The following is a 166,507-nucleotide window of genomic DNA, read 5'->3' on the forward strand; positions in this document are numbered from 1 at the left end:
TTTACCGGACAGCCCGTCGCGCCCAAGTGCGCTCCTAGCCAGCCCTTCCGACGCCCGGCCGACATGCCAGCCAGCGATGGATACCTGCCGCAACCGACCACCGCACCCGGCGTCGGAAAGCCGCCACCGGCCCGGATCTCCAATCGATTGCATGGCGCTGGCCGCTGCGAGGCGTTCCCGATGCGCCCGGCTAGACGTCCGGCCTGCGAGTGCAGCGGTCCGCAGAAAGACGCCAGCGCCGCACCGCCCCGGAAAAACGTCAATCGATTCAGTGACTTGACACCTTCCAACCGGGCCAGACGCACAGCGCCCACCCCGCCCTGATGCTCCGGCGCCCCGCGCCGGAACCCTGGCACCGCGTTTTGGCACACCGCATGCATTAGCTCTGCCGAGACCACAGCCAGCACCACCGCTGCGGAACTGGACGAACGAACGGGACAGGCAACTCATGACGCTGGCAACACACCCACATTCATCGCACACCCGTCCGGCGTCCGGCGGGTCCCGTTCCTGGAGGCACTTCGTATGAAGATCAAACGCTTTGTCGCCCCGGACATGCGCACCGCATTCCGCATGGTGCGTGAAGAACACGGCCCGGACGCGGTGATCCTGTCCAACCGTCGCACCGCCGAAGGCATCGAGATCGTCGCTGCCAGCAATTACGACGAAGAGCTCGTGCAGCGCGCCCTGGAAACCGCGCGCTCCGACACCCCGGCCCCCGCACAGCACCAGCAGGCTCCCGCTCAGCCGGCGCCTGCCCCGCAAGCCCCGGCCAGGCCCGCTGCACCGGTGCACGCCCTGCTCAAGCCGTCTGCCGACGCCGAGGCAAGCCAGCGCCAGCGCGTCGCCAGCGCCGCCGACGACATGATTGCCGCCATGGCGCTGCGCCAGCCGGTCAGCGTGCCGCGCCAGGCGCCGGTCGCCGCGCCGGTGCGTACCGCCAGCATCCCTTCGCCCGCTGCCCAGGCACTCGCCCACGCGGTTGCCGTCACCGCCGCGCCGCGCCAGGAACACGCGCTGTCGGCCGTACCGGAACAGTTGTTCGCCGACTTTTTGACCACTGCACCGGTGCAGCGCCCGGCCGTCCCGGCCACGGCGGTGCAGGCGCCCGCGCCGGTCGCGGCGGCAACGGTCACCGCCCCGGCGTTTGCTGCCGCAGGCCAGGACGACGACGCCTTCGCCGATGAAGCCGACTTCGATCTGGACGACGCACTTCCGCAGATCCTGCCGCCGGCCGCGCTGCCGCCGATCGTGGTCGCCCCGCCCGCCCCCGCTGCGCTGGCCGCAGTGCCGGTGGCGGCCGCGCCGATCCCGCAGAACGACGAAGAACTCAAGCAACTGCGTGGCGAGCTGGCGCTGATGCGGCAGATGATCGAGCGCGAAATGAACCGCCTCACCGACGAGCGCCTGCGTGGCTCGCCGGTGCGCGCCCAGGCGCTGGAACTGATGGACGACTACGGCTTCGACGCCGGCCTGACCCGCGATATCGCCCTGCAGATCCCGGCCGATACCGAATTGCACCGTGGCCGCGGCCTGATGCTGGGCTTGCTGTCCAAGCGGTTGCCGGTGTCCCCGGTCGACCCGCTGGAACGTGGCGGCGTCATCGCCCTGGTCGGCCCGACCGGCGCCGGCAAGACCACCACCATCGCCAAGCTCGCCCAGCGCTTTGCCGCCCAGCACGCCCCGCGCGACGTGGCCCTGGTCACCACCGACACCCAGCGCGTGGGCGGCCGCGAACAGCTGCACAGCTACGGCCGCCAGCTCGGCATCGCGGTGCACGAGGCCGACAGCGCCGAAAGCCTGCTGGACCTGCTCGAGCGCCTGCGCGACTACAAGCTGGTGCTGATCGACACCGCCGGCATGGGCCAGCGCGACCGCGCCCTGGCCGCCCAGCTGAACTGGCTGCGTGCCGCCCAGCAGGTCACCTCGCTGCTGGTACTGCCTGCCAACGCCCATTTTTCCGACCTCGACGAGGTCGTACGCCGCTTCGCCCACGCCAAGCCCCAAGGCGTGGTGCTGACCAAACTCGACGAGACCGGCCGCTTCGGCAGCGCCTTGTCGGTGGTGGTCGACCACCAAATGCCCATCACCTGGGTGACTGACGGACAGCGGGTCCCTGACGACCTGCACCGCGCCAATGCCGCCAGTCTCGTTCTTCGCCTTGAAGATTTGCGGCGCGCTGCCGATAAGCCCTGTACTCCGGAGCACAACCATGCAGTCGCGTGAATACGCCAAGCTGACCAACGCCTTCCCCCTGTCGGCGACCCGTCCCGAGCCTTTGGGCCCGGTGCGCACCATTGCCGTGACCGGTGGCAAGGGCGGCGTGGGGAAAACCAACATCTCCGCCAACCTGGCCGTGGCGCTTGCCGACATGGGCAAACGCACGCTGCTGCTGGACGCCGACCTCGGCCTGGCCAACCTGGACGTGGTGCTGGGCCTGGCGCCCAAGTACACCCTGGCCGACCTGATTGCCGGCCGTTGCACGCTCGATGAAGTCATCATCGAAGGCCCCGGCGGCGTGCTGGTGGTGCCGGCCGCCTCCGGTCGCCGCCACATGGCCGAACTGGCCCCGGCCCAGCACATCGGCCTGGTCAACGTGTTCTCCGAACTGGAACGCGACCTGGACGTGATGGTCATCGATACCGCCGCCGGCATCACCGACAGCGTGCTGACCTTCTGCCAGGCCGCCCAGGACACCGTGGTGGTGGTCTGCGACGAGCCGGCCTCGATCACCGACGCCTACGCGCTGATCAAGGTGCTCTCGCGCGAACGCGGCGTGGACCGCCTGCAGATCATCGCCAACATGGTGCGCGACCCCAACGAAGGTCGCTTGCTGTACGACAAGCTCTCGCGCGTGTGCGAAAAGTTCCTCGGCGATGTGTCGCTGAACTATCTCGGCCATGTGCCGCAGGACGACTGGCTGCGCCTGTCGGTGCAGCGCCAGCAACCGGTCATCAAGGCCTACCCCGCCAGTCCGTCGGCGCAGGCCATCGCCGAAATCGCACGCCGTACCTCGCGCTGGCAGGCCCCGACCGTGCCGCGCGGCAACGTCGAGTTCTTTGTCGAACGCATCATCCAACGGGGAGTGGCCGCATGAGCACCGCTACCGCAACCACGGCCAGCGCGCAGTACCGCGCCGTGCAGCGCAACAACGCCAACGACGTGGTGACCCAGCACGCCGACCTGGTCCGCCGCATCGCCCACCATCTGGCGGCGCGCCTGCCGGCCAGCGTGGAAGTGGACGACCTGATCCAGGCCGGCATGATCGGCCTGATCGAAGCCTCGCGCAGCTACGACTCCGAACAGGGCGCTTCGTTCGAAACCTATGCCTCGATCCGCATCCGCGGCTCGATGATCGACGAGATTCGCAGGGGCGACTGGGTGCCGCGTTCGGTGCACCGCCGCGCCCGCGACGCTGCCGCCGCCGTGCGCAAGATCGAACAGAACACCGGCCGCGCCGCCGCCGCCACCGAAGTGGCCGCCGCGATGGAAATGCCGCTGCCCGATTACCTGCGTCTGATGGAAGATGCCGCACGTGGCCAGGTGCTGAGCCTGGAATCGCGCATCGAAGATCACGGCGAGCTGGACACCACCGCCAAGGGTGGCCCCAACCCGCAGCAGATGATGGAGCGTGGCGAATTCGGCCGGGAGCTGGGCAAGGCCATCGGCCAACTGCCCGAGCGCGAGCAGCTGGTGCTGTCGCTGTACTACGAACAGGAATTGAACCTGAAGGAAATCGGCGCCGTGCTGGGCGTCAGCGAATCGCGCGTGTGCCAGATCCATGGCCAGGCGGTGGTGCGTTTGCGTGGCCGCCTCAAAGTCTTCGAACTGGCCGATGCCGGCGTCGAAGTCGACGACTGAATTTTTCGCGTAATTTTTCGTGTTAGGAGCTTGATGTGAACAAGAACATGCGGATCCTGATCGTGGACGACTTCTCGACGATGCGACGTATCGTCAAGAATCTGTTGGGCGATCTCGGCTTCACCAATACCGCAGAGGCCGAAGACGGCAACAGCGCCCTGGCGGCATTGCGTGCCGGCCCGTTCGATTTCGTGGTCACCGACTGGAACATGCCCGGCATGACCGGCATCGACCTGCTGCGCAACATCCGCGCCGACGCCAAGCTCAAGCACCTGCCGGTGATGATGGTGACCGCCGAAGCCAAGCGCGAGCAGATCATCGAAGCGGCCCAGTGCGGCGTGAACGGCTACATCATCAAGCCGTTCACCGCCCAGACGCTGGAAGAAAAGCTGGGCAAGGTGTTCGAACGTCTGGCGGCAACCGCCTGATGAACGCGACCATGGAAACCGATGCCGAACGTGCCGCGTTGATCGAGCGTCTGCAGAACGCACTCGATGCACTGGAAAGCGGTGACCAGGTCGCCTGGCGTCGCGAGGTGGATCATCTCGCCGCCCTGCGCACGCGCCCGATGATGCAGAGCCTGAGCCGGCTCGCCCGCGAACTCGGCCAGGCGCTGGGCGAGCTGCCCACCATCCCTGAAGAAGCCGGCGAACTGGACGATGCCTGCTCGCGCCTGGACCACGTGGTGGAAATGACCGAAAAGGCCAGCCATCGCACGCTGGATCTGGTCGAAGAATGCCGCGAGCTAGCCAACCAGCTGCGCAACGGCGGGCTCAATCAGGACCAGGGCGCGCTGCTGGAAAAGATGCGCCACAACCTGACCGAGCTGTCGCTGGCGCAGAGCTACCAGGACCTGAGCGGCCAGATCATCCGGCGCGTGGCCGGTATCGTGCGGCGCGTGCACGAAGGCTTCGGTGCGCTCGGCCTGCCGCCGAAGAACATCGAACCGAAGAAAGACGACGGCGGTCTTGCCGGTCCTGCAGTCAAGGGCCTGGACCGTCACGCGGTGTCGCAGGACGATGCCGACGACCTGCTGTCCGGATTGGGGCTGTAACCATGAGTGCTGTTCCAGACGATATTGCTGCCGATTTCATCGTCGAGGCCCAGGAAATCCTGGATCGCCTCGGCGAACAGCTGGTCTCGCTGGAACAGGCGCCAGAAGAAGCCGACCAGCTCAACGCGGTGTTCCGCGGCTTCCACACGCTCAAGGGCGGCGCCGGCTTTCTGGCGATCAAGCCCATGGTGGAGCTGTGCCACGCCGCTGAAGAAACCTTGGGCATGGCGCGCTCGGGCCAGGCGGTGCTGCAGGCGCATCACTTCGATGCCGCGCAACAATCGCTGGATTATCTGCAGGCCATGCTGGATGCCATGGGCTCGGGCGAAGCCGTGCCGCACGCACCGGCCACGTTGATCGCGCAGTTCGACGCCAAGAGCGCCCCGCCGGCGGTCAAGGCCGCGCCGCAGGCGGCCGCGGCCAAGCCGGTTGCCGCCGCACACGGCGACGATGCGCATGCGCCCGCCCCCAAGGCGGCCGGCAAGGGCGCGGCCAAGACCGGCGCCGAAGCCGAACAGACCGTGCGCGTGGACACCAAGCGCCTGGACGCCATCGTCAACCTGATCGGCGAACTTGTGCTCTCGCGCAACCGGCTGAAGACCTTGCGCACCCGCCTGCGCGACGAAGAACTGGACCGCGCGGTCAGCACGCTCGACATCGCCACCGCACGCCTGCAGACCGCGGTGATGCGTACCCGCATGCAGCCGGTCAGCAAGGTGTTCGCACGCTTCCCCAAGGTGGCCCGCGATGTCGCGCGCACGCTGTCCAAGGAAGTGGAACTGGAACTGATCGGCGCCGAGACGGAACTGGACCGCAACCTGGTCGAGGCCCTGGCCGACCCGCTGGTGCACCTGGTGCGCAACGCAATCGACCACGGCATCGAATCGCCGGCCCTGCGCGAAGCCACCGGCAAACCGCGCAGCGGCCATGTGCGCCTGTCGGCGCAGCAGGAAGGCGACTACGTCAGCATCGAAATCCAGGACGACGGCGCCGGCATCGACCCGGAGCGCCTGCGCGAAATCGCCCGCAACAAGGGCCTGATCGACGCCGAAGCCGCCGCGCGCCTGAGCACCGACGAGTGCTTGCATCTGATCTTCATGCCGGGCTTCTCGACCAAGGTGGAAGTCACCGACATCTCCGGCCGTGGCGTGGGCATGGACGTGGTGCAGTCGCGTATCCGCGAACTCAGCGGGCAGATCCAGATCCAGTCCGAACTGGGCCGCGGCAGCCGCTTCATGATCCGCGTGCCGTTGACCCTGGCGATTCTGCCGACCCTGCTGGTGCAGGCCGGCGAAGCGGTCTACGCATTGCCGCTGGCGCGCGTGGTGGAAGTGCTGCATGCACCGCAAACCTCGCTGGGCTGGTTCGACGGCCGCGCCGTGCTGGACCGCCGCTCGCACACCCTGCCGCTGATCGACCTGCGCCGCTGGCTGGGCGTACCGGCCGAACAGCCGCCGCTACTGACCGTGGTGCTGCTGCAGGCCGGCGAAACCCGCTTCGGCCTGGTGGTAGACCAGGTCCGCGGCCGCGAGGAAGTGGTGATCAAGCCCCTGCCCCGTGCCCTGCGCGGCCTGCCCGGCTACGCCGGCGCCACCCTGATCGGCGATGGCCGCATGGCGCTGATCCTGGATGTGGATGGGCTGCGTTCCAGCGATCATTGAGGTTGGGGATTCGGGATTCGGGATTGGGAGAATCGGGAATCGGGAATCGGGAATCGGGAAGACGATCCTGTTTGCCTGATCTAACGACAACGGCCGCGTACTGCGGCCGTTGTCGTTTCACTACCAGCATCGCTGCTGATCTATGTCGCTACGCGCAAGCATGGGCGCGATGGTTTAGCGACGGCCAGGCTGCCGTGGAAGTGAACCTGGAACCGTTATTTGGACCTCGTTATCTTGTTGCGAAACACTCAGCGCGTCATCGACGGACCAGCCTGGCTGACGGCTTGCTGGGACTGCTCCAGCGCCTGCTGCTGTTCGCGCGCCTGAGCCTGAGTCTGGTTGATTGCCTGCAGGCGATCGAACGACTGGGTCTCTGGTGTCTGCACGGCGTCCATGGTCGACATATGGGCACGCTGGTGAGCCGGGTCGTTGAGGGCGCCCTGAACGACGAAGACCTTCTCGCCGCCCGCCAGCTGAGCCGTTGGGTTGTTGAGCACCACATGATCCACCCGCGACAACCCTTCCTCTTTTGCCAGCGCAAGCAGGCTAGCTGTCATGCGCTCGCTCGATGCATCCCACTGCCTGCCATGTGCGCTATCGAGCTTTTGCACCCCGTCTTTGATCTGCTGGTACAGCGGGTGATCCGCATGGCCTGGATCTGACGGAAGAAGGTGAAGTGACGTCCCTTGCGATGGGGATTCACGTGCACGGAGCTCCTGCTCCAGCTCTTGTGCAGAGATCGGCGAGACATGCAGATGAGTGTTCTTGCTGTGCTGGAACAAGCCCGGCGTCGGGGGCTGGGTGCTGCTATCCAGGTAAGGCATCGGGCGCGTATTGCTGCCCAGGTCAATACCATTGCGTTCTAGTGCATCCTCTTTGAGACCAAGCCGCTGCAGGTTAAAGATCATCGGTTGCTCAGGCGTGCCCTGCTGCGCCTTATTGTAGTGACGCTCAAAGATCGCTGCGGTGCCGATGACCCAAGGTCCGTAGTGGTTGTGATAGTCAGATAGGCCGCCATAACCGATCTGCGTATCCTGTGCTGGTTTATCGAAATAGTTGACACCCATTGCCTCGATATTTGCCGGCGTGGCTGACATGGTCAAATCTTGATTCAAGGAAAGATTTGGCTTTAAGGTGTAGACGAGACCTTGGCTTCCCGCAGCGGTATCGATGAAGTCACGCATCCGTCCTGGGGCCGCACGATAGATATCCTCCAAGGTCGGCTGAGGTGTACTGCCCTTCACCCTGCTGAGGGTGGCGTTCCAACCCGCGATCTCTGCACGTGATTCATCCTCACGGTTGCTAGCAATGACCTTTTCAGCGGCTGACGTATAGTCGTGTGTGGTGCGCGCAATCGTACGAGCCTCAGTCATGAATTGCTGCCTTGCAGCCTCCGCATCCGGACTGAAGGTGCTGTGCTGCAACTCGTGGCCAAGGACGAAGGTGAGATCCCCAGCAGATGCGGGAGCAAGTCCATTGGGGCCTACCAGCTTTGTCAGTGGCAACTGGATTGAATGGCCAATGGGATCAAACGAGCCTCCAGCATGCGGATCAGTGAGAGGCTTGAAGCTGGTCACCAGCTTTTGATCAACTGCTTCGTTCAGCTGACGCGTAAGTTCCGGCGACTCGGTTAGAAGCTGCCTCAGTTGATCGACGTGAGGTTTGGTAACTCCAGGCTCATTGCCGAAATCATTCAAAACTTTCAAAGCATCAGGACTGAGTGACATGTCCGCTCCTTGGACTTAACGGATGTAGACCCATTCGACGCATTTGTGCGCCACTAACTCTTGCGGTTCCGCAGCCTCACCTCGCGGAAAGACCTCTACTCGCATTCCTGGGCGCGTAAAGAAATCACTCATCCAGCGCCCGTCTTCGACGATGTTGCGCTCACGCGCAAATCCCATCTGCTCAAGCTGCTGGGTAAAACGATCAAAGTCCAGGCGACAAATTTCGGTCATCGCAGGCGATGCACCGGCCACATTGCGATCGAAGCGGAATTCGAACCATCTGCCATCAAGCTTGGTTTCATCGACTCCAAATCCATAACTCCAATCCTTAGTGAGCGGGCCGAAGACCCGATATCGGCGTTCGTCGCCTTTCACGAACTGAACCGCCTGCCCCATCGTGGAATTCAGACGCTCGGGAGTGAAGTCGGAGATGTTCTGGCTGCCCTTGATCAACACAAGCAGCTGACCAAGCAAGCCTTCCGCAGTGGGCTTGTTAGGCGGCACAGTGGTAGGACTGGATGAATTCATGGCAGATGTCTCCGTGACGGTTGCCGCGGCTGGGGTGGCCGACGTGTGGGCGCATGCGCCCAGAGCGAGGGTGGCGAGCAAGGCGTAGAGGGGGCGCGCGATCATGAAGCGTCCGTTGTGCGCTGGTGTGGCTGCGACGCTAGTGGTATCGGGCACCGAGGTCAATCGCAAGGCTTCTCGCAGCCGCCGCATCATCGCCGCACGCTACGCGCCTTGGCCGGCACTTCCACCGGCGGCAACACCTCCATCAGCAGCTGCCCTTCGCTCGCGGTGATGCGCAGCTTGGTGCCGATGGCAAAGCCCAATTGTTCCAGCCATAGGCCGCTGAGGCGGACATGGGGCACGTGCTGGTCGCCGGCGTGGTCGTGGGCGCCGGGGTAATGGGTGTAGCTAACGGTGCATTGACGCGGGCGGCGGGCGCGGCGGGGTGCGCGTAGCGTGCCGGGGCCTTGCTGGGAGGCGTCCGGGTCGGGCGGCAGCATCGGTGGCAGCTTGCTGCGGTCGGGTTCCACAACAACCCACTGCACCCGCTTGGGCGGCGTGGGGCGCGTACGCGTGCGGGTGGGCCGTGCGCTGGCAGTTGCCGTGGGTGGGCGGCGGCGTGTCATGGCGCCTCCGGCTGGTGGCGGGTGATGGTTGCAGCGACGTACTGCTGCAATAGCACAGCCCTGCGTGCCGACAGGCGGCGCGAGGTGTGCGGCAATACACCGAGCTGGCGACTCAGCGGATGCGCGGTATGGTCTCTCGCCTGCTCAATAGCTGTGCTTGCGTCGAGCCTGCGCAGCACCTCGCCCATATCCCACCGCAAGCGGTGAGCGGAAGCTGGCAACAGATCAACCGGCACAGATGCCGGCATGGATAATGCGGTAGACATGGCAACGCCCTCCTGGAACAACCCAAGAACCGCCACCAACGGCGACGGGATGTCGGGAGGTTCGAAACCGCACGTAGCCGGCGGGCATATTCCCCTTGCGGGTGTTGTATTAGCCGCCCTCCCGACGCAGGCATTGCGTCGGCTTGTACCTGCAGGATGCAGGCACAAAAAACCCACCGGTTTGACGGAGGTGGGTACCGCTACGTGAGGAGTTTCGACGCTCCTTGGGACTAGATTGCAAGTACACGGTCTGGCGTGTCAATACACGCTGGCGGGTCTCGCGTGGCTGTGGCGCCGCTGGCGCAGTTCCATACGGGCTACGCAAGCCGAGCGCCGTCACCTGATAAGTGCACGTGACCTATCACGGTCAAGGCCATGCTGCGTGGAATTGAACCTGGAACCATTATTTGGAACCGTTATTTGCTTTTGTGATCAAACCCCTACCCCACGCGCTGCGCGGCCTACCCCGGCTACGCTGGCGCCACCCTGATCGGCGAGGACCGCATGGCACTGATCCTGGACGTGGATGAATTGCGCTCCAGCGATCATTGATCTTTGGAATCGGGAATCGTCAGACGGTCTCCCGGCTGCCTTATCTAACGACAACGGCCGCGTACTAGAGCCGTTGTCGTTTAACTACCAGCATCGCTACCGATCTATGTCGCTACGCGCGCAGGCATGGGCGCGATGATTTCGCGGCGGTTAGGCTGCCGTGGAACTGAATCTGGAACCGTTATTTCCTAGAACTGGTGCCCACTTGAATTTAAGTGCACACCATGTCTGGGCTTTGCAGGGTTGGGTAGATGACTTGGCCGGACGCATACGATTTGACCGGTCCGCTGGCCGACCCTGACCGGCAGGAATCGGCCAGAAGCGGAGACTAGGACCAATATCAACCAAGTGCGTCGTTCGTTGCAAAGGCATAAAGCGCCCCAGGCGCCATTGATCGGACGCCTAAGGCAGGTTGCTAGTCATTATCCGGCCGAAATGAACGAAGCTTCGCCAACGCACGGCTGATTGGAAGATTTTCCGTACCTGCCGGAATAAGGATATCGTCATCAGGCTGGATCGCCGAAATCTCCTGGTCGTTTTCATCGATCTCCCAGGCATTCATGACGACGATGCCAGAAGTTATTAGATGGCTAACGAGCATCCCTTTGGAATTCATCGTAGCAACATGACACCTCTTATGTATTTCGTAATCTTTCAAAAATCTGTCAATATTTTCAGAAGAACTCGGCGTCATGGTATGTAGCCTAGAAAGCGCCGTTTGGACTTTCGAAGATCTGTCATCAGATCGATCAAAATTACTTGTAACAGCCACACGATAATGCGCAGCATTTTTCCTATTAATGCCTCGTATCAATGCGATGCGCAACGCATTACTGGGATCTTTTTCTCCGATGGTTTTTGCGATGTTCTCGAATATCTTATGCCCAACGGCGACATTCTCGAAGGCGAACATCAGCACTGGAGTTTCGCCTTCGCATGTTTGAAAGCCTAAGCCCTTCCAGCCGGCTTGACTCCACAGGCCCTCCTGAATGAGAGAAACTACTTTAATCTCTCTATGCTTCATTGTAGAAAACTGGAACGGATGTTTTGGACGTTCCTCAGGCACATCAGATTTAGGCGGCCAATCCATAGCCTCTATATTATGGTGCTCAAACCAAGCTACGTGCCGAGTTGGCTTGTACAATTCGAAGGTAGCATCCTGATGAGATCCGACGCCTGGGACAGCATCACGCCCCAAGAAATAGCCGTCTAGACCTATATTGCAGTTAAAGACAACTGCTCGCTCCAGGGCTTTGTCGTCTCGAAGCATCTCTTCGAATTTCGACCAGCCAATTTGAGGGCAAATGATGGACACAAATTGAAGGCAGAATTCACTATAGAATTTACTGATCGCGTCTCGTTTTTCGTCGGTCAAATTGGCGATGCTGAACGGCGAGCACAGGATCTCTGCAGAGGTTACCTGCGCAGCAGTATCAAAACTATGCTGCAGTATGAAGTTATCCTCATCTTCCAATAAGATATCAATATTCACTGCGGGCACAGTAGCGGCTGTATGGCCTGCCATCATCGGTGCGCAGAAACTCTCTAATACAGCCATCAATTGCTGCGCTAACTCGATACATGGAGATTTCACAGGGAAGGACACAGACACCTTACAGCCCAAGATGTAGGAACTTATGGTTGTCCAGCGATCCAGATATAGGTCGATATGGGCCACCGGTGCCCCCATGTCAATACTGCGCCACATATTCATAAAGTTAAGATCAATTAGCTCACCCTCAGGCCCCGCTTTATCTTCATGGCCTAAGCAAACCAATAGCGCATCTGCACTGAGCCCTAGATCCAACTGATTCAGCTTGTCCGGTAACCAGGCTATCCTTTCAATGTCTGAAAAATTGGCATTGAGAAACAGCTTACCAATCAGAACTTCATAATTCATTTTATGATTTTCTGTCCACGGATTTTCATCCAGCGTTTGAGAAGCCAGTTGAGCTAAGTGATACCAAGTCAAAGACTGCCCTACGCGACCTAGTTGACCTTCAATCCACATGAGTCGTTGGTAAATAGCAGCTTGCTTGGCACTGCTTCGCTGTTCCTTCAGCGCGTCAGTGGTGACTACATAAGCTGCCATCAGCGCTGCTCCTCGCGCAGCCCACAGCAGGCCCTGCTTGTCGTATGCATTGGACAACATGTAAAGGGCAGCGAAGACTTCCGTCTTACTTTCACTGCTGTACAGCCCATACAGAGATAACCCGAAGCACTTGATCGCCCTGTAGTAATCCTTTTTATCGCTGCTCAGCGCTCCTCGCCTCAGATACTTATCCGCCCTAATCCGGCTATCTTCCCGCGCACCGGCATCATCAATGAGTTTATCCATCAGGTCTTCATAAGCTTTGAGATCTCCGAAGGCCACATCGAGAGCTTCCAGCAAGTTGACGAGACGAGCCATAGGGTAGCCAATCAGCTTATGGGCGCTATCAGCGATTTTGCTCAGCGACCGGAAGGTGTTATTGGCTTGCTCCTCATTTTCGGCAACCAGCAGATCCAGAAGCGCCAAAGATGTCTTGGCTTGTAGTGCGCCGCTGATCATATCCGCGTCGTTGGCTATCAAGTTCAATCTCTCTCGAATGGTGGTCTCTAGGGAATCCACATCGAGGGTGCACTTACCGTCTCGATGAGTGGTGACTACTAGATTGAACAAAGTTACGACTCTCTCCCATACCTCAACGTTTTCGGTCTCTTGGGCCACGCCGAGTGCTTTCTCAAAGGATTCCTCAAAGAGTTCGGTATTTTCCAGCCACCAGTACGCGGCCCATGTCAGCTGATAAAGGGCATCGAAATGTTGCCTATGGGTACCAAACTTTTTCGCTATCCTCACAGCGATATTGAACTGATGCTCAACAGCAGCGGCATCCCGTTCCAGCTCTTTGCAGATGATGGCGCGCTTGGTGTAGAGGTCGACCTGGGAAAGCGTCAAGTGGCCTGGATCTTCGATTTTGTCGATCTGACTTTCGATCTCTGTTAGCTGGATTTGCTTGTCAGCGTCGAACGGGCCGATCTGGATTTTGCTCTCAATATTGCCGGTGAGACCTAAGTGATCGATGGCAAGGTGCTGGTTCTTGGGCTGCAGCGTTTTATCAAGCAGCCAGGTTCGATCGTAGATGGTCACCTTGATGCCATGCTTTTTCGAAAGGTCGTCCTGAAGCTGCGCCCTCAGGCTGTTCTTGATGAACCGGCTGGAGACACAGAAGATACGGACGTACCCACGTCCAGTGGACATGATGCTCTCGACATCTTTCGTGCATTTTGTCTTCCAGTCTTTCTGCGTGCTAACACCAAATGCCCATCGCTGGGACTCCGGAGCCTCGTTTAGCCCCCAGAAGAAAGCGATTTGGCTGGAGACAGGATACGTCTCGGTGTCAGTTTTACCGTCGTTACCTGCTGTTGGCCCGGTCTGAGGAACCAGGTTGGGACAGATTTCTCGCTCACAAAGCTTGCGTACGAATATCTCGAACTCAAGCTCTTGGCTTCGATTGTTCAGGGTATCGAAATGGTACTCCAGCATGGAGCGGTCGATAGTCGACTCATGTAGCTTTAAAGAGTCCGAGAATTGCTCTGGACGTCTCGCTCGCAGGTAGTCTTGCGGCTTAGGGCCAGTAATCTTGGAAGCCAATTGTTCCTTGTCCATCATCCACTCCTGAAATGACCAATAGCATCGCACGGCTACGATCAACGCTCTGGCCCTAGGCCAAAATTGGGCTCGACGTCGCGGTGGTGTGCGATTCATGAGAAATAACGGTCCCAGGTTCACTTCTCTCAGCGAACTGTGAGTCAAGCGCAACATCGCCGATCAGTTCGATTGAAGAAGGTTGCGAGACAACGCTATGGTCAGCCACAGCGACAGCGTTCGCAACAGGGAATGCAAACAATGGTTCCGCGTTCACTTATTTCGTAATCACAAGAGCGGCTCCAGGTCACCTACCCCCGTTATTTGCTAGCGACACCAGCTTGTTAGAAGTGAATCTGACTCCATTATTTCCCATTCTCCTAGCAACATCATGGTGTCTGCACCATTCCCGATGATAAACATCTATTCGTTTTCCATCACCCTTTCATAGGTACAGCCCCGCCTGACAGCGGCCTCTTGGATTGTGAACTTCGGTCCTAACTCAATCTGTAGCGCATGCATACGCAGACCAAAGAAATCGAAATGTTGAAGATCCGTCTTTAATTCTTCAATAAAAGTAGATTTGTAGGCATTTGCATCAAACCCTTGAAAAGGCACGCCAGCCATATCCAATGCAATAAAAATTCTCGAAACAGCAGAATTAAATATCGGCAATAAGTCCAAATACACCTGCTTAGTCGGATAGCGATCCTTTCTTGCTTTTTCCCACACTCTCTCGAAGGCAAGACCATTTTCAAGAGTAACGAACCTAGGCAAGGCGTTGGCTTTACCCATCTGATTAAGATAGACAGATTCACGACGCGGATCGAGGCGCTCATAAATATCTTCCAACTTGATCAAGTGCATCATAGGAGGAGGGTCGCCACCTGTTGTTCGATGCCTGGCTATCAGATACTCAGCTCCATGCAGGCGTTCTGGCTTCCCATCTAACCAAATCGATTGATGCAAGCTTTGGAACAAAGGATGATCACGATGATGGAGTGCATTACGTAGAGCAATTAGCAAACTACTATCAGGGCAGCCATGAAAATCGAATAAAACCTGCGACACGTCATACAAGGCATGAAAGCCCTCAAGGTTATGCTCGAATGCTCGGTCGAGATTGTGGATAGCCTCCTCTTGATCGATTGCGACCAAGTCTCGATAGTTGATGAAAGCCTCGCCGTAGAGCCTCATGGCATTAGCAAAACGCCCAAGAGCGCTGGCAATATTCTTTACTTTTATATCTTCCATCCGCTGCGTCTACAGGTTAAAGGGCATGACTGTCTCTGAATTCATGTGTCGAGCATGTCCCACTCATCGCCGAGGACCCAGCGTATTGCAGACAGCTTGCCGTTGATCATCCCCCACTCGAAGTCGGTCCAAGGCCCTAGCTCTTCACTGCCGAGCTCTTCTTCGGCCCTCTGCATTGCGGCGAGCATCCCTTCCCAAATCCTATCTACCACTAGGTTTCGTCGTTCTTTCGGGGAAGCTTGGTCCCAAACCTCTTTAGGCACCAACTTTTCTTTACCGCTTTCGACGCGATCAATGATGTTCCATTTCCTGTTGTACCAAACCTGCGTTGTCAGCTTACTCTCCGCCTCAAGAAGCTCAGAAAGCTGTCTGGGATCTTGGTTGTATTCACGCTCGAACCTGATCTCTTCGATCAGGTCGCTCGCGAACTCGCCGAGCAGCGCACTAAGGTTGGTTTCGTATCGCGATCTCACACCATCAAAGAGCGGAGCCAAATCGGAATGAGGGATACGCGTATCAGCCCCTTTTTGGCTGAAGTCGTGAATGTTGTGGGTTACGAAGGCGAACACGTCCTCGTCTTTACGCTCGGCTAGCGCATCAATGTAGGTCTCGATAATGATGGCATCGCCAATCCCGTTCATTTGCCGATGAAACGGGGCAATCTTAGCAATAGCTCGATCCGCCGCGCGCACCTTGATGTTATCGCTGGCCGATACAGGCGTAGTTTTCTCGAACAACTTTTCAATCAAGTCCACCGCCTCGTTCACAGCCTCTCCACCAGTTGCAACCCGGTGATCGACTTCGTTTAGCTGCTTCAGCGTGGAATCCCGCCCATCTTCAGGGCCGAATTGGATAATCGCCTCCCTAACGCGCTTGAAGTGACTGGAAAGACTGGCTCGGCTCGCAGCCATTACTCGATCTCGATTTCGCGAAAATTCCTCGATGACTATCTGAGGCATGATGAGAACCACCTCACCTCCATCAGTCATCGCGGACAGCGCGTCCAACAATGGAAGTTGGCGGTGCTCCTTTGTAAGGTCGAGCCACACCGAAGTATCAATTAGCAAATTCAAGGCCATTCGTGCCCCCATCCATTGCCCAAGCGCCTCTGCCGATTTGCTATAGCACCGAATAAATTATGCGTCATGCCATGACGATTTACATGGACACTGTTCCTTGGCGGCGAGTCTTCGCAAGCCAGCTTTTATAATGCTCCGGTGTGCCAATTCGATTTTTGCCCAATCGATGGATTGCTCCATCCCCTACCTTAGCCTCTCGATCTCGCCCGGCCTGGAAGGCCTACTTGTGTTCTGCCTCGGCCTGGCTGACATCCCGCGCCCAAGAACGGTTCCAGGTGCACTTCTTCCACAGACACATACCCCGGCAAGACCCTTAATTGTAATCGGCCAGGCATTTATCTAGTGCCTCAGTGTCCTTTGCGTCACGAATGGCACCATGAAAAATCTGGGCCGCGGCATAGCGATAGTGCCGTGTCTGATCAGCCGGCTTATCGCCATCCATCGAAATTGCGGCCATGACTCGTACGCCGTCACTTATCCGTATCTCCACTGCGTGCCTCAAAGCATGGCCCAGCTCAGAGCAAATCTTTGTGCTCTTCTTTTCCCATGCACCGGGCGCAACAACAAGTCCTGCAATACGCTTCTGGAGCGCGCCTGACGCCTGCTCAGCGGCCTGCTTGTAGGCGTCCATATTTGGCTACGCCGTCGTAGTCGATCTTGCCTTGGCCGTGTGCTGAAAATGCAGCCGGGAGCAAGAGAACCCCTGCAAATCCTTCATGTGCTTCGCTTTCCGTAGGAAGCCGAAAGCATATCTCAAGGACTCCCTGCTTCGAAATAACAGTTCCAGGTTCACTTCCACTGCAGCCAGCCAGACCGTCGCCGAACCGTCGCACCCACACCGCCACGCGGCAGGCATGGGCGCGACACATTGGGAGCTAGAACTTGTAGGTCAGCCCGAGGTACGCCAGCCGGCCTGCGTAGCCGCCGGTGTAGAAGCGGGCGCGGGTGTCTTCGCCCAGGTGCGAGCGTGACTCCTGCTTGGTCAGGTTCAGCACCGAGGCGGTGAGGCTGAGCGCCGGGGTGATGTTGTACGCCGCGTTCAGATCGATCTGGTAGTACGGCTCCTCAAAGACGTTCAACCCGTTGACCAGGCCTTGCACCAGCTCGCCGCGACGGTTGTACGAAGCGCGCAGCAGCAGGCTGTCGGTCTCGTAGAACACGGTGAGGTTGGTCTGGTTCTTGGCGCTGCCCGGCATGGAGGTCTTGCCGACCTCGGTGCCATCCTCCAGCCGCACCGCCGCCTTGCTGGCATCGTTGTAGGTGTAGTTGAACTGCACACCAAGACCGAATGGCAGCGTGTGCTGCGCGTAGAGCTCCACACCCTGCGAGACCGCGTCCTGGCCGCCGGCCTGGGTGCTGTAGTTCTGCACGGTGACCGGCTGCCCGTCGACCATCATGTTCACGTCGCTGATGACGTCGACCGCAAAGTTCTCCACGTTCTTGCGGAACAGTCCCACACCTGCCACCGAGCCCGGCTGGAAATACCATTCCAGCCCCAGGTCGAACTGGTTGGCCTTGTACGGCTCCAGGTTCTTGTTGCTGCCCGAGCCGTACCAGCCCTGCTCGCTGGCACCGCCGGTCAGGCGCCGGTCGGCCACGTACTCGGGACTGTAAAACTCCAGGCTGCCGGGCGCGGCGATGTCGTTGTAGCTGGGACGTGCGATCACCTTGGCGGCTGCCGCGCGAAGCAGCAGGTTCTCGGTCAGGTCGTAGGCCAGGTTGAAACTCGGCAGCACGTCGGTGTAGTTGCGGTCCAGCCCGCTGACCACGAACGACTCGGTGCGTTGCACGCTGTCGGCCAAACGCCAATAGCCTTCGGTGCCGCAATAGGTGTCGGCCGGGGCGCCGCCGGGCGTGGCGGCGCCCTGCTGGCAGGCCAGCGGATTGCCGTCGGCGCCGTCGAAGAAATAGTCGTTGTAGGCAGTCACCTTGTCGGTGGAAGCGGCACGCTGGCCGGTGCGCGCCACCCGCACGCCGACGTTGCCACGCAGCCGCTCGGTGTGGAAGTTGAGTTGCAGGTAGGTCGAATAGATCTCTTCGTCGACGTTGTAGACGAAGTTGTCTTCGTTGCGGGTCTGCATCGCGCCGTAGGTCTGGTTCAAATAGCCGATGTAGCCGGGGAAGTTGATCGACGGGAACGCGCTGGCGTTGAAACCACCGGCCAGGTTGTCCTGCGCGAACAGCAGGCCCGGCGAGAACTGCGTGGCGATGGCATTGCAGCGCCCGTTCCAGTAGCGGTTGTCGTAGTCGCTCGGGTCGGTGCCCGGGCACACCCAGTAGTTGTTGCCGGTATTGCGGTGGATGCCGCCGTCGCGCCGTTTGATGCCGAACTGCAGCGAGTCGAAGACCTCGCCATCGAAATGCCAGGTGGTATCGATCTGCGCGTACTGCTGCTGGTTGGTGTTGCGGGTCCAGGACGAGCCGGTCGAGCCCAGGTCGACCTGCAGGATGCCGTCGCGCAGGTTTTGCATCAGCTCCGGCGAGAAGGTCATGGACGGCGTGCCGGTCAGGTCCCAGGCGCTGGCGAAATTGCCGTTGCTCCAGCTGCCGTCGGCGTTCTGCAGGCGCGGCTTGATCGGTAAGGAAAACTGCAGCTCCGGCCCGCCCTTGGCCCAGGTGCGGCCAACCTTGAACGCCACGTCCACCTGCTCGCCACGCCATTCGCCGCCCAGGTCCACCGTCTGCGATTGCGATTTCTCGATGTTGTAGCTGCCGGTGATCTGCGGCGTCGGCACGGTGCAGTCATCCGAGCCCCAGCCGCCCGGCGGCAGGCCGGCCGCCGCGGCCTGCGCCTCGCTGCAGTAGTAGGTCTTGCCCGGACGCAGGCTGTAGGCGGCGCCAGTGACAATCGTGCCGCTGGGATCGAACTGCAGCCCGTCGAGCAGGCGCCCGCCGCGCCAGTTGCCGTCGCCGTAATAGCGGGCAATGTTCCACTCGGGAATCTTGATGGTATTGGTCTGCGAATTCTGCGACAGGTCAAAGCGGAAGTAGTTCGCGGTCAGGGTCAGGTCGTCGGTGGGCTTGAACTGCAGGGTCAGTTGCCCGCCCTTGCGCTCGCGCTCCTCGCGTTTGGCGTCCAGGCTGACCGCCGTCGGCATCATGAAACCGGTGGAGTAATTGCCGTCCTGGTTCCAGAAACCGGTGCCGCCCCACCAGTTGGCGTTGAAGTCCGACGGATTGCCGTTGACGTCGACCGCCGGGCCGCCTTCGTCGCGGCCGTACCACTGCCAGCTCTCGGTACTGGCATCGAGCGTGCGTGCGGTGCGCTTTTGCTGCGTGTAGCCAACGAAGACACCGAAGCGGTTGTCCTTGTCATGCCAGGAGTACGAACCGGAGAACTGGCCGTCGGTCTTTTTGCTGGTATCGGACCAGGTGCCCTCGGCGGAGACGAAGCCGGAATGTGGCTCCAGTTCCAGCGGGCGCCGCGTCTGCAGGATCACCGTGCCGCCGATGCCGCCTTCGTCGATGCGCGCTTCCGGCGTCTTGTAGAGCTCCGCGCTGCCCAGCAGGTTCGACGGCAGCAGCGTGTAGTTGAACGAGCGCGTCGGGTCGCCGTTGGATTCGGCGGTGGCGATGTAGTTGCCGTTCAATTCGGTCAGCACCAGCTCCGAGGACAAACCGCGCACGCTGACGTTCTTGCCCTCGCCACCGTCGCGGCTGATGACCACGCCGGGCACGCGCTGCAGCGCATCGGCCACGTTCTTGTCGGGGAACTTGCCCACGTCCTCGGCGGTGATGACATCGACCACGGCGTTGGCGTTGCGCTTTTGCTCCAGACTTTTTTCGATCGCGTAGCGGTAGCCGGTCACCGTCACCGCGTCCAGGTCCGTGGCCTGCACCGCGGCCTGGCCCGTGGACGCCGGCGTGCCGTCGGCCTGCTGGGCGGAGACAGTGGTGGAGGCGGCGCTCGCAAACAAGGCGATGGCGATACCGGCGTACAGCGTGCTGCGGTTGCGTGCGAATGGCGTGCAGTTCATTTCGGTCGTGCTCTCCCAATGGTGATCGGCCTCGGCGGCTTTGTATCGATCCAACGACCGGACAAGAACGCCGCGCGAAGTAACGCAAAAATATCCGGCACCGTTGCGGCGCCCGGTTTTCCCGGTCTTTTCTCCTCTTCTGCGCGGATGCGATTAGATCGTTCTAATGCCGTGCAAATCTAAGTAGCACAGCCCATGCGCCAACGCATTCTGCCGCGCAGCAGGCCGGCGGCGTTGCAAGCGCCACGATTGCGGCCGGGCTCGCCACGCTTGCACGCGGCACGCTACAGCCTGCCTGCTGCAGCAACCGCTCGATCGCGGCCCGCAAGCGCCCTCGCCCGCAACCAGGCGCAAGCGGTTCAACCACGCGCCTGCACCGTCTCCATCATTTGCAACCGAGCTGAGCGAGAAACAGGATCGACAGGAGTGTTGGCACACTCCAGGACATGGCACACCAGGCCCCTCGGCGACCATGGCCGTCGCAGGGATGTGTCGCGATGGCGACTCAGACAGGATGTCTGCTGCGCCGAACAGCCGATGAGCGGCCGCGCTGGGGCCCTCACCGAAGCCAACAACCGACAGTCCGCGCCTGGACGTACCCTCACCCCAACCCCTCTCCCGGCGGGAGAGGGGCTTTAGTGCCGCGTCGGTCGTGTCTTCCTGTGTCCGCCTCGGTAACGCATGGGCTGACCTGAGGCACCATTGAGTTCATCGCAACCTTCTACGACCGGGGAACCGGTCCCCGCCCGCGCGATTGCCCGCAACGACGTCGGCAATTCGCAGACCCATTCCCCAGAACGACAACTTTCTGGCGCGCCAACCGGGCGCATCTATCAAGTCCGCCGGGCCTGGGCCGATACCGCATGCATGGACAGACTCAGCGTAATCGGACTGGTGCTGGCGATCGTGGCGATCGTGGGCGGCAGCGTGTTGAAAGGTGCCGGCATTTCGTCGCTGTGGTCGCCGGCTGCCTTCGTGATCGTCATCGTCGGCACGGTGGCGGCGATCCTGCTGCATACCTCGCCGGCGGTTTTCCGGCGCGCGTTCAAGATCCTGCGCTGGGTGATCCAGCCGCCGGCCAGCGATCGCCCGCAGTTGGTGGCGCGTATCGTCGAGTGGAGCAATATCGCCCGTCGCCAGGGCCTGCTGGGCCTGGAAGACCAGTTGCCGCGTCAGGAGGATGCCTTTCTGCGCAAAGGCCTGCAGATGCTGGTCGATGGCGTGGAGCCCGAATCCATGCGCCACATGCTGGAGATCGAAGTGGACAACCAGGAGCGTCAGGATCTTGCCGCGGCCAAGGTATTCGAGGGCATGGGCATCTATGCGCCCACCCTGGGCATCATCGGCGCGGTACTGGGCCTGATGGCGGTGATGAAGAACCTGGCCGACCCGGCCATGCTCGGGCATGGCATCGCGGCAGCCTTCACCGCCACCATCTACGGCATCGCCTCGGCCAACCTGCTGTTTCTGCCGGTCGCCGCCAAGCTCAAGAGCGTGATCCATTGCAGCACCAATGAGCGCGAAATGGCGATCGAAGGCCTGATCGCCATCGCCCAGGGCGAGAACCCGCGCAACATCGAATCGAAATTGGCAGGCTACTTGCATTAGCGCGTTATGGCCCGTCGTCGCAAACACCACGAAGAACATGGCAACCACGAAGCGTGGGCGATTCCGTATGCCGATCTGATGACGCTGCTGCTGGCGTTCTTCGTGGTGATGTACGCCATCTCTTCGCTCAACGAAGGCAAATACAAGGTCATGGCGCAAGCGCTGACCAGCGCCTTCGGTGGCTCGTCGAACAAGGCCAGCCCGGTGCAGCTGGGCAAGACCCAGACCCTGGGCGCCGATTACGACCGCCCATCCGTGATCAAGGCCGGCGCGCCGATGGCGGCTTCCAATGGCCCGACCGACCCCACCCTGCTGCCGTCGATGGCCGCGCAGATGCGCATGCCGGTGTCGCTGCGCAACCAGGCGCAACTGGCGCGCGCACAGCGGCAGATGGATGCAGTGGAGCAACAGCTGAGCAAGACGCTGGCCCCGCTGATCGACAAGCAACTGATCACCATCCGCCGCAACGATCTGTGGATCGAGGTGGAGATCAACAGCGACATCCTGTTCGGCACCGGCTCGGCCACCCTGGCCGGCGGCGCCCGCGGGACGTTGTCCACGCTGGCCTCGGTGCTGCGCGATGCGCCCAATGGCGTGCGCGTGGAGGGCTATACCGATAACCAGCCCATCGCCACTGCGCAATTCCCCTCCAACTGGGAGCTGTCTGCGGCGCGTGCGGCAAGCGTGGTGCACCTGTTCGCCGACGACGGCATCGCCCCGCAACGATTGGCGATGGTGGGCTATGGAGAATTCCGCGCACGTGCCGATAACAGCACTGAGGCGGGACGGAATGCGAACCGGCGTGTGGTGTTGATCATCCTCGCTGACTCGGCTGGCTCACTCGCACCCGATCCGCCATCGCAATTAAATGCGACCGCCGCCGGGGCGCCCAAGCTTCCCAAGTCTGACGGCGGCCAAACGGCCGTCACCACCGAAAGCGGCACAAGTTCCGTCCCCGCCGTAATTCAAGGAGTGCAGTGACATGCGTATCTGGGCAATCGCCAACCAAAAGGGCGGCGTCGGCAAGACCACCACGACGCTGGCATTGGGTCGCGGCCTGGCCGCGCTCGGCCACCGCGTCTTGTTGATCGACCTCGATCCGCACTCCTCGCTCACCCGCGCCTTCGGCGTGGCGATCGACCCGCCGCCGCGCGGGGTGCTGGACCTGTTCGGCACTCCGCCAAGCGACCTGGCCAGCCTGGCGCATGAAAGCAGCATTCCGGGCCTGTCGTATGTGTGCGCGCAAGCCGCATTGGCCACGCTGGAACGCCGCAGCGCCAACCAGCCCGGCCTGGGCCTGGCGCTGCAGAACGCCATGACCCGGCATGCCGGCCAGCACGACTACATCCTGCTGGACTGCCCGCCAACCCTGGGCCTGCTGATGATCAACGCACTGGCCGCCTGCGACCGCGTGGTGGTGCCGACCCAGGCCGAGCCGCTTGCCCTGCATGGCCTGGCCAGCATGGTGCGCACCGCCGACATGGTGCAGCGCTCGCGCCGGCGCGAGCTGCCGGTGTCGATCCTGCCTACGCTGTTCGACCGCCGCACCCGCGCCGGCACCGAAACGCTGAAGGAAATGCAGGCCACCTACGGCCCGGTCGTCTGGGAAGACGCGGTGCCGGTGGACACCCGAATCTGCAACGCCGCCGCCCTGACCGTGCCCGCCGTTGGCGGCGACTATCCGGGCCGCGGCCTGTCCGCGTATCGCCGCGCGCTGGAATGGGTGCTGGCCGATGACGCGATGCGTATGGAGCAAGCCGCATGAGCAACCCCACCGCCAACGGTGAATTGGACGATTATCTGGAAGGCCTGCTGCACGATGCGGGCGTGGAGAGCGTTGCCCCACCTGCGGCCACCGCAGCCACGGTCGAAACGCCGGCACTTGCGCATGCAGATCTTGCGCTGGCCGAGCCGCCGGTCGAGACGGCCGCACTTCCCGAAGCCGCTACCGTCTCCGAAGCTGCCACCTCCAACGCGATTGCCGCAGCGCGCAGCGCCGATGCGATCGCCGCCGATTTCCTGGCAGAAATGGACGCCGACCCGGCCTTCGCACCGCCGGTCAAGGCCGCGCCCAGCGCTGCCGACATTGCCGCCGACTTCCTGGCCGAAATGGACGCCGACCCGGCCTTCGCACCGCCGGTCAAGGCCGCGCCCAGCGCCGCCGACATCGCTGCCGACTTCCTGGCCGAAATGGACGCCGACCCGGCGTTCGCACCGCCGGTCAACGCCGCACCCAGCGCCGCCGACATCGCTGCCGACTTCCTGGCCGAAATGGACGCCGACCCGGCATTCGCCCCGCCGGCCAAGGCCGCGCCCAGCGCCGCCGACATCGCCGCCGACTTCCTGGCCGAAATGGATGCCGATCCGGCGTTCGGAACCGCGCCCACTGCAGTGGACCTGATCACCGCCGATCTGCTGGCAGAAATGGATGCCGACCCGGCCTTCGGGCTGGAGGCCGCACCGGTCGCGGTGCCTGCACCCGCCCCGGCACCGGCGCCCGCCCCGGCCCCCCGTGCGGCACCGGCGCCGGCACGCGCGCCGGCACCGACCGGGCTGCAGGCACTGCTGGCACCCGGCCAGGCCGACAAGATTCACGCCGAACGCCGCGCCAGCGAACGCAGCACCCGCTGGCTGCGTCTGCGCTGCGGCGAGCAGACCTATGCGCTGGAATTGCTCAAGGTGCAGGAAGTGGTGCTGCCGGTGCCGCTGCTGCCGCTGCGCGGCACGCCCAGCGCCATGCTGGGCATCATGAACCTGCGGGGCCAGGTGGTCCCGGTGATCGATCTGGGCATCCACCTGGGCTCTTCGCCGGTGGACATGGACCTGCAGACCCGCGTGGTGGTGCTGGAAGAAAACGGCGAAACCATGGGCCTGCGCGTGTCGGCCGTGGAAGACGTCACCAGCCTCACCGATCAGCAGATCGAGCCGCCGGACAACGCCCGGCTGTGCCGCATCTACAACAACCTGTTCCGCGGTGTCGCACGTCTGGGCCATCAGCCGATGATCCTGCTCGATGCCACCCATCTGCTGCATTGATGCGCGCCTAGCTTGCTCGCACCTGCACGCACAACGATTCACCGTTAAAGCTTTTCCGCCCCCCGCCGTTAGTACGCATAGAACCATCCGTTCGGAGCAACAATGAGCACAGTGACATTGGGTGAGGATCTCGGCATCGAGACCAGCGCCGACCTCAAGCAAAAGCTTGCCGGATTCCTCACCCAGGACGGCGACCTGGTGCTTGATGCCGGTGAAGTCCGACGCATCCACACCGCCAGCGTGCAGTTGCTCTGCGCCTTTGTGCAGAGCCGCCGCCAGGCCGGCCTGCACACCGAATTCGATGGCTGCAACGACACTTTTAGGGATGCAGCGCGTCTGCTCGGCGTCACCGACGCGCTCGGACTCCCCGCATCCAATGACAACCTGAAATCTGTGGAGAACGCCGCATGAGCGCACGTATCTTGGTGGTGGACGATTCGGCGTCGATGCGCCAGATGGTCTCTTTCGCCCTCACCTCTGCCGGCTTTGCCGTCGAAGAAGCCGAAGACGGCGCCGTTGCGCTGGGCCGCGCGAAGGGCCAGCGCTTCAATGCGGTGGTCACCGACGTGAACATGCCCAACATGGACGGCATCTCGCTGATCCGCGAGCTGCGCCAGCTGCCGGACTACAAGTTCACCCCGATGCTCATGCTCACCACCGAGTCGGCGGCCGACAAGAAATCCGAAGGCAAGGCAGCCGGCGCCACCGGTTGGCTGGTCAAGCCGTTCAACCCAGAACAGCTGATCGCCACCGTGCAGAAAGTTCTCGGTTAAACCCTCCTCGCTTCAGCTTCGGATTTCACGCCCATGAGCATGGACCTGCAACGTTTCCACGCCACCTTTTTCGAGGAAAGCCGTGAAGGGCTCGACGCGATGGAGGCCGGGCTGCTGTCGCTTGAAGAAGGCAACCGCGACCCGGAAATCATCAACTCGGTGTTCCGCGCCGCGCACTCGATCAAGGGCGGCGCTGCCACCTTCGGTTTCGACGCCGTCGCAGGGCTGACCCACGTGCTGGAGACGCTGCTGGACGAGCTGCGCTCCAACAAGCGCCAGCTCGAACCCAATGCGGTCGATGCCATGCTTGGCTCGGTCGATGTGCTGCGCGCCCTGTTGCGCGAAGCCGAACACGGCACCCCGGCCGATCCGGCTGCGGTCAAGGCCGTGCACACCCGGTTGAATGCCGTGCTCGCTGGCGAAGCGCCGGCCGCCGCGGCGGTCGCCAAGCCCAAGGAAGAAGAACCCGAAGCCTGGCATATCGGTTTCACCCCGGCGCCGTCGCTGTTCATGAGCGGCAACGACCCGCTGCGCATCATCCGTGAGCTCGAGCACCTGGGCCCGCTGCAGATTGCCGCACGCCTGGAGCGCATGCCGGGTTTTGAAAACATCGACCCGCTGGAAGCCTACCTGGCCTGGGATCTGGGCCTGATCGGCAAGATTCCGCGCAGCAAGATCGAAGACACCTTCGCCTGGGTGGTGGACGATTGCGAGCTGGACATCCGCCCGATGGCGGTGCCCGGCCCGCCGCCGAGCCTGGCCGTGGACGCTCCGGCGGCCGCACCGGTTGCAGCCGTTGCCGCTGCACCGGGCGCCGCTGCCGAACCTGCTGCCGCCGCGGCGACACCGGCCAAGGCCGCCGCTGCCGAAGCCGAAAGCTCGATCCGCGTCAGCGTCGACAAGGTCGATGCATTGATCAATCTGGTCGGCGAACTGGTGATCACCCAGGCCATGCTCAAGCAGGTCTCCACCGGCCTGGACCCGGCGCATGCCGAACAGCTGTTCGCCGGCCTGGATCTGCTCGAGCGCAATACCCGCGATCTGCAGGAAGCGGTCATCGGCGTGCGCATGCTGCCGGTGGATGCGGTGTTCCGCCGCTTCCCGCGCCTGGTACGCGACCTCTCCAGCCGCCTCGGCAAGCAAGTGCGCCTGCGCACCATTGGCGAAAGCACCGAGCTGGACAAGGGCCTGATCGAAAAGATCGCCGATCCGTTGGTGCACCTGGTGCGCAACTCGATCGACCACGGCCTGGAAATGCCCGATGCGCGCCGCGCCTCCGGCAAGGACGAAACCGGCACGATTACCCTGGCGGCATCGCACCAGGGTGGCCACATCGTGATCGAAGTCAGCGACGACGGCCGCGGTCTCAATCGCGCCAAGATCCTGGAAAAAGCGGCCGAACGCGGCATCGCCGTGCCGGACAACCCGACCGATGCGCAGGTGTGGGACTTGATCTTCGCACCGGGCTTCTCCACCGCCGATGCGGTGACCGACCTGTCCGGTCGTGGCGTGGGCATGGACGTGGTCCGCCGCAACATCCAGGGCTTAGGGGGCGAAGTGCAGCTGGAAAGCAACGCCGGCAGCGGTACCCGCGTGTTGATCCGCCTGCCGCTGACCCTGGCCATTCTGGACGGCATGACCGTTTCGGTCGCCGGCGAAACCCTGATCCTGCCGCTGTCCTACGTGCTTGAAGCCCTGCAGCCGGCACCGGAAGACGTCCGCGCGATGGCCGGCGACGGTCGGGTATTGCGGGTGCGTGGCGAATATCTGCCGATCCTCTCGCTCACCAATTACTACGGCTTCGGCGGGCAACAGTCCTCCAAGGAATCGCTGGTGGTGGTGGTCGAAGGCGACGGCCAGAAGATCGCGCTGGAAGTGGACGAGTTGCTCGGCCAGCAGCAGGTGGTGGTCAAGAACATCGAGAACAATTACCGCCGCATCCCGGGCGTTTCCGGCGCCACCATCCTCGGCGATGGGCGGGTCTCGCTGATCGTGGACATCGGTGGACTGGTGCGCTCGCTCAAGGTACCGCAAGCCGCGTAATGCACTCGCCGCGGCGTGGATGCCGCGGCGCAAGGCTCCACCACGCCATCGATGCACGATGGGTGCTGGAGCGATCGCCGGCAGTATGGGGACTGCCGGCATCAGCAACACCCGTCCGGCCCGACACGACCGGCGGAGATTCTGGCCCTTTGTCCGGATCTTTCGACGCTGCCATCGTCATTCGCCCAACCACTGACGGGCGCCCACGAGGCCAGTCGTTCTCTGCAATACGAGAAGACCGCTATGAACTGGTTCCGCAATCTTGCCGTTGCCCGCAAGTTGGCCGTGGCGTTTTCCTTTACCGCGTTGATCACCTTGAGCCTGGGCGGGTTTGCGCTCGTGCGCATGCAGTCCAGCGCACATCTGTTGCGCGAGATCGGCACCGTGTGGGCACCGGCCGTGCAGCAACTGAGCGAAATGCGCGCATTGCTCGGCGAATTCCGCACCTACGAACTTGCCCAGCTGGCACACGCCGACGATCCGAAGGCGGTGCAGAATTATTTCGAACGCATGGACAAGGCGCGCGCCGACGTCGCGACGGCGCAGGACGCCTACGCCAAGACCACCACGGCCGGCAGAGAGACCGAGTTGTACGACGAGGTCAAACTGAAACTGGACGCGTACTACAAGGCCAACGCCGCACTCAGCGCCGCGGTGCGTGCCGGCGATCTGGTCACTGCCAATCGCGTTTCCGATGAGCAATCGCGCCCGGCGCGGCGCGACCTGTTCGCGAACTTGGTCGAGCTGACCAAGTTCAACGTCGCCCACATGGACAGCGAGATCGCGCAGGCCGAGGCGACCTATCAACGCTCGGTGCAGGTCATGCTCGTGGCGATGGTGCTGGTCGTGCTGCTGGCTGCATTTGCCGGTTGGTTCATCGCCCGCAGCATCGCCGGCCCGCTCGCTCGCGCCACGCGGGTGGCCAGTGCCATCGCGCAGGGCAAACTGGATAACGCCATCCACGTCGACAGCCGCGACGAAGCCGGGCAACTGCTGCACAGCATGGAAGGCATGCAGCGGCAATTGCAGGCCGTGCTTGCAGCGCAGTCGGAAATGGCCAAGCGCCACGAAGCCGGCCAGATCAGCTACCGCATGGAACACGATGCGTTTCCAGGCGACTACGGCACCATGGTGCGCGACACCAACAGCCTGGTCGGCTCGCATATCGCGGTCAAGATGAAACTCGCGCAGATCATGTCGTGCTACGCCATCGGCGACTTCAGCCAGGACATGGACCGCCTACCCGGCGAGAAGGCCGTGCTCAGTTCTACCATGGATACCGTCAAGGCCAACCTGTCGGCGATGAACGGCGAGATCAAGCTGCTGGCGCAGGCCGCTGCCAACGGCGACTTCAGCGTGCGCGGCGACACCGCACGTTTTCAGTACGATTTCCAGGCGATGGTGGAGAGCCTCCACCAGTTGATGGCGACCGCCGATGCCAACCTGAGCGCGCTGTCGAAGCTGTTGCAGTCCATTGCCGCGGGCGATCTCACCGAGCGCATGCAAGGCCAGTTCAATGGCGTGTTCGCCCGGATGCGCGACGATGCCAATACCACCACCGCGCAACTTGCCGATATCGTTGGGCGCATCCAGCACGCCACCTTGTCGATCAATACCGCGGCCAGCGAGATTGCCGCCGGCAACAACGATCTGTCGCAGCGCACCGAGCAGCAGGCGGCCAACCTTGAAGAAACCGCTGCCTCGATGGAGGAACTCACCTCCACCGTGCGCCAGAACGCCGAGCATGCGCGCCAGGCCAACCAGCTCGCCATCGGTGCGGCCACGGTGGCCTCGCAAGGCGGCAGCGTAGTGGCGCAGGTGGTGACCACCATGTCCGGCATCGAAGTGTCCTCGAAGAAGATCGCCGACATCATCAGCGTGATCGACGGCATCGCCTTCCAGACCAATATCCTGGCCTTGAATGCCGCCGTGGAAGCAGCGCGTGCCGGCGAGCAGGGCCGTGGTTTTGCCGTGGTCGCCTCGGAAGTGCGCACGCTGGCGCAGCGTTCGGCCGGCGCGGCCAAGGAGATCAAGCACCTCATCGACGACTCGGTGAGCAAGGTCGCCGAAGGCTCCGTCCTGGTGGACCAGGCCGGCAAGACCATGGCCGACATCGTCGCCAGCGTGCAGCGCGTCACCGACATCATGGGCGAGATTTCTGCCGCCTCGCAGGAACAGTCGGCCGGGATCGAGCAGGTCAACCTCACCGTGACGCAGATGGACGAAGCCACCCAGCAGAACGCAGCGCTGGTGGAAGAAGCCACGGCCGCGGCGCGTGCGATGGAAGAGCAGGCCGGTCAGCTGTCCGATGCGGTGTCGATCTTCAAGGTGCAGCAGGTCGCTGCCGTGGCCACTGCAGCCAAGCGCCCTGCTCCGCCGCGCCTGGCCGCCGCCAAACCAGGCGCTGCCAGATCGGCCACGACCAAGCGCGCCCCTGTATCGGCCGGTGTCGCGGCCACGGCCACAGCAACGCCACGCCCGGTGATTGCCGCAGCCGCCAACGGCGAGTCGAGTTGGCAGGAGTTCTGAGCGACGCCTCTGCGTGGAGCAGGCGATAAGGCGACCACGCATGAGCAAGCCCCGGCAGCGATGTCGGGGCTTTTTTTGGCGCGTGCGGGTTGTAGCAACGCTCACGCGCACGCATCCCTGCATCCAATACAGCAGCAGATTCTCGCAGCCGCCACGCCTGCGCGATGCATCGCTTGGCTATGCCTCGCGCTGGCCCACCGAGTACCATGAACGCCAGCATGCTGCAATGAAACATGCGACTTCAGAATTCCGGGTGGCGAACGCTACCGGTGTATCTCTTTTCCACCCTCCCCAGAGAGAAACACCATGAAATTCCTGCATTCCATGACCGTCGGGCGACGACTGGCGGTGGCATTCGCGTTGCTGATCGCGTTGCTTGCCGGCTCCACCGCCCTGGCGCTGTCCCAGTTCAAGACCGTCCAACATCAGGTCGCGATCATCGTCGAGGTCAATAACCGCAAGGCAGCGCTGCTCAGTCAGATGCGCGAGAGCAACATGCTCGGCGAGCGCTACATCCGCGACTTCATGCTGGCGAGCCCGCAGCAGCGGCCCGCTGTCGATGCGCAGCTCAAGGCCAATCGCGAACATTACGCACAACTGTGGACCGCGTTGAAACAGCTGCCGACCAATAGCGACGGCCTGCGTGCACGGCAGGCCATCGAAGACAGCCTCACCGCTGCCCGCGCCACCAACAACCGGCTGCTGGGCCTGGTACGCGAAGGCCACCTGGAGGGCGCAAAGCAGCTGCTCAGTGGGCAGGCGCAGCCGTTGCTGGAGCGCCGCTCCAAGGCGATTGCTGCCGCGGTGGAATTGCAGAATCAGCAGAATGCCGCCGGCGCGGCCACCATCCTGGGCAGCGTGGCGCTGGCAAACCGTGCCTTGATCGCCTTCGGCCTGCTCGCGGCCGGCCTGGCCGCCGCGTTGGCGTGGCTGATCTCGGCCAGCCTGGTGCGGCCGCTGAAGCAGGCCACGCAGGTCGCCGATGCGATCGCCCACGGCGATCTGGATCACCCGATCGGCCCGCAGCCAGGCGATGAGCCCGGCCAGTTGTTGACCAGCATGCGCGGCATGCAGGAGCAGCTCAAGGCCGTTGCCGCCGCGCAGCAGGAGATGGCCCGCCAGCACGACAGCGGCAAGATCAGCTTCCGCATGGACCAGGATGCGTTTCCCGGGCAATACGGCAGCATGGTGCGCGATACCAATGCTCTGGTAGATGCGCATATCGCGGTCAAGCTCAAGCTCGCGCAGATCATGTCGCGCTACGCCATCGGCGACCTGAGCCAGGACATGGACCGCCTGCCGGGCGAAGAAGCCGTGTTGAGCGAGACCATGGACACCGTCAAATCCAACCTGACGGCGATGAACAGCGAGATCAAACTGCTGGCCCAGGCTGCGGCCGATGGCGACTTCAGCGTACGCGGCGATACGGCGCGTTTCCAGCACGATTTCCTGGCAATGGTGGAAAGCCTCAACCGGCTGATGGCCACCGCCGACGGTAATTTGGGCGCGCTGTCGAAGGTGCTGCAGGCCATTGCTGCAGGTGATCTCACCCAGCGCATGCAGGGCGAGTTCAACGGCGTGTTCGCGCAGATGCGCGACGATGCCAACGCCACCACCGAACAGCTCTCCAGCATTGTCGGGCGCATCCAGCACGCCACGGTGTCGATCAATACCGCGGCCAGCGAGATCGCCGCCGGCAACAACGATCTGTCGCAGCGCACCGAGCAGCAGGCCGCCAACCTGGAAGAAACCGCGGCCTCGATGGAGGAGCTCACCTCCACCGTCAGGCAGAACGCCGAAGGCGCACGCCAGGCCAACCAGCTTGCGATCGGCGCGGCGGCTGTGGCGTCGCAAGGCGGCGACGTGGTCGGCAAGGTGGTGTCCACCATGGCCGACATCGAAGTCTCGTCGAAGAAGATCGCCGATATCATCTCCGTCATCGACGGCATTGCCTTCCAGACCAACATCCTGGCGTTGAACGCCGCAGTGGAAGCGGCACGCGCGGGCGACCAGGGCCGCGGATTCGCGGTGGTGGCCAGCGAAGTGCGCACGCTCGCACAGCGCTCGGCCGGCGCAGCCAAGGAGATCAAGCACCTCATCGACGACTCGGTGGGCAAGGTCGCCGAAGGCTCCGTCCTGGTGGACCAGGCCGGCAAGACCATGGCCGACATCGTCGCCAGCGTGCAGCGCGTCACCGACATCATGGGCGAGATTTCTGCCGCCTCGCAGGAACAGTCGGCCGGGATCGAGCAGGTCAACCTCACCGTGACGCAGATGGACGAAACCACCCAGCAGAACGCGGCGCTGGTGGAAGAAGCCACGGCCGCGGCACGTGCAATGGAAGAACAAGCCGGTCAGTTGTCCGATGCGGTATCGATCTTCAAGGTGCAGCAGGTCGCCGGTGTGGCGCCCGCGGCCAAGCGCCCTGCACCGCTGCGCCTGGCCGCCGCCACGTCGGCCAGCGCTGCCAAACGGGTGACCGGCTCTGCTGTCGCAAAACCCAGCGCCGCCCCCGCCACAGCACAACGCCGGCTGGCTGCCGCGGCCAGCAACAGCGAATCGAACTGGCAGGAGTTCTAAGCCCACTGCAGATACACGGCCGCCGGATCAGACGGCAGGTGGTCCCCAGGCCCCGGCAGCAATGTCGGGGCTTTTTTTTGGCGGGGAAACCCTGCTGAGGCAGTGTCGCGTGTCGTTGTCGACAGCTTGCGGTGGGCGCATGAGGCTGTGCGCGTGCCTTCATCCGGCGCTGCGCACCAGCTTTTTCCCCGCACGAGAAGGGAGTCACTGCGACGACCATGCAAGCGTGCCGCTGGTCGAAAATCGGTCAAGCGCAGGCTCGTGCGGCCGATACAACAAGCACTGAGGGCCGCATTGCCCGCGCTAGATCGAAGGACGTCCGCATGCACACCGCCAACTCCAACCGCTCTGCCCGCACCGTGCTGGGCTGTGTGTTCACCGTCGCGCTGCTGGCTGCGGGCGTCTCATTGCCGCCCTCCTTCGCCGCCCCGGCAGCGCCGGTCTCGGTGCTTCTGGACAATGTGCCGGTTACCGCATTGCAGGCGCTGGCGGTGGATCTGGCGCAGTTGCGCGACGATCAACGTGCACAGCTTGCCGCCAGGCACGATGCGGCGCGTATCGAAGCCTACGACGAGCGTCTGGGCAATCTGCACCAGCGGATCGCACGGCATGCCGGCTACTTCCAGGCCACCGCGCCGCAGGGCGAACAGGCACGCAAATTCGCGCTGGTGCAGCAGCAGCTGGGCAAGTACCTGGCACAGCACCGTCAGGCCAATCGCGCCCTGCACGAAGGCGACCTGCAATACGCACAAGCCTTGTCGCTGGGCCATAGCGGCGATACTCGCCACGTCTTGTGGACCGAACTGCAGAGCCTGCAGCAATCGGTCGCCAGCGTGAACGTTGCGCAGCGCAACTGAGCCGCTGCAGGCAAACCTTGCCACGCAGCGCCCGGGCAACATCACGCGTAGCACGCGCCAGTTCACGCTGAACCATCACGCCTTGTGCGGCTGAGTTCATCGGCGCGGCGACTGCACAAACGCCCGGCCCGCCCGCCGGTGCCGTTCACACCGTGCGCGCTGCCCGGTGCTGCATGCGCAGCGCCTGCGCCAGGACGCTGAGCGCCGTCACCGCATTGCCTGATGAATTCGCCGGGCAGCTGTGAGCCGTTCAATGGTCGCCGAAAGTGCAAACCGCCACCGTGCCCACGCCGTCGGCGATCGCGTGACAGCATGTCTTTCAGGCACTGTCTGGTTCGCTGTCATGCCCAGCGCGCTGCCACTGCGCCGAGCACGCAAAGCGCCGTGCCAGCGCGTTAACGCACTGAGCAGAGCCACACCATTCGCAGGTCGACTCCGCCACGAATCGGCCGCCACCTGCGTTGTGTCCGGCTCAACATTTTCGGAATCAGGTCGCTATTCGACTTACACCGGTCACATTCCTTTGCTGGATATCTGCCATGACGCTGAAGACCACGGTTGCAAAAACACTGGCCAATGTACCGCTCAAGCGCAGGTTCTTCGCCCAGACTGCCCTGGTTGCGCTGGGCATCATTGCGTTGGCGGTGATCGCCGCACGCATGCAGTACGTCGATCTGACCGATACGCGCCGCGATGGGCTCAAGAGCCAGATCGAGATGGCGACTGCGGTGGTCAATGGCTATGCCGAACGCGCCGAAAAGGGCGAGATCGACGTGGAGACCGCCAAAAAGAGTGCGCTGCATACTCTGTCGACCATGCGTGCACGTGGCGGTGTGGATTACATCTACGTCACCGACCAGACGCCGACGATGCTGATGCACCCCACCCGCCCGGACCTGGTCGGCAAGCCGTTGAGCGACGTGCTCAGCCCGGACGGCAAGCGCGTGTTTCCAGCATTCGTCACCGCAGCGCAGGCCGGCGGCGGCTATGTCGACTACACCTGGGCCAAGCCAGGGCAGAAGGATCCGGTGCAGAAAACCTCGTACGCGGCGCTGTACAAGCCGTGGGGCTGGGTGATCGGCACCGGCGTGTACCTGGACGACACCCAATCGCAGGCGCTGGTTTTCACCGGCATCGTTGCGCTCGCCGGTGGCGCCCTGGTGCTGATCAACCTGCTGGTGGGCTGGCTGATCGGCAATTCCATCCTGGAGCCGGTGTCGCGTGCCCTGGCGGCCATCAAGGGCGTGGCGCGCGGCGACCTGAGCGTGCGTACTGCCGAACACGGCACCGATGAAATCGGCCAGATGCTCAAGGCCACCGACGAGATGGTCCACACCTTGGAGCGCTTCTCCGCGCAGACCAAGGTGATGGTGCACATGCATGCCGGCGACGATGTCACCCACCGCATGCCGACCAATTTCCCGGGCGTCTACGGCGAACTGGCCACCGGCATCAACACGATGATCTTCGAGCACCTGGATGCCATCGTCGATGCGATCGGCATCCTCAACGAGTATGCGCAAGGCGACCTGTCGCGCAATGCCGCGCGCCTGCCCGGCACGCGTGCGGTGCTGCACGAAGCGATGGACGCGGCCAAGGCCAGCCTGCTGGCGATCAACACCGAGATCAAGCGACTGGCGCAAGCTGCAGCCAACGGCGACTTCAGTCAACGCGGCGATGCCACGCGCTTCAAGCACGACTCGGCGCGCATGATCAACGACCTCAACGCGATGATGGAGGTCAGCGACCGCAACCTGGGCAAGCTGTCCGAGCTGCTGGCATCCCTGGCCGAAGGCGACCTCACTGCGCGCCTGGATGGCCAGTACCATGGCGTGTTCGCGCGCATGCGCGACGACGCCAACACCACGGCCACCCAACTGGCCGGCATCGTCGGGCGCATCCAGCAGGCCGCCAGTTCCATCACCGGCTCGGCCAGCGAAATCGCCGCAGGCAACAACGATCTGTCCCAGCGCACCGAACAGCAGGCCGCCAATCTGGAAGAAACCGCCGCCTCGATGGAGGAGCTCACTTCCACCGTCAAGCAGAATGCCGAAAGCGCACGCCAGGCCAACCAGTTGGCGATCGGCGCCGCCAGCGTGGCCTCGCAGGGCGGCCAGGTGGTGAGCCAGGTGGTGGACACCATGTCCGGTATCCAGACCTCGTCCAAGAAGATCGCCGAGATCATCAGCGTCATCGACGGCATCGCCTTCCAGACCAATATCCTGGCACTGAATGCCGCGGTGGAAGCCGCACGTGCCGGCGAACAAGGCCGCGGATTTGCGGTGGTCGCCTCGGAAGTACGCACGCTGGCCCAGCGTTCGGCCAATGCGGCCAAAGAGATCAAGCACCTCATCGACGATTCGGTGGGCAAGGTGTCCGAGGGCTCGCTGCTGGTGGATCAGGCCGGCAAGACCATGGCCGAGATCGTCTCTTCGGTGCAGCGCGTCACCGACATCATGAGCGAAATTTCTGCCGCCTCGCAGGAACAGTCGGCCGGGATCGAACAGGTCAACCTCACCGTCACCCAGATGGACGAGAGCACGCAGCAGAACGCGGCGCTGGTGGAAGAAGCCACCGCAGCGGCCAATGCCATGCAGCAGCAGGCGCAGCAGCTGGATGAGGCGGTGTCCAGCTTCCGGATCGTCGCTGCCACCTCCAAGACGTTCGGCCATGCCGGCACACGCGCGCCGGCGCGGGTTGCGCTGGCCACCTACTGACCGCACATGCCCCGCTTCGGCCGGGTTGTCTTCTCCCTTTTCCTTTTTCCTTCCGCGGCTACGCCCATGACCTCGCCTTCCACCCACTCACGTTTCAGCGGACGCCTGGCGTACCGCCTGATGTTCGGTACGGCAGTCATTGCGTCGCTGTGTTTCGGTTTGACCGCAGCCATCACCTATTGGCAAAGCAGTCGCGCATTGAGCGCCTCTGCGCAGGCCACGATGCAAAATGCCGCGCGCTACCAGGCCGAGCAGATCGGCAGCGAGCTTGGCCAGGCGTTGACGACCGGCCAATCGCTGGCCACCACCTTGCTGGTGCAACGCGCCAATGGCGGCATCAGCCGCGACAGCGCCGCGGCGGTGGTGCACGACCAATTGCTGGACCACCCCGAGTGGGTCGGCATGGGCACCTTGTGGGAGCCGCAGGCCTTCGATGGCAACGACAGCGCATTTGCCAATGCCAAGGGCCACGACGCCACCGGCCGCTTCATGACCTACTGGGGACGCAGTGACCAGACACTGGTCCGCGAGCCGCTCACCGATTACGAAACCCCCGGCCTGGGCGACTGGAATCTGAAACCGCGTGCACTGCTGCGGCAGACCGTGGCCGAACCCTACGATTACAAGATCGGCGGCAAGACCGTGCTGATGACCACCTTGTCCACGCCGATCCTGCAGGACGGCAAGTATCTGGGCGCGGTCACCGTGGACGTGGCACTGGCGGCATTGCAGCAGCGCCTTGGCGCCTTGCGCCCGATGCAGGACGGTTATGTCGAACTGCTCTCGCCTGCCGGCGTGGTGCTGGCATCGCACGACACCACGCGCATCGGCAAGCAGGTCACCGACGCACGCCACCGCACCATGCTGGAGGCGATCAAGGCCGGCAAGGACGCGTTGGATTTCACCCCCGATGCAGACGGCGCAGTCAGCGCCTACGTTCCGCTACAGATCGGCAAGGCGCAGGAGCGCTTCGCGCTGGGCGTGGTGGTGCCGTATGCCACGATCATGCAGCAGGCGCATCACCTGCTGTGGACCATCCTTGCCGTCGGCCTTGGCTCGGCGCTGGTGCTCAGCGTGGCGCTGTTTGCGCTGCTGCGTCGCCAGGTGGTGCGGCCGCTGGAGGCCGCTGCGCACGTGGCCGATGCGATCGCCTCGGGCAAGCTGGACAACCAGATCGCCGTGCAGCGCCAGGACGAAGTGGGCCGCCTGATGGGCGCCATGCAACGCATGCAGAGCGACCTGCGCGAGCGCATCGAGCGCGATGCGCAGGTGGCCAACGAAAACCTGCGCATCCGCACCGCGCTGGAACATTCGGAAATGGAAGTGTTGCTGGCCGACGAACAGCACAACGCGGTGTTCATCACCCAGGCGCTGCACACCTCGTTCAAGCAGGGCGAGCCCGCCTTTCATGCCAAGGGCCAGACCGGCTTCAGTGCCGATGCGGTGGTCGGCAAGCCGATGGACTACGTGTTCGGCAACGATGGCGAAGGCGCCGCGCGTACGCAGCGTCTGCGGCAGCTGCAGTCCACCACCACCGAGCGCTACCGCTTCGGGCCGGTGACGCTGGATCTGACCATGACCCCGCTGTATGCCCCCGATGGCCGTCGTAGCGGCAGCATGCTGCTGTGGCGCAATATCAGTGCCGAAGTCAGCACCCAGCAGGAAGTGGCCGAGCTGGTGCAGTCCGCCTTGATGGGCGATTTCGGCCAGCGCCTGGCGCTGGACGACAAGCATGGGTTCTATCTGGAATTCGGCCGGCAGCTCAATGGCCTGCTGGAAACCACTTCGCTGAGCCTGGAGCGGATTTCCAGCCTGCTCAGTGCGCTGGCCGAAGGCGACCTCACCGTACGCATGGACGGCGACTTCCAGGGCGTGTTCGCCCGCATGCGCGACGATGCCAACGCCACGGTGGCGCAGCTCACCGGCATTGTCTCCGGCATTCAGACCTCGGCCACGCAGATCAGCGCAGCCGCCAGCGAAATTGCTGCCGGCAACAACGATCTTTCCCAGCGCACCGAACAACAGGCCGCCAATCTGGAAGAAACCGCGGCCTCGATGGAGGAACTCACCTCCACCGTCAAACAGAATGCCGAGCATGCGCGTCAGGCCAACCAGCTGGCCATCGGCGCAGCCGACGTGGCATCGCATGGCGGTTCGGTGGTGGCGCAGGTCGTCACCACGATGTCGGGCATCGAGACCTCGTCCAAGAAGATCGCCGAGATCATCAGCGTCATCGACGGGATCGCGTTCCAGACCAATATCCTGGCCTTGAATGCCGCCGTGGAAGCGGCGCGTGCCGGCGAACAGGGCCGCGGATTTGCCGTGGTCGCCTCCGAGGTGCGCACGCTGGCGCAACGTTCGGCCGGTGCTGCCAAGGAGATCAAGCACCTGATCGACGATTCGGTGAGCAAGGTGGAACAAGGCTCGTCGCTGGTGCATCAGGCCGGCACCACCATGAGCGAGATCGTCGCCAGCGTGCAGCGCGTCACCGACATCATGGGCGAAATCTCCGCCGCCTCGCAGGAGCAGTCGTCCGGCATCGAGCAGGTCAACCTCACCGTGACGCAGATGGATGAAGCCACGCAGCAGAATGCCGCGCTGGTGGAAGAAGCCACTGCCGCAGCGCGTGCGATGGAAGAACAGGCCGGCCAGCTGACCGAGGCGGTGGCGGTCTTCAAGCTCAATCATGCGGTCAAGCCCGTGCTGGCTGCGTCCACCGTCAAACCAGCGGTGCGCGCGGTGGTCACCACCAAGCCGGCAGCCGCCCGCGGCAAGCGCGTGGCGACACTGCTGCCTCGCTCCGTGGGCAAGTCCTTCGGCACTGCCGGTCACGACAGCCAGTGGCAGGATTTCTAACCGCCCTGCGCGCAGTGGAGTGCAAGCGAACACAAGCGTAATCGCACGCACGCAGCGTTACTTGCATTCCACAACTGCATCCCGCACGGCGCGTCATCGGCGCGCTGTGCATGCCCTGCCACTTCCGCTCGTCCGACGCGCATCAAGAATCATGCAGCGTTGCCGTTAGTGTGGATGACATCGACTGCCTGCGCCACACCGCAGCAGCCGGTCCAGCAGTGCATGCGTGCTGTCGCGACCAACGCAGCCAGCGCATGCATCCGGATAGTTGTTTCCGCAGGTCGCCACGCAAGGGATGCCATGAAGCCGTCTGTTATCGCCAGCTGTTTTGTGCTGTTGGGTGTGATGGGTCATGCCCGCGCTGAAGACCCGATCGCGACCGACCGCCCCGATTTCGTGGAATCCAGCCTCACTGTCGGCGACCGCCGCGTGCAGGTGGAAACCAGCGTCGCGTGGGAACGCGATGACGCGGTGGATGCGTATTCCACACCCACCCTACTGCGCTACGGCCTGGGCCAGACCTGGGAACTGCGGCTGGAAACCGATGGCTGGCAGCGCATCGACCTGCCCGGCGATGCGCAGGTGAGCGGCATGTCCGACGTCTCGCTCGGCATCAAGCATCACCTGGCCAGCTCCGACGATGGCAAGACCTCGCTGGCCTGGTTGCTGCATGTGGATCTGCCCAGCGGCGCGCAGGCGTTGCGCGGCCATGGTGCACGCCCCTCGTTCCGGCTGGTGGCCGAATGGGAGCTCAGCGACAGCATTTCCGCCGGCATGATGCCCGGAGTGATCTGGGACGACGATGGCCAGGGCAATCGATATACCGCCGGCATCTTCGGTGCCGTTCTCGGCAAGGCCTGGAACGACCGCGTGCGCTCGTTCGTCGAAGTGGCGTTGCCGCAGATCGCCAACAGCGACGATGGCGGCACCGTGGCCCTGCTCGATGTCGGCTCGGCCTGGCTGCTGAGCAACGACGTCCAACTGGACGCTGTCTACAGCCGCGGACTCAACGACCGCTCACCGGATCACGCGCTCGGCGTGGGCCTGTCTTTCCGCTTCTGACACGGGTTGCACCATGAAGATCATGCACATGCTGGGCGTCCTGGTGCTGGTGGCCGCATTGGCGCTGCTCGCCTTGGGCGGCGTGGGCTATAACGGCCAACGCGGCCTGCTCGATGCGATTGCCGCACAGGTCATCTCCTCCGATGCGCTGCGCAACCATATGCAGGCGGACATGATGCACGACGCCCTGCGCGGCGATGTCACCGCCGCGTTGCTTGCTGACTCCACGAAAGACGATAAAGCCGTGTCGGCCGCGCGCAGCGCATTGGGCGAACACGCCGGCGAATTCCGCGAGTCGCTGGCAGCCAACCGCAAACTGCCGCTGGCCCCCGCATTGCGCGCCGATCTGGACGCGGTGACGCCGGCGCTGCAGGCCTATATCGCATCCGCCGACCAGGTGGTGAAGGCTGCCGAAACGCATGCGGACAGCGCAGCGGCCTACGCGGATTTCAACGACAAGTTCGGCCAGCTTGAAACCCGCATGGGCGCCATCAGCGAGCGCATCCTGGCCTTGAACGAGGCCAGCCGCCGCCAGGCCGAGCAATACAGCCACCGCGTGATGTGGCAGCAGGGTAGCGCCGTGGTGCTGGCATTCGTGTGCCTGGCGCTGGCGGCCGGCTGGATTCTGCGCTCGGTATTCGGCCTGCTTGGCGGCGACCGCAACTGGCCATGGCGGCCGCGCAACACATCGCCGAAGGCCGCCTGGACCAACCGATCCCGGTCGCCGCAAAGCACAGCCGCAGCCTGATGGCCGCATTGGCGCGCATGCAGCGCGACCTGCGCGAGCGCCTGGAGCGCGAGCGCAGCATCGCAGCCGAAAACCTGCGCATCCGCACCGCACTGGATAACGCTTCCACCGGCATGTACATCGCCGACCCGGACCTCACCATCATCTACACCAATAGTGCGCTGCAAAACCTGCTGCACACCTACGCAGACGATATCCAGGCCTGTGCGCCCGCGTTCAATCGCACCGCCAACCTGGTCGGCCAACCGGTCTCGCTGCTGGAAGTGGGCAACGCACAGGACGCGGAGATCTATCAGCGTCTGGACCGCCAGGGCGCTGCCCAGCGCGAGGTGCAGTACCGCAGCACCTGCATCGCACAGAACGTTTCGGCAATTCGCGACGAGGCCGGCGCGCATCTGGGCTTTGTCCGCGAGTGGCGCGACCGCACGGCCGAGGCGCGCGTGGAAATCGACGTTGCCGACGTGGTGCGTAGCGCCGCTGCCGGCGATCTTTCCAAGCGCATCGACAGTACCGGGAAACAAGGCTTTTTCCTGCAACTGGCGCAACAGCTCAATGCCTTGCTCGATGCCAACGCGGTCAGCATCGCCGAAGTGTCGCGCCTGCTGAGCGCGCTGGCCGACGGCGACCTGAGTGCGCGCATGCAGGGCCAATTCCATGGCGTTTTCGCCACGATGCGCGACGACGCCAATACCACCGCCGAGCAACTGGCGCTGGTGATCGGGCGTATCCAGCAGGCCGCCGGCAGCATTCATACCGCCTCCAGCGAAATTGCCGCCGGCAACAACGACCTGTCGCAGCGCACCGAACAACAAGCGGCCAATCTGGAAGAGACTGCCGCCTCGATGGAAGAGCTCACCTCCACCGTCAAACAGAATGCGGAAAGCGCACGCCAGGCCAACCAGTTGGCGATCGGTGCGGCTGGTGTGGCTTCGCAGGGCGGCGCGGTGGTGGCGCAGGTGGTCACCACCATGTCCGGCATCGAAGTCTCATCGAAAAAGATCGCCGAGATCATCAGCGTGATCGACGGCATCGCGTTCCAGACCAACATCCTGGCGCTCAACGCCGCCGTGGAAGCGGCGCGCGCCGGCGAGCAGGGCCGCGGTTTCGCAGTGGTCGCCTCCGAGGTGCGCACGCTGGCGCAGCGGTCGGCCGGTGCCGCGAAAGAGATCAAACATCTGATCGACGATTCGGTGAGCAAGGTCGCCGAGGGCTCGCAGCTGGTCCATCAGGCCGGCACCACCATGGCCGATATCGTCGCCAGCGTGCAGCGCGTCACCGACATCATGGGCGAGATCGCTGCCGCGTCGCAGGACCAGTCGTCGGGTATCGAGCAGGTCAACCTCACCATCACCCAGATGGATGAGGCGACCCAGCAGAACGCCGCATTGGTGGAAGAAGCCACTGCCGCTGCGCGCACCATGGAGGACCAGGCCAGCCAGCTGGCGCACGCAGTGTCGCGCTTTACCCTGGCCGATGCGCCGCAGGCGCAGGCTGCAATGCCTGTGGCCACAACGCCCGCCGTGGTCGCCGTTGCCCGGGCAAGCAAGCCCAGCAGGCGTGCGCCGAGCGCTCGCAAGCCGGCAGTGAACGCGTCCGCGGCCACCGCCGGCAACGACAGCCAGTGGCAGGACTTCTGAGCAAGACCGGTGCGCGACGGCGGCCCGGATCTGGCGCCGTGACGCAGAGCGCTGTTTAGCGGCCCTGCGGCTCGGCCACATCGCCGCGACAGCTGTATAGCGGCGTTTTCGCGTAATCGGCAGGCGTTTGCCTGCCCGTTAATACTTCACAACTAAAAAAGTTGGCGTTTCAGCCGTTAGCTTGCTGGATAACGCCGCTAGGCAATGCTTCGGAGCAAGTGATGAATAAGTTCAACGACTGGCCAATCCGCCGCAAACTCATGTTTGCCTTCTGTCTGAGTGCCGTGCTCACCGCGTTACTGGGCGGTTTGGGCTTTTCGCGCATGAAGCAGATGCAGAGCGAAACCACCTTGATCAACCAGGACGTGGTGCCGGTATTGAGCCGCCTGTCCGAGTTGCGCGATTTTGCCGGCGAATTCCGCGTCTACGAAGTGGGCCAGTTCCTCAATCTGGAAGACCCGGAGCGCTACGCGTATTTCTTCAAGCGCATGGATGAAATCCAGGCCAAGTACGCCGACACCCAGAAGCAGCTGGACGCCAAGATCGATGCGGCCTCGCCGTTGAAGGCCGAGTACGCCAGGCTCACCGATGCCAGCGCCCGCTATTTCGCCGCCAACCAGCAGCTGCGCAAGCTCTATGCAGAGCCCGACCGCGCCGCTGCGATGGAGTTTTCGCGCAAGCAATCGGGCGAGATCCGCAAGGAACTGTTCGCCTCGGTGGACAAGCTGTATGCACAGCAGTCCAAGGCGCTGGGCGACATGGTGACTGCCAGCGCCAGCTCGTTCAAGCTGACCAGCGCGGTGCTGCTGATCGGCACCTTGCTGATGGCCGCCCTGTCGGTGACCTTCGGTTGGTTGATCGCGCGCAGCATCACCAGCCCGCTTGCCAAGGCGCTGGGCGCCATCCAGGCGGTCTCGCGTGGCGATCTGGGCGTGCAGGTCGGCAAGACCAGCAAGGACGAGATCGGCCAGATGCTGGAGGCCACCGGTGGCATGACCCAGATGCTGCGCCGTTTCTCCGACGAAACCGCGCGCATGTCGCACCTGCATGCTGCCGAAGACATCACCCACCGCATGCCGGAAGATTTCCCCGGCGTGTACGGCAACCTTGCCACCGGCATCAACACGATGATCTTCGAGCATCTCGACGCCATCATCGATGCGGTGCGCATCCTCAATCAATATGCCCAGGGCGACCTGAGCGAAGATGCGCGTCGCCTGCCGGCCAGCCGCGCGGTGCTGCATGAAGCGATGGATGCGGCCAAGGCCAGCTTGTTGTCGATCAACACCGAGATCAAGCACCTGGCACAGGCGGCCGCCTCCGGCGATTTCAGTGCGCGTGGCGATGCGCAGCGCTTCAAGTACGACTTCGCCGTGATGGTGTCGGATCTGAACTCGATGATGGAAGTCAGCGACCGCAACCTGGGCAAGCTGTCGCAGCTGCTCGGCGCCGTGGCCGAGGGCGACCTGACCGCGCGCATGGACGGGCAATTCCACGGCGTGTTCGCACGGCTGCGCGACGACGCCAACGCGACCACCCAGCGCCTGACCGACATCGTGGGCCGCATCAAGCACTCCACCCTGGCGATCAACACGGCCGCCGGCGAGATTGCCGCCGGCAACAACGACCTGTCGCAACGCACCGAGCAGCAGGCGGCCAACCTGGAAGAAACCGCCGCTTCGATGGAAGAGCTCACCTCCACCGTCAAGCAGAACGCCGAGCACGCGCGTCAGGCCAACCAGCTGGCCATCGGCGCGGCAGGCGTGGCATCGCACGGCGGCAACGTGGTTGGCCAGGTGGTCACCACCATGTCCGGCATCGAAACCTCGTCCAAGAAGATTGCCGAAATCATCAGCGTCATCGACGGCATCGCGTTCCAGACCAACATCCTGGCCTTGAATGCCGCGGTGGAAGCGGCGCGTGCCGGCGAGCAGGGCCGTGGCTTTGCCGTGGTGGCCTCGGAAGTACGCACGCTGGCGCAGCGTTCGGCCGGTGCAGCGAAGGAGATCAAGGGCCTGATCGACGACTCGGTGAGCAAGGTGGCCGAAGGCTCGGCACTGGTGAATCAGGCCGGCAGCACCATGGCCGAGATCGTCTCCTCGGTGCAGCGTGTCACCGACATCATGAGCGAAATCTCTGCCGCCTCGCAGGAGCAGTCGGCCGGCATCGAGCAGGTCAACCAGACCGTCACCCACATGGACGAGGCCACCCAGCAAAACGCCGCGTTGGTGGAAGAAGCCACCGCCGCCGCACGCTCGATGGAAGAGCAGGCGCAGCAACTCACCGAAGCGGTAGCGCTGTTCCGCCTCTCGGCCGAACTGGAAGCGGTCACCCGCGCAACGCCGGTGGTACGCCAGATCGCCGCCAAGCGCCCGGTGGCGGCCAGCACGCCTGCCACCAAACCGCATGCCGCGCGTCCGGCGGGCCGCGCCGCAGTGGCAATGGCGCCGTCCAACGAATCCGACTGGTCCGAGTTCTAAGCGCGCGAGACGGCTGCGCTCACCGCCAAGTGGGCGCGACCTGTGCCGGGTCTGGCAAATACTACGTAGGTATGCGGATCCTGAAGTCGGTCTCCGAGTGTTGGACTATTCGCCATGTTGTACGGTCGTTAAATCAGCCGCATGGCCTTGAAATGGCAACTGTTATCGAAGCCGCGCCCTCAAAAAGCGCGGCTTTCATTTTGGCGCACTGTCGAAAACAGACTCTTCAGTACGATTCAATATAATATTTGGATAAATTTCATATTTGAATTAAATTTTTACTGTAGAGCTCGCATTGCCAACCATAATCCACAGGGAAAACTCCGACAGAATAAAAATTTATTTCACAAGCCTAACTTGAGTTATATTTTTTTTGATATCGAGGTATTCAGTAGATGCTCTCAAGCGCCGTTATTGGGCATAGCGAGACGTCAGACTGCACTCGACTGGCGTTTCCGCATCGCTCGCTTTTATCGCGCAACGCTTGCCAGGAACCCTGTCATGACCTCACTTCTTCAACGTTACAACGTCGGCCCACGTCTAGCGGCCGCCTTCGCTGTGCTGATTGTGCTGTCGGGCCTGATCGCCTTGATCGGTTATCGCGGATTGACGTCAGCACGTGCTTTGGTCGACGGCATCGTGAACCAGAACATGGCGAAGATTCGCCTGTCCAACGACATGATGAACGCCAATTTCATTATCGGCACGCAGCTGCGCAATCTGGTATTGCCTACCAGCGATGAAGAGAATCGCCAGTTCGTCGCCAAGATCCAGTCTGCGCGTGCCGACTACAACAAAGCGCGCGAAGCGTTGTATGCCATGCCGGCCTCGGAGCAAGGCAAGATCCTGCGTGCAGAGATCGATGCGCGCCGCGCCGAAGTCAAGGGTTTGAATGACAAGGTCATGGATCTGGTGATGACCGGTCACAGCGACGAGGCACTTCCTTTTCTGCTGAACAAGGCGGCGCCCGCCATGCAGGTCTGGCAGGACAAAATTGCCGAAAACATTGCCCTGCAGGAAAAGCAGGCAGCCGATGCATCGGCTGTCGCATTCAAGTCCATGGACGACTCGCGCAAGCTGCTGATCGGCGGCTCGCTGCTGGTCGTGCTGCTGAGCGGCGCACTGGGCGTGCTGATCACCCGTAGCCTGACCCAGCCGTTGAGCCGCGCGACCCGCGCCGCCGAATCCATCGCCGGCGGCCAGCTGGATAACGACGTCGACACCCAGTTCAACGACGAGGCCGGGCGCCTGCTCAAGGCGATGAGCAAGATGCAACAGCAGTTGCGCAATCTGCTCAGCGCGCAGACCGACATGGCCCGTCGCCATGATGAAGGCCAGATCAGCTTCCGCATCGATGCCGAGGCGTTCCCAGGCGAATACGGACGCATGGCCAGCGATACCAACAATCTGGTCGCATCGCATATCGCGGTGAAGTTGAAGCTTGCGCAGATCATGGGCCGCTACGCCATCGGCGATCTCAGCGAGGACATGGACAAGCTGCCCGGCGAAAAGGCCGTGCTCACCGACACCATGGCGCAGGTCAAATCCAACCTGTCGGCGATGAATACCGAGATCAAGCACCTGGCGACATCGGCGGCCAATGGCGACTTCAGCGCCCGCGGCGATGCCGAGCGTTTCCAGTACGACTTCCGCGTGATGGTGGACAGCCTCAACACCTTGATGTCTACCGCCGACGGCAACCTGCAATCGCTCTCTGGCTTGTTGCAGTCGATCGCTGCCGGCGACCTCACCGCCCGCATGAGCGGTGAATTCCACGGCGTGTTTGCGCAGATGCGCGACGATGCCAATGCCACTGCCACGCAGCTGGCCGAGATCGTCAGCGGCATCAAGGCCTCGGCCACGTCGATCAGGGGTGCGGCAAGCGAAATCGCCGCCGGCAATCAGGACCTGTCCCAGCGCACCGAGCAGCAGGCTGCCAACCTGGAAGAAACCGCTGCCTCGATGGAAGAGCTCACCTCCACCGTCAAGCAGAACGCCGAAAGCGCACGCCAGGCCAACCAGCTCGCCATCGGCGCGGCCAGCGTGGCCTCGCAGGGCGGCGAGATCGTCAGCAAGGTGGTCGGCACCATGAGCGGGATCGAAGCCTCGTCCAAGAAGATCGCCGACATCATTTCCGTCATCGACGGCATCGCGTTCCAGACCAATATCCTGGCCTTGAACGCGGCAGTGGAAGCCGCACGCGCCGGCGAACAGGGCCGTGGCTTTGCGGTCGTGGCTTCGGAAGTGCGCACCCTGGCGCAGCGCTCTTCGGGCGCGGCGAAGGAGATCAAGGACCTGATCGACGACTCCGTGCAGCGGGTGGCCGAAGGCTCGGTACTGGTACACAGCGCCGGCACCACCATGGGCGAGATCGTGGCCAGCGTGCAGCGCGTCACCGACATCATGGGCGAGATTTCCGCGGCCTCGCAGGAGCAGTCTGCCGGGATCGAGCAGGTCAACCAGACCGTGACAAGCATGGACGAAACCACCCAGCAGAACGCTGCGCTGGTGGAAGAAGCCACCGCTGCAGCACGCGCAATGGAAGAACAAGCCCAGCAACTGACCGAAGCGGTGGCACTGTTCCGTCTGTCGGCGGACATGGAAACGGTGACCCGCACCGCGCCGGCGGTGCGCCAGATTGCCGCCAAGCGTCCGGTTGCGGTGAGCAAGCCTGCAATCAAGCCGCCTGTCGCGCGCCCGACGGCACGCGCCGCTGTCGCGTCGGTCGCAAACGACGCGTCCAATTGGGCCGAGTTCTAATACCGGCCCCGGGGCTGCACCTGGACACCGCGCTCGCCGGCGAGCGCGGTGTTTTTTTATGGGCAGTGCTTCTGGCGCCAGGCGCATTGCCGGGCATCACATGCGTCGCGGCAGCACGGCCGCATGGGGCTTGCGCACACACAAAAAACCTCCGGTGGCGCCTGCACTGACGCCCCGCCCCGGCTTTGCATGCGCTTGATCAGACCGGGGTGCCATCGCCAACAGCCCGCATCGGCAGAGCCCGCTTTTTTCGAACATAAATGCCATCGAAATTGCGTGACGAATGCGTGACGAAACTCTTCAGTCGAGAGTGGTTGCGCCGCTAGCTATGTCAGCAACGAGGCACGCCTGCGAGCGCGAAAACGCCTCACTGCACTGCGCCACCACACGGCCGATCACGGGGGGCCGAACGGATGGCTCCCACTACTCAGATTGTTACCAGCTCAAGGCACATTCGATGAAACAGCTAAGTCTTTCGACACAACTTGCACTGGGTTTCGGCACAGTTGTTCTTGTGCTCTTGATCGTCGCAACGGTAGGCCTACGTGGGCAGTCCCAGCTGTCGGACGCGGTGGCCATGAACGACCACACCTATCAGGTCATCGGCACCGGCCGCGCCATGTCCATTGCCACGGTCAACATCGAGACGGGCGCGCGCGGCTTTATGCTGTCCGGGCAGGACCAGCATCTCACGCCGTACAACAACGGCAAGGTGCAGTTCGAACAGGAATTCACCAACGCCAAGACCTTGACCGCCGACAACCCGGTGCAGCAGGAACGCCTGCAGCGCCTGCATGCGGCGTATGAGCAGTTCTTGCGCTTTGAGGACAACCTGATCGCGCTGCGCGGCAAAAGCAGTGATACAGAGCTGTCCGCACTGCTGACGCAATTCAAGGCCGGCCATGAACGTGCGGCGATGGGCCAGATCCGTCAGCTGCTGGTCGACTTCGAAGCGCAGGAAAACGAATTGCTGGTCAAGCGCAGCGCAACCTTGAAGGCCGCCAAGGCCAGCAGCCGTTGGTCGATGATCATCGGCAGCGGCGTCGCGGTGCTGGTGGCGCTGGCCAGCGGCTGGCTGATCCGTCGTCGCCTGATCAATCGCCTGGGTGAGGCCTCGCACGTGGCCGATTCGATTGCCGCCGGCAACGTGCCCATCAGCGTGGACAGCAGCGGCACCGACGAGACTGGTCGCCTGCTCGCCAGCATGAGCAAGATGCAGCAGCAGTTGCAGAAAGTCTTGCACGGCCAGCAGGAAATGAAGCGCCGGCACGATCAGGGCGAGCTGAACTTCCGCCTGGACGAAGCAGCGTTTCCTGGCGACTACGCCACCATCGTGCGCGGCAACAACGACCTGGCCGCCTCGCATGTGGCCGTGATGATGCGGTTGGCGCAGATCATGGGCCAATACGCTGTCGGCGACCTGCGCGAAGACATGGAAGCCCTGCCCGGCGACAAGGCCGTGCTCAGCGACACCATGGCCAAGGTCAAGGGCAACCTGTCTTCGGTCAATCACGCCATCAAGCACCTTTCCCAATGCGCCGCCAATGGCGACTTCAGCGCCCGCGGCGATGCCGAGAATTTCCAGCACGACTTCCGGGTGATGGTGGAAAGCCTCAACACCTTGATGGCCACTGCCGACGGCAACCTGCAATCCCTCTCGGGCTTGTTGCAGTCGATCGCTGCCGGTGACCTCACCGCCCGCATGAGCGGCGAGTTCCATGGCGTGTTTGCACAGATGCGCGACGATGCCAATGCCACCGCCGTGCAGCTGGCCGAAATCGTCACCGGCATCAAGGCGTCGGCCATCTCGATCAAGGCCGCTGCCAGCGAGATCGCTGCCGGCAACAGCGACCTGTCGCAGCGTACCGAACAGCAGGCTGCCAGCCTGGAAGAAACGGCCGCCTCGATGGAAGAGCTCACCTCCACCGTCAAGCAGAACGCCGAAAGCGCACGCCAGGCCAACCAGCTCGCCATCGGCGCGGCCAGCGTGGCCACCCAGGGCGGTGAGATCGCCGGCCAGGTGGTCGAAACCATGGCCGGCATCGAGGCCTCGTCCAAGAAGATCGCCGATATCATCTCCGTCATCGACGGCATCGCCTTCCAGACCAATATCCTGGCCTTGAACGCGGCGGTGGAAGCGGCACGTGCCGGCGAGCAAGGCCGCGGCTTCGCCGTGGTGGCTTCCGAAGTGCGCACGCTGGCGCAGCGCTCTTCCGGCGCCGCCAAGGAGATCAAGGACCTGATCGCCGACTCGGTCGAACGTGTGGCCGCCGGTTCGGTGCTGGTCAATACCGCTGGCAGGACCATGGGCGAGCTGGTGACCAGCGTGCAGCGGGTCACCGACATCATGGGCGAGATCTCTGCAGCCTCGCAGGAACAGTCGGCCGGCATCGAACAGGTCAACCAGACCGTCACCCAGATGGACGAAACCACCCAACAGAACGCCGCGCTGGTGGAAGAAGCCACTGCCGCCGCGCGCGCGCTGGAAGAACAGGCGGTCGGATTGACCGAGGCCGTGGCGGTCTTCAAGACCGAGCAAGGCACCACCAGCACGGTCCGCACGGCATCCGTCGCCAAGGCGGCGCCGGCCGTGCGCGCCAAGCTGACCTCGATCGGCGGCAGCGCGGCCGCCAAGCCGCGCGCGGTTGCTGCATCGACGACCGTCGACACCAGCTGGCAGGAGTTCTGATCAGCACGCACTGGCATCGGTGGGAGTGCTCACCGATGCCATGCGCCAGGCAGCCGCTCCACACATCAGTCATTGCAACACGCAGGGCCCGAGCCAGCACATGCAACCCGCATGCGCTAGCTCGGGCCCTTATGCATTGATGGGCGCCGCTGGCGATGGGCCAGACTGCTGCGGCCTGGAAGGCGTCGACAGCCAGCGCGAACCGCCAGGGCGACACGCGCCTGCAGCCGGCACGCGTCGGCTGACTTGCCCCTTTCTGATCGGCCCTTCCCCAAAGACCCACTGGAACATCAGCCGCAAGGTGGCATTGGCGCCCCGACCGGCGTGCATGTCGAGCGCCCTTCCCTTCGCGCGCGCTCATCGCTGCTGCACCTCGCCCGGCAGGGCCTTGCATCGGCAAGCGTCGCTGCCCGCTTCCGTGAACGATGCCAGCTATAACAAACGCTAAATAGCGAGCTCAAGTATACGACCAGGTCGCCGCTACCTGCCCTGCAATCGGGACGGAGCCGACGCGCGCCAGCAGCGCCAGCGCCAGGCGTCGTGCGGCCGACCTAGCTTGCAGCGGGTGCCGACCGTGATCGCGAGGCCGCCGCCGTTGCCTCCAAGCGCCTCCCTCTCCTCCTTCCCGGCAGGTATGTTTCATGATCGGCTTTCTCCAACGCTATAACGTCGGTACCCGCCTTTCCGCAGCGTTCGGCTTTCTGATCCTGTTGTCCTGCGGCCTGGTGGTCGCGGGCCTGATGACCTTGGCGCAAGCGCGCGGGCGCATGGATTCGATCGTCAAGCGCAACATGACGATCCTGGAATATGTCGGCGAGATGCGCAGCGCCAGTGCGGACATTGCAGTCAACCTGCGCAACATCGTGCTGCCGACCACGCAGGAAGAGAACATCGGCTTCGCAAAAATCGTCGAGCAGCAGCGGCAGTACTACAGCGACATCCACGACAAGCTGTACGCCATCCCGCCGTCCGACGCCAATGGTGCGGCAATGCGTCGGCAAATCGATCTTGCCCGCGAAAAGGCGCGTGTCGCCAATCAGCAGGTGCTGGACCTAGGCATGAACGGCAAGCCCGACCAGGCGCTCAGGGCGCTGATGCAGCAGGCCGCACCGGCAAACCAGCAATGGCAGGACGCGCTCAATGCATATGCCGCACGCCAGCGCAGCCGTGGCGCGGCGGCCTATGCCGATGCAAACACCGCGATGGATCGTGGCCGGGCATTGCTGATCGCCGGCGGCCTTGCGGTGATCTTGGTCAGCAGCCTGCTGGCCTGGTGGATCACCCGCAGCCTGACCCAGCCGTTGAGCCGTGCCACCCGTGCCGCCGAGGCCATCGCCGAAGGTCGCCTGGACAGCGACGTGCACACCACCGCCACCGACGAGCCCGGCCGGCTGCTCAGCGCCATGGCCAGGATGCAGACGCAGTTGCAGCGTTTCTCCGGCGAAACCACGCGGATGATCGCGCTGCACGCCGACAAGGACATGACGCACCGCATGCCGCAGGACTTCCCCGGCGTGTACGGAGAGCTGAGCAAGGGCATCAACACGATGATGTTCGAGCACCTGGACGCCATCGTCGATGCCATCGAAGTGCTCAACGAATACGCCCGCGGCGATCTGCGCCGCGATGCACGGCGCCTGCCGGGCAGCCGCGCGGTGCTGCACGAATCGATGGATGCTGCCAAGGCCAGCCTGCTGGCGATCAATACCGAGATCAAGCGCCTGGCCAGCGCGGCTGCGGCCGGCGACTTCAGCGCACGCGGCGATGCGCAGCGGTTCGAGCACGATTTCCTGCGCATGGTGCAGGACCTCAACGCGATGATGGAGGTCAGCGACACCAGCCTGGTCACCTTGTCGTCGGTGTTGCAGTCGATCGCCGCCGGCGATCTCACCGCCCGCATGCACGGCAACTTCCACGGTGTATTCGCCAAGATGCGCGACGACGCCAACGCCACCACCGAGCAGCTCACGCGCATCGTGGTGCGGATCCAGGGCGCGGCCGGCAACATCAGCGCAGCCACCGGCGAAATCGCCGCCGGCAACCAGGACCTGTCCCAGCGCACCGAACAACAGGCCGCCAACCTGGAAGAAACCGCTGCCTCGATGGAAGAGCTCACCTCCACCGTCAAGCAGAATGCCGAAAGCGCACGCCAGGCCAACCAGCTTGCCATCGGCGCCGCCCGCGTTGCAGCGCAAGGCGGGCAGATCGCCAGCAAGGTGGTCGAGACGATGAGCGGAATCGAGTCTTCGTCCAGGAAGATCGCCGACATCATCAGCGTCATCAATGGCATCTCGTTCCAGACCAACATCCTGGCGCTCAACGCCGCGGTGGAGGCGGCGCGCGCCGGCGAACAAGGCCGCGGCTTTGCCGTGGTGGCCAGCGAAGTGCGTACGCTTGCGCAGCGCTCCACCGCAGCGGCCAAGGAGATCAAGAGCCTGATCGACGATTCGGTGCAGCGCGTGGCCGAAGGCTCGCTGCTGGTGCACAGCGCCGGCACCACCATGGCCGAAATCGTGACCAGCGTGCAGCGCGTCACCGACATCATGGGCGAGATCTCCGCGGCCTCGCAGGAGCAGTCGTCGGGCATCGAGCAGGTCAACCAGACGGTCACCCAGATGGACGAAACCACCCAGCAGAACGCCGCGCTGGTGGAAGAAGCCACTGCCGCCGCACGCGCGCTGGAAGAACAGGCGCTCGGATTGACCGAGGCCGTGGCGGTCTTCAAGACCGACAGCAGTGATGCATCGCAGGCATCGCGTGCAGCCTCACGACGCCCGGCAGCAGCGCCCGCGCTTTCGGCCAGGGCGGCGGCAGCCGGCCGCGCCCCTGCCGCCACGCTGCGCGCCGTCGTCGCTGCGCCCAGCAACGACAGCAGCTGGCAGGAGTTCTGAACAGATCGCCAGCACTGACTGAACCGGACGGGTCGGCAGCGCTGCCGACCCGTTAAAGGCGTACACGTCGTTAGCCGATAGCCTGCTTACATCCATGAGACGCATCAATGACCACCTCACCCACGCTGTCGCCGCAGACCATTCCCGCTTTGCCACGCCGCTGGACCAGCCGTTGGGACGACCTGGCCATCGCCAGGAAACTCGGCATCATCGGCGTGCTTGCGTTGGTGGGGCTGGTCATTCCGGTGCTGCTCTATAGCGGCAAGCTCAATGAAAGCGTCGCCATCAGTAGCAACGAATTGCGCAGCTACGCGCCGCTTGGCCAAATGCTGGGCCTGATCACCGACCTGCACGCAGCCCATGTGGATAGCGGCAGCGCCGCCAAAGACGCCGCGCAGCGCGCCGAGCGCGATCTCGCCCAGCTGCTCGCCACCACGGCCGGCATGCCCGGCTTCGAACGCAGCCAGAAGCAATTGCTGGCCTTGCAGCAGCGCCATGTTGCCGGTGCCGCCGCAGAAGGCTACGCCGCCGTGAGCGAGCAGGCCTTCGCCGCGCTCGATGCATTGCGCGACGACAGCCAGCTGGTCTACACCCCGTACATCGAGAGCTACCACCTGGTGGTGTCCACGCTGATCTACAGCCCCGAGACCACCGAATCGCTGACCCGTCTGGACGCCGCCAGCGACCCCTCGCAGGCGGGCGACAGCCGCGCCATGCTGCGCGAGCAGCTCGATCAACTTGACCGAAACCATGTGCGTTTCCGCCATGAACTGGACAAGGCGATGGGCTTGTTGGAACAGCCCGACCCTGCGCTGGCCGATGCCGCCAAGGCCGAAGCGACCCAGGCAAGCGCCGCACTGGCTGCACTGGGGTCCGCCCTGGACGGCAGCGATGCCAAGGCAGACGCACAGTGGAATGCCGCACTCGATGCGCTGGGCCAGACCATGCGGGACCTCAGCAACGTGTCCCTGCAAGCGCTGCAGCGGCAATCCGAACGTCACCTGGTCGACGCACGCAACGCGATGTGGCAAGCGATCGCCGGCCTATCGGTGCTGGCGCTGCTGATCGCCGCGCTGTGCTGGTACACCTTGTCGCGCCTGACCCGCAATGTGCGCCGCGCCGCGACGGTGGCCGCCAATATCGCGCAGGGTCGGCTGGACGATCAGGTCAGTGCCGCCGGCCGCGACGAAACCGGTCAATTGCTCGACACCATGCGCCAGATGCAAGGGCAACTGCAGCGCGTGCTCAGCGCGCAAAGCGAAATGGCGCAGCGCCACGATGCCGGCCAGATCAGCTACCGCATGCAGGCAGACAGTTTCCCCGGTGCCTACGCCACCATGGTGCACGACACCAACGCGCTGGTGGGCTCGCACATTGCGGTCAAGATGAAGCTTGCGCAGATCATGTCGCGCTATGCCATCGGCGACCTGAGCCAGGACATGGAGCGCCTGCCTGGCGAAAAGGCCGTGCTCACCGACACCATGGATACCGTCAAGGCCAACCTGTCGGCGATGAACAGCCAGATCAAGCTGCTTGCGCAGGCCGCAGCCAATGGCGATTTCAGCGTACGCGGCGACGCACAGCGCTTCCAGTACGATTTCCGCGCGATGGTGGACAGCCTCAATCACTTGATGGCCACCGCCGATGCGAATCTGCACGCGCTCTCGACGGTGTTGCAGGCGATTGCGGCGGGCGACCTCACCGCCCGCATGCACGGCGATTTCCATGGCGTGTTCGCGCGCATGCGCGACGACGCCAATACCACCGTGACCCAGCTGGCCAATATCGTCGGGCGCATCCAGCAGTCCACCAATGCCATCAACGATGCCGCCAGCGAAATTGCCACCGGCAATCAGGACCTGTCGCAGCGCACCGAACAGCAAGCGGCCAATCTGGAGGAAACCGCTGCCTCGATGGAAGAACTCACCTCCACCGTGCGCAACAACGCCGAGCATGCGCGCCGCGCGAACCAGCTGGTGGTCGGTGCGGCCACGGTCGCCTCGCAAGGCGGTGCGGTGGTGGGTGAGGTGGTGGGCACCATGGCCGGCATCCAGACTGCATCCAAGAAGATCGCCGACATCATCAGCGTCATCGACGGCATCGCCTTCCAGACCAATATCCTGGCCTTGAACGCGGCGGTGGAAGCGGCACGCGCGGGCGAACAAGGCCGTGGCTTTGCGGTGGTGGCCAGTGAAGTGCGCACGCTGGCGCAACGCTCGGCCGGTGCGGCAAAAGAGATCAAGCACCTGATCGAGGACTCGGTCAGCCGCGTCGAACACGGCAGCCAGCTGGTGGGCCAGGCCGGTCGCACCATGCAGGACATCGTCGATTCGGTGCAGAACGTCACCACCATCATGCATGAGATCAGCGAGGCCTCGCAGCAGCAGTCGCAAGGCATCGAACAGGTTGGCCAGACCGTCGCGCAGATGGACCAGGCCACCCAGCAGAACGCCGCGCTGGTGGAAGAAGCCACCGCCGCCGCCCGGTCGATGGAAGAACAGGCGCAGCAATTGCGCGATGCGGTCTCGGTGTTCCAGTTGCAGGCCGGGTCTGCGCATCGCCGCCTGGGCCACGCTGCCTGAGGCAACGCCTGGCGATCGACCGGCCCCTGGGACGCTGCGCGCACGCCTGCGTCCCACCTTGGTCACTGCCCGCTGCCTGCATCGGTCAGGCACCGGCGCAACGGCCGCACATCCTCAACGTGTACGCGCTTCGCCCAGTGCGATCGGCAGAGCGCTATTGCCAGCGCGCAGGCGTCGAGCGGCCCTGCGCGGGCGCAGATCCAAGCCACACATGCCAAACCGCCCTGGATCCAGACGCCTGCTGGGCTGTCAGGCCTGTGAGCAGGAAGTGAAGGCGCGATCTTTCAGAGCCCCAGGAATGCCCCGTTTGACAGGCATTTCCAGGCGGTTGTGCACACCAGGCTCACCTCGGTGACGCCAACCCATACGCGTCCGGGCTAGCGAGTTCAGCAGCACCGACAGGGCGCCGTTACCAACCTCAAGCACGTGTACCTGCCCTGCAATCGCTGGCGTTGCGACCTTTTGATGTCGCAACGATCGATGGATCGGTTCGACGCATGCCCGCATCGGCGCCACCAGCGTACCCAGTACGCCTCCCCGCCCTGCGCACTGCCCCTTTCCTGCCCATCGCCCTCGAGATCCCAACATGATTGCTCTTCTTCAACGCTACAACGTCGGCAAGCGCCTGGGCTTCGCCTTCGGCACGCTGATCCTGCTGTCCTGCGCCCTGGTCGTCGCTGGCCTGTATACGCTGGCGCAGGCGCGCCAAAGCCTGGATACGCTCGCTAATCGCAACATGGTGATCGTCCAGCGGCTGCAGGAAATGAACAACGCGGTGTCGGTCATTGCCGTGCAGCTGCGCAACATCGTATTGCCGACGCCAGACGAAGAAAATCAACACTTCGTGGCGATCATCCAAGAGCAGCGCCGCATCTACAAGGAAGCACACGACAAGCTCTACACCTTCTCGGCAACGCCTGTAGCTCAGGCGCTACGTGAGAGGATCGATGCCAACAACCAGGCCGCCCGCGCGCTCAACCAGCAGGTGATCGACCTGGACCTGGCCGGCAAAACCGACGAAGCGATGCCCTTGCTGTTGCAGCGTGCCGCACCGGCCACGCAGGCATGGCAGGACGCGCTGCTGGAGTATTCGGCGTTGCAGCGCCAACGTGCCCAGGAAGCCAATGCGCTGGCCACCACGGCGATGGCCCGCGGGCGAGCCATGTTGATTGGTGGCGGCCTGGCGGTGGTGCTGATCAGCGGCTTGCTGGCATGGCTGATCACCCGCAGCCTGGTGGTTCCGCTGACGCGCGCCACGCGCGCGGCCGAAGCCATTGCCCAAGGCAACCTGGACAACGACGTCAGCGCGAACTCCAACGACGAGACCGGTCGCCTGTTGCATGCCATGGACAACATGCAGGGCCAGCTGCGCAATCTGATTGCCGCACAGCTGGGCATGGCCAAGCGCCATGAAGAAGGCCAGATCAGCTTCCGCATGGATGCCGGCGCGTTCCCTGGCGATTTCGGCCGCATGGCCAATGACACCAACGAATTGGTGGCCGCGCACATCAAGGTGAAGATGCAGACCATCCATCTGATCGAGCGTTATGCCATCGGCGACCTGTCCGAAGACATGCAGCAGTTGCCCGGCGAGAAGGCGGCCATCACCGCGGCAATGAACCAGGTCAAGCACAACCTGTCGACCATGAACACCGAAATCAAGCAGCTGGCGCAGGCTGCGGCCAGTGGCGACTTCACCGCGCGTGGCAATGCCGAGCAGTTCCAGTTCGATTTCCGCATCATGGTGGAAAGCCTCAACACCTTGATGGCCACCGCCGACGGCAACCTGCAATCGCTCTCTGGCTTGTTGCAGTCGATCGCTGCCGGCGACCTCACCGCGCGCATGAGTGGCCAATACCAGGGCGTGTTCGCGCAGATGCGCGACGACGCCAATGCCACCGCCGAACAACTGGCCAGCATCGTCGGCCGCATCCAGATCGCAGCCGACGCGATCGGCCTGGCCTCGGGCGAAATCGCTTCCGGTAACCAGGATCTGTCGCAGCGTACCGAACAGCAGGCCGCCAACCTGGAAGAAACCGCCGCCTCGATGGAAGAGCTCACCTCCACCGTCAAGCAGAACGCCGAGCACGCCAGCCAGGCCAACCAGCTCGCCATCGGCGCCGCTGCGGTGGCCTCGCAAGGCGGCGATGTGGTGGCCAAGGTGGTCACCACCATGTCCGACATCCAGGGCTCGTCCAGGAAGATCGCCGAGATCATCAGCGTCATCGACGGCATCGCATTCCAGACCAATATCCTGGCCTTGAATGCGGCGGTGGAAGCGGCGCGCGCCGGCGAACAGGGTCGCGGCTTCGCCGTGGTCGCCTCCGAGGTGCGCACGCTGGCGCAGCGTTCGGCCGGTGCTGCCAAGGAGATCAAGCACCTGATCGACGACTCGGTGGAAAAGGTCACGCAAGGCGCAACCCTGGTCGATCAGGCCGGCACCACCATGGCCGAGATCGTCGCCAGCGTGCAGCGCGTCACCAACATCATGGGCGAGATCTCCTCGGCTTCGCAGGAACAGTATGCGGGTATCGAGCAGGTCAACCAGACCGTCACCCAGATGGACGAAACCACCCAGCAGAACGCCGCGTTGGTGGAGGAAGCCACCGCCGCCGCACGCGCAATGGAAGAACAGGCGCAGCAGCTGACCGAAGCAGTGGCGGTCTTCAAGGTGGCTGCGCATGCACCGGTGGCGCGTCGGTTGTCGGCCATTGCCAGCGCACCGGCCAATGCCCGCTCCGCACCGCGCCCGGCAGCACGCGTCACCCCGGTGGCCGCATCGCCGCGTCGCAGCACGACGGCCAACGCCGCATCGGCCGCTGATGTAGCCGATTGGCAGGAGTTCTGATCGCGAAGACGTTTTGATCGCGAAGACAGCAACGCCCCGGTGGTCGTCGCAAACGGCCATCGCGGCGACGCACGCACGCCGCGTCGAGCGCGCGGCCGGGATGGACCGCGTGTGCAACGCGTGAATCGCGACACATGCCGGTAACGCTTTCGATCGCGTGAACCTCTCGATCCGGCGATATTGGAAGGCTAAGACGCAGATTTTTCACTAATTATGAAACAAGGCAGCGCTCACCCACACGCGCCCATCACTTGTCTGAGAACGCGCTTTACCAGCTGGCATCCCACGCTCAATCGACTGCAGGACGCGCCGTTACCAAGGGCGTGATGACAAGCAGACGCGAGCGCAGCGCGCCTTGCTGGCCTGTCGACGCAACCGTATCCCATCCTTTTGAGCCGAGCGATCCCATGACCTCTCTTTTACTGCGTTTCAATGTCGGGCCGCGCCTGGCGGCCGCCTTCACTGTGCTGATCCTGCTGTCCGGGTTCATCGCCTTCATCGGCTACCGCGGGCTGAGTTCTGCACGTGCGCTGGTGGATGCCTTGGTGCACCAGAACATGACCAAGATCCGCCTCTCCAACGACATGATGAATGCCAACTACATCATTGCTGCCGAGTTACGCAACGTGGTGCTGCCGACCAGCGATGCGGACAATCTGAAATTCGTCGAGAAGATCAAGGCCGCGCGTGCCGACTATTCAAAAGCGCGCGAAGCCCTCTACGCCATGCCGGTCTCGCCGCAAGGCCAAATCATCCGGGACGACATCGATCGCCTCATTCCGCAAGTACGCGAATTGAACAATCAGATCATCGACCTGGTGATGTCCGGCCACAGCGACGAAGCCTTGCCGTTGCTGCTCACCAAAGCCGCACCCGCGCTGCAGCGGTGGCAGGACAAGATCGGCGAGAACATCGCCTTGCAGGACAAATTAGCTGCCGAAGCGGCTGCGGTGGCACTGCAATCGATGGACGATTCGCGCAAGTTGCTGATCGGCGGTTCGCTGATGGTGGTATTGCTGAGCGGCACCCTGGGCTTGCTGATCACCCGCAGCCTCACCCGGCCGCTGAGCCGCGCCACCCGCGCTGCCGAAGCGATTGCCGAGGGCAGGCTCGATAACGCCGTGCATAGCGATGCCAGCGACGAAACCGGGCGTCTGCTGCAGGCCATGGACAAGATGCAGTCGCAGGTGCGCAACCTCATTACCGCCCAGCTGGACATGGCCAAGCGCCACGATGCGGGCCAGGTGAGCTTCCGCATGGATGCCGGCGTGTTCCCCGGTGACTACGGCCGCATGGCCGGCGACACCAATGCGCTGGTCGACAGCCACATCCAGGTCACCGCGCGCCTGGCGCAGATCATGGGCCGCTATGCGATCGGCGACCTCAGCGACGACATGGACGCCCTGCCCGGCGAACAGGCCAAACTCACCGAGACCATGGCGCAGGTCAAACACAACCTGGCCGCGATGAATCGGCAGATCAAGCAGCTGGCACAGGCCGCCGCGGCCGGCGACTTCAGTGCTCGCGGCGACGCAGTGCAGTTCCAGTACGACTTCCGCATCATGGTCGAGAGCCTCAACCAGCTGATGGCCACTGCCGATGGCAGCCTGCAAGCGTTGTCGGGCATGTTGCAGGCCATTGCTGCGGGCGATCTCACTGCGCGCATGGATGGCCAATTCCAGGGTGTGTTTGCGCAGATGCGCGACGATGCCAATGCCACGGTGACGCAACTGGCCGGTATCGTCGGGCACATCCAGACCTCGGCGGTCTCGATCAATGCGGCTGCCAGCGAAATTGCCGCCGGCAACAACGACCTGTCGCAACGTACCGAACAGCAGGCCGCCAACCTGGAAGAAACCGCTGCCTCGATGGAAGAGCTCACCTCTACCGTCAAGCAGAATGCCGAGGGCGCACGCCAGGCCAATCAACTGGCGATCGGTGCGGCCAGCGTGGCGTCGCAAGGCGGCGAGGTCGTCGGCAAGGTCGTGGACACCATGGCGGGCATCCAGGCCTCGTCGAAGAAGATCGCCGACATCATCTCCGTCATCGACGGCATCGCGTTCCAGACCAATATCCTGGCCTTGAATGCGGCGGTGGAAGCGGCACGTGCCGGCGAGCAGGGCCGCGGCTTTGCCGTGGTGGCCAGTGAAGTGCGTACGCTGGCGCAGCGTTCCTCAGCCGCCGCCAAGGAGATCAAGGACCTGATCGGCGACTCGGTGCAGCGCGTCACCGACGGCTCGCAGCTGGTGGACCAGGCGGGCCGCACCATGGCCGAAATCGTCTCATCGGTGCAGCGCGTCACCGACATCATGGGCGAAATTTCCGCTGCCTCGCAGGAGCAATCGGCCGGCATCGAACAGGTCAACCTCACCGTCACGCAGATGGATGAGGCCACCCAACAGAACGCTGCCCTGGTGGAAGAAGCCACTGCCGCCGCGCGCGCGATGGAAGAACAGGCACAGCAACTCACCGAAGCGGTGGCGGTCTTCAAGGTCGATGCGAACGCACCGGTGGCACGCAAGTTGTCAGCCATCGCCAGCGCTGTGAGCCACCAGCGGCCGGCGACGCGCCCGGCTGCACGTGCCGCCGTGGCCGCGGCGACACCGCGGCGCGTGGCAGTGAGTGCAACCACGTCGACCGTTGGCGATGGCAATTGGCAGGAGTTTTAAGCGACGGCGCCGGAGCCCACCGGTCGCCGGCAGTGGCGGGCGACCGGCACCGCCAGCGGGATCGTTTTTAGTCGCGGTGGTGCATTCGGCCGCCGTACTCATCGTCAACCGGTCGCAGCTGCCGATGCGCGTTTCACGCAACACCGTTGTCCAGCAACACAGACGTTTCGAGAGCCTTTGATCCGCGCTCCGCAGATCTTGTGGGCCGCTTCCCTTGCGAGGGGAAGCGGCCCTTTTTTTTGCTGCCATCCCGGAGTAAGACCGACAGACCGCACCAGCGCTCTTCAGGCGAAGCGGTGCGTAGCAACCGAGGATGTGAGCCAATTCCGGCTCCGGCCATAACCGCCTGGCGACTGCGCAACCCTCGCATTGGTTGCCCAGGATGTTGCTCGGACGGGCGGCCGCAAGGCGCCATTTCGCCCGCCGTATGCGGCCCGTCGCCTCCCTCAAGGACACTTTTGGTTTCACCCAAAATTTACAATCGTCGGTGACAAGGTGGACGATGTGAAACCGCTTTCAGCCAGCGAATGCTGAATGGAATGCCTAATTTTGTGCTGATTTCAACGGGAACAATCAATTTCGAGCATAAACGGCCGCTACCAAGCTCACGCATTCGTAACGCCCTCCCCCGGGCAAGGTCGATTCCTCATGCATTCCTTCAACCGCCTCTCGGTCGGTACGCGGCTCTCCGCACTGCTCACGCTGGTCATCGCCATTTCGCTGGGGCTGCTGGCCCTGACCATCTATCGCCAGTCCGCTGGCGATATCGAATCGCAGGTCAAGGCCGAGCTGCGCTCCAGCACCCGACTGATGCAGCAGTCGGTGGCGATGTACGACGTCACGCTCAGCGAAGGCACCCAGCGTCTGGGCAGCGTGTTCGACGACATGCTCCCCACCGGCGCGCGCGAACTCGATAGCGCCAGCACGGTCACCATCGGCGAGCAGAACACCCCCTCGCTGCGTGCCGGCAAGCAGGCATTGAATCTCAATTTCGACGCCGTGGACCGCTTTGCCAAGGCGACCGGCGGCGTTGCCACGATCTTCGCCCGTATCGGCGACGACTTCGTGCGCATCACCACCTCGCTGCGTAACAAGCAGAACGAACGCGTCATCGGCACCCTGCTCGATCGCAAGGGCAAGGCCTACGCCGCCCTGTCGCAAGGCAAGAGCTTCACCGGCCAGGCGCAGCTGTTCGGCGAGCAGTACATGACCCATTACCAGCCGCTGCGCGATGCCGCCGGCGAGGTCATTGGCGCGCTGTTCGTCGGGCGCAACTACACCCAAGGCCTGGCCGCGCTCAAGGCCCAGGTCAGCACCACCAAACTGGGCCAGGACGGCTATTTCGTCATTGCCGACATGGCGCCGGGCGATCACCAGGGCCAGATCATCGCGGCTCCGCCGGGCACCCCGGCCACATTAGCGGCACTGGTGCCGGCCGAACAGCAGGCCCTGTTGCAGGCAGTGCTGGACGGCAAGCAGCCCAGCGCCAACCTGCAGCTGCGCGATGGCAAGGGCGCCAGCCAGGCCTTCGAAGTCACCGCACAGCGCTACGCGCCGTGGCAGTGGGCAGTGATTGGCGCGCAGCCGCGCAGTGCCATCGACGGCCCGCTGGACGCGCTGATGGGCAGCATGCTGCTGTTCTCGCTGGTGGTGCTGGCACTGTGCATCGCGGTGGTGTTCATTGCCGCGCGCAAGATGGTCACCCGCCCGCTGCTGGCAGTGGAACGCGTGCTTGGCGACGTGGCGGCCGGCCGCCTGGACAACGCGATTGACATCGACCGGCATGACGAACTCGGTCGCCTGCTGCTCAACGCGCGCACCATGCGCGATGACCTGCGCGCGCGCCTGGAACGCGACCACCTGATCGCCAGCGAAGCACTGCGCGTGCGCACCGCCTTGGACGACGTCAGCACCAATGTGATGATCGCCGACGCCGAGCGCCGCATCATTTACGTCAATCGCCCGCTGCAGCGCATGCTGTCGGAGATGCAGGACGTCCTGCGGCACGATCTTCCCAACTTCGATGCCGCTGCACTGGGCAATACCCGCATCGACCAGTTCCATCGCAATCCCGAGCAGGCACGCCTGCTGGATCAACTCAAGAGTACGCACACCGCACAGGTCGAAATCGGCGGCCGCATCGTGCACGAAGTGGTCAGCCCGGTCGTGGCTGCCACCGGCGAGCGCATGGGCTATGTGGTCGAATGGAGCGACCGTACCCAGGAAGTGCAGGTTGAACAGGAAGTCGCGCACGTGGTGGAAGCCGCCGCGGCCGGCGACCTCAGCGAGCGGATCGACGTGCGCGGCAAGCAGGGCTTCCTGTTGCTGCTGGCCCAACAGCTCAACACATTGCTGGACAACAACGCCGACGGTCTGTCGCGCGTCTCCGCCCTGCTCTCGTCGCTGTCGCAAGGCGACCTGACCGCACGCATGGACGGCGCGCTGCAGGGCGTCTTCGCCACCATCCGCGACGACGCCAACGCCACCGCCGACCAGTTGGCCAGTATCGTGCGCCGCATCAAGGACTCGTCGCTGACGATCAATTCGGCCGCCACCGAAATCGCCACCGGCAACGGCGACCTGTCGCGTCGCACCGAACAGCAAGCGGCCGCGCTGGAAGAAACCGCAGCCTCCATGGAAGAGCTCACCGCCACCGTCAAGCAGAACGCCGACAACGCCGACCAGGCCAATCGCCTGGTGCTGGATGCTGCCGGTGTGGCGGCAAAGGGCGGCGATGTGGTGAACCGCGTGGTCACCACCATGGCCGATATCGACGCCTCGTCGAAAAAGATTGCCGAGATCATCAGCGTGATCGACGGCATCGCCTTCCAGACCAATATCCTGGCCTTGAACGCGGCGGTGGAAGCGGCGCGTGCCGGCGAGCAGGGTCGTGGCTTTGCTGTGGTGGCCTCGGAGGTCCGTACGTTGGCACAGCGCTCGGCCGGCGCGGCCAAGGAGATCAAGCACCTGATCGAAGACTCGGTCACCCGCATCGGCAACGGCGCGGCACTGGCTTCCGAAGCCGGCAGCACCATGCAGCAGGTGGTGACCTCGGTACAGCGCGTCACCGACATCATGGGCGAAATCACCAGCGCTTCGCGCGAGCAGGCCGCAGGCATCACCCAGGTCAACCAGACCGTCACCCAGATGGACGAAACCACCCAGCAGAACGCCGCGCTGGTGGAAGAAGCCACTGCCGCCGCGCGCTCGATGGAAGACCAGGCCGCACAGTTGGTGGATGCGGTGGCAGTGTTCCGCCTGGAGCCACAGGACCGCCTGAGCACCCTGCTGTCCAACGCACGCCATGCCTACAGCTGAGACGGCAACGACGATTCATTGCAGCCAGATCACAGCATCGAGGGCGCGCTGCCCTCACCGCCCGCGGGACATGCCATAAAACCGTCCATGGCGGCTCGATGGCGGCATCCATGCCGCCAACGGTCCGGCAACCGGCAAGGACACCGCGCCAGACAGTTTTCCGGTGGCGGTGCTGAAGTGTTAGGACACCGCTTCGCGCGGCTTGTGGTTGCTGGTTGCGGTGTTGAAACCCTGCACACCGACCAACGCGACTGGTCCTTGCCCGCCCACCGTCGCGGGACCCTTGGCGGCTTGGATGCCGCCAAGGAGCTTACAAGGACGTAGTTGCAGCGTGTCCTGCGATGGTGGGCGGGCAAGGATCCTGCAGCGAGCGACAACACGTAGAGGGCACCGTGCCCTCACCAGATAGTTCGCTGGTGGCGTATTGAAGAACGAAGACCTCGCGCCAGACGTTGACGCTTGCTTGGCTGAACGCGCTGCACACAGACCATCGCGGCTGCGCCTGGCCACCGATCGGCATAGAGTTTGGTCGGCCGCCTTAAAGATTTGGCTTTGCCGCCGATATCAAGGCGACGCCGGGACAACCCGCCAGGCGCCTTCCCGCTTCTACTGTGCTTGTGCCCATGTCCCAAGGCGATACCTCAGAGCTGGACCACGACGCCGATCACCTCGCCGAAGGTGACGAGCGCTACCTGCTGCGCAACAAGCGGCAGATCCGTGGATTGCTGCGCCAGCTGCTCGACCAACGCGCCATCGTGACCATGCATGTGGCTGGCCGCGACATGGCCGTGCCCACCGCCGTGCTGGAAGTGGACGAAGACGACGACTGCGTGATCCTGGACGGCAGCCATAACGATGCCTCCAACCGCGCCATCGAGGGCGCCAAATACCTGCTGTGCTACGCCCAACTGGAACGGGTGAACATCCGCTTCCGCCTGGAAAAGGCCGAACGGATCGAGCGCGATATCCACGTCGCCTTCCGCGTCGACCTGCCTGCCGCGATGTACCACATGCAGCGGCGCGAATCGTACCGGCTGGAAACGCCGATCACCGATTCGCCCGTCTGCACCATCCGCCAGGAAGCGGCGCAGGGAAACGAGTTCAACCTGCAGCTGCGCGTGATCGACATCAGCAGCGGCGGCCTGGCGGTGTCCCTCACCGACGGGATGCCCTTGCTCGAATTGCAACGCACCTACCGCAACTGCATCCTGCAATTGCCCGACACCGCCCCGATCACGCTGCCGCTGACCGTGTGCAGCCAGCACAAGCAGGCCCTGCCCAACGGCAGCGAAGGCTTCCGGATCGGCATGCAGTTCAGCGACCTGCCGCGCGGCGCCGACGAAACCATCCAGCGCTACATTTTCCGTGTCGACCGCCAGCGCAATGCGCGCAAGAGCGGCGTGTTCTGAACCCTCGCGTACCACGCGGGGCCGGCACCTAAAGTTGCCGCCTACCCCGCCGATGTTGCTAGGGCATCCCGCATCCGTCTCTGCTGCCGCAGTCCTGCCTCAACCCGACACTTAGCCGCAACGCCCGGAGTTTCCATGAACGATAAAAGCACTGCCACCGGCACAGGTGGTGAATTCCTCAGCTTCGCTTTGGGCGAAGAACACTACGGCGTGGATATCCTGAAGGTGCAGGAAATCCGCGGCTACGATTCGGTCACGCGTCTGCCCGACGCGCCGGACTACATCAAGGGCGTGATCAACCTGCGCGGCACCATCGTGCCGGTGATCGACCTGCGCCTGAAGCTGCGCCTGAAAGAAGCGCGCTACGACGCTTTCACCGTGATGATCGTGCTCAACGTCGAGGACCGCGTGGTCGGCATCGTCGTGGACAGCGTGTCCGACGTGATTCCGCTCAACGACGACCAGATCCGTCCTACCCCCGAATTCGGTGCGTCGGTCGACACTCGTTTCATCTCCGGTATCGGCACCCAGGACGATCGCATGTTGATCCTGCTGGATATCGAAACCCTGCTGGACAGCACCGAGCTGGGTCAGCAGCTGGTGGAAGAAGCCGCCTGATTCAAACGGCTGCGTTGCCTCGCCTGCGGTCGCCGGAGAGGTGTAGAGGAATGCAGGAGCCGCCATGTACGACAAGCGGCTACCAAACGACTGCCAGGCCGCCAGAACACGCGTGGTCGGCGCTCCGAATCCCGATGTCGCACATGTGCACTCCGGCTTCTGCGCCCCTTGCCACTGTTGGCTGATTCGCTCCGTTCGGTAGCCGCTTTTCAGCGTATGCGGTGGCACCCTGCACCCACTGCACCGCTCCGGCGGCCGCAACGCTTTTGTGCGATCGCATCTACGACGATCGCGTGTCAGGAAGCTCCCGACACGCGACGCACCACTCGATGGAAATGAGATAAAAATCACGTTTTCCGGATTCAAGTTGAACGGCGGTTAGCCGATAGCTGAATGAAGCCCGCGTCCACACAACGGGTCACCGTTCGACTTTTGATTTCTGGAGAATCCCAATGAAGTTCCTGCTCTCGCTCCTCCCCGTCGCTGCTCTCGTGATCGTTGCTCCCACGCTGTCGGCCCAGTCGCAGGAAATGATTCCGCCGGAAATGGCGACGCGCTTCGTCGGCAAGGACGGCATGGTGTGCGGCAAGGTCGAAAAGGCCAAGTACGCGCAGAGCTCGGAAGGCGAACCCACCTTCCTGTACATGGGCGGCATGTTCCCGCGCCACACCTTCTCCGCACGCATCGACGGCGCCAACCGCGGCAAGTTCAGCTTCGCCCCGGAAACGCTCGAAGGCAAGGACGTCTGCGTCCTCGGCAAGATCCAGCGCGACAGTTCGCGCGCCGAAATCGAAGTCAGCTCCCCGGCCAGCCTGAAGCTCGCCACCATCAAGTAATCGCCTCGCACATCGCCACGCCCTCGCGCGTGGCGATGTGCTGTTGCGGCTATGCGGACTGACTTCTACGGGGAATCGTGTCAATGCAATGGATCAACAATCTGAAACTGATGCCCAAGCTGATGCTGGCGTTCGGCATCGTGCTGCTGATCATGCTCGTCCAGGGCGTCATCGCCTATTCGGGCCTGGCGTCGCTCAATAACGTCACCCGCGACCTGGCCGGCAACACCATGTCCAGCGTGCGCGAGGCAGGCGATCTGCGCGGCATGCTCGGCGAATACCGGAATGCGGCCTACCAGAACCTGGTGCGCGCCAGCGATTCGGTCAAGCAGGAAGCCAAGGTCCGCGCCAAGAAGCTCAATGGCGAGATCGAAGCCACCATCAAGGGCTACCCGCGTCTGATCGAAAGCCCGCAACAGAAGAAGCTGTTCGACGTGTTCGTGGCGGACTGGAAGAAGGCATCGGCCTCCTATGCCAGCGTCGACGAAATGATGGAGCTGAATCTGCCCGACGACGCCATCGACACCTTCGTCGGCGAGACCCGTACCCTGCACAACAAGGCCAAGGATTCGCTGGCTGCCTTGATTGCCGAAGATAACCTGCTCGCGCAGGCGGCCAAGACCAAGGCCGAAAAGGTCCACGCCACCTCCGTCACGCTGACCCTGGTGGTGCTGTTGATCGGCATCGCCGGCGGCCTGGGCCTGGCCTTCCTGTTCGCCCGTTCCATCGTCAAGAGCATGCGCGGCGCGGTCACCACGGCCACCGAAATTGCCGGCGGCAAGCTGGACGGCCAGATCAACGTACAGGGCCAGGACGAAGTGGGCGAGTTGATGCGCTCCATGCAGCGCATGCAGCGCGACCTGAAGGAACGCATTGAACGCGACCAGGAGATTGCCGACGAAAACCTGCGCATCCGCACCGCGCTGGACAAGTCCTCGACCGGCACCTTCATCACCGATCCAGAGCGCGTGATGATCTACGCCAACGACGCCTTCAAGAAGATCGTGGCGCAGTACGAAAGCAGCATCCGCCTGGCATCGCCCGAATTCGACGCAAGCAAGGTGATCGGCCAGCACATCAGCTACCTGGGTTTGTCGGATGCGACCGTGCGCAAGGCCATTGCCGCACTGGAACGCGATGGCGTCACCAGCTTCGAAGAGCGTTTCGGCGAAGTGGTGCTGGCGCAGACCGTCACCTCCATCAAGAACGAACAGGGCGAGACCAGCGGCGAAGTCTGCGAATGGCGCGACCGCACCATCGAAGTGCAGGTGGAAGAAGAAGTGGCCCGCATCGTGCGCGCTGCCGCCAGTGGCGACATGAGCGGGCGTGTGGAAACCGACGGCAAGCACGGTTTCTTCCTGCAGCTGGCGCAGCAGCTCAACGGCTTGCTGGATGCCAATGCCGGCAGCCTGGAACAGATTTCGACCCTGCTGTCCGCGCTGTCGCGTGGCGACCTGACCGTGCGCATGCATGGTGAGTTCAGCGGCGTGTTCGCACAGATGCGTGACGATGCCAATGCCACCGCCGAGCAGCTGGCCGACATCGTCGGGCGCATCAAGATGTCGTCCACTGCGATCAATTCGGCCGCTGGCGAAATCGCTTCGGGCAACAGCGACCTGTCGCACCGTACCGAGCAGCAGGCCGCCAATCTGGAAGAAACCGCCGCCTCCATGGAGGAGCTCACCTCCACCGTCAAGCAGAACGCCGAAAGCGCCCGTCAGGCCAACCAGCTTGCCATCGGCGCCACCGGCGTGGCTTCGCAAGGCGGTGAAGTGGTGTCGCAAGTTGTCACCACCATGTCCGGCATCGAAGCCTCGTCCAAGAAGATCGCCGACATCATCAGCGTCATCGACGGCATCGCGTTCCAGACCAATATCCTGGCGTTGAATGCAGCGGTGGAAGCAGCGCGTGCCGGCGAACAGGGTCGCGGTTTTGCTGTGGTCGCCTCCGAGGTGCGCACGCTGGCACAGCGTTCGGCCGGTGCGGCCAAGGAGATCAAGGGCCTGATCGACGACTCCGTGCACAAGGTGGCCGAAGGCTCGGCACTGGTGCGCAAGGCTGGCGCCACCATGGCCGACATCGTGGCCAGCGTGCAGCGCGTGACCGACATCATGGGCGAGATCTCTGCCGCTTCGCAGGAGCAGTCGTCCGGCATCGAGCAGGTTAACCAGACCATCACCCAGATGGACGAAACCACCCAGCAAAACGCTGCGCTGGTGGAAGAAGCCACTGCTGCCGCCCGCTCGATGGAAGAGCAGGCAGGTCATCTGGCCGAAGCGGTGTCGGTGTTCAAGCTGGACGACTCGGCTACGCAGGCGCCACAAAGCGCACGCGTCCGGCCGATCGCCTCGCGCCCGGTTGCAGTGAAGAGCGCCGCCAAGCCGGTGGCACGCGCAGCAGCAAGCGCGTCGCGGCCAGCCAAATCCCAGGCCGCACTGGCCGACGGTAACTGGCAAGAGTTCTGATTCACCGCTGTCACCACAACGCCCCGGCACTGCCGGGGCGTTGTGCATTTGGGACAGGCACCTGCGTTGATCCCCGCGTACGCTGCGGCAGCACGCCGATGGGGCATCTTTGCCTCTGTGCGCCCATCGCCAGCCGCCGTCCCCATCGGACGAGCTAGCGAGCCCAACCGCGCCCAATCCACGCATTGGCGCTTCAGTTGCGCGGCTCCGTGGCCGATATCCAGTTATAGCTCACGACGCGTATGGATATGACGACAACGACTTCCGCTTCAGACACACGCGAATTTGATTTCGGCGACCGCGACTTCAAGCGTGTCTGCGACCTGATCTACCAGCGTGTCGGCATCGCACTGGCGCCGGCCAAGCGCGACATGGTGTATGGCCGCTTGTCGCGTCGTCTGCGCGTGCTCGGCCTGCGCTCGTTCCGCGACTACCTCGACCAGCTCGAAGCCGGCAACGATGAAGAAGAGTGGCAGGCATTCACCAATGCGCTGACCACCAACCTGACCTCGTTCTTCCGCGAGCCGCACCATTTCGACAAGCTGCGCGAAGAACTGCAAAAGCGCGCCTCGCAGGCGCCGTTGAAGATCTGGTCGTGCGCCGCCTCCACCGGCGAGGAGCCCTACTCCATCGCCATCACCGCCTGCGAAGCCTTCGGCACGCTGACCCCGCCGGTGAGCATCGTCGCCACCGACGTCGACACGCAGGTACTGGAAACCGCCTCGCACGGCGTCTATGCCATCGACCGTGTCGCCTCGCTGGATGCAGCGATCAAGCGCAAGTACTTCCAGCGCGGCAGCGGCCCCAATGAAGGCAAATGCCGGGTCATTCCGGCGCTGCGCCAGCTCATCGAATACCGCCAGTTGAATCTGCTGGCACCGCGTTACGACGTCGGCGGTCCGTATGCAGCACTGTTCTGCCGCAACGTGATGATCTACTTCGACAAGCCCACCCAGCGCGGCATCCTGTCGCGCCTGGTCAGTCACATGGGCGAGGACGGCCTGCTCTACACCGGGCACTCGGAGAACTACCTGCACGCGGCCGATCTGATCCAGCCGTGCGGGCGCACGCTGTATCGGCGCGCACCGCGCGCAGGAGCCTGAGCATGAGTACTGCCGTGCAAGTCGACGACGTCATGCGCTACCGCGATTCGCGGTTCCAGACCATTGCCGCCAAACTGCTGCCCACCCAATACCTGGTGGTGGACGACGACACCGCGTTGACGACCACCTTGGGATCGTGCGTTGCAGCCTGCCTGCGCGACCCGGTGCTCAAGATCGGCGGCATGAACCACTTTCTGTTGCCCAAAGGCCAGGTCGGCGACGGAGCGCCCACGCGCTACGGCAGCTATGCCATGGAGTTGCTGATCAACGACATGCTCAAGCGCGGCGCGCACCGCAAACGCATCGAAGCCAAGGTCTTCGGTGGCGCCAACGTGCTGAAGGGCTTCACCAGCAACCCGGTCGGCACCCGCAACGCCGAGTTCGTGCGCCAGTACCTGCAGGCCGAACATATTCCCATCATCGCTGAAGATCTGTGTGGCATCCATCCGCGCAAGGTGTGGTTCTTCGCGACCACTGGCCGCGTCGTCGTGCAGCGCTTGCCGCACGCACACGAAGCCGAAGTCGCCGCCACCGAATCGGCCGTGCGCGCCCGTCTGTCCAAAGCACCGGTTACCGGTGGAGTGGAGTTGTTCGAATGACGCTGGAAACCCCTGTGCGTGTATTGATCGTCGACGATTCGGCGGTCGTGCGTCAGATGCTCACCGAAATTTTGTCGCGCGACGCCGGCATCGAAGTGGTCGGCTCGGCCGCCGACCCGTTGCTGGCGCGCGAAAAGATCAAGCGCCTCAATCCGGACGTCATCACGCTGGATGTGGAAATGCCGCGCATGGACGGCCTGGTATTTCTGGAAAACCTGATGCGCCTGCGCCCTACCCCGGTGGTGATGATTTCATCGCTGACCGAGCGCGGTGCCGACACCACCTTGCAGGCCCTGTCGCTGGGCGCCGTGGACTTCGTGTCCAAGCCCAAGATCGACGTCGCACGCGGGTTGGAAGGCTACGCCGAAGAGATCGTCAGCAAGGTCAAGATGGCCGCCAAAGCCAAGGTCAGCGCACTCAATCGTCCGAGCGCGCCCAAAGTCACGCTGGATATGCAATCGGCACCGGTGGCCGGCAGCGCGCTGCGCTTTCGCACGACCGACCGCTTGATCGCCATCGGCGCCTCCGCCGGTGGTACCGAAGCGCTGCGCGTGGTGCTCGAACACATGCCCGCCGATGCGCCCGCGGTGGTGATGACCCAGCATCTGCCTGCCAGCTTCAGCACCGCATTCGCCGAGCGCCTCAACCGCCACTCGGCCATGTCGGTACGCGAAGCCACCGATGGCGAGGCCATCCTGCCCGGCCATGCGTATCTGCCGCCGGGCGGCCAGCATCTGCGCATCATTCGCGACGGTGCGCGCTGGCGCTGCCGCATCGACGATGGCCCGCCGGTCAATCGCCACAAGCCGGCAGTGGACGTGCTGTTTCGTTCCGTTGCCGCCAATGCCGGCCCGAATGCGGTGGGCGCCATCCTCACCGGCATGGGCGACGACGGCGCACGCGGCCTGCTGGAAATGCTGCAGGCCGGCGCGCCGACGCTGGTGCAGGATGAAGCCAGCAGCGTGGTCTGGGGCATGCCCGGTGCCGCGTACAAACTTGGCGCCGCGCAGGAAGTGGTGCCGCTGGACCGCGTGGCCGAGCGCTTGCTCGCATTGTCGGCGCAGGCGCGCTGATCCGGCATGGCCGCGCATCCCTCGCACCCGACCAACCCAACGCTTCCTCCGGCACCGGGAAGCGTGGTGGGCGCTGGCGTGGATGCAGCGATGGACCGCACGCCGCTGACGGCTGAGCCGATCCATGCCAACGCCCCAGGCACGGGCCAGATCAGGCCCGGCCCGGTCACCGCCGGCATGGCCAAGGCCGGCGAACAGCCCGACCAACGCCGCGCGCGTCTGCTCGCCGAAGCCCTGGATGGCAGCAGCAGCGCCATTCTCATCTGCGACCTGCAATCGCGCCTGCTGTACGCCAACGACGGCTTCCAGCGCATGTTCGGCTACACCGAAGCCGAGCTGGTCGGTCTGCGTCCCTCCGATGTCCTGACCCGCGCGCAAAGCGACCAAAGCGAGGTCGCTCGCGTTCGCGATCGCGCCGATGCCTTGCAGCACACCCGTGCCGACCTGCTGGTCTATCGCAAGGACGGCACGCCGCTGTGGATCTCGCTGAACTTCAACCCGATCTACGACGCCAACCACGCTCCCTCGCATTACGTGGCGGTACTGACCGACATCACCGACACCAAGATGCACGAGGTGTTGCAGCACCGCGTGCTGGAGGCCCTGGTGCAGGAACGCCCGTTGATCGAGGTGATGACGCTGATTTGCACCGAGGTCGAACGCATCGCACCGGATGTGCTGGCCACGGTGATGAGTGCGGACAATCAAGGTCGCCTGCATTCGCTGGCTGCGCCCAGCCTGCCGCCCGAATACGCCGACGCAGTCAACGGCTTGAAGATCGGCCCGGGCACCGGCGCCTGCGGCACCGCGGCCTGGCGCGGTCGCGCGGTGATGGTGGAAGACATCGCCACCGACCCATTGTTCGAGGCGTATCGCGACACGCTCTTGCCTTGGGGCCTGCGCGCCTGCTGGAGCACGCCGATCCGCTCCAACAGCGCGCGCGTGCTCGGCACCTTCGCGCTGTATTACCGCAAGCCGCAACGTGCCGATGCCTGGCATATGCGGCTCACCGATTTGTGCCAGCAGCTGTGCACATTGGCGCTGGAACGCGAGCAGATCCGCCAGCGCGTGCATCAACTGGCGTTCTACGACACGCTCACGGGCCTTCCCAACCGCATCATGTTCAGCGCGCGTGCCGAGCAGGCACTGACCCAGGCCGAATACGCCGGCGAACCGGCCGCGTTGATGTTCATCAACATCGATCGCTTCAAGCTCATCAACGATAGCCAGGGGCACGCCGCAGGCGATGGCCTGCTGCGCGATATCGCCTTGCGCGTCAACGACCAGATCACCGCCACGGCGATGCTGGCGCGGCTATCCGGCGACGAGTTCGCGCTCGCGCTGCCGCAATGCAGCGCAGAGCAGGCCAGTGCCGCCGCCGAGCGTTTGTTGGTCAGCATCGCCAGCCCGCTGCCGGTTGGCCATATGACCGTGCATCCCTCGGCCAGTATCGGCGTGGCGATGTTTCCCGAGGATGGCCACGACATCAACATCCTGCTGCGCCATGCCGACTTGGCGATGAATCGCGCCAAGAAGGAAGGCGGTGGGCGCTTCCGCTTTTTCAGTTCCGACATGAACCGCATGGCGCAGGAACGCGTGGCCTTGGAGGCCGAGCTGCGCCAGGCCATTGGCCGCGATCAATTGCAGCTGCACTACCAGCCGCAGATGCACAGCGCCGCGCCGCATGCCCTGTATGGCGTGGAAGCGCTGCTGCGCTGGAATCATCCGCAACTGGGCGCGGTATCGCCGGCGCGGTTTCTGCCGGTGGCTGAAGAGCAAGGCATGATGCCGCAGCTCAACGCCTGGGTACTGCGACGTGCCTGCGAACAGGTCGCGGACTGGCGCCAGCGTGGCGTGCCGGTCGCGCGCGTGTCGGTGAATCTGTCGGCAAGCGGCTTCGAAAGCCCGCGCATGCTTCCCGACCTGCTGAAGCTGATCGCCGAACTGGGCGTGCAGCCGTCCGATCTCACCCTGGAACTGACCGAAAGCGTGATGCTGTCCGGGCAACCGGGCGTGCTGGAAAACCTGCACGCCATTCGCGAAGCCGGCATCTCGCTGTCGCTGGACGATTTCGGCACTGGCTATTCCAGCCTGAGCCACTTGCATCGTCTGCCGATCGACGAACTCAAACTGGACATGAGCTTCGTCCGCGATATCGAACACAGCGAAGACGCACGCGCGCTCACCACCTCGGTGCTGCGCATCGGCGAGCACCTGCGCAAGCACGTGGTCGCCGAAGGTGTGGAAAACGAAGCGCAGCGCCTGTTCCTCGCCGACCTGGGTTGCGAGGTGCTGCAAGGCTATCTGTTCTCGCGGCCGCTACCGGCCCAGGCACTGGAAGCCTGGCTGGGCGCGCAACCGTCATAACGCAACCGCCGAACGATCACCGCTTCGAACTTCCTTCCAGCCAGGAAAGGCGGGCCATGGCGTGGCAAGTCATGAGCCTCCTCCTGCAGAAGAGCAGCGCTGCAAGCCCTTCCCTACGAAAGAGGGCTTTAAGCCCCTCTCCCCGCGGGAGGGAGTGGGGTGAGGGTAAGGCCAACCACGCATCGCGCCGACGCCGTACCCGCATCCGCCCCGCGGGCACCTTCTCCTCCATAAAGGAGGAGAGTGTCCCGACCGGAGAAGGGAAACATCATCCTGACAACTGCGGCGCTTCAGCCATCTCCAACGAGAGAGCGCTTCAAGCCCGCCTCCTGTCCGTAAAAAGTGAGGCGGCGAGAAGGAACCAGTCGCCTCATCCCTCGTCGGGCGAGGTCATTACCTCATCCCACTCGCATCAGCTCCACCTCGGTCTCACCCACCGTCCGCTTCAGCCATCCCAGCAACTGCGCGTTGACGAAGGCCGGGTTTTCCAGCGAGGCGATATGGCCTGCGTCCGGGATCAGCTCGTAATCGCAACAGATTGCCTCGGCCATCATCCACACCTCTTCGGGCGGGCGCGGAATGTCCTCGGCGCCACCGAGCAGGAAGGTGTTGGCCGGTTCCAGCGCGGACAGGGCATCCAGGCGGTCGGCTCGGCCGAAGATCAGCCGGCCCAGCGGCACGATGGATGCGCGCAACTGCTCGGCCGACATCGCCGCCAGACGCTGCGCGAAGGCGGCCGGCAATGCCGAGCTCAGATCGATACCAGGGCGGAAGAAGATCGGCACGATCGCCTCGATCAGCGCAGGCGTCACCTGCCCGGCCGTCTCGATGGCATCAAGCAGGCCGAAATAGCGCGCACGCGTGGCGGCTGGCTCGGCGCCCAGGAAAGTATCCATCAACACCAGGCTGCGCACGCGCTCCGGCGCCATCAGGGCAAGCTCGGCGGCCCACATGCCGCCCACCGACAGGCCGACCACCGCGCACTGCGGCAACTTCAGTGCGTCCAGCAGGGCCAGCATGTGCCCGGCAAGATCGCCGATCTGCTGCGTGCCGTGCGGCAACGGACCTGACTGCCCGTGTCCCCATAGCTCGGGAACGATGACCTGGTAATGCTGCGACAGCGCCTGGATCTGCGGCTCCCACATCGCAGCGTCCCAGAGATAGCTGTGGCCGAGCAAGACCGGGAAACCGCGGCCGTGTTGCGTGTAATGCAGGGTTTGACCGGAGATTGTGCAAGTGGGCATGGGCATCAACGGGCAGTGGTAGAGCGGCGGGACTCTAGACCTGCGCACTTCAGATTTTTGTTGCAATGCCACAATCCAGTCAGCTGGTATTTGCTTTAACGCCGGGTATCGTGACGACTACACGAAACCGTTGCCCGAAAAGCGAAATGCCCGGCAGTGCCGGGCATTTCGGGACAGCAAACCTGCCGGAAGAATCAGGCGGCGACGGTCTCTGCCACGTCCTGATATTCCTGGATCTGATCGAAGTTCATGTAGCGGTAGATCTGATCGCCACTGGTCTTGATCACGCCGACATCCGCCATGTACTCGTCCTTGGTCGGAATGCGGCCCAGGCGCGAGCAGATTGCCGCCAGTTCCGCCGAGCCCAGGTACACGTTGGTGTTGCGGCCCAACCGGTTCGGGAAATTACGCGTGGAGGTCGAGAACACCGTGGCGCCCTCGCGTGCCTGCGCCTGGTTGCCCATGCACAGCGAGCAGCCCGGCATTTCCATGCGCGCACCGGCCGCGCCGAAGGTGCCGTAATGGCCTTCCTTGGTCAGCTCGGAGGCGTCCATCTTGGTCGGCGGTGCCACCCACAGGCGGGTCGGGATGTCGCGCTTGCCTTCCAGCAGCTTGGCCGCGGCACGGAAGTGACCGATGTTGGTCATGCACGAGCCGATGAATACTTCGTCGATGGCCGCGCCGGCCACTTCCGACAGCGTCTTCACGTCGTCCGGGTCGTTCGGGCAGGCCACGATCGGCTCATGGATATCGGCCAGGTTGATCTCGATGACCGCCGCGTATTCGGCGTCGGCATCGGGCTGCAGCAGCTGCGGGTCAGCCAGCCAGTCTTCCATCTTCTTGATGCGGCGGCCCAGGGTGCGCGCATCGGCATAGCCCTCGGCAATCATCCAGCGCAGCAGGGTGATGTTGCTGGTCAGGTACTCGATGATCGGCGCCTTATCCAGGTGCACGGTGCAACCGGCAGCCGAACGCTCGGCCGAGGCGTCGGAGAGTTCGAACGCCTGCTCCACCTTCAGGTTCGGCAAGCCTTCGATTTCCAGGATGCGGCCGGAGAAGATGTTCTTCTTGCCCTGCTTGGCCACGGTCAGCAGGCCCTGCTTGATCGCGTACAGCGGGATCGCGTTGACCAGGTCACGCAAGGTCACGCCCGGCTGCATCTGCCCCTTGAAGCGCACCAGCACGCTCTCGGGCATGTCCAGCGGCATCACCCCGGTGGCGGCGGCGAAGGCCACCAGGCCGGAGCCGGCCGGGAACGAAATGCCGATCGGGAAGCGGGTGTGCGAGTCGCCGCCGGTGCCCACGGTGTCGGGCAGCAGCATGCGATTGAGCCAGCTGTGGATCACGCCGTCGCCCGGACGCAGCGAGACGCCGCCGCGGGTGGAGATGAACTCGGGCAAGGTGTGGTGGGTCTTGACGTCCACCGGCTTCGGATAGGCGGCGGTGTGGCAGAACGACTGCATCACCAGGTCGGCCGAGAAGCCCAGGCAGGCCAGGTCCTTCAGCTCGTCGCGGGTCATCGGGCCGGTGGTGTCCTGCGAACCCACCGAGGTCATCTTCGGCTCGCAATAGGTGCCCGGGCGCATGCCCTGGCCTTCCGGCAGCCCGCAGGCGCGGCCGACCATCTTCTGCGCCAGCGAGAAGCCCTTGCCGGTGTCCGGCGGGTCCATCGGCAGGCGGAACAGGTCCGACGCCGGCAGGCCCAGGAATTCGCGCGCCTTGGCGGTGAGGCCACGGCCGACGATCAGCGGAATGCGGCCGCCGGCGCGCACTTCGTCGAACAGCACGTCCGACTTCATTGCGAACTCGGCGATCACCTGCCCGTCCTTCAGCGCCTTGCCGTCGTACGGACGCAGCTCGACCACATCGCCGTGCTCCATCTGCGACACGTCCAGCTCGATCGGCAAGGCGCCGGCGTCTTCCATGGTGTTGTAGAAGATCGGGGCGATCTTGCTGCCCAGGCACACGCCGCCGAAGCGCTTGTTGGGGATGTACGGAATGTCCTCGCCGGTCCACCACAGCACCGAGTTGGTCGCCGACTTGCGCGAGGAACCGGTACCGACCACGTCGCCCACGTAGGCCACCAGATGGCCCTTGGCCTTGAGGTCGGCAATGGCCTGGATCGGGCCGCGCTTGCCGTCTTCTTCCGGCTCGAACGCCGCGCCGTCGCGCTTGTTCTTCAACATGGCCAGCGCATGCAGCGGGATGTCCGGACGGGTGGTCGCATCCGGCGCCGGCGACAGGTCGTCGGTATTGGTTTCGCCCGGCACCTTGAACACGGTCACGGTCAGGCTCTGCGGCACTTCCGGCTTGCTGGTGAACCACTCGGCATCGGCCCAGCTCTGCAGCACGGCCTTGGCGTGCGCGTTACCGGCTTGCGCCTTTTCCTGCACGTCGTGGAACGCATCGAACACCAGCAAGGTGTGCTTGAGCGCTTCGGCGGCAGTGGCGCCCAGCTCGGCGTTGTCCAGCAGGTCGATCAGCGGCTGGATGTTGTAGCCGCCCAGCATGGTGCCGAGCAGCTCGGTGGCGCGTGTGGGGCTGATCAGCGCGGTGGTCTCGGTGCCGAAGGCAACCGCGGCCAGATACGAGGCCTTGACCTTGGCAGCGTCGTCGACGCCGGCCGGCACGCGCTGGCTGAGCAGCTCGACCAGGAATTCTTCCTCGCCAGCCGGCGGAGCCTTCAACAGCTCGATGACCTCGGCGGTCTGCTGCGCGGTCAGCGGCAGCGGCGGGATACCGAGCGCGGCGCGCTCTGCAACGTGGTGGCGATAGGCTTCCAACATGCGGGTTCTCCAAAAAAGCAGCGGTGAAGGTGGTAAAGCGCGAACGTGGATCAGGGTGCGGGTTTGGGAACGATGATCTTCAAACCCTTGAAGTAATCGCGGAAGAAGCCCTCGTCGCGGGTGATCAACCCGTCGCACTGGAGCATGGCGTGGGCGCCGATCAGGAAGTCGGCCACCACCCGCTCACGCTTGCCGCCGCGCGCGCGAAAGCGCTTGTTCATATGGCCGGCGCGCACTGCCGCCGCTTCCTGGGTGGCCTCGTAGCGCACGCCGATCGAGGCCAGGGTTTCCATCAGGTCGACCTGGGTGTCGAGCATGGCCAGCACCTCGGCCACCACCGCGTCGCAGACCACCACTTCGTCGCGCGCCAGCGCGTCGCCGATGCAGACCTCCGACACTTCGCCATAGACCGGGTCGCCGATCAGGATGTCCAGCAGGACCGAGGAATCCAGGGCGATCATGGGTCGAACGGATCCCCGGGCGCGCGGCCACGGATCACGCGCATGGCCGCATCGGTGCTGGTCAGGCCGTCGACCAGCTTGAACTTGCCGCGCACCTTGCGCAGCGCCTCGCTGACGTCCTTGCGCAGGATGATGCGCCCGCCGTCGAGCTCGATCTTCAACGTGGTGCCCTTGGTCAGGCCCAGGGCATCGCGCACGGCCTTTGGCAGCGTGATCTGTCCGCGTTCGGCAACGGTGGCTTCCATGAGCATGCTCCAGAAAGTATGCACGCATGATACGTACTTGCACCGCCCTACTCAAGTTGGCAGATCGGTCTGGACACACCGTACGTACACACTGAATCGCTCAGAATGGGCACCTACCTAAAGCCTTCGATGCCATAGGAGTGATGCATGAGCGATTCCTTTTCCACTCGCACCTCACTTGAGGTCCACGGCAAGCGCTACGCGTACTACAGCCTGCCGAAGCTGGGCGAACGCTTCGATATCGGCCACCTGCCCTATTCGATGAAGATCCTGCTGGAGAACCTGCTACGCCATGAAGACGGCGGCGTGACCGTCGGCAAGGACCACATCGAAGCGGTTGCCAAGTGGGACCCCGCCGCCGAGCCCGATATCGAAATCGCCTTCATGCCGGCGCGCGTGGTACTGCAGGACTTCACCGGCGTGCCCTGCGTGGTGGACCTGGCCGCCATGCGCGATGCGGTGGTCAAGCTCGGCGGCAATGCCGACCAGATCAACCCGCAGATTCCCTCCGAACTGGTCATCGACCACTCCGTGCAGGTCGATGTATTCGGCAAGCCGGACGCGCTCGACCTCAACGGCAAGATCGAATTCCAGCGCAACCAGGAACGCTACGGCTTCCTGCGCTGGGGCCAGAAGGCGTTCGAGAACTTCAAGGTGGTGCCGCCCAACACCGGCATCGTGCACCAGGTGAACCTGGAAAACCTGGCGCGCGTGGTGATGAGCGCCGAGAAGGACGGCACGCTGGTCGCCTACCCCGACACCGTGTTCGGTACCGACAGCCACACCACCATGATCAACGGCATCGGCGTGCTGGGCTGGGGCGTGGGCGGCATCGAGGCGGAAGCGGCCATGCTGGGGCAGCCGTCGTCGATGCTGATCCCGCAGGTCGTGGGCTTCAAGCTCACCGGCAAGTTGCCCGAGGGCGCCACTGCCACCGACCTGGTGCTGACGGTCACCCAGATGCTGCGCAAGCTCGGGGTGGTGGGCAAGTTCGTCGAGTTCTATGGTGACGGCCTGCAGCACCTGCCGCTGGCCGACCGCGCCACCATCGGCAACATGGCGCCCGAATACGGCGCCACCTGCGGCATCTTCCCGGTCGATGAGGAGTCGCTGACCTACCTGCGCCTGTCCGGCCGTAGCGAGGAGCAGATTGCATTGGTCGAGGCCTATGCCAAGGCGCAGGGCCTGTGGCACGACGCCACTACCCCGCCCGCCCGGTACAGCGCCACGCTGGAACTGGACATGGGCCAGGTCAAGCCGTCGCTGGCCGGCCCCAAGCGCCCGCAGGACCGCGTGCTGCTGGAAGACATGCAGTCCAACTACCGCGAAAGCCTCAAGCCGTTCGCCGACGCGCGCAGCAAGAAGCTGGCCGATCTCAAGCAGGAAGACCGCCTCAAGAACGAAGGTGGCGGCGGCACCGCCGTCGGTGCGAAGGCGTCGCAGGCAGAAAGCGCCGGCGCCAGCGGTGCGGGTTGGCAGCTGCGCGATGGCTCGGTGGTCATCGCCGCAATCACCTCCTGCACCAACACCTCCAACCCCGCGGTGATGCTGGGCGCCGGCCTGCTCGCGCGTAACGCGGCGGCCAAGGGCCTGAAGGCGCAGCCGTGGGTCAAGACCTCGCTCGGGCCAGGTTCGCGCGTGGTCACTGACTATCTTGAAAAGGCCGGCGTGCTCACCGACCTGGAAAAGCTTGGCTTCTACGTGGTGGGCTACGGCTGCACCACCTGCATCGGCAACTCCGGCCCGCTGCCGGAAGACGTGTCTGCGGCCATTGCCAAGGACGATCTGGTGGTGACCTCGGTGCTGTCGGGCAACCGCAACTTCGAAGGCCGCGTACACCCCGAGGTCAAGATGAATTATCTGGCCTCGCCGCCGCTGGTGGTGGCCTATGCCATCGCCGGCACCACCGACATCGACCTCACCACCGAGCCGCTGGGCACCGGCAGCGATGGGCAGCCGGTGTATCTGCGCGACATCTGGCCGAGCAACAAGGAAATCGGCGACACCATCGCCGCCACCGTCGGCCCGGAGATGTTCAAGCAGAACTATGCCGACGTGTTCAAGGGCGACACGCGCTGGAACACCATCGCCTCGCCCGATGGCGCGCTCTACGCGTGGGACGAAGCCTCGACCTACATCAAGAACCCGCCCTACTTCGACGGCATGACCATGCAGGTGGGCAACGTGGACGACGTGCACGGCGCACGCATCATGGGCCTGTTCGGGGACTCGATCACCACCGACCACATTTCGCCGGCCGGCAACATCAAGAAGGATTCGCCGGCGGGCCGCTTCCTGCAGGAACGCGGCGTGCAGCCGGCCGACTTCAACAGCTACGGCAGCCGCCGCGGCAACGACGATGTGATGGTACGCGGCACCTTCGCCAACATCCGCATCAAGAACCTGATGTTCGGCGGCGAAGAAGGCGGCAACACGCTGTATTACCCAGCCGGCGGCGGCCAGCCGGAAAAGTTGGCCATCTACGATGCCGCAATGAAGTACAAGGCCGACGGCGTGCCGCTGGTGGTGCTGGCCGGCAAGGAATACGGCACCGGCTCCTCGCGCGACTGGGCGGCCAAGGGCACCAACCTGCTCGGAGTCAAGGCCGTGATCGCCGAAAGCTTCGAGCGTATCCATCGCTCCAATCTGGTGGGCATGGGCGTGCTGCCCTTGCAGTTCCTGGAAAACGAAAACGCACAGACGCTCGGCCTGGATGGCTCGGAAGTGCTGGACATCACCGGCCTGCAGGACGGCGCCAGCCGCCGTGCCACCGTCAATGCGAAAAAGTCCGACGGCAGCGTCAAGCAGTTCCAGGTCAAGGTGCTGCTGCTGACACCCAAGGAAGTGGAGTACTTCAAGCACGGCGGCTTGCTGCAGTATGTGCTGCGGCAACTGGCGGCACGCAAGGCAGCCTGACCACAGCGCGCATTGCGCTGCAACGATGCAACGCACTCCCGCCGCTCGGCGGGAGTGGCGTTTCCGGCCTCTCAAAAAAAAACGGCGATCACGCGGCGGTGAACAAAGGACGCGTGCATCCCGACGTCGAACTGAATTCCCTCCTCCGCCGTTGGTGGTGACCGATGCCATCGCCGGCACACGGACATCGATCTCACCAGCGAGATATTTGGCGCAGAAGAAGGCGGCAACAGGCTGTATTGCCCAGCCAACGGCAGCCAGCCGGAGGGCCACCTTCCACCTTGTCGCAACGCAACGGCGTCACCGGGCGATGCGCGCTTCGGCCAGATGCCTCACGCCCCCCCATCCATGCCCTGGCGCCATGCGTCCGGCCGCACCAAGCGGCAGCCGCGTTCCACTGCATCGGCGCGGTCAACGCGCCGCCGGCACCCATTGCGCGTGGTACAGCTGCCAGTCGCTGCCCTGCAATCGCCAACCGGTGGTGACCTGATAGGTCTGCACCTGATCGGGCACCCAACGCCCGTTGCCGCCGGTCAACAGCGCGGTGAAGCGCACCGTGGCGGTATCACCGCGCAGTGCCACATCGACCGGCCCCATGGTCACGCCGAGCTGTTGATTGCCCAGCATCTGCACTTGCATCAAGCGCCGTAACCCGGCAGCGTCCAGCCCATGTTCGCCAACAAAATCCTCGGCCACCGGCGCCATCGCATCGCCGATCTCGCGCGCCTCGATCGCCTGATGCATCTGCTCCAGCGTGGCGCGCAGACGTTGTTCCGGCGCAGCACGCGTGCACCCGAGCAAGACCAACATGCAAAATCCCACCCACGCCAGGCGCCACCGCCCTTGAATGCTGCTCTGCATCACGCTTCGCCTTTTCCATCCATGACGGTATGCTGCCAGCTGTTGTAACGCCGTGGAACACACTGCGGCGCGTCGAGAACACCCTGGAGGGGGGCAGATGAATCAGGCACGTCCTTGGTTGCAAAGTTATCCGGCCGGCGTTGCCGCCGAAATCGATCTTGAGCAGTTCCGCACGGTGGCCGAGGTGTTTGCCACCTCCGTGAAACGCTTCGCCGACCGGCCTGCGTACCATAGCTTCGGCAAGACCATCACCTACCGCGAGGCGGATCAGCTGGTCGAGCAATTCGCCGCCTACCTGCTTGGCGAGCTGCAGTTGAAGAAAGGCGACCGCGTCGCCTTGATGATGCCCAACTGCCTGCAATACCCCATCGCGACCTTCGGCGTGCTGCGTGCCGGCCTGACCGTGGTCAACGTCAATCCGCTGTACACCCCGCGCGAACTCAAGCATCAGTTGATCGACTCCGGCGCCAGCGTGCTGGTGGTCATCGACAACTTCGGCACCACCGTGCAGCAGGTCATCGCCGACACGCCGGTCAGGCAAGTCATCACCACCGGCCTGGGCGACATGCTGGGCTTCCCGAAGGCGGCACTGCTCAACTTCGTGGTCAAGTACGTCAAGAAGCTGGTGCCCGATTACCGCATCAACGGCGCGATTCGCTTCCGCGAGGCGCTGGCGCTGGGCCGCAAGCACCGCGTGCCGACGCTGCAGATCGAACCCGACGACATCGCTTTCCTGCAGTACACCGGCGGCACCACCGGCGTGGCCAAGGGCGCAATGCTGACCCACCGCAATCTGGTCGCCAACATGCAGCAGGCGCACCAGTGGCTGGCGGGTACCGGCAAGCTGGAAGAAGGCCACGAAGTGGTGATCACCGCGCTGCCGCTGTACCACATCTTCGCATTGACCGCGAACGGCCTGGTCTTCATGAAGATCGGCGGCTGCAACCACCTGATCAGCAACCCGCGCGACATGCCAGGCTTCGTCAAGGAGCTGAAAAAGACCCGCTTCACCGCGTTCACCGGCGTCAACACGCTGTTCAACGGGCTGCTCAATACGCCCGGATTCGATCAGGTGGATTTCTCCTCGCTCAAGATGACCCTTGGCGGCGGCATGGCCGTCCAGCGTTCGGTCGCCGAGCGTTGGAAGAAAGTCACCGGCCTGACCCTGGTCGAAGCCTACGGCCTGACTGAAACCTCGCCGGCCGCGTGCATCAACCCGATGGACCTGAAGGACTACAACGGTTCGATCGGCCTGCCGATTCCGTCCACCGATGCCTGCATCAAGGACGACGCCGGCGCGGAACTGCCCGTGGGCGAGATCGGCGAGCTGTGCATCAGGGGCCCGCAGGTCATGAAGGGCTACTGGAAGAAACCCGATGAAACCGCCAAGGTCATGGATGCCCAAGGCTGGCTGCATACCGGCGACATCGCGCGCATGGACGCACAGGGCTTCGTCTACATCGTCGATCGCAAGAAGGACATGATCCTGGTGTCCGGCTTCAACGTGTACCCCAACGAGATCGAGGACGTGATCGCCGAAATGCCCGGCGTGCTGGAAGTGGCCGCCGTGGGCGTGCCGGATGACAAGTCCGGCGAGATCGTCAAGGCGGTCATCGTGAAGAAGGACCCGGCCCTGACGGCCGATGATGTGAAGGCGCATTGCCGCGCTAACCTCACCGGCTACAAGCAGCCGCGGGTGATCGAATTCCGCAAGGAGTTGCCCAAGACCAACGTCGGCAAGATCCTGCGCCGCGAATTACGGGACGCGCCGAAGACGTAATACCGCTTATACCGCAGCCCGAAGGCGTTCAGCCTTCTTTGACGCCCGCATTGCCGCAAGGCCTTGCGGGCGTTCGCTTTTGCACGCATAGAATCCGATGTCGGCGCACGCTCACGCGTTCAACCTCATCTCCGTCCGAAAGGCGGCCGGCCGGACGGTCATCACGGAGAACCACCATGTCTGCAGTTCAACCCTTCATTCGCACCAACATCGGCTCGACCCTACGCATCATCGAAGAACCGCAGCGTGACGTGTACTGGATCCATATGCATGCCGACCTGGCCACAAACCCGGGGCGTGCCTGCTTTTCGACGCGCCTGGTCGACGACATTACCGGCTATCAGACCAACCTTGGTCAACGCCTGAACAACGCCGGCGTGCTGGCTCCGCACGTGGTGCTGGCATCGGACAGCGATGTGTTCAACCTGGGCGGCGATCTGGCGCTGTTCTGTCAACTCATTCGCGAAGGCGACCGTGCTCGACTGCTTAATTACGCCCAACGCTGTGTACGCGGTGTGCACGCGTTCCATGTCGGCCTGGGCGCACGCGCGCACAGCATCGCCCTGGTGCAGGGCAATGCCCTCGGCGGCGGATTCGAAGCGGCGTTGAGCTGCCACACCATCGTCGCCGAGGAAGGGGTGATGATGGGATTGCCCGAAGTGCTGTTCGACCTGTTCCCGGGGATGGGCGCCTACTCTTTCATGTGCCAGCGTGTCAGTGCGCAACTGGCGCAAAAAATCATGCTCGAAGGCAATCTGTATTCTGCCGAGGAGTTGCTCGGCATGGGCCTAGTCGATCGCGTCGTGCCGCGCGGTCAGGGCGTGGCGGCGGTCGAACAAGTGATCCGCGAAAGCAAGCGCACGCCGCATGCCTGGGCGGCAATGCAGCAAGTGCGCGAAATGACCACGGCGGTGCCGCTGCAGGAAATGATGCGCATCACCGAAATCTGGGTCGATACGGCAATGCAGTTGGGCGAAAAGTCATTGCGCACCATGGACCGTCTGGTTCGCGCGCAATCGCGCCGCTCAGGGCTTGACGCCGGCTGATGCGTCGGCGGGCTATTCACTACTCCGGGGGGAGCGCTCGTCGTCGTTGGCGCTTTGTACGCGCGCGGCGAGTGCATCCTTTCCGGTCTGCAATTGGTCGCGCAACGCCGACAGCCGCTGTCGCCATTCGGCCTGCAGCTGCCAATCGGCCATGCGCATCAGCTCACCGCCACTGCCGGCCAGTTGGGCCAGCCCCAGATTGCTGGCAACGCCGCGCAATGCGTGGGCGCTTTCGCGCAATTGCTCCCAATCCGAGCGCGTGCCATCGCGCTCGATCGCGCCCACGCAGTTGTGCGCATCATCCAGACACTGCCGGACGAACTGACGTTCGAATTCTTCGCCCATGCCCAACGCCGCCAGTTCGTCCAGCACGCTGGCATCGAGCACGCCTTCGAAACTGGTCGATGCCTGCACCACCGTCGCCGGCGTCGCCAGCGCACGGGTGCTGACGGCGAGTTCGGCCAGCGTATCGAGCAGCTTGGCAGCCACCACGGGCTTGGCCAGGAACGCGCGTGCGCCAGCTTGTTCGCAGGCGCGGATCGCTTCTGGCGTGACGTCGGCACTGAGCACCACCACCGGGGTGTAGCGCATGCCGCTGGCCTGCATCACGCGCAACTGCTTGAGCATGTCCAGGCCGCTCATGCCCGGCATATGCAGATCCACGATCACCGCATCGAAATCCTCCTCGGCCATCGCGTCCAGCACCTGCTCGGCGCCGTTGACGCACGCCACCTTATGCCCTGCCTTCTCCAGCAATCGCTGCAACACCATGCGATTGGCTTCATGGTCGTCGGCCACCAGCATGCGCATGCTGCGCACGCGCGCGCGGTGACGCAGGAACGGGTTGGAAAAGGCGATGACGTTGGAGGCTTCCAGCTCGTCGGGAGTCTCCAGCAGCGCCCCGACTGGCGAGCGAGCCGGCGCCGCCGTCTCCAATACGCCGATCTCCAGCGGTAGCTCGAACCAGAACACGCTGCCGCCGGATGGATTGGGCGCAAAGCCAATCGCGCCGCCCATGGCCTCGACCAGGCCCTTGGCGATCGTGGTCCCCAGGCCGGTGCCTTCATAGCGGCGCGACAAACCCACGTCCGCTTGCTCGAACGCCTCGAACAGGCGCGGACGCATGTCCATCGGCACGCCGATGCCGCTGTCTTCGACATCGAAACGCAGCCGCATCGTGTCGGCACCATTGCCGGAAACCCGCGCAACCCGCAGCAGCACATGCCCGTGCTCGGTGAACTTGACCGCATTACCCAACAGGTTGAGCAACACCTGGCGCAGATGGCCGGTGTCGCCCTTGAGCAGGTCCGGTACGTCGGTGGCCACCTCGGTAGCGTAATCCAGTCCGCGTGTCTTGGCCTGCGGCTGCAGGATCATGTTGACCGAGCCGATCATCTCGCGCAGCGAGAAATCGCGGCGATCGATGCGGATCTTGCCCGCCTCGATCGCAGAAATATCGAGCACTTCTTCCACCAGCGACAGCAGGCTGCGCGCCGAGGCCTGGATGGTATTCAGGCATTCCTTCTGCTCTGCATCCAAACGCGTGGTGGCCAGCACTTCGGTCATACCCGACAACCCATTCAACGGGGTGCGGAATTCGTGACTCATATTGGCCAGGAAACGGCTCTTGGCCTGGTTGGCATGCCGCGCCTCGCGTACCGCGCGCGTCATCGCACGCAACAACGAGTCGAAGTACAGCGGCACGGCGATCAAGCCCAGCAACAATCCCCAGCTCAGATAGGGATTGGCCTTCCAGTAAGGCGAAATCAGGATCGCGCTGAGAAAACTCAGGCTGGCCATCGCCGTGGCGGCACGCAGATAGGGACTGCCGTAGCGCAAGCCATTGCCGATGGTCACCCACATGCAGACCGCATACAGCGGCGAAGCCGGTTCGCCCTGGATTGCCATGATTGCGCCGGTGCAGGTGTAGTCGAGCACCATGCCGATCAGGCGCCGCGTGTGCGACACGTGCGGCCGCAGCAGGATCGCCACCATCAGCCCCAGCGACACCACCAGCTCGCCGACCAGGATCAACCAGGTGGCCATCAGCGTATCGCCATGGGTGTGGTGGTAGCGCCACCCCAGGTAAGAAATGAACAGCGTGGTGATGATGATGCGGATCAGGTTCTGCGCGTGTTCCGAATCCGCCCGCCCCGAAAGACGCCGCTTCAACCATGGCAATGGAGACTTCATAGACGCCTCAGACCTGCGGTCGCTTCGATGGGGATGAAAGTGGGCCGCGCGGTCCTGCAGCATCGGCGCCATGGGCATACGCGGCGATACGCGCAGCGGCATCGGCACTGTCCTGCATCAGCCGCAACAACGACAGAGGAATGACCACCAGCGCCGCCAACAGGGCGATCCCGAGCTCGATCCGCTGTTGCCAATACGGGCTATTGGCAAGCGTCGCCCCGAAACTAAGCATAGCCATGGCCACCGCCGAGTGCAGTGCATGCCTGCCAAAGCGCAGGCCATTGCCGATCGTGACCCACATCACCACCACGTACAGGCAGGCCATCGGAGCGGCGAACCAGGTCATCGCCAGACTGAGCAGGCCATAGTCCGCCAGCATGCCGAGCGTCCGGCGCAGGTGCGAGGGCCGCGGCTTCGCAACGATCCACGCAAATAGCAGCAATGCCCCACCGTGCCCGATCGCGACCAGGCACAGCAATCGCTGCAGATGGTCATCGCTCAGTTGCCAATGCGGGGCGCAGACCAGCGTGTAGGCCAGGATCAGCCAGAGCATCACGATGCGCACCAACGCCTGACCGTGCTCGCTGTCGGGGCGCCGTGCGAGTCGCCGACGCAGCTGGGCAAGCGCCGCCCTCACCTCACACCCCGGGTCGCGCCGATGCGGTGGAGAACTCGCCACAGATCTGCTCCAACTGCGCGCGGCCGCGCAACAAGGCATCCACGCAGCGCGGGTCGAATAGGCGGCCACGTTGGGCATACAGATAGGCCAGCGCGGCGTCCATGGTCCAGGCCTCCTTGTACGGGCGCGGCGACAGCAAGGCGTCGAACACATCCGCCACTGCAACGATGCGCGCTTCCAGCGGAATCGCCTCACCGACCAGGCCATCCGGATAACCGGTGCCGTCATAACGTTCGTGATGACGCAGCGCAATCAACGCGCCGACCTGGATGAAACGGTTCTGGCTGCCGCTGAGCAGCTCGTAGCCGATGCGCGGATGGCGCCGCATCACGCTCATTTCGTCATCGGTAAGCTTGCCGGGCTTGAGCAGCACCGAATCGGGAATGGCGATCTTTCCCATGTCGTGCAGCGGTGCGGCCATCTCGATGATGCGCACCTCCTCTTCCGACAGCCCCAGTTGCTCGGCGATCAGGCCGGCCACGTGCGACATGCGCTCCAGGAACGCGCTGGTGCCCGAATCGCGATACTCGATCGCGCGCGCAAGCCGCGACAGGGTTTCGCGCTCGCGCTCTTCGACCTCGTTCATGCTGGCCAGCAGGCGCTGCTCCAGCGACAACGCGCGTTGCTTGACGCTTTCGCTCTGCTGGCGCAGCTGCAGCAGGTTGGAGCAGCGCGCCCGCAACTCGCGCGGACGGATCGGCTTGACCAGGAAGTCGATCACGCCCGCTTCCAGCGCCGCCTGACGAATCGGCTCGTCGCCCACGATGGTGATCAGGATGATCGGAATATCACGATGGCTGGGCAGCCGGCGCAGCCGACGCGCGAATTCCAGACCGTCCATGCCCGGCATGCGGTAGTCCAGCAGCAACAGGTCCACGCGCCCGGCTTCGCACCAGGCCAGGGCGTCGAGCGGATCGCCGAAGTCGTAGACCTTGAGCTCCGGCGCAATGTCCTCGATGACATGGCGCAGCATCGTTCGCGCGGACATCTGGTCATCGACAATGACGATGTTCAATCCCAGATCCGCCTTTTCCGCCCAGCTTCCCCATGTATCCGTCGACAATGCGCCGCCCGGACCCCCTAAAACATCCTGCATAGCCGTTGCTCCTCTATCTCGAGAACGGAAAAGCGATGACGCCGGCCCCTGTGCCGACTCCCCCGAACGATACGCTGTTCGAGGCTCCGCCCTAGCATATGCAGTATCTGTGCCGTCGGCACACCGCCGGCACAAAAAAATCAGGCTTCCGGACGCATATACGGGAACAGCAGGACATCGCGGATCGAGGTGCTGCCGGTCAGCAGCATCACCAGACGGTCGATCCCGATGCCCAGGCCGCCGGTCGGCGCCATGCCGTACTCCAACGCACGGATGTAATCGGCATCGAAATGCATCGCTTCGTCGTCGCCACCGTCCTTGGCCTGCACCTGCGCCTGGAAACGTGCGGCCTGGTCTTCGGGGTCATTGAGCTCGGAGAAGCCGTTGGCCAGCTCCTTGCCGTTGATGAACAGCTCGAAGCGGTCGGTGTACCCCGGCTCGGTGTCGCTGGAACGCGCCAGCGGCGACACTTCGACCGGGTGGTCGGTGATGAAGGTCGGCTGCACCAGGGTGTGCTCGACGGTGGCCTCGAAAATCTCCAGCAGCAGCTTGCCCCAGTCATAGGACGGCTTGACCCGGATCTTGAGACGCTCGCAATGGCGCAGCAGCGCCTCGCGATCGGTGCAGTCTGCCGCGCTGATCTCCGGATTGTGGTGGCGAACGGCCTCATCCATGCGCCAGCGCCGGAAAGCCGGCGCCAGATCGATATCGGCGCCATCCCAGCTCACCTGGGTGGTCCCCAGCACCGTCTGTGCGGTGTCGCGGATCACCTGCTCGGTCAGATCCATGATCTGGTGGTACGTGGCATAGGCCTCGTAGAGCTCGAGCATGGTGAACTCGGGGTTGTGCCGGGTCGACACGCCTTCGTTGCGGAAGTTGCGGTTGATCTCGTAGACGCGCTCCAGCCCACCGACCACCAGACGCTTGAGATACAGCTCGGGGGCAACGCGCAGGTACAGATCCAGGTCCAGCGCATTGTGGTGGGTGGTGAACGGCTTGGCCGTGGCGCCGCCGGGGATGTAATGCATCATCGGCGTTTCCACTTCCAGGAAGCGGCGCGCGTCCAGCCAGGCGCGCATGGCGCGGATGATCTTGGAGCGCTTGATGAAGACCTCGCGCGCTTCGGGCGTCACGATCAGGTCGACATACCGCTGGCGGTAACGCTGCTCCACGTCCGACAGGCCATGCCACTTGTCCGGCAACGGGCGCAGCGACTTGGTCAGCAGGCGCAGCGCGCCGGCCTTGACCGACAGTTCGCCGGTCTTGGTGCGGGTGAGCCCGCCCTCCACCGCCACGATGTCGCCCACATCCCAGCCCTTGAACGCGGTATAGGCATCGCCGAGCACATTGCCCTGCAGGAACAGCTGCACGCGCCCGGATTCGTCCTGGATCTGCGCAAAGCTGGCCTTGCCCATCACCCGCTTGGCCATCAGGCGGCCGGCCATCCTGACCGTGCGCCCGCTGGCTTCCAGCGCTTCAGGGGTCCAGGTGTCGGCGTCGGCGAATTCTGCCTGCAGGTCGCCGGCAAAGTGTTCGCGCACGAAGTCGTTCGGGTAGGCGATGCCCTGCCCGCGCAACGCGCCCAGTTTCGCGCGACGCTCGGCGATGAGGCTGTTCTCGTCGGCGGGGATCTGCGGCGCGGGGGTCTGCTCGGTCATGGCGGGGATCGGTCTGCTTGGGTCGGGCGGGTGCCCGGGGGAATGAGGAACCGGCGGTGCCGGCACGCTTATTTACAACGATGACGTGACGAAGGCACGCGGTCACCGGGTTACCCGAAAGCCGCATCGCATTGGCAACGCTGCGTCACAGGCACTGCAGCGATGCGCCAGGATGCCGTCGCAACGGCGACCTGGCGCGGCGGTCAGGCGTCCAGGCGTTTGGACCCTGCTGCCAGACCGGCCTTCAGGCTGGCCTCGACGAATTCGTCCAGGTCGCCGTCGAGCACCTTCTGCGTATCGCTGCGTTCGATGCCGGTGCGCAGGTCCTTGATGCGGCTCTGGTCGAGCACGTAATTGCGGATCTGGCTGCCCCAGCCGATGTCGGACTTGGTCGCTTCCAAGGCGTCCTTCTCGGCGTTGCGCTTCTGCACTTCCAGTTCGTACAACTTGGCGGCCAGCATCTTCATCGCGTTGTCGCGATTCTGGTGCTGGCTGCGACCGGTCTGGCAAGCGACCACGGTATTGGTCGGGATGTGCGTGATACGCACCGCCGATTCGGTCTTGTTGACGTGCTGACCACCGGCACCGGAGGAGCGATACACGTCGGTACGCAGGTCGGCCGGGTTGATGTCGATCTCGATGTTGTCGTCCACTTCCGGCGACACGAACACCGAGGTGAAGCTGGTGTGCCGGCGGTTGTCCGAGTCGAACGGCGACTTGCGCACCAGCCGGTGCACGCCGATCTCGGTCTTTAACCAGCCATAGGCGTATTCGCCCTCGATGCGCACGGTGGCCGACTTGATGCCCGCCACTTCGCCACCGGAGACTTCCATCAGCTCGGTTTTCCAGCCGCGCGATTCGGCCCAGCGCAGATACATGCGCAGCAGGATTTCGGCCCAGTCCTGCGCCTCGGTGCCGCCGGCGCCAGCCTGGATGTCGACGAACGCGTTGGCGCTGTCCATCTGGCCGGAGAACATGCGCTGGAATTCCAGCTTTTCGACATGCGCCTGGTAGTTGTCCAGATCGGCGATCACCGCCAACGCAGTGTCTTCGTCCTGTTCGCTCTCGGCCAGCTCCAGCAGGTCGCCCGCATCGGCCAGGCCCGACAGCACATCGGCAATGCCGATCACGGTCTTTTCCAGCATCGACCGCTCGCGGCCCAGGGCCTGCGCGCGTTCGGCGTCGTTCCACACATCCGGGCTTTCGAGCTCCCGGCTGACTTCCTCTAGACGCTCTTTCTTGGCGTCGTAGTCAAAGATACCCCTGAGCGAGAGCACGCGATCGTTGAGATCGGTGATGCGCTGGCGGATCGGATTGGTTTCGATCATGACGGACTTCCGGCAAAACAAGCAGGCTAGTTTAGCAAGCGGGCGGCGACAGCGGAACGCGGTGGAACCGTGGCCGCGCGCACTGCAATACCCGCCACACCCCAGGCGCCTGGCTGCCACGCGCGACCGCAGGTTCCGCCGATGGCCACCGTCGCGCGTCGGTGTCGCAGCAGCTGCGACCTGGCGGCGCCTGGGCCAGGGACGAAGTTGGGACCAGACGCTGGTCACCCCCGAACACGCAGCAGGGGTTAGGCCACCAGTGCGTCAGGTCTCGGAGCAGCAGCGCCCTGCCCGGCATGGGTCCGCAGAGCTGCCAGGTGGCTGCGACTGCACGGCAGCACGCTGGCATCGCGCAGATGGACGCGCGCGTCGCCGGAATCGGACGGCTCGATCGCCTGCACCTGCCCCAGATTGACCAGATAGCTGCGGTGGATGCGCACGAACACGGCCGGGTCCAGCTTCGCCTCGATTGCCGCCATGGTGCTGCGCAACGGGTAATCGTGACCGCGCACATGCAGGTTGACGTAGTTGCCCGAGGCCTGGATCCACTCGATATCGGCGGTCGCGACCAGGAAATCGCGTCCCAGCTTGCGCACCAGAAAACGCTCCGGGCGATCCAGCGGCTCCACTGGCGGGCCTTCGTCAGGTGCGGCGAGCAGGTGCGCCTCGCCCTGACGGCGCCGTGCGTACCAGGCCAGTGTGTGCTGCACCGCCACCAGCAGCGCAAAGGTGCGCAGGTCCTTGGACAGCTCGTAGACCCACTGCAGCCAGCCGCCGAAATCGTAGTGTGCGCCGGCCAGGGCATAGACCAGCATGCGCAGCACCACCATGCCGGCGACATGCAGCAGCCACCAGCCCAATGCAGCCATCACATACGCCGGCAACAGCAGTAGCGCTGCGGTGGCGCTGCTCAGCTCCCAGCTCAGCACCTGCCACACCACGATGGGCTGGCCATCGCGGCGCGCAGCAAGCCAGGCGGTCCAGACGTTGCCCAGCGCGCTCAGATAAAACACCAGCGACCAGATCACCACCGCCCAGCGTGTGGCAGCGCGGCTGGCGCTGTCGTGGAGGATTGGCGGGCGCGTCCCGGTCGATTGCATTGCACACGTCCGCTGTTGGCAGCTGCCGATCATAGAGGCCTGCGCGGCAAGGCGAAACCGCCATCCCTGCCATCCCGATTCGTCCCCGGGTGGGCACGACTGGTCACTGCGGGCCGGGCTTTCCACCCCTGACACCACTGCTGGAGCGGGGCCGCGGGCAGGATGCGTCCACTTCTTCACCAGCTACCGACCATGACCGAGCGCCGCCACGATATCGACGCCTTGCGCGTTTTCGCCTTCGCCCTGCTGATCCTCTACCACGTGGGCATGGCCTATGTGTCCGACTGGGGGTTCCACCTCAAGAGCGTGCACACGGCCGAGTGGCTGCAGTGGCCGATGATCGTGCTCAACCGGTGGCGCATGCCGTTGTTGTTCATGATCTCCGGCATTGCGATCGGGTTGTCGCAGCCGCAAGCCGCGCCGTGGCGCTTCGCGTTGCGTCGTTGCGGGCGGTTGCTGCCGCCCTTGCTGTTCGGCATGTTCGTGGTGGTGGCGGTGCAGGCCTACTGCCAGGGCGTGAGCAACGGCAAGGTCGCCACCGGCTTCGGCAGCTTCCTGCTGCGCTACTGGCAGGTGCGCCCCTGGCCGGCCGGCAGTTTCGATGGCTGGGAACACGGCATTACCTGGAATCACCTGTGGTACCTGGCCTACCTGCTGCCCTACACGGTGGCCCTGATGGCGCTGGTGTCGCTGGCCAGGCTGGTGCGGCTGCCGGCCTTACCGCCGCTTCCCGCCGCAGTGGTGGTGCCCGCCCTGCTGGTGTTGCCGATCCTGTGGGAAGCGTTCTGCGTGATGTGGGTGATGCCGCGCCATCCGCCGACCCATGCGTTGGTGGGCGACTGGTTCGTGCATGCCGAATCGTTCCCGCTGTTCCTCTTGGGCTATCTGTTGGCACGCAGCGAACGCTTCTGGCAGCTGGCCGTGCAACTGCGCTGGCTCACCCTGGTCACTGCGGTGCTGGCCATTACCACAGAGTTGGGCATTCGTTATCTGGGCATGCACGTGCAGCCCGCGCAGCTGCCGCCGGCATTGGCCGCGCTGCCATGGGAAGGCCTGGAACACGCCGCACGCGCGGCCTATACCTGGCTGGCGCTGCTGACCCTGCTGGGCTGGGCCAAGCAGCGTTTGAACCGGCCGTTCCGCTGGCTGCCTTATTGCACCGAAGCGGTGTTTCCCTGGTACATCCTGCATCAGAGCCTGATCATCGTGGCGCTGTACTGGTTAATGCCGTTGCAGTTGAACGCCTGGCTGGAACCGGCGCTGGTGATCGCCGCCACGGTGATCGGCTGTCTGGCGCTGCATGAGTACGTGATCCGGCGGGTGCGTTGGTTGCGGCCGTTGTTCGGCTTGCGTGGGCGCACGCAGGCTGCGCCGCGCCAGCTCGGTGTTACGGCAGTCGCGTCGTAACACTCTCGCCAATCGCACGTTCGAGACGACGCCAAGCGACTGTCACAAACCTGGGCGGCGATCAGATCGCAGATCAGCCAGTGACGGTCACCGGCTCGCAATGCTCCACGATCAACTGCACCGCCGTGCCGCCGCGGTAGTCGTCGGCGACCAACCGATACGCCAGCCGCACCAAGCGCGCGGGGTCGCTGCCGCGCCAGCCGTTGAAGTGGATGGCATTGAGCGGCTCGGCGCGTCCTGGGCACCGCAGGGTCAACTTGAGGTGGCGGTCCTTGAGTACGCGGTGCTGCAGCACCTCGAACTGACCATCGAACAGCGGTTCTGGAAAGCCCTGCCCCCACGGACCGGCCACGCGCAGCGCTTCGGCATGCAGGTGATCGAGTTCGTGCGCGGCCAGTTCGCCGTCGCTGTGCAATTGGGCATGCAGCAGCGAGGCATCCACCATCGCCGTCACCTGCGCCAGGAAGGCCTGCTCGAACGTGGCCAATGCCGCATGGTCGATACTCAACCCGGCCGCCATCGCATGGCCACCGAACTTCTGGATCAGCCCGGGATGCCGCGCGTCCACCGCCGCCAGCACATCGCGGATATGCAGGCCGGGAATCGAACGCGCCGAGCCACGCAACTGGCTGCTGCCCGGCTCGGCCGGTGCCAGGGCGATCACCGGGCGGTGCAGGCGGTCCTTGAGTTTGGAGGCCACCAGACCGATCACGCCCGGGTGCCATTCGGCATCGAACAGGCATGCGGCGATCGGCAATGCACCATCGCCATCCAGCACCACCTTGGTGACGGCGTGCTCGGCATCGTCGGTCATCAACTGCTGCACCGCGCGGCGCTCGGCGTTGATCTCTTCCAGCGTGCCGGCGATCTCGCGGGCCTGGCTCCAGTCTTCACTGAGCAACAGTTCGATGCCCAGCGCCATGTCCTCGAGCCGACCGGCGGCATTGAGGCGCGGCCCGAGCGCAAACCCGATATCGCTGGCGCTCAGCCGCGCCACATCGCGGCCGCTGGCATCGATCAAGGCCCGCAACCCGATGCAGCCCTTGCCCTCACGCAGGCGACGCAATCCGGCCGACACCAGCGCACGGTTATTGGTGTCCAGCGGTACCAGATCGGCAACGGTACCGACTGCGACCAGATCCAGCAGCACCGACAAATCCGGCTCGGCGCGCCCGGCGAAGGCGCCGCGTTTGCGCAACACGCTGCGCAATGCGAGCAACACATAGAAGATCACCCCGACCCCGGCCAGGGTCTTGCTGGGAAAGGTGTCTTCGGCCAGGTTCGGGTCGACGATCGCATCGGCCGGCGGCAGCATCTCGCCCGGCAGGTGGTGGTCGGTGACCAGCACCGTCCAGCCGCGCGCCTTGGCTGCGGCCACGCCGGCGTGACAGGCGATGCCGTGATCGACGGTGACCAGCACATCCGGCTGCAACGCCGCCAGTTCGTCGACCAACGCAGGCGACAGGCCATAGCCGTGCACCATGCGATTGGGCACGGCGTGGTGCACATCCAGCGCACCGAGCATGCGCAGGCCGCGCACACCGACGGCGCAGGCGGTGGCGCCATCGCAGTCGAAATCGCCCACCACCAGAATGCGCCGTTGCTGCGCGATCGCATCGGCCAGTAGCTCGGCGGCCACGCCGCTGTTGTGCAGCAATTCCGGCGACAACAACTGGCCCAGTCGCGGCTGCGCGCCTTGCGCATCGGTGACGCCACGCGCTGCATAGATGCGACGCAGCAGCGGCAACATGGTATCGGGCCAGCTGCCGGCCTGCCCGGAGGGGCGCCGGACGATCCGCGGAGGCGACGTCATTGCGCCAGCTGCACCCGCGGCTTGCGCCAGAAACGCCAGCGCTGCGCATGCGTGAGCGCTACGCTTTCGCCGTCCTGGAAGTCCAGCACCAGCCGATCCAGTTCGCCGCGCGCCATCGCCGCCAGCAGCGGCGCCACCGCATCGTCGCTGAACTGCTGCAGCGAACGCAGATGACGCAGATCCACCAGCGCATCGACGCGTTGTTCGCCCTGCGCATCGGCACCTGCCGCCAGCGCCAGCGCGCGCAGCAGCGATTCGCGACTGCGCACCTGGCGATGCGGCGAACTCACCGCGTGCGGCAGGACGCCGCCACCCCAGAACCACAGCGAATTGATGGCCGGCTTGCCGCTGGCGACGCGACCTTCATTCCAGGGATGTTGATGCAGCAGCACCTGCGCTTCGGTCAGCAAGGCCCGCCAGCGGCGCCCGCTGTCGCCGGCCGGCAGGTGCTCGAACAAGTCGTCGCCAATGGCGACATCGGGCGGTGCGAAGTCCGGCAACTTCGCATCCGGCGACAGGCGCAGATACCAACGCGAGGGCGTGGGCGCATCCAGCAGAAAGCCAGCATCGCCGAACATCGGCTTGAGGATGGGCAAGAGCACCGCCAGATCGTCGGCGGTGGGGCCGAGCGCCTCGCCGTAGCCCATCAGCCGCGCACCCTGCATGTCCGGCACCACATAGGCCGGATCCGCGCGCACCCAGGTGGCGCCGGCGGCATCGCCGGCATCCAGCTGGCGCGTCAACGCGGCCACTGGCCAGTGCGCCGGGGTCAGGCTGAAATGGCGCTGCAATTGCGCCACTTCGCCAGCATCGGCGCTGTGTCCGTCGGCGCACGCAAGCGCACGCGCCACTGCCGTGTCGCCCAGGGTTCCGGGCAGGCGGCGTTTTTCCGGCAGCAGCAGGGTGGCGGTGGTCATCGCGCAGTGATGCCGGTCAGTCCAGGTAGGCGACGCTGACGACTTCGTACTCGCGCTGGCCGGCCGGCGCATCGATGGTGACCGAATCGCCTTCCAGCTTGCCGATCAGCGCGCGCGCCAGCGGCGAGGAGATCGCGATCAGGCCCATCTTGATGTCCGCCTCCAGATCACCAACGATCTGGTAGCGCTTCTCTTCGTCGGTTTCGGTATCGGCCAGCGTCACCGTGGCGCCAAACACGATCTTGGTGCCGGCCGACAACTTGGTGATGTCGATGATTTCGGCATGCGAAAGCTCGCTTTCCAGCTGCTTGATGCGGCCTTCGATGAAGCTCTGCTGCTCGCGCGCAGCGTGGTATTCGGCATTTTCCTTCAGGTCGCCGTGCGCACGCGCTTCGGCGATCGCATTGATCACCTCTGGGCGCTTGACCGACTTCAAATGCTCCAGCTCTTCGCGCAGGCGCTGCGCGCCCTTCGATGTCATGGGTGCTCTCATGCTTCCAGCTCCTTGTGCAGTTCCTGCAGCGACCACACGGGGCCGGTGCCGCGGAATTCCAGCGATTGCACCAGCGCCTTGGCGCCGGCGACAGTGGTCGAATAGGTCACGCGATGCTGCAGCGCTTCGCGGCGGATCGAGAACGAATCCGAAATGGCAGCGCGACCTTCGGTGGTGTTGACGATGTAGACGATCTCGCCGTTCTTGATCGAATCGACGATGTGCGGGCGGCCTTCGGCCACCTTGTTGACGATTTCGCAGCTCAGCCCGTTCTGCTGCAGCCACGCACCGGTACCGCGCGTGGCCACCAGCGTGAAGCCACGCTCCACCAGCGCCTGCGCCACCGGCAGCACGCGCTGCTTGTCCGGGTCGCGCACCGAGACGAAGGCCTTGCCGACCGGCGGCGCCTTGATGCCACCGGCTTCCTGCGCGCGTGCGAACGCGGCGCTGAAGCTGCGGCCCACGCCCATCACCTCGCCGGTGGAACGCATCTCCGGCCCGAGGATCGGGTCCACACCCTGGAACTTGGCGAACGGGAAGATCGCTTCCTTCACCGAGTAATAGTCCGGCACGATTTCCTTGGTGGCGCCCTGCTCGGCCAGCGTCTTGCCGGCCATGCAACGTGCAGCGATCTTGGCCAGCGGCATGCCGATCGCCTTGGACACGAACGGCACCGTGCGCGAGGCACGCGGGTTCACTTCCAGCAGGTACACGATGTCGTCGCCCGCTTCGTTGACCTGCACCGCGAACTGGGTGTTCATCAGGCCGACCACGTTCAAGCCTTCGGCCAGCATCACCACCTGGCGACGCAGCTCGGCCTGGGTCTGCGGCGAGAGCGAATATGGCGGCAGCGAGCACGACGAATCGCCCGAATGCACGCCGGCCTCCTCGATGTGTTCCATCACCCCGCCGATCAGCACGTTGCCGTCCTTGTCGGCAATGATGTCCACGTCCACTTCCACCGCATTGTCCAGGAAGCGGTCCAGCAGCACCGGCGAATCGTTGGAGACCTTGACCGCATCGCGCACGTAGCGCGCCAGGTCGGACTCGCCGTAGACGATTTCCATCGCACGGCCGCCCAGCACGTAGCTCGGGCGCACCACCAGCGGGTAGCCGATTTCGCGTGCCAGCACCAAGGCTTCTTCGGCATTGCGGGCGATGCGGTTCGGCGGCTGCTTCAGGCCGAGCTTGTCGACCAACTGCTGGAAACGCTCGCGGTCTTCGGCCAGGTCGATCGAGTCCGGCGAAGTGCCGATCACCGGCACGCCGTTGGCTTCCAGCGCACGCGCCAGCTTCAGCGGAGTCTGGCCGCCGTACTGCACGATCACGCCCTTGGGTTTTTCCAGCTCGACGATTTCCAGCACGTCTTCCAGCGTCAGCGGCTCGAAGTAAAGGCGGTCGGAGGTGCCGTAATCGGTGGAGACGGTTTCCGGATTGCAGTTGACCATGATGGTTTCGAAACCATCATCGCGCAGCGCCAGTGCCGCGTGCACGCAGCAGTAGTCGAACTCGATGCCCTGGCCGATGCGGTTGGGGCCACCGCCCAGGATCATGATCTTGTCGCGATCGGTCGGCAGCGCCTCGCATTCGTCCTCGTAGGTCGAGTACAGATAGGCCGTGCTGGTGGCGAATTCGGCAGCGCATGAGTCCACGCGCTTGTAGACCGGGCGCACCTTCAGCGCGCGGCGCAAAGTGCGCACCGATTCTTCGTTGCTGCCGATCAGCTGCGCCATGCGCGCATCGGAGAACCCGGCACGCTTGAGCATGCGCAGGCGCGGTGCATCCAGCGCCGCCATGCCGTCGTCGGCCAGCTGCTGTTCGTGGCTGATGATTTCTTCGATCTGGTCCAGGAACCAGGGGTCGATGAATGACAGCGCATACACATCGGCCACCGTCATGCCGGCACGGAACGCATCGGCCACGTAGAACAAACGCTCCGGGCCCGGTGCCTTGAGCTCGCGCTTGAGCGTGGCGATGCCGTCTTCGCTGCTCAGGTCCAGGCCGGTCGGATCCAGGCCGATCTTGCCTGTTTCCAGGCCACGCAGCGCTTTCTGCAACGATTCCTGGAAGGTGCGGCCCATCGCCATCACCTCGCCCACCGATTTCATCTGCGTGGTCAGGCGCGCATCGGCCTGCGGGAATTTTTCGAACGCAAAGCGCGGAATCTTGGTGACCACGTAGTCGATCGACGGCTCGAACGAGGCCGGGGTCAGACCGCCGGTGATCTCGTTCTTCAATTCGTCCAGCGTGTAGCCCACGGCCAGCTTGGCGGCGACCTTGGCGATCGGGAAGCCGGTGGCCTTGGAGGCCAGCGCCGAGGAACGCGACACGCGCGGGTTCATTTCGATGACGACCACGCGGCCGGTGGTCGGGCTGATGCCGAACTGCACGTTCGAGCCGCCGGTATCCACGCCGATCTTGCGCAGCACCGCGATCGAGGCATCGCGCAGGCGCTGGTATTCCTTGTCGGTGAGCGTCTGCGCCGGCGCCACGGTGATCGAGTCGCCGGTGTGCACGCCCATCGGGTCGAGGTTTTCGATGGCGCACACGATGATGCAGTTGTCGGCGGTGTCGCGCACCACTTCCATCTCGAATTCTTTCCAACCCAGCACCGATTCTTCCACCAGCACTTCGGTCGTCGGCGACAGTTCCAGGCCGCGGCCAACGATCTCGATCAGCTCTTCGCGGTTGTAGGCGATGCCGCCGCCGCTACCGCCCAGGGTGAAGCTGGGGCGGATGATGGTCGGGTAACCGACGCGGGTCTGGATCTCCAGCGCTTCTTCCAGCGTGTGGGCAACCGCCGCCGTCGGGCAATCCAGCCCGATCTCGCCCATCGCCACGCGGAACAGCTCGCGGTCTTCGGCCATGCGGATCGCTTCGCGCTTGGCACCGATCAGCTCGACGTTGTACTTCTCCAGCACGCCGTGGTCGGCCAGGTCCAGCGCGCAGTTCAGCGCGGTCTGCCCGCCCATGGTCGGCAGCAGGGCATCGGGCTTTTCCTTGGCGATGATCTTTTCGACCGTCTGCCAGTTGATCGGCTCGATGTACACGGCGTCTGCCATGTTCGGGTCGGTCATGATGGTGGCCGGATTGCTGTTGACCAGCACCACGCGGTAACCCTCGTCGCGCAGCGCCTTGCACGCCTGCGCGCCGGAGTAGTCGAACTCGCAGGCCTGGCCGATGACGATCGGGCCGGCGCCGATGATGAGGATGGTTTTAAGGTCGGTGCGCTTTGGCATGGGGGTCCTCAGTAAAGTCGGTCCTGCCACGCCGTAGCGGCGAGCCAGGTAATTTGGTCGGGCGATCGGGCATCGATCGCGCCATGGTCGACCGCGGCGCGAACCTCTCGCTGCATCGCGGCCCAGCTGGGAGCGGCGGCGCCGATGCGCGCGCCAATCCCGTTGTTATGCGCATCCATCGCGCGGCTCGGCGTGCCAACGCCACCGCGTTCCATCACGGCAGTCACCCAATCCACGCAACGCGGGGACAAGCTGTAGGCGACGATGGCGCTCGCAAGGCTGTGTCGGTAGGCATCGGCCGGGCCGTTGCGCCCGCCGGGGAGGCCCGAACCCAGCCACTGCGAATACACCGCAATCAACACGAAGGCCGGATACGCGGACAGCGCCAGCATCGCCAACGCAAACACCCGCCAATGGCGTGTGCGCGGCAGCGAGGCCAGCCCCGTTTTCATCAGGCGCGTGCCGCCATCAGATCCACGAACCGATCGAACAACGGCCCCACATCGCGCGGTCCCGGCGAGGCTTCCGGGTGGCCCTGGAACGAGAACGCCGGTGCGTCGGTGAGCGCGATGCCCTGGTTGGTGCCGTCGAACAACGACCGATGGGTCACCCGCACATTGGCCGGCAAGGTGCTTTCATCCACCGCAAAACCGTGGTTCTGCGAGGTGATCATCACCCGGCCGCCGTCCAGATCCTGCACCGGGTGGTTGGCGCCGTGATGGCCGGTGGTCATCTTCAGCGTCTTGGCGCCGGCGGCCAGCGCCAGCAACTGATGGCCCAGGCAGATGCCGAAGGTCGGCACCTTCTTCGCCACCAGTTCCTTGATCGCGGCGATGGCGTAGTCGCACGGCTCCGGGTCGCCCGGGCCATTGGACAGGAACACGCCATCGGGTTGCAGCGCCAGTACCTCGGCCACCGGCGTGCGCGCCGGCACCACCGTGACGTCGCAGCCGCGCTCGGCCAGCATGCGCAGGATGTTGAGCTTCACGCCATAGTCGTAGGTCACGACCTTGTACTTGGCCGGCACGCTGACGAAGGCGTTGGCATCCAGATCCAGCTGGCCCTCGGTCCACAGGTAGGTCTTCTCGGTCGAGACCACCTTGGCCAGATCCATGCCTTTCAGGCCGGGGAACTTGCGCGCGGCTTCCAGTGCTTTTTCGACGTCGATCTCGCCGGCCATCAGCGCACCGTTCTGGGCGCCCTTTTGCCGCAGCAGGCGGGTCAGCTTGCGGGTGTCGATGCCGGAGATGGCGACTACACCGCGGGCCTGCAGCCATTCCGGCAAGGCCACCTGGCTGCGCCAGTTGCTGGGGCGGCGCGGCACATCGCGCACGATCAGGCCGGCGGCCCAGATCTTGCGGGCTTCGTCGTCCTGATCGGTGAAGCCCGTGTTGCCGATATGCGGATAGGTCAGCGTGACCATCTGGCGGGCGTAGGAGGGATCGGTCAGGACTTCCTGGTAGCCGGTCATGGCGGTGTTGAACACCACTTCACCGACGGAAAGCCCGTTGGCGCCTACGGATTCGCCCTCGAACACGGTGCCGTCTTCGAGGACAAGGATTGCGGGTTGGGTCACGTGGGGGTCTCGCTCTGGCTGCCTGGGACTCCGATGCGCTCCCGGTCAAATTCCGGTTGCAGCAAAGCGCGGACGCGGTGCTGGGGACCGGTCCGACGCTGGTTCGGGCAAGCGAGAATTGTAAAGGCAACTGCCCCGCCATGCCAGTCTGAAGAGCACCGGATGCAGTCGCGGCAGCAATGCCGAGGCATGAATAGGCCGCGGCGTGCGGCTACCGTTCATGCATGGCTGCAGGCGTGCTCACAGCACCAGATCGCGCACGCGGTAGCTGCCTGCCGGCTTGCCGATCAGCAGCTTGGCCGCATGCAAGGCACCGCGCGCGAAGATGTCGCGGTTGGTTGCGCGATGTACCAGCTCGACCCGCTCGCCCAGCCCGGTGAACTGCACGGTGTGTTCGCCGACGATGTCGCCGGCACGCAAGCTGACATAGCGCGGCTGCGCGCCGCTGCCGGTCGCCGCTTCGCCCAGCGTCAACGCGGTGCCGGAGGGCGCGTCCTGCTTGTGCACGTGATGCGCTTCGAGGATGTCGCAGTCCCAACCCGGCAAGGTGCCGGCCGCGCGCTCCACCAGCTCTGTCAGCACCGCAACGCCGAGACTGAAGTTGGAGGCCCACACCAGCGCGATCTGCTGGGCGGCATCGCGCAAGGCCGCACGCTGCGCCTCGTCGAGCCCGGTAGTACCGGACACCAACGGCTTGCCACGCTGTGCGCACAACGCCAGGATCGGTGCGAAGCCCTGCGGCAGACTGAAATCGATGGCCACATCGAACGCAGGCGCGCCGCCGAGTTCGCTGGCAGCGAAGAACGGCACCCCATCGACCACGCGCTGGGAGGGCGAGCGGCCCACCACGGCGCCAACCACCTGCAAGGTCTGGTCTTCGGCGGCCAATCGCAGCAACGCCTTGCCCATCCGCCCGGAGGCGCCGTGGATCAGAACTTTCACAGCAGAGGTTGTCATGGCGGCGGCTGGCTTGGCGATGTGGGTGGTACACGATAGCCGGGATTGGGGATTTACGATTAGCGAGTCGTCACCGCGGCGCCGCATTGCGCACGATGCGGCATTGCGTGGTGAGGCGACCGGTCGCCTTCGGGGTGGGCGACGAGGCCTGGCGAACGGCTCCTGGATGGGTGCTGAGAAGTAGAGAACCGCGGGAATGCAACTGGACTTTGCCCACTCCGCACCCGGCATGCACCCAACCATGTAATCGGTGATGTCGGCCGCTCTACGCGTGGCTATCGCAACGTAGCGCGCCATCGTCACCCAGGCCTGGAATGCGCGGCGCAAGCGCATAACGGTGCTGTACTAGCCAAGGACGCAGCGACCACATCCGCCTGACACTGCGCAGCAGCTTTGTCAGCCGCGCTTAGAGCGTTTTATGCGCCTTACGGTGAGCGCGAAGCGTCCTGTGGCGCGTTAAGAAGGCGTGCGCCTTACCAAGGCTGGCCTCCTGGGCAAGGCGCGCAACGCGGCATCGGCGCGTCACAGGGCGCTTCCCGGAGGGTTGGCCGCCAGCGGCACGGAGCGCGCGCCGCGCGGCTTGCGTTGGCGCCAGCCAAGCCGGCGCCGCTCCGCATTTGCTCCGTGCCGCTGGCGGCCGACGCACCCCATCCCAACGTGCATAACGCGCTCTAATCGCCGACACCTTCCAGCCGCTTGCTCCAGCTTTCCACTTCGCTACGCTGCAGGCGGCGTTCGAAAAGCGTGCGCCAGGACGGCACGAGCGGCAGCTGCAATACCGCGGTGACAGCTGCAACATCGACCTGACGGGCGTAGAGCACCTGCTGAAGACGCGACAGCGGCCAATCCGGATGCGGCCGCGCCTGCAGGGTCAGCAGGTCGCCGGCCGCGACGCTGCCCGGCTGCAGCACGCGGTAATACCAGCCGGTTCGGCCGGTCTCCTGTACACGGCGCGCCAGCTCGCGCACACCAAAACGGTCCGACAGCTTCCAGCACGGCTGTCGCAACTGCGACACCTCCACCACCGCCGTGCCCAAGGTGAAGCGATCGCCAAGACAGACATCGGCTTCGGTCACGCCCACACTGCTGAGGTTTTCGCCGAAGGCACCTGCCGCCTCCAGCAGCACGTGCGGACCAAGTTCGTCGCGCCAGGCGGCGTAGTGATCGCGCGGGTAATGATGGATGGCCTTGTCCGGCCCGCCATGCACGCGCCGGTCGCCCTGCTCGTCGCCCTCCAGGCCTTCGAGGCCGACCTGCACCGCTCCCTGCAGCGGACGTTTGTCGATCGCACTGCGGCTGCCAGGTCGAGTGAAGTCGCGCGCGCTGCCGATGGCGACGTGGTCGATCCTGATCGCGATCGGCGCACCCTGCTCTGCCGTCGCCATCGTCACGCACCCAGCCCTGGCAATTCGGCCAGCGCCTCGCGCAGCAACTCGCCCAGCACCTGGATGCCGGCATCGATCTTCTCGCCGGGCACGGTGACGAACGACAGACGCAGCGTATTGGTCTGCGGCAAGGTGGCGAAGAACGGCGCGCCGGGTACGAACGCGACATTGCGTGCGATGGCCCGCGCCAGCAACGCGGTCCCATCCAACCCCGGCGGCAAGGTCACCCACAAGAACATGCCGCCTTCCGGGCGATTCCATTGCACCTGCGACGGGAAGTGCCGGTCCAGTGCCTCAAGCATCAGGCTGCACTGGCGCGCGTACAGCGCACGGATCTGCGGAATATGGGTCTGGAGAAAATCGTCCTGCAGTGTCTGGTACACCACGCGCTGGGTAAACGATGGGGTATGCAGATCGGCCGCCTGCTTGGCCTGGATCAGCTTGCCCAACACCGCTTCGGGCGCCACCACGTAGCCCAGCCGCAGGCCGGGCGCGAGCACCTTGGAAAAGGAGCCCATGTAGATGACGCCTTCGGGGTTCATCGACAACAGACTCGGCAACGGCTGCCCGCTGTAGTACAGCTCGCCGTACGGGTCGTCTTCGACAATCGGCACGCCTGTCTCGGCAGCACGCGCCACCAAGGCCTGGCGACGCGCCAGCGGCAAGCGCCGGCCGGTGGGATTCTGAAAATTCGGCAGGCAGTACAGAAAGCGCGCATCGGCCAGCAGCGCCGGATCCAGCGCATCCACCACCACACCGTCCTCGTCCGAGGGCATGCCAACGAAGGCGGGCTGGAACAACGAAAACGCCTGCAGCGCGCCCAGGTAGCTCGGCGTTTCCACCAACACCTTGCTGCCTTCGTCGATGAAGACCTTGCCGAGCAGGTCCAGGCCTTGTTGCGAGCCGGTGGTGATCAGCACCTGGCTGGGCCGGATGCTGGCGCCATCGCGACTCAGCCGCGCGGCCACCCATTCGCGCAGCGGCGCATAACCTTCGGTTGGGCCGTATTGCAAGGCCGCCTGCGGGGCGTCGCGCAGCACCTGGTCGCTGGCAGCGCGCATGCGCTCCACCGGAAAGGTGGCCGGCGACGGCAGGCCGCCAGCGAAGGAAATGACCTCCGGCCGTTCGGTCACCTTGAGGATTTCGCGAATCGCCGAACTGGTCAGCGCCTGCGCACGTCGGGAGATCTGGAAGGAAGTCGTCATGGCGCAAGCATAGCGAACGCCAGTGGTTGCGGCGCTGTGCAGTGCAGCGACGGAGCGCTGGCCGCTCGCCTGACCCGGCACGGAGCCGGGAGACCGGCAGCACGTCGCCGGCAATCGCCAGCCAACCGTGGAGCGCGCATTGCAACTGCCCTGTCTGCATCGCACAGGCCGCATCCAGCGACGACCGCGCCGCTGGGGCAAGCGCAGTCACTTGGTCAGCTGCGCTTATTGATACGCCGGGCCGACCCAGGCGGTGCCTTCGCTGTGGGCGATGAGCGTCTTCCAGCGCTTGCGGATCACCTTGTCGCGTGTGCGAAAGGTCATGCGCACGCCCGGCAGACCGAGCGTGGCACGCGTTTCGACCATCGCCGAATGTTCGTCTGCGGCGATATCGATCTTGGTGATGGACTGTTTGTAGTCGATCAGCTCTTCCGGATCGGCCACGTGGCTCATCTGCCGCAGCACCTGCGCCCATTCGCCGTTGGATTTGCAATATTTCTCGCGGTTGGCGGTCTGCCGCTGCTGATGGGAATCCATGCGGTACAGCACCACCATTTCGAATTCCGGCGCGGTCATTGCGCAGAGCGCCTCGCCGTCCTGGCTCAACATCGCCTTGTCGTGCGCGGCATAGAAATCGCGCACCTGCTTCTCGTCGAGCGCGTTGCCGCCATAGTTATAGAGACCCGCAACGGCGGCCAGCACCGCCAACAACACCAGCAAACGCATCACCGCCCCCTTGTCTGGCCGCGTCCTGCGGCCGCGCAAGTGTAGACCAGACGACGGGGGTCAGTGGCTGCGGGGCGGTGTCGGGCCGCAGCTGTCGCAACCACCGCAGGCGGAGACGTTTTGGGCGGCAGGCGGTGCTACGCGACGACCCAGTGCCTGCACCCATGCCGGCCGCCCGCTGCGCAGCAGCCCAAGCGCAAGCGCGCCACGCAGGCGACGCAGCACACCGGGAAACTGTTTCTTCATCACCACCCACAGGCTGACCAGCACTGCGATGGCGATCACCAGGTATTGCAGCGTGAGCGAAAGCGTCATCTCAGCCGGCCCCCAGCAGCACGGCCAGCTGGTAGGTCACCAGCGACGCCAGGTAGGCCAGCGCGAACAGGTACACCGCGCTGATGGTCATCTGCTTCCACGAGTTGGTTTCGCGCTTGATCGTGGCCAGCGTGGAGATGCACATCGGTGCGTAGATGTACCAGACCAGCAGCGACAACGCGGTGGCCAGCGACCACCCGTCGCTGATCAACGGCGACAACGCCTGCGCTGCCGCGTCGTCGTCGGCAGCAGACAACGCGTATACCGTGGCCAGCGAGGCCACCGCCACTTCGCGTGCGGCCAGGCCGGGAATCAACGCGATGCAGATCTGCCAGTTGAAGCCCAGCGGTGCGAAGAACACTGCCATTGCGTGGCCAATACGACCGGCGAAGCTGTAGTCGATTGCCGGCAAGGTGGCATTGGCCGGCGCCTCGGGAAACGACAGCAGGAACCACAGCAGGATGGTCAGCGCCAGGATGATGCCGCCCACGCGCTTGAGGAAGATCCAGGCGCGCTCCCACAGCCCCAGCGCCAAGTCGCGTACCTGCGGCACGCGGTAGGACGGCAGCTCCAGCATCAACGGGTGCTCGCTCTTGTCGCGCCGCCATTTCTTCATCGTCCACGAGACCAGCAGCGCACTGACGATGGCCGCAGCATACAGCCCGAACAGCACCAGTCCCTGCTGGTTGAAGATGCCCCACACGGTCTTCTGCGGAATGAAGGCGCCGATCAACAACGCATACACCGGCAACCGCGCCGAACACGTCATCAGCGGCGCGACCATGATGGTGGCGAGCCGGTCGCGCGGGTCCTGGATGCTGCGCGTGGACATGATGCCCGGCACCGCACAGGCAAAACTCGACAACAGCGGAATGAACGAGCGCCCCGACAAACCGGCCACCGACATCATGCGATCGAGCAGAAACGCCGCACGCGGCAGGTAGCCGGATTCTTCCAAGGCCAGGATGAAGGCGAACAGGATCAGGATCTGCGGCAGGAACACGATCACCCCGCCCAGCCCGGCGATGACGCCATCCTTGAGCAAGCTGTTGAGCGGACCTTCCGGCAACGTCGCGCCGACCCACTCGCCCAAGGCGGCGGTGCCGCCGTCGATCAGGTCCATGACCGGCGCAGCCCAGGCATAGACCGCCTGGAAGATCATGAACATCACCACCGCCAGCGTGACCAGGCCCCAGATCGGATGCAGCAGCCAGCGGTCCAGCGCATCGTCCACGCGCGAGGTGCGGGTGGGCATGGTCACCGCTGCGCTCAGGATCTGCCGCACCAGCGCGTGATAATTACCGTCGGCCGGCGGATTGGCGGCGGGCGCCGTCAGGCGTGCCGCCTGCGCGTCGAGCCGCTCGACCAGCACCTTGGCACCACCGCGCCGCACCGCCACCGTTTCGACCACCGGCACGCCGAGCGCCTGCTCCAGCGCCGGCAGGTCGATGACAATGCCGCGTCGCTGTGCGGCATCCATCATGTTCAGCGCCACGATCATCGGCCGGCCGAGCTCGCGCAGTTCCAACGCAAAGCGCAGATGCAGGCGCAGATTGGTCGCATCCATCACATAGACCAGCACGTCCGGCGCCGGCTCGCCCGGATAAAAGCCACGGCACAGGTCGCGGGTGATCGCCTCGTCCAGGCTCGCCGGTTGCAGGCTGTAGGCGCCGGGCAGATCCAGCACCGCAAAGTCGCGCCCGGACGGTGCGCGGAAGTGGCCTTCCTTACGCTCGACGGTGACGCCGGTGTAATTGGCCACTTTCTGCCGGCTGCCGGTCAGCTGGTTGAACAGTGCGGTCTTGCCGCTGTTGGGGTTGCCAACCAGCGCCAGACGCAGCGGAACGGTGGCCGCGCTCATGCCGATCCTCCCGCATGGCGCACCTGCACGCGCGCAGCCTCGCTGCGCCGCAGGGCAAAACGCGTATAGCCCACCTGTACCAATAACGGTTCGCGGCCGACCGGCCCGGTGGCCAGCACCGTGACTTCCTCGCCCGCGACAAACCCCAACTCCCGCAAGCGCCGGGCGATCGTGTCGTTGGGGAGACGATCCTCCACGGAGTCCACGATGGCGGCGCGATGCAAAGGCATGTCGGACAGCGTCACAAAGACGGCCTGATTGTTAGGAATGGTTCTCAATTCTAGCATCGACGCACCGCGTCATGGCTCCGGCGACCCGGCCCGCTATCATGGTTCGCATCCCATTCATGGACGTACGCAATGCAGGACACCGGCTTGATCGTCGAAGACCACGGAGCGGTTCGCACCTTGCGATTGCATCGGCCCGCAGTACATAACGCCTTCGATGCGACGCTGATCGCGGCGTTGACCGATGCATTACGCGAGGCGGGCCGGGCGTCGCAGATCCGCGTCGTCGTGCTGACCGGTGATGGCGCGGCCTTTTCGGCCGGCGCAGACCTGAACTGGATGCGCGGCATGGCCAGCGCCAGCGAAGCCGAGAACGCCGCCGACGCACTGGCGCTGGCGCAGCTGATGCGCACCCTGGATGAACTGCCCAAGCCCACCATCGCGCGCGTCAACGGCGCTGCTTTCGGCGGCGGTGTCGGCCTGGTGGCGTGTTGCGATATCGCCATCGGTTGTACCGAGGCGCGCTTCGGCCTGACCGAAAGCAAGCTCGGCCTGCTGCCGGCGGTCATTTCGCCCTATGTGGTTGCAGCGATCGGCGCGCGCCAGGCGCGGCGCTGGTTCGCAACCGCCGAGATCTTCGATGCCGGCACCGCGCAGTTGCTGGGTCTGCTGCACCAGCTGGTGGCCGCCGACCAGCTGGATATCGCAGTGGAACGCCAGGTTCGCCTGTTGCTGGCAGCGGCGCCGCTGGCCACCAGCAGCGCCAAGGCGCTGGTGCGCTCGGTGCTGCCAACTGCCGACCGCGATGCCATCGATGCCGCCAATGCGGCCTTGATTGCCCGTCTGCGCGTGTCGCCCGAAGGCCAGGAAGGCCTGGGTGCGTTTCTGGACAAGCGCAGCGCCGCGTGGATGCCGGAGAGCATGGCGTGAGCGCGATCGACCATATCGGCCTGGCCTGCAGCGACCTGCAAACCAGCACCGCGTTCTACCGGGCCGCGCTGGCGCCCCTGGGCATCACGCTGCTGGTGGAACTGACGGCCGCGCAAACCGGCGGCCGCGCGCATGCCGGCTTCGGCACCGAGCGCCCGTTTCTCTGGCTGGGCTCCCACGCGCAGGCGCCGGGCACCACCCATGTCGCGCTGACGGCGAGCGACCGCCACAGCGTGGATGCGTTTCATCGTGCTGCGCTGGCCGCCGGTGGCCGCGATCACGGCGCGCCCGGGCTGCGCCCGCATTACCATCCACACTATTACAGCGCCTTCGTGCTCGATCCCGATGGCCACAATTGCGAAGCGGTCTGCCACCTCCCCGCATGAGTCTCTTTCCGATGTCCCTGGTTTCCTTGTCCACGCATTCGGCCGCCACCACGCACGCGGTTGCGGCGATGCCTGCACGACGTCATGCGCGCTGCGATGTGAGCGCATGAGCGACTTCGTCCGCATTGTCGAAGTTGGCCCACGCGATGGCCTGCAAAACGAAGCGCAGCCGATCGCCACTGCCGACAAGATCGCGTTGATCGATCAACTCTCGGCCACCGGGCTGCGCACGATCGAAGCAACCAGCTTCGTCAGCCCGCGCTGGGTACCGCAGCTGGCCGACGCCGCCGAGGTGTTTGCCGGCATCGCGCAGGTGCCGGGCATCGCATATCCGGTGCTGGTGCCCAACCTGCAGGGCTACGAACGCGCACGCGCGGCCGGGGCGCAGGAAGTGGCGGTCTTCACCGCGGCGTCGGAGGCGTTTAATCGCACCAATACCAACGCCGGCATCGACGAATCGATCGAACGCTTTCGGCCGATCCTGCAGCAGGCCGCGCTCGATGGTGTGCGCGTGCGCGGCTACGTCTCCACCGTGCTGGGCTGCCCGTACCAGGGCGAAGTGCCGGTGGCCGATGTGGTCGATGTGGCGCAACGTCTGCACGCACTCGGCTGCTATGAAATCTCGCTGGGCGACACCATTGGCGTAGGCACGCCGGTCAAGGCGCGTCAGATGCTGGCCGCGGTGGCGCAGGCGGTGCCGATGCAGGCGTTGGCGGTGCATTTCCACGATACCTATGGGCAGGCGCTGGCCAATATCGCCGCATGCCTGGAGCAAGGCGTACGCGTGATCGATGCGGCCGTGTCCGGTGCGGGCGGCTGCCCGTATGCCAGGGGCGCCAGCGGCAACGTCGCCAGCGAAGACGTGGTGTACCTGTTGCAGGGGCTGGGCATGCCCACCGGCATCGACCTGCCTGCCCTGGCCCGCACCGGCCGCTGGCTGGCGCAGCTGCTCGGTCGCGACACCGGCAGCAAGGTCGGCAAGGCGTTGGCTGCCGCCGGCTGAGGTTTTCCTGCCCGCGCAATCGTGCATCACCGACCACCGCGATCACGCAGGGGCTTGGGCTAGAATTGCCGACCGCTCCGCCGATCGTTCGTTTGCCGCCAACACCGGCCACCAACGCTATTTTAGGGAACCACCGCATGCAGCCATCTTCTGTTCTTGCCATCGTCACCGGCGGCGTTTCCGGCCTCGGCCTGGCGGTCGCACAGCGTCTGGTGGTCGACGGCGGCAAGGTCGCGTTGTTCGATGTCAACGCCGACAAGGCCGAGTCGGCGCTGGCGCTGCTCGGTGCCGGCAACGCGCATTACTTCGCCACCGATGTCACCGACGAAGCGCAGGTGGCCGCCAATGTGGCGCAGGCTGCACAGGCGCTGGGCGGGCTCAACCTGGTGGTGAATTGCGCCGGCATCCTGGGCGCCGGTCGCGTGCTGGGCAAGGAAGCGCCGATGCCGTTGGCCACCTTCCGCAACACCGTGCTGGTGAATCTGGTCGGCAGCTTCAACGTGGCCAAGGCCGCTGCCGATGTCATGCAACACAACACCGCCGGCGATGACGGCGAGCGCGGCGTGATCGTCAATACCGCCTCGGTGGCGGCATTCGAGGGCCAGATCGGCCAGGCAGCGTATGCGGCAAGCAAAGGCGGCGTGGTCGGCATGACCTTGCCGATGGCACGCGAACTGGCGCGCTTCGGTATCCGCGTGATGACGATCGCGCCGGGCGTGTTCTGGACCCCGATGGTCGACGGCATGCCCGAGGCCGTGCAGCAATCGCTGGCCGCCTCCATCCCGTTCCCCTCGCGTCTGGGCCAGCCCGACGAATACGCCGACACCGTCGCCTTCATCCTGCGCAACCGCTACCTCAACGGCGAAGTGATTCGCCTGGACGGCGGCGTGCGGTTGGTACCCAAGTAGCGGGGATTGGGGAATCGGGAATGGGGAATCGTAACGGCGCCCTGCTCTCAGCACCCCGGCCCCGGCTTTTTCGATTTCCCATTCCCTACTCCCGATTCCCATGAAAGCCAACGACATCAAGAAAGGCAACGTCGTCGAATACAACGGCGGCATTTACCAGATCCGCGACATCGAACGCAGCTCGCCGCAGGGCCGCGGCGGCAATGTGCGCTTTCGTTTCATCATGTACAGCGTGCCGGGCGGGGTGAAAACCGACGCCAGCTTCGATGCCGACGACAACCTGCCGGAAGTGGAGCTGCTGCGCCGGCAGTCCACGTTCTCGTACAAGGATGGCGAAGCGTTCGTGTTCATGGACGACGAAGACTTCACCCCGTACACGCTGGATGCGGACGTGATCGGCACCGACGCCGGCTACATCACCGATGGTCTGACCGGCATCTACGTGCAAGTGATCGACGACCAGCCGGTGGCCGTACAACTGCCGCAGACGGTGACGCTGGAAGTGGTGGAGACTCCGCCGGAATTGAAGGGCGGCACCGCCACCAAGCGGCCCAAGCCGGCCAAGCTCAACACCGGCATGGAAATCATGGTGCCCGAGTACATCACCAATGGCGAACGCGTGCTGGTCAACACCACCACGGGCGAATTTGCCGGTCGCGCCGACTGATGCGTCGCGTTGCTGTTGTCGTAACCGTGGGTGTGCTGGCGGCCTGCAGCGTGCAACAAACACCGACGCAGGCCGCAACGCCTGCGCCGGTGGCCTGCACCGATCCCAAGGTGGAAGACGAATGGCTGCAGCATCCGGCAGGCCTGTGCGGCATGCCGGAGGATGTGCGCAAACTGGTCGACGACTACGACACCTGCGAGCACTTCGCCGGCGAAGAGCCGTATGACGCCGACCGCCGGCATGAAATCGAAGTGGCCGTGGCACAGTTCTGCACGCCGGCACCGGCACGCCTGGCCACGTTGATGCGGCAGTACCGCCACGACGCGCATGTCAGCCAATGGCTGCGCCAGTATTCCAAGCAAGCGGATCTGCAACCGGCCGGCTGAGATGCATCGGCTGATCTGACAGCTGCGTGCCAGTGAGGTGGATTACTCCTGCTAGTGGCAGCGTCGCCACAACTCACGGCTGAAGACTGCAGCCGTTCCGTTCTCGCCAAGAGAGGGTGGCGCGCCGCCCGCTCGATGAGGGCGAGGCAATTCGGAGAATCCGGGCTGCCCCTGCCCTCACCCCAACCCTCTCCCAGCGGGAGAGGGGCCGGCACGCGTGCTATTGCACCTGCATAGGGATGCGCACCTCCGAGTGCGCTTTGTCGGCGGCGGCATCACCGCGCGCAAGCACGCGCAGGCGCGCGCGCAAACGCTCCACATTCGCTTCGCCCTGCTGCAGTCCATTGCGCACGTTGGCCGGCAATTGCTGGCGTCCAGCCAGCTGCAGCTGTTTCCAGCCATCGACCAACATCGCGCTTTCCTGCGCCACGCGCGCGCTCAGCTGTTGCTGCTCGTCCGCTTGTGGCAAGCCATACCCCGCGCTGCGCAACAGCACCGCCGGATGACTGAGTTGCGCCTGGCGCGCGAACAGCGCTTGCAGCTGTCCCTGCACCGCCTCGCGCGCGGCCACGCCCGGTTGCAACAGGCGCTTGAGCGCATCGCGCGCCAGCAATTCCTCTCGACGCAGGGCCGCCTGCTCCAGCAACAATGCCGCTGCAGTTTCGCGCAGACCGCCGCGATCGAACGATTGCGCCCGCACCTCGGGCGCGGCCTCCAGCCACTGCGCGACGGTTGTTTGCGGCACTGCGATGCCATGCCGAAGGACGTCGAACATGGCCTGGTAATGCGCTGCCGCCGATTCGAAGTAATAGCCCTGGCGGATGGCTTGTGCAGGGTCGTCCAGCACATGCAGATCGGCGATGCCGGCACGATGCAATCGTTGCCGCAGACCGCGCGGCGTGATCGAGGACAAGTTCGCTGCAGCCAGACGCGGCACCCCGTCATGCAGCAACTTGTAGGTTTCCACCGCGCAGTTGTTGCCGATGAAGTAATAGCGCCCGTCGTAACTCCAATGCACCTGCGCGGCGCGCTCGAGCAGGGCCGCGACCTCGTCGGGCGTCAGGGCCAGCGGCACCGACGACAGGGCGCGCAATTCCACCTTGGTGTATTCGTCCACGACCTGGTTCAACGGCAGCACGAACAGCCGCGACGGGTACGAACCCGTGAGCCCGCGCCAGCTGGAAATCTGCACATCGCCCACGAACGCGCGGAACGACAGCACGCGGTGGTATTGCAGATCCAGCCGGCATGCGGGGCCCGGCGCACGGCCGGGTGCGCAGATCACCAGGCGCAACATGCTGTGGCCCCAGCGGCTCATCGGCTGCTCGTTACCCTCGGCAAGCAGATAGTCCACCGCATACACGCGTGCCGGATCCAGCGTCAGCAACGACATCGCACCGGCGTCGTTATCGGCCTGCAGATACGGCAGCGCGGCCCCGCAGGGCGTGACACCCTGCGGCGGACCGATGCGTTGCGCAAACCAGGCCGCAAGCGCAGGGCGCCGGCAGGCGTAGTCGGCGTCCAGCACGTAATGCTCGAGATTGACCGCAACGAACTCGGCCGGGCTGCGGCGTTCGTATTCGTCCGGGCTGCGGTCGCTGAACCGATTTTCGCTGCGCCCCACCCGCCACGGCCGCACCTGCCAGCCGGCAAGGTCGCGCAGGCGCCGATCGCGCGACCACGCGCTGCGTGCGCCGCGATCGAACACATGCGCCAGTTCGTGTATGAGCGCTGCCATCGCCGCGCGCGTGGCAGCTGCGTTTTGATCGGAACGTGCGTCATCGGATTGCGCGCTCCACGCCTGCAGCAGCGCGCGATCGAGCAGGATGCGATTGCCGATTGCACGGCCGTGTACCTGCGCCGGCAGATCGGTGCGCCATTGCAGCTGGATCGGGGCGGTCATCCGCCGCGTCCAGCCCTGCGGCAATCGCCGTGCGACCGACTGCACCAGCGCGTTGCTTGCTTCGATCTCCGCCGCAGGCAAATCCGAGCGAACCACCTCGACCAACAATTCAGCCTGCGCCTGCGGTGCGGCCAAGGCGGCCAGCAGCAGCCAGCCGCACCGCCGGCTCAGACTCACCGGGCCAGGATGGACTGCGCCAGCTCCAGGTCGCTGGCCAGCCGCGCCGCGTCGCTACGGCTGCGCAACTGCAGCAACGCCGCTTCCAGACGCGCACCGCGGATGACGCCGTCGCTGGCAACAAAACCGGCCGCATCTTCCCGGGCGTCGGCCACCACCTTGTCGTCGCCGGAGCTGCTGCCGGACGAATTGGACGAGCCAGCCGACGAAGCACCTGCCGACGTACCGGCCAGGCTGGATGCGAACGCTGCCAGCGGCAGCAGCGTCAAAGCGCAGAACACGAGGGAGCGCATCATGGGCTGATCGATTCCGTGTGAAGGTGCGGGAAGACTAACCGGCAGGCGTGTTGGCAGGTGCGTCATGCATCTCGAACAGCTTGCCGGGATTCAGCAAAAGATGAGGATCGAGCACATGTTTGATGCCGCGCATCAAGGCGATTTCCTCGGCAGAGCGGGTGCTCCACAGATAGGCCTTCTTGACCAGGCCGATGCCGTGTTCGGCGGAAATGCTGCCGTCGAAACGCTGCAGGGCCTGCGCCAGCAACTTGGTGACCTGATCGCAGGCCGCAACGAAATCGGCCTGGCTGGTGCCATCGGGCTTGAGCACGTTGATGTGCAGGTTGCCATCGCCGATGTGCCCGAACCACACCACATCGAAATGCGGATACGCATCGTGCAGCAACGCCTGGGTTTCGGCCAGGAATGCCGGCATCGCCGAGATGCGCACCGACACGTCGTTCTTGTACGGCGTGTAGCGCGCCAGCGCTTCGGTGATGCCCTCGCGCAGGCGCCACAGTTGCGCGGCCTGTGCATCGCTCTGGCTGATCACGCCATCGCTGACCCAGCCCTGCTCCATGCAGGTCTCGAAGGCCGCCATCGCAGCCGCCTCCTGCGCCTCATCGCCTGCGGCGAATTCGGTGACCACGTAATACGGGTGAACCTCAGCGAACGGCGCCTGCGCGCCATGCGCAAGCACATGTTCCAGCGCGCGATCGGTGAAAAATTCGAACGCCTCCAGGCGCAACTGCGCGCGAAACGCGGCAAACACCTGCATCAGCACTTCGAACGAGGGCAACGCAAGCAACATCACGTTGCTGGGCGGCGGCGGGTCGGTCAGCCGCAGCGTGGCTTCGACCACGATGCCGAGCGTGCCTTCGGAGCCGATCATCAGATGGCGGAAGTCGTAGCCGCTGGAATTTTTGACCAGCGCGTTGTTGAGTTCCAGCAACTCGCCGCCACCGGTGACCACCTTCAACCCGGCCACCCATTCGCGCGTATTGCCGTAGCGGATCACCCGGATGCCGCCGGCATTGGTGGCGATATTGCCGCCGATCGAACACGAACCGCGCGCCGCAAAATCTACGGGGTACACCAGCCCATGCTCGCGCGCGGCGTTGTGCACCGCTTCCAGCGGCATGCCGGCCTGCACGGTGAGCGTGCGATCCACTGCGTTGAAATCCAGCGGTTTGTTCAAACGCTCCAGGCTCAACACCAATTCGCCGTTGGCCGCCACTGCGCCGCCGGACAAGCCCGTGCGCCCGCCCGACGGCACCACCGCCACGCCTTGCGCATTTGCCCAACGCACGACCGCCTGCACTTCCTCCACCGAGCCCGGCAAGGCGATCGCGAGTGGGTTCGGCGTCCAGCGGCGTGTCCAGTCGCGCCCGTAATGCTCCAGGTCGGCCGGGTCGGTCTTCACACGCAACGCAGGCACGGCCTGTTGCAACGAAAGGAGGCGGGGATCGGTCATGGCACGCGGCGCTGCGGTAGGAACCGCACAGCGTGCCAGCGCCGGCCTGCCTCGTCCAGCCGGCGCACTCACGGCCGACGCAGCGTTGGATTCAGCTGAAACCGTTGCGCCGCAAGGGCTTCGCCGGTGCGAACAGCGCATCGCGGCCACCCAATCGCGCACCCCATCTGGCATAGTTGCCGGCCCGATTGCTGCATTGCGTTCCCCATGTCGCCGAAGAAAACCTCGTTTCCCAAGCAGGACATCCGCGTGCTGTTGCTGGAAGGCATCAGCCCGACCGCCGTGGACGTGTTCCGCGCCGCCGGCTACTCGCAGATCGAACTGCACGCCAAATCGCTGCCGGAAGACGAGTTGATCGCCCGCATCTCCGACGCGCATATCGTCGGTATCCGCTCGCGCACGCAGCTGAGCGCCGAGGTGCTGGCGCATGCCAAGCGCCTGATCGCAGTCGGCTGCTTCTGCATCGGTACCAACCAGGTGGACCTGGACGCGGCCGAGCTGGCCGGCATCCCGGTGTTCAACGCGCCCTACTCCAATACCCGCAGCGTGGCCGAACTGGTCATCGCCGAAGCGATCCTGTTGCTGCGTGGCATTCCGCAGAAGAACGCGCAATGCCATCGCGGCGGCTGGTCCAAGTCGGCCGCCGGCAGCCACGAAACGCGCGGCAAGGTGCTGGGCATCGTCGGCTACGGGCATATCGGCACCCAGGTCGGCGTGCTGGCCGAAGCGTTGGGCATGCAGGTGATCTTCCACGATATCGAAACCAAGTTGTCGTTGGGCAACGCACGCGCGGCCATCGACCTGGACGAGCTGCTGGCGCGCTCGGACGTGGTCACCTTGCACGTGCCGGAAACCCCGTCGACCAAGGACATGATCGGCGCAGCCGAAATCGCCCGCATGAAGCCTGGCGCGCACCTGATCAACGCCTCGCGCGGCACCGTCATCGACATCGACGCGCTGGATGCGGCGCTCACCTCCGGCCACATCGGCGGCGCGGCGGTGGATGTCTTTCCGATCGAGCCCAAGGGCAATGGCGATGCGTTCGAATCGCCGCTCACCGCGCACGACAATGTGATCCTGACCCCGCACGTGGGCGGCAGCACGCTGGAGGCGCAGGACAACATCGGGATCGAGGTCGCCGCCAAACTGGTGCGCTATAGCGACAATGGCAGCACCTTGTCGGCAGTGAACTTTCCGGAGGTCACCCTGCCCGAGCACGCTGAAAGCCTGCGGTTGTTGCATATCCATCGCAATGTGCCGGGCGTGCTGTCGCAGATCAACGAATTGTTCTCGCGCCATAACGTCAACATCGACGGCCAGTTCCTGCGCACCGACCCCAAGGTGGGCTATGTGGTCATCGATGTCAGCGCCAGCGAGGAGCTTGCCGGCGTGCTGAAGGACGAGCTGGGACAGATCACCGGCACCTTGCGGACGCGGGTCCTGTATTGAGCGGGATTTGGGAATCGGGATTCGGCATTGGTAACAGCGGTTCGCCGCAGCCGGTGGGTTCATCGGTCCAACCACGCTGTGGGAGCAGACATGGCCCGCTGGGTGGATCGGCGCCGGCCCACTGCTTCTGCCAATCCCGAATCCCGAATCACCACTCCCGGCTCTCCAGCCACTTTTCCGCCATCCGCCGCAGCGATGGATCGAGCTCGGGATCGGCAAGCAGCTCGGCGATCGGGCGCCAGGCCAGCGCCAGCGATTCTTCGCTGACCTTGAACGCCTCGTGCGCACCGGCCAGCACCACGTAACGCGCATCGAAGTGCCAATGCCCGGCCACGTCGCCGCGCGCCGGAATCCAGTGACGGTCCAGATCGAACAACTCTCCGTCGGCCAGCCGCAAGCCGACGAGTCCGGATTCCTCCTCCGCTTCACGTAATGCCACCTGCGCCAGATCGCGGTCGCCATCGGCGTGCCCGCCCAGCTGCAGCCAACGCTGCAGCTTGCGGTGATGGGTCAGCAAGGTGCGTGTGCCGTCGGCGCTAACCACCCACGCCGAGCCAGTGAAATGACCTTCGACACGCTCGCGCACGAACGGATCGGTGGCATCGTCCAGCAATTGCACGAACTGCTCGGCCAGCGCGGCCTCCTCCGGCCAACGCAGGCGGTACGCCGCCAATTGCTGCTGCAGGGTTGCAACCACCATCTGTCGTTCTCGGTCGCCCGGTGCGGGCCAGGCGGCCATTATCGCCATTCATGCTGCGTACGCGCTTGTCGTGAGCGTGTAGCTTTGGCAAGGTAGGCCGCTTGCCTGTCCCACCGGGATGCGGCGCACCAATTCGTCCGGGCGCCCGCGCCTTCAAGCTTTGCCACTTAGGGATGTACCGAATGCTGAAGTCTCTGTTGAGGGTCAAATCGATCGAGCCCGCTGGCCACGTCGATGCAGGCGAACCGGTCGAAGGCAGCCTGCAAGGCGAAGCGACGCTGCAACGGACCCTCACAGCCAAGCACCTGATCATGCTCGGTATCGGCGCGGTGATCGGCGCCGGCATCTTCGTGCTGACCGGCCAGGCCGCGGCCAATCACGCCGGCCCGGCGGTGATGCTGTCGTTCGTGTTCGCCGGTATCGCCTGCGCCTTCGCCGGCCTGTGCTACGCCGAATTCGCCGCGATGATGCCGGTCTCCGGCAGCGCCTATTCGTATTCATACGCCACGCTCGGCGAAGGCATCGCCTGGTTCATCGGCTGGTGTCTGGTGCTGGAATACCTGTTCGCCGGGTCCAGCGTTGCCGTCGGCTGGTCTGCCTACCTGATCAGCTTCATCACCGGCACCCTGGGGTTGCCGTTCCCCGCAGAGTTGGCGGGTGCGCCGCTGGCCTGGGACGGCCACGGCTTTGTCAGCTCCGGGAATCTGGTCAACCTGCCGGCCGTGCTGATCGTCGCGGCGGTGAGCATCCTGTGCTACGTCGGCGTCACCCAGTCGGCGTTCGCCAACGCGATCGTGGTGGCGATCAAGGTCGTGGTGATCTGCCTGTTCGTGGGCTTTGGCATTTCCTATATCGACCCGGCGAACTGGCACCCCTTCATCCCGGAAAACACCGGCCCTGGCCAGTTCGGCTGGGACGGGGTGTTTCGCGCCGCGTCCATCGTGTTCTTCTCCTACATCGGCTTCGACGCGGTTTCCACCTCGGCCGGCGAAACCAAGGATCCGCAGAAGAACATGCCGATCGGCATCCTGGTGTCGTTGGCCATCTGCACCGTCATCTACATCATCGTCTGCGCGGTGCTGACCGGCCTGCTGCCCTATACCCAGCTCGGCACCGCCAAGCCGGTGGCCACCGCGCTGGAAGCCCACCCGCAACTGACCTGGCTCAAGACCGCGGTGGAAATCGGTGCCATTGCCGGCTTGTCGTCGGTGGTGCTGGTGATGCTGATGGCGCAGCCGCGCATCTTCTACACCATGGCCAAGGATGGGCTGATGCCCAAGCTGTTCGGCAAGGTGCACCCGAAATTCCGCACGCCTTACGTCGGCACGCTGTTCGTGGGCGTGGTCGCCGCGCTGCTGGCCGGGGTGATCCCGTTGAACGTGCTGGGCGAACTCGTCTCGATGGGTACCCTGCTCGCCTTCGCCACGGTCTGCGCCGGCGTGCTGGTGCTGCGCTTCACCAAGCCCGACCTGCCGCGCCCGTTCCGGGTGCCGCTGGCGATGGTGATCTGCCCCCTGGGCGCGTTGGCCTGTCTGTTCCTGTTCTTCCAGGCCTTCCAGGAACACTGGAAGGTGTTCGTGGGCTGGACCGTGATTGGCCTGGCGATCTACTTCGGCTACGGCATCCACCACAGTCGCCTCGCGAAACGGGCCTAAGCTTCTCTCAAGACCGGCGCGCGACGCCGGTCTTCTTGTTCAATGACCGCGCGTAGCGCCAAGCCGGAACCGCTTCATGTTCAAACAACTTTGGGCCACCAAACACCCGCACGCCAGCCATGAGGCGGCCGACGGGCTGGGCCTGCAACGCGCGCTTGGCCCCTGGGGGCTGACCGCCCTGGGAATCGGCGCGGTGATCGGCGGCGGCATCTTCGTCATCACCGGCCAGGCGGCGGCCGACCATGCCGGCCCGGCGATCATGCTCTCGTTCGTGCTCGCAGCGGTGTGCTGTGCGTTCTGTGCGATGGCCTACGCCGAATTCGCTGCGATGGTGCCGGTCTCCGGCAGCGCCTACACCTACACCTACGCCACCTTCGGCGAGCTGGCCGCGTGGCTCATCGGCTGGATGCTGGTGCTGGAATACGGCGTGTCTGCCTCGGCAGTGGCGGTCAGCTGGACCGGCTACTTCTTGAGCCTGCTCGAGCATTTCGACATCCACCTGCCGGCCGCATTCGTCAGCGCGCCGCTGGACGGCAAATTGCAACCCACCGGGGCGATCGCCAACCTGCCGGCGGCCGGGATCGTGCTGCTGCTGACATGGCTGTGCTATGTCGGCATCCGCAAGTCGTCGGCAATGAACATGGCCATGGTGATCCTCAAGACGGGCTTGATCCTGCTGGTGATCGCGGTAGGCTGGAAATACGTGGACACCTCCAACTGGCACCCGTTCATCCCGGCCAACGAAGGCCCGGGCAAGTACGGCATGGAAGGCGTGCTGCGCGGCGCAGCGATGGTGTTCTTCGCCTATATCGGCTTCGAAGCGGTGTCGGTGGCGGCGCAGGAATCGCATCGCCCGCAACGCGACCTGCCGATCGGCATGATCCTGTCGCTGGTGATCTGCACCGTGCTCTACATCGCGATGGCGGCGGTCATGACCGGCTTGGTGCCGTACACCCTGCTCGGCACCGACGAGCCGGTGGTGACCGCGGTGGCGGCGCATTCGCAGCTGGCCTGGTTGCGCGTGGTCGTGGAAGTGGGCGCGTTGATCGGGCTGTCGTCGGTGGTGCTGGTGATGATCATCGGGCAGCCGCGCATCTTCATGATCATTGCGCGCGATGGCCTGCTGCCCTCGATCTTCACCCGCATCCACCCCAAGTACCGCACCCCGCATGTCAATACCGTCATCACCGGTGTCGGCATCGCACTGCTGGCAGCGGTGTTCCCGCTGGATGTGCTGGGCGAACTGACGTCGATGGGCACGCTGATCGCCTTCGCGGCGGTCTGCGCCGGCGTGCTGATCCTGCGTCGCACGCACCCGGAACTGCCGCGTCCGTTCCGCATGCCGGCCGCCTGGCTGATCTGCAGCGCCGGCGTGTTGAGCTGCCTTGCGCTGCTATCGGCGATGACGCTGCACAACTGGATGCTGATGGGCCTGTGGACGCTGGTCGGGCTGGTGATCTACTTCGGCTATGGGTATCGCCACAGCCGTCTGCGCGACGGCCGCTGAGCCCACGCATGATCGGGCGTCTGGCGCGGCAGGACGATGCCTGCTGCGCTGCACCTGCCCATGCACCGGGGGCGCAGTAGAATAGGTCCATGAATGCGACCACTGCCCCCCTGCCCTACAGCACCACGCGTCTGCACGAGCTGGCGCACCTGCTGATCGCCAATATCCGCGAGCTGGCCCATGCCGGCTGGACGCCTGCGACCAGCAGCAATTTCTCCCACCGTCTGGACGAACAGCACGCGGCCATCACCGTCTCCGGCCGCGACAAGGGTCGCCTGGTCGAAGAAAACATCATGGTGGTGGACTTCGATGGCCTGGCCGTCGGCCGCCCGTTGCGCCCGTCTGCCGAAACCCTGCTGCACACCCAGCTGTATCGCCGGTTTCCGGAGATCGGTTGCGTGCTGCATACGCACTCGCCGGTGCAGACGATTGCCTCCCGCCTGTATGCAGGCAGCGGTGTGATTCGGCTCGAAGGCTACGAATTGCTCAAGGCCTTCGATGGCAACACCACCCACGAAACCGCAGTGGAAGTGCCGGTGTTCGCCAATACCCAGGACATGCAGGTGCTGGCCGCGCAGGTCGATGCCTTGCTGGACAAACAGAGCATGTGGGGGTATCTCATCGAAGGACACGGCCTGTATGCCTGGGGCCGCAACATGGCCGAGGCACGTCGTCATCTGGAAGCGTTCGAATTCCTGCTGCATTGCGAACTCGAACTGCTGAAACTGCGCGGCACGCGCTGAGTACTGTCCGTCCCCCATTCGTGAGCCAGACCGCCATGAGCCGACTGCGTATCTTTGCCGACACCAATCCCGCCACTCCCGAGTTTGATAGCCGCGACGGCGATGCGATCGCCGCTCAGTTGCAGAAGATTGGCGTGACCTTCGAACGCTGGCATGCCAGCGCGCCGGTCGAACCGGGCGCCACGCCCGAGCAGGTGATGGACGCCTACCGTGCCGATATCGATCGCATCAGCGCCGAGCGCGGCTTCAAGACCGTGGACGTGGTCAGCATCGCGCCGGACAACCCCAAGCGCGAAGAAATGCGCGCCAAGTTTCTGGACGAGCACTTCCACAAGGAAGACGAGGTGCGGTTCTTCGTCGCCGGCTCAGGCCTGTTTACGCTGCACGTCGATGCCAAGGTTTATGAGATCGAATGCGTCAAGGACGACCTGATTGCCGTGCCTGACGGCACCCTGCACTGGTTCGACATGGGGCCGGAACCGCACTTTGTGGCGATCCGCTTCTTCACCGAGCCGGACGGCTGGGTCGGACATTTCACCGGCACCGAAATCGCCAAACAATTCCCCCGCTACGCCCCCGAGAAACCTCACAAGGCCAGCTGACGATGACACGACCGCAAGCGATCCTCACCGATATCGAAGGTACGACCAGCAGCATTTCGTTCGTCAAGGACGTCTTGTTCCCGTATGCGCGCCGCGCCATGCCGGCCTACGTGCGCGAACACGGCAATCATCCGCAGGTGCGCCATTGGCTCAACCAGGTGGCCGATGAAATCGGCGAGGACGTGCCGGACGAGGTGCTGATCACCACGCTGCAGACCTGGATCGACGAGGACCGCAAGCACACCGCGCTCAAGGCCTTGCAGGGCCTGATCTGGGGCGACGGCTACAAGACGGCCGACTTCACTGCACATATCTACGCCGATGCGGCGATCCAGTTGAAAGCCTGGCACGCAGCGGGCATTCCGCTGTATGTGTATTCGTCCGGCTCGGTGCCGGCGCAGAAACTGTTCTTCGCGCACAGCGACGCGGGCGACCTGAGCGGACTGATCACCGACTGGTTCGACACCGAAGTCGGCCCCAAGCGCGAAAGCGCCAGCTATCGCCGCATCGCCGAGCGCATTGGCGTGCCGGGACCGGAGATCCTGTTCCTGTCGGATGTGATCGAAGAGCTCGATGCCGCCAAGCGTGCCGGCATGCGCACCGCGCTACTGGACCGCCGGGAGGACTATCCCACGCCGCGTTCGGCCGACGATGTCGGCAGTCACCAGCGCGTGGAGAGTTTTAGCCAGTTGGTGCTGTAAGCACGATCTGCAAGCCGATTGCGCTCGTTGCCGTTTGAGCGCAATCGGTGGTTGGCGCCGCGCAGGCCGCTGATATGCTCCGGCTGCGACGCGCCGCATGCAGCTATCTGACGGGATAATGGCCTGCACTGCGGGCACCGCGCTCGGCCACCCCACCCGTCTTTCCTGGACTTCTGCGCGCGCCATGTCGCTGCCTTCCCCTTTCGCACCACATGCAGTATGGCGACGACTTTCCACGCTGATCGTCGTGGTGGCGTTGATGGCCGGCTGCCATCCGGACGCTGGTGCTGCGCTGCAGGCCCAGCCTGCCGAGAGCCACGATGCAGGCGATCCGGTCGATCAGGCCGCTCTGGCGCACGCATTGAAAGCGTTGCAACCGCAGCGCCCCGGCGTCACCGATCTGTACGTAGTCGGTTTTGCCGGCGATGCCAGCGACGATGTCTTCCGCAACGAGACGCTCTACCTCAAACAGCTGTTCGAGCAACGCTTCGATGCGCGCGGGCGCGTGGTCACGCTGGTCAACAACCCGGACAATCTGGGCGAGCATCCATACGCTCCGCTGGCAACCTACGACAATCTCTACGACACGCTGGCCGCGATCGGCAAGCGCATGGATCGCAAGGAAGACGCGCTGTTGCTGTTCGTCACCACCCACGGTACCGAAGACCACAGCCTGTACGTGCAGGTCGACGACAAGGAAGAGGATTTCATCAGCCCGCAGGATCTGCGCCAGGCGCTGGACGATGCCGGCATCGACAATCGCATCATCGTGCTGTCGGCCTGCTATTCGGGAGGTTTCATTCCCGCACTGCGTTCGCCGCAAACGCTGATCCTCACCGCTGCGCGTGCCGACCGGCCCTCGTTCGGCTGCGGCAATACCTCCAACGCCACCTATTTCGGGCAGGCATGGTTGATCGATGCGATGAACCAGAGCGACGACCCGCTGGCCGCATTCGACATTGCCAAGGCCGCCATCACCGCACGCGAGAAGCAGGAAGGCGAGCTCCCCTCGTTGCCGCAGCAATCGCTGGGCAAGCGCATCGCGCCAGTGCTGGCGCGTTGGCGTGCGGGCGTGCATCTGGGGCCGGCGGTGGCGTATCCGTATCCGCCGGTGGAGATGGATGCCGCGTCGGACCAGGGCGTGGATTCAACCGACTCAGCGGACGCTGCGCCGGTGAGTGACGTGCCACGTTCGAATACCCCGGCAACCGCAAAGCCCTCAAGCACGCTCCCAGCTACACCTGCAGCATCCAATCGATAACCCAGAGCGGGTGCTGAGACTAATTCTCATTTCGTCAGCACCAACCGGGCCTCGCTACACTCGCCCGGCCAGCCAGCCAGCAACCGCCAGCCAGCACGATCTTCGCCAGCGCGCCAACGCCTGCCAGCCCGGATCCCAAAACGCCTCCCTTGTGGAGGCGTTTGTGTTTGTGGCGATCAGGAGACTGCTGCGCAGCTGACACATGCTTCAACGTCGCGCTATCGCAGCCGCGCTTCTGTCCGTGCCGAGATCACGACGACATGGTTCCGTATCGTTGCTCAAGAGCCGCTACACAACGTCACCAGCAATCGCTTGGTGCGATCTAGATTTTCTTGGCGCGAGATACCCCAACCCCAGTATTGGGCGATGTCAGGCACTGTGTGCACCCTCATCCATCCCTTTGGGGCACCCTCTCCCGGTGCGAGAAGGGCGGCGTTGGACGACCGACATCGTTAACCGCCTCAGGGCTCAGCAGTTTGCAGGCGGTACACGGTGCTGGCGTTGTACTGCCCGGTGGGTAGGTTTGCGCGCACCTGGACGGTGTGTTCGCCCACCGCCAGGGTGGTCGGCAATGCACCGCGCCAGAGATGCGTAGACGGCGTGGCCTCCGGCGAGCGGTCGTAACCGCGCAACGCGTCGGCCGCATCATCACGCACATTCTCTGCCAGCACACGCGGATCGCCACGCTCTACCCGCTTCATCGGCTGCCATGGGCCGTTATCGATGCGCATCTCGACCACGGTGTCGTCCTGGCCCATGAAAACATTGGCGTAGACGCCCCACGCCGCATACGCGCCCTTGCGCAGTACCTTGGGCGCGTGCAGCAGCAATTGCGCATCGTCGGCCGCGCGCGCAGCGTGATAAGCCAGCGTGTAGCTGCCGCTGGGCGCAACCTGCAGCACCGCATAGCCATTGGGAGTGCCATCGCTCATCGTCGCATCGGGAATGCCGTCGGCATCCTTGGCACCCGACCAGAACGCACCGCAGGCCGCACCCACGTTGTATTCGTGCAGCGGTCGTGCACCCTGCCAGCCCTCGTCGGCACCGTGATCCACCTGGCGCTGGGTGTGGCTATGACCACTGAGCACCAACACATGCGGAAACTCTTTCAGCAATGCGAACAGGCGGCGGCGATCGGCATGCCGGAAGGTTTCCTGCCCCGGCACTGCATCGAACAGGTGGATATGCATGCCCAGCACCAATAGCCGGTCCCGTGGCAGCTGCGCCAGGTAATTCTGCAGGAACGCGAATTGATCGTCGCGCAGGCCACCGATGTAGGCCTGCCTGCCGCCCGGCGTATAGATCACATCGTCCAGGAACACGAAGCTGGCATTGGCTTCTTCCACCGCATAGGTGTCCGGGCCGTAGACTGCGTGCCAGCTGTCGAGCGACTGCGCATCGTCGTGCGCGTCCAGGTTGAGATCGTGGTTGCCCGGCACATGGAACCACGGCACGCCCAGCTGCGTAGTGACCTTGTTCAAGGCCGGATACAAGCTCAGATCGTCGCTGACGATGTCACCCAGCGTGGTGCCCAGCCTGGCGGTGGTCTTGCCGATGATCGGTTCCACGATGTCGCGCTGGTAGTAGCCAACGTCGGCAAGGCTGGCGGTCTGGCTGTCGGCAAACACCAGCATCTGGAAGCCATCGGCCGCGGTGTCTGCGCGTGGCGTCAGCGCGAAATCCCAGTTGTGCGTGTTGCGGCCAGTCGCGGCGACACCGCCGTATTGATGCTTGGCCGAGCCACGCGGTGCGTAGTGGCGCCAGAATGCAGGCAGGCCATCGGCGGCGGGCAAAAAGCGGCGGTCGCCGGGCTTGATCACGAATACCGTCTGCCCGTCGCGTACCGGCAGGCGGTAGCGGCCCTGCGCATCGGTACGCACGATCTGCTCGCCATTGGAAACCGCCACATCGGCCACCCCCGGCTCATCGGCGCTGCGGCCGGCGCGCCCGTCGCGTTCTTCGTAGACGATGCCATCGACCGCGGTGTCGCGCGCGTATGCGCTTCCCGCGAGCAAGCCCAGTGCCAACAAAGCGAAGCGAGGTTGCATGCGTTTTCCCGCGCGAAGATCCGCGGAAATTGTACATGCCATCGCCAGGCGCACAGCGCGAGTACTCAGGTTGGAAGGCATGACCGCATATCCGTAGGAGCGCACCGGGGCGCGAAGGGGCGCGAAGGGGCGTTACCAAGGACGCCAATCGCGCCCGGGCGCGCTGCTACGCGGCTACGTTATTGATGCCGCGACTCCAGTAACGCCACCGCATCGCCAAGGCCCAGCCCACGTGCGCGCAGCAGCACGATCAGGTGGTAGAGCAGATCGGCCGATTCGCCGAGCAACGCGTCATCGTCCTGCACCACGCCGGCCAGCGCGGTTTCCACGCCCTCCTCGCCCACCTTCTGCGCGATGCGGCGGATGCCTTGTTCGAACAGCTTGGTGGTGTAGCTACCGTGCGGCCGCTCGCGCTCGCGCTCGGCCACCAGGGCATCCAGGCTACCCAGGAACTGCCCGGGCGCAGACGGGAAACAGCTGGTGCGGCCCAGGTGACAGGTCGGACCATGCGGGCGCGCCTGCACCAGCAATGTGTCGGCGTCGCAGTCGGTCTGGATCGACACCACGCGCAACACGTTTCCCGAACTCTCACCCTTGGTCCACAAGCGCTGCTTGCTGCGGCTGAAGAACGTGACGTCACCGCGCTGCCGGGTGACGGCCAACGCTTCGACATTCATGTAGCCCAGCATCAGCACGCGCAGGGTGTCGGCGTCCTGCACGATCACCGGCAACAGGCCATCGCCCTTGCTCCAATCCAGCGTTGCGAGCGCGTCGCCCGTCGCCACTTCGTTACTGCCCATCGCGTACCTCGATCTGTTGCGCGCGCAAGAATCGCTTGAGTTCCGGGATCGGAATCGCGCCGCTGTGAAACACGCTGGCGGCCAGTGCGCCATCCACATCGGCCTGGTCGAAGACGTCGGCAAAGTGCTGCATCTCGCCTGCACCGCCGGAAGCGATCAGAGGCACCCGGCACAACGCACGCACCTGGCGCAGTTGGGCGATATCGTACCCGCGGCGCACGCCGTCGTTATCCATGCAATTGAGCACGATCTCGCCCGCGCCGAGTCGCTGCGCTTCGGCCACCCAGTCCAGCGTACGCATCGGCAACGCCTGGGTCTTGCTCGGATCACCGGTGTAGCGACGCACGCGCCATTGACCATCTTCCTCACGAATCGAATCGATGCCGACCACGACACATTGCACGCCAAAGGCATCGGCCAGTTCGGAAATCAATTGCGGGCGGCCTAACGCGGGCGAGTTGATGGAAATCTTGTCGGCGCCGGCATGCAATACCGCTCGGGCCGTTTCCACATCGCCGATACCTCCGGCCACGCAGAACGGAATATCGATCAGCCGTGCCACCCGCTCGACCCAGGTGTAGTCGACCGAACGCCCTTCCGGGCTGGCACCGATGTCGTAGAACACCAGTTCGTCGGCGCCCTGCGCACGGTAGCGCAAGGCCAGCTCGACAATGTCGCCCATGTCGATGTGGTCGCGGAACTTGACGCCCTTGACCACGCGGCCATCGCGCACGTCCAGGCACGGAATGATGCGACGGCTCAGCATGCCAGTGCCTCTTCGAGATGCAGGTGCCCTTCGAGCAGCGCCTTGCCGAGCACGATGCCGGCACAGCCTGCGGCCTTAGCCGCGGCGACATCGGCAAGATTGCGCGCGCCACCGGAGACCTGCACCTGCAACTGCGGCGTCAGCGCGCGTAGATGCGCATACAGCGCCATGTTGGGGCCGGACAGCATGCCGTCGCGCGCGATGTCGGTGCACAGCAGATGCTGCAGCCCGGACTGCGCGTAGCGCACGGCCAATTGATCCAGCGTAGCGTCTGCAGTTTCGGTCCAGCCGTGCACCGGCAACTGCCAGATGCCATTGGCATCCTGGCGCGTGTCCAGTGCAATCGTCAGGCGGTCGGCACCGAATTCCTGCAGCCAGCCAACCACCATCTCGCTGTTGCGCACTGCCAACGAGCCGATGACCACGCGTGCGGCGCCGGCATCGAGAATGCGCGCCACATCCTCGCGCGAGCGCACACCGCCGCCGGTCTGCACGCGCAAGCCGGTGGCACGCGCGATCTCGCCGAGCGTGCCGGCCAAGGTGTAACCGCCCGCCTTGGCCGCATCCAGATCGACCAGATGCATCCACTGCGCACCGGCATCGGCGAACGCCTGCGCACGCGGCAGCACGTCGTCGCCGTACTGCGTCTCGCGCGCGTAATCGCCTTGCAGCAGGCGCACCACGCGGCCGTTGCGGATATCCAGCGCCGGGTAAACGGTGAAACTCATGGGAAGCTCATCTCAAGAAAATTGCGCAGGATGCGTGCACCGGTGTCGGCCGAACGCTCAGGGTGAAATTGCGCGCCGCAGCGCAGCCCGTTCTGCACGACGGCAGTGAACAACCCGCCGTGATCGCAGGCGGCCACGGTGTCGGCGGTCACCGGCGCAGCGTAACCATGCACGAAATACGCACTTGCGCGCTCGGGCAGACCGGCCAGCAACGCGGATTCGCGCATCGGCACCAGCTGGTTCCAGCCCATGTGCGGCACACGGATACCGAGTGCCGGCGTCATATGCCGTACGATGCCCGGCAGCAGGCCCAGGCACTCGACATCGCCTTCTTCGGAATGTTCGAACAGCAGTTGCATCCCCAGGCAGATACCGATCAACGGCACCTGCAGCGCGCGCAACGGCTCGACCAATCCCTGCGTGCGCAGACGCGACATCGCTTCTGGCGCAGCACCGACGCCGGGCAGGATCACGCGCTGTGCGCCGTGCAGACCTGCCGCATCGCGCACCACGCGTGCGTCCACGCCCAAGCGCTCCAATGCATAGCGCACCGAGCCCAGGTTGGCGCCACCGGCATCGATCAACGCAACATCGGTCATAGCGCACCCTTGGTGGTCGGCAACGCGGTGCCTTCGCGGCGGATCGCCTGGCGTAATGCACGCGCCAGGGCCTTGAAGCAGGCTTCCACCTTGTGGTGATCGTTCTCACCGCGCACGGTCAGATGCAGATTCAAGCCGGACGCATCGCAGATCGAGCGGAAAAAATGCGGCACCAGCTCGGTCGGCATGTCGCCGACGCGCTCGCGCTTGAACTCGCCGTCGAAGACGAAATACGGCCGGCCGCTGAAATCCAGCGCCGCGCTTGCGATGGTTTCATCCATCGGCAACGTGAAGCCATGCTGGGCCTTGTCGCCGGCGACGCGCCAGGGGCTGCTTTCCGGATCGAAGCCATAGCGGCCGATGCCACGCTTGTTGCCCAGCGCTTCACGCAGCGCCTGACCCAGCGCAAGGCCGGTGTCTTCGATGGTGTGGTGCTCATCGATATGCAGATCGCCTTCGGCCCGGATCTCCAGCGCAAAGCCGCCGTGCTTGCCGATTTGTTCCAGCATGTGGTCGAAGAACGGCAGACCGGTGGCGGTCTTCGGTTCGGCCACGCGATCCAGATCCAGTTCGACGCGAATCCTGGTTTCCTTGGTGTTGCGCTGAACCACCGCGCGACGCGGTGCGTCGGCCAGTTCATGGGCGATGCCGGGCCAGTCCCACTCGCCGCCGAACTCGTCGGTGCGCAGCTGAAACCCGCGAATGTTGAGGTTGTGCGCGAACTGGATGTCGGTGATGCGGTCGCCCACCATCGCCGAGCGTGCCCAATCGATGCTGCGGTCCTGCAGATACGGCACCATCAGGCCGATACCGGGCTTGCGCGTGGGCGCATTGTCGGCAGGCCAGCTGCAATCGATCAGCACGTCGCGGAATTCGATGCCCTGGCTGGCGAAGATCTGCAGCATCAGGTTGTTCGGGCCTTCGAAGGACGCGCGTGGGTAGCTCTCGCTGCCTAGCCCATCCTGGTTGCTGACAATGACGAACTGATAGCCGGCATCGCGCAGCTTGAGCATCGCCGGAATCACGTGATCGACAAAGCGCAGTTTCTCGTACGCGTCGATCTGGTAGTCGGCCGGCTCGGTGATCAGCGTGCCGTCGCGGTCGACAAAAAGAATCGGGGTCATGCGACGGCCTCCTGCGTGCGTTGCAGCGCGCTCAGCACGCGTTGGTTCTGTTCGTGCGTGCCCAGCGTGATGCGCAGCGCGTCGGCCAGGCGCGGCACTGCGCGTTGATCGCGCACCACCACACCGGCATCGAGCAACGCCTGGAACGCCGCCTCGGCATCATCGAAACGCACCAACAAGAAGTTGCCTTGCGAGGGATAGACCTGCCGCACACCGGCCAGCTGCGCGAGCGCCTCGTGCACGCGCTCGCGCTCACTGCGCACCTCGGCGATACGCCGGCGGGTCACCTCCAGCGCCGGCGCAGACAAGGCCTGCTCGGCCATGGCTGCACAGGGTGTGGGCACCGGGTACGGCGCTTGGCAGCGGCGCAGCAGGGCAATCAACTCGGCATTGGCGATCAGTGTGCCGATACGCGCCGCCGCCAGCGCATGCGCCTTGGAAAGCGTACGCAACACCGCGAGATTGTCGTAACGCCCGAGCAGACCGACCGCCGAAGGCACATCGGAAAATTCGCCGTAGGCCTCGTCCACCACCACCAGCGCCTTGCCTTGCAAGGCCTGCAGCGCTTGTTCGATCTGGTCTAGCGCAATGGCCGAACCAGCGGGATTGGATGGCGAACACAAAAACACCAGCTTGGCGTTCGAGGCCAATGCCCTCGCCACTATTGCAGGGATATCTGCACGGAAACCATCTGGCCCATCGACCAGCGGCACGTCCACCAACGGTGCGTTCTGCAACCGCGCGCACACCGCGTACATGCCGAATACCGGCGGCGTCACCAGCACTGCATCGCGCCCTGGCACGCACAGGCCGCGTACCAGCAGATCGATCGCCTCGTCGCTGCCGCGGCCGATCAACAGCTGCTCCGGCGCGCAACCGTACAGCGCCGCAAGCGCGCTGCGCAGGCCCTTGGGTTGCGGGTCGGGATAGCGCCGCGTGCTGGCGTCGGGATCGGCGGGATTCGCCCACGCGGACTCGTTGGCGTTGAGCCACACATCGCCCTGCAACGCACTGGTGCGCGCCGACGAATAGCCCGCAAATGCACGCAGATCTTCGCGTACCAGATCCAGAATCGACGACGCGCTCATGCCGCCACTCCCATGCGCAGCGCCACCGCGTTGGCATGCGCATCCAGCCCCTCAGCGCGGGCAAGGATCAATGCGCATTGACCGATGCCGTCGATGCCGGCCTTGCTGGCTGCCTGCACGCTGACCATATTCTGGAAGCTGGCCACACTCACCCCGCTGTAGGCGCGCGCCGCACCGCTGGTCGGCAGCACATGATTGGTGCCGCTGCAGTAGTCGCCAAGCGCTTCGGGCGTGTAATCGCCAAGAAACACCGAACCGGCCGCTTCGACTTGCGCCAGCCACGCGCGCGGTTCGCGCAGCGCAAGAATCAGGTGCTCCGGCGCATAGCGATTACTGATCGCAAACGCCTCATCCAGCGCCTGCACCTTGATCATCCGCGATTGCGCCAGCGCCTGGCGCGCGATGTCGGCACGCGACAGTTGCGCAAGCTGAACTTCCAGCTGTACTTGCACCGCATCGATCAACCCGTCGCTGTCGGACAGCAACAGCACCTGCGAATCGGGCCCGTGTTCGGCCTGCGACAACAGATCAGCAGCCACGAAGGCCGGCTGCGCGCCCGCATCGGCGATCACCAAGACCTCCGAGGGGCCGGCCGGCATGTCGATCGCCGCCGCTCCGGACTGGGCCACCTGCTGCTTGGCTTCGGTGACATAGCTATTGCCCGGGCCGAACAGCTTGTCGCAACTGGGTACCGACTCGGTGCCATACGCCATCGCCGCGATCGCCTGCGCGCCACCGAGCTTGAACACGCGGCGCACGCCGGTGAGTTGCGCGGCCACCAGCACCGCCGGGTCCACGCTGCCGTCCTTGCGCGGCGGCGTGCACAACACCACCTCGCGGCATCCGGCCAGACGCGCCGGCACACCCAGCATCAAGGCGGTTGATGGCAACGGCGCGCTGCCTGCCGGCACGTACAGACCCACACGTCCGATCGGCCGCACGATCTTTTCGCACACCACGCCGGGCGCGGTTTCCACCGCATAGCCCTCGCTCATGCCGGCGCGGTGGAAGGCGTCGATGCGTGCGACCGCATCTTGCATGGCCTGGCGCAGCTCCGGCGCCACGGCCGCTTCGGCGGCAGCGAAGTCGGCTTCGCTCACGGCGAAGCTCTCCAGCGATACGCCATCGAAACGCGCGGTGATCTCGCGCAAGGCGGCATCGCCGCGTGCACGCACATCGGCAATCAATGCAGCCACTGCGTCGCGCGTCTGCGTGGCCACGGTCTGTACCGGGCGAGTCAGTGCATCGGTTCGCGCGGCACCGTCGAGTTGGGACCAATCGAGAATCTTCATGCCAGCGAGCGCTCCACCGTCAACACCATCAAGCCTTGCGCACCTGCGCGTTCGAGTTCTTCCAGGCGCTGCCAGGTCACCGCGCCATGGCACATGGTCTGCAAGCGCAGCGCGCCGTTGCCATCGTCGGGCAACTGCACCAGCGGGTCGGCGTCAGGCAGCAGGCGGCGCAGCGCATCGACATTGGTCTGCTCGGCGCGGAACATCAGCAGCTTGCTGTCGCGCAATTTGAGTACGCCGTCCATGCGCCGCAGCAGCATTGCCAGCAGGCCGGCACGCGCATCGGCCGGCTCGCGCACCGCGCCGGCCAGCACTGCTTCGCTTTCCATCACCAGTTCGACCGGCTTGAGCTGGTTGGCGGCCAGGGTGGCGCCGCTGGAGACCAGATCGCAGATCAGATCGGCAGTGCCCAGGCGCGGTGCGATTTCCACCGAACCGGACAACTCCACCACCGTCGCGTCGATGCCCTGCCGCTCCAGCCAATCGGCCAGGATCGCCGGGTAGCTGGTGGCGATACGCTTGCCCGCCAGTTGCCCCACGCCGTGCCAGTCCCATTCTTCCGGCACGGCGAGCATCAGGCGGCACTGGCCGAAGCCGACCCCACGCACGGCGTGATAGGCAGCCGGCAAGCCGTTGCGGCGACGCTCGGCGGCCTGCTCTTCCAGTTCGTTCTGGCCGACGATGCCCAGATCGCAGACGCCATCGGCGATCAGGCCGGGGATGTCGTCGTCGCGCACCAGCAGCAGGTCCACCGGCAACGATTCGCCGTAGCAGAACAGCTTGTCGCGGCTCTGCCGCCAGCTCAGCCCGCAGGCGGCCAGCAGGCTGCGCGCCGGCTCGGCCAGGCGGCCGCTCTTCTGGATGGCGATACGCAGCCGGTCACGTGCCGGCGCTGCCGTGGAAGCACTCATCTCGTTCTCTCAATGGGAGGCGTCAGGGCGCGAAGACTGCTCGCGCAAGGCCGCGGCATAGCCGCCGGCACCGTGGTCCAGGGTGCGCGCAACGCGCCCGATGGTGGTGACGCTGACCTGGGTCAGCTCATGGATTTCGCGATACGGCACGCCCTTGACCAGCAGCGGCACCACCCGCCAGCGGTCGGCCATGGCTTCCAGCTCGGCAGGCGTGCAGAGGTCACGCAGAAACGATTCGACCGCCTCGGGCGCGCGCAGGCATGCCAGCGCATCGGCCAGCATCGTCAGAGATGCGGCAACATCGGTGTTCTCGCGGGGGGCAGGTCGTTGTTTCATTGCGTTAATGTAATAGCGTGTTAGTACATTAACGCAAGCCCTGCCTCGGGACAAGTCGACCGCATTGAAGCATTCATGGAGAAACTGCTCGCCCACCTGCCTGTTACGAAAACGCCCACTGACATCTGATGTCAGTGGGCGCGTTCTGCGCTACGGCACATGGGTCGCGGGCGAAATGGTCACCAAGCCTGTGACGTCTTCAAACTGACGATATCAGTCGCCCTGGACGCCGCCAGCCACCAGCATTGCCCTGGCCTGTTCCAGTTCCACCTGCAAGGTGCTGGCCAGCTCATCGCGGGCGACGTCGAACTGCTGCTCTCGCACCAGGTCTTTCACCGCCACCACGCCGCGTGCCAGTTCGTCGTCGCCGGCCAGCACCACGAAGCGGATGCCGGCACGAGCCGCATACTGGAACTGCTTGCCGACCTTCTTTGGCTCCATCTGCACCTCGGTGTTGATGCCACCGATGCGCAGCCGGCGCGCGATATCCAGCGCGTCGTCCAGGCGAGTCTCGTCCATCAGCGCCACCATCGCCTGCACGCTGCTTTCGGCGATGCCCTGGATCAGGCCGGCCTCGCGCAGCTGCCAGAACAGGCGGGTCAAGCCGATCGAAATGCCCACGCCCGGCAGCTTGGACTTGGTGTAGTGGCTGGCCAGGCTCTCGTAACGGCCGCCCGAACAGATCGAGCCGATCTGCGGGTGGTCGGTCAGCGTGGTTTCGTAGACGGTGCCGGTGTAATAGTCCAGCCCGCGCGCGATGGAGAAATTCAGGCAGTACGCGCTCTCGGGCACGCCTAGCGCCTTGACCAGCTCAAGCACTTCGCGCAAATCGTCCGCGCCAGCATGCAAATCTTCGTTGCCACCGCTGCGCGACTGCACCTCGTTGACTACCCAATCGATCTTGTCCAGCGCATCGGCATGGGAAACCGAACGAATTTTGGCGAAATCCAAGATGCGCCGCACGGCGTCCTCGGCTAGGCCAAAGTCCGGCCCCATCAAGGTGGCCCGTACATCCTCGGCGCTGCGCTTGTCGAGCTTATCGACCTCGCGCAGCACCAGGGCCTGTTGCTCGGCATCGACCACACCCTGCGCGTGGAAGAATCCACGCAGCAGCTTGCGGTTGTTCAACTGCACCTTGAAGTCGCCGATGCCCAGCTCGGCGAACACGGCATGGATCACCGCCAGCACTTCGGCGTCGTAACGGATGCTCAGCGCATCCTTGCCGATGACGTCGATATCGCACTGGTAGAACTCACGGAAGCGCCCGCGTTGCGCACGTTCGCCGCGATACACGCGCTGCATCTGGTAGCGCCGGAACGGGAAGCTCAGCTCGTGCTCATGCTCGGCGACGTAGCGCGCCAGCGGCACGGTCAGGTCGAAGCGCAGCGCGAGCTCGGGCAGGCCACCGTTCTCGCCGCCCGCATCGGCTGCCGCAGCAGCATTGGCCAGCGCGCCGGTGGACTGCACGAAATACACCTGGCGCTCGGTTTCGCCGCCGGATTTGGTCAGCAGCACATCCGACAGCTCGAACACCGGGGTCTCGACCGGCAGGAACCCGAACCGCTCGTAGTTGCGGCGGATGACGTCCAGCATGCGCTGGAACGCGATCTGCTCGCGCGGCAGCAATTCCATGATGCCGGGCGGCGTACGGGGCTTGATCACGAGCGAAACTCCTGCAGGACAATGTGGCGAACGCACAATTCTACCGGCTGGGCGGCCGCGCTGACCGCATGGCGTATCATTCAATGCGTCCCAGCAGTGCATGGCCCATGTACCGGCAGCTTTCCGACCCCAGCGCGACCTGCCCGGCGCCCAGCACGGCATCCGCCAGTGGCACGCCCAACTCAGATTGCGCCCTTTGCGCCGTGCGCGGCCGGGCCATTTGTGCGGCGCTGTCGGCGCAGGAGATGGACGCGCTGGACCAGGTTACCCACGCGGCGGCCTACGCGCCCGGCAGCACCCTGGTGCGTGCGGGCGAGCCCCGGCACAACGTCTATACCGTGACCTCCGGTGCGTTGCGCATGGTGCGCACGCTGGCCGACGGGCGCCGCCAGATCACCGGCTTCGTGCTGCCAGGCGACTACGTCGGGCTCACCGAAACCGCGCAGCACCGCCACGATATCGAAGCCATCGTCGACAGCCGGGTGTGCCGCACGCCGATGGCGCAAATGCGCCAGCTACGCGAGCGCTACCCGCAGCTGGAACGCAAGCTGCTGCAACGTGCCAGCATGGAGCTGGCTGCAGCGCAGGACACCGGCCTGCTGCTGGCACGCCTGCAACCGAGCGAACGGCTGGCGCATTTCCTGCTGCGGCTGGCCGCTCGCTCCACCCAGCCCGGCGCCAGCGGCGACACCGTGGCGCTGCCGATGAGCCGCGGCGATATTGCCGACCATCTGGGGCTGACCGTGGAAACGGTGAGCCGCACCTTCACCAAACTGCGGCAGCAGCAGTTGATCGTGCTACCGCAACTGCAGCTGGTGCAGATCCTGGATTACGCCGCACTACGCCGCCTGGCCGGCGATACGGTGTAAGGGTTGGCGGCTGATTGATGGATTTCATTGATGCGGCGATGCGTGCTTGTCGACGCAGTCGGTCGGGTCGGTGACGCGCGATCACTCAGCGCCCGGCCACTGCACGCGCTGCCGCACCGCCACATCCACTGCTCAGCAGCCGCGACTGGCGCAGCCAGGCCCGGTCCGGGTAGTAGGCGAACACGAACGCACCGTCGCGCAAGGTATCGATCAACTGCTTGGCCACCGCTGGCCGCACCGCCGGGCAGCCCAGGCTGCGGCCGAGCCGGCCCTGGCTGCGGATGACGGCTTCGCTGACATAGGGCGCGCCATGGATCACGATGGCGCGATCGCGTGCGTGGTCGTTGAACCCCGGCTCCAGACCCTTGAGCCGCAACGAGTAACCGTTGTGCCCGGTGTACGACTCCTGCGCGGTGAACGCGCCCAGGCTGGACTGGAAGCTGCCATCGTCATTGGAGAACTTCGCCGCCAGGTTCTCGCCGGTATTGCGCCCGTGCGCGACCCATTCGCGAAACAACAGGCGCTGCTTGTCCAGATCGAACACCCAGAGCCGGCGCTCGGTCGAGGGGCGGCTGTAGTCGATGACGCTGAGCACCCGTTCGGCACCCACCTGCTGGCGCTGGCGGGCGCATTGCAGCGCCTCGGTGGCCAGGGCCAGCACCTGACGGTCCAGCGACGGCGCCTGGCGCGCCAGCGCCTCGACCAGACCCACACGCGGGGCGCCCAGGGGCGCGACCGGTGATCCAGCCAAGGCATCGGCCGCACTGGCCGCACCAGCCGCTGCCCACCCGCACAAGAAGCCGGCAACGGCGATCATTCGATAAGACATGCAACAACCCACAGCGGACGCGGCGCCACGACGGGGCCGCACCCGGCTAGAAATAGCCGCATGCGGGCCACTTTCCAACCCCGGTGTCTGAACGCGTTGGGTCAGGCGGCATCGGCAAGCAAGCGCTGCCGAAGGGCTGCGTAGTCCGGCGCCAGTGCTTCGGCATGCGCCGGGCGCTGCAGCAGCGCGGCCAGCGCCGGCGGAACCTCCACCGCGCGGCCGATCAATGGCTCCACCACCCCCTCGAACTTGGCCGGATGCGCGGTGGCCGCTACCGCCCAGTCGCCAGTGCCGCCCTCCGCGCCTTCGGCACGCAATTGTTCGAGCACATGCACCGCGGTGGCGGTATGCGGGCAATGCACCTCGCCGTAGCGGGCGAAGCGCTGCTGCACGGTGTTGCGAATCGCCGCATCGTCCACCGACAAGGCCCGGAATTCCTCGCGCAAGGCGGCATCGTCGCCGTTATAGAGCCAACGCAGCCGCTCGAAATTGCTCGGCGCGCCCACGTCCATCGCATTGGCCAGCGTGGCCACGCTGGGCTGCGGTGCGTAGGCATCTCCCGCGAAATAGTCCGGCAACACGTGATTGGCGTTGGACGCCAGCGCGATGCGGCCCAATGGCACCCCTAGCGCGCGCGCGATGATCGCCGCCAGCGCGTTGCCCAGGTTACCGGTAGGCACGACCAGGTTGAGCGCGCTGCCCGAGGCTGCATGGTGTTCCAGCGCGGCATGTGCGTAGTAACTCATCTGCGGCAGCAACCGGCCCAGACTGATGCTGTTGGCCGAACTCAGCGGCACCTGCGCCTGCAATGCGGCATCGTTCAAGGCCTGCTTGACCATTGCCTGGCAGTCGTCGAACGAGCCGGCCACGCGCAGGGCCTGGATGTTGTCGCCGAAACACCCCAATTGATGCGCCTGCCGCGGCGACACGCGGCCGTCCGGATACAGCACTACCACGCGCAGGCCTGGCTGGCGATGGAACGCGGCGGCCACGGCGGCGCCAGTGTCGCCGGAGGTGGCGACCAGGATGGTGAGCGGGCGATCTTCGGCACGGCGCAGGCGGGTCAGGCAGGCGGCCAGGAAGCGCGCACCGAAATCCTTGAACGCGGCGGTGGGCCCATGGAACAGCTCCAGCGCGTAATCGCCCGGCGTACCCAGCGCCACCAACGGCGCCGGGAAATCGAAGGCTTCAGCGCAGATGGCGGGCAGCTCGGCGGCCAGCGCATCACCTTCGAAAAACGGCTGCAGCAGCACGGTGGCGGTGTCGGCCAGGCCGGCGCCCGCAACCAGCGTACGCGCAGGCGGCAGGGTCTGCGGCACGTAGAGGCCGCCATCGGGCGCCAGCCCGGCGGCAATGGCCTGGCTCAGGTTTGCGGCGGGGGCACCGCCACGGGTGGAGATAAACATCAGCATGACTCCAGATAAAGCGAAGGCTGGGCGGTACCCATGACAAGCGGTGCCGCGTGTGACGGAGCCGGACGTCGGGCTGCGCCGGCATCTGGCCGAAGGGGTGCGCACGGTCGATGGCGCGGGGCTATGCTGCGCGCACCCTTCCGTGGAGTCGGCAGATGATCAAGGTCAGTGTGATGTACCCGTACCGCGACGGCGCTCGCTTCGATCACGCCTACTACCGCGACCAGCACATGCCGCTGGTGAGCGCGCGCATGGGGCCGGCCTGTTTGAAATATACGGTGGACAAAGGCATCAGCGGCGGCGAGGCCGGCAGCCCGCCGGCGTTCATCGGGATGTGCCACATCTTTTGCGCGTCGCAGGAAGCCTTCAATGCCAGCTTCGGCCCGCATGCGGGCGAGATCCTGGGCGACATCGCCAACTACACCGACCTGACCCCGGTGATGCAGATCAGCGAAGTCGTCGTCGACTAAACAGCGCCTGGCGAGCTGCAGGCCAGACCTGCTGCCTGCTGCCTGCGGCGCGTTTTCATTGCATGCGTCCCGATTCATCCGAGTAACCGCGCCGCAGGACTTGCGATTGGCGAGACCCAGGCCTGGCTATCGAACCCTGCAGCCGCAAACCCGGCCTGCACTGCGGTTGCCGCAGCCTCTGCAGCGGCACGCGATTCAAACCAGGCAAACACACTTGGCCCGGCGCCGGAAATGCTGGCGCCGAGGGCGTTGTGGTCCAGCGCTGCCTGTTTGGCGTCTGCGAAGCCGGCGATCAATGGGGCGCGACGCGGTTCGATCAGGACATCACGCAGGCCTGCGCGTACCAGGTCTGGATCGCCGGCATGGCAACCGGCCAACACCAACGCCAGATTGGTGCTCTGCGCGACGAACTCGCGCAATTGATAATTGCCCGCCAAGGCTTCGCGCGCGCGCCGCGTTTCCAGCACTGCATCCGGATGCACCAGCAGGCTATGCCAAGCGGGTGGCACCGCGATTGGCACCAGGCGTTCCAGCGTGCACAACACCAAACCACCTACAAACAGCGGCCCCAGATTGTCGCCGTGGCGGCTGCCGCTGGCTACCGCTTCGCCATCGAGCGCGTATTGGTAGAGCTGGTGGTGATCCAATGGCGAGGCCAGTAGCGCGTTTGCCGCAACCAGGGCCGCGACGCATGACGCGGCAGACCCGCCCATGCCCGAGCTCAGCGCGATGCCTTTGTCGATCTCGACTTCGAACCCATAAGGCAGCTGCAAGGCGGCACGTAGCGAAATGAGTGCAGCGCCTGCAGTGTTGCGCTCGGCATCCAGGGGCAGCGCCACCGTCGTGCCGCGAATCGCAGCTATGCGCACCACCGGCGCTTCGATACGGCGCACGGTCACGGTGTCGCCGATGCCATCGATCGGATAGCCGAGCAGATCGAATCCCACCGCGACATTGGCAACCGATGCTGGTGCGAAGGCGCGCGCTTCGTGCAGGCCGTGTTTGTCCAAAGATGCGCGATCGCAGCGATGCGCCTGCGCCACCGCTGCCTGGCTCACGCCGGCATGGCTGACAACAGTCTGCGTCATAGTCGCGCGCCCTCGCCTGCCGCCACGCGCAGCAGATCGGCGAACACGCCTGCCGCGGTCACTTCCGGCCCCGCGCCCGGGCCTTGCACCACCAGCGGGTTCTCGCAGTAGCGACGCGTGGTGAACTGCACCACATTGTCGGTGAGGCGCAGATTGGCGAAGGCGTGATCGGCGGGCAATTCCACCAGGCCCACGCTGGGCGCGCGGTCCGGCGGCAGCTGCGCCACATAGCGCAGCACGTTGCCGCGCGCACGCGCATCGCGCAGGCGCTGCGCGAACACCGCATCCACTTCGGAGAGCCGCGCCATGAAATCGTCCACGCTGGCCTGACGCAGCCCTTCCGGCACCAGGCTTTCAACCTGCACGTCTTCCAGGCTGATGGAGCGCCCTGCTTCGCGCGCCAGGATCACCAACTTGCGCGCCACGTCCACGCCGGACAGATCGTCGCGCGGATCCGGTTCGGTGTAGCCCATGCCACGCGCCTGCGTCACCAGTTCGGCGAACGGCACGCTGCCGTCGTATTTATTGAACAACCACGCCAATGTGCCGGAGAAGATGCCTTCGATGGAGGTGACTGCATCGCCGGTATCGACCAGGTCGCGCAGCGTGGTGATCACCGGCAACCCGGCGCCCACGGTGGCTTCATAACGGAAGCGCGCCCCACTGGCATCGGCCGCGGTGCGGATCGCCTCATAACGCGCCAGCGGGCCGGAACCGGCCTGCTTGTTCGGCGTGACCACATGGATGCCGGCGGCCAGCCAGCCCGCATAACGGTCGGCCACTTCGGCGCTGCCGCTGCAATCGATGATCACCGCATGCGGCAGATGCGCAGACAGCAGATGCGTGGTGAAGCGTTCCAGATCGGTGGGCGTGGCGGCAGATGCAAACGCATCGCGCCAGTCGCCGACCAGCCCGCGTTCGTCCAGCAGCATGCGACCGCGTGAGACCACCGCACGCAGGCGCAGATCCAGATTGGCCTTGCCCAGCAACTGTGGCTGCGCAGTGCGCAGTTGATCCAACAGCGCCGCGCCCACATTGCCCGGCCCGATCACGCCCACAGAGAACGTCTGCGGCGACAACCAGAAACCTGCATGCGCCGCGCGCAAGGCCTTGGTGGCGTGCGCCGCATCGATGGCCACCGAGATGTTGCGTTCGGACGAGCCCTGCGCAATCGCCAGGATATTGACTTGCGCGCGGCCCAACGACTCGAACAGCCGTGCCGCCACACCCGGCTGGCCGGCCATACCATCGCCCACCGCTGCCAGCACGCTGATGCCGGTGGTCAGCTGCACGCGCTGCACCTGGCCGACCGTGAGTTCATGCGCGAACGCCTGCAGCAATGCGTTGCGTGCGCGTTCGGACTCGTGCTGCTTGACCACGCAGCAGATCGAATGTTCAGAGGAACCTTGCGAGATCATCACCACCGACACCTGCGCGGTGCGCAGCGCTGCAAACACGCGTTCGGCCGTGCCCGGCACCCCGATCAGACCGGTGCCTTCCAGATTCAGCACCGCCAGATCCGGGCTCAACGTCAGCCCCTTGATCGGCCCGCTCACCGCACTGCTGGCAGTGATGCGCGTGCCGGGATGCTCGGGCTGGAAGGTGTTGCGGATGATGATCGGCAGGCCGCGTTCGATCGCCGGCGACATCGTTTGCGGATGCACTACCTTCGCGCCGAAGTACGCCAGCTCGCAGGCCTCGTCGTAGCTCAGCGTTTCCAGTTGCACCGCTTCAGGCACGACGCGCGGGTCGGCCGACAGCACGCCGTCCACGTCGGTCCAGATATGCAGTTCGTCGGCATCGAACAACGCGGCAAAGATGGCACCCGAATAATCGCTGCCGTTGCGGCCCAGCGTGGTGATGCGGTCGGCGCGGTCGCGCGCCACGAATCCGGTGACCACCACGCGCGTTTGCGGATGCGCCTGCCGCCAGGTTGCCAGACGTTGCGCACTCGCCTCCCAGTCCACATCCACACCCAGTTCGCCGCGATTGACCACCAGCACGTCGCGCGCGTCCAGCACCGCGCAGTCCTCGCCGATCGCGCGGAAGTGATCGCCCAGCAGCTGCGCCGAATACACCTCGCCCAGGCCCTGCACGCGGTCGAGCACTTCGCGCGGCAATTCGCCGATGACCGCAAGCGCGCCGAGGATCTGCGACAGATGTTCGAAGCGCTCGTCCAGCCACTCCACCGTTGGCCCGGAATGCTCGCCGAGCAACGCCACTGCCGCACCGCGATGGCGTGCACGTGTTTCGTGCCACCGCTCGCGCCATTCGGGGCGATTCTTCGCCGCAAGTTCGGCCAGTTCGATCAAGGCATCGGTGACGCCCTTCATTGCCGAGACCACGGTGACCTGCACCGTCTCGTCGCGTGCAAGCAGCAGCTGCGCCACATGCCGATAGCGCTCGGCATCAGCCACCGAGGTGCCGCCGAATTTGTGCACGACAGTGCGCGCAGAGGACGCAAGAACAGCAGCGGGTTCGAACGAAACAGCGGGCGATGACATCGACAGACCTCGTTGGGGGAGGCCCCGTCCGCATCGGATGAGAGAGGGAAGCCCCCGCATCCTGATCCGGGTGCGGGGCCGTTGTTTTCGGAAGTTACGCGAAGACGACGGACCGCACCGGGCGAATGGTGGCGGTAGTAATGATGGTGGTAATGCCGGCCACGCCCGCACCTGCCAGCAGTAGCGGCTGGCAGAGAAGCGAAGCGGTGGCGGAGGCGTTACCCATGCATGCAAAAGACATCACCGGGCCGAGGCCTGTCAAGCATTGCGTGAATGGGCAGGCGCATGCGTTGGGCGTACGGAACAGAAATCCTTTTTGCTCAGGGATTTAAGCACTGTGCGTGCAAGCAATTGATTGCTATGGAAACTTTTGGACCGGCCTTGCAGAGCCATGCTGCGCAGCTTTCTAACCTTCATTGATCGAGTCGTGTGCTCGGCCGACGCGATAGGCTGACTGGATCGCCAGCGTTCGATGCATCACATCGCTGCAGGCAGCAGGTCGCTTCAAGCAATAGACAACTTCGCATCAAGCAACAGATCGTCGCTATCGCGACCCCGAGTCGGTGCGGGCCAAGGTCAGCAGCGCAGATCAGCCAAGCACCTGAGGGTTGAGTTGCCAGACCGAAAAATTGAGCGCCGCCGCAAAGCTCACCCACGCCAGATACGGCACCAACAACCACCCCGCCAAAGCGTGCCTCTTCGCAAACGCCCCAATGGTGCCCACCAGCACGAGCCACAGCGCCACGATGTCCGCGAATGCCCACGCCCCCAGATGCCACGCAAAGAACAACCAACTCCAAAGCCCGTTGAGCGCCAGCTGCACGACGAACAGTGTCAGCGCCATGCGCGCACCAGCCCATCTCCCACGGCGCCACACCAACCACACCGACACCGCCATCATTCCGTACAGCACCATCCACACCGGCCCGAACAGCCAGCCCGGCGGTGCCCACGCCGGCCGCTGCAGCTGCGCATAAAAGCTGGCGGCCTGGATCGATGCAGTTGCGCCCAGCGCGGCTGCGGCATAGCAAAGCACCAACCAGCCGAGAAGGCCGAACCATTGCGATTTTTTGAAACGATCTTGGGTCATGACTGCTGTAGCCTCGCATCAGCGTTGGTCAGCGTCGCGCCATCAGGTCGGCAAATCTTCTTAACTCACCATCAACGAGATCTCGCTGTTCCGGAGAAAGCAGCACACTGATTTCTTGGGTTCCAGAAACGCAATCGACAAGATCAATTCCTACCCAGCCTGAGGACCAAAATTCAACCGCCCCCATTTTGTTAAAACTTTCAACCTCCACTCTCTGAAGATCTCCGAAATCACCATTCTTGAATTCACTGTAGATAAATTCGCAACCGTTCATAAAAGATAAGAAGTTCTCTTTAAACCGATCTGTGTTCATTGCCAATTTCCATCGACGCCAACAACCTTAACACTGCCAGGGCAGTGGAATTTCCTTACCACCCTGTAAGACGAACGCTGCGATTAGCCTGCATCTGGCCCAGGCATCTTGCCCCATACTTTGCGCCTTGTTGAAGACTGCTAAGTCGTTGCCTGCCTGCATAGCGAGGTTGCCGCCGGCACTGAACTCGGTGCCGTGGACGGTTTCGTCGCGGGTGCTGGTGGTCTGCCTGAAACGCTTGCGCGTCTCCAGGACATCGCTGGTGTCCACCGTGGTCAGGGTGCTGGCGTTGATGTCGTTGCCGGCGCTGACGCCCAGCCCCTTGCCTGCATCGAGTTTTGCAGCGACCAGGTTGACGTCGTTGCCGGCGCTGAGGATCAGGTTGCCGCCGGCGGTGAGTTCCTGCTGGTCGATGGTTTGGGTGGTCGTGGTGGTGCTGACGCGGGTCTTGCCGTTGCGGCTCTTGTAGCTGTCGGTCTGGCTGTCGTTGAGGACGGATTCGACGTTGAGGTTGTTCCCCGCGGCAGCGATCAGGTCGCCGCCGGCTTTGACCTCGGCCTGGCGGATGGTCACGTCGTTGCCGGCGGCCAATTGCAGGCTGTCGCCGGTGCTGATGCTGGTGCGCGTGCCGGCCATGCCATCCAGGCCGACGACCGGGGCCAGCGAGAGGTTGTTACCTGCCTGCAGTGCTGCGCTGCCGCCGGCCTTGATGGTCACGCCATGCAGTTGCAGGTCGTTGCCGGCCGAGACGATCAGGTCCTTGCCCGCAGTCACCGACACGGCGTCACCGCCACGCAGCAGGCCATTGTCGTCGCGCAAAGCGCTGGGCGTGAGGCTGAGGTTGTTGCCCGCGATCAGCGCCGCGCTGCCGCCCGCCTGCACGCGGGTGCCGGTCAGCGTCATGTCGTTGCCGGCGAACAGCTGCAGGGCGTTGCCCGCACTGATGCCCGACAGGATGCCGGCGCCATTGATGGCCCTGGACGCTTCGCTGACCAGGTTGTTGCCAGCGGCCAGCGCGACATCGCGGCCCTGGATCTGGCCCTGGTTGAGCAGGTCGTTGCGCGCTTGCAGCGACACCGTGCCGGTGCCGCTGATGCGGCCCTGGTTGAGCAGGTTGCCGGCGGTGACGCTGACGTCGGCGCCGGCGATCACGCCCTGGTTGCTCAGGGTGTTGGTGGCGTTGAGTTCGACGTTGCCGCCAGCGATCAGCGCGCCGTTGCCACGCAGCTGCAGCGAGTTGGACGCCAGGTAGACCACCGGCACCAGCACGGTCTGGCCCTGGTACTCCTGCTCCACCATCCACACGATGTCCTGCGTCAGTGCAGCGGCCTGGGCGGCAGTCAGGCCCACGCCCATGCTCAGCTGCAGCTGGCCTGCAGCGGCCACGCCGGCCTCCAGCAAGGCGCGGTATTGCGCCACGCCATCGGCGTAATTGCCCAGATAGCGACGACCGGTGAGCTGGGTGATCTGGTCCAGCACCAGCCGCTGCTCATAGAAGCCGTCGCCCAGGCGGGTCTGGGTCCACTCCGGGTCCACGCCCAGCTTGTCCAGCAGGAAATCGCTGCTGATGAAGTTGTCGTAGTTGACGAAGCGCGGATCGGTCTCGATCAGGTAGCGACGGCCCGGGCCGTTGCTGCGCCACGCGTTGATGCCACCCAGGCCGATTGCTGCGCGGCCCATCGCCGTGCGGTCGGTGACCGTGCCACTGGACAGGCGATACAAGCCGCCGATAGGAAGATCGATCTGCGTCAGCGAGGTCTGACCGCCGCCGACGATATTGGTGACGGGGATGCTGGCCTGGTCGACGCGCGTACGGGTTGCGTTCGCGCCCGTCGTGACACCGGTACCGGCGGCGGTGGTCTGCACAGTCGCCTGATCGACGCTGCTGCGCACCAGGCCGCGGTCGTTGGACATGACCGGTGCGACCGACATCTTGACGATGCCGCCCGATGTGGCCAGCGTGGCGTCCTGCGTGTTGGCGCCGACGTGCGTGCCTGCGCTGCCGCTGGTGCCAGTGGCAACTTGGATACTGCTCGCGCCGCCGTTGGCACGGCCGCCCACTGCCTGGCCGCCCACTCCACCGGCGCTTTGCGCGGTGCGACCATTCAAGCCACCTTGTGCGCCTACACCACGCAGTGCAGCGCCACTGATAACGCGACCATCGCTTCCGACAGCGCCGTTGCTGATATTGGCGCCATTGATGCTGACGCCTTGGTTGCCGGTCATGCTGGCGCCTAGGGCGATATAGCTGCTATTGGTCGTTGAGGAGCTCAGCCTCTGGTCTTCTTCTTCGTAATAACAAACGACCTTCTGCCCAACAGGCTGCATACAGTCATTGGTGATCGCGGTGACGATATGTTCCACATCGCTTTGTCGAACCGTTTGATTCAAGGCCAGCGCTTGGTTGAGCAGCTGCTCGCTTCCCAAGATCATCCCATCCGAGAGTCCGCCAAGACCTCGCTGATTGGCAGCGAACAGGCCTGCTGCAGCGATTGTCGAGGCATTATTCGTGACGCTTCCCGACAACAGGATGTTCCCGCCCGCCGCGATGCGTCCCTCAGCGCTTGCCGAAGACAATTGCTCCTGTTGAATGACCTGATAGTTGCGATAAATTCCCGGCGCAAGCCCCTTGTAAGGATAAGGTGCCCGGGCTCCCTGGAGGTTCCTAATCGCTTTGCCTTGGATGAGTTCACCACCCGAATACACGCCGTCGTTGCCGGGATCGGTAGAGACGCTGGTGGTGTTAATCACGCGACGCCGATTATTGAGCTGCTGGGCCGCAATCAAAATACTGCCATCAGCCTCAATACTACCCGAGAGGTTATTCACCACTCCGGTCCGCGCTACCAATGTGCCACCACCATCCTGCGCACCACCGATGGCGATATTGCCCAAGCTGAAGATGCGCGCATCGCAATTGAGCAACTGATCGCGCACGATCAGGTTCATATTGCCGGTGGAGCCGAGCAATGCCGAACCGTAGGCAGCGTTGCCCGTCGCACCGCCAAAATCTGCGCCATTGACCAGCGTGCCGGTATTCACCGAGACATTGCCGCCGACGATGCTGCCGGTGTTGTAAACGCTGTTGGCAACGAGCGACAACGCCCCGTTGCCGGAAATGCTGCCGGCGTTGTCGATGACGTTGCCGCCGTTGAGGCGGGTATCGTTGGAGACGATGTTGGCGCCGCCGCGGTTGGTGATGCTGCTGGCGATGATATCGAGTGTGCGCGCCGCCTTGAGCGTGGACTCGTTGACCAGGTTGCCACCCACACGCAGGTTGAAATTGCCGTTGCTGACCAGGTCGGCGCCGGCGCGGTGCGTGTAATCGCTGCGCAGGGTCAGATCCAGTAGGTTTTGCGCGAGAATACTGCCGCCACCGTCGAAACCGACCGTGTCGATGACCACATCGCCGGCACCGCCGGTGACGCTGCCTGCGCCAATCTGGCCACCGGCATTGCTCAGGTTTTGCAGATTCAGGCGAACCGATTGCTCGGCCTTGATCTTGCCGTTCTGGTTATCGAGCGTGGCACCTGCGCGCTGCAACAGGAAGTTGGCGCCGGCATAAACGCTGCCGCCCTGGTTGTTCAAGGCATTGGTATTGGCGATCAGGTCGCCGCCTGCCACCAACTGGCCGCTCGTGTTGGCGATGCTGGCCGCATCGATCACCACACTGCCGCGCCCACCCAGATTGCCGTTGGTGTTGGTTAATGCGCCGCCGGTGGTGATGCGGGTCAGGCCACCGCCATTGTTGACGATGCTGCCTTGGGTGTTGTCGATCCGTCCAGCGGATGCAGTCAAGGTGTTGCCCGCATCGAGCTGGCCACCGCTGTTGAGCAAGGCACCGGTGACCGCCACATTCAGATCACGGCCGGCGCTGAGCTTGCCGGCTTGATGATTGTCCAACTGGCCCCGTGCAGTGATGCCGAGGTCGCGGCCGGCCTGCAGATTGCCGCCGGCACTACTGATGTTTTCTGCAGTGATCACGGCATCGGTACTGGCACCGATCGTGCCATTGCCATTGTCCAGACCGCGGTTCAATTCAACGCGTAGCCCCCCGCCCACGCCCGCATTGGCAATCGCCTGCACGGTACCGCCAGCATTGCTGAGGCTGTCGGCACGCAAGGTCAATGCACCGCCGCTGGCCTGAAGCAGACCGTTACGGTTATCGACCGTGCCGCTGGTTTGCACGTTCAATGCCCGGGCCGACACCGAGCCGGCCAGATTATTGAGACTGGCTGCGCTCACGCCTGCGTCGCCTGCCGCAGCGATGGCGCCATTCTGGTTGTTCAGGGCGCCGCTGGCGCCGAGTGTCAACTGGCCCTGCGTCAGGATGCGTCCGCCGCCGTTGCCGAGTGCACCGCGGCTGGTCACCGACAGCGTGCCTGCGCCGGCATGCTCGATACGGCCCTGCGCATTTTCAATGCTGGCAGCGGCGATGGTCAGATCCTGATCGTTGCTGGCCAGCGTGCCGGTGGTGTTGTCGATGGCACCCCCAATCACCACGCGCGTCGCACCCGCGCCGCTCTGCACCAGACCACCGCCGACATTGCTGAGGCTGCCGCCGTCGATACTCAGCTGGTTAGCCTGAAGTTGCCCGCCGACAGTGTTGAGGCGGCCATTGTCGATAGCGCCGGCGGCCTGCACGGTGAGCGTTCCGCCCGCGAGCAGATTGCCGCCACGATGATCGAGGCTACCGCCAGTAGAGAGTGCGACATTGCCGGTGGCACGCGTGGTGGTGCCAGCCAACTGCAGCTGACTGCCCTGCGCGGTGAGATTACCGCCTGCCAGCAGTGTGCCGGAGGCAGTGAGCTGACGATCGGCAACCATGCTGAGCGTGCTTCCGCTACCCAGGCTGCCGTCTGCGTTAATGCCGGCGCCCACCGTACCGGTGATACCGATCTGGCCTGCGCGAAGGCTTAGATTGCCCGCTGCGGTGATTTGACCGGCGTTGTCGATGCGCGCACCTTGCACAGCGACGGTCGTCCCGCTGACAGTGCCCTGCTGGCGTACGAGCGCATCACTGACCAGCGTGAGTTGTTGACCCGCGACCTGCCCGGCAACCGTCAGGTCGCCTTTGGAGCGCAGGTCGAGTGTGCTGGCCGCGCTCAGATTGCCGCTTTGCATCAGCGCACCATCGGCCTGTGCCGTGAGCGCCCCTGCTGAGGCCAAGCGGCCATCGAGCTGCAGGTTGCCACGACTGATCAATGCCACATCGCCACGCTCGCTGCCTAACTGGCCACTACTGCTCAACTGCCCTGCTTCCACACGCAAACCATCGCCGCCGATCAGATCGCCGCGGTTATCCACTGCACCGTTGGCGGTAACGCCAAGCCGCTGCAGGCCATAGGCCTGACCGGTCTGGCGTAGCGATCCGACACCAAGCGAAAGTTGGTTGCCGGCGCGCACGGCACCGGCGTTGTCGAGCAGGCCAGCAATGGACAGCGTGGCATCGCCTTGCGCAAGCAGCACGCCCGTCGCGGTGTTACTCGCACTGGCAGCAGTCGCAGTCAGACTGCCACCGGCCGCGACCTGCGCGGCGTTGGTCAACGCACCGGTTGCGCTCAGCACCACGTTGCGGTCTGCCTGCACCACGCCGGCAACCGCCAACTCGCCGGTGCTGCGCAGATTGATGTCGGTGACGGCATCGAGTGCACCACGGCTGTCGATCGCTGCGCCGTCCAGGCTGATTCCGGCGCCGCTTTGCAGCACTGCCGCTTGCCCGGTCGCGATCTGCGCGCCACGCAGGGTTGCGTTCGCTGCGGACACCGCCTGGCCGTTCAACGTGAGTCCGCGTTGTGCCTGCAGATCCAGCTGCGATGCCGATTGCAGCGTGCCTTCAGCAGCGAGATCGCGCCCGGCCTGCAGCGCGATGGACTGCGCCTTGAGCGAACCGGCCTGTTGCAGATCACCGCCAGCGGTGGCTCGCAGCGTGCTGGCTGCAGCGACCACGCCCTGCAAGGTCATATCGCCCTGGCTGGTCAACGTCACGTCCGCCGCTTCACTGCCGAGCTGGCCGCTGCTACGCAACGTGTCCGCTTCCACCAGCACTGCATCCTTGGCGATGAGACTGCCGCGGTTATCCAATGTGCCGGTGACCGTGGCGGTCAAGGCCTTGCCGGCGACGGCAGTGCCGCTCTGGTCCATGCTGGCTGCGGTGATACGCAAATCGTCGCCGCTCTGCAGGCTGCCTGCATTCTGCAGTGCACCTGTCGCCAGCGTGATGGCCCCCGCTGCGGCAAGTGCACCAGCTGCTGCATTGTTGATCGAACCTGCCTGTAGCGAGAGGTCGCGGCCCGCGAAGACATGGCTGGCGTTGCCGAAGGCACCGCTGGCGCTTAGCACGACATCGCGATTGGCTTGCGCAACACCCGCCAGGGAAAGATCACCGGTGCTGCGTACCGCAAGGTCAGTGCCAGCATCCAGCGTGCCGCGGCTATCGATTGCCGCACCGTCCAGGGTGATGGCGCCAGCACTTTTCAGCACCGCATCGCGAGCGGTCGCGATGCTGTTGCCACGCAAGCTGGCGTCGGCGCCAGCCTGCGCCTGGCCGCTCAAGCTCAGCGTGCGCTGTGCCTGCAAGGCCAGCGTGGAAGCCGATTGCAGGGTGCCGCCGGCAACGAGATCACGGCCGGCCTGCAGCGCGACGGTCTGTGCGCTGAGCGTCCCCGCCTGTGAAAGGTCGCCCACTGCAGCGGCTTGCAGCGTGGTCGCGGCAGATACCACGCCCTGCAACGCGATGTCGTTCTGGCTGGCCAGTGTCAGCGCGCCGGTCACCGAGCCCAGCTGGCCATTACTGACAATGCTGCCCGCGGTGATGCTCAGATCCTTGCCGGAGACCAACTGGCCTGCATTCTCGAATGCGCCGGTAGTGGCGATCGACAGCGCGTCGCCGCTATAGACACGACCGCGCTGCAGCAGCGACCCGCTATTGAGCGAAAGGCCTTGCTCTCCATGCAGGCTGCCATGATTATCCAATACCCCGGCAACATCGACACGAAGATCGCGCTTGGCGCCCAGGGTTGCGTCTGACGCATTCATGGCACTGGTAGCCTGCACGCTCAGATCGCGCGCGGCGATCACTTGGGCACCGTTGTTCAAGTTACCTGCTGCGGTCAGCGCAATGTCGCGGCCGGCCTGCGCTACGCCGCCCAGCATCAAGTCGCCGCCACTGCGTAGAGTCAGATCATTCGCTGCATCGAGCGCGCCACGGCTCTCGATGCTGTCGCCTGCCAAGCTGATCGACGCACCGCCCTGCAGCACCGCCGCAGCGCTGGTCGTGATGCTTGCACCATTGAGCGTGGCATTGGCAGCACTGGATGCCTGGCCGTTCAATGCAAGCGTGCGTCGTGCTTGCAGATCCAGCGTGGATGCAGACTGCAGGCTGCCATTGGCAGTGAGGTCTTGCCCGGCCTGCAAGGCAATCGACTGCGCCTTGAGCGAACCAGCTTGCTGCAGGTCGCCGCCAGCCGATGCCTGCAAGGCAGTCGCGGCGGCGACCACACCGTCCAGCTGCATCGCGCCCCGGCTGCTTAATGCAACACTGGCCAGCTCGCTGCCCAATTGGCCGCTGCTGCGCAACGTGCCTGCATCGATCTGCAGCGCGTCCCTGGCGATCAGGTTGCCGCGGTTGTCCAGCGTGCCGGCGACTGTGCCGTGCAAGATCCTGCCGGCAGATGCACTGCCACTTTGATCGAGACTTGCCGCCGTCATCTGCAGGTCGCCGGCTGCCTGCACGCGGCCGGCGTTCTTCAACTGTGCTGCCGCGGTGAGTGCCACATCCCCATCGCCCGCCAATACGCCAGCAGCGGTGTTCTCCAGGCTTCGTGCCTGCGCGGTCAAGGTGCGCCCGGCGAAGACCTGCGCTGCATTGGTCAGCGCCCCAGTAGCCGTCAGCTCAACATCGCCGCTGCCCTGCGCAACGCCCGCCAGCGTCAGGTCGCCCAGGCTACGTACACTTAGATCGCTGTCTGCATCGAGCTTGCCGCGGCTATAAATCGTGCCGCTATCCAATGCAATCGCACCGGCGCCCTGCAACACCGCATCCTGGCTTGTCGTCAGCGTGGCAGCGCGCATGCCGATGTCGCCACCAGCCTGGCCTTGCGCAGCGAAGGTCAATGCTCGTTGCGCCTGTAGGTCAAAAGTCGAGGCAGATTGCAGCGTGCCGCTCGCGGTGAGGTCGCGACCAGCACGCAACGCCAGCGATTGCGCCTTCAGCGAGCCGGCTTGCTGAAGATCGCCCGCGGCGGTGGCCTGCAAGTTGGTTGCGGCAGCCAACACACCTTGCAATGCGATATCGCCCTGGCTGCCCAATACGACGCCTGCAGCTTCGCTGCCCAGCTGGCCACTGCTGCGCAAGTGGCCAGCATCGATCTGCAGCCCATTGCGTGCCACCACATTGCCGGTATTGTCGAACGTGCCGACAACCGTTGCGGAAAGCGTGTTGCCGGAGCTGACGCTTCCACCCTGGGTGAAGGAATCGGCACTGATCTGCAATGCGTTGGCAGCGTACAGGCTGCCGGCATTCTCAAGCACGCCGCCAGTACGCAGCTGCGCATCGGCGCCAGACGAGAATGCCGCGCCTTGCGCGTTGCGCAGGCTGGCCGCATCCACCTCCAGTGGACCAGCAGCGATCACCTTTGCGCTGTTATCCAGCGCGCCGACCGCTTGCAAGGTAGTACTGCCTGCGCTCTGCACGGTGCCGTCCAATGCCAACGCCCCAGCGCTGGCGATGCGCAGGTCGCCGCCAGCATCGATGACGCCGTCGTGGGCGACACTGCCGCCACGCAGTTGCAACGCGCCATCGCTGTGCAGTTGGCCGCGCTGATGCAGCGCGCCATCGGCCTGCAGATCGAGCGCGCCTGCCGAACGTACGACGGCATCGTTTGCAAGCTCACCTGCCACGACAACCGTCAGCGCGCCACGCGTGCTCTGCAGCGTGCCGGAGAAGCTGGCATCACCGCCGCTACGTAAGTCGACGCTGGCCGCGTTCACGGTACCAGACACCTGGGCGCCGCTTGCGGCATCCATTGCTAATGCGCCGCCTGCGACGGTATTGCCGCTCAGGCGCAGATTGCCGCGACTGCGCAGCGTGGCATCGCCACGCTGGCTGCCGATATCGCCGCTGCTTGCCAGTTGCGCAGCGTCCACAGTCAATGCGTCGCCTGCGACAACGGTGCCGCTGTTGAGCAGCTGGCCGGTAGCCACCACTTGCGTATCGCGTGTCGCAGACAGGCTACCCGCAGTGGTGAGGTTGGCAGCCTATAGCCGCAGATCGCGGCCGGCATACGCACTGCCTGCGTTGTTGACTGCACCGGCGCTACGCAGGTCCAGATCGTTGCCTGCAGACACCGCAGCGCGCTGTGCGATGTCGATCGACGCTGCGTTCAATGCAAGCGCATCGGCTGCGATCAGCTTTCCCTGCAGTTCCAGGCGCCCACCCGCGCGCACATCAGCCCCCTGCCCGGCTTGCGCCAATCCAGCCACACGCACGTTGCCATTGCCGTTGATCTGCAGCGCAGTTGCCGCATCCAGCGTGCCCAGTGCGTCGACGGTATTGGCGTTCAGTGCAATCGTCGCGCCGCTCTGCAAGGTACCGGACAACGCAATCTGCGCTGCGCGCAGATTCGCGCTCGCGCCGCCATAGGCCACGCCACCACTGCGCAAGAGCCCATCGGCGCCTAGATCCAGGGCGCCGGCGGCGTGCAGGCTGCCATCGGCATTCAATTCCGAGCCGAACAGACGGATCGACCCCGCGCTACTGCGGCCAACATGGGTCACCCCACCACCGGCTTGCGCATCCAGTGCACCGGCGGCCACCAGGTCGCCTGCAAGCGTCATGCTTGCAGCACGCAGGCGCACGTCGCCTTGTTGCGAGCCAAGCACTCCACGCTGATCGAGCGCGCCGGTGGCACGCACATTCACAGCATCCCGCGCGACGGTGGTGCCTCCCAGGCTCACTTGCCCTGCGCTGTCGATCTGCAGATCGCCACTTTGCGCAGCCAATGTGCCGCGGCTCACCACGCCGACGCCGGCTTCGGTGGCGATCAGGCGAATGCGTTCGGCATACATGCCGCCCAATTGCGCCACATCGATGCCGATCGCAGGAAGGCCGCCGTCGGCACCTGGCAGGACGTCCAGCAGCATGCCGTCGTAGCTCACCCGTCCGGCACCAGCGGCGGCGACCAGCTCCTGGGTCCAGATCGAGCCGTCTACACTGAGCTGACGCGACAACAGATCCAGGCGATCCACATTGAACGCGTCCAGACCGTTGCGACCGATGCTCAGCGCACCGCCGGTGATGCTGAAACCGTTCAACGCACCATCGCTGCCCAGGTTCGGCGTGCCGGTGGTCAGGGTGACGCGCGAGGTATTGAGAAAGCCGCAGCTATCGCAGGAAATGCCGTTGGGGTTGGCGATCACCAGCTGCGCTTTCGCACCGGCGATTTCGGTATAGCCCTGCAGTCGGCTGCTGGCCGAGGTGACTTCGTTGAGGATCAGCGAGGCGGCACCGCTACGCTGCAGGTTGTTGTTGCCGGCAACGTAACCGCCCAGCTCGGTCTTGGAGATCTGCGCACTGTTGTTGAGGATCAACCCATTCGGGCCGACATTGAAGTTGCTGTAGCGGTTGTGCGAAATGCCGCGCGCATTGGGCGCGACGATGTCCACCACCGGCACGCCATTGGCAGCGACCTGCTGGCCTGGCGTTTGCCCTCCAGGGTTGGCGGTTGGCGCAACCTGCGCCCATGCCGGAAACGATGTCCAGGTGATCGTGCAGCACAGCAACAGTGCAAGCGCCCGCTTGCCCTGCTCGGCCAGGTAACCACGCACGCGCATCGCTTCGTTATCCATCGTTTCTCTCTCGCCGCCTGTTGGCGTCATCAATCAACAAACGCGTAGCCAGCTGGCGACGCGATCCATGTCAGAACTGGTAGATCACACGCACGCCATAGGCCGGCTGCGCACTTGCAAATCCGTCGGGGCGGTGGATCGCCCAACCGGCAAACGCATCGACGCTGGCACCGAACCAACCGCCACGCAGGCCCACCGCGCCGCCCACCAAACTGCGACCGCGCAGCCCGCTGGCGCTGGTGCCATCGATGCGGCCGGCGTCTAGGCCCAGATACGGGGTCAACCCAATCTGCTGCACTGGGAAACTCAAGGTATTGCGCCAGTACGCGCCTTTTTCGGCGCCAAGCGTCGCTTCACCGTCGAAACCACGCACGCTGTAACGGCCACCAATGGTGACGAACTCGGAACCTAGTAGCAGTTCGCCGGCGGTCTGTGCACGCAGGCTGCTTTCCCACGCCATCGGCACGGGGCCCAGCTTGAACGGCAGCGCCGTGCTCACGTCCAGCGTGGTCACGGCATAGCGAAACGTCGGGAAGCCGATCTGCGGGTCGTAGCCGGTCCACTGGCTGTTGAACCACGGGGTGCCGCGCCGATGCGCCAGACGCATGTCCAGCTGCATCGCGCCCAGATAGCGCCGATGCGTGAAGTAGAACTCCGCGCTGCTGGTATCACGGCGCTGGATGCCGATCTCCACGCCATCCAGATAGCTGCGCGCACGCCGCCGGCCAATCACCACACCGGCCGAAGTCTTGCTGGTGCCGTCGCGATGCAGCACGCGCTGAATATCCAGCTGCGCATTGCTGGACTCGCCACTGGACTGGAAGGTTTGTAAAAAACCGTCTACGCGCTGGTGATAGCGGTACGACGATGCCGACAGCGCGAACGTCCACCATCCCCAAGGCAGGTTGTAACTCAGGCTGTTGCCGCGTGTGCCGCGTTCTTCGTCGCGTGTGGCCAGGTCATGGCTGTAGCCAATGCTGAGCAGATCGTTGAGCCCCAGTGGGTTATCCAGCGAAACGTCCAACCCACCTTGCACACGGCCGGTAGCCTCCACACCGGAATCGTCGGCGTTAGCCACACCGCGCCAGCGTCGCCCATGCTGCAGGGTGATCACCAGATCCGATTCGCCTGGTGCTTCGCCCGGGGCGATATCGATCTTTGCGTCCTGCGACGGCAGACGCTTGAACTGCTCCACCGCCTGCTCGATGGCACGCAGATCCAGCAAGTCCCCCCTGCGGAGCGGCAATGCCGTTTTCCAGTGCGCGCCTTCGGTGTCGGACACCACGCGCACCTCGCGCAAGCGGCCGGGCAGCAGTTCCAAACGGAGTTCGCCACGCGACAGATCCTGTTCCGGAACGCCGATGCGCGTGGTGACCAATCCGCGTGCGACCAACTGATCCAAGGCGCGGCGCCGGATGATGTCGATGCCGGCACGCCCGATGCAGCGACCTTGGTAACGGCGCAGAGACTTCCATAACCACGCAAAGCGCGTTGCATCATCGCCTGCGCCCGACAGGCGCAAGCGGGTGACCGAAAAACACAGGTCTTCCTTGGGCAGCACGGTGCTGCGCGCGTCCACGCGGTCGGCGTCCTCGCGCGGGCCGGCAAAGGGCGCTTGGCGCTCCTGTTCCTGGCGACGCTGAATCTCCTCGGCCTGGCGCAATTGCTCCTGCCGATCCAGCGTTGTCGGTGCCGACTGTTGTGCAGCCGCCAGCCCGGCGACCGCCCACAGGCAAACCGCCAGCGCCAAGGGCGCCGATCGCATCCACATCTGTCATGCCCCCTGTGCGGCGGTCGCGCTACTGCACGCCGTCACCCGCATCAGCGTGCCTGGCCACCAAAACGGCGGCGCCACCCTTGAGCACGCTGAGTGCGGTGCGACTGTGACGGAATGTTAAAAAACGGTCAATGCGCAGTGTCGGGGAAACCCTGTAAGAAAAACCCGAGCGTCATTGTTTTGTGATGAAAATCACTAAAAAACGGATCCATTGATTGTGAAGGCTCCGAGTTACGTCGTAAAAAGTCAAAACTTTTGACCTCAACGTCTTCAAACGTGCCGCCAATGGGATGCGCTCTCGGATGTCCTGTGAGGCGTATGAAGGACTACGCGCGTCGCCACTTGGTTGAATTTGATGAAGTGCGCAATGCCGCATTGGATCTGAGGGATCAGCCGGCCTACTTTGGTTCGCTTAGTGCGCCGTGTGCGTGGCCCAGGCGCACCGCGCTGAAGTCGGGCCTGCACTGAATCGTGCCTTCACACCGCTCACCCCATCCGCCTAGACCGAGCAACGACGCGGCCGGCAGAGCTACACGGACGCCCCAGCCATCTAGAACAAGTCTTGCTTGCCAACCCGCGCGACCAAGGGGCCAGCACAATGCACAGCCTCATGCCCAGCGAGCTGGGCGTCGCGCCGCTCGCTGCAGATCAAGCGGCGGCAAAAACCGCTGGCCAGGCTTGAAAAGTGGTGAGGATGCGGCCGCTGGGACCGCTGTGAACTTCAAGAATTCACTTCTGAATCTGACTCATTGGAACTGGGTGTCCCAGTCCGTTGTCATTGATCCCATCCGCCCGGCGCAGTTGGGACGCGGATGGGAATTTGACACGCCAATTCGAAATGCTCGGCACCGTGCGCGTAGGGCAGACCCAACCATGCCTCGAACGCTGGCAGGTCTGTCGGCAGATATCCGCTGGCAGGCAGCCATGTATCGCGGACCCAACCAAACGCGCGCATTTCCAGCGCCAGTCCTCCCCGTATCACGACCTCGGCCACCTTCATGGGTGGAAATCGGAAAACGCCGATCTCACCGCAATGACGCCCATGCGTGACCTCGACCGCGACGTCGTACCGGCAATCCGCTGCAGATGCCAGACGAGGTTGATCCCAGAGGTAGCCCAACCACTGATGATGCTCGACGCCGGCGTCTCGTGCCCATGCCACCAAGCGCATGGCTGCTGCTTGGACGGAGCCTTCCTCAAAGGGGCGGTGCACGCGAAGGTACTGGACCGTCCGCTCCGGGAGATCGCGCAGCGTGACCGAAAATTCCTGCGCCTGGTCTGCAGCGCTGCCGCCGAGGCCCGACACACCTGCCAAGGTGTCGTCCAGCGCACGCCGACGGCCGGCCAGGCACGTCTCAAGATCCAGTTTTCTTGGAGAGCATCCAAAGTGTCTTCGGAAGTTCCTGGAAAAATCCGATAACGACGAAAATCCCCGACCCAGCGCGATGTCTGTCAAAGGTTGACGATTGCCTTGGGAAATATCGCCCAGCGCATTTTCCAGGCGTCGGCGCAGCACGAATGCATGCGGGGTTTCGCCCATGACGGCGCGAAACATGCGCTGAAAATGGAACGGCGAAACGCAAGCCGCACCTGCGATCAGAGGCAGCGACAGCTGCCCGGCAAGGTTGACCTCGATGTAGTCCAGCGCACGGTTCACGCTCTGGACCACGGTAAGGGGCACCCTTTCGTTGATCGGCATGTGCGCAAGATCCGACAAGTGGCTGCAGTGACGATGCTATATCTTGATCCCGTGGACAATACGTTTTCCATCAGGGCTGGCAGCGTTGCCTGCCATTCAATCCAATGACGAAGGCTGGCAAGGGATCAGACATGCACGGAGTGACAGGGATCGGCGGAATCATCATCAAATCCAAGGACGCGCCTGGATTGCAACAGTGGTACGCAACGCAGCTGGGGATCGAGGTGCAAACGTGGGGAGGCACAGTGTTCGACACCAGCGCGGGTGTGGAAGGCGCTGAAAACGCATTGGCCTGGGCTGTTCACGACGAAACGAGCGCCCAATTCGAGAACACCACCGCCCCGTTCATCGTGAATTACCGGGTCGACGACCTGGAGTCGCTGATTGCCAAGCTCAAAGCTGCGGGCTGCCGCGTGTCAGAGAAGATTGTGAAGTCCGAATTCGGCCTGTTTGCCTGGGTCATCGACCCGGACGGCAATAAAGCGGAACTATGGCAAGCGCTTTGAGAACTGGTCACCTGGGGCATCAGACAAGCAGCAGTAAAGCCAAGCGGCCGAATGAGGATAGCTGCAGCCAACATGCGCGTGCGATGCATGTGCAACCTGCCGCTATGCGAGTTTGGAACGGCGTTGGAATTGGCGGCCTCGATCCGGCGACTTCGTCGGATTCGGGCGCGCTTATCAATCTTTGCGAACGGCCGTTTCTGGCCGAGCCCGTGGTACGAATTCGACTTCAATCCTACTGCGGCTGTCAGTATTCGGATCCCCGCGCGCCCTGATGCATCATAGCTAGCAAGCGGGTGCAAGTGACGCGCTTTTTCAGGTCCGGCCGAACTGGCGAGGTCACCAAAAAAACAGGCACCAGGAACAACAGATCCGCGTACCGCTGTTGCATATCCCAAGCACGTGTTGCGATGGAAGCTGAAAATTCATCGTGTCGTTTGGCACGGTCTTGCCGATCGACAGCTCGCTACTATCGAATGCCCGTGACGTATCTGGTCGACATGTCTCAATCAAAGTGGTCTGCTCTTGCTAGTCGCAATGCCCCGTCCGTTCTAAGCCATCCACTCGCTAGGCTGGCGATGATCTTCGTGGTGATGGCGCTCGCCTACTTCCCTTGGCTGCCCTTTCCTTGGCGCATGCCAGCAGTTGGCCTGATGGGGGCCGCACTTGCGTGGCAAGAGACCCGCAGCCGTTGGGCGTGCGGCCTGAGCTGGCAACGGTTTGGTCCAACAATTGGGTGGACAGCTGTCCTCGTGCTGCTGGTCACCGCTCTCATCACGCCAATCTTTCAGCCGCTCATCGACTACCTGACAGGCACGAAGACCGACTACAGCGCCTATGGCGCGCTTCGTCATAACGCACCGGCTGCACTGCAGCTAATCGGCTCTGCATGGATCAGCGCAGCCATCGGTGAGGAGTTGGTGTTTCGGGCATTTTTGATGCATCAACTGGAAGCCTTGTTCAAGCGCAGCAGTCTAGGTCGCCTCACCGCAGCCATTGTTGGCGGTGTCGTGTTTGGCGCCATGCATGCGAGCCAAGGCATCTCGGGAATCGTGCTGACGGGTATCGTCGGCGCAGCATTCGGCTATGCGTATCTGCGCTCTAACCGCAATCTGTTGGCGCTCATCCTTGCACACGGACTCGTCGATACCTGGGGCGTGACCACGCTCTATCTTGGGTGGTATTGACTGCCCCATGCGTTAATGCCCGCGCGGTAAATCAGGCTGCGGCACTGGACCGTTCGATCATGTCCAACGGCTGCGACGTCGGGCTCGGTATTGCCATTCGTGCATGGCGGCATGGCCTATCAACTTCGAGCGAGCGAGCAAGCGCGGCAGCGGCGGCGCCCTCGACCAGAGCAGCACCTTGCCGGATACCGTGGCCCACCTGGGCGAGGCGAGAGTTGACTTGCTCGATGCCAGCCGACCGCTCCTACGAATGTACTGCCATCTTGCGCATCAGCCATCGATTCCTGGTGACCCCGGCCCGATTCGAACGGGCGACCTTCCCTTAGGAGCGGCTCGGGCGGCCATAATAGAACAAGCTACGTCTCTGGCTGCCGTGCGTTAGTTGGCGCAACATTTGGCTTCATCACAGGCCATCACGCGTTTTTCGTGAAAGAACGAATGGCACATTTTGAGTTGAGAACCCTGCCTAGCCGTTTGGTATCGGCTCTCAGACTTCTCAAGACCCAGCTACCAAGTTCTGGTCCATTCAGACGACAGCTTTCGCCGCATGTGGGTCTTCGGAACTACGGCTGGCATGGACCTACTGTCCCGTGCCTGGGCCGCGCCGATCGGCAATGACCAAATGGTTGGCTTGCCACCGCCCAACACGGTAGGAATGATTCCTGCGATCGCATTGCTGGTGGCATCGAAGCAGGCGCAGAACTCGCAGCCTATATAACGCTAACCTCTGACACCATGTGGATCTAGTCTCATTCGAAATTAAGGTGCTAACACTATTTGAGGCAGTTCATCGTGGGGGCCTGACTTGGCATGGTGACACGCTAAGTTCTCGGCGGTTTCGTTTAAGTGGCGGGCCCAAGTTGCGCTGACAGCACACGGGTGAGCGCCTCGCGGCCTCACACCCGCGCTTCATGGGGTCAGCTCAGGGAGACGCGCACACGGTGTAGATGTTCACGATAGCTGCGCCATTGACATATCCATAGGTGCGCCAGCCATTGCCGTTAGGGTAGCTGCCAACCACAGCAAATCGCCCTAGGTTCATGGACTCGTTGATGTTGTTTTCAGGCCGACGTCCTGAAAATAACACGCGGTTCGGGTCACCCACGTTCCAGCCACCTGAAATTGGCGTAAATCCTGCCGGACATTGTGGAGTCGCATCCACTACGCCTTGGATGTCTCGAGCAAATCCTTCCACAACGGTTTGATAAGTGGCCGCGTGTGCAGGCGCAAGAGAGAGCAACGACACACCAGCGATAACAGAAGCAAGCATGATCTTCATAATGTCTCCTTGTCTTAAGGGAGCCGGCTAGAGCTCGCTCAAAGCCCTTCGGATTGAGCAACCATCTCGGCTCCGCGTCCGGCGCTGATAGATTGCGCACGCCAGCGATCAGCTCCTATCGGTTACTACCGCTTCGATGCGTAAGAGATTACCGACCCGAGGGTGTGCATTTGTCTTGCTCAAGCGCAGACAGATGAACGTTTTCCCTGACGAGTCACCGCGCATTGTGGCGGTGCGCCAAGATTTCCTCACACCGTCGGCAATGATCGATGTAGCCCATCAGGAGAACGTAATGCAACCACCCATGACCACCGTTGACTTGGCGCCGTTTACCACCATTCTTCTCGCCCTTGCAGCCGATTCCCATACCGTGAAGTTCGGCCACGCCACTGAAACGACTGTTGCAGGTGAGAGCTTGGACGTTTTCGTAGCTAGGATCGCGCCGCGCGCCCGTGCAGCTTCTGAGAGCACGCGGTCGGTCCTTTGCAGCCAGATCGCCGGAGAGTATTGATGCCATAGTTGCGGCCGATCAGGTCGTGCTGATCTGCATTAAGAGCCGGCGTGGCGCTGCTAGGGCGTATCGCGGCGTTAGCGGCCACCTCGGCATCGCGACCGACAACTGTATGACGCTGGAAGCCGTGCACTGAAACCATCGCTCAATGCCGCGAAGGCGGGCCAGAATTCTCTGGCCCGCCTGAAAACTAAATCAGGAGCCGGTTCCGACAACGATGACGTGAACCATTAGAGCCAGATGTAGCCAATGATCCCGTCGTTCGCAGGGAACCTCACGTTTTCGCAATTCACGTCTAAGGTTTCGAAGTGGTCCGCCCAATTTCCAGGTTTCAGCCCACCGCGCATGCAGCGGTAAAGCGGCACCGTGCCGGGAAGCTGAGTTGATGCAATGTACCCAGTGATGGGCAAAGAGGACGGATAAGGGATTTGGCCTTCACAGTTCGGGTCACCGGAAGTGAATCGATCGCGATAGTCGTTTGTTATGCACGCGTAAAGCGTGCGCCCACCAGCAAACGGCGTGAATGAAATGAAGCCGAGTACACCCTGCCGACTGCCCGGATGACTTTGCCCCACAGTCGTGATGGGCCTAGCCGAGAAGGTGTCATCTTTGAACTTCCAACGTTCGAGCGAAACCAACGTCACTCCCTCTGGCACCAGTGCGGGTTGAGCCGCCGCTTCCACTGCAACTCGTGAATTGGCACCAAGATATCTGACTTCCTGGGCAACAGCGTTACAAGCGGAAGCGAGGGCAAGCCCAGCTGCAGCAGCGATAAAAACCTTTTTCATGACAATCCTTCTGATCCATGCGAACTCACTGTCCACTGAACGAGGATAGCAGAAGCGCGCTTATCTCTGGTCGCTGCAGCGCGGTAAAGAGCTACCGACGCATGAGCTAGGATGTGAATTAGTGGGGCACCCGAAGCTGCGTGCAGCATGCATGGACTTGAGTGAACGTGCCCCCAGATAGCACAACGAGCGTCTTGCACTGCGCGGAGATGCCCTCGTGACGCCGATAAACGTCGGTGCAGCTGGTCAGGAGAACGTAGGTTGTTCGCAAAAATTACGTTCTCGCCACCACTACCGCCGGCCGAGGCACCTGCTAACCCGTGAAGAATCATAATTTAGGACCGTCGCGGTATCGAGGCGATCTCAAGATAGACAAGGAAGCGAAGCATTTTCGGAC

At 64.2% G+C, this 166,507-nt stretch carries 115 protein-coding genes and 5 pseudogenes; 60 read left to right on the plus strand and 60 right to left on the minus strand.

Translation table 11 applies throughout. The features are described from left to right. Nucleotides 1-525: 525 nt before the first annotated feature. The 6 genes from flhF to LN450_RS22355 are packed head-to-tail and all read left to right on the plus strand — an operon-like array spanning nucleotide 526 to nucleotide 6,576. Nucleotides 526-2,226 (plus strand): flagellar biosynthesis GTPase FlhF, encoded by a 1,701-nt coding sequence (gene flhF / locus LN450_RS22330; protein WP_011347259.1) that lies wholly within the window; start codon nucleotides 526-528, stop codon nucleotides 2,224-2,226. Further along, nucleotides 2,213-3,097: a MinD/ParA family protein gene (locus tag LN450_RS22335; RefSeq protein WP_005918202.1), complete on the plus strand. Its 885-nt coding sequence runs from the start codon at nucleotides 2,213-2,215 to the stop codon at nucleotides 3,095-3,097. The genes flhF and LN450_RS22335 overlap by 14 nt, the downstream gene beginning before the upstream one ends. Further along, complete coding sequence (locus LN450_RS22340; protein WP_008576048.1) at nucleotides 3,094-3,861, plus strand: RNA polymerase sigma factor FliA; 768 nt, start codon at nucleotides 3,094-3,096, stop codon at nucleotides 3,859-3,861. Before LN450_RS22335 ends, LN450_RS22340 begins: the two co-directional genes overlap by 4 nt. A 35-nt stretch (nucleotides 3,862-3,896) precedes the next feature. Continuing rightward, nucleotides 3,897-4,289 (plus strand): chemotaxis response regulator CheY, encoded by a 393-nt coding sequence (cheY, locus tag LN450_RS22345; protein ID WP_002813536.1) that lies wholly within the window; start codon nucleotides 3,897-3,899, stop codon nucleotides 4,287-4,289. Then, a complete protein-coding gene (locus tag LN450_RS22350) occupies nucleotides 4,289-4,915 on the plus strand; it encodes a protein phosphatase CheZ (protein WP_005918195.1) in 627 nt (208 codons plus the stop codon). The genes cheY and LN450_RS22350 overlap by 1 nt, the downstream gene beginning before the upstream one ends. 2 nt (nucleotides 4,916-4,917) lie before the next feature. Next, a complete protein-coding gene (locus LN450_RS22355) occupies nucleotides 4,918-6,576 on the plus strand; it encodes a chemotaxis protein CheA (RefSeq protein WP_011347258.1) in 1,659 nt (552 codons plus the stop codon). Nucleotides 6,577-6,824: 248 nt separating this feature from the next. Here LN450_RS22355 and LN450_RS22360 read toward each other — a convergent pair whose 3' ends face one another. The 9 genes from LN450_RS22360 to LN450_RS22400 form a co-directional block, all read right to left on the minus strand. After that, nucleotides 6,825-8,303 carry an XVIPCD domain-containing protein gene (locus LN450_RS22360; protein ID WP_011347257.1) on the minus strand — a complete coding sequence of 493 codons (1,479 nt, stop codon included), beginning with the start codon at nucleotides 8,301-8,303 and terminating at the stop codon, nucleotides 6,825-6,827. Nucleotides 8,304-8,318: 15 nt separating this feature from the next. Further along, the gene (locus LN450_RS22365; protein ID WP_011347256.1) at nucleotides 8,319-8,936 is read right to left on the minus strand and encodes a hypothetical protein; all 618 of its coding nucleotides are present in this window, start codon (nucleotides 8,934-8,936) and stop codon (nucleotides 8,319-8,321) included. An 86-nt stretch (nucleotides 8,937-9,022) separates the two neighbouring features. Then, nucleotides 9,023-9,439: a SymE family type I addiction module toxin gene (locus tag LN450_RS22370; protein WP_011347255.1), complete on the minus strand. Its 417-nt coding sequence runs from the start codon at nucleotides 9,437-9,439 to the stop codon at nucleotides 9,023-9,025. Further along, nucleotides 9,436-9,705 (minus strand): hypothetical protein, encoded by a 270-nt coding sequence (locus tag LN450_RS22375; RefSeq protein WP_228885107.1) that lies wholly within the window; start codon nucleotides 9,703-9,705, stop codon nucleotides 9,436-9,438. The genes LN450_RS22370 and LN450_RS22375 overlap by 4 nt, the downstream gene beginning before the upstream one ends. Nucleotides 9,706-10,672: 967 nt before the next feature. Beyond that, on the minus strand, nucleotides 10,673-13,906 hold the full coding sequence (locus LN450_RS22380; RefSeq protein ID WP_039416936.1) for a hypothetical protein: 3,234 nt from the start codon (nucleotides 13,904-13,906) through the stop codon (nucleotides 10,673-10,675). A gap of 402 nt (nucleotides 13,907-14,308) precedes the next feature. Then, nucleotides 14,309-15,139, minus strand: a complete 831-nt coding sequence (locus tag LN450_RS22385; protein WP_011347253.1) for a hypothetical protein — start codon at nucleotides 15,137-15,139, stop codon at nucleotides 14,309-14,311. Between the two features lie 41 nt (nucleotides 15,140-15,180). Beyond that, entirely contained in the window at nucleotides 15,181-16,218 is a 1,038-nt protein-coding gene (locus tag LN450_RS22390; RefSeq protein WP_011347252.1) for a PIN domain-containing protein, read from the minus strand. 313 nt (nucleotides 16,219-16,531) lie between these two features. Beyond that, a complete protein-coding gene (locus LN450_RS22395; RefSeq protein WP_011347251.1) occupies nucleotides 16,532-16,849 on the minus strand; it encodes a hypothetical protein in 318 nt (105 codons plus the stop codon). 244 nt (nucleotides 16,850-17,093) lie between these two features. After that, nucleotides 17,094-20,249 (minus strand): TonB-dependent receptor, encoded by a 3,156-nt coding sequence (locus tag LN450_RS22400; protein WP_170808544.1) that lies wholly within the window; start codon nucleotides 20,247-20,249, stop codon nucleotides 17,094-17,096. A gap of 813 nt (nucleotides 20,250-21,062) precedes the next feature. Here LN450_RS22400 and LN450_RS22405 point away from each other — a divergent pair. The 31 genes and pseudogenes from LN450_RS22405 (at nucleotide 21,063) to LN450_RS22555 (ending at nucleotide 75,348) form a co-directional block, all read left to right on the plus strand. Further along, the gene (locus tag LN450_RS22405) at nucleotides 21,063-21,803 is read left to right on the plus strand and encodes a flagellar motor protein (protein WP_011347248.1); all 741 of its coding nucleotides are present in this window, start codon (nucleotides 21,063-21,065) and stop codon (nucleotides 21,801-21,803) included. A 6-nt stretch (nucleotides 21,804-21,809) separates the two neighbouring features. Continuing rightward, the gene (motD, locus tag LN450_RS22410; RefSeq protein ID WP_011347247.1) at nucleotides 21,810-22,784 is read left to right on the plus strand and encodes a flagellar motor protein MotD; all 975 of its coding nucleotides are present in this window, start codon (nucleotides 21,810-21,812) and stop codon (nucleotides 22,782-22,784) included. Between the two features lies 1 nt (nucleotide 22,785). Further along, complete coding sequence (locus tag LN450_RS22415; RefSeq protein WP_011347246.1) at nucleotides 22,786-23,568, plus strand: ParA family protein; 783 nt, start codon at nucleotides 22,786-22,788, stop codon at nucleotides 23,566-23,568. Then, nucleotides 23,565-24,839: a chemotaxis protein CheW gene (locus tag LN450_RS22420; RefSeq protein ID WP_011347245.1), complete on the plus strand. Its 1,275-nt coding sequence runs from the start codon at nucleotides 23,565-23,567 to the stop codon at nucleotides 24,837-24,839. Before LN450_RS22415 ends, LN450_RS22420 begins: the two co-directional genes overlap by 4 nt. Before the next feature lie 102 nt (nucleotides 24,840-24,941). Beyond that, nucleotides 24,942-25,250, plus strand: a complete 309-nt coding sequence (locus LN450_RS22425; RefSeq protein ID WP_003489692.1) for an STAS domain-containing protein — start codon at nucleotides 24,942-24,944, stop codon at nucleotides 25,248-25,250. Continuing rightward, nucleotides 25,247-25,612: a response regulator gene (locus tag LN450_RS22430; RefSeq protein ID WP_002806565.1), complete on the plus strand. Its 366-nt coding sequence runs from the start codon at nucleotides 25,247-25,249 to the stop codon at nucleotides 25,610-25,612. The genes LN450_RS22425 and LN450_RS22430 overlap by 4 nt, the downstream gene beginning before the upstream one ends. A 33-nt stretch (nucleotides 25,613-25,645) precedes the next feature. Next, nucleotides 25,646-27,655, plus strand: a complete 2,010-nt coding sequence (locus LN450_RS22435) for a chemotaxis protein CheA (RefSeq protein ID WP_008577777.1) — start codon at nucleotides 25,646-25,648, stop codon at nucleotides 27,653-27,655. A 243-nt stretch (nucleotides 27,656-27,898) separates the two neighbouring features. Continuing rightward, entirely contained in the window at nucleotides 27,899-30,184 is a 2,286-nt protein-coding gene (locus LN450_RS22440; protein WP_041855047.1) for a methyl-accepting chemotaxis protein, read from the plus strand. A 306-nt stretch (nucleotides 30,185-30,490) separates the two neighbouring features. Then, nucleotides 30,491-32,764, plus strand: a complete 2,274-nt coding sequence (locus LN450_RS22445; protein ID WP_011347243.1) for a methyl-accepting chemotaxis protein — start codon at nucleotides 30,491-30,493, stop codon at nucleotides 32,762-32,764. Nucleotides 32,765-33,087: 323 nt separating this feature from the next. After that, nucleotides 33,088-33,621, plus strand: coding sequence for a hypothetical protein (locus tag LN450_RS22450; RefSeq protein ID WP_008577780.1), 534 nt, complete (start codon nucleotides 33,088-33,090; stop codon nucleotides 33,619-33,621). Between the two features lie 539 nt (nucleotides 33,622-34,160). Continuing rightward, on the plus strand, nucleotides 34,161-36,338 hold the full coding sequence (locus LN450_RS22455; protein ID WP_011347241.1) for a methyl-accepting chemotaxis protein: 2,178 nt from the start codon (nucleotides 34,161-34,163) through the stop codon (nucleotides 36,336-36,338). 66 nt (nucleotides 36,339-36,404) lie between these two features. After that, the gene (locus LN450_RS22460; protein WP_041855046.1) at nucleotides 36,405-39,194 is read left to right on the plus strand and encodes a methyl-accepting chemotaxis protein; all 2,790 of its coding nucleotides are present in this window, start codon (nucleotides 36,405-36,407) and stop codon (nucleotides 39,192-39,194) included. A 300-nt stretch (nucleotides 39,195-39,494) separates the two neighbouring features. Continuing rightward, entirely contained in the window at nucleotides 39,495-40,256 is a 762-nt protein-coding gene (locus tag LN450_RS22465; RefSeq protein WP_008577050.1) for a transporter, read from the plus strand. 13 nt (nucleotides 40,257-40,269) lie between these two features. Beyond that, nucleotides 40,270-42,641, plus strand: a pseudogene (locus LN450_RS22470) (methyl-accepting chemotaxis protein). 221 nt (nucleotides 42,642-42,862) lie between these two features. Continuing rightward, a complete protein-coding gene (locus LN450_RS22475) occupies nucleotides 42,863-45,121 on the plus strand; it encodes a methyl-accepting chemotaxis protein (RefSeq protein ID WP_011347237.1) in 2,259 nt (752 codons plus the stop codon). A 501-nt stretch (nucleotides 45,122-45,622) separates the two neighbouring features. Continuing rightward, complete coding sequence (locus LN450_RS22480) at nucleotides 45,623-47,881, plus strand: methyl-accepting chemotaxis protein (RefSeq protein ID WP_011347235.1); 2,259 nt, start codon at nucleotides 45,623-45,625, stop codon at nucleotides 47,879-47,881. Nucleotides 47,882-48,458: 577 nt separating this feature from the next. After that, a complete protein-coding gene (locus LN450_RS22485; protein WP_039419297.1) occupies nucleotides 48,459-50,570 on the plus strand; it encodes a methyl-accepting chemotaxis protein in 2,112 nt (703 codons plus the stop codon). Between the two features lie 155 nt (nucleotides 50,571-50,725). Further along, nucleotides 50,726-51,018: pseudogene (locus tag LN450_RS22490) on the plus strand (hypothetical protein). A 193-nt stretch (nucleotides 51,019-51,211) separates the two neighbouring features. Further along, nucleotides 51,212-53,461, plus strand: a complete 2,250-nt coding sequence (locus LN450_RS22495) for a methyl-accepting chemotaxis protein (RefSeq protein ID WP_011347232.1) — start codon at nucleotides 51,212-51,214, stop codon at nucleotides 53,459-53,461. A 107-nt stretch (nucleotides 53,462-53,568) separates the two neighbouring features. Continuing rightward, nucleotides 53,569-56,043, plus strand: a complete 2,475-nt coding sequence (locus LN450_RS22500) for a methyl-accepting chemotaxis protein (RefSeq protein ID WP_011347231.1) — start codon at nucleotides 53,569-53,571, stop codon at nucleotides 56,041-56,043. A gap of 586 nt (nucleotides 56,044-56,629) precedes the next feature. Further along, complete coding sequence (locus LN450_RS22505) at nucleotides 56,630-58,891, plus strand: methyl-accepting chemotaxis protein (protein WP_011347230.1); 2,262 nt, start codon at nucleotides 56,630-56,632, stop codon at nucleotides 58,889-58,891. Nucleotides 58,892-59,298: 407 nt separating this feature from the next. After that, nucleotides 59,299-61,560: a methyl-accepting chemotaxis protein gene (locus tag LN450_RS22510; protein WP_039419209.1), complete on the plus strand. Its 2,262-nt coding sequence runs from the start codon at nucleotides 59,299-59,301 to the stop codon at nucleotides 61,558-61,560. A gap of 648 nt (nucleotides 61,561-62,208) precedes the next feature. Then, nucleotides 62,209-64,878, plus strand: coding sequence for a methyl-accepting chemotaxis protein (locus LN450_RS22515; protein ID WP_011347228.1), 2,670 nt, complete (start codon nucleotides 62,209-62,211; stop codon nucleotides 64,876-64,878). A 623-nt stretch (nucleotides 64,879-65,501) separates the two neighbouring features. Further along, a complete protein-coding gene (locus LN450_RS22520; protein WP_011347226.1) occupies nucleotides 65,502-66,287 on the plus strand; it encodes a flagellar brake protein in 786 nt (261 codons plus the stop codon). Nucleotides 66,288-66,422: 135 nt separating this feature from the next. Further along, a complete protein-coding gene (locus LN450_RS22525) occupies nucleotides 66,423-66,905 on the plus strand; it encodes a chemotaxis protein CheW (RefSeq protein ID WP_003486339.1) in 483 nt (160 codons plus the stop codon). Nucleotides 66,906-67,357: 452 nt separating this feature from the next. Then, complete coding sequence (locus LN450_RS22530) at nucleotides 67,358-67,741, plus strand: hypothetical protein (RefSeq protein WP_003486337.1); 384 nt, start codon at nucleotides 67,358-67,360, stop codon at nucleotides 67,739-67,741. A gap of 83 nt (nucleotides 67,742-67,824) precedes the next feature. Further along, nucleotides 67,825-70,206: a methyl-accepting chemotaxis protein gene (locus LN450_RS22535; protein WP_011347225.1), complete on the plus strand. Its 2,382-nt coding sequence runs from the start codon at nucleotides 67,825-67,827 to the stop codon at nucleotides 70,204-70,206. A gap of 242 nt (nucleotides 70,207-70,448) precedes the next feature. Beyond that, nucleotides 70,449-71,309 (plus strand): CheR family methyltransferase, encoded by an 861-nt coding sequence (locus LN450_RS22540; protein ID WP_011347224.1) that lies wholly within the window; start codon nucleotides 70,449-70,451, stop codon nucleotides 71,307-71,309. A 2-nt stretch (nucleotides 71,310-71,311) separates the two neighbouring features. Then, entirely contained in the window at nucleotides 71,312-71,908 is a 597-nt protein-coding gene (cheD, locus tag LN450_RS22545) for a chemoreceptor glutamine deamidase CheD (protein ID WP_011347223.1), read from the plus strand. Next, nucleotides 71,905-72,981, plus strand: a complete 1,077-nt coding sequence (locus LN450_RS22550) for a protein-glutamate methylesterase/protein-glutamine glutaminase (RefSeq protein WP_003486327.1) — start codon at nucleotides 71,905-71,907, stop codon at nucleotides 72,979-72,981. The genes cheD and LN450_RS22550 overlap by 4 nt, the downstream gene beginning before the upstream one ends. 78 nt (nucleotides 72,982-73,059) lie before the next feature. Beyond that, nucleotides 73,060-75,348, plus strand: coding sequence for a sensor domain-containing protein (locus LN450_RS22555; protein WP_041855119.1), 2,289 nt, complete (start codon nucleotides 73,060-73,062; stop codon nucleotides 75,346-75,348). Between the two features lie 398 nt (nucleotides 75,349-75,746). On the opposite strand, the gene LN450_RS22560 is transcribed toward LN450_RS22555, so the two are convergent. From LN450_RS22560 to LN450_RS22575, 4 genes are all read right to left on the minus strand, one after another. Beyond that, nucleotides 75,747-76,592, minus strand: a complete 846-nt coding sequence (locus LN450_RS22560) for an alpha/beta fold hydrolase (RefSeq protein ID WP_039417609.1) — start codon at nucleotides 76,590-76,592, stop codon at nucleotides 75,747-75,749. Between the two features lie 194 nt (nucleotides 76,593-76,786). Next, nucleotides 76,787-79,378 carry a bifunctional aconitate hydratase 2/2-methylisocitrate dehydratase gene (gene acnB / locus LN450_RS22565; RefSeq protein ID WP_011347220.1) on the minus strand — a complete coding sequence of 864 codons (2,592 nt, stop codon included), beginning with the start codon at nucleotides 79,376-79,378 and terminating at the stop codon, nucleotides 76,787-76,789. Between the two features lie 50 nt (nucleotides 79,379-79,428). After that, the gene (locus LN450_RS22570) at nucleotides 79,429-79,839 is read right to left on the minus strand and encodes a type II toxin-antitoxin system VapC family toxin (protein ID WP_008571495.1); all 411 of its coding nucleotides are present in this window, start codon (nucleotides 79,837-79,839) and stop codon (nucleotides 79,429-79,431) included. Next, on the minus strand, nucleotides 79,836-80,084 hold the full coding sequence (locus tag LN450_RS22575) for an AbrB/MazE/SpoVT family DNA-binding domain-containing protein (protein WP_003486316.1): 249 nt from the start codon (nucleotides 80,082-80,084) through the stop codon (nucleotides 79,836-79,838). Before LN450_RS22575 ends, LN450_RS22570 begins: the two co-directional genes overlap by 4 nt. A 147-nt stretch (nucleotides 80,085-80,231) precedes the next feature. Here LN450_RS22575 and acnA point away from each other — a divergent pair, with 147 nt between their 5' ends. Together acnA and LN450_RS22585 are read left to right on the plus strand one after the other, a co-directional pair. After that, complete coding sequence (gene acnA, locus LN450_RS22580) at nucleotides 80,232-83,000, plus strand: aconitate hydratase AcnA (RefSeq protein ID WP_011347219.1); 2,769 nt, start codon at nucleotides 80,232-80,234, stop codon at nucleotides 82,998-83,000. 135 nt (nucleotides 83,001-83,135) lie between these two features. Further along, nucleotides 83,136-83,374, plus strand: a pseudogene (locus LN450_RS22585) (hypothetical protein); the annotation flags it as partial. Nucleotides 83,375-83,411: 37 nt separating this feature from the next. On the opposite strand, the gene LN450_RS22590 reads toward LN450_RS22585, so the two are convergent. Continuing rightward, on the minus strand, nucleotides 83,412-83,861 hold the full coding sequence (locus tag LN450_RS22590; RefSeq protein ID WP_033478483.1) for a hypothetical protein: 450 nt from the start codon (nucleotides 83,859-83,861) through the stop codon (nucleotides 83,412-83,414). A gap of 97 nt (nucleotides 83,862-83,958) precedes the next feature. Between LN450_RS22590 and rpfB the strand changes: the two genes are divergently transcribed. Both rpfB and rpfF read left to right on the plus strand, forming a co-directional pair. Continuing rightward, the gene (gene rpfB / locus LN450_RS22595) at nucleotides 83,959-85,641 is read left to right on the plus strand and encodes a fatty acyl-CoA ligase RpfB (protein ID WP_029819303.1); all 1,683 of its coding nucleotides are present in this window, start codon (nucleotides 83,959-83,961) and stop codon (nucleotides 85,639-85,641) included. A gap of 176 nt (nucleotides 85,642-85,817) precedes the next feature. Beyond that, nucleotides 85,818-86,687, plus strand: a complete 870-nt coding sequence (gene rpfF, locus LN450_RS22600) for a diffusible signal factor synthase RpfF (protein WP_011347215.1) — start codon at nucleotides 85,818-85,820, stop codon at nucleotides 86,685-86,687. Nucleotides 86,688-86,699: 12 nt separating this feature from the next. Here the strand turns inward: rpfF and rpfC are convergent, their stop codons facing one another. From rpfC to LN450_RS22630, 6 genes are all read right to left on the minus strand, one after another. After that, a complete protein-coding gene (gene rpfC / locus LN450_RS22605) occupies nucleotides 86,700-88,880 on the minus strand; it encodes a sensor histidine kinase RpfC (RefSeq protein ID WP_011347214.1) in 2,181 nt (726 codons plus the stop codon). Nucleotides 88,881-88,887: 7 nt separating this feature from the next. Next, nucleotides 88,888-89,517: a hypothetical protein gene (locus tag LN450_RS22610; protein ID WP_011347213.1), complete on the minus strand. Its 630-nt coding sequence runs from the start codon at nucleotides 89,515-89,517 to the stop codon at nucleotides 88,888-88,890. Between the two features lies 1 nt (nucleotide 89,518). Then, nucleotides 89,519-90,655, minus strand: coding sequence for a cyclic di-GMP phosphodiesterase response regulator RpfG (rpfG, locus tag LN450_RS22615; RefSeq protein WP_007963604.1), 1,137 nt, complete (start codon nucleotides 90,653-90,655; stop codon nucleotides 89,519-89,521). A 140-nt stretch (nucleotides 90,656-90,795) separates the two neighbouring features. Continuing rightward, complete coding sequence (lysS, locus tag LN450_RS22620; protein ID WP_011347212.1) at nucleotides 90,796-92,313, minus strand: lysine--tRNA ligase; 1,518 nt, start codon at nucleotides 92,311-92,313, stop codon at nucleotides 90,796-90,798. 203 nt (nucleotides 92,314-92,516) lie between these two features. Continuing rightward, on the minus strand, nucleotides 92,517-93,641 hold the full coding sequence (gene prfB / locus LN450_RS22625) for a peptide chain release factor 2 (RefSeq protein WP_011347211.1): 1,125 nt from the start codon (nucleotides 93,639-93,641) through the stop codon (nucleotides 92,517-92,519). Between the two features lie 248 nt (nucleotides 93,642-93,889). Beyond that, nucleotides 93,890-94,774: a LytTR family DNA-binding domain-containing protein gene (locus LN450_RS22630; RefSeq protein WP_011347210.1), complete on the minus strand. Its 885-nt coding sequence runs from the start codon at nucleotides 94,772-94,774 to the stop codon at nucleotides 93,890-93,892. Between the two features lie 159 nt (nucleotides 94,775-94,933). On the opposite strand from LN450_RS22630, the gene LN450_RS22635 reads away from it, so the two are divergent. Continuing rightward, complete coding sequence (locus LN450_RS22635; protein WP_041855045.1) at nucleotides 94,934-96,148, plus strand: acyltransferase family protein; 1,215 nt, start codon at nucleotides 94,934-94,936, stop codon at nucleotides 96,146-96,148. A 73-nt stretch (nucleotides 96,149-96,221) separates the two neighbouring features. Here the strand turns inward: LN450_RS22635 and recJ are convergent, their stop codons facing one another. From recJ to LN450_RS22700, 13 genes are all read right to left on the minus strand, one after another. Next, nucleotides 96,222-97,961, minus strand: a complete 1,740-nt coding sequence (recJ, locus tag LN450_RS22640; protein ID WP_011347208.1) for a single-stranded-DNA-specific exonuclease RecJ — start codon at nucleotides 97,959-97,961, stop codon at nucleotides 96,222-96,224. Then, the gene (locus LN450_RS22645) at nucleotides 97,958-98,878 is read right to left on the minus strand and encodes a phosphoglycerate mutase (RefSeq protein ID WP_039417619.1); all 921 of its coding nucleotides are present in this window, start codon (nucleotides 98,876-98,878) and stop codon (nucleotides 97,958-97,960) included. The genes recJ and LN450_RS22645 overlap by 4 nt, the downstream gene beginning before the upstream one ends. A 16-nt stretch (nucleotides 98,879-98,894) precedes the next feature. Then, the gene (gene greA / locus LN450_RS22650) at nucleotides 98,895-99,359 is read right to left on the minus strand and encodes a transcription elongation factor GreA (protein ID WP_003486289.1); all 465 of its coding nucleotides are present in this window, start codon (nucleotides 99,357-99,359) and stop codon (nucleotides 98,895-98,897) included. 8 nt (nucleotides 99,360-99,367) lie between these two features. Beyond that, the gene (gene carB, locus LN450_RS22655; protein ID WP_011347206.1) at nucleotides 99,368-102,610 is read right to left on the minus strand and encodes a carbamoyl-phosphate synthase large subunit; all 3,243 of its coding nucleotides are present in this window, start codon (nucleotides 102,608-102,610) and stop codon (nucleotides 99,368-99,370) included. Between the two features lie 8 nt (nucleotides 102,611-102,618). Further along, entirely contained in the window at nucleotides 102,619-103,062 is a 444-nt protein-coding gene (locus LN450_RS22660) for a hypothetical protein (protein ID WP_008571477.1), read from the minus strand. Next, nucleotides 103,062-104,186, minus strand: a complete 1,125-nt coding sequence (gene carA, locus LN450_RS22665; RefSeq protein ID WP_011347205.1) for a glutamine-hydrolyzing carbamoyl-phosphate synthase small subunit — start codon at nucleotides 104,184-104,186, stop codon at nucleotides 103,062-103,064. The genes LN450_RS22660 and carA overlap by 1 nt, the downstream gene beginning before the upstream one ends. A 240-nt stretch (nucleotides 104,187-104,426) precedes the next feature. Next, complete coding sequence (gene dapB, locus LN450_RS22670; RefSeq protein WP_011347204.1) at nucleotides 104,427-105,143, minus strand: 4-hydroxy-tetrahydrodipicolinate reductase; 717 nt, start codon at nucleotides 105,141-105,143, stop codon at nucleotides 104,427-104,429. 671 nt (nucleotides 105,144-105,814) lie between these two features. Continuing rightward, the gene (locus LN450_RS22675; protein ID WP_033478477.1) at nucleotides 105,815-106,534 is read right to left on the minus strand and encodes an MOSC domain-containing protein; all 720 of its coding nucleotides are present in this window, start codon (nucleotides 106,532-106,534) and stop codon (nucleotides 105,815-105,817) included. Next, nucleotides 106,531-107,733, minus strand: coding sequence for an aminotransferase-like domain-containing protein (locus tag LN450_RS22680; RefSeq protein ID WP_029819289.1), 1,203 nt, complete (start codon nucleotides 107,731-107,733; stop codon nucleotides 106,531-106,533). The genes LN450_RS22675 and LN450_RS22680 overlap by 4 nt, the downstream gene beginning before the upstream one ends. 225 nt (nucleotides 107,734-107,958) lie before the next feature. Beyond that, nucleotides 107,959-108,459, minus strand: a complete 501-nt coding sequence (locus LN450_RS22685; RefSeq protein WP_008571472.1) for a hypothetical protein — start codon at nucleotides 108,457-108,459, stop codon at nucleotides 107,959-107,961. A 60-nt stretch (nucleotides 108,460-108,519) separates the two neighbouring features. Further along, nucleotides 108,520-108,774: a DUF6587 family protein gene (locus LN450_RS22690; RefSeq protein WP_008571471.1), complete on the minus strand. Its 255-nt coding sequence runs from the start codon at nucleotides 108,772-108,774 to the stop codon at nucleotides 108,520-108,522. Between the two features lies 1 nt (nucleotide 108,775). Further along, nucleotides 108,776-110,635, minus strand: a complete 1,860-nt coding sequence (gene feoB, locus LN450_RS22695) for a ferrous iron transporter B (RefSeq protein ID WP_011347202.1) — start codon at nucleotides 110,633-110,635, stop codon at nucleotides 108,776-108,778. After that, entirely contained in the window at nucleotides 110,632-110,880 is a 249-nt protein-coding gene (locus tag LN450_RS22700) for a FeoA family protein (RefSeq protein ID WP_003486267.1), read from the minus strand. The genes feoB and LN450_RS22700 overlap by 4 nt, the downstream gene beginning before the upstream one ends. Before the next feature lie 114 nt (nucleotides 110,881-110,994). On the opposite strand from LN450_RS22700, the gene LN450_RS22705 reads away from it, so the two are divergent. The 6 genes from LN450_RS22705 to LN450_RS22730 all read left to right on the plus strand — a co-directional run bounded on the left by LN450_RS22705 (nucleotide 110,995) and on the right by LN450_RS22730 (nucleotide 115,142). Beyond that, entirely contained in the window at nucleotides 110,995-111,792 is a 798-nt protein-coding gene (locus LN450_RS22705; RefSeq protein ID WP_008571468.1) for an enoyl-CoA hydratase-related protein, read from the plus strand. Continuing rightward, the gene (locus LN450_RS22710) at nucleotides 111,789-112,178 is read left to right on the plus strand and encodes a VOC family protein (protein WP_008571467.1); all 390 of its coding nucleotides are present in this window, start codon (nucleotides 111,789-111,791) and stop codon (nucleotides 112,176-112,178) included. Before LN450_RS22705 ends, LN450_RS22710 begins: the two co-directional genes overlap by 4 nt. A gap of 106 nt (nucleotides 112,179-112,284) precedes the next feature. Beyond that, nucleotides 112,285-113,181, plus strand: coding sequence for a hydroxymethylglutaryl-CoA lyase (locus tag LN450_RS22715; RefSeq protein WP_008571466.1), 897 nt, complete (start codon nucleotides 112,285-112,287; stop codon nucleotides 113,179-113,181). A gap of 137 nt (nucleotides 113,182-113,318) precedes the next feature. Beyond that, nucleotides 113,319-114,089, plus strand: coding sequence for an SDR family NAD(P)-dependent oxidoreductase (locus LN450_RS22720; protein ID WP_011347201.1), 771 nt, complete (start codon nucleotides 113,319-113,321; stop codon nucleotides 114,087-114,089). 100 nt (nucleotides 114,090-114,189) lie between these two features. Continuing rightward, entirely contained in the window at nucleotides 114,190-114,756 is a 567-nt protein-coding gene (gene yeiP, locus LN450_RS22725; RefSeq protein ID WP_008571463.1) for an elongation factor P-like protein YeiP, read from the plus strand. Beyond that, on the plus strand, nucleotides 114,756-115,142 hold the full coding sequence (locus tag LN450_RS22730) for a hypothetical protein (RefSeq protein WP_011347200.1): 387 nt from the start codon (nucleotides 114,756-114,758) through the stop codon (nucleotides 115,140-115,142). Before yeiP ends, LN450_RS22730 begins: the two co-directional genes overlap by 1 nt. A 220-nt stretch (nucleotides 115,143-115,362) precedes the next feature. On the opposite strand, the gene LN450_RS22735 is transcribed toward LN450_RS22730, so the two are convergent. Genes LN450_RS22735 through LN450_RS22745 form a run of 3 tightly spaced genes read right to left on the minus strand, consistent with a single transcriptional unit; the run spans nucleotide 115,363 to nucleotide 118,971 of the window. Then, entirely contained in the window at nucleotides 115,363-117,222 is a 1,860-nt protein-coding gene (locus LN450_RS22735) for a DUF7844 domain-containing protein (protein WP_011347199.1), read from the minus strand. Continuing rightward, nucleotides 117,219-117,518 (minus strand): DUF2388 domain-containing protein, encoded by a 300-nt coding sequence (locus LN450_RS22740; RefSeq protein ID WP_008571460.1) that lies wholly within the window; start codon nucleotides 117,516-117,518, stop codon nucleotides 117,219-117,221. The genes LN450_RS22735 and LN450_RS22740 overlap by 4 nt, the downstream gene beginning before the upstream one ends. A gap of 34 nt (nucleotides 117,519-117,552) precedes the next feature. After that, nucleotides 117,553-118,971 (minus strand): FAD-binding oxidoreductase, encoded by a 1,419-nt coding sequence (locus LN450_RS22745; RefSeq protein ID WP_041855044.1) that lies wholly within the window; start codon nucleotides 118,969-118,971, stop codon nucleotides 117,553-117,555. 207 nt (nucleotides 118,972-119,178) lie between these two features. Here LN450_RS22745 and serA point away from each other — a divergent pair, with 207 nt between their 5' ends. Further along, nucleotides 119,179-120,420, plus strand: coding sequence for a phosphoglycerate dehydrogenase (gene serA, locus LN450_RS22750; RefSeq protein ID WP_039417623.1), 1,242 nt, complete (start codon nucleotides 119,179-119,181; stop codon nucleotides 120,418-120,420). A gap of 148 nt (nucleotides 120,421-120,568) precedes the next feature. Here the strand turns inward: serA and LN450_RS22755 are convergent, their stop codons facing one another. Then, on the minus strand, nucleotides 120,569-121,159 hold the full coding sequence (locus tag LN450_RS22755) for an NUDIX hydrolase (protein WP_042841144.1): 591 nt from the start codon (nucleotides 121,157-121,159) through the stop codon (nucleotides 120,569-120,571). A 143-nt stretch (nucleotides 121,160-121,302) separates the two neighbouring features. Here LN450_RS22755 and LN450_RS22760 point away from each other — a divergent pair, with 143 nt between their 5' ends. The 6 genes from LN450_RS22760 (at nucleotide 121,303) to LN450_RS22785 (ending at nucleotide 127,589) form a co-directional block, all read left to right on the plus strand. Then, entirely contained in the window at nucleotides 121,303-122,775 is a 1,473-nt protein-coding gene (locus tag LN450_RS22760; RefSeq protein ID WP_011347195.1) for an amino acid permease, read from the plus strand. A gap of 76 nt (nucleotides 122,776-122,851) precedes the next feature. Then, a complete protein-coding gene (locus LN450_RS22765) occupies nucleotides 122,852-124,282 on the plus strand; it encodes an amino acid permease (RefSeq protein WP_011347194.1) in 1,431 nt (476 codons plus the stop codon). Nucleotides 124,283-124,371: 89 nt separating this feature from the next. After that, the gene (locus LN450_RS22770) at nucleotides 124,372-125,025 is read left to right on the plus strand and encodes a methylthioribulose 1-phosphate dehydratase (RefSeq protein ID WP_011347193.1); all 654 of its coding nucleotides are present in this window, start codon (nucleotides 124,372-124,374) and stop codon (nucleotides 125,023-125,025) included. Nucleotides 125,026-125,060: 35 nt separating this feature from the next. Further along, nucleotides 125,061-125,627 (plus strand): 1,2-dihydroxy-3-keto-5-methylthiopentene dioxygenase, encoded by a 567-nt coding sequence (locus LN450_RS22775; RefSeq protein ID WP_008571451.1) that lies wholly within the window; start codon nucleotides 125,061-125,063, stop codon nucleotides 125,625-125,627. A 2-nt stretch (nucleotides 125,628-125,629) separates the two neighbouring features. After that, entirely contained in the window at nucleotides 125,630-126,328 is a 699-nt protein-coding gene (gene mtnC / locus LN450_RS22780) for an acireductone synthase (RefSeq protein ID WP_008571450.1), read from the plus strand. A 184-nt stretch (nucleotides 126,329-126,512) separates the two neighbouring features. Beyond that, nucleotides 126,513-127,589 (plus strand): C13 family peptidase, encoded by a 1,077-nt coding sequence (locus LN450_RS22785; RefSeq protein WP_031422412.1) that lies wholly within the window; start codon nucleotides 126,513-126,515, stop codon nucleotides 127,587-127,589. 461 nt (nucleotides 127,590-128,050) lie between these two features. Here LN450_RS22785 and LN450_RS22790 read toward each other — a convergent pair whose 3' ends face one another. The 11 genes from LN450_RS22790 to hisS form a co-directional block, all read right to left on the minus strand. After that, nucleotides 128,051-129,637 (minus strand): calcineurin-like phosphoesterase C-terminal domain-containing protein, encoded by a 1,587-nt coding sequence (locus tag LN450_RS22790; protein WP_011347191.1) that lies wholly within the window; start codon nucleotides 129,635-129,637, stop codon nucleotides 128,051-128,053. A gap of 179 nt (nucleotides 129,638-129,816) precedes the next feature. Further along, a complete protein-coding gene (gene hisIE / locus LN450_RS22795) occupies nucleotides 129,817-130,437 on the minus strand; it encodes a bifunctional phosphoribosyl-AMP cyclohydrolase/phosphoribosyl-ATP diphosphatase HisIE (protein WP_011347190.1) in 621 nt (206 codons plus the stop codon). After that, complete coding sequence (hisF, locus tag LN450_RS22800) at nucleotides 130,427-131,203, minus strand: imidazole glycerol phosphate synthase subunit HisF (RefSeq protein ID WP_008571446.1); 777 nt, start codon at nucleotides 131,201-131,203, stop codon at nucleotides 130,427-130,429. Before hisF ends, hisIE begins: the two co-directional genes overlap by 11 nt. Continuing rightward, the gene (hisA, locus tag LN450_RS22805) at nucleotides 131,197-131,931 is read right to left on the minus strand and encodes a 1-(5-phosphoribosyl)-5-[(5-phosphoribosylamino)methylideneamino]imidazole-4-carboxamide isomerase (protein ID WP_011347189.1); all 735 of its coding nucleotides are present in this window, start codon (nucleotides 131,929-131,931) and stop codon (nucleotides 131,197-131,199) included. The genes hisF and hisA overlap by 7 nt, the downstream gene beginning before the upstream one ends. Continuing rightward, complete coding sequence (gene hisH / locus LN450_RS22810) at nucleotides 131,928-132,530, minus strand: imidazole glycerol phosphate synthase subunit HisH (RefSeq protein WP_011347188.1); 603 nt, start codon at nucleotides 132,528-132,530, stop codon at nucleotides 131,928-131,930. Before hisH ends, hisA begins: the two co-directional genes overlap by 4 nt. After that, on the minus strand, nucleotides 132,527-133,654 hold the full coding sequence (gene hisB, locus LN450_RS22815) for a bifunctional histidinol-phosphatase/imidazoleglycerol-phosphate dehydratase HisB (RefSeq protein ID WP_011347187.1): 1,128 nt from the start codon (nucleotides 133,652-133,654) through the stop codon (nucleotides 132,527-132,529). The genes hisH and hisB overlap by 4 nt, the downstream gene beginning before the upstream one ends. Further along, nucleotides 133,651-134,742 carry a histidinol-phosphate transaminase gene (hisC, locus tag LN450_RS22820; RefSeq protein ID WP_011347186.1) on the minus strand — a complete coding sequence of 364 codons (1,092 nt, stop codon included), beginning with the start codon at nucleotides 134,740-134,742 and terminating at the stop codon, nucleotides 133,651-133,653. Before hisC ends, hisB begins: the two co-directional genes overlap by 4 nt. Then, the gene (gene hisD, locus LN450_RS22825; RefSeq protein ID WP_011347185.1) at nucleotides 134,739-136,034 is read right to left on the minus strand and encodes a histidinol dehydrogenase; all 1,296 of its coding nucleotides are present in this window, start codon (nucleotides 136,032-136,034) and stop codon (nucleotides 134,739-134,741) included. Before hisD ends, hisC begins: the two co-directional genes overlap by 4 nt. Further along, nucleotides 136,031-136,945, minus strand: a complete 915-nt coding sequence (gene hisG, locus LN450_RS22830; RefSeq protein WP_011347184.1) for an ATP phosphoribosyltransferase — start codon at nucleotides 136,943-136,945, stop codon at nucleotides 136,031-136,033. The genes hisD and hisG overlap by 4 nt, the downstream gene beginning before the upstream one ends. Nucleotides 136,946-136,954: 9 nt before the next feature. Then, nucleotides 136,955-137,281 (minus strand): YerC/YecD family TrpR-related protein, encoded by a 327-nt coding sequence (locus tag LN450_RS22835; RefSeq protein ID WP_011347183.1) that lies wholly within the window; start codon nucleotides 137,279-137,281, stop codon nucleotides 136,955-136,957. 213 nt (nucleotides 137,282-137,494) lie between these two features. Continuing rightward, nucleotides 137,495-138,943, minus strand: a complete 1,449-nt coding sequence (gene hisS, locus LN450_RS22840; protein WP_011347182.1) for a histidine--tRNA ligase — start codon at nucleotides 138,941-138,943, stop codon at nucleotides 137,495-137,497. A gap of 203 nt (nucleotides 138,944-139,146) precedes the next feature. Here hisS and LN450_RS22845 point away from each other — a divergent pair, with 203 nt between their 5' ends. Beyond that, on the plus strand, nucleotides 139,147-139,812 hold the full coding sequence (locus tag LN450_RS22845; RefSeq protein ID WP_170808594.1) for a Crp/Fnr family transcriptional regulator: 666 nt from the start codon (nucleotides 139,147-139,149) through the stop codon (nucleotides 139,810-139,812). 85 nt (nucleotides 139,813-139,897) lie between these two features. On the opposite strand, the gene LN450_RS22850 is transcribed toward LN450_RS22845, so the two are convergent. Both LN450_RS22850 and thrC read right to left on the minus strand, forming a co-directional pair. After that, complete coding sequence (locus LN450_RS22850) at nucleotides 139,898-140,641, minus strand: murein L,D-transpeptidase catalytic domain family protein (RefSeq protein ID WP_011347180.1); 744 nt, start codon at nucleotides 140,639-140,641, stop codon at nucleotides 139,898-139,900. A gap of 101 nt (nucleotides 140,642-140,742) precedes the next feature. Continuing rightward, nucleotides 140,743-142,053: a threonine synthase gene (thrC, locus tag LN450_RS22855; RefSeq protein WP_170808595.1), complete on the minus strand. Its 1,311-nt coding sequence runs from the start codon at nucleotides 142,051-142,053 to the stop codon at nucleotides 140,743-140,745. A 155-nt stretch (nucleotides 142,054-142,208) separates the two neighbouring features. On the opposite strand from thrC, the gene LN450_RS22860 reads away from it, so the two are divergent. Then, nucleotides 142,209-142,523 (plus strand): EthD family reductase, encoded by a 315-nt coding sequence (locus LN450_RS22860; protein WP_039419324.1) that lies wholly within the window; start codon nucleotides 142,209-142,211, stop codon nucleotides 142,521-142,523. A gap of 74 nt (nucleotides 142,524-142,597) precedes the next feature. Here LN450_RS22860 and LN450_RS22865 read toward each other — a convergent pair whose 3' ends face one another. The 8 genes and pseudogenes from LN450_RS22865 to LN450_RS22900 all read right to left on the minus strand — a co-directional run bounded on the left by LN450_RS22865 (nucleotide 142,598) and on the right by LN450_RS22900 (nucleotide 161,824). After that, nucleotides 142,598-143,611, minus strand: coding sequence for a homoserine kinase (locus LN450_RS22865; RefSeq protein ID WP_011347177.1), 1,014 nt, complete (start codon nucleotides 143,609-143,611; stop codon nucleotides 142,598-142,600). After that, nucleotides 143,608-146,115: a bifunctional aspartate kinase/homoserine dehydrogenase I gene (thrA, locus tag LN450_RS22870; RefSeq protein WP_011347176.1), complete on the minus strand. Its 2,508-nt coding sequence runs from the start codon at nucleotides 146,113-146,115 to the stop codon at nucleotides 143,608-143,610. The genes LN450_RS22865 and thrA overlap by 4 nt, the downstream gene beginning before the upstream one ends. Before the next feature lie 589 nt (nucleotides 146,116-146,704). Continuing rightward, a complete protein-coding gene (locus LN450_RS22875) occupies nucleotides 146,705-147,205 on the minus strand; it encodes a TspO/MBR family protein (RefSeq protein ID WP_011347175.1) in 501 nt (166 codons plus the stop codon). A 28-nt stretch (nucleotides 147,206-147,233) separates the two neighbouring features. Then, on the minus strand, nucleotides 147,234-147,518 hold the full coding sequence (locus LN450_RS22880; protein ID WP_109298355.1) for a hypothetical protein: 285 nt from the start codon (nucleotides 147,516-147,518) through the stop codon (nucleotides 147,234-147,236). A gap of 141 nt (nucleotides 147,519-147,659) precedes the next feature. After that, a pseudogene (locus LN450_RS22885) lies at nucleotides 147,660-156,620 on the minus strand (hemagglutinin repeat-containing protein); the annotation flags it as partial. Nucleotides 156,621-156,776: 156 nt separating this feature from the next. Beyond that, the gene (locus LN450_RS23410; RefSeq protein ID WP_228903371.1) at nucleotides 156,777-158,366 is read right to left on the minus strand and encodes a filamentous hemagglutinin N-terminal domain-containing protein; all 1,590 of its coding nucleotides are present in this window, start codon (nucleotides 158,364-158,366) and stop codon (nucleotides 156,777-156,779) included. 70 nt (nucleotides 158,367-158,436) lie between these two features. Next, the gene (locus LN450_RS22895; protein ID WP_039416277.1) at nucleotides 158,437-160,137 is read right to left on the minus strand and encodes a ShlB/FhaC/HecB family hemolysin secretion/activation protein; all 1,701 of its coding nucleotides are present in this window, start codon (nucleotides 160,135-160,137) and stop codon (nucleotides 158,437-158,439) included. Nucleotides 160,138-160,918: 781 nt separating this feature from the next. Then, entirely contained in the window at nucleotides 160,919-161,824 is a 906-nt protein-coding gene (locus tag LN450_RS22900; protein ID WP_228886129.1) for an AraC family transcriptional regulator, read from the minus strand. Here LN450_RS22900 and LN450_RS22905 point away from each other — a divergent pair. Next, nucleotides 161,708-162,348 (plus strand): annotated as a pseudogene (locus LN450_RS22905) (VOC family protein). The gene LN450_RS22900 and the pseudogene LN450_RS22905 overlap by 117 nt on opposite strands. A 632-nt stretch (nucleotides 162,349-162,980) precedes the next feature. Next, the gene (locus tag LN450_RS22910; RefSeq protein WP_039416317.1) at nucleotides 162,981-163,532 is read left to right on the plus strand and encodes a CPBP family intramembrane glutamic endopeptidase; all 552 of its coding nucleotides are present in this window, start codon (nucleotides 162,981-162,983) and stop codon (nucleotides 163,530-163,532) included. A gap of 922 nt (nucleotides 163,533-164,454) precedes the next feature. Here LN450_RS22910 and LN450_RS22915 read toward each other — a convergent pair. Then, nucleotides 164,455-164,811, minus strand: coding sequence for a hypothetical protein (locus LN450_RS22915; RefSeq protein ID WP_011347166.1), 357 nt, complete (start codon nucleotides 164,809-164,811; stop codon nucleotides 164,455-164,457). A gap of 193 nt (nucleotides 164,812-165,004) precedes the next feature. Here LN450_RS22915 and LN450_RS22920 point away from each other — a divergent pair, with 193 nt between their 5' ends. Continuing rightward, on the plus strand, nucleotides 165,005-165,322 hold the full coding sequence (locus LN450_RS22920; protein ID WP_126952894.1) for a hypothetical protein: 318 nt from the start codon (nucleotides 165,005-165,007) through the stop codon (nucleotides 165,320-165,322). Nucleotides 165,323-165,552: 230 nt separating this feature from the next. On the opposite strand, the gene LN450_RS22925 is transcribed toward LN450_RS22920, so the two are convergent. After that, nucleotides 165,553-166,110 carry a hypothetical protein gene (locus LN450_RS22925; protein ID WP_011347164.1) on the minus strand — a complete coding sequence of 186 codons (558 nt, stop codon included), beginning with the start codon at nucleotides 166,108-166,110 and terminating at the stop codon, nucleotides 165,553-165,555. Nucleotides 166,111-166,507 lie beyond the last annotated feature (397 nt).

Origin of the sequence: Xanthomonas euvesicatoria pv. euvesicatoria (assembly GCF_020880415.1) — a bacterium.
GTDB lineage: Bacteria > Pseudomonadota > Gammaproteobacteria > Xanthomonadales > Xanthomonadaceae > Xanthomonas > Xanthomonas euvesicatoria.

What these genes read in the sequence shown, in the direction of transcription:
- flhF (WP_011347259.1), top strand. Translation starts at nt 526, where the DNA reads ATGAAGATCAAACGCTTTGTCGCCCCGGACATGCGCACCGCATTCCGC.
- LN450_RS22335 (WP_005918202.1), top strand. Translation starts at nt 2,213, where the DNA reads ATGCAGTCGCGTGAATACGCCAAGCTGACCAACGCCTTCCCCCTGTCG.
- LN450_RS22340 (WP_008576048.1), top strand. Translation starts at nt 3,094, where the DNA reads ATGAGCACCGCTACCGCAACCACGGCCAGCGCGCAGTACCGCGCCGTG.
- LN450_RS22350 (WP_005918195.1), top strand. Translation starts at nt 4,289, where the DNA reads ATGAACGCGACCATGGAAACCGATGCCGAACGTGCCGCGTTGATCGAG.
- LN450_RS22355 (WP_011347258.1), top strand. Translation starts at nt 4,918, where the DNA reads ATGAGTGCTGTTCCAGACGATATTGCTGCCGATTTCATCGTCGAGGCC.
- LN450_RS22360 (WP_011347257.1), bottom strand. Translation starts at nt 8,303, where the DNA reads ATGTCACTCAGTCCTGATGCTTTGAAAGTTTTGAATGATTTCGGCAAT.
- LN450_RS22365 (WP_011347256.1), bottom strand. Translation starts at nt 8,936, where the DNA reads ATGATCGCGCGCCCCCTCTACGCCTTGCTCGCCACCCTCGCTCTGGGC.
- LN450_RS22370 (WP_011347255.1), bottom strand. Translation starts at nt 9,439, where the DNA reads ATGACACGCCGCCGCCCACCCACGGCAACTGCCAGCGCACGGCCCACC.
- LN450_RS22375 (WP_228885107.1), bottom strand. Translation starts at nt 9,705, where the DNA reads ATGTCTACCGCATTATCCATGCCGGCATCTGTGCCGGTTGATCTGTTG.
- LN450_RS22380 (WP_039416936.1), bottom strand. Translation starts at nt 13,906, where the DNA reads ATGGACAAGGAACAATTGGCTTCCAAGATTACTGGCCCTAAGCCGCAA.
- LN450_RS22385 (WP_011347253.1), bottom strand. Translation starts at nt 15,139, where the DNA reads ATGGAAGATATAAAAGTAAAGAATATTGCCAGCGCTCTTGGGCGTTTT.
- LN450_RS22390 (WP_011347252.1), bottom strand. Translation starts at nt 16,218, where the DNA reads ATGGCCTTGAATTTGCTAATTGATACTTCGGTGTGGCTCGACCTTACA.
- LN450_RS22395 (WP_011347251.1), bottom strand. Translation starts at nt 16,849, where the DNA reads ATGGACGCCTACAAGCAGGCCGCTGAGCAGGCGTCAGGCGCGCTCCAG.
- LN450_RS22405 (WP_011347248.1), top strand. Translation starts at nt 21,063, where the DNA reads ATGGACAGACTCAGCGTAATCGGACTGGTGCTGGCGATCGTGGCGATC.
- motD (WP_011347247.1), top strand. Translation starts at nt 21,810, where the DNA reads ATGGCCCGTCGTCGCAAACACCACGAAGAACATGGCAACCACGAAGCG.
- LN450_RS22415 (WP_011347246.1), top strand. Translation starts at nt 22,786, where the DNA reads ATGCGTATCTGGGCAATCGCCAACCAAAAGGGCGGCGTCGGCAAGACC.
- LN450_RS22420 (WP_011347245.1), top strand. Translation starts at nt 23,565, where the DNA reads ATGAGCAACCCCACCGCCAACGGTGAATTGGACGATTATCTGGAAGGC.
- LN450_RS22425 (WP_003489692.1), top strand. Translation starts at nt 24,942, where the DNA reads ATGAGCACAGTGACATTGGGTGAGGATCTCGGCATCGAGACCAGCGCC.
- LN450_RS22430 (WP_002806565.1), top strand. Translation starts at nt 25,247, where the DNA reads ATGAGCGCACGTATCTTGGTGGTGGACGATTCGGCGTCGATGCGCCAG.
- LN450_RS22435 (WP_008577777.1), top strand. Translation starts at nt 25,646, where the DNA reads ATGAGCATGGACCTGCAACGTTTCCACGCCACCTTTTTCGAGGAAAGC.
- LN450_RS22440 (WP_041855047.1), top strand. Translation starts at nt 27,899, where the DNA reads ATGAACTGGTTCCGCAATCTTGCCGTTGCCCGCAAGTTGGCCGTGGCG.
- LN450_RS22445 (WP_011347243.1), top strand. Translation starts at nt 30,491, where the DNA reads ATGAAATTCCTGCATTCCATGACCGTCGGGCGACGACTGGCGGTGGCA.
- LN450_RS22450 (WP_008577780.1), top strand. Translation starts at nt 33,088, where the DNA reads ATGCACACCGCCAACTCCAACCGCTCTGCCCGCACCGTGCTGGGCTGT.
- LN450_RS22455 (WP_011347241.1), top strand. Translation starts at nt 34,161, where the DNA reads ATGACGCTGAAGACCACGGTTGCAAAAACACTGGCCAATGTACCGCTC.
- LN450_RS22460 (WP_041855046.1), top strand. Translation starts at nt 36,405, where the DNA reads ATGACCTCGCCTTCCACCCACTCACGTTTCAGCGGACGCCTGGCGTAC.
- LN450_RS22465 (WP_008577050.1), top strand. Translation starts at nt 39,495, where the DNA reads ATGAAGCCGTCTGTTATCGCCAGCTGTTTTGTGCTGTTGGGTGTGATG.
- LN450_RS22475 (WP_011347237.1), top strand. Translation starts at nt 42,863, where the DNA reads ATGAATAAGTTCAACGACTGGCCAATCCGCCGCAAACTCATGTTTGCC.
- LN450_RS22480 (WP_011347235.1), top strand. Translation starts at nt 45,623, where the DNA reads ATGACCTCACTTCTTCAACGTTACAACGTCGGCCCACGTCTAGCGGCC.
- LN450_RS22485 (WP_039419297.1), top strand. Translation starts at nt 48,459, where the DNA reads ATGAACGACCACACCTATCAGGTCATCGGCACCGGCCGCGCCATGTCC.
- LN450_RS22495 (WP_011347232.1), top strand. Translation starts at nt 51,212, where the DNA reads ATGATCGGCTTTCTCCAACGCTATAACGTCGGTACCCGCCTTTCCGCA.
- LN450_RS22500 (WP_011347231.1), top strand. Translation starts at nt 53,569, where the DNA reads ATGACCACCTCACCCACGCTGTCGCCGCAGACCATTCCCGCTTTGCCA.
- LN450_RS22505 (WP_011347230.1), top strand. Translation starts at nt 56,630, where the DNA reads ATGATTGCTCTTCTTCAACGCTACAACGTCGGCAAGCGCCTGGGCTTC.
- LN450_RS22510 (WP_039419209.1), top strand. Translation starts at nt 59,299, where the DNA reads ATGACCTCTCTTTTACTGCGTTTCAATGTCGGGCCGCGCCTGGCGGCC.
- LN450_RS22515 (WP_011347228.1), top strand. Translation starts at nt 62,209, where the DNA reads ATGCATTCCTTCAACCGCCTCTCGGTCGGTACGCGGCTCTCCGCACTG.
- LN450_RS22520 (WP_011347226.1), top strand. Translation starts at nt 65,502, where the DNA reads ATGTCCCAAGGCGATACCTCAGAGCTGGACCACGACGCCGATCACCTC.
- LN450_RS22525 (WP_003486339.1), top strand. Translation starts at nt 66,423, where the DNA reads ATGAACGATAAAAGCACTGCCACCGGCACAGGTGGTGAATTCCTCAGC.
- LN450_RS22530 (WP_003486337.1), top strand. Translation starts at nt 67,358, where the DNA reads ATGAAGTTCCTGCTCTCGCTCCTCCCCGTCGCTGCTCTCGTGATCGTT.
- LN450_RS22535 (WP_011347225.1), top strand. Translation starts at nt 67,825, where the DNA reads ATGCAATGGATCAACAATCTGAAACTGATGCCCAAGCTGATGCTGGCG.
- LN450_RS22540 (WP_011347224.1), top strand. Translation starts at nt 70,449, where the DNA reads ATGGATATGACGACAACGACTTCCGCTTCAGACACACGCGAATTTGAT.
- cheD (WP_011347223.1), top strand. Translation starts at nt 71,312, where the DNA reads ATGAGTACTGCCGTGCAAGTCGACGACGTCATGCGCTACCGCGATTCG.
- LN450_RS22550 (WP_003486327.1), top strand. Translation starts at nt 71,905, where the DNA reads ATGACGCTGGAAACCCCTGTGCGTGTATTGATCGTCGACGATTCGGCG.
- LN450_RS22560 (WP_039417609.1), bottom strand. Translation starts at nt 76,592, where the DNA reads ATGCCCACTTGCACAATCTCCGGTCAAACCCTGCATTACACGCAACAC.
- acnB (WP_011347220.1), bottom strand. Translation starts at nt 79,378, where the DNA reads ATGTTGGAAGCCTATCGCCACCACGTTGCAGAGCGCGCCGCGCTCGGT.
- LN450_RS22570 (WP_008571495.1), bottom strand. Translation starts at nt 79,839, where the DNA reads ATGATCGCCCTGGATTCCTCGGTCCTGCTGGACATCCTGATCGGCGAC.
- LN450_RS22575 (WP_003486316.1), bottom strand. Translation starts at nt 80,084, where the DNA reads ATGGAAGCCACCGTTGCCGAACGCGGACAGATCACGCTGCCAAAGGCC.
- acnA (WP_011347219.1), top strand. Translation starts at nt 80,232, where the DNA reads ATGAGCGATTCCTTTTCCACTCGCACCTCACTTGAGGTCCACGGCAAG.
- LN450_RS22590 (WP_033478483.1), bottom strand. Translation starts at nt 83,861, where the DNA reads ATGCAGAGCAGCATTCAAGGGCGGTGGCGCCTGGCGTGGGTGGGATTT.
- rpfB (WP_029819303.1), top strand. Translation starts at nt 83,959, where the DNA reads ATGAATCAGGCACGTCCTTGGTTGCAAAGTTATCCGGCCGGCGTTGCC.
- rpfF (WP_011347215.1), top strand. Translation starts at nt 85,818, where the DNA reads ATGTCTGCAGTTCAACCCTTCATTCGCACCAACATCGGCTCGACCCTA.
- rpfC (WP_011347214.1), bottom strand. Translation starts at nt 88,880, where the DNA reads ATGAAGTCTCCATTGCCATGGTTGAAGCGGCGTCTTTCGGGGCGGGCG.
- rpfG (WP_007963604.1), bottom strand. Translation starts at nt 90,655, where the DNA reads ATGCAGGATGTTTTAGGGGGTCCGGGCGGCGCATTGTCGACGGATACA.
- lysS (WP_011347212.1), bottom strand. Translation starts at nt 92,313, where the DNA reads ATGACCGAGCAGACCCCCGCGCCGCAGATCCCCGCCGACGAGAACAGC.
- prfB (WP_011347211.1), bottom strand. Translation starts at nt 93,641, where the DNA reads ATGATCGAAACCAATCCGATCCGCCAGCGCATCACCGATCTCAACGAT.
- LN450_RS22630 (WP_011347210.1), bottom strand. Translation starts at nt 94,774, where the DNA reads ATGATCGGCAGCTGCCAACAGCGGACGTGTGCAATGCAATCGACCGGG.
- LN450_RS22635 (WP_041855045.1), top strand. Translation starts at nt 94,934, where the DNA reads ATGACCGAGCGCCGCCACGATATCGACGCCTTGCGCGTTTTCGCCTTC.
- recJ (WP_011347208.1), bottom strand. Translation starts at nt 97,961, where the DNA reads ATGACGTCGCCTCCGCGGATCGTCCGGCGCCCCTCCGGGCAGGCCGGC.
- LN450_RS22645 (WP_039417619.1), bottom strand. Translation starts at nt 98,878, where the DNA reads ATGACCACCGCCACCCTGCTGCTGCCGGAAAAACGCCGCCTGCCCGGA.
- greA (WP_003486289.1), bottom strand. Translation starts at nt 99,359, where the DNA reads ATGACATCGAAGGGCGCGCAGCGCCTGCGCGAAGAGCTGGAGCATTTG.
- carB (WP_011347206.1), bottom strand. Translation starts at nt 102,610, where the DNA reads ATGCCAAAGCGCACCGACCTTAAAACCATCCTCATCATCGGCGCCGGC.
- LN450_RS22660 (WP_008571477.1), bottom strand. Translation starts at nt 103,062, where the DNA reads ATGAAAACGGGGCTGGCCTCGCTGCCGCGCACACGCCATTGGCGGGTG.
- dapB (WP_011347204.1), bottom strand. Translation starts at nt 105,143, where the DNA reads ATGACAACCTCTGCTGTGAAAGTTCTGATCCACGGCGCCTCCGGGCGG.
- LN450_RS22680 (WP_029819289.1), bottom strand. Translation starts at nt 107,733, where the DNA reads ATGACGACTTCCTTCCAGATCTCCCGACGTGCGCAGGCGCTGACCAGT.
- LN450_RS22685 (WP_008571472.1), bottom strand. Translation starts at nt 108,459, where the DNA reads ATGCGTTTGCTGGTGTTGTTGGCGGTGCTGGCCGCCGTTGCGGGTCTC.
- LN450_RS22690 (WP_008571471.1), bottom strand. Translation starts at nt 108,774, where the DNA reads ATGACGCTTTCGCTCACGCTGCAATACCTGGTGATCGCCATCGCAGTG.
- feoB (WP_011347202.1), bottom strand. Translation starts at nt 110,635, where the DNA reads ATGAGCGCGGCCACCGTTCCGCTGCGTCTGGCGCTGGTTGGCAACCCC.
- LN450_RS22705 (WP_008571468.1), top strand. Translation starts at nt 110,995, where the DNA reads ATGCAGGACACCGGCTTGATCGTCGAAGACCACGGAGCGGTTCGCACC.
- LN450_RS22715 (WP_008571466.1), top strand. Translation starts at nt 112,285, where the DNA reads ATGAGCGACTTCGTCCGCATTGTCGAAGTTGGCCCACGCGATGGCCTG.
- LN450_RS22720 (WP_011347201.1), top strand. Translation starts at nt 113,319, where the DNA reads ATGCAGCCATCTTCTGTTCTTGCCATCGTCACCGGCGGCGTTTCCGGC.
- yeiP (WP_008571463.1), top strand. Translation starts at nt 114,190, where the DNA reads ATGAAAGCCAACGACATCAAGAAAGGCAACGTCGTCGAATACAACGGC.
- LN450_RS22730 (WP_011347200.1), top strand. Translation starts at nt 114,756, where the DNA reads ATGCGTCGCGTTGCTGTTGTCGTAACCGTGGGTGTGCTGGCGGCCTGC.
- LN450_RS22740 (WP_008571460.1), bottom strand. Translation starts at nt 117,518, where the DNA reads ATGATGCGCTCCCTCGTGTTCTGCGCTTTGACGCTGCTGCCGCTGGCA.
- LN450_RS22745 (WP_041855044.1), bottom strand. Translation starts at nt 118,971, where the DNA reads ATGACCGATCCCCGCCTCCTTTCGTTGCAACAGGCCGTGCCTGCGTTG.
- serA (WP_039417623.1), top strand. Translation starts at nt 119,179, where the DNA reads ATGTCGCCGAAGAAAACCTCGTTTCCCAAGCAGGACATCCGCGTGCTG.
- LN450_RS22755 (WP_042841144.1), bottom strand. Translation starts at nt 121,159, where the DNA reads ATGGCCGCCTGGCCCGCACCGGGCGACCGAGAACGACAGATGGTGGTT.
- LN450_RS22760 (WP_011347195.1), top strand. Translation starts at nt 121,303, where the DNA reads ATGCTGAAGTCTCTGTTGAGGGTCAAATCGATCGAGCCCGCTGGCCAC.
- LN450_RS22765 (WP_011347194.1), top strand. Translation starts at nt 122,852, where the DNA reads ATGTTCAAACAACTTTGGGCCACCAAACACCCGCACGCCAGCCATGAG.
- LN450_RS22770 (WP_011347193.1), top strand. Translation starts at nt 124,372, where the DNA reads ATGAATGCGACCACTGCCCCCCTGCCCTACAGCACCACGCGTCTGCAC.
- LN450_RS22775 (WP_008571451.1), top strand. Translation starts at nt 125,061, where the DNA reads ATGAGCCGACTGCGTATCTTTGCCGACACCAATCCCGCCACTCCCGAG.
- mtnC (WP_008571450.1), top strand. Translation starts at nt 125,630, where the DNA reads ATGACACGACCGCAAGCGATCCTCACCGATATCGAAGGTACGACCAGC.
- LN450_RS22785 (WP_031422412.1), top strand. Translation starts at nt 126,513, where the DNA reads ATGTCGCTGCCTTCCCCTTTCGCACCACATGCAGTATGGCGACGACTT.
- LN450_RS22790 (WP_011347191.1), bottom strand. Translation starts at nt 129,637, where the DNA reads ATGCAACCTCGCTTCGCTTTGTTGGCACTGGGCTTGCTCGCGGGAAGC.
- hisIE (WP_011347190.1), bottom strand. Translation starts at nt 130,437, where the DNA reads ATGGGCAGTAACGAAGTGGCGACGGGCGACGCGCTCGCAACGCTGGAT.
- hisF (WP_008571446.1), bottom strand. Translation starts at nt 131,203, where the DNA reads ATGCTGAGCCGTCGCATCATTCCGTGCCTGGACGTGCGCGATGGCCGC.
- hisA (WP_011347189.1), bottom strand. Translation starts at nt 131,931, where the DNA reads ATGAGTTTCACCGTTTACCCGGCGCTGGATATCCGCAACGGCCGCGTG.
- hisH (WP_011347188.1), bottom strand. Translation starts at nt 132,530, where the DNA reads ATGACCGATGTTGCGTTGATCGATGCCGGTGGCGCCAACCTGGGCTCG.
- hisB (WP_011347187.1), bottom strand. Translation starts at nt 133,654, where the DNA reads ATGACCCCGATTCTTTTTGTCGACCGCGACGGCACGCTGATCACCGAG.
- hisC (WP_011347186.1), bottom strand. Translation starts at nt 134,742, where the DNA reads ATGAGCGCGTCGTCGATTCTGGATCTGGTACGCGAAGATCTGCGTGCA.
- hisD (WP_011347185.1), bottom strand. Translation starts at nt 136,034, where the DNA reads ATGAAGATTCTCGATTGGTCCCAACTCGACGGTGCCGCGCGAACCGAT.
- hisG (WP_011347184.1), bottom strand. Translation starts at nt 136,945, where the DNA reads ATGAGTGCTTCCACGGCAGCGCCGGCACGTGACCGGCTGCGTATCGCC.
- LN450_RS22835 (WP_011347183.1), bottom strand. Translation starts at nt 137,281, where the DNA reads ATGAAACAACGACCTGCCCCCCGCGAGAACACCGATGTTGCCGCATCT.
- LN450_RS22850 (WP_011347180.1), bottom strand. Translation starts at nt 140,641, where the DNA reads ATGTCTTATCGAATGATCGCCGTTGCCGGCTTCTTGTGCGGGTGGGCA.
- thrC (WP_170808595.1), bottom strand. Translation starts at nt 142,053, where the DNA reads ATGCTGATGTTTATCTCCACCCGTGGCGGTGCCCCCGCCGCAAACCTG.
- LN450_RS22860 (WP_039419324.1), top strand. Translation starts at nt 142,209, where the DNA reads ATGATCAAGGTCAGTGTGATGTACCCGTACCGCGACGGCGCTCGCTTC.
- LN450_RS22865 (WP_011347177.1), bottom strand. Translation starts at nt 143,611, where the DNA reads ATGACGCAGACTGTTGTCAGCCATGCCGGCGTGAGCCAGGCAGCGGTG.
- thrA (WP_011347176.1), bottom strand. Translation starts at nt 146,115, where the DNA reads ATGTCATCGCCCGCTGTTTCGTTCGAACCCGCTGCTGTTCTTGCGTCC.
- LN450_RS22875 (WP_011347175.1), bottom strand. Translation starts at nt 147,205, where the DNA reads ATGACCCAAGATCGTTTCAAAAAATCGCAATGGTTCGGCCTTCTCGGC.
- LN450_RS22880 (WP_109298355.1), bottom strand. Translation starts at nt 147,518, where the DNA reads ATGAACACAGATCGGTTTAAAGAGAACTTCTTATCTTTTATGAACGGT.
- LN450_RS23410 (WP_228903371.1), bottom strand. Translation starts at nt 158,366, where the DNA reads ATGGATAACGAAGCGATGCGCGTGCGTGGTTACCTGGCCGAGCAGGGC.
- LN450_RS22895 (WP_039416277.1), bottom strand. Translation starts at nt 160,137, where the DNA reads ATGTGGATGCGATCGGCGCCCTTGGCGCTGGCGGTTTGCCTGTGGGCG.
- LN450_RS22910 (WP_039416317.1), top strand. Translation starts at nt 162,981, where the DNA reads ATGCCAGCAGTTGGCCTGATGGGGGCCGCACTTGCGTGGCAAGAGACC.
- LN450_RS22915 (WP_011347166.1), bottom strand. Translation starts at nt 164,811, where the DNA reads ATGAAGATCATGCTTGCTTCTGTTATCGCTGGTGTGTCGTTGCTCTCT.
- LN450_RS22920 (WP_126952894.1), top strand. Translation starts at nt 165,005, where the DNA reads ATGAACGTTTTCCCTGACGAGTCACCGCGCATTGTGGCGGTGCGCCAA.
- LN450_RS22925 (WP_011347164.1), bottom strand. Translation starts at nt 166,110, where the DNA reads ATGAAAAAGGTTTTTATCGCTGCTGCAGCTGGGCTTGCCCTCGCTTCC.